The following is a 226865-nucleotide window of genomic DNA, read 5'->3' as shown; positions in this document are numbered from 1 at the left end:
GCCATTGACCAGCACCCTGCCCTGTCCACTGAGCTCGGCCAACGCCGTGTAAGGCTCCCAGGTCGCCCAGGCATCCACCGAGCCATTGGCCAGGGCGATCTTGGCATCCACTGGGCCGAGGAAACGGAACTCTACGTCCTTCTCGTCAAGGCCGGCCTGGGCCAAGGCCTTGAGCGCTAGGTGATGACCAATCGAACCTCGCCCGGTGGCAATCCGCTTGCCCTTGAGGTCTGCTGCACCTTGCAGGGGGGGCATCAGGCCGAACCAACAGCGCAGTACCGTAGGGATCGGACTTGTCTACTGCGATGGCTTTGACAGGTGCTCCCGACGCCAGTACGAACAGCAGCGGCGCATCACCAATGATGCCGGCATCGATTGCCCCGGCATTGAGCGCCTCGGCTAGCGGCGCGGCAGCCGGGAATTCGGCCCAATGGATGTCGTAGGGCAAATCGCGCAAGGCGTCGGCCGCTTCCAGCTGGGCACGCATGTTGCCCTTCTGGTCACCGATGCGCAGGGTCAGGCGCTCCGTGGCGCTGGCCTGGCCCATCAGCAACAAGGCCGCGGCAAGGGTCAAGAGTTTGGTTCGAATGGACATGGCGTTCCTCGATGCCTGGGCGGGCGGCATCATGCCGCCCGGTCTGAGGACTCTAACGAAGACCGCAAGATAAACTAAATTGATTTTAGGAATATGCTAATATGCATTTCAATCAGATAGCGCTTGATGTATGGCATCAACTCCCTATGCGATTATGCTAATGGCTTATTTTTCTCATTCGATCCAGTGAGCGCCGATTATGAAAATCGATGATATGGACGCCTTCGTCGCGGTCATCCGATGCCAGTCGACCAACCTCGCCGCCGAAGCCTTGCAACTGACGCAACCGGCGATCACCCGCCGGGTGCAGAACTTCGAGGAAGACCTGGGCGCCCTACTACTCGACCGCAACACTAAGCCTTTGAAGCCAACGCCTATGGGGCTGCGCGTCTATGAGCAGTGCAAGGCGATTCTGCGTGAGATCGACTCCTTGCGCGAGCTGGTCGCCAACGATGGAGCCCCGTCGGGAACGCTGCGCCTTGGGGTACCCCAGACCTTGGGGGATGTTGTGCTGCTTGACGCCTTGGCGCAGATCCGCGAAGCCTACCCCCAGCTGCGTACCCAGGTCAGCAGCGGATGGGGCAGCAGCTTGATCGCGCGCATGGAGAACGGGGAATTGGACGCTGCTGCCGCCTTGTTCCCCCCTGGCAAAATATTCCCGGAAGGAATCGCAAGCCAGTCGATCACACGTATGCCGCTGAAGGTGGTAGCGGCCAGAGGCACCGCAGCCAAGCGCAGCTATAAGCTCAAGGACTGCTATACCCGTGGATGGGTACTCAATCCTGACGGCTGTGGTTTTCGCGCAGGGCTGCAGCGTGCACTCAGCGAGCAGGGGCTGAGCCTGTCAATCAATCTGGAAACCTTTGGCACCGAGTTGCAACTGGGACTGGTCGCCAACGGGCAGGGCTTGGGGTTGGTCCCTGAACCCCTGCTGCAAGCCAGCCGTCATCGTGATGCGCTGGACGTGCTCAATGTCAGCGATTTCAAGCCGCAGGTGGACCTCTGGTTGTTCCATCCGCGCTACTTAGGCAATTTGCAGGAGCCCGTGGACTTGTTTGGTGAAATCGCTGGCCACAGACTGTTGAGCTGAATCATCAGGCTTGAGGTGGCCCGCAGCACTAAATGCATTTTTTGCATAACCTATCTAAATATAAATTCTCAAAACACATAATTAGCATAGAACTAAAAAGACTTTTACAGCGCTCATCCAGACGAATACGGTCATAAGCAATTCACCGTTATTCAGGGATGAAACCCATGAGTCACCCCACCGACAGTGCTCTTGCTGAGCTCACACGGGCCCTGGCAGCCAATGCCGAGCGCTATGACCGCAGCGCCCAGTTCCCGTGGGACAACTTCGACCTGTTGCAACAGTGCGGCCTGCTCGCCCTTACGGTACCCCGCAGCCTCGGCGGCAGCGGCGCCGACCTGGCCAGCGCTCGCCGAGTGATTGGTGCGGTCGGTAAAGGCGACCCGGCCACGGCTTTGATTCTGGTGATGCATTACCTGCAGCATTACCGCCTGCAGGACGATGCGCGCTGGCCCGAGCACCTGCGCCAACGCGTAGCCCGCGATGCCGTGCAACACGGCGCGCTGATCAATGCATTGCGCGTCGAACCTGAACTAGGCACCCCTGCACGCGGCGGGTTACCCGCCACCATCGCCCGGCGCAGCGCCGAAGGCTGGCGGCTTAGCGGGCGCAAGATCTATTCCACCGGTAGTCACGGCTTGACCTGGTACCTAGTCTGGGGGCGCAGCGACGATGCCGACCCCCTTATCGGTGGCTTTCTGGTGCATCGCGATACGCCCGGAATCACCATCGTCGACGACTGGGACCACCTAGGCATGCGCGCTACCTGCAGCCATGAGGTGCAGTTCGATGACGTGCTGATCCCGCTCGACCACGCCGTCAGTGTCACCCCCGCCAGCGCCGCGAAAGCGGAACTCGATAACCAGGGCCTACTGTGGTTGGCCGTGCTACTGCCTGCGGTGTATGACGGCGTGGCTCGCGCTGCCCGCGACTGGCTGGCAGGCTTCCTGAAGCAACGTACCCCCTCAAACTTGGGCGCTGCGCTGGCCAGCTTGCCGCGTTTCCAGGATTTGCTGGGCCGCATCGACACGCTGTTGTTCGCCAATCAGAGCCTGCTCGATGCCGCGGTCGCCGGGCAAACTGCTGCACAGCATGCTGGACAGCTCAAGCACATGGTTTGCGCCAATGCTATCCAGGCGGTGACGCTTGCCGTCGAGGCTGTCGGCAACCCAGGGCTTTCCAGGCGCAACCCGCTGGAGCGGCACTATCGCGACGTACTCTGCAGCCGCATTCACACTCCGCAGGACGACGTGGTGTTCGGCCAAGCCGGCCGTGCCGCGCTGACGGAGGTTCAGTCATGAGTCACTCGATCATCGCCAGCCAGCTCGACGTCCACGCCAATAATCATTTGCGCGAACAATTGGCCGGTCATCAAGTGATCGATATCGCCCCGGGTGAACTGGTCTTCGGAGCACCTGCCGATGTACTCATACTGCGCCCTCTCAACGTGCGCGGGCAGCGCGTCGACAGCCCACCTGCGGGTTGGCCCTGGGGTCTGAAATGGGTGCAGTTGGTATCTTCGGGCATCGACTTCTACCCCGATTGGGTCTTCAAGGGCGCGCATGTGACCAGCGGCAAAGGCGCCAACGCCGAGCAAGTGGCCGAGTTCGCGCTGGCCTTGATGTTCGCCGCTGCGAAGCAACTGCCAACGCTCTGGGTCAAGGACGCCGAATGGCGCCTGACCCCCCTGGCGCCGCTGCACGGTCGTACCCTAGGTGTGCTTGGCTTCGGCAACATTGGCCAGAGCCTGGCACGCAAGGCAGGGGCACTCGGCATGCGGGTGCTGGCGATGAGCCGCCCTGGCCAGCCAATCGCCGAAGCGCCTGGCGTGGAACGAGCGGCCGACCTGCTTCAACTGTTCGCCGGCAGCGATCACCTAGTGCTGGCCGCTCCGCTAACCCCCGCTACCCGCGGCCTGATCAATCGTCAGGTCCTCAACTATGCCCGGCCGGGCTTGCACCTTATCAATATCGCCCGCGGTGCCCTGCTCGACCAGCAGGCCCTGCTTGAGGCATTGGACAGCGGCTTGATCAGCCGTGCCAGCCTGGATGTCACAGACCCCGAACCGCTGCCGGTCGGCCACCCGCTGTATCAGCACCCACGGGTATTTCTATCGCCACATACATCGGCCATTTCCGAGGAGGGTTATCCCGCCTTTCTCCAAGCGTTCATCGCCAACTTCCACCGCTACCGCGAGCAGGCACCCCTGGCCAACCTGGTCGACGCTGCACGCGGCTACTGACTACCGGAGAGCACCTCATGAGTTCATTGTCTGCCATCACCCAACGTCCCACCAACGTGCGCAACCGTGTCAGCGCCGAAGAGTGGGAGCTCCGGGTCAAGCTGGCCGCGGCCTACCGCCTAGCGGCGCTCCTGCGCTGGACCGACCATATCTACACGCACTTCTCTGCCCGGGTGCCAGGGCCTGACGAGCACTTCCTGATCAACGCCTTCGGCTTGCTGTTCGATGAAATAAGCGCTTCGAACCTGGTCAAGGTGGACGTCGACGGCACGATCATCGACGACCCACTGGGTCTGGGCATAAACCAGGCCGGCTATGTGATTCACAGTGCGATTCATCGCGCCAGGCCCGACCTCAAAGCTGTGCTGCACACCCACACCCGCGACGGTGCGGCGGTGTCGGCCCAACGCGACGGCCTGCTGCCGATTTCCCAGCACGCCCTGGCCTATTACAGCCGAGTGGCCTACCACGATTACGAGGGTGTGGCCCTGGACCTGGATGAGCAGCAGCGTCTGGTGGCCAACCTGGGCGACAGCAACATCCTCATCTTAAGCAACCACGGGTTGCTTACCGGGGGCATTAGCGTGGAACACGCGTTCCGCGAACTGCATGGGCTGGAGCGTGCGTGCAACATCCAGATAGCAGCACAGGCCGGGGGCAATGAACAGCTGTTGCATGCGCCGCAAGCGGCTATAGCCAAAGTACACGAGCAATCCAAACGGTTTTCAGATGGCAAGGGGGAAGGTATTCAGCGGCACTGGGATGCGTTGATCCGGCAGTTGGAACGTGAGGGGCGTGATTACCAGGAGTGACTGGCAGCTGTCGTCTGTACCGGCCTCAGCGTGGGTGGATCTACCAGCCCAAACATCTCCAACCCACAAGCCTTTGCAAGCGGATTTAGCCGCTAAAAGGCCGGTAGAGATAACTCTATCTCATTGAAGGATCACCCCATGCCTGCACTGCACCGTCTGTTCGCCACCGGCTCCCTGGCACTGGCCCTCACCGCCTGCTCGCCCGCCGACAACAGCAGCACCAGCAATAGTCTCAGCGTTGCCTTCTGGGGCGACAACACCACCCTGGTCAGCGTCGATCCCTTTCAGGTCTACTGGCTGGAGCATCGCGTGCTGCTGCGCAACGTCGCTGAATCACTCACAGACCAAGACCCAGACAGCGGGCGCATAATCCCATGGCTGGCTAAAAGCTGGGAAATCAGTGCCGACGCCCTCGACTACACCTTCCACTTGCGCCAGGACGTCACGTTCAGCAATGGCGAGCGCTTCGATGCCCACGCGGTGAAAGCTGCCTTTGACAGCAATAAAGCGTTCGCCACCCAGTTACCCGCGACTTTCGGTGCCACCTACCTCGCCGGCTACGACCACGCTGAGGTCATCGATGACTTCACCATACGGCTGGTGCTGTCACGGCCCAACGCAGGCTTCCTTCAAGCAACTTCCACCACCAATTTGGCGATCCTCGCCCCGGCCTCGTATCAACTGACTGCGCAAGAACGCTCCCTGGGCAAAATCATCGGTACTGGCCCGTTCATCCTCGAGCACTATACCCCCGAGGTAGGCGCTCGTTTGGTCAAACGACCAGACTATGCCTGGCCGTCGGCCAACATGCGCAACCAGGGGCCGGCACACGTGGACGCCGTAGACATTAGTTACATCCCCGAAGAAAGCGTGCGTAATGGCCTGTTCCTCCAGGGCAAGGCCGATATCCTGTGGCCACGTAACCCGTTCTCGGAAATCGACCTGAACCTGTTCAAGTCCAAGGGCGCGACCATCCAGAGCCGCTCGCTGCCGGGGCCGGCGCTGAACCTTTATCCCAACACCCGCAATGACCGCCTGCTGGCCGACCGGCAAGTGCGCCAGGCGCTGCAGAAAGCCATCGACCGCACCAGCTACGCGCACACCGTTTACAACGCCTCCTTCCCGGTGGTGAGCGGGGTCTTTGACCTCACCACGCCGTATTTCAAAGCCCAATCCAGCAAGCTTGCCTACGACCCCGAGGGGGCCGAGCAACTGCTTGACGCTGCCGGTTGGCACAAGGGCGAGGACGGCTACCGGCACAAGAACGGCAACCGCCTGACCCTTCGCTACAACCTCACCCCTGCCGAAAGCGCCGGCGACGTGTTGGTACAGGACCAACTGCGCAAGGTGGGTATAGAGCTCAAACTCAATGTGCTGACCCGCGCCGAATGGGTTGCTGGTAACGCATCAGGCAACTATGACCTGACCTCCACCTATATGACCCGCGCCGACCCAATTATCCTGCAGACGATACTCGACCCCCGCGCGGCCAATAGCGCCACATTGGCCACCAACACCTACGAACCACTCGCGTTGACCATAGCCCAAGGTCTGTTCGATAGCGGAATCACCGCCACCGCCGACGGGCAACGGGCTAAAGCCTACGGCCAACTGCAAGACTTGCTGATCGACGAGGCCTCAGCGTTCCCGCTGTACGAGCGCGTCTGGCAGGCCGCCACTGCAGCGCGAGTCAAGGATTTCCGCTGGACAGCTGAGGGCTTCGCCTTGTTCAGCGACATCCAGGTCGGCCAGCCATGAGGGGCTATCTGACCGGCCGCATCGGCCAGGCGCTGCTGGTGCTTTGGGGCGCCTACACCATCACCTATTTCATTCTTTATCTGCTGCCCGGCGATACCCTAGCGATCATGCTCAGCGCCTCCGGAATGGAAGCAGATGGTCTGTCATCCGAAGACCTGGCCAAGGCCCGCGCCTACTACGGGCTCGACAAAGGGCTTTTCGAGCAGTATCTCCATCTACTGTGGCGCGCGTTGCACGGCGACCTTGGGCAGTCGCTGTCATTGGGTAGGCCAGTGACTTCGCTGCTGGCCGAACGCCTGCCGCAAACACTGGCGCTGGCGGGGTCTGCCATCGTGCTGTCGCTGGTGGCTGGGATTGGTCTGGCCTATCTGACCGCTTATGTGCAATGGCGCCCACTGAAGATGGCCTTGGCCCGCCTGCCCTCCCTGGGCTTTTCGATGCCGGTGTTCTGGATGGGCCTGCTGCTGATCCAGGTGTTCGCTTTTGCCCTGGGCTGGTTTCCGGCTACCGGTAGCCAGGGCCTCGCCAGCCTGGTGTTGCCGGCAATCACCTTGGCGATACCCAGCGCCGCCGTATACGCCCAGGTGTTGCACCGTGGTTTCCAGGGGGTGTGGCAGGAACCCTACATAAGCACAGCCTTCGCAAAAGGCCTGAGCCGAGCCCAAGTACAAGCCCGTCACGCCCTCCGTAACGCGGCCTTGCCGCTGCTGACGCTGGTGGGCTTGCAGGTCGGCAACACGGTGTCTGGCGCCGTGCTGGTGGAGACCATTTTCTCGCGTAACGGTATCGGTCGGCTGGCCCAAGAGGCCGTACTGCGCCAGGACATCCCGGTAGTACTGGCCATCGTCGCGGTATCGGCCACTGCATTCGTGGTGGTCAACCTGCTCGTCGATTTGCTCTATCCCTACCTCGACCCGCGTATCACCCACAATGGCAAGGTGAACTGAGATGACCATGCATATCCCGGTGCCCCGCAACGATACTGCTTCTGCAGGTTTCCCGGCACGACCTGCTGCCGCCTGGAAGCGTCGTAGCCGATTGCAGCGCACTAAGCACACTCTGATCGCGCTGCTGCGCCAACCCGGCTTCAGCCTGGCGCTGCTGATCGTGCTGTTCGCCCTGTTTGCCGCGCTGGCGCCGCAATTGCTGACCAGCTTCGACCCTTATGCCACTTCGCCTGGCGACAAGCTCAGCACACCCGGGCTGGTGCACTGGTTCGGCACTGACGAGTTGGGCCGCGACCTTTACACACGAGTGGTGTACGGCGCACGCCTGTCAGTGCTGGCCGCCCTGCTGGCGGTGGCAATCGCATTGTTCGGTGGCCTTGGTGTTGGTGCGCTGGCCGGTTTTGCCGGGGGGCGCATCGACGCTGCACTGATGCGCTTGATCGACGTGTTGCTGGCGCTGCCCGGCCTCCTCCTGGCGCTGGCCATCGTCACTGCTATCGGCTTCGGCACGGTGCCTGTGGCTGTTGCCGTGGGCGTCGGGATCATCCCAGGCTTCGCCCGCACCACTCGCGCCGAGGTGCTAAGAATCAAGACCTTGCCCTACGTCGAAGCCGCGCGTCTGGGAGGCGCCAGTTGGGCGCGCACGCTGCTGCGCCATGTGCTGCCCAACGCCTGGGGCCCGGTGGCCGTGCTCGCCACACTGGACTTCGGCGCCGCCATTCTGGCCACTGCCGGCCTCAGTTTTCTTGGCTTTGGAGCGGCGCCGCCAGCAGCTGAATGGGGCACGCTGATCGCCAACGGTCGTCACTTTCTCGTCACGGCGCCTTGGGTATCGGTGCTGCCGGGGCTGTTCGTGGTGGCCGTGGTGTTCAGCTTAAACCACCTGGCGCGCAGCGCCGAGGAGCATGCTCGATGAACCCGTCGACCTTGATCGAAGCACGCGACCTGAGTGTCAGTTACTCGTGCGCCGGGCAACGCACCGAGGCGGTGAGCCAGTTGTCGTTCAACCTGAACCTAGGCGAAACCCTAGCCATCGTCGGCGAGTCCGGTTCGGGAAAGTCGACCCTGGCCAACGCCCTGCTGGGCCTATTGCCGGAAAATGCTCGCATCGACCAGGGCCACTTGTGGGTCGAAGGCGTCGATGTGGCCCAAGCCGACGAGCGAAGCAGGCGCCGGTTGCGTGGGCGTATCGTAGGCTTTGTGCCGCAGGACCCGATGGTCAGCCTCAACCCTACCCTGCGCGTTGGCCAGCAGGTCGCCGAGGCCCTGAAGCTGGCCCGTGGCCAACACTACCCCGAGGTAGACAGCGACGTGCTGGCGCTGCTGGCCCAAGTCGGCCTTGACGAGCCGCCGCTGCGGGCGCGGCAGTATCCCCACGAATTATCGGGAGGTATGCGTCAGCGTGTGCTGATCGCCATCGCCTTGGCGGGCGAGCCTCGGCTGATCGTTGCCGACGAGCCCACCAGCGCGCTGGATGCCACGGTACAGCGGCGCATTCTCGATCATCTGCAACAGCTGGTGGCCGAGCGCGGCATCTCGTTAGTGATCATCACCCATGACCTGGGCATGGCATGCGACCGCGCCGACCGGTTGCTAGTGATGAAACAGGGCAAACTCATTGAGCACGCTTCTGCCAGGGAAATACTCTGGAGCGCTAGGCATCCCTATACGCGTAGTCTGCTCAATGCCGCCCCGGCCCTCGTCCCACGACGCCGGCCGCATGCAGTGGCGCGCCAGGCGCCCCTGCTGCGCCTGAGTCACATCGGTAAACACTTTGCTCTGCCAGGCCAGCATACCCACTTCACCGCCCTGGATGATCTGAACCTTGAAGTGCATCCCGGGGAAACGCTAGCCATCGTGGGCGAGTCTGGCTCAGGCAAAAGCACGGCGCTGCGTATTGCCCTGGGGTTGGAGAAACCTAGCCAAGGGCATGTCGAGTTCGCTGGCGCGAATATCAGCGGGCTCAGTTGGCGGCAGTTCCGGCCCCTGCGCCGACGTATTCAGTTGGTGCAGCAGAACCCGTTTGCCGCCCTCGACCCGCGTTTCACCGTGTTCGATAGCATCGTCGAGCCGCTGGTTTCGTTCGGCTTGCTGAGGGGCCATGCACTGGAATGTAAGGCCCGCGAACTGATCACCAGGGTGCACCTGCCGGTGCACTTGCTCGACCGTTTGCCCCGAGAGCTGTCCGGAGGCCAGCGCCAGCGGGTGGCCATCGCCAGAGCCCTGGCCCTGGAGCCCGACGTGCTACTGCTCGACGAGCCGGTCAGCGCACTGGATGTATCGGTACAAGCACAGATCCTCGCCCTGCTGGATGAACTGCAGCGCGAATCGGGCATGGCTTACGTACTGGTTTCCCACGACCTTGCGGTAGTGGCAAGCATGGCCGACCAGGTGCTGGTGCTTCGGCGCGGGCAGGTAGTCGAGCAAGGGCCGGCGGTGCAGGTGTTCGGCCAACCGGCCAGCGTCTACACCCAAGCGCTGATCGACGCAGTACCAGGGCATTCGCGCAGCGTGCTGCCCGTGGCGGTTTGACCGGTGTGCCACGCGGCACAGGCGTGTCGCGCGGATCAGACATTGAGGCCTATCGGCCAGAGGTAATGAGCATGAGTAAACGACAGATCCACCTCGGCGCAATGATTCATGGCGTCGGCCACGGCTGGGGCGAATGGCGTCATCCGCAGGCACTGGCTGACGCCAGTGTCAATTTCGGCTACTACAAGCAACAGGCACAACTGGCGGAGGCTGCGAAGTTCGACTTTGCCTTCATCGCCGACAGCTTGCACATCCACGCCCGCTCCAGCCCCCATTATTTGAATCGCTTCGAGCCGCTAACGATACTTTCAGCGCTGGCAGCTGTCACCTCCCACATCGGCCTGGTGGCCACGGTCACCGTCAGCTACACCGAGCCTTTTCAGGTGGCCCGCCAGTTCGCCTCGCTGGATCTGATCAGCGGCGGCCGCGCCGGCTGGAACGTGGTGACATCGTGGCTGTCGGGTACCGCGGATAACTTCGGCAAGGACCAGCACCCGCCTCATGCCGTGCGCTACCGCATTGCCCGTGAACATGTCCAGGTAGTTCAGGGCCTGTGGGACTCGTGGGAGGACGATGCGTTTACCCGCAACAAAGAGACCGGCGAGTTTTTCGACCCGGCCAAGCTGCACACCCTGGGCCATCAGGGCGAGTTCTTCAAGGTTAAAGGGCCGCTGAACATCCAGCGCTCACCCCAGGGCCAACCGCTGATCTTCCAGGCCGGGGTGTCTGAAGACGGCCGCGATTTCGCAGCGCAGAACGCCGACGCAATCTTCGTCAACCCCGAGTCATACGCTGACGCACGCGCTTACTATCACGACCTGAAACGGCGCGCCGCCGGCCATGGTCGCGAACCCGACCAACTGTTCATTCTGCCGGGTATCCGCCCCATCATCGGCCGCGATGAAGCAGAGGTCGAGCGCCGCTACCAGCAGGCCGTGGAATTGGTGAGCGTCGAAGATGCCCTGGTCGCCCTTGGCCGACCGTTCAACGACTACGATTTCACCCAGCATGACCTGGACGCGCCCTTCCCCGACCTAGGAACACTCGGCGACAACAGCCATAAAGGCACTGCCGACCAGTTGAAACAACTGGCCCGCGAAGAGGGCCTGAGCCTGCGCGAAATTGCCTTGCGCTTCTCGCGCCCGCGGCGGGACTTCACAGGCACCCCCGAACAGGTTGCCGATGCCTTACAGGCTTGGTTCGAGGGCGGCGCCGCCGACGGTTTCATCATCAACTCGTTGCTGCCCGATGGTCTGAAGTACTTCACCGAACTGGTAGTACCCCTTCTCCAGGCCCGCAACCTGGTGCGCAGCGAGTATACAGGCAGCACGTTGCGCGACAGCTTTGGCCTAAGCGTGCCTACCAACCGCTACAGCCGAATCCGCAGCCAGACTGCTTGCGCCTGACCACTGCCCTTGCTAAAGGAGTTCCACCACATGACCCTTGAATTCATTGGCTTCATCAGCGCCCAGGAAAGCAGCGAATCCCAGGCTCCCCGAGGCCCGCTGGTTGACCTGGACTTCATCAAGGCTTTTGCCCAGGCCCAGGAATACGCAGGCTTCGATAAAGCCCTGCTGGCGGTTAACACCAGTGCCCCAGACTCGATGATTCTGGCCAGCTACGTCGCTGCACTGACAGAGCGCATCGGCCTACTTGTGGCGCACCGCCCCGGCTTCCAGGCCCCGACCTTCACCGCTCGACAGTTCGCCACACTCGACCAATTGAGCCGTGGCCGTGCCTCGATCAATGTGATCACCGGCGGCGATAGCGGCGACTTGCAGCGCGACGGCGACTTCCTCAACAAGGATGCGCGGTATGCGCGCACTGACGAATACCTAGAGGTACTGCACAATACCTGGACCCAGACCACTCCATTCGACCATCAAGGGGCGCACTACCGGGTGGAAGACAACCTGACCCTGGTGAAACCCGTGGGCAAGCTGCCAGTCTACTTCTCCGGGGCATCGGACGCGGCAGTGGAAGTCGCCGCGCGACATGCCGACGTATACATGATGTGGGGTGAACCACTGGAGCAAGTGCGCGAGCGCATCGCTCAGGTGCGCAAGGCGGCTGCCCGGTACGGGCGGGAGAATCATATCCGCTTCAGTCTCTCGTTACGCCCCATCCTCGGTGCCACGCAAGAAGAGGCCTGGGCGCGGGCCGAGCGCATCTTAGCCGATGCCCAGCAACGCATCAGCATCCGCCAGGGCAAGCGCCGCGAGAAAAATTTCGGTAAGAGCAACGCCGGCTCCGAACGCCTTGTGCAGTTGGCTGCAGAGCGCAAAGTACATGACACCCGGTTGTGGACCGAGATCGCGGCCTTGGGCGGCGGCGCCGGCAACTCTACCTCGCTGGTCGGCACGCCCGAGCAGGTGGCCGAGGCTGCGCTAGCCTATTACGAACTGGGCGTAAGCACTTTTCTATTTCGCGGGTTCGAGCAGTTACGAGACGCCGTGGAATATGGGCAAGAGCTGATTCCGCGGATTCGTGCGCTGGTTGCGCAGCAGCAAGGCGCTTGCATCACCCGCTCAGCCTAGTAGGTTCCCCCCCTGCTGAAACGCCCTATTGGGCGCATCACCGGCTATCCAGATGCGTAGCCTGCTGGGTTTGCAGGGGGTCAACAACGTCGGGCAGGCGACTTACAAACCTAGCGCATGCCGCGGGACTACTCGCCAGCCCCGCGAACCGACTAACCACCAAAGCGTGGGATGGGCAACCCCAGATTCTCGCGCAAGGTGCTGCCTTCATACGCCGTGCGGTAAACCCCCCGCTCCTGCAACAGCGGCACCACCTCTTCGGTGAAACGGCGGAACTGCCCGGGATGGCCGATGTAGATATTGAAACCGTCCAGCGCCCGGGCCTCGAACCACTCGGCCATCCTTTGCGCCACGGTCTGCGCCGAACCGACGAAGGCTCCCGGACGCAGCTGGCGACCGAACTCGACTGTCTGGCGCAGGCTAAAACCTTTGTCCCGGGCTTGGTCAGCGATACGCTTGGCGTTGGTGAAAAAACTGCTGCGGGCGAACTCGAGGCTGGCCTGGGGAAACGGCGCATCAAGGTCGTACTGGCTGAAATCGTGCCAGCCAAAATTACGCCCAAATTCCTTCAGTGCCAGGTCGAAGCTATGATCGGTCTGATGATAGTGGCGTTCGATCTCGCGACCGTCCTCGTCGCTATCGCCCACGAAGATTTCCGCCCCTGGCATGACCAAAAGCTGCTCCGGGTCACGCCCCCGCCGCGCGGCCCGAGCTTTGATATCGCGGTAGAACGCCTGGCCCTGCTCGACGCTTGCAGCGTGGGTGAACACTACGTCGGCAGTGGCGGCCCCGAGGTCGCGGCCCTGTTCGGAATCGCCGGCCTGGAAGATCACCGGCTGGCCCTGCGGCGAACGTTGTATGTTCAGCGGCCCGACCACCGAAAAGTACTCGCCCCTGTGATTGAGGGCGTGCAACTTGGCCGAGTCTAGGAAGCGGCCACTAGTGCGGTCCCGAGGGAAGGCATCGTCCTCGTACGAATTCCAGAGACCTTGCACCACCTGGACATGTTCCTGGGCCCGGGCATAGCGGGTATCGTAGTCGTAGTGCTCGTCCAACCCATAATTGCCCGCAGTGCCAGCATCGCCGCTGGTGACCACGTTCCAGCCGGCGCGGCCTTTGCTGATCAGGTCAAGCGAGGCCAGCCGGCGAGCAACGTTGAACGGTGCGTTGTAGGAGGTGGTCAGGGTACCGACCAAGCCGAGATGACGAGTGCTGACCGCCAGCGCCGAAAGCAGTGTCAGTGGCTCCAGACGGTTGAGGTAGTGCGAGGGCGAGTTTGCGGTGATGAACTGGCTGTCGACGATGAACATAAGATCGAATAGCGCCGCCTCGGCCTGGCGGGCGATGTCGATGTACCAATCGATATTGATGCTGGCATCGGCCGGCAACTCGGGATCAAGCCACAGGTTGTGCCGACCAGGGCCACCGCAACCCATGGTCAGGGCACCAAGTTTGATCTGGCGTTTGCTCATTGGAGGCTCCTTTCAGTGGTTGCCGGCAACAGGCGTCTGCAAGGCCGTGCCAAAGGAAGTGTCGAATAGGCTCGACGCCGGGTAGGCTTTGATCAGGCCAAGCCCGGCGAAGAAGTCGATGGTCTTCTGTGCATCGACGATTACCTGCGGATTCAGCGGCGCCAGGTCAGTGCGCGCGCGGGCGAACCAGACTCGGGCGATGTCGCGGTCGGCTCGCGTGCGCTGGGCCCATGCGTCGGCGTAGGCATCGGTATTGGCCGTGTCTTTCAAGGTCCATTGGCGGGCTTTCTTCAGGCGCTGCAGGAAATCGGCAATCTGCGCGCGCTTTTGCTCCACGGCCTTGATGTTGGCCACCACGAAGCTTTGCGCGGGGATCACCCCCTCGGCGGTAGCCAGCACACGGGCGCCCTGGCGCTCCTGTTGGGTGACATAGGGCTCCCAGGTGGCTATGACATCTACCGAGCCGCCGTCCAAGGCATGAGAAGCATCAAGGGCGCTGAGGTAGCGCAGTTCAACTGCCTCGCGTGGCACTCCAGCCTTGTCCAGAGCACTCAATAGCAACTGCTGACTCCACGAGCCCTTCCAGATCGCTGCACGTTTGCCGCGTAGGTCCTGCAGGCTTTGGATCGACGAATCTTTGCGCGCAAGAATAGCGACACCTGCAAGGTTCTGGTGGCTGACCGCGATGACCTTGATCGGCGCCCCGAGCGCACCGAGGAACAACGGGGGTGCATCGCCGAGCAGGCCGATGTCGAGGCTGCCGACATTGAGCGCCTCCGCCACCGGCGAGCCGGCGGTAAATTGCTTCCATTCCAGGGTGTAGGGCAGGTCGCTGAGTACGCCGGCCGCTTCCATTACTGCACGGGCGTTGTAGCTTTGGTCACCCACTACCAGCGTCTGGGCGGCGGCAGCACCGCTGAATGTTATGGCCAACAATGTGGCCGCCAAATGTTTGATGTAGCGCACGTTCGTCTCCAATTACCCACCGGGGGAAGATGAGGCGATCCGCGCGTGCGGTCTCGTCAAAAGCCTTATATAACCACAAGGAATTCATAAGGTTATTTTTATAACACTAACCTTGTTAAGCAGTGCCTGCAATGCACATTAGGTTTCAGCTCAGCCCTTGGGCTAATGACATTTCAAAACAGAATGCCAGCGCTGTAAATGCATTTTATGCATATTAGCTTATGATCATTTTGCATTTTGAGAATATATGATTGGTTTGCTAGGGTTAACTCACACCCAGAACCTGAGCATGATCCATGACCCAGACATTGCGCCCGGAGCGCTTGCGACACTTCATCGACCGCCTCGCCGCACTGCTAGACCAGCGCCCTGACGACAGTGACCTGCTTACCCGCGGCCAGCAGTTACTTGCCGAGCTGGTCGCCCACGACGACTGGCTGCCAAACGACCTCGCCCAGCCTGATCCACAGCGCTACCAGCAGTACCTTCTGCATTGCGACTCGCGTCAGCGTTTCTCTGTGGTGAGCTTCGTCTGGGGCCCCGGCCAGCAAACGCCGGTGCATGACCACCGGGTCTGGGGCCTGATTGGGATGCTGCGCGGCGCGGAGCTGGCGCAAGGTTTCGTGCGCGACGGTCGAGGCGCACTCTCACAACAGGGCCCGGCAGTGCGCTTGTTGCCTGGCCAGGTTGAGGCAGTGTTGCCCGGCGTCAGTGACATACATCAGGTCAGCAATGCCTTCGCCGACCAGGTGTCGATCAGCATTCATGTCTACGGCGGCAATATCGGCGCGATCAAGCGCGCTGTTTACGCAGAGGACGGCAGCGAAAAACCGTTCATTTCCGGCTACTCCAATACCCACCTGCCCAACATCTGGGACCTATCCAAAGAGAACCCTATCCGATGAGCACTGTCACCACCCGCCGCTATCGCGACATCCGTCGAGCCCTGCTGGCCCGGGAGGAATTGGCCCTGATCGACGTGCGCGAAGAAGATCCGTTCGCCCAGGGCCACCCGCTCTTCGCCGCCAACATTCCCCTGTCTAAACTGGAACTTGAAGTACTCGCCCGCGTGCCGCGAGCAGCAACCCCCATCACCGTCTACGACAATGGCGAAGGCCTCGCCACGGTGGCCGCACGGCGCCTGTTTGCGCTGGGCTATAGCGACGTGGCCGTGCTCGACGGCGGCCTGGCCGGCTGGCGCGCTGCCGGTGGCGAGCTGTTCCGTGATGTCAACGTGCCAAGCAAGGCTTTTGGCGAACTGGTGGAAAGCGTGCGCCACACGCCGTCTCTGGCTGCCGAGCAGGTCCAGGCGCTGCTGGATGAAAAAGCCGACGTAATAGTGCTGGATGCCCGCCGTTTTGACGAATATCAGACCATGAGTATACCGGGAGGCATCAGCGTGCCAGGCGCCGAACTGGTGCTGCGGGTGGCTGAGTTGGCGCCAGATCCAAACACCCAGGTAGTGGTCAATTGTGCCGGCCGTACTCGCAGCATCATCGGCACTCAGTCACTGGTCAACGCAGGCATACCCAACCCGGTGGCGGCCCTGCGCAATGGGACCATTGGCTGGACACTCGCCGGTCAGCGACTGGCCCACGGCCAGCAGCGGCGCTTCACTGAGGTCGGCGCCGGCACCCGTGCCAATGCTGGGCGCCAGGCCCGTCAAGTGGCCGATCGTGCCGGGGTACTGCGGCTGGACCGTGCCGGACTCGCGCAATGGCAGACCGAAGCCGGCCGCACCACTTACCTGTTCGACGTGCGTACGCCTGAGGAATATAGCGCCGGGCACCTGCCTGGCAGCCGTTCGGTACCGGGTGGTCAATTGGTACAGGAAACCGACCACGTGGCAAGCGTGCGCGGGGCGCGGATCGTGCTGGTGGACGACGACGGTGTCCGCGCCAACATGAGCGCCTCGTGGCTGGCACAAATGGGCTGGCAGGTCGCCGTGCTCGACGGATTGTCGCCGGCTGACTTCGACAACGCGGGTGAATGGCAGCCGCCACTGCCAGACCTGCCCGCAGCCAACGAGATCAGTGTCGAGCAACTGTCCACTTGGCTCAAGCAAGACGGCACGGTGTTGCTGGACTTCACCACCAGTGCAAACTACGTCAAACGCCATATCCCAGGCGCCCACTGGGCAATTCGTGCACAACTGGCCGAGGCCTTGGAACGGCTGCCTCAGGCCAGTCGCTACGTGCTGACCTGCGGCAGCAGCCTGCTGGCGCGCTTCGCCGTTCAAGACCTGCAGGCACTCACACGCACTCCGGTCTACCTGCTTGAGGGCGGCACTGCGCAGTGGATCGCTGCCGGGCTGCCGCTGGAGACTGGCGAATCCCAACTTGCCGTGCGAAGAAGTGATCGCTATCGGCGCCCCTACGAGGGCACAGACAATCCTCGCGAAGCGATGCAGGGTTACCTGGACTGGGAATTCGGCTTGATTGCGCAACTTGAGCGCGATGGCACCCACGGGTTCAAGGTGCTCTGAAGCGGAGCAGGCAAGTGTACGCTGTGGATCGATAGCAGCCTTTCGTACTGTGAGGGGTATTGGGTCAGAGGACGTACCGTTCGCTATCCGCTACGTAGCGTCGCAGGCAAGCGTGTCGAGATCAATCGGGTACTAGTGGTGGGGTCGAGCTATCATCGACCATTCAGATTTGCAGATCCCATCCGACGCCCCGTTGTGTTGTTGCTCAATTGGGGCTTGAGAGCGCAAATGCCTACAGCCACCTGGATGTTTTCAATCCTGCGTGTTTGTTTTCTTTGACCTGGATACCTGATGCTGACTGCCCTGCTGTTCGATCTCGATGGAACCTTGACCGACACCGATACCCTGCATTTGCAGGCATTTCGCCAATTACTCAACGCCTATGACGGCCGCGAACTGACCCAGGAGCAATTTGACGCCCAGGTCAGTGGGCGCGCCAATGGCGCATTGTTCGCTGAATTGTTTCCACTGGCGAGCACAAGCGAGCGCCAGGCGCTTGCCGAGCGTAAGGAGACGCTGTTCCGCGAACTGTCCACTGAACTGCACCCCCTGCCCGGCCTGCTGCGCCTGATGGACCATGCCCGCGCCTGGGACATCGGCATGTGCGTGGTCACCAATGCGCCGCGGCTCAATGCCGAGCACATGCTCAACGCCATGGGGTTGGCAGCTCGTTTCGAGCACGTATTGGTAGCGGAGGAGCTGGCGCGGCCAAAGCCTGATCCGCTGCCGTACTTGACCGGCCTGTTGCGCCTAGAGGCGCTGGCGAGTGAAGCGTTGGCATTCGAGGACTCGTTGCCGGGGGTTGCTGCGGCAAGCGGCGCCGGAATATTCACCGTTGGGGTTGCCACCACGCAGACGCCAGAGCGCCTGCTTGCGGCTGGAGCAAAACTGGTTGTGAAGGATTTCGATGATCCAGCGCTCTGGGCGTTGATCGAAACCCTGCACGGTTGAACCTAGCAATGAGGTCGCCTTGTTTCTTTCATCGAGGCGGCAACCGGGCGCCGCACAGGCGGCGCTCGATCTCACTGGCAGCAGCGTTTTAGCCAAGCCCACCCATTGACCGCTGTTCAGCCTCTGACGCCGAGCATTCCACGCTCGACGATGAAGTCGATCACCGCCTGCAGACCCTCACCTTTCTTCAGGTTGCTGAAGGTCCAGGGCCGCTGGGGCCGCATGCGCTGGGTGTCACGCTCCATCACTTCCAGCGAGGCACCCACATAAGGCGCCAGGTCAGTCTTGTTGATCACCAAAAAATCCGACTTGGTGATGCCGGGGCCGCCTTTACGCGGGATCTTTTCACCCTCGGCCACGTCGATGACGTAGATGGTCAGATCGGCCAGTTCCGGGCTGAAAGTGGCGCTGAGGTTATCGCCGCCACTCTCGACGAAAATCACCTCAAGGTTGCCGAACTTGCGTGCCAGTGCTTCTACCGCCGCAAGGTTCATCGAAGCATCTTCACGGATGGCGGTGTGCGGGCAGCCGCCGGTTTCTACGCCGACAATCCGCTCAGGCTCAAGCGCGCCGGCTTCGGTGAGAATACGCTGGTCTTCCTTGGTGTAGATATCGTTGGTGACAACGGCGATCTGGTAGTGGTCACGCATGGCCTTGCACAGGCATTCGAGCAGTGCGGTCTTGCCAGAGCCGACCGGGCCGCCGACACCGACGCGCAGGGGTTGCTGATAGCTTTGCATGGAGGCAGTCCTCAGGAACGGAATAAACGGGTGTATTGAGTTTCGTGACGTGATGAAGCGATCGCCAACAGCGGCAGACCCCCGCCTAGCTGGTCATCAGCCAGCGTCAGGGCCCGGTCCAGCACGCACGGCAGTTCGGCGCCCAGATCCCGCAGAAGAGTCTGCGCTGCCTGCTGGCCGAACGGCACCAGCTTGACCCCGGCCATCACCGCCCCTTCCAGCCAGGCGAAAGCATGGCCAAGGGCGAGTTGACGAAGGGGTATCTGCCAGTGCGCGGCGAGCCATGCCATGGCGCCGAGCTGGCTGAGTTCCAGGCTGCTGCGCCAGGCAGGCTCCTGACCTAGCTGCCAACCATCGAGCATCCGCGCCAGGGCCGCGCCGCGCTGCTGTTCTTCCAGGCGCAATTCGGCCGTTTCGCGGTTGGCCAGCAAGAATTGGCTCCAGCGAGTGAACGCGTGTGAATCGTCGGCCTCGCAAGCGTGGTACAGGCGCGCCAGCACAGGCCAGTCAAGGCAGGCCAGGGTGTCGTGGATCTGTTCGCGCTGCCAGGCGCAGAAGCTGGCGGTGTCACGCACCCAGCCAGCCTCGACGGCCCACTCCAAGCCCTGTGAGTAGGTGAAACCACCCACCGGCAGGCCCGGGCTGGCCAACTGCAGCAAGCGCAGCAGTGCCAGGTCGCTGTTCATCACCCAGCGAGCACCAGAGCAGCACCGGCCAACATGCCGCCGCCGAAGGCTTTCTGCAGGCCGCTGTGGCGACGCAGCAGGCAACCTACCGCGAAACCGGCCAGCAACAGCAGGCCGCTGACGGTGACGAAGCCTGCGCTGAACATCCAGAATGCGCTCGGGGTAGCTTCAACGCCATGGGCCCAGCCGTGGAACAGGGCGAACACCGGCATGGCCAAGGCCAACACCAATTGGCGGCTTGGCAGCAGGACTGCGGCGGCGGCAACCAGCACCGAGACGGCAATCATGGTTTCCATGCCCAGCACGTCGCCGAACAGGTGGCCGCACACCGCACCGGCGAACATCGACGCCAGGGTGGCCAACGGCAGGGTCAGGTTGCGCCGGGTCAGTGCGGCGAGCACGCCTGTGCCAAGCAGCATCAGCAGGTGGTCGAGCCCGGTCAGCGGGTGCAGCAGACCATCATGCAACGGGTTGCCATCGTGGCCGGGGTGAGCGAAAGCCGGCAACGCGACCATCAACAGTGCAAGGGCGAAAATCTTTTTCATGGTGGACTCCTACGGGGAACGTTTCAGGAATGGGCAGGCAGGCGCACGAAGGGGTGGTCGTTGCCATGGCTGTGGCTGTGGCTGTGGCCGTGCGGCGCACTCTGGTAAGCGCCGGCTTCAGGCTCGAAGGGAGCCTGCTCGGCTTGTACCGTCAGGCCCAGGCCCCGCAGCATGTCGTCGAGCACATGGTCGTGCTGATAACGCAGCAAGCCCGGTTCGATCTGCAGGGGAACATGGCGGTTGCCAAGGTGATAAGCCGCGCGCGCCAGCAGGTGGGGGTCGGCGCAACGCACTGTCGATACCGCTTCTGGTGCCGCCAGCACACGCACCACTTGGCTTGCGGCATCATCGGTGAGCAACTCGCCGCCACGCAGCAGGTGGCCACGTTCGAGCATCAAGCCAGCTTCACGGCCATCGTCGAGGGTTACCCGCAAGCGGCTCTTGATGCGGCTGTCGACATCCAAGGTGACGCTTGCAGTGACATTGTCGGATGCCTCGATTCGGCGGGTCAGAACAATCATCTTCACTCCTTCAGAACAGGAAATAACGCTGGGCCAGCGGCAGTTCGCTGGCCGGCTCGCAGACCAGCAACTGGCCGTCGGCACGAACCTGGTACGTCTGCGAATCGACTTCGATCAGCGGTTGCAGGGTGTTGTGGACCATGTCGGCCTTGCGCACTTGGCGGCAACCGTGCGCTATGCCAATCAGGCTCTGCAGCCCAAGCTCCTGGTGCAAACCACGGTCCATGGCGGCCTGGGGCAGGAAGGTCATGCGCGTGGCATGTCGCGCCGCCCCCATGGCGCCGAACATCGGCCGGTAGTGCACAGGCTGCGGCGTCGGGATCGAGCCGTTGATGTCGCCCATGGGCGCAGTGGCGATCATCCCGCCCTTGATCACCAAGGCAGGCTTGACCGCAAAGAAAGCCGGCGCCCACAGCACCAGGTCGGCCAGCTTGCCGACTTCCACCGAGCCGACTTCATGGGCGATGCCATGGGTCAACGCCGGGTTGATGGTGTACTTAGCGATATAGCGTTTGACCCGGAAGTTATCGCTGTAGGAGGTGTCCGGTGCCAGCGGGCCACGGCGCAGCTTCATCTGATGGGCCACCTGCCAGGTGCGCAGCACCACTTCGCCCACCCGGCCCATTGCCTGGGAGTCGGATGAGGTCATGGCAAAGGCGCCCATGTCGTGGAGGATGTCTTCGGCGGCGATGGTCTCGCGGCGGATGCGCGACTCGGCAAATGCCACGTCCTCGGCAATGCTCGGGTCCAGGTGGTGGCAGACCATCAGCATGTCCAGGTGCTCGTCGACCGTATTGATGGTGTATGGCAGGGTCGGGTTGGTCGAGGACGGCAACACATTGGCCTGCCCCGCCGCGCGAATGATGTCAGGGGCATGTCCGCCACCGGCACCTTCGGTGTGGAAGGTATGGATGGTGCGGTCGCCAATGGCCGCCAAGGTATCCTCGATGCAGCCGGATTCGTTCAGGGTATCGGTATGGATGGCGACCTGGATGTCCATCTCTTCGGCCACCCCCAGGCAGCAATCGATGGCAGCCGGGGTCGAGCCCCAGTCTTCGTGCAGCTTCAGGCCCACCGCACCCGCGGCGATCTGTTCGCGCAGCGCTTCAGGGCGCGACGCATTGCCTTTACCCAGCAGGCCGATATTGATCGGCAGGCAATCGGCGGCTTGGAGCATGCGGGCCAAGTACCAGGGCCCTGGCGTACAGGTGGTGGCATTGGTGCCAGTAGCAGGGCCGGTGCCACCGCCGATGAACGTGGTGATGCCACTGGTCAACGCCTCCTCCACCTGCTGCGGGCAGATGAAATGGATATGCGAATCGATCCCGCCTGCGGTGACGATCTTGCCTTCGGCGGCAATCACTTCGGTACCCGGGCCGACCGGCACGGTCACGCCCGGCTGCACATCCGGGTTGCCGGCCTTGCCTATGGCTGCGATGCGCCCGTGCTTGACGCCAATATCGGCCTTGACGATGCCCCAGTGGTCGATGATCAGGGCATTGGTCAGCACCAGATCCATGGCGTGGGCGGCGAGCATCTGGCCTTGGCCCATACCGTCGCGGATCACCTTGCCACCACCGAACTTGACCTCTTCGCCATAGATGGTGAAGTCCTGCTCGACCTCCACCCACAGCTCGGTGTCGGCCAGGCGTACGCGATCGCCCACGGTGGGGCCGAACATATCGGCATAGGCCCTACGCGAAATACGACTCATGCCTTGCCCTCCAGTGGGCCATTGATTTTGCCCTGAAAGCCATACACCTCACGCTTGCCGGCGTAGGCCACCAGCTGCACGGTGCGCGACTGGCCCGGCTCGAAACGCACCGCGGTGCCTGCCGGGATATCCAGGCGCATGCCACGGCTGGGATCGCGTTCGAACACCAGTGCTTCGTTGACTTCATAGAAGTGGTAGTGGGAACCGACCTGCACCGGCCGGTCGCCATGATTGGCCACACTCACGCGAACGGTTTCACGGCCGACGTTGAGTTCGATGTCGCCATCGGCGACCTGAATTTCACCTGGGATCATGCTGGGCTCCTGCTTCAGGTCAGACGATAGGGTCGTGTACGGTCACAAGCTTGGTGCCGTCGGGGAATGTTGCTTCGACCTGCACGTCGTGCAGCATTTCGGCCACCCCTTGCATGACCTGATCACGGCCGAGCACTTCGCGGCCAAGGCTCATCAGCTCGGCCACCGTGCGGCCATCGCGGGCGCCTTCGAGCACCGCTGCACTGATCAGCGCCACAGCCTCGGGGTAATTGAGCTTGAGGCCACGGGCCAGGCGCCGCTCGGCCAGCAATGCGGCGGTGAACAGCAGCAGTTTGTCTTTCTCTCTCGGGGTCAGCTCCATGGCGCTCTCTCAAGTGGCCCAGATGCGCGGCGGGCACGCGGCCAGGCCCAGTACGGCCGGGCGCAGCACGTACCACAGGCGCTGCAGGGTCTGTTGCAGATGTTGGTTGTCGTGGTCGAGCAGGCGAATCACCAGCAGCGAGCCGAGCAAGGTCGCGCCGGCGGGGATATCGAGTGCGTCCAGTTGCGCGCGCACCTGCTCCAGTACGAGCGGTGTCGCGGGATAGGCGCAAAAGGTAGCGACCAGCGGATGGTCCGCGACTTTGGCCAGTTGCCCGCCTGCGATTCGTAGACGCTCGTGCAGCCCCGGCTCGCCTGGCAGCTCTATGCACAAGCGGCTGTCGATGGCGCCCTGTTCGAAGCGCTCGTTCATCACCGGGCGCCCCAGGCACAAGGTCTCCCATGCCAGCAGTTTGGCACCGGGTTCAAGGGTAAAACGGTTATCCAGGCTGGCGCGGGCGCCGTTGAAAAAGATGCTGTCCTGGGGCAGCCATTCCAGGGTGCTGCCTGCCTGCAGGTGAAAATGCTGAGCCAGGCGCGCGGTGGGGCCGATACTGCGGTAGAACTTGCTGGCACCGGGCATGGTGAGCAGCGCGTGGCTACCCGGTTCGAGGTGAATGTCCAGTTCCAGCCGATCACCTGCGACGATGCCGCCAGGTGGATGCAGCACGTAAACATGACAAGGAGCACCCTCCGGATAGAATGGGCGCTGCACCAAAAGTGGGCCGAAATGCCGACGCGCACCAAGGCGGGTCATGCCCTCACCCTCGACAAAGCGCAAGTGCAGGTACGCGCTCCAGCCGGCGTCTGTTTCCAGTGGTTCGATATGCTCCGCGAGCGACATCCTGCGGCCCCTTGATTTCTGTGGCGTTGCGGCCTTTTTGAGGATCATGCGCCGGCCCTTGGGAGCACGCGGACTGACCACTCGATCAAATTTCGTGGGTGGGATATAGCAGGTTGCGGGCCAACTGCGCAGGTGAACGAAGATGAAAGCTTGCAGGCTATGGCTCTGGCATGGGGCACAGCTGTGATGTGCGCCCATTACCGAGGCGCCTCTTGGCCCTGTTTCAGTGCTGCGCTAGAGTCACGTCACGCCCATCGACCCTGGTACCGCTATGTCCCTATCCCCCGCCATCCCGGTCTTGAGGATTTTTTCTGTCGACAAAGCCAAGGAGTTCTACCTCGACTTCCTGGGCTTTGAGCTCGACTGGGAACACCGCTTCAGCCCAGATTTGCCGCTCTATGCGCAGATTCACCGCGATGGCCTGATCCTTCACTTGAGCGAACACCACGGCGATGCCTGCCCAGGCGCCACCGTGTTTGCCCGTACCCAAGACCTGCGCGCACTGGAGCGCGAGCTGTTGGCCAAACAGTACGGTTACGCCCGCCCTCAGGCCGAACGCGTGGACTGGGGCCTGCAAATACAGGTGCGCGACCCGTTCGGCAACCTGTTGCGCTTTTGCCAGCAAATCGATGAGCAGGCCGCCCAATGAGAGCCCTGAGCAAGCGCGATCTGGCGCGCCTGGAGCGCGAACTGGTCGCCTGTCTGACTGATGCCTGCGAAACGGCCAAGGCCGAGATCGTCGGGTTCAGCTGGCTGACCCATCGGCTCGATCCAAACGATATTCCAGCAAGCCTTCGCGTCACTTGGGTGTTCGAGTACGAGGCCGACAAAGCAGCGGCGCTGGCGGGTGAAGCCAAGGCGCGGATGCTGACGCTGACAGGTCAGGCGCTTCAAGAAGCCGGTGTGCACCTGGACCACTTGGCTTGGCATGTGCGCTTCGACAGTGAGCAGGCCTGCATCGCCAGCCATGCAGGTGACTGGAAACGGCGCCTCCAGCAAGGCTGACGTCTAGTTCAGACTAGGCTGGCCTCCTCGCGGGCGAACCCGCTTGCTCAACGAGAGATTGAGTCTGCTTTTGTTTACTCGGCCCGATCTGGGAGCACGGGCACCTCCGGGCTTAAGCAGTTCGTCCAAGAGCGGCTTTGGCCGGGAAGAGGCCAGCCCAGCCAGTGAGCGCTTGCAGATCAGTGCCAATTCGTGACTGACCGTTCCCGATCCGCGATGGATGTATTATCGTGGCGTGGTGCGCATATAACAGCAGCCCGAGCGATCGGGCACTTGCAAGACAATCGAGGGTGTCATGAGTAACGAAAGCATTAACTGGGACAAGCTGGGTTTCGACTACATCAAGACCGACAAGCGCTTCCTGTCCGTATGGCGCAATGGTGAGTGGGACAAAGGCACCCTGACCGAAGACAACGTGCTGCACATCAGTGAAGGCTCCACCGCCCTGCACTATGGCCAGCAGTGCTTCGAAGGCCTGAAAGCCTATCGTTGCAAAGATGGCTCGATCAACCTGTTCCGCCCAGACCAGAATGCCGCCCGCATGCAGCGCAGCTGTGCGCGCCTGCTGATGCCTCAGGTCCCGACCGATGTGTTCATCGAGGCCTGCAAACAAGTGGTCAAGGCCAACGAGAAGTTTGTCCCTCCCCATGGCAAAGGCGCCCTTTACCTGCGCCCGTTCGTCATTGGCACTGGCGACAACATCGGCGTGCGCACCGCCCCCGAGTTCATCTTCTCGGTGTTCGCCATCCCTGTGGGTTCTTACTTCAAGGGCGGCATGAAGCCACACAACTTCCAGATTTCCAGCTTCGACCGTGCCGCCCCTCAAGGCACGGGCGCAGCCAAGGTCGGCGGCAACTATGCTGCCAGCCTGCAACCGGGCGCTGAAGCCAAGAAAGCCAACTTCGCTGACGCCATCTACCTCGACCCTCTGACCCACACCAAGATCGAAGAAGTCGGTTCGGCCAACTTCTTCGGTATCACGGCCAACAACGAGTTCGTCACGCCTAAGTCGGCCTCGGTGCTGCCGGGTATCACCCGCCTGTCGCTGATGGAACTTGCGCAATCGCGCCTGGGCCTGACCGTGATCGAAGGCGACGTCGAAATCAACAAGCTCGACCGCTTCATCGAAGCCGGCGCTTGCGGCACTGCCGCAGTGATCACCCCCATCGGCGGCATCGAGTACAACGGCAAGCTCCACGTGTTCCACGACCTGGAGAAGGTCGGCCCGGTTACCCAGAAGCTTTACAACGAGCTGACCGGTATCCAGAGCGGCGATGTCGAAGCGCCGGCGGGCTGGATCGTCAAGGTCGCCTGATACGCTGCGCCATGCTGACCGACGGGGCATGCCAGACACTGGCATGCCCCGTTTGGTTTAAGCCGGCGTAGATGAATTTTTCTTAAATCGCCGTTTGGCTATTCTTTGGCACAATCGAGTCTCCAACTAGACGCCCAGGAACGAGCATGCCACGCGTATTGACCATCGAAGACGACGCCGTAACCGGCCAGGAAATCGTCGCCGAACTCTCAAGCCACGGCCTGGAAGTGGATTGGGCCGATAACGGCCGCGAGGGCTTGGCCAAGGCTATCGCCGGCGGTTACGACCTGATCACCGTCGACCGCATGCTGCCCGAGGTTGATGGCCTGACGATCGTCACCACCCTGCGCAACCTGAAGATCGCCACCCCGATTCTGATGATCAGTGCCCTGTCCGACGTCGACGAGCGGGTTCGCGGCCTGCGTGCAGGGGGTGACGACTATCTGACCAAACCATTTGCCTCCGATGAAATGGCGGCGCGGGTCGAGGTACTGCTACGACGCAACAGCGTGCCGATGACCCAGACCCGCCTGCAAGTGGCAGACCTGCAACTGGACCTGATCAGCCACGAGGCGCGCCGTGGCGAGCAAACCCTGAACCTGCTGCCTACCGAATACAAATTGCTGGAATACCTGATGCGCCACAGCGGCCAGGTGATCACCCGAATGATGATTTTCGAGGAGGTCTGGGGCTACCACTTCGACCCAGGTACCAACCTGATCGACGTCCATATCGGCCGTCTTCGCAAGAAGATCGACTCCCCCGGCCAATCGCCGCTGATCCGTACGGTACGGGGCTCGGGTTATGCCATTGCTGAACCCGTCTAAGGGCTGGAGCTCCTCGACGAGCCGCCTGCTGGCGCTGTATAGCTTCCTGTTCGTGGCCTGGAGCTGCATCCTCATGGGGGTGCTGTACTTCGAAGTGTCCAGCTACCTGAACAAACTCACCCGCCATTCCATGCTGCAGCGCCAACACCTGTTCGCGCACATGAGCGGCAAGCAACTGGACGACGCTCTGGTGGCAAGCCAAGCGTTCGAAGAGCGCAGCTTCGATGCCTATGGTTTGTTCGATGCCCAACTCAACCCTGTGGGCGGGCGGATTCGCACCATACCTCCTGAACTTGGGCTGGACGGTAAAGTGCACGAACTCAAGCGCTGCCTCGATGCTGACGACCCCCATGTGCCGCGCGACAGTTGCGATGCCGTGGCGATCAAAGTGCAGGATGGCCGCTGGCTGGTGCTGTTTCGCGACAATGGCTCGTTGTTCGTGGTCACGCGGATCATTCTCGATGCCCTGCTATGGGGTATCTCGCTGACGCTGATTCCAGGCTTTGCCGGCTGGTATCTGCTGCGCCGCCGACCGCTCAAACGTATCCGCGCCATCCAGGCCCAGGCCGAACTGATCGTCGCAGGCGACCTCACCCATCGCTTACCGCTGTCTGCACGCCGCGATGAGCTGGACATGCTCGCCGCCATCGTCAATGCCATGCTCGACCGTATCGAGCGGCTGATGCATGAAGTCAAAGGTGTCTGCGACAATATCGCCCATGATCTGCGCACGCCCCTCACCCGCCTGCGCGCCCAGCTCTATCGCATTCGCCAGCACAGCGAACACGACTCGCCCCAGGCCGAGGCGCTGGACCAGGCGATCGGCGAAACCGACACATTGATGGCGCGGTTCCGTGGATTGCTGCGCATCAGCGAACTGGAAGACCGCCAGCGCCGCGCGGGTTTCGTTCAGCTGGACCCACATGAGCTGCTGGTGGAGCTGCATGATTTCTATCTGCCTTTGGCCGAAGATGGCGCGATCCGCCTGAACCTTGAGCAGCCTGCGCAGTTGCCGGCACTGCATGGCGACCGCGAGCTGTTGTTCGAAGCCCTGGCCAATCTGGTGGGTAACGGCATCAAGTTCACACCTGAAGGCGGTCGGGTTGCCATCACCGCTCACCAGGATGATACAGGCGTGCACATTGCCATCGAAGACAGCGGCCCCGGTATCCCTGAAGAGGAACGGGCTGCGGTACTCAAGCGCTTTTATCGCAGTGAGGAAGGCCACCGCCACGCAGGTTTCGGCCTGGGGCTGTCGATCGTTGCGGCGATCGTCGACTTGCACGGGTTCGGGCTGGAGATTGGCGAGAGTGAGCTGGGCGGGGCAAAGCTGGTATTGCACTGCCCGCTGGCCGGCGCGAGCAAATAAATTCGGGGCCGCTTTGCGGCCCCTTCACATCGGTCAGTCCGCCAGGCGCCAGGTCGTTGCGCCCTTGCTGTCTTCCAGGACCACACCCATGGCGGTGATCTGGTCACGGATCCGGTCGGACTCTGCCCAGTTCTTGTCCGCACGCGCCTGCAGACGCGCCTGGATCAACGCTTCGACCTCAGCTGCATCGACCTTGCCCTCGGCACCGGCACGCAGGAAGTCATCGGCTTCTAGCTGCAGCACACCCAGCACATCACCCAGTTCACGCAGGCGACCGGCCAGCCCCGCTGCGGCATCGACATCGCTGTCACGCAAGCGATTGATCTCGCGCACCAGGTCGAACAGCACAGCGCAAGCTTCAGGGGTACCGAAGTCGTCGTTCATCGCCACGCTGAAGCGCTCGACGAAGGCTTCGCCCCCCTTGGCGGCTACCCGCGGCAGGCCACGCAGGGCGTGGTAGAAACGCTCCAGGGCGCCCTTGGCATCGCGCAGGCTGTCTTCGGAGTAGTTGATCGCGCTGCGGTAGTGGCTGGCCACCAACAGGTAGCGCACCACCTCCGGGTGATACTTGGCGAGCACATCGCGGATGGTGAAGAAGTTGTTCAACGACTTGGACATCTTCTCGCCGTTGATGCGGATCATGCCGCAGTGCATCCAGGCATTGGCGTACTGCTTGCCAGTGGCCGCCTCACTTTGAGCGATCTCGTTCTCATGGTGCGGGAACTCGAGGTCGCTGCCGCCACCGTGGATATCGAAGCTCTCGCCCAGGCAGCAGGTCGACATCACCGAGCATTCGATGTGCCAGCCCGGACGGCCAGGCCCCCACGGCGAGTCCCAGTACGGCTCGCCTGGCTTGACGCCTTTCCAGAGAACGAAGTCCAGTGGGTCCTGCTTGGCCTCATCGACCTCGATGCGAGCGCCAATGCGCAGGTCTTCGACCTTTTTGCGCGACAGCTTGCCGTAACCGACGAACTTGCCGACACGGTAGTAGACGTCGCCATTCCCAGGGGCGTAGGCATAGCCCTTGTCGATCAGGGTCTGGATCATCGCGTGCATGCCGGCGATATGGTCGGTGGCACGTGGCTCCAGGTCCGGCTTGAGGATGTTCAGCCGGCGCTCGTCCTCATGCATCGCGTCGATCATGCGCGCGGTCAAGGCGTCGAACGCCTCGCCGTTTTCATTGGCGCGGTTGATGATCTTGTCATCGATGTCGGTGATGTTACGTACGTAAGTCAGCTCGTAGCCGCTCTTGCGCAACCAGCGGGTGACCAGGTCGAATGCCACCATGCTGCGGCCATGGCCAAGGTGGCAATAGTCGTACACGGTCATGCCGCATACATACATGCGCACCTTGTTGCCGTCGAGCGGCTTGAAGGCTTCCTTGGTCTTGCTCAGGGTGTTGTAGATGGTAAGCACGGCGGTTCCTCAACTCCCCCAGGAGTCACGCAGGGTGACGGTGCGATTGAATACCGGGCGCCCCGGCTGGCTGTCTTTGAGGTCGACGCAGAAGTAGCCTTCGCGCTCGAACTGGAAGCGGTCCTCAGGCTGCGCCTGAGCCAGCGACGGCTCGGCGCGGCAACCGGTGAGCACCTGCAGCGAGTCGGGGTTGATGTTGTCGAGGAAGCTGCCGCCTTCTTCGGTTTTTTCCGGGTTGGCGGAGCGGAACAGGCGGTCGTACAGACGCACTTCGCACTCGATGCTGTCTTGGGCAGGCACCCAGTGAATAACGCCCTTGACCTTGCGGCCTTCAGGGTTTTTGCCCAGGGTGTCGGGGTCGTACGAGCAGTGCAGCTCGACGATGTTGCCTTCGGCATCCTTGATCGCCTCGTCGGCACGGATCACATAGCTGCCGCGAAGGCGTACCTCCCCGCCCGGCTCCAGGCGCTTGTAGCCCTTGGGCGGCTCTTCCATGAAATCGTCGCGGTCGATGTACAACTCACGGGCGAACGGCAACACCCGCACACCCATGTCTTCTTTCGGGTGGCGCGGCAGTTCGAGCTGCTCGACCTGGCCTTGCGGATAGTTGGTGATGACCACTTTCAGCGGGCGCAGCACGCACATGGCACGCGGGGCAGTACGGTCCAGATCGTCCCGGATGCAGAATTCGAGCATCGACATGTCGACCACGCCGTCGGAACGGTTGGTGCCGATCATTTCGCAGAATGCACGGATCGATGCCGGGGTGTAACCCCGACGGCGGAAGCCCGACAGCGTCGACATGCGCGGGTCATCCCAGGCGGTGACGTGCTTTTCGTCGACCAACTGCTTGAGCTTGCGCTTGGAGGTGATGGTGTAGTTCAGGTTCAGGCGGCTGAACTCGTACTGACGCGGGTGCGCCGGTACCGGCAGGTTGTCGAGGAACCAGTCGTACAGCGGGCGGTGACCTTCGAACTCGAGGGTGCAGATCGAGTGGGTGATGCCTTCGATGGCGTCCGACTGCCCGTGGGTGAAGTCGTAGTTGGGGTAGATGCACCACTTGTCACCGGTCTGGTGATGGTGAGCGTGGCGAATGCGATACAGGATCGGGTCGCGCAGGTTCATGTTCGGCGAAGCCATGTCGATCTTGGCACGCAGCACGCGCTCACCGTCCTTGAATTCGCCAGCCTTCATGCGTGCGAAGAGGTCGAGGTTTTCTTCGACGCTGCGCTCGCGGAACGGGCTGTTCTTGCCAGGTTCGGTCAGGCTGCCTCGGTATTGCTTGGCCTGATCAGGGGTCAGGTCGCAGACATAGGCCTTGCCACGCTTGATCAGTTCAACGGCCCAGTCATGCAGCTGGTCGAAGTAGTCGGAGGCAAAGCGCACCTCGCCTGCCCAGTCGAAGCCCAGCCACTTGACGTCGCGCTGGATGGCGTCGATGTATTCCTGGTCTTCCTTGGCCGGGTTGGTATCGTCGAAGCGCAGGTGGCACACGCCGCCAAACTCCTTGGCCAGGCCGAAGTTGACGCAAATCGACTTGGCATGACCAATGTGCAGGTAACCATTGGGCTCCGGCGGGAAACGGGTGACGATGGTGCTGTGCTTGCCCGAGTCCAGGTCGGCCTGAATGATTGGCCGCAGGAAGTTCGCAGGGACAGCGGGGGCGCCTTTGGTAGCGGCGTTGGGCGCGTTGTCGGCAGTGGGCTTGCTCATAGGATCCTTGAATGCACGTGTCCGGCCTGGGTAGGCCGATTGAATCAAAGGGCCTATCATAGCCGAAGCAGTCAAGCTGCTGACAGCCGGGCACCGACAAACTGGCGCGATTTATCGCCAGCCGTGCAAAATGACCGCTGCGGGCCATGCACATGTGTCGCGCTTGGCCGATGCTTCGTCTGGTCACTAACACGCGCCCAGCGCAGCCTATTTTCCTGTATGCCTTCAAAGAGCGAATTCCAGCATGTCCAAAGTCAAACTGACCACCAACCACGGCGACATCGTTCTGCAACTGAACGCCGAAAAAGCGCCGCAGACCACCGCAAACTTCGTTCAGTATGTCAAGGACGGCCACTACAACGGCACCGTTTTCCACCGTGTGATCAAGGGCTTCATGATTCAGGGCGGCGGCTTCGAAGCCAGCATGAAACAGAAGCAAACCCGTCCCAGCATTCAGAACGAAGCTGACAACGGCCTGAAGAACACCAAGTACAGCATTGCCATGGCCCGTACCATGGAGCCGCACTCCGCCTCCGCGCAGTTCTTCATCAATGCCTCCGACAACGACTTCCTCAACCACAGCGGCAAGAATGTGCAAGGCTGGGGTTACGCCGTGTTCGGTGAAGTGACCGAAGGCCGTGAAGTTGTCGATGCCATCGAAAAAGTCGCCACCGGTTCCAAGGCTGGCCACCAGGACGTGCCCAAGGATGACGTGATCATCGAGAAAGCCGAGATCATTGAGTGATCCTGCTGATCTCCGATCTGCACTTGCAAGAAGAACGCCCGGACATTACCCGGGCGTTTCTTGATCTGCTCGACGGGCGCGCCCGTCACGCCAAAGCGTTGTACATCCTCGGCGACTTTTTCGAAGCGTGGATCGGTGACGATGCCATGACCCCGTTCCAGCAGTCGATCTGCCAGGCCCTGCGCCAACTCAGCGACAGCGGCACGGCGATCTACTTGATGCATGGCAACCGCGACTTCCTGATTGGCCAGGCGTTCTGCAGCGCTGCCGGCTGCACACTGCTGGCTGACCCGAGCGTGATCGAGCTGGGCGGTGAGCAGGTATTGCTGATGCATGGCGACACCCTGTGCACGCGGGACGTCGGCTACATGAAGATGCGCCGTTACTTGCGTAACCCGTTAAGCCTTTGGGTTCTGCGGCACCTGCCGCTGGGCACTCGCCAGAAGCTGGCACGCAAACTGCGCAACGAAAGCCGGGCACAGGTGCGCACGAAGTCTACCGACATCGTCGACGTGACGCCGGACGAAGTGCCGAAAGTGATGGCAGCCCACGGGGTGCGCACGCTGGTGCATGGCCACACTCACCGGCCGGCGATTCACAAGTTGTTAGTTGAAGGTGAACCGGCACAGCGCATCGTGTTGGGGGACTGGGATCGCCGGGGCTGGGTTCTGCAGGTCGATGCCCAGGGCTTTGCTCTGGAGCCATTCGAGTTTTCCTGACCTGCCGACACTGCCCCGTCGCCGGTTGACCCGCGACGGGGGCAGTGTCGGCCAGGGCCTCAAGGCTGGCTAGCCACAGCATCCTTGTCCCGCTCGCTGATCGCATACTGACGGTACCCGGGGTCCGCCTTGATCTGCGCCTCGGTGAACGGCAGCGGTGCCAGTTGCTTGGCGGCGAACGCCTTGGTCTGGTCGCTGAAGTGCGCCGAGCCCGCTTCGCTGGACTGCGAAAACGCCAGTAGCCCACGCGCCTGCGGCCCCCGCTCGGTGAAACTCACCAGTTGCAAATAACTGGTGCCGCTGACCACCAGACGTTTGCCTGGCCCATTGGGCACACTGAACATTGCGTTATAGACCCCCAGCTGTTGCGGCCCACCTGGCACCGGCGTGCCATCGGCAGCTTGCTGAATTTGCCCCCAACGCCGCCCCGGCGCCACACCGGCCTTAGCCACCTGCTGCATCGAAGCCAGAGCCGCATCGTGCAACAGCTTGCGCACCGATGCCTGCTCGACCGCCAGGCCACGCGGCGTGTGTTGCGGGTCTGCCGGGTCGAAAGGCACACGCCAGCTTTGCGGATCGCTGGCCAACGCCTCGAACAAGTTCTGGAAGTGCATCAGGCCCACGCCACTGTCCAGGTCCGCCTTGCCATTCCAGTCAGCAAGGCTCGAGCACACGCCCTGCACGTCTTGCCCTTCCCCTTTGCACCACTGCAGCAGGTCGGGCAGGACCAGATCGGCCAGGTACACCTGGTCATCCAGCACCATGCGCTGCAGGTCATCGACACTGAGCTTGGCGTTGCCTTGCAAACGTTGCAGAGCGAAACGCCCGCGCATACCCAGCGGCTGATCGCTACGACTGATCAACGGCGAAAAGCCCATCAGTGGCTGAGCCGGGTTGGTCATCCAGGCCGGGTCATTGGAGTTCTGCACATAATCACTGCGCTCCAGGCTGGGCAGCATAGCGGCCGGAAAGATGCCAGGCTGCGCGGCCTGGGCATCGACCTTCCACCGACAAGCACTGCGAGCGCCATCCAGTACTACCAGCGGCCCTTGCCCTGCCGGATCGCCGCATTCGCTGAGCAGTTGCTGATCGACATAGGGCACCACGGACTGGTTGAGGTAAAGCGCGGTGCCTTGGGCATCGACGGCCAAGGTGTTGACCCATGGAATACCTTGCAACTGTTCGATCGACCCTCTCAGCTCACCCAGGCTGTCGGCGCGGTTGATGCGGTACCACTGCTGCAGCACACGCGTGTTGTCCAGGTTGGCATCGCGCAGGCTGAAGGCCGCTTGAGTATCCCAGTCCAACCGGCCTGGCCATTGCACGATCGGCCCGAAATTCGAGCTGTAGACCTGGCGGTCAACCTGGTGGAGGGTGCCATCGGCGGCTTTGACCGTGACGCTGATGGTTTCCTGCGCCATCGGCACCGATTTGCCGTCCTGCAGGTAGTGAGTCGGGTCTTTGGGGTCCAGTTGCAGGCGGTACAGGGTGAAGTGCTTGGAGGTGTCCACCGTATGGGTCCAAGCCAAGTGACGATTGAAGCCGATGTTGACCACTGGCAGGCCAGGCAGCGCAGCGCCCATCACGTCCAGTTTGCCGGGAATGGTCAGTTGCATCTGGTAGAAACGCATGCCTCCTACCCACGGGAAATGCGGGTTGGCCAATAGCAGGCCTCGGCCGTTGGCTGAGCGCTCAGCGCCCACCGCTACCGCGTTGCTGCCGCGCTCGAAGGCAAAGCGCTGCTGCTGGGCCATTGCCACGTCGAAGCCCTGAGCGGCCTGCTGCGCGGCCTGCTTGGGCGGTTGTGCTCCCGCCAGCGCTTCGGCGAACTGGCCCAGCCCGCCTTCTGCCAGCAGCCGGCGCGTCAGTTTGATCAGGTCTTCACTGCTGATCGGCCGTACCCACTGGCCATCGCCGCATTCCGCTGGCAGGCCTTGGCGACGACGCTCGGCCAGCGCGCGGTTGAACCCGTTGGCGTAGCCCCGGAGCAACTCACGTACTGCGCCAGGCTGAGCCTGCAGAAAGCCATCGACCGCCGCTGGCTTGTTCAGCCAGGTGAAGAACAGGTCGCTGGCAAGGTTTGCGCGTTGTTCAAGCGTGACGCCCTCAGCGCCAAAGTAGCGCGAGCGCTGGCCATTGACCGTGAGCACTTCGTTGGCCAGCAGGCACAGGTTGTCCTCGGCATAGGCATAACCAATGCCATAGCCCAGACCACGCTCGTCCTTGGCGACGATGTGGGGGATGCCAAAACTGGTGCGGCGGATTTGCGCAGCGTCATCGCTGCCCGCCTCCCGCGCCTGTCCTGCGGCACTAAAGGCGACCAGGGCAGCGGCCAGGCTGGCACAGGTCAATGGACGCGATATTGGCAACACAGGCACTCCTCGGATTCAGGGGGTTATCCCTGGTCAGACGAATGGCGCGATGAAAATTTACGCGCTCGGCCTGCGCGAGCCGTCTTCATCAACGCAGGGCAGATTTTTATCAGCCACAGACTGCAGATTTGCCGCGCTCATTCGTCCTATCAGTGAGCCACCGAAATTTCGGGAAAGTCCACGAAAAGGAGCATTCACATGTACAACTCGCGACTCACAGCGCACACCGGGGGTAGTCCAGGCAAGCCGGTAAGTGCAGCGGCGGCCTGCGTGGACGAGCGAACCGGCAACGAGCAGATTCGCGAACTGCTGCGCAGCTACGGCCTGCGTACCAGCCTGATTCGCCTGAAGGTGATCGACGCGCTGTACAGTGCACAGCGCAGTGGGCGAAGTATCGGGGTGCGGGGAGTACACGCGCAATTGGAACAACTGGACATACCACTGTCGTTCCTGAGCGTACGAGAAGTGCTCAAACGGCTCTGCGCCGAAGGCGTGATCAGCCTTGGCAGCGACAAATGCTACAGCCTCGAACCCGAAGCGCGCGCCGTGCTCGAGCAGGCCTTACCGCGCTGATCCTAAGCTGGCGTCAGGGTTTGACCTTGCGCCGCAGAATGCCGTTTACCACCACCACAACCACGGCAATGGCGATGGCCAGCATCTGGAAGGTTTGTTCACTGATCGTGCCTTGCTTCTGCAGGTGCGACAGGCCCAGCATCAGGCCTAGCACCACCAGTATGATCAGAAGCGAGTATTTAAGGCGCTGCACGTGTGTCATCGAAGATTCCTTCAACATCAGGGTAATTGGCTCGCAACGAGCGAGCGCAATGATACAACGGTGATGGCTTGAAGCGGTGTATTTCCTGCTTAGCGCGATCATCGAGCCCTGAAAGCATTGGGTCTCACACCCCATGCTGGAGGGACTATGCGCCATCTACCGCTGTTGATCATGCTACTCACCCCGTCACTTGCCATCCATGCCCTGGAGACGCAACAAGCCCCGCCCGAACAATTGCACAAGCTGGGCAGCCAGTTGGCGGCACAGGCCGGCAATAGCCAATGGCAACAGCTATGGCAACGAACCCGTGCTGCTGGGCACCTGCAGGCCACCTCTGGGCATGCCTACTTCACGGTGCCTCACCCACTGCTGCCAGGCCTGGCTAGGCAGACGCTGGCGCGGGCGGATCAGGTCGAAGGCCTTGGCAATACCCTGGCGCGTTATCGGCGAAGCTTTCCCGGCAGCGTGATCGGCCTGCTCGATGGCCGGCCTTTGAACAGCTTATGCCTGGTCATCGACTGGCGCACATTGCCCCAGAGCAACGCCAGCGAACCCCATGCCTACCTTGGCAGCGCCACCTTGCTAAAGAGCTATCCATGCGATTAAGGGTACGGGCAACCGTCTGCATGCTGGAAACACAACCCACCGTGAAATGGGGGCTTCAGGGCATCGCTAGGGCATCGTCCTACATTGCGCGACACCGTTGCCTGCGAGCCTTACTCACCGAAGCTACAACTGCCAGCCCACATGGCGCCTAGCGACCAACTTCGTCGCTCACCGAGAATTCCCCCATGCCAACGACAGGCATCGCGCCCCATCCACCGCGAGGAAGTCTCTTATGGAACTGCCAGATCTCACATCCATCGACATCGGCCAGTTACCGCATTCGTTGCAGGCCCTGATCGAATGCATCGGCATTGAAAACGCTTACTTGCTGACTTGCGCCTACGGCGGAAGGCCCAAGTACATACCCAAACATCGAGAACGCACCAAGCTTGCCGACGTGCTGCCGGCCGATGCCCTCGACGCCCTGATCAAACGCTTCGCAGGGGTCGCCCTGGAAATCCCCAAGGCTGATCACTTCCTGCGCCAACTGCGCAACCTGCAAATCCAGAAAGAAAGTGCCAACGGTTTGTCCCGCAGCTTGCTGGCCAATAAATACGGCTTGAGCCTTCGCCAGATCGGCAACATCCGTCGCCAGGAGCAGTGTGCCCGCTGACGGCCCGCTCGGCCGCCCACAGCGGTCGTGTCCTCAACCCTAGAAAGAAGAGAGATCAACAATGTCCATCGACAATAGCCTCATCGGCTCGGTCATCAATGCTCTGCCCATGGACCGCATGATCGCTGCACCCCTGCAGGCCATGGTTCAGGCCCAGGTCACCGCCAGTAAATCCTATGCAGACTTCCTCATGCAGGTCTGTGTTCAGGATGGCAAGGCGGTAGCCATTCAGTTCGACTACGACGAAACCATCGTTGACGAACAAGGCGAGTACAAAGGCGTCGTCAGCAAGTCCATGAAGGTGCCGCTGCTGGCAGCCATCACGCACCCGAACATCACCATCGAACAAGGCAACGTCGAGTTCGAATTGACCATCAGCCAGATGGCCGAAGACTTCAGCGAATCGAACAAGTCCGGCGAACTTGCAGCGTCCCTGGGCTGGGGGCCATTCAAGCTGGATGTCAAAGGCAGCATCAGCAGCAAATCCACGCAAACTCGCAAGACCGATACCCGGGCACGCTATGCGTTCAACACCTCGCTGCGCCGCCAGGACCCGCCAGAGGCCATGATGCGAGTGATCGACTTTCTCACCGAAGCCGCTACCAAGCCAACCGTGGTGAAAACCTCGACACTCGAGAGCCAGGACTCGATCTCCCAGGCCGACACGCTCAAAGCGCTGCCTGGTGAGCAACAACCCGCTGGCAATAGCGCCCCCACCCCTTGATTGTCAGCTCGTCGCTTGACCGGTTGCCCCGCTACCGACAGCGGGGCTTCTTGCTGCCTCAGGAGCCCAAACCTTGGACAACTCACCCGCCCCCATGACCGCCATCGACCTGCGAGACATTACCCGTGGTCTGCAGGAAGCCGCTGCGGCTACCAACAGTTTGATCGCCCAGCAGTACATCAATCTGTTCGACCAGTTCTTCGATTGTGATACCCAGGCATTGGGCAGCCCGATGAAGGCCAAGATGGTCGAGGTTGCCATGGACGACCGGCACATCATGCGCGTGCCATTGTTCGCCCTGGTGGCTCCCAAGGGCCTGACGCTCGAGCGCATGCAGGTAGACCTGTCGGTACGGGTCAACGCTACCGAAGAGTTGCGCGCCCTACGCGAAGAATGTGACAAAGCCAGCACGGCCAGCTTCAAGGTGACCATCGGCGCGCAGGGTCGCCAGGGCGAAGCCCGGGACCCTGATGAAGTGCAGATCCGCATGCAGTTTCATGCCAGCGAACCCCCTGAAGCGCTCAACCGCTTGATCGAGGAATACACCAAGCTGATCACGCCGACCCGCAAGCCCGACACGCCTGCCCCCGAGCCAAGCAACGAGTTCGTCGAAGCCGCTACAGTGCGTTGATGCCTCTTAAAAGTCGCGCTTGTAAAAGATATCCAGGGAGCTTGCCAGCCCGCTGGCGGCCTCCAGATACACCTTCTTGCTCAGTTTGTAACGCAACGCAATGGTGTTGGCCGGCTCGAAAACCCCTACGCCATAGCGCAGACTGAGCTTTTCGGTCAGGTTGCCGCTGGCCACCACGCTGGTGCTGTTACCAGAGCCCTCGGTATCCAATTGGAAGTCATCGATCCCCAGGCCAGATGCCAGCTTGCCGGTGATGCCCGCACTACCGGCCAAGCCCAAGCCCAATGCCGCTTCGGCCAACATGTTGTTGTCCTCTCCAGAGTTGCCTAGCGGGCGTCCAAGGACCAGATAAGACAGTGCTTGCTCCTGGCTCATGGCTGGCTCGGAGAACACGGTAGTCGTGGGTTGCTCGGCACTGCCACTGAGGCGAATGCCCGCGATCACATCGTCGACGGTGCGGATCGCCTCGATATCCAGATAAGGCTGATCTATCGGCCCTGCGAACAGCAGCCGGGCGCGGCGTATAGTCAGGCGTTGACCATAGGCGCGGTAGCGGCCGTCGGCCAGGCTCAGTTCACCCCGGGTGTCCATGTTGTCACCGATGTGCACATGGCCCAGCAGGTTGGCAGTCAGGCCAAAGCCGCTGAACGACAGCTTGTCCTGCCCCACCGCCACGTCGATGTCCATTGCCATCGCCATGGGCGGCTTGCCTTCTTCGGTCTGTTGGCCAACGATGACCGTATCATCCGAGACTTTGACGGTCGAAGGTGGCAGCTCGCGAACGGTAATCTTACCTTTGGGCACCAGCACTTTACCGCTCACCGCGAGCTTGTCGTCGATCAGGCGCAGGTTCAGATCTGGGGCGACTTCAAGGGTGGCGTAAGGCTCGACGGTCACGGGCAACTGCTGCCCCTGCAGCCGCAGGTCCATACCCAAAGCCTGCCCCCAGGTCAGTTGGCCGTTGAGCTGGCCGCGCCCGGCATCGCCGCTGCGCCAGTTGCCATTGAGCTGCACCTGCTCGCCGGCAATCAGCGCCCGTAACGACAAGTCATGCAGGCTGACCGGTAACTGTGCACCACTGACCTGGCCGCCACTGAGCTCCAGGTTGCCGTTGACCTGCGGCGCCAGCAAAGTCCCGGTCAAGCGCCCACTGCCATTGAGCTGCCCCGTCAACTGTTCGACCATCGGCACGAACGGCCGGGCGATCGACAGGTCCAGACCCGACAGGCGGAAATCACCCGACAGCGGCTTGTTGGTACCCAGCGGATCGATACGCGTGTTCAGGCTCAACTGGCCCAGGCGTTCACCGCGAAACTCCAAGCGGGTATCGACCCGGCGCGGCGCCAGCGTGCTGTCTACACGCAGGGCCTGGTAGGGGAAGTCGATCCAGCGCCCCTGGTCGCGAACCCGCAGCGTCCCACCACTGGCATCGACGCGAACGCTACCTTTCGGGCCGCCAGCCGGTATATCCAGGTTCACGTCTGCATTGAGCAGGCCTTGCCAGGCAAAGTCTTTGGGTAGCCATTGCGCCAGGCTGTCGAGCGGGAACTGCTTGAGGTGATAACGCAGGCGAGGCTCGGGGGCCAGGCGCTGGTCCTCACCGCACAAGCTCGCCTGGCCAGAGCGCCAGCAATGGGCGCCGAAATCCAGCTGACCATTGGCCAAGCGCTGCAAACGGGCCGGCCCCTGCAGCTGCCAGTCCTGGCCGCCGGCCTGGATCCTGCCTGTGGCCAGCCGTCCGCGCCAGTCACCTTTGTTCAACTGGCCATCGAGCCCCAGGTTCAACTTCAGCTGAGGCCCCTCAAGGGCCAAGGTCAACGCCTGCTGACGAATATCGCCCTTGCCATTGGCTTGCAAGGTACCCAGCACGGTGTCACCCGAGCGGATGCCATCGGCTTTGAGCGCAAGCAGTGCGCGCTGGGCGCTGTCCAACTTCGCCTGCAGATCGAGCCGCTGAATGCGGTTATCTTCTTGCGCCAATTGCTGGCCCTGCAAGGTCAAGTTGCCCTGTGGCGCGTCCAGGGTGCCACTGACGTCCACACGGCCCTTGATCTGGCCTTGCAGCCTGGGCCATAGCTGGCCCAGGCGGGGCAGGTCGAGGTCGATACGACCGGCAAGACGCTGCTGCAAGCTGCCGCTGCCGTTGATGCGGTTATCTCCCAATTGCACTGCCAGGGCGCCAAGGGTCCAGTCCTGGCCGCCACCCTGCGCCTGGACTTTGAGCAGCGCTGGTTGCCCGCGCAGGCGCCCTTTGAGGTCGAGCTGGGCATCCAGGCTCAGGTGCTCACCCTTCATTTCCCCCTTGCTCCGCAAAGGGCCTGCCAGGGTGCCCGGTAACTCAGCGAGCCAGTACGCAGGGTCCAGGGCAGACAACTGCAAGTCGACGTCCCAGGCCAGGGCGTCGGCGAAGCGTAGCGCGACGCTGCCAGCCGCTTTGCCCTGCCCGGCAGTCAGCGCTAGTTGCGGTAGGCGCACTTGGCCCAGGTCACCCTCGAATGGGCTGGCCAGGTTGAACGCACCTGCCGGCCCATCGAGATCACCGTTGAAGTTGCCGTTGTAAGTACCGTCGCGGTAGTGCACCTGAGCGTTCAGCCGCTTGAGAGTCACCTGCGGCGCAGCCTCAAGCGGATAAAGCCGCAGCCATGGAAAGCTCTGCCAGTCGAGTTGCGCGTCAGCCTGCAGACCTTGCTGCCAGTCCGCTTTGGCCTTGAGCTTGACCTGTTGAGTTTCGCTGGCGGTCAGGTCCAGCGCATCGAGCTGAGCGCCTTTGGCATCTACCTTACCCGCCAGAGCCAGTGCAATTGGGCCCTGTTCGGCGGGCAGACTGGCAGTGCCAGACAACCGGTAGCCATCGAGCAAATCGCCTTGGGCGTTCAGTACCAGCTGATCGAGCTGCAAGGTGTCAGGCAGCGAGGCCGCAGGTTTGAAGGCATCTGAACGAATCTGCAAGGTCGCCGGTAAATGTTCGGCCAAGGCCTGGATCGACCCGCTCAGGCGGGCATCGAGATAACCACTGCTGGTGGCATCGAGGCTAAGCGCTTTCTGAAGCTCACCTTTGGCGCTCAGCGCCAGTTGCCAGGCCTTGCCATCAACTGCCGGCAACTGCACCTGCCCTTGCAGTTGCAGCGGCCAATCGCCGTCAGGCTGCACATCACCGTGCAGGTCCACGCGCAAGTCGTCACGCTGCAATTGCAGGCTGTCGATACGCAATCCAGCGCCGGTCCAATGGGCCGCCAGGTGCAGATCGGCCAAAAGGTCGCTGCCATCCAGACGCAGCTGGCCAACCCTGACCTCCCCCACTTCGATCCCCAACGGCAAGCGCAGCGTCGGCAATTGTACGGGGCCGGGCTCGGCTGGCGTGTCGCTGGGAGCAAACGCCATGTCGATTCGCTCTGCACGCAGTTGCTCGATGCACAGCGTGGCACGCAGCAGGCAGGCCGGCGACCAGTTCAGCAGCGGCGCCTGCACCTGAACCAGGCTATCACCCTCGCGCCAGCTCACCTGGCTGGCCTGCCAGGTGCCGGCCAGGCGCCCCTGGAAGTCATCGACCGTGAGCCCAGGCACGCGACTCAGCGCCCAGCGACTACCGCCTTCGGTGCCCAGTAGCAGACCCAAAACCACAGCCACCAGCAGCACAGCCCCCACTACGCCCAGCAAAACCAACTTCAACGCACGCTTCACAGCTCAGGCCCCATGGAGAAGTGCAGGCGTATACCGCCATCGTCATCGAGCGCTTTGGCCAGATCCAGGCGCAACGGCCCTACCGGTGAGACCCAGCGCACCCCGAAACCCACCCCGGTCTTGAGGCTTGGCAGCTCCAAGGTATTGAACGCGTTACCTTGGTCGATGAAGGTTGCCACGCGCCATTTTTCGGTCAGCGAATACTGGTACTCCACACTGCCTGCGACCAGATAACGGCCACCGATACGATCGCCATCGCTGTTCTTGGGCGATAGGGTCTGGTAGTCATAACCGCGCACGCTTTGGTCGCCACCTGCGAAGAAGCGCAGCGAAGGTGGGATGTTGTTCTTGTAGCCGTTGGTGGCGCTGCCCCCGAACTGCACCCGGCCAAGCAAACGATGGTTGTGGCCCAGGGTGGTCAGGCCCTTGAGCAGAACATTGGCATGCAACAGATTGGTATCGGACACCAGACCTTCCTTTGCCACCTGGGTGTCGAACTGCAAGCGATAACCGTTGTGCGGGTCGATGCGGTTGTCACTGCGCAGATAGGAAAAACTCACACCTGGCATCAACAGGTTGCTCAAGCCCGAGTCATCGCCCAGGCGATACTCCTCGCGCTGGTATTTGAGCGAGATGACCCGTTGCCAGCCGCTGGGCAATTTACTGTGCCACTCGGGGCCGACGGTCAGCAGCTTGCTGAGCGTATCGGTGCCAGCGATTTCTTCGTTTTGATAGCCGCCCGCGAAGCGCAGCTTGTCGGTCAAGGGTGGATCAAGCGGCACGTCATACCACAACCCGACGTTTTGCCGCGGCGCCGACAGCTCTGTTTCCCAGCCATAACTGTGCCCCTGGGGGTTGACCCAGTGCCGGGTCCAGTTGGCCTTGCCACGTGGGCCCACGTCGGTGGAAAAGCCCAGCCCCAGGCCTAGGGTACGTGGTTTGCGGGTTTCTAGATGAACATCCACCGGGATGTCTTCGCCCACCGCCGCAGTAGGTGCGGCATCGACCCGCACCCCTTCGAAGTAGCCACTCGATTGCAGGTCGTTGTTCAGGCCGGCGATCAGTTCCGAGTCGTAGGGCGTGCCAGGCTTGAACGAAACCATGCGCTGCAGCAGGTCCTGGTCCAGCGGGGTGTCGCCACTGAATGTCACCGCCCCCAAGCGATAGCGCGGGCCACTCTGGTAAACCAGCTCGATGTCGGCAACCCCGGCCTGTGGGTCAACGGCCAGGCGCTGTTGCGTGAAATGGCCAGCAAAAAAACCATACCGCGAGGCCTGGTTCTGGATAAGCCGCTTGGCATCTTCGTAGAGGCCATGATTGAGCTGCTCGCCCGGCCGCAGGGCCTTGCTGTCAGGTACGCGGAAGGCTTTGAGCTCACTGGCCGGCCCCTCGATGCGTACGGTTACGTTGCGCAAGCGCACCGGCTCACCTGGCTCTATCTTGACGACCAGTTGAGGGGATTGGTCTGCTTGGGCAGGCGGATTGACCTCGGTGTCGATCTGCGCCTGATAATAGCCAAGTGCCTGCGCAGCTTTGCGCGCCTGCTCCTGGGCACCGCGGCTGAAACGCAGCAGCGCTTCTTCGTCGCGGTCCCCCAGGGTACCGATATAGCCTTCGACATTGGCCTTGAGTGCTTTGTTGGCTGGCTTGACCTTCACCAGCAACTCGCTCTGGCCCCATGCGGCAAAACTGGCGGCCCAGAAAACCAGGCCCCAGGTGAATCTTCCTGAATACGTCATGCGGCGCATGCTACCAGAGCCAAGCGCTCAAGGGAGGCACTTGGCAGCCTCCCTCAGGCAATTGATGACAGCGATACCTCAGGATTTGGATGAAAAAACACCCTCTCCCGAACCGGCCCCAGCACCACCTCGCCAATCTCTTCATAGCCCTGACGCGCATAGAACGCCAGGTATTGCTCGTTGCCAGAGTCCAGCACGACCCCTTGGGTATTGGGGTCCTCAGCGCACCAGTCATGAACAGCTTGTAACAATTGTTCAGCGTAATGCCCGCCGCGAAAGTGCGGGTGAACGCCTAACAGCGGCAGCATATGCACCTGATCGGAAGGCACACAGCCAATCACGGCTGCCTGATAGTCCAGGTAGCGCCGGGTACAGCGCTGCCCAGCGCCCAGCAGCATGCGCAAGCGCCAGACCCAACTGTCGGCGACCCCCAGACGCCGCTGCGGCGGCACGATCAGAGCCAGGGCAATCAGGCGGTCATCAAGCAGTAGGCCTATGGCTGGCAATTGCAGGTAAAAGTGCTGCCGCACCCAATGGCGAATCATCACTCGCAGCCTTTGCTCATAGCCTGGACGATGCGCTTCGAAGATATAGGCGAAGGTTGGATCGTGCCGATAGGCGTCGTACAACAATGCGCGGGCCTCACGGCGGTAGCCGTTATCGAGCGTACAGACACGGGCCTGGGCGGCAGTGACATCGGGCATAGCGGGCGGTCCTTCTGAAAAAGGGCAATATCAATGCCTTGGAGGTGCCCGTGCGCACATCGTTCACCTCGGCACACGCACGATGTGGCAGCAGTAGGCTGGCATGCTGGTGATCAACGCCGATGTTCGTTAGCATCGGCGCTTTTACCGGGATTATCTTTCCATGAAGATCGTCTGTTTCAACATCAACGGCCTGCGGGCCCGCCCGCACCAGCTGGCGGCGCTGATCGACAAGCACCAGCCGGACGTGATCGGCCTGCAGGAAACCAAGGTCAGCGACGATCAGTTCCCCTTGGCCGATGTCCAGGCCTTGGGCTATCACGTGCATTACCACGGCCAGAAAGGCCATTACGGCGTAGCCCTGCTTTCGCGCCAAGCCCCGCTGAGCCTGTTCAAAGGGTTCGCCACGGATGAAGAAGATGCCCAGCGCCGCTTCATCTGGGGCACCTTCGCCGATGCCCAGGGCAACCCGATCACGATCATGAACGGCTACTTCCCCCAGGGGGAAAGCCGCGACCACCCCACCAAGTTCCCCGCCAAGCAGCGCTTCTACAGCGACCTGCAAGCGCTGCTTGAGGGGCAGTTCAAGAATGACCAGCCCATACTGGTGATGGGTGACATGAACATTTCCCCCCAGGATTGCGACATCGGCATCGGCGCGGACAATGCCAAGCGCTGGCTGAAAACCGGCAAGTGCAGCTTCCTGCCTGAAGAGCGCGAGTGGATGGAACGCCTCAAGGGCTGGGGCCTGGTGGACAGTTTCCGCCACCTGCACCCGGAAGTGGCCGACCGCTTCAGTTGGTTCGACTATCGCAGCCGTGGCTTCGAGGACGAACCCAAGCGCGGGCTGCGTATCGACCTGATCATGGCGTCCCAGGCGCTGGTGCCGCGGATCAAGGCAGCCGGTGTGGACTACGAGCTGCGCGGCATGGAAAAACCTTCCGACCACGCACCGATCTGGCTGCAGTTGGACTAAAGCACTCTCACCCGCCTACCGGGGGGGCGGCTTGCGTCGTGCCTCCGGTCAGCTGCTCACAACCCCAAGCGCAACGCCTCCCCCACCCTCGCCCCACGCCCATCGCTTGCCGCGCTGACCAGGGCAAAGTTGTAGGCCCCATGCGACCAGTAGCGGGCCTCGAGCTGACCATCCACCCGTTGACCCTGCGGCATGCTTGCATAGCGATCGCCCGGCGAGCGCAAAAACAGGCTGATACGTTGCCCACTGCGGTCCTGGAATACCAGCAACGCCGCCGGGCCCTGCTCGTTACTGAGCAGCCGCGCCCCAACCGGCTCGAAGCCATACCCCGCCAGGTCCGGTAATTGTCCCACGCGGCTGAAATGCCGCCCCAGCCATTGGCGCAACTGCTCAGGGTCACTGGCCTGAATGTCCAGCGCCTGGGTGCCGGCAAACAGCCGATGGGCCTGCACGGCATCGGCCATTGGCAACGTATCGCTGGCCAAGGTGACCTGGCGAGCCTGCCATCCGCCCAGCCCGCCGACGCCCAACGCCAGTAACAGCATCGCCGCCGACGCCACGCGCCGTAGCCTGCGCTGGCGCAGCCGCTGCTGAACCTGGTGCAGGTCGAGCTTCGCCGCGCCCTGGGTCTCCCCCAACCCCGCCAGTGCGGCACGCAGGCGCCTGGCATCGCTGCGCCAGGCCTCCACCCGCGCCGCTTGCTGAGGGTTGGCCGCCAGCCATGCCTGTATTTCAGCACGCCGCGCCGGCTCCAGGCGGTCATCGACATAAGCATGCAGTTCGTCTTCACCAGGGATCAGGCGTTTCATTTGAGTCTCCGCAAGGCTGGCGGCTGGGGGGCGCCCTCGGTCAGTTCACGTAGGGCGGCGCGCGCGCGCGAGAGGCGCGACATGACCGTCCCGATGGGGATGTTCAAGGCCGTGGCTGCCTCCTTGTAGCTGAGCCCTTCGATGCTGATCAGCAACAGCAAGGCGCGCTGTTCCGTAGAAAGCTGGGCGAATGCCTGCAAATCGGCTTGGGCCAGGATGATGTCTTCGGTATTGTCGCCAACCGGTTCATCGGCGGCATCGGCGCGGCTGAACCACGACAACCAGCGCGCGTGCAGGCGCTCCCGGCGCTTGGAGTCGAGAAACAGCCGATACAGGATCGTGAACAGCCAGGCGCGCAAGGCCTCGCCTTCGCGTTGCTGGCTGCGGCGGGTCAAGGCGCGCTCGACCGTGGCCTGGACGAGGTCGTCGGCACTGCCGGGTTCGCGCGTCAGCCAAACGGCGAAGCGCCGCAGGCGCTGCAGCAGCTCACGCCACTGCTGTTCGTCCAAATCGTGCATGGTCAGTTACCGGGCGCTAGGGTTGTCAGTGTATGGGGCAGACGCCTGGCGAGAAAATCTATTCCCTGCCATGGAATAAGTTTTTTCCTGGGACGTCGTACTGGCACCTTCTCACTGAACCGGGTATCTACCATGAACTCACCCTTGCATGGCCCAGCCAAGGCGCTTCGCCTGGCCGGCATAGGCGCCGTGATGCTGGCGCTGGGCGCAGGCTTCGCCTATGCCGCCGGCTGGATCGGCGGGCCGCAACTGACCCCTCAGCGCATCATCGATACCTTCGAGGCCCAGGCCGGCCACTATCCGGGCTACCGCAAGAACCACGCCAAGGGCCTGTGCGTCAGTGGCTACTTCCAGGCCAGCGGCCAGGCTGCAACGTTGTCCACCGCAAGGGCTTTCAGCCAGGAGCGGGTCCCGGTGATCGGCCGCTTTGCAATCGGCGGAGCTAATCCATTCGCCCCGGATACGGCAATACCGGTGCGTAGTATGGCGATCCAGCTGAGCACCGATGATGGCCAGATCTGGCGAACCGGCATGAACAACCCTCCGGTACTGGCAGTGAGCAACCCGCAAGGTTTCTATGACCAGGTGCTGGCCGGCGCGCCAGACCCCGCCACTGGCAAGCCCAACCCTGCCAAGATGCAGGCATTTTTCGCGGCGCACCCGGAAAGCGCGGCGTTTCGTCAGTGGGCCGCAAGCTACAAACCCAGCGACAGCTTCGCCAACACCCAATACCACAGCATCAATGCCTTTGAGCTGATCGATGCCAGCGGTACGGCGCATCCGGTACGGTGGCAGTTGGAACCACAAACAGCGCTCAGCCCCCTTCCCGGCCAGGTCGATGACAAGCTGTTCCTACAGCATGACCTGCAACGGCGCCTGGCCCAAGGGCCGCTGCGCTGGACCCTGCGCCTGGTGCTGGCCAACCCGGATGATGCAGTGGATGACCCGGCTCGACCATGGCCAGCTGACCGGCGCAGCGTTGAAGCCGGCACGCTGGTGATCGAGCAGGTCGACGCCCCCGAACAAGGCGCCTGTCGCGACTTGAACTTCGACCCATTGATCCTGCCTAGCGGCATCAAGCCCACTGCCGATCCGATCCTCGCTGCCCGTTCTGCCGCCTATTCGGAATCTTTCAACCGCCGCAGCCGCGAAGCCCAGGGCGAAGGAGCACAGCAATGAAACCCGACGTCTTTCACCCTCTGGCCCGCCTGATTCACTGGCTGATGGCGGTGCTGATCATCGCCATGCTGTTCATTGGCGTGAGCATGGTCGGCGACCTGTCCCTGCGCCACCCACTGTTGATCGACCTGCACAAAGCCACGGGCCTGGCCTTGCTTGTGCTGGTGATCGTACGCCTGTGCCTGCGCCTGACCTTACCGCACCCGCCCTTGCCGACCGACATGCCAGCCTTGCAACGCATCGCCGCAGGCGCATCCCATTGGCTGCTGTATGGGCTGATGCTGGCCATGCCGCTGCTGGGCTGGGCGATGCTTTCGGCCGGTGGCTACCCACGCCCGCTGCAACTGCCGGCAATCGCCCCGCACGACTTGCAGCTGTACGCGGTGCTTCGCCAGGCCCACGGCTGGGCCGGCTATCTGCTGTTCGCCACCGTACTGGTGCACTTGGGTGCCGCGCTGATGCATGCCCTGGTAAGGCGTGACGGGGTGTTGCGCAGCATGTGGCCAGGCCCTGTGAGACGCGGCGAATAAAAAGCTGCTAAGCCGCATGGCGCTGGCAATTGCCATGCGCCGCGCGCCCGCTGATAAGCACTGCGCGCAACCTTGCAGAGTGTGTTTTAATGCGTCGCTAATTATTTTAAACACCTCTGATTACAAGGCGGCTATGGACACGGGGACGCGACTCAAACTGGTGCGTGAACGCAACAACCTCTCCCAGCGGGAACTGGCCCGCCGCAGCGGGTTGACCAATTCGACGATCTCGCAGATCGAACAGAACCGTGTCAGTCCATCGGTCAGCTCACTGAAAAAACTGCTCGAAGGGATCCCCATGACCCTGGCCGAGTTCTTCAGCTTCGACGAGCCAGTACGCGAGGAGCGTTTCGTGTTCCGCGCCAGCGAGCAACCAGACCTTGGCCGCAATGGCTTACGCATGCTGTTGGTCGGTGCCAGTGTCGAGGCCCGGCAGATGCGCATGTTGCGCGAGCTCTATGCCCCAGGTGCCGATTCAGGCGAGCCGATCGTGCATGCCGAAGGCGAAGAATGTGGCCTGGTGACTCGTGGCACTGTCGAGCTCTGGGTCGACGGCCAGGTGAGCATTCTCAACTCCGGCGACGGGTACTACATTCCCACCACCTTGCCACACAGTTTCAAGAACATCGGCCAGGACGAGGCGGAAATCATCAGCGCCAACACGCCGGCAAACTTCTGACCGAGCTGCGGCCTCGCCTGCGCGAGGCCTTGGTAGCTCATCGTTGCAGCGCTTGTTCGACGAAGTCCAGGCGGTCCTGGCCAAAGAACAACTCACCGGCGACGAACATGCTTGGCGCACCGAATATACCCCGCTCCACCGCCTGCTCAGTGGCGTGCTTGAGTTGCGCCTTGACCTGAACATCCGCCGCCAAGGTTTGAAACCCTACAGGGTCTAAACTCGCTTGGCGCAGTGTCTGTTCTAACACCGCCGCATCGCTCAGGTCGCGCTGGTGCTCCCACAGCCCCTTGAACAATACGCCCAGCAACGTTTCGAAGTGCTCCGGGGCATGCAACTGCGTACCAATGACCCCACGCATCAAGGTCAGCGTGTTCACCGGGAAGCCGGGCGGCAGCCCGAAGGGCACGCCGTAGCGTTTGGCATAACGCCCTAGGTCGTTGAACATGTAACGACCTTTTGCCGGAACCATCGCCGGCGAGGCGTTGCCAGTGGCCTGAAACACCCCGCCCAGCAGCATTGGCCTATAGCTCAGGGTCGCGCCATTGCGGGCACACAGACTAGGCAACTGAGTCCAGGCCAGATAGCTGGCTGGGCTGCCCAGGTCGAAGTAGAACTCTACGGTCTTGCTCATTTAATCCACTCCTTGATTCCCAGGCTTACCAGCGCTCCATCCACGGCCGCAGATCCAGTTCGAAGGTCCAGGCATCACGGGGCTGGGTGTGCAGGAACCAATAGCTGTCGGCGATGTGTACCGGGTCCAGAATGCCGGCCTGATCTTTCAATGCGTAGCGCTCGGGGAAACTGTCGCGGATAAAAGCGGTATCGATGGCTCCATCCACCACCACATGTGCAACATGGATATGACGTGGCCCAAGCTCGCGCGCCATGCTCTGGGCCAGCGCCCGCAGCCCATGCTTGGCGCCGGCGAACGCAGCAAATCCGGCGGCACCCCGGGTACCTGCCGTTGCACCGGTGAACAGAATGGTGCCCCGTTCGCGAGTGACCATCCTACGGGCAACGGCCTGAGCCGTGAGAAAACCTGCAAAACACGCCATTTCCCAGACCTTGAAGTATTTGCGCGGGGTTTCATCAAGAATGCTGCACGGGACATTGGCGCCGACATTGAACACAAACACTTCGATTGGCCCGATATCACGCTCGATGCGTTCGACCAGCTCAGCTACTTCCTGCTCCTTACGAGCGTCAGAGCCGTAGCCATGGGCCTGGCCGCCCTCGCCGCGAATTTCATCGATCAGCGGCTGCAGCTTGTCGGCTTGACGACGCGTTACACATGCCACGTAACCCTCTCGGGCAAACCGCTTGGCGATCGCGCCGCCGGTGGCATCCCCGGCGCCGACGATCAGCGCCACCTTGGGTTGCTCTCCCATGCCTGCCTCCATTAATGAATGATCGTTTAGTAAACGAACGCTATGTTAAGATCAGCGCTTCGTCAAGCAGCGCGCAGAGGCCGCCATGCGCTACTCCTCAGAACACAAACAGCAGACCCGCGACAGGTTGTTGGCAAGCAGCGGCGCGCTGGCCAAGCGCGGTGGCTTTTCTGGCACCGGCGTGGCCGGCCTGATGAAGGCCATCGGCCTGACAGGCGGCGCCTTCTACAATCACTTTCCCTCCAAAGACGCGCTATTTACCGAAGTGGTCCGCCAGGAGCTGTGCAATAGCCCTTTGGCACGACTGGCCGAACAGGGCGCAAGTCGCGAGCGCCTGGCGCGATGCCTTCAGCAGTACCTGAGCCTGGCGCACTTGCACAATGCCGAGGGCGGCTGCCCGCTACCGCCGTTAGGTGTGGAAATCGCCCGTGCCGAACAGCCTGTGCGCGAAGAGGCTGAACACTGGCTGGTGACTTTGCATGGCGCATGGAGCCAGACGCTGGAAGACTCGGACTTGGCTTGGGTACTGATCAGCCAGTGCGTCGGCGCGGTGATGGTCGGGCGCATGCTCGCCAGCGAGCAGGTGCAGCAGCAGTTGCTCGATGCCAGTAAAGGCTTCGTGGTCAGGGCGCTGAGCGAGGGTGATTGACTTGCAACAGCGGCCCATACCGCTTCGCGCCGCACGGGCCAGACTTGATGATCGCCCATGGCGTCACGAATAGGCTATCGGGGCCAACGGGCTGGAAAACCCGCTAATCGATCGTACCCCTCAGGCACGGCCAATTAGCGGGTTTGCCACAGTGATCACGAAGAAGCACTCAACGCCTGACTGGTTTGCTCCCGGGCGGCATAACGCTGCGCCAACACCGCACAAACCATCAACTGGATCTGGTGAAACAGCATCAGCGGCAGAATCATCGCGCCAATACCCGCCCCAACGAATAGCACCTGCGCCATCGGCACGCCGGTGGCGAGGCTTTTCTTGGAGCCGGCGAACAGGATGGTGATGCGGTCTTCCAAATTGAACCCCAGCACCTTGCCAAGCACGCGTGTGCCCAACAGTACCACCGCCAGCAGGATGCCGCAGACCGCGAATAGCCCCGCAAGATGCTGTGGCGACACGGTGTGCCACAGGCCAGTCACCACTGCATCGCTGAACGCGGTGTAGACCACCAGCAGGATCGAGCCCTGGTCGACGATCTTGAGCCAGCGAGCATTCTGCTTGACCCACGCACCTATCCAGCGTCGTGCGATCTGGCCGGCCACGAAAGGCACCAACAGCTGCAGAGTGATCTTCAACACAGCATCCAGACCCGACCCGGTATCGCCATTGGCCCCGAGCAACAACATCACCAGCAGCGGCGTCAGGAAAATACCGATCAGGCTGGACGCGGCAGCACTGCAAATAGCAGCTGGCACGTTGCCGCGGGCTAACGAGGTAAAGGCGATGGCTGACTGCACGGTTGCGGGCAACGCGCACAGATAAAGCACTCCCAGGTACAGCTCATTGCCTACCAGCGGCACGAACAACGGCTTGAACGCCAGCCCCAGCAACGGGAACATGACGAACGTGCAGGAAAATACCAACAAATGCAGGCGCCAGTGACCGGCGCCGGCGATGATCGCCTCGCGGGAAAGCTTGGCACCGTGCAGGAAGAACAACAAACCGATTGCCAGGTTCGTCAGCCAGCCAAAGTACACCGCGCCGTCGCCCGAGCAAGGTAGCACGGAGGCAGTCAGCACCACCGCAAGTAGGCAGAGGGTGAACTTGTCGAACAACATGCGCAAATATTTCATAACAGTTTCCATCTTGTCGTTGTGCAACGATGGACGATAAGGTCTGGCGTTTTTTCCTGCTAACGCCGAAACCCCGGTCGATATCGCTCAACGGACACCTCAACGAAGGATATTGCATGATCATCAAACGTCTCGCCCCACTTAGCCTGATGTTCGCTTTCAGCTCGGTGTACGCTACCGACGCGTTGCAGGCCAGGGTCGACCAGGTCATTGGCCCTTTGATGAAAGAGCAGGACATCGCAGGCATGGCCGTTGCGGTGTATGTCGATGGCCAGCCCCACTACTTCACCTATGGCGTCGCCAGTAAAGCCGATGGCAGGCCAGTGACCGCTGACACACTGTTCGAAATCGGTTCACTGAGCAAAACCTACACCGCTACCCTGGCTGCCCTGGCCAGTGCCGAGGGCAAGCTCGACCTGCAAGCTTCGGCACGCAAGTACCAGCCCGCACTAGCCGGCACGCCCTTGGGCGAGGTCAGCGTCCTTGAACTGGGCGCCTACAGCGCGGATTGCCTGCCTTTGCAGTTCCCTGATGAGGTACAGAGCGCCGAGCAGACCCTGGCATTCTTCCAGCACTGGCAGCCGCGCACTAAGCACGGCACTCAGCGCTGCTATTCCAATCCCAGCCTGGGCTTGTTTGGCGACCTCGCGGCACGTGCGCAACATCGCCCGTTCGCCGAGGTAATGACCGATCATCTGTTGCCGCAATTGGGCCTCCGACATACCTATCTGCAGGTGCCAGACAGCGCCCAGGGCTTGTACGCCCAAGGCTACGACGCGCAGAACCGCCCGGTGCACGTTGGCCCAGGTCCGTACGCTGATCAAGCCTATGGCATCAAAACCAGTGCCAATGACCTGCTGCGCTACCTGCGCCTACAAATGCAACCGGCTGAACTGGCACCCGCCCTGCGTAAAGCCATGGCCGTCACCCAGGCAGGTTACTTCAAGGTAGGTAGCATGACGCAAGGCCTGGGCTGGGAGCGCTACGCGTACCCGGTGCAACTGAACACGTTGATCGAAGGTAACAGCTCTCAACTGATTCTTCAGCCACAGGCTACTCAGCGCCTGACCCCACCACTGCCAGCCCAACCTGCGGCCTGGTACAACAAGACCGGCTCGACCAATGGCTTCGGTGTATACGCCGCTTTCATTCCCTCCGAAGGCAAAGCCATCGCTCTGCTTGCCAACCGCAATTATCCCAACGAAGCCCGCGTGCGGGCCGCCTACAAAATCCTCGAAAAACTCGACCACTAAGTCACGCGAAAAGGATTGTCGGACAAAATGTAGTGGTTGAAAAATTTCACTACAAAACCATTGACGCCCTTCATCGGCCTTGGGCATGATGAAGCTGTCTCCCCGATCGGGAGCGGTGGCAAGGGTGTTCCAGGCGGTCTGCGCGGTAACGCAGGCTGCCCGTGGAGAGGGAATCTGTCCAAAAGGCAGCGTAAGAAAGCCCCTGTTGCGATGCTGCTGTAGCAGCCTTGGTAGCGCGCTACAACCTGTGGCGCCAACTGTGAAAATCAACAACAACTGGGTGATGGGGGCTTTATGATGAACCTGAACAACAATCCGACTATCGATCAACTGGCAGAGCTGTTCGCCGTTCGCAAGGACAGCCTCGACGACCACCTGCTGTGGGTCAGCCAAACCGGCGAGGTGCGTATTGACCGCCTGCCGCCGAACACCGTCGAGGATGAATTCGAAACGCACCTGCCCAGCATGCGTGCTCGTTTCAAGGTCTACCGCCGTGGCCAGGGCTATGTCGGCAAAAAGGCCGCAGCCGACACCGAGTTCGTTGGCCGCGTTCTGCAGACCCTGCAACAAGAATGGCCCGCCGCCCGTGAGCGGCAGGCAGTCAAGGTGATCGAATCGCTCAATTGAGCATCCATCATCATTAATCAAGCCCGGCCTGAATAGGCCGGGCTTTTTTCATGACCGCTACCAATACGCTTGGTCAGGCCTTGAGCCGGTGCGGTTGCCCAGGCATCGGTAAAGCCCCCGTGGCAAGGGCCCGAGCGCGGTCGACACCCCACACCAGCGCGCGAGTCATGGTCTCGCCTGGCCGTGTTGGGTAGTACTCCTCATGCAACGACCTACCATCGCGCGCGTATAACCCAAGAAACAACTGCGTCGCGCCGAGCCGCGACAGGCGCACTTGGATATCCAGCGAAGTGCCATCGCTGAGTACCTCGTCGTGGCTGCGACAATGCAACTGGGCATCGGCCCATTGCCAATACGTCTCGTCCCTGACTCGCATGAAAGCTCAATCCTCTGTGGCCTGAATGCCACCCAAGAAGACCACAAGTGAGCAGCGGCTACGAGCGCAACCGGCTATTACCATGAGCCGGGTCAATCAACACGAACAAAAACCCCGCCGTTGGGCGGGGCACTGTGAGTAGGTTCACATATTGATGGGTTTACTTACGTGCAGGTACCCGGGGCGTGAAACGGCCTTTCTTGCTGCGCTGTACTGATGCGGGCTTGAGCTCCTCTGAATCATCCAGCGTCATGTGTGCAAAGCCAAGGCGGAAAGCTGCCTGGCCGCAACGCACTTGGCTGTTGATCGGAAAAGCATCGTTCATGTCTTCGTAAAAGGAATCGCTCATGCCCTGTCTCCGTTCAGTGGCGACCGCGCCGGCCAGTGCTGGACTGGCCTCAAGAACACGGCCTGTGAAAATGAGACTAGCCGGTCACATGCAGACTGCCTGGACAAAAAACATCGAACCGACAAGTGGCATTTAGCTACCTCAGCCGCACCGCCGTGCCGGTAGCGAATACAACAACCATGCCACCCTGAACCGATGGCATGCTGATCTCAAAGTCCACCCCGACCACGGCATCGGCTTGCAACTGCCGTGCCCGCGCTATCAGCTCTTCTGTTGCCTGCTGGCGCGCCTCACGTAGCGCGCCTTCCAGCGTCTGCGAACGCCCGCCGAACACGTCACGAAACCGGGTGAAGAAATCGCGCACGAAGTTGATGCCTTGCACCGATTCGGAGCTCACCACGCCGAGGTATTCGGCGATCGGGCGACCTTCGAGCTGGCTGGTGGTAGAGATGATCACATTGCGCTCCTTGGCCTGGGTAAAATGCCGAGTCTACCAAAGCCGTGCAGTGCTTCCCTATTGCGCGCTGGCTGCCCGCAGGCGCTGCCCAAGTTTCGCCCCGAACACATTGACCACCAGCCCGAGCATCACCAGCAGCGCGCCCCACCCTTGCACCGCCGTCAGCCGCTCACCCAGCAACCAGGCCGAAGAGCTCAGGCCGATGACGGGCACCAGCAGCGAAAAAGGCGCTACCTTGCCCGCTGGGTGGCGCGACAACAGCTTGCTCCACAGGCTGTAGCCAATCATGGTGGCCACGAATGCCAGGTAAGCCAGTGCCAGCACCGAGCTCCAACCTATGTTTGCCAGAGAATGGCCGATGCGCTCCGGCCCCTCCAGCCACCAGGACAAGGCCAGAAATGGCAGCGGCGGGATCAACCCGCCCCAGATCACCAGTGCCACCAGGTCCACCGAGCCGAAGCGTCTGGTGATGATGTTGCCCATGCCCCACATGGCACCGCCACACAGGGTCAGCAGTAGCGCAATCAGTGGCACATGACCGCTGTCTTCGCTGCCGATCAGCGCAAGGCCACTCGCCGCCACCAGCAAGCCCAGCACACTGGCCAGGCGCAGACGCTCGCCGAGGAACAGCGCAGCGAAGCCAAGCGTGAAGAAGGCCTGCGACTGCAATACCAGCGACGCAAGCCCTGGCGGCATGCCGCTGTACATGGCCTGAAAGAGGAAGGCGAATTGGCCTAGGGAGATGGTCGCGCCGTAGGCGATCAACCAGCGCCATGGCAGCTTGGGTCTCTTGACCAGAAGCACGGCAGGAAACGCCACCAGCAAAAAGCGCAAAGCGCCCAGGAGCATCGGTGGCAAGCCATCCAAGCCGACTTTGATGACCACGAAATTGACTCCCCAGGCGACGATGACCACTAGGGCGATCAGCAGGTCCTTGAGCGGCATTGCAGCTTCCTTCTTTAAGCGTTCTAGACATATTTAGTAACAGCATAAGGGCTTTCTCAAAGGAGCGACCAGCACAGTTGTGGCCAACCCTTACATTACAGATAGTGTTACGTCCGCCGAAGTCCGCTGACCTCTTCTGCATGTTCATCAGTAAATCCACTGTGAATCATCAGCGCTTTCGCCGCTGGCGACTATCTCGGGGTAGATAGGCGATCATAAAAAAGCAGGCGTACTCGTAGTACGTAATACGTACATACCGAAGCCTGCGGCAGCCGCGGGGAATGTCCGAGCATCACTGGACAGCACTAGGAATAGCCAAGAGCTTGCGCCCCACGCATTTGCACCTAGCTGCGAACCCGTGGCATAGATACTGGTCAACGTTCTTATGTGGTCGATTTCGCGCTTTCCGAGGAGAACCTGCATGAGCAAGCCCAGCTACGTCCCGCCCAAGGTCTGGCGCAACGACGCCGCGTCCGGCGGCCAATTCGCCAGCATCAACCGCCCCGTCGCAGGGCCGACCCATGACAAACAACTACCGATCGGCAACCACCCTCTTCAGCTGTACTCACTGGCCACGCCCAATGGGGTTAAAGTCACCATCCTTCTCGAGGAATTGCTTGCCTTGGGCCACAGCGGCGCCGAATACGATGCCTGGCTGATTCGCATCAGCGACGGCGATCAGTTCTCCAGCGGGTTCGTCGAGGTCAACCCCAACTCCAAAATCCCAGCACTGCTCGACCGCAGCGTAGAGCCGCCGGTGCGTGTTTTCGAATCTGGTTCGATCCTGCTGCACTTGGCGGAAAAATTCGGTGCATTGCTGCCCACAGCTCCAGCAGAGCGCACCGAAACGCTGAACTGGCTGTTCTGGCAGATGGGCGCGGCGCCGTATCTTGGCGGTGGGTTCGGCCACTTCTACGTCTACGCGCCGGAAAAAATCGAGTACGCCATCAACCGCTTCACCATGGAAGCCAAGCGCCAACTCGATGTACTGGAGCGCCGTCTGTCGGTCAGCAAGTACCTGGGCGGCGAGCGCTACAGCATCGCCGACATCGCCGTGTGGCCATGGTATGGCCAGCTAGTGCTCGGCAAGCTATATGACGCCGCCGAGTTTCTTGCGGTAGACGAATACCCGAACCTTCAGCGCTGGGCTAAAGCCATCGCCGAACGCCCAGCTGTGCAGCGCGGCACCCGCGTCAACCGCACCTGGGGCGATGAAGCCAGCCGAGTGCCGGAACGTCACTCGGCAGCGGACCTGGACTGATGCAACAGGGGCCGCGCTGCGGCCCCGACAATGCCCCGACGCAACAACCCATTTCTGCAGCGCAAACCTCCCTCTCTCGATCCCTTCTTGTACACTCCTGGCATTAGCCCAACCTGCACAAATTCTGGTGAAAGCATGATCGAGGTAACCGAGGTTTCCATCGCCGAACTGCGCGATGCGCTCGAAACTGGCCGCACGACGTCGGTCGAGTTGGTCAAAGCCTATCTGGCACGAATCGAGGCCTATGACGGTGCCGATACGGCCACTGCACTCAATGCCGTAGTGGTACGCAACCCCGAAGCGCTCAAAGAAGCTGAAGCCTCCGACGCTCGTCGCAGCAAGGGCCAAACGCTGAGCCCGCTGGACGGCATCCCCTACACCGCCAAGGACAGTTATCTGGTCAAGGGTCTGACCGCCGCTTCCGGCAGCCCTGCGTTCAAGGACCTGGTCGCCCAGCGCGACGCCTTCACCATCGAGCGCCTGCGGGCTGCCGGTGCGGTGTGCCTGGGCAAGACCAATATGCCGCCGATGGCCAATGGTGGCATGCAGCGTGGTGTCTATGGGCGCGCCGAAAGCCCATACAACGCCAAGTACCTCACTGCACCGTTCGCCTCGGGCTCATCCAATGGCGCCGGCACTGCGACCGCCGCCAGTTTCAGCGCTTTCGGGCTGGCCGAAGAAACCTGGTCGAGCGGGCGCGGCCCGGCCTCGAACAATGGCCTGTGCGCCTACACCCCCTCGCGCGGGGTGATTTCGGTACGCGGTAACTGGCCGCTGACCCCCACCATGGATGTCGTGGTGCCCTACGCCCGGACCATGGCCGACCTGCTGGAAATCCTCGATGTGGTGGTAGCCGATGACGCCGACCCGCGCGGTGACCTGTGGCGCTTGCAGCCGTGGGTGCCGATCCCCAAGCCGTCCTCTGTACGCCCAGCCTCCTACCCAAGCCTTGCGGCCAGCGCCAGTGTCAAGGGTAAGCGATTTGGCGTACCGCGCATGTACATCAATAAAGATGAAGCGGCCGGCACTTCAGCGAAGCCTGGAATCGGCGGCCCCACCGGGCAACGCATCAACACCCGCGCCAGCGTCATCGACTTGTGGAACCAAGCGCGTCAAGCCCTGGAGGCGGCCGGCGCCGAGGTGGTCGAGGTGGATTTCCCGCTGGTGTCCAACTGCGAAGGCGACCGGCCGGGTGCGCCGACGGTTTACAACCGCGGCATCGTCAGCAGACAATTCCTGCACGACGAACTGTGGGAGCTGTCCGGCTGGGCATTCGATGATTTTCTGCGGGCCAACAATGATCCGAAGCTCAACCGCCTGGCCGATGTCGACGGCCCGCAGATCTTCCCCCACGACCCCGGCACACTGCCCAACCGTGAGGACGACCTGGCCGCCGGCATGGACGAATACGTCAACATGGCCAAGCGTGGCCTGAAGAGCTGGGAGCAGATCGAGACGCTTGAAGACGGCCTGCGCGGGCTGGAAAAAACCCGCAAAATGGACCTTGAAGACTGGATGGACGCTCAGCGCCTGGACGCCGTGCTGTTCCCAACCGTGGCCGATGTTGGGCCGGCCGATGCCGACGTCAACCCAACCTCGGCGGACATTGCCTGGAGCAACGGCATCTGGGTCGCCAATGGCAACCTGGCCATACGTCACCTCGGTGTGCCGACCGTTACCGTGCCCATGGGCGTAATGGCAGACATCGGCATGCCAGTTGGCTTGACCTTCGCCGGCAAGGCTTACAGCGACAATGACCTGCTGAGCTTTGCTGCGGCGTTTGAGGCCACTGGATCGCGGCGGATGATTCCGCCGCGTACGCCAGCTCTGGGTTAACACACCCAGGCTACAGGTGAACCCGCTTGCAGGGCGATTCGGCCAGCATGAGGGGTTCACCTGCACTGACATAGGCCATGAGTCGCTTATTTCAACGAGATGTGTAAAAATCAACACAAAGTTGAAATAGTGGTCCCTCCATGGCACCCATCGAAGAACGAGCACTGACATTCAAAGTGCTCAAGGCCGCTATTCAGGCCTTGGGCAGTGTCGCCCCGCGCAACATGGAAATCCTCCTGCACGACCTGGACCACCCGGAGCATTCCGTGGTGTCTATCGTCAACGGCCATATTTCCGGGCGGGTCATTGGCAGCCCGATCCTCGCCGCCCCAGAGCAGGACCAAGGTTTCAAAGCGCTGATGCACGCAAGCCACGCCCAACGAGGCGCGGACCCCGTGGTATTGCCTGATTACCCCACCTCGGTGAAAGGCCGCACGCTGCGCAGTGCCACGGCGATTCTGCGTGACAGCAGCGGCCACCCCTTCGCTAGCCTGTGCGTCAACACTGACCTGAGCGACCTAAATGCCGCGATGGATTTTCTGCGCCAGCTGCAGCCATTGGGCGCTGAGCCGCCGGAGGCTATCGTTGAGGAGCCTGCCGACATGGCGTTGTTGATGGCAGAAATCATCGAAGACGCGCTACAGCGCACAGGCCATGGCCGAATGAACAAGCAGGCCAAGGTCGAAGCCGTGAGAGTGATGCAGGAGCGCGGACTGTTCATCGTCAAGGGCGGCGTGGAAAAGGCCGCTACTGCCCTCGGCGTCACCCGTTACACCATCTACAACTACCTAGAGCAATTGCGCGGAGCGAACCGATGACCTTGCACATTCACACGCCATTGATCGAATCTCGCCCGCTGTCGCTTGCCGCAGGTGCTACGGTGCGGCTCAAACTTGATGCCCTGCAGCCCTGCGGCTCGTTCAAGCTGCGCGGCGTAGGCCACGCCTGCGAGATACACCACGGGCGGGGTGCGCGGCACTTTGTGTCGTCGTCGGGCGGCAATGCCGGGCTAGCGGTGGCCTATGCCGGGCGCACGCTCGGGGTACCCGTCACTGTGGTGGTGCCTGAGACCACCACCGAGCGCGCCAAGCAGTTGCTGCGCCTTGAGGACGCCAAGGTGGTGGTGCATGGCAGTTCGTGGCAAGAGGCCAACGAACTGGCCTTGACGCTGGTTGGCGCCGAAGATGCATTCATTCACCCGTTCGACGACCCGCTGCTGTGGGCAGGGCATGCCAGCTTGGTAGATGAAGTGGCAGCCGCAGGCTTCAAACCCGATGCAGTGGTGCTGTCGGTTGGCGGCGGCGGGCTGCTCAGCGGTGTGGTCCAGGGCCTGCAGCGCAATGGCTGGGACGACATACCGGTATTGGCAGTGGAAACCCGCGGAGCTGCCTCACTGCATGCGGCCATGCAGGCCGGGCACACGGTGGAACTGCCGGGTATCGCTTCGGTGGCCAGCTCACTGGGTGCCAAACGCGTGGCGGAACAGGCGCTGGCGTGCACCCGAGCACATCCCGTGCACAGCCACGTGGTCAGCGACCGCGCTGCGCTACAGGCTTGCGAGCGCTTTCTACTTGACCATAGGTTGCTGGTCGAACCGGCGTGTGGTGCTGCCCTTGCGCTCGCCTACGATGAGCAGACCCTGGCCAGCTACTCACGTGTGCTGGTAGTGGTTTGCGGCGGCGCCACCGCCACGCTGGAACAGATCCAGGCGTGGCTCAAGCAGGCTCACTGACCCACGATCAAAGAAGGTTGCACCTGTCAGGCTTTTTCTAGGGCATCTTCTTTGTGCATCGCCAAATGCCCGGTCTTGTCGCTTTTTACCTCATATTGCGGCGCGTCTTTGGAGCAGTGGCGCTGTCGCCCGCAGAATTCGACGTCCTGCACATGCACCTTGACTACCTTGCCATGGATGACGCCGGCCTCGGAATTCCACTTCACGTGGTCGCCAGCCTTGTATCGATTGCTCATGATATTCCCCTTGCCGTTGGTCGAACTGTCATCAAGTTGTTCGCATTGCGCTGTACTACTGAACCTTCCTTAGGTTGAACAATTCAATGCTGATCACCGCCGCCTGGACGAAATGCACCCTGCGCCCTTTCGATCTGTGGCAAGTGAAGGCACAATGCGGGTCTTTTTTTTGGCCGGCCTGGCCGGGGGCCTTTAAATGATCAAGACGCCGTACTACCTCATCGACAAAACCAAGCTGCTGAGCAACATGGAGAAGATCGCTTACGTGCGTGAAAACTCCGGGGCCAAGGCGCTGCTCGCCCTCAAGTGCTTCGCCACCTGGTCGGTGTTCGACCTGATGCAGCAGTACATGGACGGCACCACCTCGTCGTCGCTGTTCGAGCTCAAGCTCGGCCGCCAGAAGTTCGCTGGCGAAACCCATGCCTACAGCGTGGCCTGGGCCGATGACGAGATCGAGGAAATGCTCGAGAATTGCGACAAGATCATTTTCAATTCTATCGGGCAGCTACAGCGCTTCGCCGAACAGTCCGAAGGCAAGGTCCGCGGCCTGCGCGTCAACCCCCAGGTGAGTAGCTCCGACTACCTGCTGGCCGACCCAGCCCGCCCGTTCAGCCGCCTCGGGGAATGGGACCCGGAAAAGATCGAGCAAGTGATCGAGCAGATTTCCGGCTTCATGTTCCACAACAACTGCGAAAACGGCGACTTCAGCCTGTTCGACAAAATGCTGTCGCACATCGAAGAGCGTTTCGGTCACCTGCTGCACAAGGTCCAATGGGTCAGCCTGGGTGGCGGTATCCATTTCACCGGCGAAGGGTATGCACTGGACGCCTTCTGTGCGCGCTTGAAGGCCTTCTCGCAGAAATACGGTGTGCAGGTCTACCTGGAACCAGGCGAGGCCGCCATCACCAATAGCGCTTCGCTTGAAGTGACGGTGCTCGACACCCTGTTCAACGGCAAGCACCTGGCCGTGGTGGACAGCTCGATCGAGGCACACCTGCTGGACCTTCTGATCTACCGCCTCAACGCCAAAATGGCCCCCAATGACGGCGAACATACCTACATGGTGTGCGGCAAGTCGTGCCTGGCGGGTGACATCTTCGGCGAATACCAATTCGACCGCCCTCTGGCCATCGGCGACCGCCTGTCGTTCATCGACACTGCCGGTTACACCATGGTCAAGAAAAACTGGTTCAACGGTCTGAAAATGCCATCGATCGTGGTCAAGCAGCTCGACGGCAGCGTTGAGGTGGTCCGCGACTTCGGTTTCGAAGACTACGTTTCCAGCCTGTCTTAAGACTGGCAATCCAAGTAAGGAGCAACAGGTAAATTGAAGAAGAACGTTCTTATCATTGGTGCAGGAGGTGTCGCCAAGGTGGTGGCCCACAAGTGCGCGCAGCATAACGACGAACTGGGTCGTATCGCCATCGCGTCACGGAACATCTCCAAATGCCAGGCCATCATCGACAGCGTCAAGGCCAAGGGTAGCCTGAAGGTACCCGCCGACATCCAGGCCTTTTCGCTCAATGCCCTCGATGTCGAGGCGACCAAGGCACTGATCCGCGAGACCGAGTCGCAGATCGTGATCAACGTAGGTTCCGCCTTCCTCAACATGTCGGTGCTGCGTGCCTGCATCGATACCGGTGTCGCCTATCTGGACACCGCCATCCACGAAGAGCCGGGCAAGATCTGCGAGACCCCGCCGTGGTACGGCAACTACGAGTGGAAACACCTCGAAGAGTGCCAACAAAAGAACATTACCGCCATTCTCGGCGTCGGTTTCGACCCGGGTGTGGTGAACAGCTACGCAAAACTTGCGCAGCAGCAATATTTCGACAGCATTGACTCGATCGACATTCTCGACGTCAACGCAGGCTCCCACGGCAAGTACTTCGCCACCAACTTTGACCCGGAAATCAACTTCCGTGAATTCACCGGGCAAGTCTGGAGCTGGCAGAACAGCCAGTGGACCAGCAACACCATGTTCGAAGTCAAGCGTACCGATGACCTGCCGGTAGTCGGCTCGCAAAACCTGTACCTGACCGGCCACGATGAGGTGCATTCGATCTCGAAGAACCTCAATGTGCCGAATGTGCGGTTTTGGATGAGCTTCGGCGAGCACTACATCAACGTGTTCACCGTGCTGAAAAACCTCGGCCTGCTCTCCGAGCAACCGGTCAAAACCGCCGAAGGCCTGGAAGTGGTACCGCTGAAAGTAGTCAAAGCCGTGCTGCCTGACCCAGCTTCGCTGGCCCCGGGCTACACCGGCAAGACCTGCATCGGTGACCTGGTCAAAGGCACCAAGGACGGTAAGCCACGCGAAGTGTTCATCTACAACGTTGCTGACCACGAAGAGGCCTACGCTGAAACCGACAGCCAGGGTATTTCCTACACTGCCGGTGTACCCCCTGTGGCGGCAGCTCTGCTGGTTGCCCGTGGCCAGTGGGATGCCAAGCGCATGGTCAACGTCGAGGAGCTGCCAGCCGAGCCTTTCCTGAAGGCGCTGGACGTGATGGGCCTGCCGACCCGTGTGAAAGACGAAAATGGCGATCGTCCATGGGACGCTGAAGCCTAAACGGTCAGACACCAGGGGCGCCCACAGGGCGCCCCTTCTCTATTGAGTGTTCGCGCACATACCTTTCGTAGGCTACCCCTTGCAAAAGCCAGGCTCTGCAAATACTGTATGAATATTCAGTATCTCGGGGCACGCCATGCAGCTCATCGCCAAACTCGGTATTCTCGCCGACGCCGCCAAGTATGATGCCTCTTGCGCCAGTAGCGGGGCGCCAAAGCGCAGCTCGCGCGGCAGCAGTGGCCTAGGGGCTACCGATGGCATGGGTATCTGCCACAGCTACACCCCTGATGGTCGCTGTGTTTCGTTACTCAAGGTGCTGCTCACCAACTTCTGCCTGTACGACTGCCAGTACTGCGTCAACCGCCGTTCGAGCAATGTGCCCAGAGCCCGCTTCAGCCCTGAAGAGGTGGTACGCCTGACCCTGGACTTCTACCGGCGCAACTGCATCAGCGGCCTGTTCTTGAGCTCCGGCATCATTCGTTCCGCTGACTACACCATGGAGCAGTTGATCCGCGTGGCGCGCCTGCTGCGTGAGGAGCACAACTTCCGTGGCTACATCCACCTCAAGACCATCCCCGATGCCGACCCTCTGTTGATCGAAGAAGCCGGTCGGTTGGCCGACCGACTCAGCGTCAATATCGAGTTGCCGACCGATGCCAGCCTCAAGCGCCTGGCGCCGGAAAAACAGGCTCACACCATTCGCCAGGCCATGGGTGTGATTCATCAGGGCCAGCAAGCAGTAGCGGGTGAACCGAAGGCCCCACGCTTTACCCCAGCCGGGCAGAGTACTCAGGTGATCGTCGGTGCCGACAGCACCGACGACAGCACGTTGCTGCGCAACGCCGAGTCCCTGTATCAGGGCTTTGGCCTCAAGCGGGTGTATTACTCGGCCTTCAGCCCGATCCCTGACAGCCCTGGCAGTGTTCCCCTGGCCGCACCGCCACTGCTGCGCGAACACCGTTTGTATCAAGCCGATTTCCTGCTGCGCGGTTATGGCTACAAAGCCGGAGAATTGCTCGGCCAGGCCGGCAACCTGGCGCTGGACATCGACCCCAAGTTGGCCTGGGCACTGGCCAATCGGGAGGTGTTTCCGCTGGACGTGAACCGCGCTGAACCAGCGCTGCTGGCACGCATCCCCGGCATAGGCTTGCGCAGCGTACAGCGGCTGGTAGCCCTGCGCCGTGAGCGACGGGTGCGCTACGACGACCTGATTCAATTGCGCTGCGTGCTGGACAAGGCGCGGCCATTCATCGTCACCAGCGACTACCGCCCCGCCGATGGGGAATTGCGCAGCGGCCTGCTTCGGGCGCGTTTGCGCGAACCTCAGGCACCGGTGCAGATGGGGTTGTGGGGGTGATCGCGCTCGATTGCGATGGGCAGTTCGGCATCTGGCGTAACCAGGCCCGTACCCTGCTCGGCCATGGCATCGACCCTGCCAACGTGACCTGGGCCCAAGGCCCAACTCAAGATTTACTGGCCTTACCCATACCACTGCCCGAGGGCCCTGGCCCATTCCGCGCCAAGGTGCCAGCCGCGTTGTTGACGCAATTGGAGCAAGCCTCACGCTACCGCGGCGAGCAACGCTGGAACTTGTTGTACGAAGTGCTTTGGCGCGTCGCCCATGGCGACCGTACCGCAATGCTGGCCGGTGACCGCCTGGGTAGCGAATTGCAGCGGCGGATCAAGCAGGTCAGTAGAGAAGCGCATCACCTGCATGCGTTCGTGCGCTTCGTGCCCTTGCCAGACCCGTTGGCCGAAACCCTGCAATTGGATTTGGTGGCGTATCACGAGCCTGCTCACGACATTCTGGAAAGCGCCAGCGGGCACTTCGCCGACCGCCTGGGCACCCAGCGTTGGTTGATTGCAACGCCTCAGGACGGTATTCGCTTCGATGGTCAGGGCTTCGATTACCGGCGGCGCTGCCCTATCGACTGGCAACAATGGGCGCAACACGCTGAAGACCCAGGTGCGCAGCTTTGGTGTACCTACTATCGGCACACCTTCAACCCGGCCAGGCTCAATCCCGATGCACTGCGTCTGCACATGCCTGGGCGATTCTGGCGGCATTTGCCCGAGGGTATGCTGATTCCTCAGCTAGAGGGCCTGGCGCGGCAAGGCAAGCAGCGTGATGGGCAGGCGCTGGAGGTGGCTAGCCAACAAGGCAAGACGATTAAGCTTTCCAGCGAGTTGTGAAAATTTTGTAATGGATTTGGCATACCACCTTCCCATGTAGCGACACATCCTGAGAGAATTACTGCTAATCATTCTCATGTTTAATTACATTAGCAGTACTCAGGAGCCTATCCACCATGCTGTCGCCCCTCGCGCCCACGCGCCCCCTGCCCGCCCGCAACTTGCTCGCCATGGCCGTGTGCATGGCCATCGCCTCACCGGTGCTGGCCGAAGACGCCCCCGCAACGCTAGAGCTTGGCGCAACAGAAATCAGCTCCGAGACACTGGGCAGCACTACGGAAGGCTCGGGTTCTTACACCACCGGCTCCATGTCCACCGCTACTAAATTACCGCTGAGCATGCGTGAGACACCCCAGGCAGTGACGGTGATCACTCGCCAGCGCATGGATGACCAGGCCATGACCAGTATCAACGACGTGGTCAGAGCGACCCCTGGCCTGTTTCTCGATTACTCCAGCGGCCCTGGCCGACAGACCTACTCGGCGCGTGGCTTCGACATCGACAACCTCATGTACGATGGCATCCCCAGTGGCTATACCGGCTACGTGGTCGGGGTACAACCGAACCTGGCAATGTTCGATCGGGTCGAGGTCGTGCGCGGTGCAACTGGCCTGGTCACTGGTGCCGGTAACCCGTCGGCGGCGATCAACCTGGTACGCAAGCGTCCACTGGCCGAGCAGAAGGTCACCCTCACTGGCGCTGCCGGCAGTTGGGACAACTACCGCGGCGAGCTGGATGCCTCCAGCCCGCTCAACGACAGCGGCACCCTGCGTGGGCGAGTGGTTGCATCCTACCGGGACGCCAACAGCTTCGTTGACGACGTCGAAGAAGACCACGGTCTTTTCTATGCCGTGACCGAGGCGGATCTGTCCGATGACACCAGCCTGCTGCTGGGTTTTTCCCATCAAAAGGACAAGACCAATTACTTCTGGGGCGCAATGCCCACTGCCCTCGATGGCCACCACATGGGCTTCTCGCGCTCCTACAACCCCGGCACCGATTGGGAGAACAAGGACCAGCAGATCGACACCCTGTTCGCCGAATTGCGCCATCGCCTGGCCAATGACTGGACGCTTCAGCTCAACGCCAACTATGCGCAACAGGATGGCACCTTCACAGGTTCCTACCAGTCGCGCTGGGATGGCCTGCAGGCGCCCATCTCGCGCACGGTGTACCAATCCAAGCACCAGGAGAACCAGACGGGCCTGGATGGTTTCCTCAGTGGCCCCTTCGAGCTGCTGGGGCGAACCCACGAACTGGTGGTCGGTGCCAGCAAACGCATCTACGACATGGACACGCGCAACTATGACCCTTACGACCTGAGTTGGCCGCTCAACGGCAGCAAGCCAAACTTCGTACATATCAGCAACCAACGCGAAGTCACCACCCAGGACGGCGTGTACCTGACGACTCGGCTGAATTTGGCCGACCCGCTCAAACTGATTCTTGGCGGCCGCCTGGACTGGTACGACTACGATAATCGCGACGGCGACGGCGACTACAAGGTCACCCGCAACGTCACCAAATACGCTGGCTTGATTTACGACCTCGACGACCATCACTCGGTGTATGTCAGCTACAGCGACATCTTTACCCCGCAGAGCAGCAAGGACACCTCTGGCACACCCGTCAAACCGATCGTGGGCAAGAACTACGAGGTCGGTATCAAGGGCGAATATTTTGGCGGCGCGCTCAATGCCAGTGTTGCCCTGTTCCGCATCGACCAGGAAAACCGTGCCACGCAGATCTTCGTCGCAAATTGCCCGCAAACCACTTGCTACCAAGCTTCCGGCGAGGTCCGCAGCCAGGGTATCGACATGGAACTGCAAGGCGCCCTGACACCGAACTGGCAGATCGCAGGCGGCTACACCTACGCACGCGTGCACACCCTCAAAGACGCCGCCACCCCCGCCAATGTCAATCAGCGGTTTGACACCGACACCCCGGAGCACATGTTCAAGCTGAACACCGTTTACCATTTCCAGGGCCCGCTGGAAAAACTGCGGGTCGGCGGCAACATTTCGTGGCAGAGCCGCATCTATAACGACTTCACCGTAGCCGATGGCAGTCAGTACCGACTGGTTCAGGGTGCTTATGCAGTCACTGACCTGATGGCCGGCTACCGGGTCAACCAGCATCTGGACCTGCAGCTCAATGCCAACAACGTGTTTGATCGCAAGTACTACTCGGCGGTTGCCAGCTCCGTGGACTATGGCGGCGACACATGGGGCGCACCGCGCAATATGATGCTGACGGCCAAGTACAGCTTCTGAGCAAGCGCCTGACGACACCGGCCAGGCCGGTGCTCGCAGGCTGCCTCAAGCCGGAACGTTCAGCCGAACAGCTTGGCCAGGCAACCCAGCTTTTTCTTGTATGAGCGCCTGGCTGCCAGGGCATCCTCCAGGGTCACCGCCAGGAATCGCGCCTGCTGGTTTGGCTGCATCTGCCCAATCAGATCCAGGTCGGCACTGATCACCGTGCCGATCATCGCATAGCCACCGCCGGACACAGCATCGCGGTGCAGGATGATCGGCTCAAGCCCCGCCGGGACCTGAATAGAGCCTATCGGGTAGCAGCTATCGACGATGTTCGAAGGGTCCGAGCCGGCTCCGAAAGGTTGTTCGCGGGCTTGGAAGCTCAGCGCGCCCCCGCCCTTGTAGCGATAGCCTATCCGATCGGCTTCCGAACCCACGGTCCAGGCATCGGTGAAAAAGCGCTTGGCCGCCGCCTCGGTCAGGCGGTGAAAGTACAGCCCCGGCACCACCCGCAACAGCACTTCGCCACCCAATGCCTGGCGCAACGCCATCGGCAGACTGGCCCCGGCACGGCCCCTGCCACTGGGCACACCTACCGGCAGAAGATCGCCCGCCGCCAGCTTGCGCCCGTGAAAGCCACCCAGCCCGCCAAGGGCGTAGGTCGAACGGCTGCCCAGCGCCATCGGCACATCAATGCCCCCGGCCACTGCCAGGTAAGCCCGCGCACCTGCCGCGGGGTAGCTAAAGCGCAGTACCTGCCCGGCACGCACGGCAAAAGCGGTGTCTGGGCGCTGTTCCCGGTCATCGAGTAGCACCGGCATTTGCGCGCCGCAGACCGCGACCAAGGCATCTTGCTGAAATTCCAGCTCCGGCCCCACCAAGGCACACTCCAGGCCCGCCGCGTCTGGCGGGTTGCCGACCAGGTGGTTGGCGGCCTGCAATGCATACTGGTCCAGCGCGCCAGAAGGCGGTATGCCGAGGTGATAGTAACCTTCGCGGCCCAGGTCCTGTACCGAGGTGGCCAACCCGGGTTTGATGACCTTGATCATGCCAACACCTCCTGCAGCGACTTGGGGTAGCCGACAGGGTCGGCAAGAAATGCATCCAGAGAGAACTCCACCGGGCGTATGCGCAAGTCGAAACGACCGTCTTCCACATCCGCCACGGCCTGGTCATAGGCCCGGCGGTCGATAGGCTTGAACTGCACGATATCCCCCGGGCGGAAGAACACCATGTGCTCTTTGAGGTAGGCCAGTGACTGCTGCGGGTCATAGATCGGCGCCGGGGTTACGCCGAACATCTGGTAGCCCCCGGCGCCACGTACCGAATAGATGCAGCCGAAACAGCCGCCATGGCCCAGGGTCAGCTTGGGTGTGTCGGTACGCGGACGCAGGTACTTTGGCACCTGCAACTGCCGCTCACGCTCCACCATCTGGAACATGAACGGCAAGCCGGCAACGAATCCCACCATCGACACGAACCACGGCGCGCCACTGTGCGCAGCGACGAAGGCCTCGACGTTGGCCAGCCCATTGATGCGGGCAGCGTACTCCAGGTCGGTGCTGTCGGGGTCCTGGTGACGATCACGGAAGCGCATCAGCGTCTCGTGGGTCCAAGGGTCGTTGTACAGCACCGGGATCTCGATGATCCGAGTGCTCAGCGAGCGCTCGGTAACAGCTTGGGCCTCTGCGCTTCGAACTGCTTCGAGCAAGGCGTGGGGGGCGATGCGATCGGGGTCGAACCGCACCTGGAACGACGCGTTGGCCAGGCAGATGTCCAGCACGCCTTCCAGTGCCATACGTTCCACTGCACGGGTCACCGCCATACCTTTGAAAAAGGCTTCCAGCGACATGCTGTCGCTGACTTCGGCGAACAGGTGCTCGTCGGCACCGAAGCTGTAGCGGATCGGGGAAGTCGCCATGTCTGCTCCTTGTTGGAATCTTTATCGACGGCAGGCAAAACAATGCGGTGCTGCGGGCCTTGGCGTCTTCGCGCCAGCAGCCAATCAAGCTCGGTGCGGTGCACGCACCTCGATACCTGCAGCGTCCAGCGCAGCGCGAGTGGCTTCGATCAGGTCGAGCGCTCCGGGGGTGTCGCTATGCAGGCAGATCGACTCGAATTCGACGGTCAGATCTTGGCCCTCCACGGTTTGCACACGCCGCTGCTGACATGCCCGCAGCACTCGCTCGGCAACCCTTTGTGGCTGATAGCCGCTTACGTTGCGGGTAAATACGATCGAGCCACTGAGGTCGTATTCGCGGTCTGCGTAGAACTCCCGCACGACCGGTTGGCCGAGCTCTTGGGCGATGCGGCAGATCACCGAGCCTGGCATGCAGTACAGCAACAAGTCAGGCGCCAGCACCTGCAGGTTTTCCACCAGCAGGCGTGCCGCCTCCTCGTCACGGGCCAGATGCATGTACAGCGCGCCATGGGGCTTGATGTGCTGCAGGCGCACGCCCTGTGCCCAGGCGATTTCGCGCAGGGCGCCAAGCTGATAAAGGATATCGTCGACCAGCTCTTGAGCCGGTGCGTTGATATGCCGGCGACCGAAACCCACCAGGTCGCGGAAACCAGGATGCGCGCCCACCCCAACACCCAGCGCCTTGGCCCGCGCAACCGTGCGCCGCATGGTCCCGGGGTCACCGGCATGAAAGCCAGTGGCGATGTTGGCCGAGCTGATGAATCCCATCAGTTCGTTATCGACACCATCGCCGATCGTCCAAGGCCCGAAGCCCTCGCCCATATCAGAATTGAAATCCACTACACGCATCGCGCTACCCCTGGCTTGTGACGGCATGCCAGCCACGTTAGATTCTGCCTGCCCCCTTGGGAAGATCTATAAACAGATGGGGTGTCTTCTGAAAATCAGATACCCAGGAGCCCACCGTGTCTCTCACGCTACGCCAGGTACGTTACTTCGTTGCCACTGCCGAGATTGGCCAGATCTCCCAGGCAGCGATACACCTCAATATCTCCCAGTCGGCGATCACCACTGCGATCAAGGAATTGGAAGCCATGCTGGGTGTGCTGTTATTTCAGCGCTCGGCCCAAGGCATGAGCCTGACCGAGGCCGGCCGGCACTTTCTCAACCGCGCCTACGTGATCCTGCGCAGCGTCGACGATGCCCTGAACAGTCCGCTACCCAACGTGCGCGCCAGTGGCCTTCTGCACCTTGCGGCAAGCTATACGGTCATCGGCTACTTTCTGCCGCACCATTTGCAGCGCCTGGAGCACTGGCACCCGGACGTGGAGCTCAAGGTTCACGAGCAGGAGCGCAGCGCCATCGAGCAAGGGCTGCTGGAGGGACGTTTCGACATGGCAGTGGTGCTCACCGCCAACCTCACCCATCCGGATATCGTCTCCGAGACCCTGTTCAATTCCGAGCGCCGGCTGTGGCTGCCCGGCCATCATCCGCTGTGTGAGCGGTCGGCAGTGAGCTTGGCCGACGTGGCCCAGCAGCCGTTCATTCTGCTCACTGTCGATGAGGCCGAACAAAGCGCCATGCGCTATTGGCAGCAGGCCGGGCAGCGACCGAATGTGCGGGTACGCACAAGCTCGGTGGAAGCGGTACGCAGCATGGTGGCCAATGGCAGCGGCGTGGCGATCCTTTCCGATCTGGTGCACCGCCCCTGGTCGCTGGAAGGCAAGCGGATCGAAACGGTGTCCATCTCCGACCCGGTGACGCCTATGAGTGTGGGCCTTGCCTGGCACCGCGAACGCGCATTCAGCCCGGCGATGCAAGCACTGCGCGATTACTTCCGCGATGCTTTCCTGGCACCGCAGCAACATGCAGCCAGGCGCTGAAACGCCTGACCAACCCACGCAGCCGATGGCCCGGTACAAGTCTCACTCGGCCTTGGTCTGCTCGGCCAGCTTGGCCAGCAGTGCCTTAGCCAGTGCCTTGTCGGAGAAAGGGTTTTGCCCGGTGATCAGTTCTCGATCCACCTGCACGTGCGGCTGCCAGGCCTGGGCGTAGCTCATCGCCCCACCGGCACCGGCCATGGCCGCGGCGGGGTAGAAAAGCAGCTTCTGCGGTTTGAGGGATGCCTCGAACACCTGCTCTTCAGCGTCGGAGAAGATGGTCATGCGGTAGCCTTGATAGGCCCAGTCCTCAGCCACCGGTTGCTCGCCACGCGCCAGGGCGGCCTGATAGCTGGCAGGGTCTCGTTGCGCCGACAACAATGCGATTGGCCCGTGGCAAATGGCAGCCGTGGCTTTTCCGGCCTGGTGGAAGTGGCGCAGTAAAGCCCCGACCTCTGGGTTGTTGGCCAGATCGATCAGCGGCGCGTGGCCGCCGGGAATGAACAAACCGGCGTAGCGGTCGAGGTCGCCAGCCAGCACTTCTTTGAGCGACAGAGTGTCGTCGATGCCCGGCAGCCCCCGCACGAGTTGCTCGATGCGCCGCATTTCTTTGACGTCCCCGGCAAAATACTGCGGATCCACCGAGCGTACGTCCACGCTCGGCGCGTTGCCTTTAGGCGTCACTAGCACCAGCTTATAGCCAGCTTTGAGCAACTGGTCAGCAGGGACGCCAAATTCGTTGAGGTAATAGCCTGTGGGATAGCGCTTGCCACCCTCCAGCATCAACCGGTTTTCACTGGACAGCAGAACCAGCACTTCGCCTTTGGGTGCCGCGTGTGCGCCGCCGGCAAGCACTGCTGCGGTTATTGCCAGGCCCAGGGTGGGGATGCTTTTCATCATGTGCTACCTATTCACTTGGATTCAGTAGGCGCAGTCTAAACAGAGCGCTAAGATTCGATAATTCGAAACCCTTCATCTCTGTAATCCAAATAATGAATATCGCCGGCAAGGATCTGAACCTACTGTATTTGTTCCATGTGCTCTATCAGGAACGCAACGCCACGATGGCTGCAGCCCGCATGGCCTTGAGCCAACCCGCATTGAGCCACAAGCTGAACAAGCTTCGACATCAGTTCGGCGACCCGCTTTTTGTGCGTGCCCCCCGTGGCCTTACCGCCACGCCGCGTGCCCACGAACTTGCTTCCCAGGTGCAGCAGCTGGTCGAGGGGCTGGCCACCTTCTATGAGCAATGCGAGGGCCAGGACTTCTTGGCCCGCCCTGCACGTTTGCACGTCTACAGCACCGACTTCATGGAGCAGACCCTGCTGCCTCGGCTGCTGCCGGTGCTGCGGCAGTCAGCGCCAAACCTGGTGCTGGTGACCCACAATACGGGGGGCCAATTGCCCCGAGAAGCGCTGGAGAAGGGCACCTGCGATGTGGCCATCGCGGGCTTCTACACCGACCTGCCTGACACCTTCCATCAGCAGCGCCTGCTCAGCGAGGACTTCGTGGTGCTGGCATCGCGCAGCAACCCTCACCTTGCCCAAGGCCTGGATCTCAAAGCCTTTCTGGCCTGTGATCATCTACTGACCACGCTCACTGGCGATCTTGATGGCCTGGTGGACCGCGCCTTGCGCGCTGCCGGGCACAGCCGTCGCATAGTGGCCGGGTTGTCGAGCTTCCTCGCACCGACACGGCTGGTGCGCGGTACCGACCTACTGCTCACCTGCCTGCGCTCGGTGGCGCAAGAAGCTGCCGAGCGGGACGATGATGTGTGTATCCACCCGCTGCCTCTGGTGCTGCCCAAGGTCGAGGTGATGCAGATCTGGCATGAGCGCACCCAGGCCGATCCTTTGCGCAAATGGTTTCGCCAACAGCTGTACAGCGCAGCCACGGCTGATGCCAAACCGAACGATACGTTTGAGTTACCGTCATAACTTGGGCCGGTGCCGCCACGCAAAGAGGACGCGAAATGACCCAGCCCGACCCGTCTTACCTCCAATGGCTAGAAGAACGTTCCATGTTGAAAGCCTCGCAGGAACGCGCTCGCCTTTATTCCGGCCAGTCGCGCCTGTGGCAGAACCCTTACGCCGAAGCGCAGCCACGCCGCGCCACTGAGATCGCTTCGGTGTGGCTGACCGTTTACCCCGACGCCATCATCGCGCCAGAGGGCTGCTCGGTATTGGCAGCCCTTGGCCACCCTGCCCTGTGGAAACGCCTTTCAGAGATTGGCGTGCAAGGCATCCACACTGGGCCGATCAAGCAGTCCGGTGGTGTGCAGGGGCATGAGTTCACCCCCAGCATCGACGGCAACTTCGACCGCATCAGCTTTGACATCGACCCGCTTTACGGCAATGAGCAAGAGCTGGTGCAGATGAGCCGCCTGGCGGCGGCGCACAACGCCGTGACCATCGATGACCTGATCCCCTCGCACACCGGCAAGGGTGCCGATTTCCGCCTGGCCGAGCTGGCTTACGGGGCCTATCCAGGCCTCTACCACATGGTCGAGATCAATGAGGAAGACTGGCCGCTGCTGCCTGATGTGCCCCAGGGGCGGGATGCGGTCAACCTGTTACCGGCGCAGTGCGACGAACTGAAGCTGCGCCACTACATCGTCGGCCAGTTGCAACGGGTGATTTTCTTCGAGCCAGGGGTCAAGGAAACCGACTGGAGCGCTACCCCACCGATCACAGGCGTAGACGGCAAGACTCGGCGCTGGGTATACCTGCACTATTTCAAGGAAGGCCAGCCGTCATTGAACTGGCTGGACCCAAGCTTCGCCGCCCAGCAAATGATCATCGGCGATGCCCTGCACGCACTCGACTGCCTGGGCGCCAGAGGCTTGCGCCTGGATGCCAATGGTTTTCTCGGCGTGGAAACCCGAGCTGCCGGCAGCGCTTGGTCCGAAAGCCACCCGCTGTCGATCGTCGGCAACCAGCTCATCGGTGGCATGATCCGCAAGGCAGGTGGCTTCAGCTTCCAGGAGTTGAACCTGACCCTGGACGATATCGCGCAAATGTCCAAAGGCGGCGCCGATCTGTCTTACGACTTCATCACGCGCCCGGCCTATCAGCATGCGCTGCTGACCGGCGATACCGAATTCCTGCGCTTGATGCTCAAGGAAATGCACGCATTCGGTATCGACCCCGCGTCGCTGATCCATGCCCTGCAAAACCATGACGAGTTGACGGTAGAGTTGGTGCACTTCTGGACGCTGCACGCCAACGACATGTACCTGTACAAGGGCCAGACCTTGCCGGGCAGCATACTGCGCGAGCATATCCGCGAGGAAATCTATGAGCGCCTGTCGGGTGAACATGCCCCCTATAACCTGCGCTTTGTCACCAACGGCATTTCCTGCACCACCGCCAGCCTGATCACGGCCGCCTTGGGGCTGCGCGACATCGAGCAACTCAGTGCGCAAGATATCGCCAAGGTGCAGAAAATTCACCTGCTACTGGTGATGTACAACGCCATGCAACCGGGCGTGGTCGCGCTGTCGGGCTGGGACATGGTCGGCGCCTTGCCGCTACCACCGGAGGCGGTCGCCGAGCGAATGGGTGACGGTGACACCCGCTGGATCCACCGCGGCGGCTACGACCTGGCAGGGCTCGACCCTCAGGCCGAACAATCGGTGCGCGGCATGCCGCGTGCCCGCGCCCTGTATGGCAGCCTCGACAGCCAGCTCGAAGACCCAGGCTCGTTCGCCAGCCAGGTGAAGAAAATGCTGGCCGTGCGCCAGGCCTATGGCATCGCCACCAGCCGTCAGGTGTTGGTGCCCGAGGTCAGCAGCCCTGGCCTGCTGGTGATGGTGCACGAACTGCCGTCTGGGCGTGGCATCCAGATCAGCGCCTTGAACTTCGGCCAGGATGTGATCGCCGAGGAGCTTGAGCTGACCGGCTTCACCCCGGGCCCGGTGGTCGACATGATCAACGAGACTGTAGAGGGCGACCTGACCGAAGATGGCCGCTTGATGATCAACCTGGACCCTTATGAAGCACTGTGCCTGAGGATCGTCAACAGCAGCGGCCATGTCTGAACCGTCCTGCGGCCCCTTCGCCGTGCACCCAGGATGGTGCTGCCGGCGAAGGGGGCGGCACGGGTTGCTTGCATTTGCAGCGCCACGGGCATAGTTTCCTGATGCTTTCCCTTCAGAGCCCAGGAGCAACCCATGTACACCGGCATCGTCCAGGCCGTGCGCCCTCTGCTTGATGTGACCTGCTATCCGGGCCACAACCAGTTCACCATCGACCTGCCCCCCGAATTGCTTGATGAACTGAAGATCGGCGCCAGCGTCAGTGTCGAGGGTACCTGCCTGTCGGTGACGGAAATCGACGGCAGCCGGGTCAAGTTCGATGCCATGAACGCGACCCTGGAACGCACCAACCTGGGCTCGCTCAAAGCAGGCCAGGGTGTGAACATCGAACGCTCAGCGAAGATGAACGCCGAAGTCGGCGGCCACCTGATGGCCGGGCACATTGCGACCACGGCACAGATCGTCGAGCTGTCGATCAAGGAGACTGGCGCTTACATCAAGTTCCGCATGCCTGCAGAGTGGGCCAAGTACGTGTTCCCGCGTGGTTTCATCGGGGTCAATGGCTGCAGCCTGACCGTCGCCGACATTGACGATAACGTGGTGACGATCAACCTCATTCCCGAAACCCTGCGCCAGACCACCTTCGCCCGTTACAAGCCCGGCGAGCTGCTGAACATCGAGGTAGACCAGCCGACCATGGTCCTGGTCGATGTGGTGGAGCGCACCCTTCAAGGCACCTTGGCCCGACTAAAACTGCTGCCCTGAGGCCAACCGATGCTGCCCAATGCCCTTCCCGCCCGCACAGCCAGGCACCTTCGCCTGCAGGTGTTGCGCGGTCGCGTTGGCCTTGGCCTGGTGGCCGGGCTGTCGGTACTGGCCGGCATGACCGACGCCATTGGCTTGCTGGCGCTTGGCGACTTCGTGTCGTTCATGAGTGGCAATACCACACGTCTGGCGGTAGCCATCAGCGAGGCGGACCTGGCCCTGGTGTTGCGCCTGAGCGCTGCCGTATTGGGCTTCGTGGCAGGCAACGCACTGGGGGTGCTGCTGGCCAGAGGCTTCGGCCGGCGAGCCTGGCCGGTGCTGGCGATAGTGGCCGGGCTGTTGGCGTGGGCGGCGGTTTGGCCGTTTGCCGCTACCTTCCCAGCGCTGCTGGCGGCTACGTTGGCGATGGGCATGATCAATGCCGTAGTCGAACAGGTCAACGGCCTGCCCATTGGGCTTACTTATGTGACTGGCGCGCTGTCGCGTTTTGGCAGGGGCCTGGGGCGTTGGCTGCTGGGCGAGCGCCGCGATGGCTGGAGGGTTCAATTGGTACCGTGGGCCGGCATGCTGCTGGGCGCAGCCCTAGGGGCCTGGCTGCAACAACGTTTGGGGCTTCAGGCGCTGGCAGGCAGCGCGGCGCTGGCCTGCCTGCTGGCGCTGATATCGCGGTTCATCCCACGTTCGTGGCAGCGCGGTTACATGCCGCGCTGAGCCTCAATCGATGCGCGGATGCTGCTGGACCAGCAGCTTGCGTTTGGCCTCCAGCTCGGCGATCTGGTTGTCGATGTCCTCGATCTTCTGCTCGATATTGTCGTGGTGCTCCTGCAGCAACTCGCGCGCCTCTTCCATATCCGACGCCGCTGGCGCTGCGCCACGCAGTGGCTTATTGGCGGTTTCCTTCATGGTCAGGCCAGTGATCAGGCCGATGGCGGCGATCACCATCAGGTAATAGGCTGGCATGTACAGATTGCCGCTGGTTTCAACCAGCCACGCCGCAAGGGTCGGGGTCAGGCCGGCGATCAGGACCGAGATATTGAACGCACTGGCCAAGGCACTGTAGCGGATGTGGGTGGGAAACATCGCTGGCAAGGTCGAAGCCATCACCCCGATGAAGAAGTTCAGAAGCACTGCGATGATCAGCAAGCCAGAGAAGATCAACCCTAGCGCGCCACTATTGATCAGCATGAAAGCAGGGATGGCCAGCGCGAACAGGCCGATGCTGCCGACCACAATGAAAGGTCGCCGCCCCACTTTGTCGCTGAGCAGGCCGATCAGAGGCTGCACGAACAGCATGCCGACCATGATGGCGATAATGATCAGCACACCATGGTCTTCGCTGTAGTGCAGGTTGTGCGACAGATAACTAGGCATGTAGGTGAGCAGCATGTAGTAGGTGACGTTGGTAGCGATCACCACACCGACGCAGGTAATAAGGCTGCGCCAATGCTTGGTCGCCACCTCCTTGAACGACACCTTAGGCCCTGAGGCCAGACCCTCGCGATCACCCTGCTCAAGCTTGTCCACATGCTGCTGAAATGCCGGGGTTTCCTCGAGCGCATTACGCAGGTAGAGGCCGATGATGCCGAGCGGCAACGCCAGGAAGAACGGCAGGCGCCAGCCCCATTCGAGAAACTTCTCTTCCCCCAGCACGGTGGAAATCAATACCACAACGCCCGCACCCAACACAAAGCCGGCAATCGAGCCGAAATCCAGCCAACTGCCAAGGAACCCACGCTTGCGGTCGGGCGCGTATTCAGCGACGAAGATCGACGCCCCGGTGTATTCACCGCCAACCGAAAAGCCTTGGGCCATCTTAGCCGCCAACAGCAGGATGGGTGCCCATATGCCTATGCTTTCATAGGACGGAATCAAACCGATGGCAAAGGTGCTCAAGGACATGATCACGATAGTGGCGGCCAGAACCTTCTGCCGGCCGAACTTGTCGCCCAGGGCGCCGAAGAACAACCCACCCAGCGGGCGGATCAGGAACGGCACGGAGAAGGTGGCCAGCGCTGCGATCATCTGCACACTGGGGTCGGCGTTGGGGAAAAACACTTTGCCCAAGGCATAGGCGACGAAGCCGTAAACGCCGAAGTCGAACCATTCCATGGCGTTACCCAGCGCAGCTGCGGTAATCGCCTTTCTCATCTTGGCGTCGTCGACGATGGTGATGTCTTTCAAGCCGATGGGCTTTACGCTTTTTTTGCGTGATTTCATGCCTGTGTCCCTGATTACTGAAGGCTCTAAGGCATCAGATACAAAGGGACACTAAATAATTCAGCGCTTAATGGTTTTTTCTGAATCTTCAGATGCGGGCGCCGTTGGCGGCGGCGCCCGTTGCCATCAGATGCCTTGCTGGGCCAGGTCCATGGCGAAGTAAGTCAGAATCAAGTCAGCACCGGCACGCTTGATGGCGCCAATGCTTTCGCGTACCACGCGCCCCTCGTCGATGGCGCCGGCAAGCCCGCCGAACTTGATCATCGCGTATTCGCCGCTTACCTGGTACGCCGCCAGCGGCAGGCGCGATGCGGCGCGGATATCGGCGATCACGTCCAGGTAGGCGCCAGCAGGTTTGACCATCAACACATCGGCCCCTTCCTGCTCGTCCAGCAGCGACTCACGTACCGCTTCGCGGCGGTTCATCGGGTTCATCTGGTAGCTCTTGCGGTCACCCTTGAGCGCCGTGCCCCCGGCTTCGCGGAATGGACCATACAGCGACGAAGCGAATTTGGTGGAGTAAGCCATGATCGCCGTGTCATGGAACCCAGCACCGTCTAGCGCGCTACGAATGGCCTGGACCTGCCCATCCATCGCCGCCGAAGGGGCGATGAAGTCGGCGCCAGCTGCAGCGGCAATCACCGCCTGCTTGCCCAGGTTGACCAAGGTGGCATCGTTGTCCACGCCATGGTCATGCAGCACGCCACAGTGGCCGTGGCTGGTGTATTCGCAGAAGCAGGTGTCGGACATCACCACCATCTCCGGCACGGTGTCCTTGCAGATGCGCGACATGCGCGCGACAAGCCCGTTTTCATTCCAGGTGTCGCTGCCGCTGGCATCGAGGTTGTGCGATACCCCGAACGTCATAACCGACTTGATACCGGCGCGGGCATAGCGCTCGATTTCCTGAGCCAGCAGCTTCTCTGGAATACGGTTGACGCCCGGCATGCTGGTGATCGGCACGAAATCATCGATGCCCTCTTCGACGAAGATCGGCAGGATCAGGTCTTCAAGGCGGAATTCGGTTTCCTGGAAGATCGTGCGCAGGGATTCGTTCTGGCGCAGGCGGCGAGGACGAACGGAAGGGAAACGGTTGGACATGACAGCTCCAGGGCATTTTTAACGGCCTATACCTTATGCCTGTGGCACGCCAGTGAAAAGGCCAGATGACGAGATTATGCGTTGCATCAAAGGTAACGACAGGCGACTTTTTAGTGTTTACGCCTTGGGCGACCTAACGGCGGGTGTCCGCCATTGATCCGCCGGGGGTGAGTCATTGCATCCAAGGCGGTGTCGGCTCTTGAGCCGTGGTCGGCCCATGCTCGTCCTCGGCACGGGCAGCACGGCGGCGCGCTTCGTCGCGCAAAGTGGCATCGATCTCGCGCAGCACCCCGGCCACGTCGGCGGCCTGGTCCTCATCCTCGAACTGCCCAGTGAGCGGGCTGTCGGGACGCAACTCGCCAGCCTCGTACAAGGCCCACATCTCATCGGCGTAACGCGTAGCCTTGAGCTCAGGCGCAAAGCGTCCGAAATAATGCGCCATGTTCGCTACATCGCGCTGCAGCATGCTGAACGCGTGGTTGTTGCCCGCAGCATCCACGGCCTGAGGCAGGTCGATGATCACCGGGCCGTCCGGGCCAAGCAGAACGTTGAACTCGGACAAGTCGCCATGCACCAGGCCGGCGCAGAGCATCAGAACAATCTGGCGGATCACGAAGGCATGGTATTCACGGGCCTGCTCGGCTTCCAGGTGCACATCGTTCAGGCGCGGAGCGGCGTCACCATCGGCGTCGGTCACCAGTTCCATCAGCAGCACGCCGTCTTGAAAGTCGTAGGGTTTGGGCACCCGCACCCCGGCATTGGCCAGGCGGAACAGCGCCGTCACTTCTGCGTTCTGCCACGCGTCCTCAGCCTCTTTACGGCCATATTTGCTGCCCTTGGCCATAGCCCTAGCCTGGCGGCTGTTGCGGACCTTGCGCCCCTCTTGGTATTCGGCGGCCTGGCGGAAGCTGCGTTTGTTGGCCTCCTTGTAGACCTTGGCACAGCGTACCTGGGCCCCGCAGCGCACCACGTAGACGGCCGCTTCCTTGCCGCTCATCAATGGCCGCAGCACTTCGTCGATCAGGCCGTCTTCGATCAGTGGTTCGATTCGTTTTGGAGTCTTCATCAGGCTGCGTTCGGGGTCCTGGCTAAGGTGACTGACATCCTCTCACAGGCTGGGGCGACTTGCTCGTCTGTCTGCACACCGGCCTGCCCACGTCGACGCGCACGGGCAGCCATGGCCTGTGTGCAAACGCTCATAAATCGCACAACGGTTCGGTAATCGCACAAATTCCACTCGGTGCTCTCTACTGTTGCCTTGTCTTGCGGCAGGCTATACGCAAGCCAGCACACAACGCCAAGCGCCCAATGGCCCCGCCGCGTCAGCACGCTGCCAGGTCGACAATCAATACTCCAGGAAGAACCAGGAGCCCGCTTTGATCAATAAAACGTTTGAGTCCATCGCCCAAGCGGTGGAAGGAATCACCGACGGATCGACCATCATGGTCGGTGGCTTCGGTACTGCCGGCATGCCGTCCGAGCTCATCGATGGCTTGATTGCCACCGGTGCCCGCGACCTTACCATCATCAGCAACAATGCCGGCAACGGCGAGATCGGCCTGGCCGCTTTGCTGATGGCGGGCAGTGTACGCAAGGTCATCTGCTCGTTCCCGCGCCAGTCCGACTCTTACGTATTCGATGAGCTGTACCGTGCAGGCAAGATCGAGCTGGAGGTGGTTCCCCAAGGCAACCTGGCTGAGCGCATCCGCGCGGCCGGCTCGGGTATCGGGGCGTTCTTCTCGCCGACCGGCTATGGCACCCTGCTGGCCGAAGGCAAGGAAACCCGTGAAATCGACGGCCGCCAATACGTACTGGAGATGCCGCTGCATGCCGATTTCGCCCTGATCAAGGCGCACAAGGGCGACCGCTGGGGCAACCTGGTCTACCGCAAGGCCGCCCGTAACTTCGGCCCGATCATGGCGATGGCCGCCAAGACTGCCATCGCTCAGGTAGATGAGGTCGTCGAGCTCGGTGAGCTGGACCCGGAGCACATCATCACCCCGGGTATTTTCGTCCAGCGCGTGGTCGCCGTCTCCGGCGCTGCCGCTTCTTCGATCGCCAACGCTGTCTGAGGCCTGCCATGACCATCACCAAAAAGCTTTCCCGCACCGAGATGGCCCAACGCGTGGCCGCAGACATTCAGGAAGGTGCCTATGTCAACCTGGGCATCGGCGCTCCAACGCTTGTGGCCAATTACCTGGGCGACAAGGAAGTGTTCCTGCACAGCGAGAACGGCCTGCTGGGCATGGGCCCGAGCCCAGCCCCTGGCGAGGAAGACGATGACCTGATCAACGCCGGCAAGCAGCACGTCACACTGCTGACCGGTGGCGCCTACTTCCACCATGCCGACTCGTTTTCGATGATGCGTGGCGGGCATCTGGACATCGCCGTACTGGGCGCTTTCCAGGTTTCGGTCAAAGGCGACCTGGCCAACTGGCATACCGGTGCCGAAGGTTCGATCCCCGCTGTAGGCGGCGCAATGGACCTGGCCACGGGAGCGCGGCAGGTGTTCGTGATGATGGACCACCTGACCAAAACCGGCGAAAGCAAGCTTGTGCCCGAATGCACCTACCCGCTCACCGGCATCGGTTGCGTCAGCCGCATCTACACCGACCTAGCCGTACTGCAAGTAACCGCCGAGGGCTTGAAGGTGGTGGAGATCTGCGCGGACATCGACTTCGATGAACTGCAGAAACTCAGCGGTGTACCGCTAATCAAGTGACGCGCTGGCTCTGCGCCCCTGCAGGCGCAGGGGCCAGGCCAATCACCCTGCCAGTCATTTCCCGCAAACGCAGCCACTGACGCAATGCGTTTGAACTTCACGGCTCGGCCAAGGCCTTTCCAAGAAGTCACAGTAAAAAACGGAGATGACATGATGAGCGCAACACTTAACGGCAAGCGCGTGGCCATTCTGGTCACCGATGGTTTCGAGCAAGTGGAGTTGACCGGCCCCCGTGATGCGCTGAAACAGCACGGCGCGGTGGTCGACATTCTCAGCGACAAGCCAGGCACCGTGCGTGGCTGGAACCACGACAAGCCCGCCGATGCATTCGATGTGGATGCCACGTTCGACAGCGCCCAGCCCGATGTCTACGATGCCGTCGTGCTGCCAGGTGGCGTGCAGAACTCTGACACCATCCGCTTGATCCCCGGTGCCCAGAAACTGGTGAAAAGCCTCGATGGGGCAGGCAAGCCCGTGGCTGTGATCTGCCACGGGGGCTGGTTGCTGATTTCGGCAGGCCTTGCCCAGGGTAAACGGATGACCAGTTTCAAGACCTTGCAAGACGACATCCGCAATGCTGGCGGCAACTGGGTCGACGAGCAGGTGGTGGTGGACGGCAATCTGATCAGTAGCCGTCAGCCAGACGATATCCCGGCATTCAACGAGCAACTGATCAAAGCCTTGGCTTGATAGCGGGTCGCCCTCGCACGAAAGTGCGGGGGCTCCGGGGCTTTGGCGATTTTCACAGCAGGTTGCGAGGGCGCCCCACTCATGTCACACCCGTGAAGCCATCAAGGACTTGCCTTACCCGGCGGGCAAGGTCATGTGGCTGGCACGGTTTGGAAATCACCTCGAACTCAGACCCGCCGATATCCGTGCGCTCAATCGAGTTTTCCGCATAGCCGGTGGTCAACAACACCTTCATCTGCGGCTGAAGGCGCCGCACTTCCCGCGCCAGCATCACGCCGTTCATGCCGCCTGGCATGATCAGGTCGGTGAACAGTAAATCGTAATGTTCCCCCGCCTGAATCAGCTTGAGCGCTTCGCGTGCATTGAGCACCATGTCAGCGGCGTAGCCGTAATCCTCCAGTACCATCTTGGCGAGTTCAGCCACATCCGGTCGATCTTCGACGATCAGGATACGCTCGGTGCCCGAGCTGCGGTCCACCTTTTTCACAGGTTGCGTGGGGATGATCTTGCCTTGGTCAACCGGGAAATACAGGCGTAACGTCGTGCCCTCGCCCTCTTCTGTATATATGCGTGCCGCCCCACCGGACTGCTTGGCGAAACCGTACACCATCGACAGCCCTAGGCCAGAGCCTTTGCCCTCCTCCTTGGTGGTGAAGAACGGGTCCATGACTCGATCACGGATGCTGGCCGGCATCCCGACGCCATTGTCGGTGACCGAGAGGCTCACGTAATTTCCCGGCAGCAGCCCATCGAACGAGTGGTTGATATCGGTGACGGAAATATTCCGGGTTTCGATGAACACATGCGGCCGCTGGCGCCCGATAAGCGCATCGCGTGCGTTCATGAAAATGTTGAGCAACGCGACCTCTGCCTGAGTCGGGTCGATACGGCAGTTGTGCAGGTTGGCTTCGAGGTCGAAATCAACAGCCACTTCAGCGTCGAAAGTTCGCTCCATCATGGGGCGTACGTCATCGAGCAGGTGATTGAGGTTGAGCACCCGGCCATGGAGTTTCTGCTTGCGGGCGAAGGCCAGCAGCTGCTTGGTCAGGGTACTGGCACGTTCGACCGCGCTCTGGGCGTGCCCTACACTGCGCCGCACGCGGTTCAGGTCGACCTGGGACTTGTCCGCCTCACTGGCGATCAACCCCAGATAACCGCCCATCACTTGCAAAAGATTGTTGAAATCGTGCGCGATACCGCCAGTCAGTTGCCCAAGCGCTTCCATCTTTTGCGCCTGGTTCAGCGCATCCTCGGCGTCACGCCGCCTGCTCACATCCAGTTGCGATGCAAAGAAGTAAATCAGGTCGCCCCGTTCATTGAAGATCGGTGAGATGAATAGCGCGTTCCAAAAGCTGGAACCATCCTTGCGGTAATTGAGGATCTCGGTAGAGATATCGACCTTCTGGGCGATAGCGTCCCGCACGGCATCCACCACCGCAGCTTCGGTTTCAGGGCCTTGGAGGAACCGGCAATTACGGCCAATGATGTCCGCCAACTCATAGCCGGTCATTTCCAGAAATGCTCGATTGGCGAAAATGATCGGATTATCGTCACGGTTGGGGTCGGTGACGATCATCGGCATCCGCGTGGTTTGCACCGCGGCGAAGAACATGTCGTGTGGCAGCTGCGAAATATCACCCGATGCCTGGTTGCTGACGCGCGCCTTCTTGCTGGTCACGCGGACCTCCTTGCTCATTGCAGTAGGACGTTTATCGATTCAACCATGTCGACTCTCGTTGCCTACGCTTGGTTTCACCGAGTGCAGACTGTCTGACAGCCTGCACGATCGGCCGCCGAGCTTTCTAGCCAAGGTGCAGGCCAGCCGCCTCTACTGACGAGGATTGATAGCGCCTGATGCACATCACAACATACGCTGCACTTGCGCAGGGGTGCGACGCATCAGCACCTTGCCAGCGCGTACCGATACCAGCGCGTGGCCCTGGCTGCGGACCATTTCGTAGTCATCCGGTGCCGACAGTAATAGCAGATTGGCTGGCCGCCCCACCTCGATGCCGTAGCGCTCGCCGAGGTTCAGTGTGCGAGCGCTGTTGTCGGTGATCAGGTCCAGGCTGCGTTGCAGGTCTTCGTAACCGAGCATATGGCAGATATGCAGGCCGGCTTCGAGAATTCGCAAAATGTTGCCGTTACCCAGCGGGTACCAGGGATCGACGATTGAGTCCTGGCCGAAGCACACGTTCATCCCGGCGCGATCGATTTCGGCCACTCGGGTCAGCCCCCGCCGCTTCGGATAGTTGTCGAAGCGCCCTTGCAGGTGAATGCTTTCGGTAGGGCAAGAGACGAAGTTGATGCCCGACATCTTGAGCAGCCGGAACAGCTTGTAGCAGTAAGCGTTGTCGTACGAACCCATGGCCACCGTATGGCTGGCCGTGACACGCGGGCCCATACCGCGCACCCGCGCCTCCTCGGCCAACACTTCCAAAAAGCGCGACTGCGGGTCATCGGTTTCATCGCAATGCACATCCACCAGGCAGCCAGTGCGTTCGGCCAGGTCCATCAGGAACTTGACCGACGCTACCCCCTGATCACGTGTGTTCTCGAAATGTGGGATACCGCCGACCACATCGGCGCCGATCGCCACCGCTTCGGTCATCAGCGCGCGGCCGTTGGCATACGACTCGATGCCTTCCTGTGGGAATGCGACGATCTGCAGGTCGACCAGGTCGCGTACTTCCTCGCGCACCTCGACCATGGCCTTGAGTGCGGTGAGCCTCGGGTCGGTGACATCGACATGGGTGCGCACATGCTGTATGCCATGATCGACGAGCATGCCGATGGTTTTTTTCGCTCGGGTCTTGATGTCGTCGTGGGTGGTGATTTCCTTACGCTCGGCCCAGCGCTCGATGCCTTCGAACAAGGTACCGCTCATGTTCCACTTCGGCTCGCCCGCCGTGAGGGTAGCGTCAAGGTGGATGTGCGGCTCGACGAAAGGCGCCACCACCAGGTTCTGCTGGGCATCCAGGTCATCAGGGCTACTCAGCACAACCTGGGCCTGGGAAGTGATGGCAGCAATGCGCTCGCCATCGAGCTCGATGCGGTACAGCCCAGGCTTGCCACGCAGGCGGGCGTTGATGATGTTCATGGCGTTACTCCTTGACGTGGTCCGTTCATGCGCCATACCAGCATGGCGACAGATGCGTTCATGCGAAACAGTGGGTCGTCCAGCGATTGCCCGCTCAGTTGCTCGATACGTTGAATGCGTTGGTTGATGGTATTGCGGTGCAGGCCCAAGCGCTGAGCGGCCTTGAGGCCGTTGCCGTTTTCCTTGAGCAAGGCGTCGAGGGTATCTACCAGCACGTAAGGCTGCTTGCGCCCAGGGTTGATCAGCCTGCCGAGGGTCTGGGCAACGAAGTCATCGATCAGCGCGCGGTCATTGATGCCCTGGAGCAGGCGCAGTACCCCCAACTCGCTGAAATCGCAGAAACCATCGGCAGGGTGCAAGTGTTGTGCAACGTCCAGAGCCTGACGCGCTTCGCTGAGCGCTTGACGGTAACCTGCGCAGTCGGCGGCCAGCCGCGACAGGCCCATATGCAGCCTGAGTTCCCCGGCCACCATGCACAACTGCCGATGCAGCGCTGCCAGGCTGCTCGGCAGGTCGCCAGCGTCGGCCAGCAACAGCACCTGCAAGTCACCCGGCATTTGCACCAGCACCGCCCCAGGCCGCGCTCGGCACCAAGTCTGAAGGTGATCTTCCAGCGCCTGGCGCACAGCTTGCCAGAGCCGCTCGCCCTCGGCCAGGCCATGACGCTCGAACAACTGCTCAACCTGCACCAAGCGCAGCGCAACCACCCGCCGCGGTTCGTCAAGCATCAACTCCAGGTGCCTGGCACGCTGGCAGGCGATAGCCAGGCTTGGGTAATCACCGCTGAGCAACTGGCCGAGAATATCGTTGCGCGACCGGCGCAACTGGCTCATCTGCACGAGGGCCGTACCGATCAGGTGGGTTACCACTACCATTTTCAAAGCATAGGGCTGTTCGATCAGCGGCAAACCCAGTTGCTCGGCGCGCGCTATCACCGGGGGCGCAATCGTCTGGATGAAACTGCCACCGGTTAGAATCACCAAGCCGGCGATCCCTACCGCTTCGCCATCCTCGATCAGGCTGAGCAGGTTGGCCTGGCCACGCGGGTGGTTGATACCGGTGACGAACACCAACTCACCGCCCATCACCCACTCGGCGATCCCCTCATTTTCCGCCACGTAAGGCCAGCGCACCCGCCGCTGCAGGTTTCGCGCGCCGGCTCGCACGCTCATCGCCTCCAGGCCCGGCAAGTGCAGGATTTCCTCCAGGGTCAGGCTCACGGCTCAACGCTCTGTTGGCCCAGCGCCTTGCGCCGGCCTTGCAGTTCAAGCATTAAGATGTAGCTCAAGGCCGAAGCGCCGATGCCGACCAGTGGCGCGACCCAGGGCGAGGCGTAGGCAAGCACCGCGCCCACGGCATACGCCAGCAGGCCGTTGATGTTGTAGCGGGGCAAGGTTGCCGACGCCAGTGCGGGGTAACTGCCCCGATGGCGGTACCAGAAATCGGCCATGATCACCCCGCCGACCGGGGGAATGATCGAGCCCAACAACACCAGAAACGGAATCAGCATTTCATACATACCACCGATCGCCAGCACCACCCCTACACCTGCCGCAACCAGCGTAGCGGTGCGTCGTCGCTCACTGCGCAGCAAGTGGCAGGCAGCAGCCGAGACGTTGTAGATGGTGGGCCCCTGGATGGTCCAGAGATTCAGGCACAGCATCACTACCGCGGCGAACGACAGCCCTTGAAGGATCATCACCTCGACGATGTCAGCCTGCTGATAGACCATGGCGCACCACGCCCCTGCCACCACCATCAGCCCATTGCCGAGCAGGAAAGCAACCACACTGGCCACCACCGCCACCCGGCCATTGCGCGACAGGCGAGTCCAGTTGGTGGCCTGAGTGGCGCCACTGGCAAAGGTGCCGAACACCATGGTGACCGCCGCCGAGAAGGTCATGCTTTCATGGGGAACCACCGCTGCGAGGCCGGCAAAACCACCCGCATCGGCCGTTGCCAGGTACATCGATATCACTAGCAGAACGAACATCAGTGGCACCGAAACTCGCGACAGCCAGTCAAGCCCCTTGAAACCGATGATTGCAGTGATGCTGAAACCCATGCCAAACAGCACCATCAACGGCACCGCGAAGCCGCCCGCCAGGCCGAGCAGCTTGACCAGTACGATCGCCACCGTCGCAGTCCCCCAGGCGTACCAACCCAGTTCGGCAAAGCCCAGGATGAAGTCGGAAAGCCGGCTGCCCACCTCCCCAAAACAAAAGCGCCCCATCAGCACGGTGTTCAAGCCGCTGCGTGAAGCGATGAAGGCCAGCGCCGCAGCGTACAACGCCAGCAGCGAATTGCCGATGGCTGCGACCCACAGCATGTCGACAAAGCTGAAAGCCATGCCCAGCTTGCCTCCGGCAAACATGGTGCCGGTAAAAAACGTGAAACTGAACAGCACCATTGCGATGGGCAGCAGCCCTTTGCGTGAAGATGCCGGGGCCTCGCAAAGCGGAAATTCGTCAGTTGCGCTCATGCCAAGTTGCTCCAGGTTGTCGTTGCGCCGAGATGGAGCAATAAACGGGCCGCTTCTTCGCTGGGGCAAGTGCAGGAAATCTGCGGTCAACGGGCACAGCATTGGCTGTTCAAACTGCACATTTATAGATCAGTTTCACCGCGCCAACCTGTGATAACCGAACTGTTTGGAGGCGTTCACGCACCAAAGCGGAACAGCTGTGGGTAGCTTTCACCCAACGCTCGCTAAATCGATATGGCCTGCACGTCACTGGCCATCGCAGATGACCCAAGGGGCTTTACTCCTTGGCCAGCAGGCGCCTTGCCGGTAAGATGCCCGTCGGGTGCTAGCTGCAAAGTGCGGTGATGCAGGTTAAAGAACAGTGCAGGTCGGGCCGCCTGCAGGAGTTCTTGCGCCTATGCAAAAAAACCATATGACCCGCGCTCAGCGTCTGGCCAAAACCGCCTTCGCCAACTTCGAGCGGTTCCTGCACATCGAAGCGGTCAGCGGCATTGTCTTGCTGATCGCTGCCGTTGCGGCCCTGATCTGGGCCAACTCCCCGGCTGCCGCCAGCTACGATGCGCTCTGGCACACACCGATCAGCTTCGGCATCGGTTCGCTGAGCTTCTCGCAATCACTGCATTTCTGGATCAACGATGGGTTGATGACCATCTTCTTCCTGGTGGTCGGTATGGAGATCCGTCGGGAAATTCACGAGGGTGCCTTGGCCAGCCTACGCCAGGCGATGTTGCCCATGGCCGCTGCGGTTGGCGGTGTAGCGGTACCGGCCCTGATCTACCTGGCGTTCGGGCATGCACCGGCCGAGCAACAAGGCTGGGCCGTGCCGACCGCCACCGATATTGCCTTTGCCGTTGGCGTGCTTGCCCTGCTCGGCAAGTCGATCCCGTCCAACATCCGCGTGTTCCTGCTGGCCTTAGCGATCATCGATGACATCATCGCCGTGCTGATCATCGCCGTGTTCTACTCGGGCGGTCTGGACTACAGCGGCTTTGGCGTTGCCGCGGTTGGCCTGCTGCTGGTGATCGGCCTGCAGAAGATCGGCGTGGGTTCGGCATGGGCCTATGTAATCCCCGGTGCAATCACCTGGGTTGGCATGCTGATGACCGGTGCGCATCCTACCCTGGCGGGCGTTGTGCTGGGTTTGATGACCCCGGTCGCCGCCATGCCGCTGGGCGAGCGGCCCGTGGATGCAGTCGCGCGCTTCACCAACGACCTGCTCGGCCGCGCCAAGGCACCCGACCAGGACGATGGCGACCTCAGCGCCCCGCTCAAGCAACTGCGCCTGGCCCAACGCGAACTGGTTCCACCGGTAACCCGCGTCGGCGGCGCCCTGCACCCGTGGGTGGCTTACGCGATCATGCCATTGTTCGCCTTGGCCAATGCCGGAGTCGGCCTCTCTGGCATCGACCTTTCCGCCGAGGGGCCGCACTGGGTGATGACCGCCGTAGCCGTAGCCCTGGTAGCTGGCAAACCGTTGGGGATCATCGGCGTCAGTTGGCTGATGGTGCGCCTGGGCTGGTGCAGCCTGCCGGCGCAGGTCACCTGGCGCGGTATCACCCTGATTGGCCTGCTGGCCGGCATCGGCTTCACCATGTCGATCTTCATTGCCAACCTGGCCTACAGTGACCCAGCGTCGCTGGGTGCAGCCAAACTGGGCGTGCTGTCGGGCTCGGTCATCGCTGCTGTGCTAGGCCTGGCCTGGGGCGTGACTGCCATGCGCAGGCACACCGCAAAGGCTCCGCTCAACGCGGGCTGAAGCCGGTCGGGGCCTACGGGCCCCGGCATTTTTCTGTATACAAGAATTTAAAACTTTGCTTACATGGCCACCTGTGCGCCTACGACATCGGCAATCGTCGCTGCGTATTGTGCCAGGCACAAGCCATGCAAGCTCCTTCGCAACATACCCCCAAGACCCTCCTGGTCAAGAACGCTGCACTGTTGGTCACCATGGACGGCGAACGCCGCGAGATCAAAGGCGGCGGCCTGTACATCGAAGACAACCTGATCAAGCAGGTCGGCCCAAGCGATACGCTGCCCCAAGACGCAGATGTGATCCTGGACATGGCCGGCAAGGTGGTCATCCCTGGGCTGGTCAACACCCACCATCATATGTACCAAAGCCTCACCCGCGTGGTACCGGCGGCGCAGGACGGTGAACTGTTCAACTGGCTGACCAACCTGTACCCGATCTGGGCCCGGCTCACGCCGGAGATGATTTCGGTATCGACTCAGACGGCCATGGCCGAACTGATCCTGTCCGGTTGCACCACCTCCAGTGACCACCTGTACATCTACCCCAACGGCTGCAAGCTCGACGACAGCATCCACGCAGCCAGCGAGATCGGCATGCGTTTCCACGCAGCGCGCGGCAGCATGAGCGTTGGTCGTAGCCAAGGCGGCTTGCCACCTGATTCGGTGGTGGAAAAGGAAAGCGACATCCTCAAAGAGTCCCAGCGCCTGATCGAGGATTATCACGATGCCAGCCACGGCTCGATGCTGCGCGTGGTGGTGGCGCCATGCTCGCCGTTCTCTGTCAGCCGCGACCTGATGCGCGAGGCTGCCGTGCTGGCGCGCAATTACGGGGTTTCGTTGCACACCCATTTGGCGGAAAACGTCAACGACATCGCCTACAGCCGTGAAAAGTTCGGCATGACCCCGGCCGAATACGCCGAAGACCTCGGCTGGGTCGGCCATGATGTGTGGCATGCTCACTGCGTGCAGCTCGACCAGCACGGTATCGAATTGTTCGCGCGCACCGGCACCGGTGTTGCCCACTGCCCCTGCTCGAACATGCGCCTGGCCTCGGGCATCGCGCCAATTCGCAAGATGCGTGACCACGGCGTTGCAGTAGGCTTGGGCGTAGACGGCTCAGCCTCCAACGATGGCGCCAGCATGATCGGCGAGGTTCGCCAGGCGTTGCTGCTGCAACGTGTCGGCTTCGGGCCCGACGCGATGACCGCACGCGAGGCCCTGGAGATCGCGACCTTGGGCGGCGCCAAGGTGCTGAACCGTAACGACATAGGTGCATTGGCACCGGGCATGATCGCCGACTTCGTCGCTTTCGACCTGGGCCACGTGGCGTATGCCGGCGCCCTGCACGACCCACTGGCAGCCCTGGTGTTCTGCACCCCGACCCACATCGATACCAGCGTGATCAATGGCCGGGTCGTGGTCCAGGATGGCCGCATCACAACCATCGACTTGCCGCGTGTACTGGACCGGCACAACCAGCTGGCCTACCAGCTCGTCAGCGGTCAATAACCTCAACGGCCCTGATCCTACTGGCCATGGTGACCGGCACGCCGGTGGCCATGGCCTCAGGCAGGGTCGGCTTCTCCCGGCGCTGGCCGGCTCAGCCGTAGCACTGCATGAACAATTCTTCATGCAGGCCCAAACGCCGTGATACTGGGCTTATCGGCAAGGCTTGACTCGCACTCGGGCGCCCTCGCCTTGAGGCCAGGGACGGTGTTGCGTAGCATCGCCGGCCCTTAGGCCGCCTGGCGGCCCATCCGCGACCAAAGAGCCCCCATGCCGCAACCGATTCCGCTCAAGGACCACGAAAAGGAAAAACACCTGGTCAACCGCCGGCTCCTGGCCTGCGCCGCCCTGGTGTTCAGCCTGTGCGCGGTTCTGGTCGGTCGGCTGTATGTGCTGCAGGTGCTGCAGCACGACCAACAGAGCGCGGTCTCGGAAAACAACCGTGTGCACGTGCTGCCCATTGCCCCTGAGCGCGGGCTGATCTACGACCGCAATGGCGTGGTGCTGGCCGACAACAAACCCAGCTTCGATTTGACCATGACGCGCGAGCGCGCCGGCGATTCGGCCAAGGTGCTCGATAGCCTGGTGCAGATCCTTGGCTTGGGTGAAGACGACCGCAAGCAGTTCGACAAAGACCTGCGTCGCGGCCGCAAGCCATTCGAGCCGGTGACCCTGATGGTCGGGCTGACCGAAGAACAGATCGCCCTGATCGCCGTCAACCAGTTCCGCTTGCCTGGGCTGGACGTGGAACCGCAGTTCATCCGTGAATACCCACTGGCCGAACATTTCGCCCATTCGGTCGGCTACGTCGGACGAATCAACGAGAAAGAAGCCAAAACCCTCGACAGCACCGAATACCGGGGTACTCAGTCGATTGGCAAAACCGGCATCGAGCATTTCTACGAAGCCCAGCTGCATGGCCACGTAGGTTATGAAGAAGTGGAAACCAACGCCCAAGGCCGGGTGATGCGGGTGCTCAACCACAAAGACCCAATTCCTGGCAAAGACATCATCCTCAGCCTTGACGCGCACCTGCAGCTAGCCGCCGAAAAGGCCTTGGGCGATCGCCGCGGCGCAGTGGTAGTACTGGACCCGGCCAATGGTGATGTCCTGGCGATGGTGAGCAACCCCAGCTTCGACCCCAACTTGTTCGTCAAGGGCATCAGTTTCAAGCAATATGCCGCGCTGCGCGACTCGATCGATCGGCCGCTGTTCAACCGCGTGCTGCGGGGTTTGTATGCGCCCGGCTCGACGGTCAAACCTGAGGTCGCCATCGCCGGCCTGGACAGCGGTGTCATCACCCCAGGCAGCCGGGTGTTCGACCCTGGATACTACGAGCTGCCCAACTACGACCACAAGTACCGCAACTGGAACCACAGCGGCGATGGCTGGGTAGACATGTACACAGCCATCATGCGCTCCAACGACACCTACTTCTACGACCTGGCACACAAGCTCGGCATCGACCGCCTGCACGACTATATGGCCGAGTTCGGCCTTGGCCAGAAGGTTTCGCTGGACATGTTCGAAGAAGCCCCTGGGCTGATGCCCTCGCAAGCCTGGAAACGCGCCACCCGCCGTCAGGCCTGGTATCCGGGTGAAACGCTGATCCTCGGCATCGGCCAAGGCTACATGCAAGTCACGCCACTACAACTGGCTCAGGCCACCAGCCTGCTGGCCAGCAAAGGCGTGTGGCACCGCCCGCACCTGGCCATGACCGTCGGCGGTCAGACCCCAATCGACCCCAACCCGATGCCCGACATCGTGCTGCACGACAAACATGCCTGGGACCAGGTCAACGTCGGTATGCAGATGGTGATGCACGACCCGCGCGGCATCGCCCGTGCGGCTGCGGCCGGCGCTCAGTACCGGATTGCCGGCAAAAGCGGCACGGCGCAGGTGGTAGCGATCAAGCAGGGTGAGCGCTACAACCGCAACAAGACCCTCGAAAGGCACCGTGACAATGCGCTGTTCGTCGGTTTTGCCCCGGCCGACCATCCCAGCGTAGTGGTCGCGGTGATGATCGAGAACGGCGAGGCTGGCGGCCGTGTGGCAGGGCCGGTGGTGCGCGAAGTCATGGATGCTTACCTGCTCGATGATCAGGGCCACCTCAAACCTCAGTATGCCGGCACCCCTGTGGCCAAGGCCGCGCCTCACGGCTGACGCACCCCGTGGCCTCAGGCCACCTCTTCGTACGGCAACCCCACGTAGTTTTCGGCGATGTTCGCCAACCCCGCCGGCGAGGTCAGGAAGTACTCGCGGTCGGCTTCTTGCATCTTTCGGTCCCACGCATCCTTGTGCTCACCAAAGTCATGCAGCAACTGGGTCATGAACCAACTGAAGCGCTCCCCCTTCCACACCCGCCGCAGAGCAAGCGGCGAATACTGCTCCAGCAGGTCGGTGCGCCCCTCGCGGTAAACCTTGACCAGTATCCGGTACAGATAATTGACATCGGAGGCCGCCAGGTTAAGGCCTTTGGCACCCGTGGGCGGCACGATGTGCGCCGCGTCGCCCACCAGGAACAGATGACCATATTGCATCGGTTCAACCACCAGGCTGCGCAGCGGCGCGATGCTTTTTTCCAGCGCAGGCCCAGTGACCAGCTGCTGCGCCACATCTTCAGGCAGGCGTGCCTTGAGCTCGTCCCAGAACCGCTGATCGGACCAGTCCTCGACCTTTTCATCCAAAGGGACCTGCAGGTAGTAGCGACTGCGGGTCTGCGAACGCTGGCTGCACAGGGAAAAGCCGCGCACGTGATGGGCGTAGATCAGTTCGTGATTGACCGGTGGAGTGTCGGACAACAGGCCCAGCCAGCCGAATGGGTAGACCCGTTCATATTCCTTGAGCACTCCTTCGGGAATGCTCTTGCGTGACACGCCATGAAAACCGTCGCAGCCGGCGATATAGTCACAGTCCAGGCGATAGGCCTGGCCGGCCTTTTCAAACGTGACATAAGGCCGCTCGCCCTTGAGGTCATGGGGCTGCACATTTTCGGCAGCGTAGATGATCGGTGCACCACTGCTTTCACGGGCCTGCATCAGGTCCCGGGTGACTTCGGTCTGGCCGTAGACCATCACCGTCTTGCCACCGGTAAGGCCTTTCAAGTCCAGACGCTGACGCCGGCCAGCGACCAACAACTCGACCCCCTCGTGAACCAGCCCTTCCCGGTCCATCCGTTCGGCCACGCCCGCTTCGCGCAGCAGGTCGACGGTACCCTGCTCGAGCACTCCGGCCCGGATCCGGCCCAGCACATAGTCAGGTGTCTGGCGTTCGAGAATGACCGTGTCGATTCCGGCCTTGTGCAGCAACTGACCCAGCAGCAGGCCAGAAGGGCCCGCGCCTATGATCGCAACTTGAGTGTTCATTGTTCTTATCTCGTTATTAACGGGTAGCCCTTGCATTTTTACTGGCATTAACCGGCAATAAAATGTGAAATCAGATAAGAAAAATGCACTTTTACAAAATCTGTTCGATTAGCGCACAGGCAAATTCTGCGATGAAGTCCTCCCTCCCCGGCGTACCCTTGTTTCAGTTATATGGCGAGAACCACCAATGGCCTGGCACCGACCTGCTGCACTGCGAGCCAATATCGGCACGCAGCAGCCTCCATCATTGGGAGATCAAGCCGCACCAACATGCCGAGCTGTTTCAGCTGCTGTATGTGCAACGCGGCCAGGTGCAGGTGGAGATTGAGGGCATGCGCAGCCGCATCAGCGCGGCGGCAGTCCAGGTGGTGCCGCCATTGACCGTGCACGGTTTTCGCTTCAGTACCGATATCCAGGGCCATGTTTTGACCTTCGGCACTACGCTGGTCGCCGAGCTGGAACAACGCCTGGGGACGCCACTGGGGGTGCTGGCGAAAGCGGCGTGTTACCCGCTGGGTAGAGATCGCGTACTGCTGCGGGGACTGATCGATACCCTGCAGCACGAATACCAAGGCAATGCTTCGTCACGGGCGACCATGCTCCAAGCGCTGGTCACGGCGCTGATGGTATGGATCAGCCGGCGCCCACAGCCTAGCGAGGCTCCACGCAACCGCGACGAGCGTGATCGGCACCTGCTCGGGCAGTACTTACGCCTGGTCGAGGCGCATTATCGCGAACACCTGTCAGTGGAGGCGTTCGCCGCACGCCTGAATATCTCCAGCCTGCAACTGAACCAGCTGTGCCGCAGACTGAGCGGGCAGACGGCGTTACAGGTGATGCACCAGCGCCTGTTGCTGGAGGCGCGGCGCAACCTGATCTATACGCGCATGAGCATCGGGCAGCTGTCGGACAGTTTGGGATTCAGCGACCCCACTTACTTCTCCCGTTTTTTCAAGCGGCTGAGTGGGCAGACGCCTCACGCCTACCGCCGCGCGGGGGACGACCACCGATCTGCTTGACGTATACGTCAACACGCCTTCAGGATACCGCCATACCCTACGCCGAGCCCGAGCATGAGCAGCCAAACCTATAGCATCTCCGACCTTTCCCGTGAGCTGGACATCACCACACGCGCTATCCGCTTCTACGAGGAACAAGGCCTGCTGAGCCCCGAGCGGCGTGGGCTGGAACGCATCTACTCGGCCCGTGACAAGGTCAGCCTCAAGCTTATTCTGCGTGGCAAGCGCATTGGCTTTTCACTGGCCGAATGCCGTGAGCTGATCGAGTTGTACGACCCCAGCAGCGGCAACCTCAAGCAGCTCAACAGCATGCTGGCGAAGATCGCCGAACGTCGCGCCCAGCTTGAACAGCAAATGCTCGACATCCATCAAATGCAGCTGGAACTGGACACCGCACAGGAGCGCTGCGAGCAGGCCCTGGCAGCCACCTTGAACACTCACGCAAAACGCTGACAGGAATATCACCATGGCTATGCCTACAACAGTCCGTCTGGTCGAAGTCGGCCCACGAGACGGTCTGCAGAATGAAGCTCAACCCATCGATGTAGCCGACAAGGTACGGCTGGTCGATGACCTGACAGACGCCGGGGTCAGCTACATCGAAGTCGGCAGTTTCGTCTCGCCCAAATGGGTGCCGCAGATGGCAGGCTCCGCGCAGGTATTTGCCGGCATCCGCCAGCGCCCCGGTGTCACCTATGCCGCACTGGCGCCCAATTTGCGCGGTTTCGAAGACGCGGTGGCGGCTGGGGTGAAGGAAGTGGCAGTGTTCGCAGCAGCTTCCGAAGCGTTCTCCCAACGCAACATCAACTGCTCTATCAGCGATAGCCTGCAACGCTTCGAGCCAATCATGAACGCCGCGCTTGAGCACGGTGTACGGGTGCGCGGGTACGTCTCCTGCGTGCTGGGCTGCCCTTATGAAGGCAAGGTCCGCGCCGAGCAGGTGGCGCCGGTGGCCAAGGCCCTCCATGAGATGGGCTGCTACGAGGTGTCGCTGGGGGACACCATCGGTACTGGGACGGCGGGCGACACGCGGCGGCTGTTCGAGGTGGTTTCGGCAGTGGTGCCTCGCGCGCAATTGGCCGGCCACTTTCACGACACCTATGGCCAAGCGCTGGCCAACGTCTACGCCAGCTTGCTCGAGGGGATCAGTGTCTTCGACAGTTCGGTCGCGGGCTTGGGTGGCTGCCCTTATGCCAAAGGTGCCACGGGCAATATCGCCACCGAGGACGTGCTTTATCTGCTGCAGGGCCTGGGCATCGAAACCGGCATCGATCTCGAACGGTTGATCGCCGCCGGCCAGCGCATCAGTACCGTGCTGGGGCGGGCCAATGGTTCGCGGGTAGCCAGTGCGCGTAGCGCAGGATGAGTTTCATACCAGTGTCACATGAGTGTGGGTGAGTGTTACCTCCCCCACAATTTTCAGCAGAAAATCGGGTAACAGAGAAACAAATCGACAAATACTTGGGCTGTTCGCTTCAGCTGAAAAGTCTTAACACATTGATTTTAAAGTACTTTCAAAAGTTGGCACGGCACCTGCTTTATTACTGGTACAAAAACAAGAAAAACGCGACAACCAATAAAAACAACATGCAACGGCTCTGACATAACAAGAACAACACGGCAGAGGCGCAGCAAGCAGATTTTTTTGGAGTCGACAGGCTTTTCAGGGGGTTACCCCGCGCGCTGGCACACAACAATAAAACTACCTTGAGGTAGCGGCAGCCAGTTTCGGATCCACAGGATGAAAGCAGGTCAGCGCTCAAAAAAATACGTTTGCTCTTGACCCCGGATGGGGGTCGCACGTGACATCAAGGTTGGCCTACAAAAACAACAAAAGGCTGGCCTCAATAATAAAAAAGAGCAGGCAACATTGCTTTGAGGGGAGCTTCGGCTCCCCTCAGTGCTTTCCCCCCCACCTTTCACTGCCCTTCTGCGCCATTTGGCATTCGCGATGCAGCAACCAGCCGGTGCCCGCGGTCAGACCCTGTAACTGCACAGGAGACCCGATCATGCCCATCGAGATTGAAGAGAGTACTCAGCGCTGCACCCTCATTGGCGACAAACTGCGCATCGAAGGCAAAGGCCACGAAATCGAAATCGTCACCGACGCCCAATTGCGCATGTCCGTGGCCGTCCTCGCCGGTGAGCGCTTCCCGATCACCGAACTCGAAGCCGATGCATTGACCGTAGCAGGTGCGGTGGACAACCGCAGGCACCTCAAGGCCAGCACGCCAGGCTCAGTAATCTGAAGCTTTAGCCGTCCAAGGCCGAATTCTGATATGGATTTTGTCGCCCAAGCTGAGTCTGTGCTGGAACCCGTTTGGCAGGCATAGTGTGTTTCTTGCCTCAACCACCTGGCCTGCCGAACACCCATGAAACGTTACGAACGCTTTGCCGAGGACATTGCCGAACTGATCCGCAGCGGTGTACTGGCCCCTGGTCAGCGTGTGCCCTCGGTGCGCTACGCCAGCCAGACCCACGGGGTAAGCCCTTCAACGGTATTTCAGGCCTACTACCTGCTTGAACGACGAGGCCTGATTCGCGCGCGCCCGCGCTCAGGCTATTTCGTCAACGCCCATGCCCCACGACAGTTCCAAGAACCACAGGCACTTGCCCCACTGAGCGAGTCGACCGAAGTGGACGTCAGTGGCCTGGTGTTCTCGATTCTCGACTCGATCAAAGATCCGAGCACCGTACCGTTCGGCTCGGCGTTCCCCAGCCCCCTATTGTTCCCATTGCAGCGTCTGGCACGCTCCCTGGCCAGTGCCAGCCGTGCCATGGACCCGCGCATGGTGGTCACCGACCTGTCACCGGGCAACCCGCAACTGCGTCGACAGATCGCCCTGCGTTACATGGTGGGTGGGTTGATGTTGCCCATCGAAGAGCTTTTGATCACCAATGGCGCGCTGGAAGCGTTGAACCTATGCCTGCAAGCTGTTACAGAGCCCGGCGACCTGGTGGCCATCGAGGCACCGGCCTTCTACGCCTGCCTGCAAATACTGGAACGGCTCAAGCTCAAGGCCGTGGAGATTCCAGTACACCCGCGCGAAGGCATGGACCTCACGGCGCTGGCGCACACCCTGGACAAGCATCCGATCAAGGCGGTGTGGTGCATGACCAACTTCCAAAACCCAGTGGGCGCAAGCATGCCTGAGGCGAAGAAACAGGCCTTGGTCGAACTGCTCAATCGCCATCAGGTACCTCTGATCGAAGACGATGTCTACGCCGAACTGTACTACTCGCAGCAAGCCCCCAAACCTGCCAAGGCATTCGACACCCAAGGCCTGGTCATGCACTGCGGCTCTTTCGCCAAAAGCCTGGCACCCGGTTATCGGATCGGCTGGGTAGCCGCTGGCCGCTTCGCTCAGAAGATCGAGCGGCTGAAGCTGATGACCTCACTCTGCGCCTCGATGCCGGCCCAGGCAGCCATCGCAGACTACCTGCAACACGGAGGCTACGATCGCCACTTGCGCAAATTACGCTACGCCCTGGAGGGCCAGCAGGCCAGCATGCTGGCCGCCATTGTCCGTCACTTTCCGTCGCAGACCCGTGTCAGCCAACCTTGCGGCGGCTACTTCCTGTGGCTGGAGCTGCCTGAACAAATCGATGCCTTGAAGTTATTTCACATGGCTCTGGCTCAAGGTATCAGCATCGCTCCGGGGCCGATCTTTTCGCCGACCCGGCGTTTTGGTAACTGCATAAGGCTGAACTATGGCTCACCGTGGAACGAGGCGGCTGAGAACGCAATGGCCACGCTAGGCCAGATCATTCGTTCGTTTTGAACCTGCATCCAGCTCTGTGTGGCTATAGTTGTTGGACGAACAGCGAGCCAGCACCATGCCATCTGATGATCCGACCTCCTGCACCGCCACACAAGGTGCACGCCAATGCAGCGACTCCTCCCAGGCCACCAGCAAGCTGCTAGCGGAGTTGATCGACCACAGCTTGGCCAATGTATTCGCCTTTGACCGCGAGTTCCGACTGTTGGCAATCAACCGCACAGCCCAGCAAACCTTCCAGCGAGTACGCAGTATGGTGCCGCAGGTCGGGGATAACCTTCTACAGTGGATCACGCGACACCCTGACCTTGCCGCTTTGATGCAGCCCTTCATACCCCGGATGGTGGCTGGTCAGCCGTTTACCGAAAGCATCGCACTCGGCCCTGCCGATGACCTGCGCCACTACCAGATCATCTATAACGCATTGCGTGATCCTGAGCATGGAATGCTGGGAGGGTCGCTGTTTGCCTATGACATCAGTGAGCGCGTTGCCGAGCAGGCGCGTATGCGCAAGATCGAAGAAGCGCTATATCAGTCGCAAAAGATGGAAGCGGTCGGCCAATTGACTGGTGGTATCGCTCACGATTTCAACAATCTGCTTGGCGGGATTCTCGGTGCTCTGGAAATGGCCGAGCAGCACCAAGACGAGCAACGTTACCTGGATACCACCCGGCTGCTGGGCGTGGCCCGGCAGAACGCGCTACGCGCGGCTTCTCTGGTGCAACGCCTGCTGGCATTCTCGCGCCAGCAGACCCTTGCACCTCAGCTGGTGAACGTACATCAACTGGTCGCCGGCATGCATGAGCTGATTGCCAGCTCGCTTGGAACACGCATTACGTTCATCGACCAGACCCAGCAGGAGCATTGGCCGGTCCTGATAGATCCCAATCAACTGGAGAACACGCTGCTCAATCTGTGCATCAATGCTCGCGATGCCATGCCATCTGGCGGCACTGTGCTTCTGGCCAGTGATAACACCTTGCTCGATCAGGCGCAGGCTCAGGCGCTGGAACTGCCAAGCGGCTCGTATCTTCACGTCAGCGTCAGCGACAGTGGTACCGGCATGCCTGCAGAGGTCTTGCAACGAGCATTCGACCCCTTCTTCACCACCAAACCTGCTGGCCAGGGCTCTGGCCTTGGGCTGTCGATCGTCTATGGCTTCGTCCGTCAATCCGGGGGGCAAGTACGTATCACTAGCAACCCCGAGCAAGGCACCTGCGTTCACCTGTACCTACCACGGGCTGCCAGCCAGGCAAGCGCGCACACCGATGGGCAGCCACAAACGGTCATGGTCGTCGAGGGCCAGGCCGTGCAGCGGATGCTGATCTGTGAGGTATTGGAGGAGCAAGGGCATCAGGTGCACAGCTTCAGCGATGGCTATAGCGCACTGGAAGCGCTACGCGGCGGCTTGCGTCCTGACCTGTTGATCACCGACATCAGCCTGCCCGGCGGTATCGATGGTTACCAGGTTGCAGCGGCCTGCCAAAAAAGGCCTGAATGTGTACTGGTGCTGTTCATCACCAGCTCTGCCAGCAGTCGAGTCAATGTACGCCCCGATCCATACTGTGACGTGCTTTATAAACCGTTCGAACTGGCTGCGCTGAGCCAGCACGTTGAAAAGTTGCTAAAAAAACGATACCTGCTCCGGTAGGTTGCTAGGCGGCTGCCCACTAGGCAGGTAAAGTCTACTCACTTTCATCTGTCGGACGTCGACATGCCTCACCGCGACTTGATCGCTCTGCGCCAAGAAATCGAAACCCTGAGCCTGCGTAACCAGCAATTGGAAAGTCAGCTGCGGCAACATCAGGATCACGATCTTGCCATCTATCGGTTTCTGTTCGACACCATGGATGAAGGGTTTTGCATCATCGAGTTCTTCGATGGCCCCCATGGCCCGCTGAGCGATTACGTCCACGTGATGGCAAACGCCGCTTATGCCAAGCATGCCGGCATTCCCAACGTGGTCGGGCAGAAACTGCGCGAGATGGTTCCCGAAGAGGCCGATGACTGGATCGCTCGCTACGGTGCGGTACTGCGCACAGGCCAGCCTTTGCAGTTCGAACAGGAACTGGTGGCCACCGGGCGTGTACTGTCGATCACCACGTTTCGCGTGGAGCCGGCCCAGCGGCGCCAGGTTGCGGTGCTGTTCAAGGACGTGACCGAGCGCCGCAAGGCGGAGCTTGCACTGCGCCAGCTCAACGATGAGCTTGAGCAACGGATCAGCGCAGCACTGGCTGAACGCCGCCTGTTCGCCGAATTGATAGACCACGGCACCATCAATGTCTATGTGATCGATATGCAGATGCGCTGGCTGGCGATCAACCGCCAGGCCCGGCAGGATTTTCAAACGATGTACGGCAGTGTGCCTGAAGTTGGCGATTCGCTGCCGGCTTTCTTGAATGACCACCCGGACGAACGCGACTTGGTGCTGCCGCTATGGCAGAGGGCGTTGGCTGGTGAGCAATTCATCGAAACAGGCACTTTCGCTCAACGCCCCTACGAACTGCATTTCAACGCATTGCGTGACCATGACGGTAACGTGCAGGCCGCCTACCTGTTCGCCTATGACATCACTGAGCGGGTCAAGGAGCAGCAACGCTTGGCTAATGCAGAGCAGGCATTGCGGCAGGCGCAGAAAATGGAAGCCGTAGGCCAGCTCAGCGGCGGCATCGCACATGACTTCAACAACCTGCTTGGCGGCATCATCAACGCCCAGGAGCTGATGCAGCGGCGCCTCGATCAGCAGCGCTACGCAGCCCTAGCGCCCCTGCTGGAACTTTCCTGCCAGTCGGCACAACGTGCGTCTGCGCTGGTGCACCGATTGCTGGCTTTCTCTCGCCAGCAGACCTTGCAACCGCTTGCGACCGACGTTGCCGTTCTGGTCAATAGCATGCAAGCGTTGGTGCGGCCGGTTATCAGCCATGCGATCTCCTTGCGCAGTGAATTCGTCAACGATTTGTGGCCGACCTATATCGACCCCCCGCAACTGGAAAGCGCTTTACTGAACCTTTGCATCAACGCCCGCGACGCCATGCCAGCGGGCGGGACCATCGATATTCGCGGCGATAACATCAGCCTGGACAGCGAGCAGGCTCAACCGCTGGGGATGCCCGCTGGCGATTACGTGCGCCTGAGCGTGACCGACACCGGTCACGGGATGAGCGAAGCGGTAGCAGCGCGTGCAATCGACCCGTTCTTCTCCACCAAACCACCAGGCCGGGGCACCGGCCTTGGGTTGTCGATGACCTATGGGTTCGTGCGTCAATCGGGTGGCCAGTTACGCCTGCTCTCCTCCCCCGGCCAGGGCACGCGTGTCGAGTTGTATCTACCGCGCCACCACGAGCAGCCTGCAGCGCCTATCCGACCGAATCCTGGCAAGACGGCGGCCAACAGCCACCCGAGCGGCCAACGGATCGTGCTGGTAGAGGACCAGGCGGCATTGCGCCTGGTCGTCGGGGAAGCGCTGAAGGAGCTGGGTTATGAGGTCGAAGCCTTCGAAAATGGCGCTGCCGCGCTGGCGCATATGCACAAGTGCGAGCAACCTGACCTGCTGCTTAGCGATATCGGCCTGCCCGAAGGCCTCAATGGCCACCAGGTTGCCGAGCGCTGCCGGCAAATCTTTCCGCAACTCAAGGTGCTTTTCATCACCGGCTACGATGAAAGTGCAGCGCTGGGTGACGGCCAGCTGCTGCCGGGCACCAGCATACTGACCAAGCCTTTCGAGCTTCATGCGCTAGCTGAGCGTGTGGGCCATTTGCTGGAAAACGAAGTGTGCTGACGGTGGCAATCAACGCCCGCCGCCCAGGTCGATAAAACTGCCGGTGGAATAAGAGGCCTTGTCCGAAAGCAACCAGAGGATTGCCTCGGCGACTTCCTCAGCGCGGCCGCCGCGCCCCAGGGGCAGGCTCGCTTCAAGCTTGCTGACGCGCTCAGCATCACCGGACAATGCGTGAAAGCCGGTATGGATATAACCCGGCCGCACGCCATTGACCCGCACGCCCTCGCCCGCTACTTCCTTGGCCAGGCCCAAGGTGAATGTGTCCAGCGCGCCTTTAGAGGCAGCATAATCGACATACTCGTTGGGTGAGCCCAGGCGCGCGGCAACCGACGACACATTGACGATGGCACCGCCGTGCCCGCCGTGGCGCCGGGCCATGCGCAACAAGGCGTGCTTGGCACACAGCATCGGCCCGACGACATTGGTCTTCATCACCTCAAGCAGCCGGAACTCGGACATGCCCTCAAGCCGGCTCTGCTGGCCGATGGTGCCAGCATTGTTGACCAACGCGGTCACAGGCCCCAGTGCTTGGTCGACGCGCTGGAACAGATGCACCACTTCGTCCTCGACGCAGGCGTTGGCGCGCACGGCGATTGCCACGGCCCCCAGTGCGCGCACCTGAGCGAGGGTATGTTCGGCAGCCTTTTCGTCAGCATGGTAGTTGATGCAGACGCGATAGCCCTCGCGGGCGGCCTGCAAGGCAGTGGCGGCGCCGATGCCGCGACTGGCACCGGTGATGACGATGACGTTGTGCATAGTGGTTTGGAGTGGTTCAAGAACGGCGATTCGACAATAGGTCAAAAGCCGCGCCAATGGAATGAGTGATTCGGTTAGACAAACCATTGCGCGCAGTTGTGGGTTTGATTGCGAACAGGTGCCGGGATGCTTTGCGCGAGGTATTCAATTTATGGGCGTAGGCCTGGATTGAATCAACGAACCTCATTGCGCCGAGGACAGCAGGATGATCAGACCCACCAAGCCGCGCTGCCTGACGCTTTGCACCCTGACATTCAGCTCTTGCTCTTGCTTCTAAGCGCGCGATAGCTCAGACAACGCGAAAGGCGACTTCAGGAGGCCGAGCGCAGGCGTCAGCCAAAACCATCGCGCTCTAGCTTTGGGCTTTGGGCTTTGGGCTTTGGGCTTTCAAATCAGGGTTACATTCATTTGCCATGGTGGCGCGGAATACGCTTTTCGCCTTTACGGCGACCTACTTTTTGACTGGGCAAAAAGTAGGCAAAAACCCCCGCTCCCATCATCCGGCCCCTCCGCTTCGCTCCGGGGTCCCCTCACTCCGGCGCCTTCCGGGCCCGCGCGGCCTACGACTTGCTACGCAAGTCTACATCTCGCGCCTTCGGCTACGCCGAAGGGGTGCTACGCACCCTGGCCCTCCAGACGCCTGCGTTCGGCCTCCTGAAGTCGCACTCTGTGTCGCCTGAACTATCGCGCGCTTAGAAGCCAAAGCAACAGCAACAGCAACAGCAACAGCAACAGCAACAGTAAAATCAACAACGAGCGCTAGAGCGAGAGGACAGCTACCTCATCAATGCCCCGCCGAAGCCGGCCCTGCCTTGGCCGTAAACGGCGGCTTGGCCAGCCATACCAGCAAGATCAACCCAGCAAACACCCACGTCATCAAGGTGAAATAATCCACCGTCGACATCATGTATGCCTGGGCATTGACGATCTGCTCAAGCTGCGCGTAGTTCTGCGTGCTGGCCCCGCCCAACTGCTCAAGCGTATGCCTCGTCGCCGGGTCGAACTGGCTGATGTGCTCGCTCAGGTAGGCATGATGCTGATCCGCCCGGCGAATCCAGATCCAAGTCGTCAACGACGCAGCAAAGCTGCCGCCCAACGTACGCAGGAAGGTCGCCAGCCCCGACCCATCGGCAATCTGCTGCGGCGGCAGGTCCGACAGCAGGATGCTCAAGGTCGGCATGAAAAACAGCGCCACACCAATACCCATGAACAACTGCACCAGGGCAATGTGCTGGAAGTCCACCTCGCTGGTGAACCCCGCCCGCATGAAGCAACTGGTGCCAATGGCCAGAAACGCCAGCCCTGCCAGCACCCGCAGGTCGAAGCGGTGCGCATACTTACCTACAAAAGGCGACATGATCACCGGCAGCACACCAATCGGCGCCACCGCCAACCCCGCCCAGGTGGCTGTATAGCCCATCTGTGTCTGCAGCCACTGAGGCAAGATCAGGTTGATACCGAAAAAACCCGCGTAGCCCCCCACCAGTACGATGGTGCCGACCCGAAAGTTGCGGTGCACGAACAGGCGCAGATTGACCACCGGGTGACGGTCGGTGAGCTCCCAAATGACGAAAATCGCCAGAAAGACCACCGAAATCAGGCTGCCAATAATGATGAACGACGACTCGAACCAGTCCAGGTCATTACCCTTGTCCAGCACCACTTGCAGCGCGCCCACACCCACGATCAACGTCAACAGGCCGATGTAGTCCATCGGCTGGCGGCTGGTGACCACTGGCCGGGCGCGCATCTGCTGGCGCACCACGGCAGCTGCGAACAGGCCGATCGGTACGTTGATGAAGAAGATCCACGGCCAGCTGTAACTGTCGGTGATCCAGCCGCCCAATATGGGACCCGCGATCGGCGCCACCACCGTAACCATCGCCAGCAATGCCAAGGCCATACCGCGCTTGGCGGGTGGGTAAACCGCAATCAGCAGAGTCTGGGTCATGGGATACAAGGGCCCTGCCACAACACCTTGCAACACCCGAAAGCCCACCAGCTCCGGCATCGACTGGGCGATGCCGCACAGAAACGAGGCCAGCACGAACAACAACGTCGCCCAGATGAACAGCTTGACCTCGCCAAAGCGCCGACTCAGCCAACCAGTCAGCGGCAAGGCGATGGCATTACTGACTGCAAACGAAGTGATGACCCAGGTGCCCTGCTCGTAGCTCACACCCAAGTTGCCGGAAATGGTCGGCAGCGCCACGTTGGCAATGGTGGTATCGAGCACCTGCATGAAGGTCGCCAGCGACAGGCCAATGGTGGTCAGCAGCAGGCTCGGCGGGGTGAACTGGGCCGGCGCGTCGTTGCTCATCGCTCGACCGTCTTGCCGGCGGCACTGTTCTGGTGAATCAGCCTGGCAATCAGCTGGTCTGCCTCGTCCAACTGGCGGTCGTACACCTGCGTGGTGTAGCTGGCCTGCTGTGGAGGCTGCTGAGCCAGGGTTGGGCCACTCTGATCATGCAGGTCCACGTCGACGACGGTGGACAGGCCAATGCGCAGCGGGTGGTCCTTGAGTTGGTCGGGGCTCAGGTGAATACGTACAGGCACCCGCTGAACGATCTTGATCCAGTTGCCGGTGGCGTTCTGCGCAGGCAGCAGCGCGAAGGCGCTCCCGGTACCGGCGCCGAGGCTGTCGACCGTGCCGCTGTACTTGACCGAGCTGCCGTACAAGTCAGCGCTGACTTCGACCGGCTGACCGATGCGCATGTCGCGCAACTGCGTTTCCTTGAAGTTGGCGTCGATCCACACCTCATCCAGCGGGATCACTGCCATGGTAGCGGTCCCCGGCTGCAGGCGCTGGCCAAGCTGCACGGTACGCTTGGCGACATAGCCGGTTACCGGCGCAACCAAGGTGGTGCGGGCGTGATCGAGGTAGGCCTGGCGCAAATCAGCGGCAGCCGCCATCACTTCAGGGTGCGAGGACACCACGGTGTCGTCGACCAGTGCGCTGCTGGTGTTCAGTTGCTGGCGCGCACTGTTGACTGCGGCCTGGGCGACGGTCAGGTCATCCCGGGCATGGGACAGCTCTTCCGCCGCGATCGCGCCACTGGCGGCCAATACCTTGCGCCGGTTGAAGTCCTGCTGAGCTTTCTGCAACTCGGCCTGGCGCGTTTGCAACTGAGCCTTGAGCGAGTCGACATTGCTGTACAAGCCGCGGACCTGTCGCACTGTCCGCGCGAGCTTGGCCTCGGCAGCCTGCTGCGCCACTTCACTGTCCGAAGGGTCGAACTGCAACAGCACCTGGCCAGCATGCACCAGGTCGCCATCGTCGGCGCCAATGCTGATCACGGTACCGGTCACCAATGGCGTGATCTCCACCACGTTGCCGTTGACGTAGGCGTCGTCGGTGCTCTCATACCAGCGCCCGACCAGGCTGTACCAAGCCCAGGTACCGGCGCCGACCAGCAGCACCAACACCAACAGGCCGAGCAGCCAGGCCTTGCGTTTACCCGGCGCTGGCGCGTCGGTCGGAGGGTTTGCAGTGTCTGCGGAAGTGGCCATGACAGTACCTTGAAATATTCGAAACAGGGATCAACGATCAGGGAAGCGGCGGATCGTCAGAGGGTCGCCGGCACTGAGCAGTATTTTGGCCAACAGGCTTTCCAGAGCCTTGAGCTCGTCTGCTTGCAGCGCGCCGACCAGTTCGTTCATTGCCGCCGCGCCGATCTCTGGCAGGCGGTCGGCCAGGCGTTGCCCCTCGCTGGTCAACGCCAGGCGCACCTGGCGGCGATCATCGGCGCAGCGGTTGCGCATGATCAGGCCCTTGTGCTCAAGGCGGTCGAGCATGCGGGTCATCGAGCCACTGTCCAGCCCGAGGTAACGGCACAGTTCAGCGGGCGTATCCACCTCGTACTGGGTCACGATGATCAACACCTTGAACTGCGCTGCCGTCACACCCTCAGATTCCAGGTGCCAATCGAGAATACGGTCCTTGAGGATCGCTGCGCGGCCCAACAACATGCCGATGGCACAGGTCTGGAAATTTTCCGGCGTGAAATGGGACATGGGTATCGGCTCGAGCATTTGTTTAAAAATATTACTGCCTAGGCAGTAAATGTCAAAGCCTTCGTTAGCTGCCTATGTAAATAGCGACGAAGGGTTCGCCTACAGCGGTTGCCGCGAAGCATTCTCAAACATCGGAAATTCGTCACGAAATCCAGGAAAACCCGCACAACTGATAGTCATTCGCCATTAGCTCGTTTTCGGCCCCCCCTGTGCAGGGTAGAATGGGCAAAACCCGGAGCCCTGATGAACCAAGACCGCCTTAACCCCAGCCCAGACGACGCCATCACCGACGCTGCCGCGCATTGGTGCATGCGCTTGCACGCCGAAGATTGCACAGCGCTCGAACATGAAGCGTTCGCCTGCTGGCTGGCGGCTGACCCGCGGCATGAAGAGGAATACCGGGCGATGCTGGAGATTTGGCAAACTGCCGATCACCTCCCGCGCACAGCCACGGTCATCGACTTCAACCAAACGGTGCAGCAAGCGCCACAGGTACGCAACTGGCGGCCGCTGGCGTCGGCGGCGGCACTGGCCCTGCTGGCCTTGCCGCTGGCAGCATGGCTAGGCTGGACCCAGGGCTGGCTGCCCAATGACTATCAGCACTTTGAAACCGGCGATCAACGGCGCACCGTGCAGTTGAGCGACGGCAGCCAGGTCGAACTCAACCTGCACAGCGAACTGACCTACCTCAACTACAAGGACCAGCGCCAGGTCACGCTTAAACGCGGCGAGGCTTACTTCACGGTGCAGCACGACAGCAAGCACCCCTTCATCGTCCGCGCCGGCAGTGGTCAGGCACGGGTCACCGGTACGCAATTCAATGTTTGGAAGTACCAGGACCAGGTCAAGGTCACCCTGGTGCAGGGGTCGGTGCTGGTCAGCAGCGAGGGCAGCACCGGCGGCTACCGCCTTGGCCCTGGCATGCAGGCCAGCTACCACAGCGGTGACTTCGAGCCACAACTGGCCGAAAGCGACGACTATGACAGCAGCCTGGCCTGGCGCCAGGGCAAACTGGTGCTCGACAACCTGAGCCTTGAGCAGGCGCTGCCAGTGATCAACCGCTACCTCGATGCGCCGCTGCAGTTGGCTGACCCTGCAACCGGGCGCATCCGCATCAGCGGCATCTACAGCACCCGCGAAGTCAGGCGATTGGTCGACAGCCTGCCCAAGGTGCTGCCGATCTACCTGACCCGCAGCAAGGACGGCAGCACCGTCATCAACAGCATCCTGCCGCCGCCGAACAAGGGCTGAGGTTTTACAGCGTCATCGCCGCCAACCAACCGAACGCCAGTAACGGTAGGTTGTAGTGAAGGAAGGTCGGCACAACGGTGTCCCAGATATGATGATGCTGTCCGTCCACGTTCAGGCCTGAAGTCGGCCCGAGGGTCGAGTCCGAGGCCGGCGAGCCGGCGTCACCCAACGCGCCTGCGGTACCGACGATGCACACGGTGGCCAGTGGGTCGAAGCCCAGCTGCATGCACAATGGCACGAAGATCGCTGCCAGGATCGGCACCGTGGAGAACGATGAGCCGATGCCCATGGTCACCAGCAGCCCCACCAGCAGCATCAGCAAGGCGCCGACGCCTTTGCTGTGATCGATCCACTGCGCCGACGCCTCGACCAAGGTTTTGACCTCACCGGTTGCTTTCATCACCTCGGCAAATCCGGAGGCTGCGATCATGATGAAGCCGATCATGGCCATCATCTTCATGCCCTCGGTGAACAGCCCATCGGTTTCCTTCCAGCGAACGATGCCCGACAGCGAGAAGATCAAAAAGCCCACCATGGCGCCGATGATCATCGACTCCAGCCACAATTGCACAATGAACGCCGCAGCGATTGCCAGCGCGGCAACCAGCAAGGTGAGCGGGTTGTACTGCACGCTGACCTGCTCGACCTGCTCGATGCGTGCCAGGTCGTAGTCGCGCTTGTTGCGGTAGCTGACGAACACAGCCAACAAAAGGCCGACGAACATGCCCGCCGCAGGGATAGCCATGGCGTGGGTCACATTGACCCCGCTGACGTCGACCCCTGCCCGCGCGACATTGGCCAGCAGAATCTCGTTCAGAAAGATGTTGCCAAAGCCAATCGGCAAAAACATGTAAGGGGTGATCAGGCCGAAGGTGATCACACAGGCGACCAACCGACGATCGATGCGCAGCCGCGTCAGCACATACAGCAGCGGCGGCACTAGTAGCGGGATGAAGGCGATGTGAATGGGCAGAATATTCTGCGATGACACCGCTACCACCAGCATGAGCCCGATCAGCAGCCATTTAACCTTGCCACCACTGGCGTGGCCCTGGCGGTCGATCATGCTGAGCGCGCGGTCGGCCAGGGCGTGAGCCAGCCCAGACTTGGCAATAGCCACCGCGAACGCCCCGAGCAACGCGTAGGACAGTGCCACCGTGGCGCCGCCTCCCAGGCCACCATTGAAAGCCTTGAGCGTACCCTCGACCCCCAGCCCCCCGATCAAACCACCGGCCAAAGCGCCGATGATCAGGGCGATGACCACGTGCACGCGGGACAGGCTCAATATCAGCATGATGCCCACCGCGGCGATCACTGCATTCATGGTTTGGCTTTCCTCTACCAACAGACAAAAAGCGCGCACTCTGAAGCAGTGCAAGGCAGATGTCAAAAGCGCCATGACAGGACGTAATCGTCCAGCACTTTAAATTGAATGTTTGAATAAAGAAAAAACCCAGCGGGTCGATAAAGCGGGAGGCTGGAGGGCGAATTGCGCCTACCGACACTTGCGAAGCCGAGCGGTGGCGCCCTTCGAGGCAACTTCCTCCTGCCCTACTACCAAAACCCTTACTGCTAAAAAGGGATTGCACCCCATGCCTTTGCGACAACTTTCCATCCAGTGGAAAATCACCCTGCTCGCCGGCCTGTGCCTTGCCAGCATCGTCACCCTGCTCGTCGGCCTATCGCTGTACCGCATGGACCACAGCTCGGACCTGGTCAAGGCCAGCAGCATGCAGATGCTTACCGAGGCTGCCCAGGCGCGTATCGAGTCGCAAGGCGAAGTTCAGGCGCTGAACATTCGCCGCCAGTTCATGGACGCCTATCAGTACGGCGCAGGCTTCTCGCGCCAGGTGCTGTTCCTGCGTGAGCAGGCGGAAAAACGTTTTCTGGACGCTTTCGACCTGCGCGAAGACATGACCCGCCAGGTGCATGCCGCACTGCAGGCCAACCCTGACCTGCTCGGCCTCTCGCTGGTGTTCGAGCCCAATGCGCTGGACAACAAGGACAGCCTGTTCGCCGGAAAAGCCGAGCTGGGCAGCAACGAGACCGGGCGCTTCGCCTTGTACTGGTCGCAGCCCCGGGCCGGTCAGCTGACCGCAATGGCTTTGCCCGAACATGATATGACCAACACCGAGATAGGCCCCAGCGGACAGCCAGCCAATACGTGGTGGACCTGCCCGCGCAGCACCGGCAAGGTCTGCGTGGTGGAACCCTACTTCTATGATATCGATGGTCAGCGCGTGTTGATGACCAGCATCGTCTTCCCGCTGACGGTCAACGGTAAGATCATTGCTACGCTCTCGATCGACATCAACCTCAATAGCTTGCAGGCCCTGAGCCAGGACGCCAGCCGCAACCTGTACGAAGGCCGCGCCACGGTTGGCATCCTCAGCCCGGTCGGCCTGCTGGCCGGCTATAGCGCTGATGCCAGCAAGCTGGCTCAGCGCTTCGACCAGGTCGACCCTCGCCAAGGCGCGGAGCTGGTACGCAAGATGGCCAGCGGCAAACTCAGCATCCTCCACGACCAGGCGCGCCTGAAAGTGCTCGCGGCGTTCGAGCCAATCCCAGGTGCCAAACCCTGGGGGGTGATGCTGGATGTCCCGGAAAATGCCCTGACCGGCCCTGCCGAAGCCCTCAAGCAAGAGCTCGACACCCTCAACACCAGCGGTACGCTGTTGGAGCTGGGCCTGGGCTTTGGCGCCGCCATCGCCGGCTTGCTGCTGGTGTGGCTGATGGCCCGAGGTGTGACCAAGCCGATCCTTGGCGTGGCGGCGATGCTTGAGGACATCGCCAGCGGTGAAGGCGACTTGACCCGCCGTCTGACCTACGACAAGCGTGACGAACTCGGCGAGCTGGCAGGCTGGTTCAACCGCTTCCTGGACAAGCTGCAACCGACCATCGCCGAGGTCAAGCGCTCGGTGCAGGCTGCCCGTGGCACCGCGGACCAATCCTCATCCATCGCGACCCAAACCAGCGCTGGCATGGAGCAGCAGTACCGCCAGGTGGACCAAGTGGCCACCGCCTCCCATGAAATGAGTGCCACCGCCCAGGACGTCGCCCGCAGCGCCGCCCAGGCCGCGCAGGCTGCCCGTGACGCAGACCAAGCCACCCGCGAAGGCCTGGCAGTGATCGACCGCACCACCAGCAGCATCGACGCCTTGGCAGACAACATGAGCCAGGCCATGGCCGAAGTCCAAGGGCTGGCCCAGAACAGCGAGAAAATCGGCTCGGTACTGGAGGTGATCCGCTCGATCGCCGAACAGACCAACCTGCTCGCGCTCAATGCTGCCATCGAGGCGGCCCGTGCCGGTGAAGCCGGCCGCGGATTTGCCGTGGTCGCCGACGAAGTGCGCAACCTGGCGCAGCGTACTCAGCAGTCGGTAGAAGAGACCCGCCAGGTTATCGAAAACCTGCAAACCGGCACGCGCGATGTGGTCGGCAGTATGGACCACAGCCATCGCCAGGCCCAGGGCGGCGTCGAGCAGGTGAGCCAGGCGGTGACTGCGTTGCAGCGCATCGGCCAGGCGGTGAGCGTGATCACTGACATGAACCTGCAAATCGCTTCGGCCGCCGAAGAGCAAAGTGCGGTGGCCGAGGAGATCAATAGCAACGTTGCGACCATCCGCGATGTGACCGAATCGCTCTCGGGCCAGGCCAATGAATCGGCGCGGGTCAGCCAGTCGCTGAACAGCCTGGCCAACCAGCAACAGGCGCTGATGGATCAGTTCCGCGTCTAGCCCTGGGCCGTGCAGTCATCGGTGCTGCAGTAGCCCTCGTCTGGCAGGTAGAAGCGCCCTGCCTGGACGATGCGATCGAGCAACGCCATGGCGCCCAGCACATTCGGGCGGGCGCCCATTGGCAGCGTATCGGTCAGAGGCAGCGTGGCATCCTTGTACCCCGACTCCATGACCAGCAGATGCATCTGGTCGGCATTGAGGTAGAGGTGATGCTCTTCGATGGCGTAGGCCTGGATAAGGGCCAAGGCCCCGGTTACCAGGGGTGTGGCACTGGAGGTGCCGCTGTAGCTGTCGGTGTAATCCCGGTCGTGCTCATTCCTATCCTGCAGATCGCCGTAGCCCGTGGTGGCTACGCTGTCGCCCCAGGCATTGAGCATGCGGTAGCGATAGTTGTAGTTGGAATACTGATGCGGCTTGCCATCCCATGAATGGCTGGCGCCTACCAGAATCGCATCAGCATCGCCAAAATCCTCGAAATAGCTGAACCGTGCCAGGTCAACACCATAACCTTTAGTGGTAGCTATCCTGGGGTCACCCTGCCAAGTGCCATTGCACGCCGCATTCAGTACCACCGCACCTCGGGCTGTCAGCGCGCGGGTGACGTCCCACCAAGCCTGATCATGCAGCGACGGCAGGAACGTACCCAGCGCATTGATATTGGCTGTCTGCCGATTGACCGCAACGATGTCTCCCGGATTCACATAGGCCAGCATTTTTTTCAGGGTCTGGGAAAGACCCTCGGCGTCCTTGGCTCGGTTGTCGTAAACGAACAGCTCTGCGCCGTGGCAGATGCCTGTCATGCCAAAGCCGTTGTCGCGGGCAACCAGGATGCCCACCGAAGCGGTGCCGTGCTTCTGATCGCTGTTATCGGCCGGCGGTATCAGTTTGAGTTTGGGGTTGGCGCGCAGGTCCTCATGGTTGAAATACAGGCCTGCGTCCGAGAAATGCACGCGCGCGCCCCTGCCATTGACACCCGCCTCCCAGGCTTTACGAATGTTCAGCCCCTTCTGCTGGGCGTCCGGTGCGTTCAGGTAGCGTTGCAGTGCGGTGAAGTCCGGAGTCGGCTGCGCCTCGCTGTGCGCCCTGTTGCCGGCGACGAAGGCGGCGCCCGTCAGTAAGGTGGCGAACACCGCCGAAGCCCCCAGAGCAAACAAATTACCAGGCACTACCTGCGGTGGCACAAAGGCTGTCTGCTCCACGTAATCCAATGCCTCCAGGCTCTGGATCAGTGCGACGAAGGTAGCGTTGGACATGCTCGCAGGCTGTTCCAGCCAATAATGGTTGGCCAGCACCGCAAAGCGCTCATCGTTGCGCTCTTGTGCGTTCAAGAAGGGTTGTACATCGATCATCCGGGCAAGCCCCGGCCAGTGGCGTTGCAGAAGCGACGCCGAGTCAGGCTGCAGGTCGGCCATCAAACGGGCGAAACCTCCCTGCTGAAAAACCAGGATCAACGGCGGGTAGCGCTGGCCCTCTGGCTGGTAAGGGAACCTGACCGGCATAGGGTCAGACACTTGGCGCTTGCGACGCTCTGCCTGAGCAGGCAATGGCACGCGATCAAGGATGCGCCGGGTCAACTCACTCTCGGCAACCTGCACGACGAACGACGCCAGGCGCAAGATACCGTTGTCCAGCAGTGCAGGCTCCAGTTGCAGCGCCGCGCTATCGACCAAACGCACTTTGGGGGTTATCAGGTAGTGGCCGGCACGCACATCGCAGCTCAGAGTCGCAGGGCAGCCATAGTTGGCGACCTTGGCGCTAGTGGTTTGGGAAGGCACTGTAACGCCGTCCAGGTGAACGATGTCGCCGTCAGGGGTTTTGCGCTCCAGCAGATAGTGGATGGACTTGACCTTGGGCAAGTCGTCACCGATGCAGCGCATGTGAAACTTCCCATCGAAGGTGAAATTACGGTAGTACACGAAATCCAGCTCAAGGCTCATGAGTAGCTCCTGTAGACCACGGCCCGGTTGGGCGCGGCTTGCCAGTCTCATGAATCTGCAGCCGAGCACGCAGGCTGAAGTCGTTCCAGCGCTTGGCCTGGGCAACACGAGGGCGTTGGCTACACTTGCCCGATCCGCACGGCAATACTTGAGAGGTTCGAATGAGGAAGTTTCCAGCGTTGCTGGCCAGCCTGATGCTTGCCATGGGCCTGGCCAGCACGGGCAGCGCCGCTTCGGCAGAGCCAGTAAAACCTATCCACTTTGGCGCCATCGGCTGGGAAAGCGGCGCTTTGACCACGGAAATACTGCGCCATATCGTCGAGCACGGTTTCGGCTACCCCACCGACACCCTGCCCGGCAGCACCGTGAGTATGGAAGTGGCCCTGGCGCGCAACGACCTGCAAGTGATCGCCGAAGAGTGGGCCGGGCGCAGCCCTGCTTGGGTCAAAGCCGAACAGGCCGGGCAGGTCTTTGCCTTGGGCGACACAGTGAAAAACGCCGAAGAAGGCTGGTGGGTACCGGCCTATGTGATCAAGGGCGACCCGGCCCGTGGTTTGAAGCCACTGGCACCGACTTTGCGCAGCGTCGAAGACCTCAAAGACTACCCGCAAGTGTTCCGCGACCCTGAAATGCCAGACAAAGGCCGCTTTCTCAACAGCCCAAGCGGCTGGACCTCGGAAACGGTCAACTCGCAGAAGCTCAAGGCCTATGGTCTGGATGGGCTGTATAACAATTTCCGCAGCGGCTCGGGCGCAGCGCTGGACGCGGAAATCAATTCGGCCATCCGCCGCGGGCAACCGGTGTTGTTCTATTACTGGAGCCCGACGCCGTTGATTGGCCGCTACGACCTGGTGCGCCTGCAGGAGCCGGCTTTCAATGCGGCGGCATGGGCGACCCTGACAGACGCCAAGAACCCTGATCCCAAAGGCAGCCAGTCATTGCCGGCCAAGTTGTCGATCGGTGTTTCCAAGGCATTTCGCGACAGCTACCCAGATTTGGTAGCGGTTTTCGAGAAAGTCGACCTGCCGATCGACCGGCTGAACAAGGCACTGGCCGAAATGAGCGACAAACGCCAGAAGCCCACCGATGCTGCGATCGCTTTCCTGCGCGCCAACCCTGATGTATGGAAGCCCTGGCTGCCCGCCGATGCCGCCAGCAAGGTCGAGGCCAGCCTATGAGCGCAGGCTTCCCCGAAGCCCTTCAGGTGTCGTTCGCCGACGCAATCAATCGCCTGGTCGACTGGCTCGTGGTGCACTATGGCGACCAGTTACGCAGCATTTCAGATCAGTTGCTGCAGCTTTTGGTGGGGCTTGAGAACCTGCTGCGCCTGATTCCCTGGTGGCTGCTGCTGGTATTGGTCGGCCTTATGGCCTGGCATGCCAGCCGCAGCTTGCTGCGCAGCGTAGTGATGGTCGGGTTACTCGCGTTCATCGGCATGCTCGGGTTGTGGGACAAGCTGCTGCAGACCCTGGCCTTGGTGCTGGTCAGTACCGGCCTGTGCGTGCTGGTTGGTGTGCCGCTGGGCATCTTGCTGGCCACCCGCCCGCTGGCCAGGCGGGTGTTGATGCCTGTACTGGACGTGATGCAAACGCTACCAGCATTCGTCTACCTGATCCCGGTCCTGATGTTGTTCGGCCTAGGCAAAGTGCCAGCGATATTCGCCACGCTCGTCTATGCCCTGCCGCCGCTGGTACGCCTGACGGAACTGGGTTTGAGCCAAATCGACCCGTCGTTGCTGCAGGCCGCGCATGGTTTGGGGGCTAGCCGCTGGCAGCGCTTGCGACGGATTGCCCTGCCACTGGCCTTGCCCAGCATCATGGCCGGCCTCAATCAATCAGTGATGATGGCGTTGTCGATGGTGGTGGTGGCGTCGATGATCGGCGCCCGGGGGCTGGGTGAAGACGTGCTGGCGGGCATTCAAACGCTCAATGTCGGCCAGGGCGTCGAAGCCGGGTTGGCCATTGTTGCGCTGGCGATGGTCATCGACCGAATCAGCCAGGCGTATGGTCGCAAAGCTCGATAACGTTGGTGATTGGCGCGCAGTGATCACGCAGACGAGACGAAAAAACAGGAAGGAATAAGAATATGAATTCTTATTTCTTCTTAACGCTGCCTAGCCGCGTTATAACGTCGACCAACTGCGCAGCTGCCTCATGGGCCAACTGCCCGCAGCGCAATACCTCATCAACCGTGATCACGCACACATAACACCCAGTCCCGGCTACTGAAGGCCAAGCGGTTGATCCTCATAGTTTTATACCCCGGTACGACGATTGCTCGAGCAAAGTCCCCCACACTCTAACCGAACTGGAGACATGCCGATGAGCACCCCACTGAACGTCGTCGCCCTTTCCGGCGGCACCAGCCGCCCTTCACGCACGCTGGCCCTCACGGAGGCCATCCTCGAGGAGTTGGGCCAGCATTTGCACATCAAGCCCCATCTCATCGAGCTAGGCGACATCGCTCGACCGCTGGGTGCCGCATTATGGCGTAGTGAACTGCCGGATACTGTCGAGCAACAGTTGCGCCAGGTGGAAAGGGCCGATTTGCTGGTAGTTGCCACACCGGTCTACCGTGGGAGCTTCCCAGGCCATTTCAAGCATTTGTTCGACCTGATCGGCCAAGACGCTCTGATCGACACCCCAGTGCTGCTCGCCGCGACTGGCGGCAGCGAACGTCACGCACTGGTGCTCGACCACCAACTACGCCCGCTGTTCAGCTTCCTTCAGGCCTTGACCCTGCCGATTGGCGTCTACGCAAGCCAAGCTGAGCTTGCCGAATACAAGGTGGCCAGCGACGCACTTGGGGCACGTATCCGGTTGGCTGCCGAACGCGCAGTACCGCTATTCGCGAGTCACCACGCACTGCGTCGCAGCGCCTGAGAAGCCGCCTTGCAGGCACCTTGAACGGACTTGGCAGGCACTGTCAGTGGACCTTGCCGCACAGCCAGCTCAGTGCAGTGGACCGTGACCGATACGGCGCTAGGCCCGATACCGAACGCGGCGCGCTGCGCAGCAGCGGCTTGATATAGCTGCTGACTCTATGGGCACTTGGCGCCAAGCGCCCTGCCCCGTCGTGATCCCCTCAAAAAGCAGATGGGGCGCAAGCGCCCCACTGGTGTTTACTTCAGGTCGAATCGATCGAGCTCCATCACCTTCACCCAGGCCGCAACGAAGTCGCTGACGAACTTGTCATTCCCGTCGCTACTGCCATACACCTCACTCAAAGCCCGCAACTGCGCATGGGACCCGAATACCAGGTCAACGCGGCTAGCGGTCCATTTCACTTGCCCGCTCTTGCGGTCACGGCCCTCGAAGCTTTCGTTGTCCGCCGAAGTTGGCTTCCACTCCACGCCCATATCCAGCAGGTTGCGGAAAAAGTCGTTACTCAAAGTGCCAGGCTTGTCAGTGAATACCCCTTGCTTGTTATCGCCATGGTTGGCACCGAGCACCCGAAGGCCACCGATCAAGACCGTCAGCTCAGGGGCCGTGAGCGTCAGTAGCTGGGCTTTATCCAGCAGCAGCTTTTCGGCCTTGACGCTATAACGGGCCTTGGTGAAGTTACGCAAACCATCGGCCAAAGGCTCCAGCACAGCGAACGACTCGACATCGGTCTGCGCCTGGGAGGCATCGACCCTGCCTGGGCGAAATGCCACAGTGCCGCTGAACCCAGCATCCTTGGCTGCCTTCTCGACCGCCGCAGTGCCCGCCAGCACGATCAGGTCGGCCAAGGACACCTTCTTGCCGCCGCTGTTGAACGCGCTCTGGATTTGCTCCAGCACCCCCAGCACCTTCGCCGTACCCGCATTCGCCGCCCAGTCTTTTTGCGGCGCAAGGCGCAGGCGCCCGCCGTTTGCACCACCGCGCTTGTCCGAACCGCGGAATGTCGAGGCTGCTGCCCAGGCGGTGGAAACCAGCTCGCCAACGCTCAGGCCCGAAGCCAGTATCTTGGCCTTGAGGCCGGCGACATCCTGCTCGTCCACCAGAGGGTGGTCGACTTTTGGCAGCGGGTCTTGCCAGAGCAGTTCCTCGTTGGGCATTTCAGGGCCCAAGTAACGTGACAACGGGCCCATGTCACGGTGAATCAGCTTGTACCAGGCGCGGGCGAAGGCATCGGCTAGCTGGTCCGGGTTATCTTTGAAACGCCGGGCGATCGGCTCGTAGATCGGGTCAAAGCGCAGGGCCAGGTCGGAGGTGAGCATGGACGGGGCGTGTTTCTTGGCCGGGTCATGGGCATCCGGCACGGTCCCTGCCCCCCCTCCGTCTTTGGGCCGCCATTGATGGGCACCGGCCGGACTTTTGGTCAGTTCCCACTCGTAGTTGAACAGGTTGTTGAGGTATTCATTGCTCCACTTGGTGGGCGTGGAGGTCCAGGTTACTTCCAGGCCGCTGGTGATGGTATCTGCGCCTTTGCCACTGCCGAACTTGTTGGCCCAGCCTAGCCCCTGAAGCTCCAGAGCTGCTGCTTCCGGCTCGGGGCCGACGTTATCGGCCGGGCCTGCACCGTGCGTCTTACCGAACGCATGGCCGCCTGCGATCAGCGCCACCGTTTCTTCATCGTTCATGGCCATGCGGCCAAATGTCTCGCGGATATCCTTGCCGGACTTGACCGGGTCAGGCTCGCCTTCCGGGCCTTCCGGATTGACATAGATCAGGCCCATCTGCACAGCGGCCAAGGGGTTTTCAAGGTTGCGCTCTGCCGACAGATCACGGCTTTGTTCTTCAGCATGTTTGGCAGGTTCGGCCACCAGGTCACCTTGGCCGGGTGGCTGCGCCTTGACCTGCTCTTTGCCATAGCGCGTATCACCGCCCAGCCAGACTTTTTCCGACCCCCAATACACGTCTTCGTCCGGCTCCCATACATCGGCGCGCCCGCCGGAAAAACCGAAGGTCTTAAAGCCCATGGACTCCAGGGCGACGTTACCGGTAAGAACAATCAGGTCAGCCCAGGAGATCTTGTTGCCATATTTCTGCTTGATTGGCCACAACAGGCGCCGAGCCTTGTCGAGGCTAACGTTGTCCGGCCAGCTGTTGAGCGGGGCGAAGCGCTGTTGGCCAGACCCGGCACCGCCACGGCCATCACCGATGCGATAGGTACCGGCGCTGTGCCAGGCCATGCGCACGAACAGCGGGCCATAGTGGCCGAAGTCGGCTGGCCACCAGTCCTGGGAGTCGGTCATCAAAGCCCTGAGGTCGGCTTTGAGGGCTTGGAAATCAAGGCTCTTGAAAGCCTTGGCATAGTCGAAGTCCGGGTCAGGGCTGGACTTGGACGAGTGCTGATGAAGAATCCTGAGGTTGAGCTGGTCAGGCCACCAGTCACGGTTGGTGGTGCCGCCACCTGCGGTTTGATGGAACGGGCATTTCGATTCGTTCGACATCTGCTGTTACCTTTGGGTCGGTTATCCAGATTTACCGGTGTAGGCGAGGTAGTGTTGGAGTCCTGCTCAAGGCTTTTTGCCTACCCCCTCATCAGGTCAGGTCGGCCACGCGCCGAGACGGCTTGCGAAGTGCTCAATCGGTGATTTCGCAGGGCCAGAACAAAGACTAGCCGAGCTTGGGCAGAGGTCTAATAGAGTGGCTCTAGCAGGCTGATAGCCGCGACGCATTCATCTTCTGCACAACGGCCGCCGACGTGCTTCAATACACAGCCAACCCCTCTGCCCCGGTGAGCCAAGCCCCATGAACCGCAACGACCTGCGCCGTGTCGACATGAACCTGCTGGTGCTGTTCGAAGCCTTGATGATCGAGCGCAACCTGACCCGCGTCGGCGAAAAGCTGTTCATTACGCAATCCACCGTCAGCGCTGCGCTGGCCCGGCTGCGCGAACTGTTCGACGACCCGCTATTGATCCGCAGCGGCCGCGCCATGGAGCCGACGCCGCGGGCCCTGCAAATTTTCGCTGAATTGGGGCCAGCGATGGATGTGATTTCTTCTGCCATCAGCCGCGCCCGCGACTTCGACCCGGCCAGCAGCTGCAATCAGTTCCGTCTGGGCCTGTCGGATGACGCCGAGTTCGGCCTGTTCCCCGCCCTGCTGCAAGCCTTGCGCGAAGAGGCGCCGGACATCAGTGTGGTAGTGCGCCGCGCCAACTTTCTGTTGATGCCAGGCCTGTTGGCCAGCGGCGAGATTTCGGTGGGCATCAGCTACACCACCGATCTGCCGGCCACTGCCAAACGGCGCAAATTGCGCGATATCGGCGTGAGAGTACTGCGTGCTGACGACCGCCCCGGCCCATTGACGCTCGACGAGTACTGCGCCCGCCCCCATGTGATGGTGTCGTTCTCCGGTGACATGAGTGGCAACATCGACCTGGATTTGGCGCGGATAGGCCGCTGCCGCAAGGTAGTGCTGGCTGTGCCGCAGTTCGGCAGCCTGCGCGCCCTGCTGCGCAATACCGAAATGATCGCCACCGTGCCCGACTACGCCGCCTGCGCACTGGCCGACGATGGCAATCTGCGAGCCGACCCCGCCCCGTTCGAGATCTCCGAAGCCGAGTTGTCGATGGTGTGGAGTGGTGCCCAAGACAACGACCCTGCCGAGCGCTGGCTGCGCGAGCGCATCCTGCAATATATGGCCAGCCCAAGCTGATCCATCGACCTTGTCGATAGCCACCATGAATGCCATCGAGTTCCGCTGCTGGGACGACCGGCGCAAGATGGCGGCATCCACGGATCGATGAGACGCTACCCATGAAAACCGGCATGCTCGCTGCCTTGCTCGCTTTGTTCGCTGCCCTGGCGGGGTGCACCACCTCGGCCAGCCTTCGGGCGCCGAGCCTGAAGGGCATTTCTATTCAGCCACCGCCCTTTCCAGCCTCGCCCTGGCGCCGGGGCAACATGTGGCCGTGCTGTTGGGGCGCGACACGCAAACTACCCTTGGCTATCTGCAACAGCACCGAGGGCAGGCGCAGACTGCAGCGCCGCCGCGCAGTATTGCAGTGGCCACCCTGCGCGGGGGTAGCCAAGCCTACGACTGGCTAGCGCATTCGCTGGCGCAACAGTTCGCCGAGGTTAGGTTCTATGAAGACCTCGACAGCCTGCTGGCCGACCAGCCGGATGTGATCGTGCTGCTGGACAGCGAAAGCCGCCTGGCCACAGCCGACGTCGAGAGCCGTGTGGTGGCGCGCTTTTTCGACAGCCAACTCAGCTACATCGGCCGCGCCGAAGGGCGAGCACGCAAAAATGTCGACAGCACGGCACGGCTACTGGAAAACGAAGCAGCGGCAAAAGCCGACGCCCTGCGCGATTTCGATCAGTCCCTGCAACGTTTGCTGAGCGGCAAGGTGTAACGACAACCGGGGTCCGGCATAGGGAACTCCCGCCAGTGCGGCGCTATCCTATGGAAGAGTGGTTTCTTCCCTAATGCTTGCTGCTACTGGAGAACTCGACATGCGCCACCTACTCATTGCCCCTGCGCTGCTGCTTCTGTTGCCTGCCGGTGCTGCCCTGGCCCGCGTTGATGCGGGCGACGTGGCAACTTCGGCAGGTGTTTCCGCATCGCTGTATTCCACCTTCAAAGACGATAAACGCATCATCCCTGCACGCGACGAGCTTTCTGCGTTCGTGGCCAGCGGTGGTAGCATCCGTGGCGCCTATGTCGAGTCCGCGCTGGAGCAGGTGCGTAAGGACAACCCTGGCTTGCAAGCCAGTGATGAAGAGTTGGCCAAAGCCATTCTTTCCCAGGATGACCCCCTGGCCCATCATTGATATTCATCCCAACCCCTGACCCTCGACATCTTGGTTGCCAAACGATAGGCACCCAAGGTGTCGAGCCTTCCCTGCAGCGCCTGCGCTAATTCAAACCGGTCTTCTATACTCAGTCGTTCGCCCCGCTCTGCCCTGCAGCGCGCAACCTTGGCAGGGACTGGTCGGCTTGCCAATAAAAACAAAAGCCATCGAGTGCAGCCCATGAACATCCTCTACGACCCGCGTGTCGATGGAGCGTTGCCCAACGTTGATCAGCACGCGTTGCTGCAAGCTTTGCGTGATGCCTTGCCCGACCTGCACATCCTGCACCGCACTGAAGACCTCAAACCCTACGAATGTGATGGCCTTTCGGCTTACCGAACCGTGCCGCTTCTGGTGGTGCTGCCCGAGCGGTTCGAACAGGTGCAGGTCTTGCTCAAGCTTTGTCATCAGCGTGGCGTGCCGGTGGTGGCACGCGGCGCCGGCACCGGTCTATCAGGCGGTGCACTGCCGCTGGCTCAAGGGATTCTGCTGGTGATGGCACGGTTGAACCGCATCCTTGAAGTCAACCCAGAAGGCCGCTTCGCCCGTGTGCAGCCCGGGATACGCAACCTCGCCATCTCGCAAGCCGCTGCGCCCCATGGCCTGTACTACGCACCCGATCCGTCGTCGCAGATCGCTTGCTCGATCGGCGGTAACGTCGCGGAGAATGCAGGCGGTGTGCACTGCTTGAAATACGGCTTGACCGTGCACAATCTGCTCAAGGTCGAGGTGCTCACCATCGAAGGCGAACGCCTGACGCTAGGCAGTGACGCCCTGGACAGCCCGGGTTTCGATTTACTGGCACTGTTCACCGGCTCCGAGGGCATGCTCGGCATCGTCACCGAAGTCACCGTCAAGCTACTGCCCAGGCCTCAGATGGCTCGGGTGCTGCTTGCCAGCTTCGACTGCGTCGAGGATGCGGGCCGCGCGGTGGCTCAAATCATTGCTGCCGGCATCATCCCCGGGGGCCTGGAGATGATGGACAACCTGGCGATCCGCGCGGCCGAAGCATTCATCCATGCCGGTTACCCCGTGGAGGCAGCCGCCATTCTGTTGTGCGAACTCGACGGCGTGGAAGCCGACGTGCAGGAGGACTGCGAGCGCGTGGGCGAGGTACTCAAGCAAGCCGGCGCCCGGGATGTACGCCTGGCCTGCGACGAAGCGGAACGTGTGCGCTTCTGGGCCGGTCGCAAGAATGCTTTCCCAGCGGTGGGACGGCTTGCGCCGGATTACTACTGCATGGACGGCACCATCCCGCGCCGGGAACTGCCGCGAGTACTCAAAGGCATCAGTGAACTTAGCGAAACCTACGGCTTGCGTGTGGCCAACGTGTTCCATGCCGGCGACGGCAACATGCATCCGTTGATCCTGTTCGATGCCAATCAGCCGGGGGAACTGGAGCGCGCCGAGGCAATCGGCGGGCGCATCCTGGAGCTGTGCGTGGCAGTAGGCGGCAGCATCACCGGTGAGCATGGGGTCGGTCGCGAGAAGATCAACCAGATGTGCGCGCAGTTCAACAGCGACGAGATCACCCTGTTTCACGCCGTGAAGGCGGCTTTCGACCCACAAGGGCTGCTCAATCCAGGCAAAAACATCCCCACGTTGCAGCGCTGCGCTGAATTCGGCGCTTTGCATGTGCACCACGGGCAATTGCCCTTCCCCGATCTGGAGCGTTTCTGATGAGCATGGACTGCGATGTCAGCCAGGACTGGCTGGATCAGGTCAATCAGGCCCTCAAGCACGGCACGGCGCTGCGCATCCAGGGAGGCAACAGTAAAGCCATGCTTGGCCGTAGGGTGGAGGGCGAGGTGCTCGATACTCGCTGCCACCGCGGCCTGGTCAGTTACGACCCGACCGAATTGGTGCTCACCGCCCGAGCCGGCACCCCGCTGGTGGAAATCGAAGCAGCGCTGCACGAGGCTGGGCAGATGCTGCCGTGCGAGCCACCCCACCTGAGCGATGAGGCGACCCTTGGCGGCATGGTCGCGGCCGGGTTGTCCGGCCCGCGCCGCCCTTGGGCAGGAGCGGTAAGAGACTACGTACTTGGGACACGGGTGATCACCGGCCACGGCAAACTCCTGCGCTTTGGCGGCGAGGTGATGAAAAACGTAGCAGGCTATGACGTGTCACGCTTGCTGGCTGGCAGCTTCGGCTGCTTGGGGCTGGTCACGGAGGTATCGTTGAAAGTGCTGCCGCGCCCGCGCCAATGCTTGAGCCTGCGCATGCCGATGAGTCGCCATCAGGCGCTGGCCGAGCTGGCCAAGTGGGGCCAGCAACCATTGCCGATCAGCGCCGCCTGCCATGAAGGCGAAACCTTGTACCTACGCCTGGAGGGTGGTGAAGGTTCAGTGCAGTCGGCCTATCGGCGCCTGGGTGGCGAGCTGCTCGATAGCCTGTTCTGGAGCGATCTGCGGGAGCAGCGCCTGGCATTCTTTGATGACCCCGCCCCCCTATGGCGGCTGTCGCTGCCGAGCGCCACCGCAGAAGTCGACCTGCCAGGGCCGCAACTGATCGACTGGGGCGGCGCACAACGCTGGCTCAAGTCTAGCGCGCCGGCCGAGCTGATTCGTAAGCAGCTCGCCACGGTCGGTGGTCACGCCACCGGCTATTTCCCAGGTGATGACAGCACGGCACCGCTGCCCGCAGCACTGATGCGCTACCACCGCGCCCTCAAGCAGCAACTCGACCCCCAGGGTGTATTCAACCCTGGCCGTTTGTACCCCGATTTGTGAGCACCCACCCATGCAAACCCACCTGAGCGATAGCGCCAAGCAGCTGGCCCGTGGCGACGAGGCCGAAAGCATTCTGCGCTCGTGCGTACACTGCGGCTTCTGCACGGCCACCTGCCCGACCTATCAACTGCTCGGCGACGAGCTCGATGGCCCGCGGGGGCGTATCTATCTGATCAAACAAGTACTGGAGGGTGAACCAGCCACCGCCAGTACCCAACTGCATCTGGACCGCTGCCTGAGCTGTCGCAGCTGTGAAACCACCTGCCCATCAGGGGTGCAGTATCACCACTTGCTGGATATCGGCCGCGCCGTGCTGACGCAAAAAGTGCCGCGCACGCTCGGTCAGCGCCTGCTGCGCTTGGGCCTGCGCGCAGTCGTGCCGCATCCTGCGCTGTTCAAAACGCTGACCCGCACTGGCCAAGCCTTGCGGCCGCTGCTGCCGGCCAGCCTCAGGTGCAAGCTGCCAGCTCGGGTAGCACCTGCCGGCAAACGGCCAGCGCCCCGTCACGCCCGGCGAGTGCTGTTGCTCGAAGGCTGCGTACAGGCGGCCTTCTCACCCAACACCAATGCCGCCACCGCGCGGCTGCTGGATCGCTTGGGCATCAGCGTGGAGCCAGCCTACCAAGCCGGTTGCTGCGGCGCCGTGGACTACCACCTTGATGCCCACCAACAAGGCCTGCAACGCGCTCGGCGCAACATCGATGCGTGGTGGCCGGCAGTCGAGGCCGGGGCTGAGGCCATCGTGCAAACTGCCAGCGGCTGCGGTGCGTTCGTGCGCGATTATGGCCACCTGCTCAAACAAGACCCGCACTACGCGGCCAAGGCTGCACGGGTCAGCGCACTGTCCCGGGACCTGGTCGAAGTGCTTGGCAACGAGCCGCTCGAAAGGCTCGGCCTGTGCCCCGAGCAGCGCGTGGCCTTTCACTGCCCATGCACCCTGCAGCATGCCCTCAAGCTTGGCGGCCAAGTAGAAAGCCTGCTGTCACGCTTGGGCTTCACGCTCACTCCCGTAGCCGATGGGCACTTGTGCTGTGGCTCGGCCGGTACCTACTCGCTGACCCAGCCTGAGCTGTCGCGACAACTTCGCGACAACCGGCTCAATGCGTTGGAAAGCGGCAGACCCCAGGTCATCGTCACCGCCAACATCGGTTGCCAGACCCACCTGGACGCGGCCGCGCGCACGCCGGTCCAGCACTGGATAGAAGTCGTCGAGGCTGCCCTGCAACCGGACATCGATCCCGCTTAGCCAGGCGGTGATCGTCCGCAGGCACCGCGCAGGCTGGATCGCTCGGTCCTCCTCCAACGCCCATCGCCCTCAGAACTTTCCTACAGAAGATGCGGATGTGCCTTACTTGCGGCTGTGAGCCAGCAAAAACATGCTTCAGCCATCGAACCCGAGGAGGCTGCGCATGCACCCAGACACCCGCACCACCGCCGAACTGCGCAGTGCCCTGCGCGAATTGCTGGCTCACGACATCAGCAACCCCGACGAAGACCCTCACCTCTCAGGCGTGCTGTTTTTCTGCGCCACCGACGAGCGCACTCGGCAATTGGTCGAACGCATCGAACTACTGGCCAGCGAGATCTTCTTCGACCCCTGCGGGCGGGCCGTCAGCTTCCAGATGCGCGCTGTTGGGGTCAAAGGAGTGTGCATCAAGCAAAAACGCAAGGCCCTGGCAGATGAGACGGTGATACGCATCGCGCTGGGCGCCAAAGGGTACATCACGGTAAGCACCACACGCTTGTGATCCGCTATTCTGAGCGCTCTTGCGCTTGGAAACCGATCATGGAATTGCATATCCGCCTGGACGGCCGCAAAGGCCTGGCCGACCAGCTCTACCAACAGCTACGCGCCGGCATCGATAGCGGCCATCTGGCCGCAGGCACACAACTGCCGCCGACCCGGCTGCTGGCAGCGCAACTGGGGGTGTCGCGCAAAACCGTGGCTGAAGCCTATTCCAGGCTGACCTACGAAAACCTGCTCAGCGGTGTGGTCGGCCGCGGCACGTTCATCACGCCTCGCGTACCGCTGCCAAGCGGCGAAGTACGCACGGTGCCACTTGCGGCGGCGGCGACGCTGCAACGCTGGCAGCAACGGGCCACGGTGCTCGCCGGGCGTGGGCAGGAGGCGCCGTCGCGCTACGACTTCGTCGGTGGCGCTTCAAGCAAAGCGCAGTTTCCCTTCGACCAGTGGCGTAGCTGCCTGAATTACGCCCTGCGCCGCAGCCAGCGCCATCCTGAGCGGCAGTTCGCTGCCCAGGGTTTGCCCGAACTGCGTGAGGCCATCGCCCACCATATCGCCTATGCGCGCGGAGTACATTGCAGTGCGGCAGACATCTTGGTCAGCAATGGCGCACAGCAGGCCCTGGACCTGATTGCCCGGGTGCTGGTCGAGCCAGGTTACCAAGTGGCCATGGAAGACCCTGGCTACCCACCGGCGCGGCAACTGTTCCTGGCGCAGGGCGCGAAGGTGCAATCGGTACCCGTGGACGATCAGGGCATGTGCGTTTCGCACATTGCCGATGGCACCCGCTTGATCTACGTGACACCCTCGCACCAGTTTCCGCTCGGCATGCCGATGAGCGAGCCTCGCCGCCAGGCCCTGTTGACGCGGGCCGCAGAACTCGGCGCGGTGATCATCGAGGATGATTACGACTGCGAGTTTCGCTACCAGGGCCCGCCAGCCGATGCCCTGCAGCGGCTGGACCGGCACGGGCTGGTGGCCTATGTCGGGACCTTTTCCAAGACCTTGCTGCCAGAACTGCGCCTGGGTTACGCGGTGCTCCCCCCGGCGGTGCTCGGCGCCGCCAGCGTGGCCAAACACCTGAGTGACTGGCATAGCCCGACATTGTTGCAGTGGGCGCTGGCGCGCTTCATAGCCGAAGGCCACCTGAACAAACACATTCGCCGCTGCCACGATATCTACAGCGCCCGCCGGGCACGAATCCTGGCGCGGCTGGACGACGACTTGTCGCCTTGGTTGAGCGCGGTGCCGGCCAGTGCCGGCTTCCACCTGAGCGCCCTTGCCCAGCCAGGTGTAGATATCGGGTTGCTGACCAAACTGGCCCGCAATGTACAGGTTGGCCTGTATTCTCTAGCACCTTTCTTCAGCCAAGCACCGGTACGCCCAGGGCTGCTGATGGGGTTTGGCGCCATCGAATTGCTGGACATCGACCCGGCGTTGGATCGGGTCCGCGACACCCTGCAGATGCTCAGTTGATCTGGGCCACTCGGTCATCCGGCGCAGGTCGCGCCAGCGCCGCTGCGTAGCCACGCGGGGTGAAACGCGCGGTCACCAGCAACATCGCCAGCACCGTGACGGTCAACAGCGTCCAGGATGCCTGGAAGTCGCCGCTCATATCGCGTAACCAACCGGCAATATAGGGCACGATCCCAGTGATGATGAACCCGATGCCCTGCACGAACGCCGCGAGGCTACCGGCCTCGGCGGGTGCCTTGAGGTGCTCCAGAGTCAAGGTCAAGCTGAGGCTGAAACAGGCACCCAAGCCGAAACCAATCATCGCCACCCATAGCCCCGTGGCCATGGTCGGCGCCAGCAGTAGCCCAACAAAACCTGCAAGCTGTACTCCCAGAGCCAGCCACAGACCTGGGCGGCGGTCGGTGACGCCGCGCAGCAACAAGGGTAAGCCCAAGGCACCGCAAACCTGGAACAGGGTCATCAGCCCGACCAGGTCGCCGCCACCTTGCGCCGTACCGCCGTGTTCCAGATGAAAAGCTGGCAGCCAGGCGACCATGCTGGTGTAGCCGCCGTTGATCAGGCCGAAATACAGCGCCAGCAACCAGGCCCTGGGAGAGCTGAACCAATGCCCGCTGCGGGCACTGCTGAGCATCGGCACGGGTGACCGAGGGCGCAGCACGGCCCAGGCGAGTATCGCCAGCACCGCTGGAATCACCCACAGACCAAGCCCGGCCTGCCAATGGCCGAAGTGCTCGCTAACCCGCGGCCCCAGCATCGCTGCCAGACCTCCGCCACTCATCAGCGCCGCCGAGTACAGGCCCATGCACCCAGCCAAACGGGTGGGGAACCAGCGATTGACCAGCCCGGGCATCATGCCCTGTACCACCGCCACGCCGATTCCCGCCAGTACCGCGCTGGCAACCAGTGCCCAGGCACTGTCCAACTGCAGCCGCCACAGGCAAGCCAGGGCAATGGCGCTGAGGCCGGCCAGCATTCCGCCATGTTCGCTGACCCAGCGTCTTAGCCAAGGCTGCAGTAACGGCACCAGGCCCATGCACAGCACTGGCAGCGCAGTAAGCAGCGCCGCTTGCTGGTAGCCCAAGCCGGTACTGGCACGCATCGGCCCAAGCAACGGCCCGATACTGGTGAGGATCGGCCTCAGGTTCACTGCCAGCACGATCATCAGCAACAGGTTCAACGCCACTCTCATCACACATCCACTCCGAACAAGACCGCCTGATTATCCTGTCTGGGAGGTCAGGGTAGAAATGAAGAGATTGGATGCAGGTCAGTGGCCACCTGAATAACCCGATTGGCCTCCCGGCAAACCGCGCGATTGGCTATGGGGCATGCAGGCGACGGCGGCTAATGTAGGGCCAAGTCCACAACAGACCCCTGGAGCACTTATGAACGACCGTATCGAATGGGCCAAACACTCGCCGCAAGCCTACAAAGCCATGGTCGGGCTCGAGCAGGCTTTGGCCCAGAGCGGGCTGGAAAACTCCCTACTGGAACTGGTGCGCCTGCGTGCCTCGCAAATCAATGGCTGCGCCTACTGTGTGAACGTGCATGCCAATGATGCGCGCAAGGCCGGTGAAACCGAGGCGCGCTTGCAAACATTGTGCGTCTGGCAGGAAACCCCTTACTTCAGCGCCCGTGAACGTGCCGCATTGGCATGGCTGGAATGCCTGACCCGGCTGCCCGAGCGCGGTGCGCCACAAGCCGAATATCAGGCATTGCACGCTCACTTCGAACCCGCTGAAGTGGTCAACCTGACCTTTGCCATTGCCACTATCAATGCCTGGAACCGCTTCGGCGTAGGGTTCGCGATGGCCCCGGCCTGAGCCGAACCTGAAATCGGCCGTGGGATCGAGGCGCTGCCTTGCAGCGTTCGGCCCCACGACCGCTCAGGCAAGGGTGCGTCGGCGGCTCAGGCAGACGTAACCCATCATCAGCACACACAGCAAGGTGACCGCCAACAACCCCACCAGCTCCCGACTGTAGCGCGCAACCAGCGCAGGGAAACCGGTGAACTCCCGATAGACTCGGATGTCCGCTTCGCCCCCGGCGAAGCTCACGCCTATGCCACCTTGACGGATCTGCGAGTAGTCGGCGTCGAAGTACACCCAGACCTTGCACGCCCCGCCCTTTTCGATCAGAGGTATCAGCACCTGGGCTGTGGCCGCTTCGTACAACGTGTCGTTGCCAGCTGCATCACGCACCTGCACCAGGCCTTTGGCTGGTAGACGTACTTTTACCTCACGCACATCGCTGTCACCCAGGTTCTGCAGGTCGATGAGCAACCCGGTGCGATGATCGACCAGCCCGGCTTCGAAGGGCTTGGCAAACAGTTGCGCATAAGGGGCCTGGGCCATTTCGATCAACTTGTCGATCTGGTATTGATTCAACGCGCCGCCACTGATGCTATTGACCCGTGGCTGCAACTGCTCGTACTTGAGCTGGTCATTGGCCTTGCTGATGCGCTCGCTGAACTGGCTGGGATAGGTCAGGTAGGCGTAGGTCAGCGTCGCCTCGAGCCTTGGCTGGTTTGTGACCAGCACATAGGCCACCAGCAAGACCATCAGGCCAAGCAACATGGCAACCAGGGTTTTGCCGATTTTTTCCCAGCTCAAGAGCGTGCTTCCTTCTGTCACGGCATGAACAATCGATCCGGCGCAAAGGGTGACAAGTTCAACGCCGCCAGGCAAGCCCTCGAAGCCACGCTGCCTGCCGACGTGAAACCGCAAATGTGACTGACCTGCCCCAAGCGCCGCCGTAGCCGACGGTTGCCGCGCGCTGCCCGGTGTCTGCTGGCGAATCAGAAGCCGAGTGTTGCCGATAGCAGGTAAGTACGCGGGGTGGCCAGGGTCAAGCCAGGCTCGCTATCGTCCGGCGCGCCCGCCGATGCCCAGTAACGTTTGTCCATCAGATTCTCGACATTGGCGCGCAGGGTGACCTCAGTGCTGTCGAGCTTCAACGCATAGCGCGCGCCCACGTCGAATCGTTCCCAGCCGTCGATCCGCTTGCTATTGGCCTGGTCCAGGTACTGGGAGCTGGAATGAATGCCCCGCCCTGTCAGGGTCAAACCGTTGACCCCAGGCACATCCCATTCCACGCCCAGGTTAATGTTGTATCGCGGAGTTGCCGGGGCGCGGTTGCCGTCGAAAGCGCCGTTGACCGTACCGGTCAGCTCGCTGTCGATGAACATCACGCCCCCGAGCACACGGATACCGTCAAGCGGCTCGCCGAATACACTCAGTTCCACTCCACGATTTTCACGTTTACCGTTGGGGCCGAATACCCGAGACGTGGCATTGGTTTCGTACGCTGGCTGGCGTATGCGGAAGGCACTGGCAGTGAAAGCCACGCGGCCCAGATCATATTTGGCGCCGACTTCGATCTGACGGCTGATGAACGGTGGGAAGATCTGGTCCTCGTTGATCGAAGTCGACGGCGCAATCTTGCCTTGGCTCAAGCCCTCCATATAGTTGGCATAGAGCGAAAGCTGGTCGGTGACCTTGAGCAGCAGGCCAGCGGAAGGCGAAACCTTCTCTTCGTCATACGCTGTATCGCCCTTGACCCCATCGCTCCAGTCGTCCACCTGCACCCGTTGCCAGCGAGCGCCCAGGGTCAGCAGCAGTCGATCGTCGACAAAGCCAAGTGTGTCGGCCAGCGCAATCCCGGAGAACCGATTTTCGGTGTAAGCCTGACCATCGCTGCGGGTTGGGGTGACCGGTGTTGGGGTAGCGACGGGGTTATACAGGTTGCTCAGGGCCGTGGCATAGCGTGCGCCGCCGTTGGTGAAGTCCATGTAGAAGTAGCTGGCGGCCAGATTGACTTCATGGCTGACGGGGCCTGTATGAAACCAGTTGCGCACCCCGGCCATGGCGGTGCGCACCGACTCGTCACGGGTGAAGTCGCGGGGCTGCACGCTGAAGTCACCGGCGTCGTTGATGATCGACACATTATGGCGCAGGAAATCGTGGTGGCTCTCGCGAGCGCCGAATGCGCCGTAGGCCATCAGCGAGTCGCTGATATCGTACTCGGCATTGAATGTGCCGAAGGTGTCGTTGGTGTGCGCCTGGCTCCAGCGCTGCGCATAGTTGTGGCGTACATCGCTGGCACTGGGCACCCTGGCATTGGCCCCGACCAAAACACGCTCCTGGGGGGCGTCGGTGTCACGCTCAGTGTGGCCCAGGTCTGCCGACAGCCGCAGGCGCTCGCCCCTGAAGTCCAGTCCAAGCACGGCCATTTCGCGGTCCACGCGCTGCTGGCCCCACTCGGTATCGCCGCCCTGCTTCACCCCATTGAAGCGCAGGCCGAACTGCTCACCCTCACCGAATCGGCGGCCAACATCCACTGCACCGCCAACTTGGCTATTGGAAGCGTAGTTACCGGTGAACTCGGTGATCGGCTTGTCGCCAGCGCGCTTGGGGACCACGTTAATGGCGCCACCCACGCTGCCCCGCGGCGAAATGCCATTGATCAGCTGGCTTGGGCCTTTGAGAATGTCGACGCGGTCGGCCATCTCCATGTCGATCGAATAGGTCGGCAGGATGCCGTAGAGGCCATTGTAGGACACATCGCTATTGAACAGGCTCAAGCCACGGATGGTGAACTGCTCGAAGCGCCCGCCTGCCGGGTTGGTCGCACGCACCGAGGGGTCGCTGGCCACTACATCGCTCAAGGTGCGAGCCTGTTGGTTCTTCACCAACTCATGGGTGTAGGTGGTCATACTGAAGGGTGTGTCCATGAAGTCGCGCGCACCGAGCAGGCCCTGCGAGCCCTTGCGCGCCACTTGCCCGCCCGCATAAGGCTGGCCGTCGTTGAACTGGAGCTGGCCGCCGCTGATGTTGGTTGGTGCAATCTCCACCACACCCGCGTCCTGGGGGGCCGGCACCAGGGTGAACGCCCCCTCGCCTACCGGCTGCAACAGCAGGCCCGTGCCGCGCAGCAATTGCAGGAAGCCTTCGTCCAGGGTGTAACGGCCAGACAAACCTAGGCTTTGCTGGCCACTGACCAAAGCCGGGTCAAGCGACAGGCTCACCCCAGCCTGGTCGGCGAAGCGTGTAAGCGCAGTGCCCAGGCTGCCAGCAGGTACTTCGTAGGTGCGCAGCGCTCGGTCTGCGGCCCATAGTGGTGTGCTGAACAACAGGCTCATGGCGAACCCGGCACGCAGCAAGTGGCGCGTGGAAAGTGGCATTACAGCAGGCATCGAGAAGGCTCCCTAGTGTTCTTCTACCGGTAATGACCGGTGAGAAGAATAAAGGGGACAGCCTTAGCCACGAATTTCTGGCGCCGTCAGGCTTACCCAGTAACGGGTGTGGGTCTGCACATGCAGTGGAAGGCTTGCGGCCAACAGGGCCAACACCCGGTCGGTATCATCCAGGCGGAAAGTGCCTGTTACCCGCAACCGTTCCAACTCAGGATCCCAACGCAGCACACCGGGGCGATACCGGCGCAGCTCGTTGAGCAGGTCGCCCAATGGCCGATCGTTCAAGCGCAGCACGCCCTCGCGCCAGCCCAGCAGCAAATCGTCTAGGGCCGCAACACGGCCAGGGCCGTCGGCCCGCACATCGGTTTGCTGGCCCGCTTGCAGCACCACGGCACCGCCACTTAACGGGTACACCGTGGCCTGGCCTTTGACTACCGAGACTCGGCATGCCTGTTCGAACAGGTGCAGGCAAACATCAGCGCCACTGATAACTACTTGCCCATAAGGCTGCTGCAGTACTTGGTTGCGCCCCTGGGGCACTGCCAAAGCTACCTCGCCACGCAGCAGTTTCACGCTCGCACCTTCAAGGTTCAGATCGACCGCACTATCGGTGTTCAGTTGCAACACCGTACCGTCACTTAGAACCAGCCGTCTGCGCTCGCCGACCGCCGTGTGCACATCGGCGGTCCATGCCTCTAACGGCAATTGCCGGCTCAGCAACCAGGCCGCGGGCGCCAGGGCGGCTAGGCCCAATGCCTGCTTGAGCAAGGCGCGGCGACTGGCCTGGGGGCGGTCTAGGGTAGCCATGGCCAACTCGGGGGGCAATTGCGAAAAGCGCTGGCGCAACTGCTGCGCTTTTTGCCAGGCCTGTTCATGTTCGCTGTTGCTGCCTCGCCATTGCGCCAGGCGCTCGAGGTCGCTCGGGCTAGCCCGACCGGATTCGAGCAATGCCAGCCAGCAGGCAGCTGCGCGTAGGGCCTCGCGCGTCTGCTTCGAATGCGTGTGCATCACAGCTGAGCCAATAGGCAGTGCTCGTAGGCCTGCGCCATGTAACGTTTGACCGTGCGCTCAGAAACACCCAGACGCTCGGCAATTTCGCAGTAGCCCAGGCCTTCGAGCTGACTCCAGAGAAAAGCCCTGCGCACTGCTGGTTTGAGGCCATCGAGCAGTTCATCCAACGCTTGCAGGGTTTCGAGCAGTATCCAGCGCTGCTCGGGCGACGGCAGACTCTGCTCCGGCAAATGTGCCAGTGCCTCGAGGTAGGCCTTCTCGAGGTTGCGCCTTGTGTGAAAGTTGCTGAGCAGCCGTTTGCCTACGGTAAGAAGATAGGCACGGGGTTCGCGAAGCTCGGCCAGGGGCTGAGCGCTAGCGAGCAAGCGCAGGAAGGTGTCCTGGCTGAGGTCTGCGGCATCCCAGGCGTTGCCCATACGCCGGCGCAGCCAGGCCTCCAGCCAACTGCGATGTTCACGGTAAAGATCAGGCAGGCTGTGCTGGGAAGGCGGCGCGGCGTCGACCATGATGAAGCTCGGCAAGTGAAGTAAATGGTAGTGATTCTAATTTACTTTAATCGCTGAGCCAATACTGAGCGCAGGTGGGGTATACCGACCTTATCGGGTCGCCACGACGAATAAGCGTGGGAATGGGAGCAATACCTTGCCGTCGGTCGATGGCGGATAGTCACGCTGCATGGCCTGCAGGTACATCTGCAGAAAATCCACCTGCTCGTCAGCCTCGAGTTTGCTCAAGTACGGCCGCAACGCCGAGCCCTTGAACCACTCCACCACTGCCTCGGCGCCACCCTGCAGCGGATGATGATAGGTGGTGCGCCACACGTCGACCCGTGTGCACAGTGGGCTGAGCAGGTCGTAGTAAAAAGCAGCATTGTGCCGCGGTGGAAGGCTGAAATCGCTGAACTTGCCCGCCCAGGGGCCACGCCCGGCGATCTCGCGCAGCTGCCGATGTGCCGGTTCATCAAGGTTGTCCGGGGTTTGCACGGCCAGGCTGCCGCCTTCGTTCAGCTGGCGCACCAGGTGCGGGTACAGCGAGCCGTGGTCGGGCACCCATTGCAGCGAGGCATTGGCCAGAATGAGGTCCTGAGGCTCTGGGGCGGCCCAGCCAGCGGTGTCGGCGATCTCGCAGCGCACCCGCGGAATCAGCAAGCGCTTGCGCTGGCGTGCCTTCTCGATCATGTCGGGGTCGCTGTCCAGCGCGACCACCAGCGCATCTGGACAATGCTGCAACAGCACTTCGGTGGAATTGCCCGGCCCGCAGCCCAGATCGGTGGCATGGCGCACCGGCCTTGGCGGCACGGCGGCCAGCAGGTCGCGCACAGCGCGCGTACGTTCATCTTCGAACAGCGAGTACTGGGTGGCGGACCAGGCCATGGGCGGCTCCTTCTAAGGGCGATGCTGTGAGCATACGCCATGTAGCCAAGCCAATGGGCCTGAACTGTGCGCCTATGCTTGTAGTCATTCCCTGTATGCGCATGCCGATGAAAATCTTTCTGGCTCTGGCCATCGTGGCATTGATTGCCGCCGCCGCACTGCTCGGCTCACCCTGGATGAACCAGCGCTTTCACATGCCGGCAGAAAAACACCAGGCCCAGCAACGCGAAACGGCCGGGTCCACGAGGGAGCCGGCCGCTTCCGACAGCGAGTAAGGCTTAGTGCTGCTGCTTGCCAGAGCGGATCTGGTGGACCACGCCCATGGCTACCACCAGGGCAGCGGCGATGCCGGTAGAGATCACCAGAATCTGGTAGTCAGGCATGAACGCCATGGTCACCAGGGCAGCGATGATGAAAGCGATCACCAGGTAAGTCAGCCATGGGAACAGCCACATTTTAAGGCGCACTTCCTTGCCCTCGGCGATCAGCTTGCGGCGCATGCGCAGTTGCGAGAAGGCGATGACCAGGTACACCAACAGGGCAATCATACCGGTGGTGTTCATCAGGGTTTCCAGCACGTCTTTGGGGCGCAGGGTCTCACTGAAGTTGATCAGCGCGCAGACCACCGCCACCATGCAGGAGCCGATGATGGCGTATACCGGCACACCGGTACCGGCGCGGGTGATCTTGAAGAACGATGGCGCATCACCGCGCTGGGCCAGGGAGAACAGCATGCGCGAAGCAGTGTAATGGCCCGAGATAAGGCAACTGCTCACCGACGTCAGCACCACGAAATTCATCAGCAGTTCAGCGTGCGGTACACCCAACAGCTCCAGGGTGCGGCGGTACGCGCCGTAGCCGGAAACGCCCAGTTGCGGGTCGTTCCATGGCACCAGGCAGACGATCAGGAAGATCGAGCCCACGTAGAACAGGCACACTCGCCATACCACCGAGTTGGTGGCTTTGACGATCTGGGTAGCAGGGTCCTTGGCTTCGGATGCGGCGATGGTGACGATCTCGGCACCCAGGAAGGCGAACATCACCCCAAGCAACGCACCGATCACGGTGGTGATGCCATTGGGCATGAAACCCTCGGCGGTCAGGTGGGTGATGCCCCGCACCTCACCGAACTGCCAGATGTTCATCACTGCGGCGGTACAAACCACCAGGAAGCAGACGATCGCCACGACCTTGATCAGCGCGAACCAGAATTCGAACTCACCGTAGTGCTTGACGTTGAAGAAGTTGACAGTGATCAGCAGCAGCGTGGTGGCCAGCACGAACACGTTGACGCTGACGTCGGGGAAGAAGCCATGGAGGATCTTGCCCGCCACGTACGCTTCCCAGGCCATCAGGATGACCCAGTACCACCAGTACAGCCAGCCGATGGTGAAGCCAGCCCAACGGCCGATGGCACGGTCAGCATAGGTCGAGAACGAGCCGGTGTCGGGCGAGGATGTCGCCATTTCGCCGAGCATGCGCATGATCAGCACCACCAGGATGCCCCCGGCCAGGTAGGCCAGTACGGCCGCTGGGCCGGCGCTGTGGATCACGCTGCCGGAGCCGACGAACAAGGCGCCGCCGATCACCCCAGCGATCGACATCATCGTCAGGTGGCGCGACTTAAGCGAGGCACTGAGCTTGCTCTCGTGCTCGCCTTTGGCGGAGGTGGTTGTGGATGTTGCGTCCATCAGTTGTGTACCCCGTGCTTCTTTTTATCCAAGGAAAACTGTGAAACCCCGATGGCTCTCGGTTTCACCTGTACATCAGTGCTAATGCGGGCAGGATGGTGTGCATAGACACACGCAGGCCTTCCGTGGCGGCCTGCTGACGCGCCCCAGGTGACACCTGAGGCGAACTGAACATGCTTTGTGTGGCGCTATCTGCAACCTAATGTAAAAATGTCCGGCGTAGAGAGCCATGCACAGTGGCATGAATCTCGCACTGCACTGTACAGGCCGCCAATGCAATACACCCCATTGGCGCCTGGCGTTCCGCACCCTGAAGGCCCCTAATGTTCGAACTACATCCAGACGCTTCCACGCCGTTGGTCAATCAGATCATCGACGGCCTGCGCGAGCTGATCGATAACCAGACCCTCAAGCCCGGCGCCAAGGTGCCATCTATCCGGGCGTTCGCTGCGAGCTACTCGGTGAGTACCTTTACCGTGGTAGAGGCGTACGACCGGCTGGTGGCTCAAGGTCTGCTGGTGAGCAAGGGCAATGCCGGGTTCTTTGTCAATCGGGCCGCAGCGGAACTGCTGGACACTCACAGCGCTGAGGCCGACGCCACTCGACCATCGTTCAACTCCGAATGGTACCTGCAGCAGATCTTCGAAACCCGCCAGCTGCCATTCAAACCTGGTTGTGGATGGCTGCCCAATGAATGGATGTACGAGGAAGGTTTGCGCCGCGGCCTGCGTCAGGTGGCCGGCAGCCCGCTGGAACTTTCAGGCTACGGCGACCCGATGGGCCTTCCAGAGCTACGGGCGCTGACGGCGCAGAACCTGCAGCAGGAGCTGTCGATCGTCTGCAACCCGGCGCAGCTGATGTTGACCCACGGTGCCAGCCAGGCACTGGACCTGGCCGTGCGCACCTTGGTAAGGCCGGGTGACGTGGTGCTGGTGGACGACCCAGGCTACCCCAATCTGATGAGCATCTTGCGTACCCAAGGGGCAACCCTGGTCGGCGTGCCACGCACCCCGAACGGCTATGACCTCAATCAGCTGGAACAGCTGCTGACCCACCACCGCCCTACCGCGTTCTTCACTCAGCCGCACCTGCATAGCCCGACCTGCTCACGCACCCCGCTGCCACAGCTGCACCGCTTGCTGCAGTTGGCCAGCCAACACGGCTTCCGCCTGGTGGAAAACAACCTGTATGCCGACATGGTCGCCGAGCCGCAACCCTGCCTGGCCAGCCTCGACCATCTGCAGCAGGTGGTGTACGTGGGCAGCTACTCAAAGAGTATTTCGCCCAATGTCCGGGTCGGCTATTTGCTGGCCAACCCGCAGTTGTCACAAAACTTGCTGCACCTGAAGATGCGCTCGGGGCTGACCACGTCGCAGGTGATGGAGCGCGTGGTGTATGCCGCGATCATCGACGGGCGTTGGCGCAAGCACCTCAAGCGTCTGCGCCAGCGGCTGGCCGACGCGCATCAGGCCGTTGGCCGGCATTTACATCGGTTGGGCTTCGAGCTGTTCACCGAATCGGATGAAGGCATGTACATCTGGACCCGGCACCCGGCCATTTTGGACAGTGCTGCTTTGCTGGACGATGCCTTGGAGAAAGGCATCATGCTCGGGCCCGGGCAGTTGTTCATGGTCGATGCCCAGGCCACCGGGTGGATGCGGTTCAATGTTGCATTCAGTACGGATCCGGCGATGTGGGAGCTTTTGGAGAAAGTGCTGGTCAAGCATGTGAGGCGCGGTGGGGCAAGGTAGCAGCCTTTGCCAAATGGTGCCCACAGCCAGTTGAGCTGTTCAGCCGAAACCAGCAAAAAGGGCGGCACTGCCGCCCAGTAATCAGCAAATGTTTCAGAGCTGTTAGGTTGCCGATTATCGCCAGTCAGCCTTTTGCGCAAAGAACGCCCGCGCATTCGCCTCCAAACTCTCCAGGTGATACCCCCCCTCCTGCACAATCACACATGGCAAACCCAACGCCCGAATCCGCTCACCCAACGCCGCAAACCCCTGCGTCGTCACCGCCACCTTGCTCTGCGGATCCAGCTCATAGATATCGAACCCAAGTGACAACACCAGCACCTGGGCGCCAAAATCCTTCACCGCATCCAGCGCAATCTGCAACTGCCCCATGAAGTCTGCCTCGCTAGCCCCGTGCGCCATCGGCAGGTTGAGGTTGTATCCCGTCCCCGCCCCCCTGCCGCGCTCGCCCTCGAACCCGGCAACTGCAGGGTAGAAGTTGGTCGGGTCACCATGGGTCGACACGTACAGCACATCGTCGCGTTCGTAGAAGATCTCTTGAATCCCCTGCCCGTGGTGCATGTCGGTATCGAGTATCGCTACACGGCTGTAGCGGCTGCGCAGGGCCTGGGCCGCCACGGCAGCATTGTTGATGTAGCAGAATCCACCCGCCGCATCGAACCGCGCATGGTGCCCTGGTGGCCGGCACAAAGCATAGGCCGCCGGCTCACCATCGAGAATGGCCTTGGCGGCAGCCACTGCGCTCTGCGCTGACCAGTAGGCCGAACGCCAGGTATTTTCCCCTATCGGGCAGCTGCCATCAGCCAGATAGCGCCCAGCCTGGGCGAGGATGCCGCGCAGGGCGTTGGGCTCGCGCACGAAGATGTTCGACATCACCTCTTCGCCCCAGTCCTCGGGCACTTCCTTCCAGCGCGCATGGGCCTGTTCGAGAAACGCCAGGTAGGCCTGACCATGCACTGCCTTCAGCGGCTTTAGGCCTGCGTCTTCGGGCTGGCGGATGTCAAAATCCAGGTCCTTGACGGCGTGGAGCAGATGCCGGGCACGGTCGGGGACTTCCTGTGGGGTACGCATGGCGCCGCGCGAGTAGTAGCTGCGCGGATGGTGCAACAGCTGTTCGGGGTGAAAGTAGCAACGCATCAGGCTTCTCCTTGTGCGACCTGGCCGGCGCGCGCCAGCACGGCATTGAGCAGCACGTCGACACCCTGGCGGGCATGCTCGGGCAAGACGTCTTCGGCTTCGTTGTGGCTCAAGCCGCCGACGCAGGGGATGAACGCCATCGCCGTCGGGCAATAGCGGGCCAGCAGGATGGCGTCGTGGCCCGCACCGCTGACGATGGACTGTTGCGCGTAGCCCAGGCCGTCCACCGCCTGCTGCACGGCGGCCACGCAGTCAGGGTCGAACGGGGTGGCCGGGCTGGCCCAGTGGCGCTCGATACGAACCTGCAAGCCGCGCTGGCTGGCGATGGCCTGTAGCTTCAAGGCCAGGTCGCGCTCCATGGCCTCGAGGGTGTCGTCGCGGTGATGGCGCAGGTCGACGGTAAAGCGCAGCACACCGGGGATGGTATTGCGCGAGGACTTGGCGATCGTCAGTTCACCCACGGTGGTCAGGCCGTGCGGCGCATGATCAGCCGCCAACCGCTCGACCAATTGGATCATCTGCGCAGCACCGTAGAGAGCGTCCTTTCGCAGCGGCATCGGTGTGGTACCGGCGTGAGCGGCCATGCCTTGGACTGTGACGTCCAGCCAGCGGATGGCCTGCCCACCGCTGACCACACCGATGGCCTTGGCATTGTCTTCAAGGATCGGGCCTTGTTCGATATGTGCCTCGAAGTAGGCATCGACCTGGCCGCCCAGCGGGCGCTGACCGGCATAGCCGGTGCGCTGCAACTCGTCGGCGACGCTGATACCATCGGCATCACGTATGGCCAGCGCCTGCTCCAGGGCCAGGGTGCCGGTGAACACCGCCGAGCCGAACATGGCCGGGGTGAAGCGGGCGCCCTCTTCGTTGGTCCACACTGCGATTTCCAGCGGCTTGCGGGTGTGGATGTTTAGGTCGTTGAGGCGGCGCACCACCTCAAGGCCAGCCAGCACCCCATAGACACCATCGAAACGGCCGCCTTCGGGTTGGGTGTCGAGGTGGCTGCCCATCATCACCGGCGCGGCGCCCGGGTCGCTACCGGCGCGGCGCGCGAACAGGTTGCCGATGGCATCCACCGACAGCGTCAGGCCCGCCTCGCGGCACCAGTGGCTGAACAGTTCGCGACCGGCTTTGTCTTCGTCGCTCAGGGCCAGGCGGCAGCTGCCGCCACGGGCCGTGGCGCCGATTTCGGCCATGGCCATCAGGCTAGCCCACAGGCGTTCGCCATTGCTTTTCAACATGTGCGGGTACTCCAGAATCAGGTGGATCGATCAGACCAGCCCCAGGCGCTGGCTACGGGCGTACTGACGCGCCAGGGCGAGCACGCAGACCAGCGAAAGGGTGGCGATCAGCGTGTAGAACACGGCCATCGGCCACCATTGGCCAGTGAAACTGTGGGCCAGCCAGGTACCGATCAGCGGGGTCAGGCCACCGGCAAGGGCACCGCACACCTGGTAGGCCAGTGAAATCGCGGTATAGCGCACCCGGGTTTCGAACATGCCGCTGACATAGCCGGCGATCACCGCGTAGAACGACGCCATGCACGCTGCAGCCAAGGCGATGCCGAGCACGATCAGCGGGCCTTGGCCGGTGCTGACCAGCACGAACATCGGGTACGGCGAGGCCATTGCCAATCCTGCGACCAAGGCCAGGAAGCGGGTGGCACCAAGCTTTTCCGACAGCCAGGCGGCCAGCGGCTGCACGCAGAACTGGATGACGGCCACGAAGAACAGGCATTCGAGGATCAGCGAGCGCTCAAGGTGCAGTTGCTGGGTGGTGTAGCTGATCATGAAGGTGTTGGTGAAATAGACCCCAGCGATACCCAAGGTATTGGCACCTATGCAAAGCAGCAGTGGGCGCCAGGCGGTGCGCAGCACCTCCAGTACTGGCGCCTGCTCGGCGAGTTTGGCTCGGGCCGCCTGCTCGCGGCTGGCGATGAATTCTGGCGACTCGTTGACCCCTAGGCGAATCGCCAGGCCCACCAGCAGCAACAGAGCGCTGGCCAGAAACGGCACACGCCAGCCCCAACTCATCAATTCTGCTTCTGGCAGGCGAGTCACCGCGCCAAATGCCAGCAGCGACAAGATCAGGCCTGCCGGGCTGCCCAGCTGGGCGAACGAGGCGAAGAAATTACGCCGGCCCGTGGGCGCATGTTCGCCAGCCATCAACACCGCCCCGCCCCACTCGCCGCCCACGGCGATCCCTTGGACCACGCGCAGGATGATCAGCAGCACCGGAGCGGCAGCGCCGATCTGCGCATAGGTCGGCAACAGGCCGATGCACACGGTGACGATGCCCATCATCAACAGGGTGATGACCAGCGACTTCTTGCGGCCAATGCGGTCGCCCATGTGGCCGAACACGATGCCGCCCAGTGGCCGGGCAAAGAAGCCCACGGCGAAGGTGCCGAACGCGGCCATGGTGCTGAACAGGCTGTTATCGGAGGGGAAAAACAAGTCCCCGAATACCAGGGCGGCAGCGGTGGCGTAAATGTAAAAGTCGTACCACTCGATCATGGTACCGATGAATGCGGCGGCGGCAGCGCGGCGCGGCTGGGGCGAAGCGGCGGGCTTCATGGGGGGCTCCTTTGCTTGTTTTTTTGGCAGGAGTTGACGGGGTCACGGTGACGCTCTGGCGGCGCTTGGGCTTGCGGCCGGTGTTGCATGCTTTCGGGGTGAGCTCGCTTGCGCTACAGCGGGCTTGGGGCTTACTCGCGAAGCATCCAACACCAAGGCCACAGGCCTGAATGACGATGATTTATCGTCCTGAGGCTATGATTAGTCAATTTTCTATTTATTATTCGCATTATTAGCCCTGCTTATCATCGAGTGTGCCATGCCCGACCGTCTACTCAACGACCGCCTCGATTGGAACCTGCTGCGCACCTTTCGCGTCATCGGCCAAGAGCTGTCCATCAGCCGCGCCGCCGCGCGCCTGCACCTGACTCAACCTGCCGTCAGCCAGGCGCTCAAACGCCTTGAAGAGCAGCTTGGGCGCCAGCTTATCGCTCGCCGAGGCCCACGCTTTGTATTGACCGAAGTGGGCGAGCAGCTTTTTCAACTGGCCGGCGAGGTCTACGGCCAGATGTCACAAATCGGCGGCCTGCTGGAGCAGCCGGCCGATGAACTGGTGGGCAGGGTGCGCTTGCTGATGATCAGCCGCATCGTCAGCGCGCGCTTCGATGACATGCTTGCGGATTTCCACCGCCAGCACCCCAGGGTCGATCTGGAAATCGATGTGATGCGCAGCTCCGACATCGTCGCTGCCCTACAGGAGAAGACCGCCACCGCCGGGCTGAGCCTCTATCGCCGACCGCAGCCACGGCTGGAGCAGCGGCTATTCCTGCGCCAGCGTTATGCGTTTTTCTGCGGCAAGCATCATGCGTTGTTCGGCCAGCCTGAGGGCAACCTGCAGCGGGAGAATTTCGTTAGTTTCACCAGCGACCAGATCGGCGGGATGCTGTCGCCGCTCGCCATCTTCCGCGATCAGCAGGGCTTTTCCGGGCGGATCGTGGCGTCTTCGCCAAGCCTTGAAGAAGTGCGGCGGCTGGTGATTGCCGGGTTCGGCATTGGTTGCCTGCCCGAGCATGTGGTGGCAGCGGATGTAGCGGCTGGTTTGCTGTGGAAACTACCACCGGTGGAGGGCATCGCCGATGTCGATATCCACTTGTTGTGGAACAAAGACCAAAGGTTAAGCCGCGCCGAAGTGCTGTTCATCGAGGCGCTGCAGCACAGCCTGATAGAAACGAATCCTTGAGCCATCCGCAACACTGCACACCGCCAATCCGGCTGAACTTGGATCCACTTGGTCAAAAGAGTATGCTGGCGAAGTAGCCAATTGCCATCATCCAGTTACCCGTCGTAGCTGGCGTTCAAGGACGAAGCTCTGTGCCCAGCCATCCAACCCGCCACACCATCGCCAGACAATGGCAGCTGCTCAAACTGCTCCCCGACCGCCATCCCGGAATGAGCTCCACGCAGTTGCAGGCCGCGCTGGCACGGGCTGGGCACAAGACCAGCAAGCGCACCGTGGAGCGCGACCTCAACGAGCTGGCAATGCTGTTCCCGCTGCACTGCAATAGCAAAGGCATGCCTTACGGCTGGTATTGGCAGCCCGGCCTTAGCTTGAACGGCGCAGAGCAGCTACAGCCGGACGCGCTTTGCCCATCCCAGCAGATCGAGCTGCATGCCTGGGTCGATGATGGCTTGGCCCGTCGCCTGGAAGGCCAGCCGCTGTCCGCTGACATGCATCTTGCCCACCAAGATGATGGCGGAGCAATGCTCGCGGCCACGGTCCAAGACAGCCGAGCGCTGATGGGCTGGCTGCTCTCCCAGGCCAGCTCGATCAAGGTAAAGGCGCCAGAAACGCTGCGCCTGTCATTGATCGCACAGCTTCGCCAGAGCCTGGCCTTGAACGACGAAGGGTATTGACCGATTAGGGTTGCCCCAGGTGCTGCCGCTCGGCCAGCGCAGTGAAATATCATACAGCACGAACCGTACACCCTTACGGTGAGGGGCTAGTGGCATCACTAGCATTGGCACTCCTTCGATCAAGCGAGTGCCATTTCCATGTTCATGAACCCCTCCCGCTACCCTGCGCTGACGCTGCTGTGCGCCAGTGTGCTTGCAAGCCCAGCACTGCTGGCCATGCCCTTGACCCGCGATAATGGCGCGGTAGTGGGTGAGAATCAGCATTCCCTGACCGCAGGTGCCGCTGGCCCAACCTTGCTGCAGGATGTGCAACTTATCCAGAAGCTTCAACGATTCGACCGCGAACGGATACCCGAGCGTGTGGTGCATGCGCGTGGCACGGGGGCCCATGGCGAGTTCACCGCCACCGAAGACCTGTCTGCACTGACCACAGCGCCGTTATTTACCCCAGGTGAAAAAACGCCAGTGTTCGTGCGCTTTTCGTCGGTAGTACATGGCCTGCACTCGCCGGAAACCCTGCGCGACCCGCGCGGTTTTGCCACCCGCTTCTACACTTCGGCGGGCAACTGGGACCTGGTTGGCAACAACTTTCCAACGTTCTTTATCCGCGACGCCATCAAATTCCCGGACATGGTCCATGCCTTCAAGCCAGACCCGCGCAACAACCTGGGCAACGATGCCCGGCGCTTCGACCTGTTCTCGCACATGCCAGAGGCCACTCGCACCCTGACTTTGCTGTACTCCAACGAAGGCACACCGAAAAGCTACCGGTACATGGATGGCAACAGCGTCCATGCCTACAAGTTCGTCAACGCCCAGGGCGAGCCCACCTACGTGAAGTTTCGCTGGAAGAGCCTGCAAGGCCGGGAAAACCTCGACCCCAAGGCTGTTGAACAGATCCAAGGCAAGAACTTCAGTCACATGACCGAAGACTTGGTGGGCGCCATTGCCACTGGCGACTACCCCAAGTGGGACTTGTACATCCAGACACTGCGCCCCGAGCAGCTGGCCGATTTCGATTTCGACCCGCTGGATGCCACCAAAATCTGGCCTGACGTGCCCGAGCGTCGGGTTGGGCAGATGGTGCTCAACCGTAATGTCGGCAACTTTTTCCAGGAAACCGAGCAGGTCGCACTGGCACCTTCGAACCTGATCAAGGGCATCGAGCCCTCCGAAGACCGGTTGTTGCAGGGCCGGCTTTTCGCCTATGCCGACACCCAGATGTACCGTGTAGGTGCCAACGCCGGTAGCCTGCCGATCAACCAGCCACGGGTGCGGGTCAACAATGGCAATCAGGACGGTGCGCTGAACCCCAATCGGACCCGCGACATGGTCAACTACCAGCCCAGCCGCCTACAGCCGCGCAGCACAAGCGACTCGGCGCGCCACAGCCAACTGGCCTTGAGCGGCAGCACTCAGCAACAGGGGATCAGCCGCGAGCAGAACTTCAAGCAGGCCGGTGAGCTTTACCGCGCCTATTCGAAAAGCGAGCAACGCGACCTGGTCAACAGCTTTGGCCAATCGCTGATGGCTGCCGATGACCAGAGCAAGCACATCATCCTGTCATTCCTGTACAAAGCCGATGCCGACTATGGTACTCGGGTAGCGAAGGTAGCTGGCGGCGACCTGAAGCGGGTCAAGATGTTGGCAGCAGACCTGCAGGACTGAGCTCAGCAGCCCCTGCCAAACGGGTCCGGTAACTGCCGGGACTGTACCCGGTCCACTTCTTGAACGCTCGGTGGAACGCGCTGGGCTCCTGAAAACCTGCCTGCTCGGCAATTTCAGCGATGCTCAGCGTACCGTCGCGCAGGCGCTCGAAAGCCATTGCGCGGCGCACTTCATCCTTGATCTGCTGATAGGAGCGCCCTTCTCGCTCGAGCTGGCGGCGAAAGGTGCTGGCACTGACCCCTTGCTGCTCGGCCATGACTGCCAATGTCGGCCATTGCCCGTAGTGCCGGGCGCGCAAGTGCCGGTAGACCTTGGCTACCAGGCCACTGTTATTGCGAAAACGAATGACCAGGCCTTGTGGCGCACTGCGCAAGAAGGTCTTCAATGCTGGCAGGTCTTGTATCACGGGTAAGCGCAGCCATGCACTGTCGAACTCGACCTCGGTGCGCCCACTGCCCAGGCGAAGGTCCGGCCCCCACAGCAGCGCGTCATCGTCCTGGGGCGGGCGCGCCACTGCCAGCTCGGTGCGGTCGATGCTGATGCGCCGCCCGGCCAGCCAGCACAACAGCCCGATCACCAGCACCAGATAGGTTTCCTCGGCGTACACCCGGGTCAGCGGGTCGGTGATCTGCGACTGCACGCTGATCACCGCGCGCCCTGCGCGCAGCGTCAGGCTGCCACGCAGGTCGCGAAGGAACAGGGCAAAGCCGCTTATGCACTGGCGCAAGGCCTTTTCCAGGTTCGGCTCATGAATTAAACCACGGCAGATCAGGGCAAAGCTGCCCAGCGGCATGCCGTGGCTATCTAAGCGAAAGAACTCGTCGCCCAGCAGCTCGATCATTTCCAACCACAGGCGAGCGAAAGCCTTGGCCGGCACCCGCCCTTGTGGCTGGCCAAGCACGGCAGGGTCGATGCCCACATCCCGCAGGCGGGCCTGGAGCAGTTCAGGTTGGTCGCGCAAGGCGTGCAGCATGGCATTGAGAAAATACACCGCGACCGTATCGCTATCGCGCATCGCGCAATTCCCTGTCTATGCTGAGTGGCAAAAAATGCCAGGTTGACTGAACAGATCCGGCATAGGCCGCGACGCAGCCTTTGCCTAGACTCGGACCCACCTCGGGGGCCGCCGGCCATTCTCGCAGAGCCTGGCCCACCCCCGCCATGCCTTCGCAATCGGAGCTTCTATGAGTAGCGCAGAAATCTACGTCGTCAGTGCCGTGCGAACCGCCATCGGCGGTTTCGGTGGTAGCCTCAAGGACCTGCCGTTGGCCGAGCTGGCCACCGCCGTAACCCGCGCCGCCATTGAGCGTTCGGGCGTGGCCGCCGAGCAGATCGGCCATGTGGTAATGGCCAATGTCATTCCCACGGAACCTCGCGACGCCTATCTGTCGCGGGTGGCAGCGATGAACGCCGGTATACCCAAGGAAACGCCGGCATTCAATGTCAACCGCCTCTGTGGTTCCGGGTTGCAAGCCATCGTTTCGGCGGCGCAGTGCCTGCTGCTTGGGGATGCCGACGTAGCGCTGGCCGCCGGTGCCGAATCCATGAGCCGTGGCCCATATATGCTGCCGCAAGCGCGCTGGGGGGCACGCATGGGCGACCTGCAAGGCATCGACTACACCGTTGGCGTGCTGCAGGATCCGTTCGAGCATTTCCACATGGGCATCACCGCAGAAAACGTCGCAGCCCAGCAAGGCATCACTCGCCAGATGCAGGACGAGCTGGCCTTGACCAGCCAGCGCCGCGCCGCCCGCGCCCAGGCAGAAGGCCGCTTCGACAGCCAGATCGTGCCGCTGGAGCTGAAAACCCGTAAAGGCACTGTACAATTCGCTGTCGATGAGCACGTACGAGCCGAGGTCACCGCTGAGCAGTTGGCCGGTATGAAGACCGTGTTCAAGAAAGACGGCACTGTCACCGCCGGCAACGCCAGCGGCATCAACGATGGCGCCGCTGGCCTGGTGCTTGCCACTGGCGACGCCGTGCGCCGCCTGGGCCTTAAACCCCTGGCGCGGTTGGTGGCCTATGCCCACGCCGGCGTCGAGCCAGAGCTGATGGGCCTGGGCCCGATCCCAGCGACGCGCAAGGTGCTGGAGAAAGCCGGTTTGAGCGTCGGTGACCTGGACGTTATCGAGTCCAACGAAGCGTTCGCCGCCCAAGCCTGCGCCGTCGCCCGCGAGCTTGGCTTCGATCCGGACAAGGTCAACCCCAACGGCTCAGGTATTTCCCTTGGCCACCCAGTCGGTGCCACTGGCGCGATCATCGCGACCAAGGCCATCCACGAGCTACAACGCATTCAAGGTCGCTATGCACTGGCCACCATGTGCATCGGCGGTGGCCAAGGCATCGCCGTGGTCTTCGAGCGCGTCTGAGGGGGTGAGCATGACGATTGAACACATTGCCGTCATCGGCGCCGGCACCATGGGCAACGGTATTGCACAAGTGTGTGCGGTAGCTGGCTACGAAGTGCTGCTGGTGGATGTTTCCGACGCCGCGCTGGAGCGCGGCATGAGTACCTTGAGCAAAAACCTGGGGCGTCAGGTGAGCAAGGCCACCCTCAGCGCCGAGCACGCCGAGGCGGCAAAGGCGCGCATCCGCACCAGCACCGACTACTCACAACTGGGTGCCGCGCAACTGGTGATCGAGGCTGCGACCGAAAACCTTCAGCTCAAGCAGCGCATCCTTCAGCAGGTGGCCGCCAATGTGGCGTCCGACTGCCTGATCGCCACCAACACCTCGTCGCTGTCGGTCACCCAGTTGGCCGCCAGCATCGAACACCCCCAACGCTTCATTGGCGTGCACTTTTTCAACCCGGTGCCGATGATGGCCCTGGTCGAGATCATTCGAGGTCTGCAGACCACAGACAGCACCTACGCCCAAGCCCTGTTGGTTACCGAGAAGCTCGGCAAGACCCCGATAACCGCTGGCAACCGCCCAGGTTTTGTAGTCAACCGCATTCTGGTGCCAATGATCAACGAAGCGATCTTCGTCCGACAGGAAGGCCTGGCCAGCGCCGAGGACATCGACACCGGCATGCGCCTGGGCTGCAATCAGCCGATCGGGCCACTGGCCCTGGCCGACCTGATCGGCCTGGATACGCTGCTGGCGATCATGGAGGCTTTTCACGAAGGCTTCAACGACAGCAAATATCGCCCCGCTCCACTGCTCAAGGAAATGGTCGCGGCCGGATGGCTGGGGCGCAAGAGCGGCCGTGGTTTCTTCACTTACTGAGGAGCACGCACCATGCCCCCGGTCACTGCCACGCGCTGTGTCGATTTCGAAGAACGTCGCGACCGGGCCATGGCGCTGTTCGCTGAAAAAGGCTTTGGCCAGGTCAGCATGCGCGAGCTGGCAGCGCATATCGGCCTGACCGCAGGCTCGCTGTATCACCACTTCCCCAGCAAGCAGGACCTGCTGTACGACCTGATCGAGGAACTGTACGAAGAACTGCAGGCGACCCTGGAGCAAGGTCGAAGGGCCATGGCCCGTGGTGAGTCTGCATTGAGTTGCCTGATCGCCGCTCATTGGCAGTTGCACGCAGAACGGCCATTGCAGTTTCGCCTGGCCGAGCGCGACATATGCTGCTTGAGCGAGCAGCAGCAGATGCAGCTGGCTTTATTGCGCGAGCGCTACGAGGCAAGGTTGCTGAGCATGATCGCGCCCCAGGCCAGCCTGCAGGGCGACGCGCGCATGGCAGCGGCGCATGTCGTTGCAAACCTGCTCAACCAGTTGCCTGCAATGCTCAAAAGACTGCCGGAACAACAGGGCCTCGGGTTGATGGAAAGCCTGTTGCTGGGCGGCATCGAAAGGACCCTGCGCTAAGCTGTTCAGGCGTTATCGCAGTTGCCCTCGTGAGCCGGCCAGGCGCTTAACGCAACTCGGCCTGGATCTGGGCTCGCAGAGTATCGAGGTTGAACGGCTTGGCCAGAATTGGCGCCTTGCGCGCGATAGGGCTGCCGGACTCCAGGATTTCGGCCGGGTAGCCACTGATGAATATCACCTTGAGGTCCGGGCGCAGCTTCAACGCCGGCTCGGCAATCTCAACCCCGGAGATCCCCCCTGGCAAGCGGAAGTCGGTCACCATCAAATCAAGGTGCGGTTTGCTCGCCAGGATGGCGAACGCCTGTTCACCATCTTCGGCCTCCAGCACGTGATACCCCTCACCTGCCAAGTAATCGCTCAGCATCATGCGGATCGCCGGTTCGTCCTCGACTATCAGGACTACATCTTGTGCATCTTCACTCATGGTAACGCCTTCGAATTCATACAGTTGGCCATCAGACCCCAAGCTCACGCAGAGGTTGCCCGCAGCTGGTCGTTTTGCTCTATTTCACCTGCCAGGGGTAGTTGCAGAGTGAAGGTGGCACCTTTGCCCTCCTCACTTTGCACCTGAATGCGCCCCCCATGGGCATGGACGATTTGTTCGGAAATGTACAACCCCAGCCCCAGCCCAGCGCTGGACTGTTGACTGGCCACACGCTCGAACTGCTGGAAGATCCGCTGCTGGTTCACCGCGCTGATGCCGATGCCTTGGTCCTGGACCTGCACCCAAGCTAGACCCGCTTGCTCGAACACCCTCACCCGCACTGGCTTACGGTTGCCATAACGCAGCGCGTTGGACAACAGATTGGCCAGCACTTGCTCAATGCGAAACTCATCCCACTCACCCTGCAGGGCCTCACAGGCCTGCAATTCGATGTGCGTACCCAGCGCCGTCGCCTGCGCCTCGAAGTTTTCCACCAGGGCGCGTACCAATTGACCGAGATCGAACGCCTTGGGGCGCAGCGACAGCTTGCCGGTGCGAATTCGCGAAACGTCGAGCATGTCCTCGATCAGGCGAATCAGGCTGTTGATCTGGCGCTCGTCACGCTCGACCATGGCCTTCAGTTTCTCGGGGCTGAAGGCGGCGTGATTGCCACGCGCCAGGTGCATCTTGCGCAGCTGGGTTTCCAGTATCAGGCCGTTGAGCGGGGTACGCACTTCATGGGCGACGATGGACATGAAGTCGTCACGCATGCGCACTGCATGCTCAAGCTCGCCCCGCGCCACTTGCAACTGGTCCAGCAGCAGTGCCTGCTCCTGGCGGCTGCGCTCGATCGCCTGCAACTGACGATCGAGAACCTTGCGCTGGCGATACAAATCGACGAACACCGACACCTTGCTTTTAACTGCCTGGGTGTCCAGGGGCTTGTGCAGGAAGTCCACGGCGCCGCTTTCGTAACCTTTGAAGGCGTAGTTCATTTCACGCCCCGCCGCAGAAACGAACACGATAGGGATGTTGCGGGTCTTTTCCGTGCCGCGCATCAGTTCGGCCAGTTCGAAGCCGTTCATGCCAGGCATCTGCACATCGAGAATGGCCAGGGCGAATTCGTGCTCGAGCAACAGCGTCAACGCTGCGTCCGCCGATTGCGCCTCATGCACTTCGCGGTCATCGCCATGGATGAGGGCGGCGAGTGCCAGCAGATTCTCCGGCAGGTCGTCGACGATCAGCAGTTTGGCAGTGGTGTGGCTTAGCATGCGCTGGTTTCCAGGGTAGCGAGCAACTGTGCGATACCGCTCAGAGAAAGAATGAGGTCGGGCGTATGCAGGGCCAATGCGGCCTCCGGCATCAACGCAACCTGTGCGTCACGAGGGTCCTGGACAATGGTCCGGCCGCCGCTGTTCTTGATGTACGCGAGCCCTTGAGCGCCGTCCTGGTTTGCCCCGGTCAGCAACACACCGAGCAAGCCACGGCCAAACACGTCAGCGGCCGAGGTGAAAAGGAAGTCGATCGCCGGACGGGAAAAATGCACTGGATCTTCCTGGCTCAGCGACAGGGTAAGGTCGGCTTCCACCGACAAATGATAGCCCGGCCCGGCCACATAGATCAGCCCCGGAGCAATTGCTTGCTTGTCGCACGCCTGGAGCACCGGCCGCAGCAAGCGCCGCTGCAGCACCTCGGCCAGCTGGCTGTGACGGTCGTCTGGCAGGTGCAGCACGCACAACACCGGTATGTCGAAATCGGCGGGCAAGCCACCGAGCACCGTAAACAGGGCAGCAACGCCACCTGCCGAGGCACCGATCACCACCGCTTCTACGCCCTTCATGATTTGCGGTAGATCCGTTCTGGCTTGACCAACGGCTCGAAACACTCGCTATAAGCCGAAAAGTCTACCGACTCCTTGCTTCCCAATACCAAAAAACCGCGGTGGCACAAGGATTCGTGAAACAGCCCGAAGGCGCGGTCCTGCAAAGTCTTGTTGAAGTAGATCAGCACGTTGCGACACGACACCAACTGGGTTTCGGAAAACACACTGTCGGTGGCCAGGCTATGGTCCGCGAAGGTCACATTCTCGCGCAGGCTGCCGTCCATGATGGCGTTGCCGTAAGCGGCCGTGTAGTACTCGGCAAAATCACGGCGCCCTCCCGCCAGGCGGTAGTTTTCTTCGTACTCGCGCATGCTCTGCATCGAGTAGATGCCTTGCTTGGCGCGGTCCAAAGAATGCGGGTTGATGTCGGTTGCGTAAATGATGGTGCGCTCCAGCAGGCCCTCTTCGCGCAGCAGGATGGCCATCGAATAGACCTCTTCGCCTGTACTGCAGCCGGCGATCCACACTTTGATCGACGGCCAGGTGCGCAGCAGCGGTACTACTTCCTGGCGCAGTGCCAGGAAGTGGCTCGGGTCGCGGAACATTTCGCTGACCGGGATGGTGAGATATTGCAGCAACTGCATGAAAACACCGGAGTCGTGCAGTACCCGCTCCTGCAGCGCCGATACCGTGAGGCAGTCGAACTGGCGCAATGCATGAAGAATCCGACGCTTGATGGAGGCGCCAGAGTAGTTGCGAAAATCGTAGCTGTACTTGAGGTAGATCGCCTCGATCAGCAGCCTGATCTCGATGTCGGTGTTGCGTTCGCTAGTCAAATTCGCTCCAGTTGCGGCAACCATACGCGGATCAACGAGAACAGGCGGTCCAGGTCAATCGGTTTGGCCAAATAATCGTTGGCACCGGCCTGCAGGCAACGATGCTGGTCGTCTTTCATCGCCTTGGCCGTGACCGCGATGATCGGCAGTTTGCGCCAGCGCGCTTGCTGGCGGATCAGCCGGGTGGCCTCAAAGCCGTCCATCTCCGGCATCATCACGTCCATCAGCACCAGGTCGATGTCCTCGTGCTGCTCCAGACGCTCGATGGCCTCACGCCCGTTGCGTCCGATTTCGACGATAGCGCCCTTGTGCTCCAAAGCGCTGGTGAGGGCGAAGATGTTGCGCACATCGTCGTCCACCAGCAACACCTTGCGGCCTTCGAACACCTTGTCACGGCTGCGCGCGGTCTTGAGCATGCGCTGACGTTCATGGGACAGCTGCGACTCGACTTTGTGCAGGAACAGGGTCACTTCATCGAGCAGGCGCTCCGGCGAACGCGCGCCTTTGATGATGATCGAGCGCGAGTACTTGAGTAGGTCGGCCTCTTCTTCGCGGGTGAGATTACGCCCGGTGTAGACGATCACTGGCGGGAACGAACGGATGTCCTCGGCCGTCATGCGCTTGAGCAACTCATTGCCAAGCATGTCGGGCAGCTTGAGGTCGATGATCATGCAGTCGTAGATGTTCTCGCGCAGCAGTGCCAGCGCCTCCTGGGCCATGCCCACGGCGGTGATTTCGACGTCGTCGTCACCGATCAGACGAGCAATGCTTTCGCGCTGCAGGTCGTCGTCTTCGACCAGCAGAATGTGCTTGAGCTTCTGGGTCAGTTTGGCCTCCAGGCGGGCGAAGACCTCCTTGAGCTCCTCGCGGCTGGTTGGCTTGACCGCGTAACCCACTGCCCCCATGTGCATGGCGGCTTCGACACGGTCTTCTACCGAAATGATATGAACCGGAATGTGCCGCGTGCTGGGCTGCTCCTTGAGGCGCTGCAGCACAGTCAGCCCGGAGTGGTCCGGCAGGCGCATGTCCAGCAGAACCGCATCGGGGACGAACTGTGCGGCCAATTCGAAGCCTTCGTCAGCGGCCTGCGCTACCAGGCAGCTGTAACCCAGCTCGTGGGCCAGGTCGAAGAGGATGCGCGCAAAATTCGGCTCATCCTCGATAACCAAGATGCAACGGTTGCTGAAAGGCGCTCGGTCGCGGTCGTCGGTAAAATCGACCAACGGGCGGTGAATCAACGCTGGCGCGCCCACTTTCGGCGCAGGCGGTAGGCAATCGACGGCAGGGCGCAAGCTCAGAGCTTCGACCTCCTCGTCCTGTGCCTCATAGCGCGCCGGCAGCGTCAGGCTGAACACGCTGCCTTGGCCTGGACTGCTCTGGACGCTGATCGTCCCACCCAGCAAGTGCGCCAGGTCTCGCGAGATCGAAAGGCCCAAACCAGTGCCGCCATAACGTCTGTTGCTGGTGCCGTCGACCTGGTGAAACGCACCGAAGATCGCTTCCTGCTGGTCGACGGCGATGCCAATGCCCGAGTCGCGCACCGCAAATATGATGCCGGCGTCGGCCTGATAGGTGATGCCGAGGCTAACCTGGCCCTGCTCGGTGAACTTGAGGGCGTTGGACAGCAGGTTCTTGAGGATCTGCTCCACGCGCTGGCGGTCGGTGAACAGCGTGGCAGGCACCTGCGGCCCGACCGTTATCTCAAAGCTCAGGCCCTTCTGCTCGGCCACCGGCAGGAACATGCCGCGCAACCCTTCGACCAAGCGTTCGAGCTGGGTGGTTTCCGGGCGAACTTCCAGCTTGCCGGCCTCGACCTTGGCGATATCGAGGATGTCATTGATCAGGTTCAGCAGGTCGTTGCCGGCCGAATAGATGGAGTCGGCAAACTTGACCTGTTCAGCGCTGAGGTTGCCCTCACCGTTCTCGGCCAGCAGCTTGGCCAGAATCAGCGAGCTGTTGAGCGGCGTGCGCAACTCATGAGACATGTTGGCGAGGAATTCGGACTTGTACCTGCTCGAGCGCTGCAGGTCGTCGGCACGGGCCTGCAGCTCGTCCTGAGCCTGACGCAGTTCATCGTTCTTGCGGTCCAGAGCCTCGGTGCGTTCGGACAACTGCTCGTTGGTCTGCTCAAGCTCGGCCTGCTGAGTTTCCAGGTGGGCCTGCGACTCCTTGAGTACCCGCGACTGCTCTTCGAGCTCCTCGTTGGCGGTCTTGAGTTCTTCCTGCTGCACCTGCAGCTCCTCGTTGAGCTGCTGGGTCTCGGCAAGCACTTCCTGCAGGCGCTGGCGATAGCGAGCGCTTTCGATCGAGATCCCGAGGTTCTCAGTGACGCGCTCCATGAACTCGTCGTCACGCGCTTGCAGCGGGCGCAGGAAACCAAGCTCGACTACACCGTTGATCTGCCCATCATGACGGGCCGGCATCAGCAGGGCGCCACGCGGCAACCCATCGCCTAAGCCCGTGCTGAGCCGATAGTAATCCTGCGGCAAGTCGTCCAGGCGCAGCAGGCGCGCCTCGCGCACAGCCTGTGCCAATAAGCCGTCATGGTCTCCGAGGACCTGCTGGCGGGCCTGCTCCTCGGCCGCCAAACCATAGCTGGCTACGCGGACCAGTCGGCCGTGTTCATCGCGCACGTATACCGCACCGACCACACTGCCGAGGTAGGTCGCGAAGAATCGCAGGATATTCTCACCCAGCATCGGTAGCGTCAGTTGGCCTAGTACCTGCTCAGCCAGTTGCGTCTGGCCATTGCGTAGCCAGGCCTGGTGTTCCAGACGTTCGGCCGAACGCTGCTGCGCCTGCAGGTTCTTGGTGTAGCTGTCCGACAGGGCGAGCAGATCGCGACGGCCCAGGTATGCGAGCAAGGCGCTCAGCCCGACAATCAGCAGCACGAAGATGGAGATAGCCGTGACAGTGACAGTGCCAACTTTCTCGGTGCGGGTCATACGCAGCTGTTGCTCGGTACCGATCAGGTCGTCGAACTGCTTGCGGATTTCATCCGTGATGCGCTTGCCGCGGCCGTTGCCTACCGATGCGCGGTAGTCACCGCCATTGCGACGCTGGCTGATCATTTCGCCACCGAAAGCGTTCCAGGCATCTTGCAATGCGATCAACCGGTCGATCCGGTCAACCTGCTGAGGGTTGTCCTTTACCATGTCCCGCAGGCTGCGCAGGCTGCCGAGAATGCGCGGCTTGGCAACCTCGTAAGGGTCCAGGAAACGCTCATCGCCAGTGATCAGAAAACCGCGCATGCCGGTTTCCATGTCGATCGAGAGCTTGACCGTTTCGTTGGCATTGCCGATCACTCGATCGGTGTGCTCGACCCATTGCATGGCCGACAGTAGGTAGCTGATCACCGCGACGAAGGCCACGGCGCCCAGCAGGCCGACCCCAAGCGGAAGACCAACATTACGGCTCAGCAGCTTGCGAAAGCTTTGCTGGTCCATCGAGGCTGCTTGAATCATCTGAAAACGCCCGCGCGAAAAAAAGTCCATGGATAGATTGTGGCGGCTACTGCCGGTGCTCGCCTACCGTAGCGCTCACCACGTAGCCGGCGAGTTTAACGCGCACAAGCGCCGCCGGCAGGGCATTTAGCCAGTATTTGAAGGCGACGTGTTCGAATCGTTCCATCTAAATGTCACAATCGCTATTCTCGGGAACTTCTGTGGCTGCCTGGCGCACAGAGTAGAGACATGCCTTTCATTATAGGAATCCCCCCATGCACCTTCTGGTAGTCGAAGACGACGACATCGTACGTATGCTGATGGTCGAAGTGCTCGACGATTTGGGCTACAGCACCCTTGAAGCCGATAATGCCACGGCGGCGCTGAAAATCATCGCCGATGCCAACCAGCCTTTGGCTCTGCTGGTGACCGATGTCGGCTTGCCGGACATGAGCGGTGAAGTACTAGCGGGCGAGGCACGCAAGTTGCGTCCACTACTGCCGGTGCTGTTCGCCAGCGGATATGCCGAGAGCTTCGATATTCCCGAAGGCATGCATATGATCGGCAAGCCGTTCAGCATCGATCTGCTGCGTGACAAGGTGGTGAGCATCTTGGGGCCACGCTGAACGCCCCAGTAAGCGCCAGTGCCGGTGAACAGCGCTAGAGTTCCCGGCGCAATAGATAGGTATCCATGATCCAGCCTTTGCGCAACCGCTCCCGTTCGCGCACTTCAAGTATCTGCGACTTCACCACGTGCAGGGGCCCGGCAATCATCACTTCGTCTTCAGTGCCAAGGTACGCGCCCCAGTAGATCATCAGCGCTGGATCCTCAATATTTGCGAACTCGCACTGCCCATCGAGCATAACAACCACGTTGTCCACCCGCGTCAGTTCGGCGAGCCGGCGCCCTGGCAGAATCATCAGCGGTTCGCCGACACGGTTGAGTGAAACTTGATGCTTGGCGGCCAGCGCTTGGACACTACTGATGCCAGGGATCACCTGTAAGCGCAACGCCACGCCGCATTCGCGAACCAAGTTCAGAATGCGCAGAGTGCTGTCATAAAGGCTGGGCTCACCCCACAGCAAAAAGGCGCCGATATCCTCTTCACCCATTTCTTGGTTGATCAGCCGTGCGTACAGTGCGGCACGCTGGCGGTGCCAATCGTGCACTGCGCGCTGGTAATCCACAGCTTGCCCATCACGTGATGGGTCAGCAAGTTGCATCAGACGATAGCCACCCTTGGGCCGATAGCGATCGAGCAATGCCTTGCGAAGGGTAACCAGCGCTTGTTTGGCAGGCCCCTTGTCGTGAACGAAGAACACCGTTGCCCTGCCCAGAGCCTCGACAGCTTCCAGGGTGACCTGCCGAGGATCGCCCGGACCAATACCGATAAGCAGCAATTCTTTCATGGCACCGTGCGGCCCTTGAATAACTATAGGGAGATTTATAGCCGACTACGACCTTGACGCCTATCTGTTGACGAATAGCGGCAGCGTTGACATGGCTACCGGCACACAACCGCTAAAGGCGGCGCAGGCCATGGATATCCGAAACTGCAGTCAAGACAAGATTCACAAGTACGCTGCAAAATGGCCACTCACGCACGAACGTTGCGCCTGCGCATAGAAAACCAACATTGATCGACCTTTGTCTGAAAGAACCCTCGAATACCCGAGATCACGCCTTTGCACCCAGGGCCAGCGCGCGAGGAATCGTCATCTTGTTAAGACTCGGTCACCGCGTGCAAAACATAGAAAGTTCCAAGTTACTTATGAAAAGTTTGAGGTTTACCAAAGTCGCGCCGCTGTCTACACTCGGTATCAGCGAACAGTTCTACCCACCTGCATGGCCGCCGTTCAGTGTTTCTAATGTTCGTCACGCCGCGCCATGAAAGACGTACAGGAGTGATTACAGTGTCCAGACTTGCAGAGTTTCGTGCTGCCGAAAAAGCGCTCCAGGAACAGATGGCGCAACTGGAGGTGCTGAAAAAGGATGCCGGCTTAAAACGCGAAATCGAATTTGAACAGAAACTAGTCGGCTTGATGAAAAGCTATGACAAAAGTTTGCGCGATATAATCGCCATTCTCGATCCCAAAGCGGACAGCCGCAGTACCGCCCCGGCCGCCAAGCAACAGCGGCGCCCGCGCGCGGTAAAAGTCTATGCAAACCCACACAGTGGCGAGCTGATCGAAACCAAAGGCGGCAACCACCGCGGGCTCAAGGCCTGGAAGGAGCAATATGGGGCCGATACTGTGGAAAGCTGGGTGCGCTGATGAAACATCAACGCCAACTTCACACTTTTTTCACAAGGCCTGAAGCAGTATCGAGACAGCTAACGGACTAGCGACCCCATCACGCGCCCGCACATGCGGGCCTCTAATTCTGGCGCCCTGCTCTTACGAGCAGGGCGCTTTCATTTGCGCAGATGCTCCACTGCCGTATCATGGTTCACCTGTCTGTTTTGCTGGCACCTGCGTGTCAGCCACGATTCTGGAGTACTCATGAGCCTGCACGACCTGAACACCCTGCCTGGCGTTACCGCACAGCCCGATGCTGCGACCGCCCAGTTCGTTTTCAACCACACCATGCTGCGGGTCAAGAACATCGAGCGCTCGCTGGATTTCTACACTCGAGTGCTGGGCTTTTCCCTCGTCGACAAGCGCGACTTCCCCGAAGCTGCTTTCAGCTTGTATTTCCTGGCCCTGGTAGACCCTGCGCAGATCCCTGCCGACGATGCCGCACGCCACCAATGGATGAAGTCGATCCCCGGGGTATTGGAACTGACCCATAACCACGGCACCGAAACCGACCCGGACTTCGCCTACCATGACGGCAATACCGACCCGCGCGGCTTTGGCCACATCTGCGTATCGGTGCCGGACGTGCGTGAAGCCTGCGCCCGCTTCGAAGCCCTTGGCGTACCGTTCCAGAAACGCCTGCAGGACGGCCGCATGAACCACCTGGCATTCATCAAGGACCCGGACGGTTACTGGGTGGAAGTGATTCAGCCAACCGAGCTCAAAGGCTGACAGCAGCGATTCGCATTCGTCGGGCTAGCAACTGGTGGCCGCTCGCTGTGGTATATGAAGGTATAGCTTCACATGCCACAGCGAGGTAAAGGACGATGCAATCTCTTCACTGTGAATACCGCAACCACACCATCACTGCCAGCGTGATGCCGCACCCGGACTCTCCCCTGCCCTATGCTGCAGGCTGCCTGATCACCGATCCACAGGGGCATACCAGCAGGCGGATGTCCATGCCAATGAAATTCTTCTCTGACCTTGAGCATGCACAGCATGTCTCCTTGGCCCATGGCCGGGCCTTGGTCGATGAGCAGTTGGACAAGGGTCACAAAGCATTCTGATCCCTCTGTTCAGCCTTGTCAGGGAGCGGAGCGCGCATAGGCCACCGCCGCTTCCACCTGCTCCGGGCTTGGCCGAACGCCGGTGTAAAGCACAAACTGCTCCAGGGCCTGCAGCGCGATGACTTCCAATCCGGTAATGACGGGTTTACCTAAAGCTTCGGCCCGCTGAATCAATGGCGTACGCGCAGGCATCGCCACTACATCGAATACGCGCTCAGCCGCCGCGATGGCCTGTTCGCTGAAGGCCAGATCATTGGCCTCAGGGCCGCCCGCCATGCCGATCGGGGTGACGTTCACCAGCATCGGTGGGCATCGGTCACCGAGGTCTGGCACCCAGCGGTAGCCACAAGCATCGGCCAACTGCCGACCGGCTTGCTCGTTGCGCGCGACGATGATCCCTTCCGCAAACCCCGCATCGCGCAGGGCACTGGCGACAGCCTTGGCCATCCCCCCACTGCCACGCAGGGCGAACGCAGTGCAGGGGTCTACCTCGTGCGCCTCAAGCAGTTGTCGCACGGCGAGGTAGTCGGTGTTGTAGGCTTTCAGATGGCCTGCGTGATTGACCAGGGTATTGACAGACTCGATTGCCGCAGCCGATGGATCGACTTCATCGACCAGCGCCAGGCACGCCTCTTTGTACGGCATCGACACACCACAACCACGAATGCCCAGCGCGCGGATGCCGGCAACGGCTGCAGGCAGGTCATCGGTGGTCATGGCCTTGTAGTAGTAGTCAAGGCCTAGTTGTTGGTAGAGGTGGTTATGAAAACGCACCCCAAATGTGCCTGGGCGCCCGGCCAGGGAAATGCAAAGCACCGTGTCTCTACTGGGCGTTGTCGCCATTGCCTGCTCCACTTTGAATACGCAATCGTTTTGCCAGCGTATCAGAGACCGCCATTGGTCGTCCCTTACACAACATTTACCGTTTCCCTGTGCTCGGTTTACCCAGACAGCAGTCATAGTAATAAGGCCCCAAGCGCGGGGTAACCTTGCGAGGAAGTCTCATGAAGCGTCATCTCCCCGGAATCGTCCTGCTGGTCGGTGCCCTGGCGATCAGCGGGCAAGCCTCTGCCCACGGTGGCGGCGGCCACGGCTGGTACGGCCCAGGCCCACTGCTCGGCGCGGCGGTCGTTGGGGCCGTGGTCGGGGCGACCGTGTCTGGCGGCCACGACCGTACAGTCTATGTAGAGCGTCAGCCAGCCTACTATGGGCCGCCGCCGGTCTATGTACAGGCGCCGCCCCAGCCGGTTTATTACGAACCGTACTACGTGCCGGCACCGCCACCCCCAGCTTACCGCCCCTACTACGGCCCGCCACCTGTGTATTACGGCCCGCCGCGCTGGTAAGCGTTGATAAAACTGATGAGTACTATTGAGCGCGTTGATTTCCAGGCAAGCCGGCTGCTGCGTAAGGTAGTGCCATGTTTCACAGGAGGTCCGTATGGCCACTATCCAGATCATGTCCGTTGTCGGCACCGCAGTGCCGCCCGTGTTGCGCGAGCAAGGCCTGCTGGCTTGCTGGTACCTGGTCAGCAATGGCGAAGCCGTCAGCGGGCCACTGGCCTCCCGGGCCTCGGCCCAGGCCCTGGCTGAGCAGATAAAGGCCACTTGCCTGATCGCTTGACCCATTGTGTTGTGCGTTGCTCCCTACGCAACTTGTGACCCGCCGCATGGCGGGTCTTTTTTTGCCCGTTGACCCGACCAGTGGAGGTTGGACAACCGATACAGCATGAAGCTTTTTTCATTTCTGTCAGGGGGCTCAACGAGCAATCGACAGCCGTTGAGCCATACTCCAGAATGCACCGGTTTCGGGGGAAAACCCTTGCACAGCCAACGACATACCAACTATTAGTGAGCCTCAACGTGAAAACATCCCTGTCTATCCTCAGCCTGCTGCTGTTGCTCACAGGTACTGCGACCTTTGCGTCGACCGCTGCTGCACAACCCCCGGCCCAGGTTCAGCGTGATCCCGCCAAGCTGCATCTGGCCTCTGGCAGCGCCCTGCTCATCGATCTCAACACCAATCAGGAGCTGTATTCGAGCCGCGCTGACCGCGTAGTGCCTATCGCGTCGGTCACCAAACTGATGACGGCGATGGTGGTGCTCGACGCCAAGTTGCCCATGGATGAGATGCTCACCATGACCATTGCCAACAACCCGGACATGAAAGGCGTGTATTCGCGCGTGCGCCTGGGCAGTGAACTGAACCGTCGCGAAACCCTGCTGATCACCTTGATGTCCTCGGAAAACCGAGCGGCGACGACCCTGGCCAACCATTATCCAGGCGGCTACCCAGCCTTCATCAAGGCGATGAACGCCAAAGCGCGCAGCCTGGGGATGGCGCACACCCGCTACATCGAGCCAACCGGCCTTTCAACCCAGAACGTCTCCACAGCGCGTGATCTGGCCAAGCTGCTGATGGCGGCGCGCAAGTACCCGATGCTCAGCGAGCTGTCGACCACGCGTGAAAAGACCGTAGCCTTCCGCAAGCCGAATTACACCTTAGGCTTTCGTAACACCGATCACCTGGTCAACAAAAGCAACTGGGACATCAAGCTGACCAAGACGGGTTTCACCAACGAGGCCGGCCATTGCCTGGTATTGCTGACCAAAATGGACAACCGCCCAGTGGCCATGGTGATCCTCGATGCCTTTGGCAAATACACGCACTTCGCTGACGCCTCGCGGATGCGCCAGTGGCTGGAAACCGGCGCCACCAAGCCAGCCCCGGCAGTGGCCATGCAATACAAGGCAGAAAAACACGGCAAAGGGCGCTTGGCGTCGGACTGAATGCCACCCGCTGGCCTCAACGCTGCATCAGCAGCGGTGAGGCCAGCCCAATCACCTTCAGGCTTGCGTGTCGACTACGCTGCCAGCGCTGCTGCCACCGGTTTTTTCCAAGGCTTCGAGCAATTGTGCGGTGGCCGCCATGATTTCCCCGCTGAGGGTGGCGATGCTGGCCTGCTTGGCCGTGATGAGCGCCAACTTGGCGGGATCTTCGCTGTTCTGCGCCATCAAGCTGGCCAACTGCTTCTGTTCTTCGGCCATCTGCTTCTGAAGATTCTTGATCATTTCGCGCAGTTGCTTGATATGTGCAGGCTCAGCGCTTTCGCTGCTGCCCTGAGCGCCGCCTGCGGCCTGGGCCTGCCCGTTGTTGCGAAGCTTCGAGGCGTCGACTTGCAGGGTCGAGCCGCTGGCCTGGGTGGTTGCGCTTTCGTTGGCCGGTGTTGTGCTAGTGGCCTGGGACGAAGCGTTGCTGATACTGACTGCTGGGATACCTACCATGTCTTGCTCCCTGTGTAGCCATGGATTCTTGAGCTGACCGGCTTATCGGCAGGCATCGCCAGAGCTTGAGACGCTACCGGCCACAGGCAGGCGCCTTGGCAGTAAATTCCCCTTTCGCTGGCTCGTTCCACCCAATGTACCAGCGCAGGCGCCGTAGCCCGGCATGCGCCCACATTCGACCCATATGGAATCGCAGCCATGAGCCAGCCTGCACACCCGGAAACTATCAAGGACCTGATCGGCGTGGGCTTCGGCCCGTCCAACCTGGCCTTGGCCATCGCCCTGGAAGAACTCGCCCAGAGCCAGGGCCATGCCCTGGATGCACTGTTCATCGACAAGCAGAAGGATTACCGCTGGCACGGCGAAACCCTGGCGACCCAGAGTGAATTGCAGATCTCGTTCCTCAAGGACCTGGTTTCGCTGCGCAACCCCACCAGCCCTTACAGCTTCGTCAACTACCTGCACCACAAGCAACGCCTTGCCGATTTCATCAACCTCGGCACCTTCTACCCCTGCCGCCTGGAGTACAACGACTACCTGCGCTGGGCGGCCGAACAATTTGCTGATCAGGCCGTGTATGGCGAGCAGGTGCTGCGTATCGAGCCTGAGCTCAACGCGGGGCGTGTGGAGCACTTGCGCCTGATTTCACGCGACGCCCAGGGCCGCGAGATGAGCCGGCGGACCCGCGCCGTAGTGGTAGGGAGCGGCGGCACGCCGAAGATTCCCGAGAAATTCGGTGCATTCAAAGACGACCCAAGGGTTTTCCATCACTCTCAATACCTGAGCAGCCTCGACAAATTGCCGTGCTCGGCAGGCCAACCCATGCGCATCGCCGTGATCGGCTCGGGTCAGAGCGCTGCTGAAGCCTTCATCGACCTGAACGACAGCTACCCATCAGTCAAAGTCGACATGGTGCTGCGCGGTTCTGCCCTCAAGCCGGCCGACGACAGTCCATTCGTCAACGAAATCTTCTCACCCGATTACACCGACCTGGTCTTCAATGAACCTGCCGACCAGCGCGCCAAGCTGCTTGGCGAATACCACAACACCAATTACTCGGTGGTCGATCTCAACCTGATCGAGCGGATCTACGGCATTCTCTACCGCCAGAAAGTCGCCCACCAATTCCGCCACAATGTCTTGTGTCGGCGCCAGGTGGAAGCGGTGGTGGCCACGCGCGACGGTATCGAGCTTACCCTGCGTGACTTGGCTACCGGCCAGCACCAGACCCACCGCTACGATGCGGTGATACTCGCCACAGGCTACGAGCGCCGCTCGCACCGCGAACTCTTGGCCCCGCTGGCAGACTACGTGCAAGACTTTGCCGTCGACCGTCACTACCGAGTGCTAAGCAGCCCCGACATGCAGGCTTGCGTCTATCTGCAAGGGTTCTGTGAGAGCAGCCATGGCTTGAGCGACACCCTGCTGTCGGTACTGCCCTCTCGTGCCGCTGAGATCGGCCAAGCGCTCTACCGCGATTTGGCACATCAGCGGGGCACCCCCCAGCCCGCCGTCGCCCTCACCAGCGCCTGATCGCCCCATCCAACCTCGACGGGGCCTACAGCAGCCCCGTCGAGCTGTGCCGCTCCTGAAACATTTACTTGCACTTAATGCTTCAGGATTTTCATTCTCATTCGTCTTTTGAAGAGCAGCCCTTTTTGGTTGGGCCTGAGTTCGCCCCCTATTTCAGAAGACTGACCGATGGCAAAATCACCGAAAAAATCCAAGTCTAAGTTGTGGTTCCTGGTCCACAGCTGGCTCGCCCTGCCGATCTGGTTCTTCGTGCTGATCGTCTGCTTCACCGGCATGCTGGCCGTGGTCAGCCAAGAACTCGTCTGGCTGGCAAACCCAGACGTGCGTGCCAGCAAACCTGACGACAACGCCGAACGTCTGACTTTTCAGCAGGTGCTCGACGCCTTGCACCAGGCAGAACCTGACATGGCAGTGAACACCCTCAGCCAACCCGACGGTTCACACTTCGCCCTCACGGCGCGGGTCACCTACCCCGATGGCTCGAGCCCCATGCTGTACGTCAACCCTTACACCGGCGCCATCCAGGGCAAGATGCCGGACTTCAACTTCGAAGCTTTCACCCGCGCCCTGCATGGCTGGTGGCTGGTGCCTTTCACCAACGGCTTCAGCTGGGGTTGGTACATGGTTTCGCTGTTGGGGCTACCGATGCTGGCGTCGCTGATCACGGGCCTTGTGGTGTACAAGAAGTTCTGGAAAGGCTTCTTCAAACCGCTGCGCACTGGCCACGGCCCGCGGATTTTCTGGGGCGACCTGCACCGCTTGGCCGGCGTGTGGTCGATCTGGTTCATCGCCGTCATCTCCATCACCAGCATCTGGTTCCTCATCCGGGCCATTCTCTTCGACAACCAGATCACCATCTCAAGCGAGCCGATCGTGCCAGTGATCGCCCGTGAGCAGGTGCCGCAGACTCTCGACGGCAGCCCGGCGCCACGCATCGATCTGGACGAAGCCGCGCGCATTGCCGGCCTGGCCATTCCCAGCCTGGATATCACCTCCGTCTCACTACCAGCCACTGCCTACAGCCACATCGAAATGGGCGGGCGCGGCTGGTACCCGTTGATGTTCCAAAGCGCCTCGGTCAACCCCTATACCCGCCAGGTCGACAGTCAGTTCCTGCTCAGCGACCGCTCGGCGTTGGAGTTCGTCACCGAATCCATGCGGCCTTTGCACACCGGAGATTTTGGTGGGCTGCCGATCAAGCTGATCTGGTTCTTCTTCGGCCTGGTGCTGACCCTGATGGTCTTCAGCGGCCTGCTGATCTGGACCAAGCGCACCGCCCAAGCCACCGCAGCCACACTCAAGCGCAGTGAGCGCGCCACGGGCGGCGCGCACCGTGAAACCGCCCTGGAGGCGCGCCCATGAACCCGGCCAACGCACTGCCCATCCACCCAGTCAAGCAGTGGTGGCACAAGTGGCGCTTCCACCTGAACATTCTGCTCATTCTCATTCCGCTGGGCTTCATGCCCAAATACTTCGCTGACGCGAAGCTGCTGCGCGGCGACGCAGGTCTGGGTGCCAACCCCGTCTCAGGTATCCAGGTCGGCCCCTACAGCCTTGACCTGGCCGAGCTACGCGACGAAGCACCCCGCGCAGACGGCCCCGCAGGGCATTTCAAGCTATTCAACGCGGCGCTGTGCAAGGCATGTGTCAATGAGGTCAAGGCGGTTTACCTGCGCATCGGCAAGCCACGCAGCCTGCGAACCGCCGGCACGATTTTCTTCGGAGCACCGTACAGGATGATCACCAACCTCCCCATCCCACCGCGCACCCGCACCGATGCGCAAATCTGGATCACCCTCGAAGGCTGGGACGGCAGCCTGCACCAGGCATCCGTCCCGTTGGCACAGGCTTCGCCGGCCACTGTGGCCTGGCTCGAAAAACAAGGAGGCACCCCATGAACACCTTGATGCGCAGGCTCGCCCTGCCTCTACTGGCCATCGCAGCAGGCCCCGCCCTGGCCCACAACCCGATGTGCGAATGCGAGGAAGTTGCCGGCGGCCAGGTCAAATGCACGGGCGGATTTTCCGATGGCAGTGGTGCGCCGGGGGTAACCCTCGATGTGATCGGCTATGACGAGCAGGTACTGGTCGGCGGCAAACTCGGTGACGACTCCAGCCTCACCTTCAAACGCCCGGACGGCGAGTTCTACGTGCTGTTCGACGCAGGCCCCGGCCATGTCGTGGAAGTCGACCACGCCGATATCACGCCGCCATGAGCCGCCCTGCCATGCGCCATACCCAGGTGGTACGCCCGGCAGGTGCCGGGCATGAAACCCTCTATGTACTGCTGGTCAGCCTGCTGATCGTCGCCCTTGCCGCCAGTGTGGTGGCACTGCGTGGCGAGCGGATAGACGAACAGACCATCGCCAGCCATCAGATCGATGCACGCCGCGACCTGACGGCTGCCGAACAAGGGATCTACACCGACTTGCGGGTGGCCTTCGACGAAATCCAGCTGATGCGCGAAGAAAGCGGCGCCATTCCCAGCGTCGCCGCATTGGCTGAAGAAGGCCTGCCGCCGTTCGTGGTCGATGTCGGCAGCCAGAGCCGCGGCGAACATCGCTGGCAGTTGTTGCCGAACGCTACCTACCTTGGCCTGAGCCAGAGGCCGCAGGTGGCCGGCAGCTTCCTGCTGATCCTGCCCGAGGCCAACGCTGCCGAGGCTGACGTCTGGCTGCGCCGCGACAGCGCCACCACGCTTCCCGATGACCTCGGCCAAGCAGCACTGATCGCCGCCGGCTGGCAGCAAGTGGTCAGCCATTACGACGCCGGGGTCACCCGCGAACACCGTCACTGAATCCAAGGACTGCCCATGCTTCGTAAAACCTTCGCCCTGCTCTTGGCCTTGGCCCTGCCAGCGATGGCCCTGGCCGCTCCCGGCCAGCCGCTGCATATCGGTATAACCCTGCACCCGTACTACAGCTATGTCAGCAATATCGTAGGTGACAAAGCCGAAGTGGTGCCGCTGATCCCCGCAGGTTTCAACCCCCATGCCTACGAGCCGCGCGCCGAGGACATCAAGCGCATCGGCACTCTGGATGTGGTGGTTCTCAATGGCGTGGGTCATGACGACTTCGCCGACCGAATGATCGCGGCCAGCGAAAAACCCGATGTCACGACCATAGAGGCCAACCGCAACGTACCTCTGCTGGCGGCCACGGGCATTGCCGCGCGTGGCGCCGGCAAGGTGGTCAACCCGCATACCTTCCTGTCGATCAGCACCACCATTGCTCAGGTCAACAACATCGCTCGCGAGCTGGGCAAGCTCGACCCCGACAACGCCAAGTTCTACACGCAGAACGCCCGCGCCTATGCCAAGCGCCTGCGCGCTTTGCGCGCAGAAGCACTGGCCAAGGTCAGCCAAGCGCCTTCTGCGACATTGCGCGTGGCCACCATCCACGCCGCCTACGACTACCTGGTACGCGACTTCGGCCTGGAGGTCACGGCCGTAGTAGAACCCGCCCACGGTATCGAACCCAGCCCTGCGCAACTGAAGAAAACCATCGATCAGCTCAAGGCCCTGGACGTAAAAGTGATCTTCTCGGAAATGGACTTCCCCTCGGCTTATGTTGCAACCATTCAACGGGAGGCCGGCGTACGCCTTTATCCACTCACTCACATTTCCTACGGTGAATATACCCAGGATAAGTATGAAATAGAGATGAAGCGCAACCTCGACACCGTGGTCCGGGCCATCGAGGAGAACCGCACATGACCGCCGCGGCCAACCTGACGACACCTACAGGGCCGGGCATCGAATTCGCCTGCATCGACCTCACCTTGGGCCGCACCCGCATTCTTCAGCAGGTGCAGTTCAACGTTGCCCCTGGCAGCGTGCACGCCATCGTCGGCCCCAATGGCGGCGGCAAGAGCTCGTTGATCAAGACGCTGCTCGGGCAGATGCCCCATCAAGGCCAACTGGCGCTGCATTGGCCAGGTGCTCACCAGGTGATCGGCTACGTGCCGCAGGCACTGGAGTTCGACCGCGGGCTACCGATGACCGTGGATGATTTCATGGCAGCCATGTGCCAGCGGCGGCCGGCCTTCCTTGGCCTGTCGCGCAGGGCAAAACCGGCGATCGATGCGGCGCTGGAGCGTGTTGGTATGCTCGACAAGCGCAAGCGACGCATGGGCGCTTTGTCTGGCGGTGAGCGCCAACGCGTGCTCTTGGCCCAAGGCCTGATTCCCGAGCCGCAGCTGCTGGTACTCGACGAGCCGATGTCGGCGCTCGACGAGGCAGGCATTCAGGTGTTCGAAAAACTGCTGCATGGCTGGCGCCAGGCCGGCACCACGGTGCTGTGGATCGAACATGACCTGCAAGCTGTGCTGCGCCTGGCCGACCGAGTCACCGGGCTGAACCGCCAGGTGCTGTTCGATGCCCCGCCGGCCCAGGCGCTGACCCCGGAGCGCCTGCTTGGCCTGTTCTCTGTTCACCCTCGCAGCGAGCGCCCTGTATGATGAGCTTCGAAGCATTGCGCCAACTGATTCAGGCCTGGGCCGAAGCCGGTTACCTGCCCCAGGCCTTGGCTTATGGTTTCGTGATCAATGCCTTGCTGGCTGGCTTGATGATCGGCCCGGTGCTCGGAGGCCTGGGTACCCTGGTGGTGGTCAAGCGCTTCGCGTTCTTTTCCGAAGCAGTCGGCCACGCCGCACTCACCGGGGTCGCTATCGGCATCCTGCTCGGCGAACCCTACACCGGCCCATATGGCAGCCTGTTCGGCTACTGTCTGCTGTTCGGCATTTTGCTCAACTTCCTGCGCAACCGCACGGGGCTGTCACCAGACACGCTGATCGGCGTCTTTCTATCGGTGTCGCTGGCCCTTGGCGCCAGCCTGTTGCTGATGCTGGCTGGCAAAATCAACGTGCATATTCTCGAGAACGTGTTGTTCGGGTCGGTGCTGACCGTCAGCGCTCAAGACCTGATGGTGCTGGGCATCGTCGCGGTGCTGGTGGTGGCACTGGCGGTGCCGCTTTACAACCGCATCATGCTGGCCAGTTTCAACCCGCAGTTGGCAGCAGTGCGTGGGGTGGCGGTGAAGACCCTGGATTATCTGTTCGTCGTGCTGGTCACCCTGGTCACCGTGGCTTCGGTCAAGGTGATCGGCGCCATTCTGGTCGGTGCGCTGTTGGTCATACCGGCGGCGGCGGCACGGTTGGTCAGCCAGTCACTGAAGGGCTTTTTCTTCATATCGATGCTGATTGCCACCCTGAGCACCCTGCTTGGCATTCTGCTGCCGATCATGCTCGACCTGCCGGTGCCCTCGGGCGCGGCGATCATTCTGGTCGCAGGCATGTGCTTCGCCCTAGCCGCACTGGCTCGCGCCCTCGTTCCACGCCTGCAAGGAAACCCGGCATGAACTTCAAACACCTGACCCTGGCCGTCGTCCTGGCCGGCCTGCCTGTCTACGCTACGGCCACTGAGGTGCTGACCACCCTGCCGGTGACCCACAGTTTGGCCAGCGCCCTGCTCGAGGGCACAGAAGTACAGCTCAAGCGGGCCGCCCCGGCCAACCTGCCGGCCAGCCGTCAACCTGCGTATTTCAGCAGCCGAGGTGCTGCTGCTTTGGCCAGAGCCGCGCAGCATGCAGACGCGGTCATCGGCGTGCGCTCTATCTGGCGGGACGACCCGCTGTATCCCATGGCCCGGCGCAGCAACATTCGCATCGTCGAGATCGATGCGGCGCGGCCGGTCGATGGTGCGCTACCGGGTATCGCCGTAAGCGGCGATGACGCCTATGCGAGCTACCCCTGGCTGAACCCGACCAACCTTGGGCGTATGGCCGATGTGCTGGCCAATGACCTGGAGCGCCTGGCACCCGCCGACAAAAACAGGATCCAAAGCAACCTGGCCGGGCTCAAGCGACAACTACTGGAGATGACTGCCAGCAGCCAGACGCGACTGGCCCAGGCCGACAACCTGAGTGTGGTCAACTTGTCCGAGCGCCTGGGGTATCTGGCCAGTGGCTTGAACCTGGATGTGGTGGAGCAACCGTTGCCGGCCGACGGCAAGTGGGACGCAAAGGCGCTTGAGGCCCTGAGCGAGAACCTTCAAGGGCAGGATGTGGTATTGGTGCTGGATCATCGCCAGCCAGAGGCGGCGCTTATGCAGGTGATCGAGGCGGCCGGGGCGAAACTGCTGGTGGTCGAGAGTGACCCGCAAGACGCTGTGGCTGGGCTTAAGGCCAGCGTCGAACAGGTCGTCACTGCGCTGGACGCAGGATGACGCACTGGCCTGCTCGCAGGGATTGACCCTTGAGCAGGCCAGTTCACTCTAGCGCTTCATGCAGCGCTGATAGCGTTCATCCACGCGCCCGGCAAACCAGGCGGTGGTCAGCTTGCGGGTGATCTTGGGGCTTTTGAGTTCGATCCCAGGGAGAATGGCCCGCGCTGATGGCTTACCTGCGGCCGCATCGGCCATGGCAAAGACCCCGCTGTACAGCTGGCTGTCCTCGAACGCCAGGCTGTCACCGAGCTCCAGCTGGCTGCGGATCTGAGGATGACGCAACCCAAGCTTGCGCCCCAGTTTGCGTGCCGCCTGCTCGGTACTGCCCGGCATGATCGAGCCTGGGGCGATCAAGTCACCGTCCAGCGCCAACGTGATCCCCGTGACCTTGCTCAAGGCTGCCTGGAACGCGGCATTGCGGCTTGCATACCACCCTGCGTTGAAATCAGCGAAGCGGTACAACTGCCGCTCGTAATGCGCCGGGTAGCCCAGCAAGTGAGCAATGCCGAAATACATGCCACCTCGGCGGGTGAACACTTCCTGACGAATCGTCCCGCTGTAGGTATAAGGATAATCTTGGGTGTGTTTCTGAGCGAAATCGATGCTGACCTGCATGGGCCCGCCGGTGTGCACCGGGTTCAAGCCGCCGAGCAAGGTTTTGCCCAATGGCAGGCGGGCGATGAACTCGTCGTAAAGTGCGCTCAGTTGCTTCTCGCTACGGACGGCCAACAGCCGCTGTTGATAGCTTTGGCCATTGCCCGAAGACGTGTTCAACGCAGCGTCCACCAGCATGCCTGGGATATGCAGGCGCGCAGCGCGGCGGTCGATTTCGCCGCGGGCGATGCGCCCCAGGTTAGGCACCTGCGGGTCTGCGTTGAAGGTCGACTCCTGCTCGGTCACCGCCAGCACCGCACACAGGTTGCTCTTGCTGGGCGAAATGCGCTGGGCCTGGAAAGCGGTCTGGATATCTTTCGCCCAGCCCTCTCGGTCTTTGGCCTGTGCCGGCAACAGGCGCATCAGTTGAGCGCGCACCTCGGCTGGATCGGCTTCGGGCGCTTGCTCACGGCGCCCGGCGCAGCCCTGCAGCAGCGCCAAAGCCATCAGCCCGGCCGCCCATAGCCGCCGGTTCAGGGCTGTTCTCCGACCATATAGGTCTTGCTGATGTGGCGGAACTGCGGATGGCTGGCACTGCCCATGAGCTCGAACAGCACCATTTCTCGGGTCACCAGCTGTGCGCCGGCCTGACGCATGCGCGCAAGGCCGGCCGCCTTGTTGGCTGGCGTACGGCTGTCGCAGGCATCCTCGACCACGAATACCTGCTTACCGCAGCCCAGCAGGCCAAGCACGGTCTGAAGCACGCAGACATGGGCTTCCATGCCACAGACGATCACTTGCTCCCGGGCCATCAGGCTGGCCGGCAGGCAACCGGCGGCCACGCAGGAGAAATGGCTTTTTTCCACCACCTCTGCGGCCGGGGCCGCAGCCAGAAGTGCTGGCAAGGTCGGGCCCAAACCTTTGGGGTATTGCTCGGAAATCACCACGGGCAATGCCAGGTCGGCGCAGGCAGCCAGCAACCAATGAGCGCGATCACGCATGCCCTGCGGGTCACTCATGGCGCCAATGAGCCGCTCTTGGATGTCGACGACCAGCAATGTGGCCCGGTGATGTTCGATCAGCATTATCTGCCCCTTACCTGGGAAAAGGCCTAGCCTCCCCCAGGCAAACGGCGCCGTCAATCAGGCAGACAGCCTCTGCCCTTCAAGGGCCTGGGTAATGGCCCCGAGCACCTGATCCTCGTGTTCGTGGATGAAGAAATGGCCTCCCGGGAACATCTGCAACGAAAACGCTGCACAGGTTTCCTGCCGCCAGGCCTGCAGCTGCGCCTCGCTGGCCCGATCTGCCTCGCCCCCGAGCACATGCAATGGGCATTGCAGGGCTGGCCGGTGACGATACCGGTAGCGGCCACAGAGCAGGAAGTCGGCGCGCAGGACGGGCAAGGTCAGGCTCATCAGTTCGGCGTTTTCCAGCACCTGCGGCGGGGTGCCGTTGAGTTCGCGCAGGTCCTGCTTGAGCTCATCGTCGCTCTTGGGCGCACGCCAGTTGTTGCCATCGTAATCCTCGCGCCGTGTAGGCGCTGCGGTGCCACAGGCAAACAACGCCAAGGGTAGCGGGCTGCCCAGCGCCTGAAGTTCGTGAGCCAGTTCAAATGCCAGCAGCGCGCCCATGCTGTGGCCGAGCAGCGCATAAGGGGCATGGGCGAGCATGCGCTGTTCATTGGCCAACTGCCGGGCCAACCCTTGCATGTCAGTCTGCAGCGGCTCACCGATGCGCGTGCCACGGCCTGGCAGTTCCACAGGACGCACTTGCAGCCAAGCCGGCAGCTTGCGCCGCCAGCGGCTGTAGACCATGGCGCTTGCGCCCGAATAAGGCAGGCAAAGCAGATTGATGGCGGTCACTGGGCGGCGGCTTCGGCCATCTGCTTGCGCAGGCTCAATGGGCGCATGTCGGTCCATACTTCGTCGATATACGCCAGACATTCCTGCTTCAGGCCGCGCTTGCCCACTGCACGCCAGCCTTCAGGGATAGCCTTGTAGTCTGGCCAGATGGAATATTGCTCTTCGTGGTTGACCACTACCTGGAACTGGATATCGTCGCGGTCGAATACGGAAGTCATTGCCTGTCTCCTTGAGTGAGGGTGCCGCTGCGCGCCTGGCGCAGGCAGGTTCTCAGGTAGACGTAGCGCGCTGCGGAAAAATTAGCTTCATGCGTCCCTGAGCAAGTCATGGGCATCGAGCAAGCGGAACGCCACTTCTGGATTGCGCTCCAGGCCACGGCGAATCGCAGCCGGTATCGACTGCCGGGTCTTGCGGCAAAGGCCAGGCTGCTCGTCCAGCTCTATGGCGATGCCACGCATGGTGCGCACCTCGTTCAGGCCAGGGCTGATGCGCACTCGGATACCCAGGTTTTGGTACATCTTCGATTGCAGGTGGTGCAGGTCAGCGAGGTCTTTGAGCTGCTCGAGGCGCTCGATCAGACGCTTTTCCTCCTGCCGGGTCAGCAGCAGGATGCGCTGGGCCGCTGCTGGCTGCTCGACCAGCTGTTCACGGCCGCAGTCACAGACGCCAGGCGGGCACGGTTGGCGAAGTGGGATGGACATAGTCATGGTTCAAGCATAGCCGGTTGATACCACCGCGTCGGCGCAAAAAAAATTCCTCCCAGGATAAAAAATTTCACAAAACACTGGACCTGGCGCCCGCGCTTCGCCTATAAATCGCCCAAGGGAAACTTATATTCCCATCAAGAAACATGATCGCCAGCTGCACCCTCTTTTGTGCTCTTGTGCCCCGACCTGCCCCAATTCATCACGAGGCCTACCCCACATGCACCCCGCTCCTGATCATTTCATCCTGCGCGTCAGTTGCCCGGCCGTGTCCGGAATCGTCGCCGCGGTAACCACTTACCTGGCCGAGCACGGTTGCTACATCAGCGAGATGGCGCAGTTCGACGACGAGGACAATGGGCGTTTCTTCATGCGCGCGGTGTTCCGCTACAACACCAACGTCCAGGGGGATACGCCGCAACTGGAAGCAGGGTTTGCCGATGTGGCGCAACGTTTCGCCATGGACTGGAGCCTGCACAGCAGCGCCCGGCCGTTGCGGGTACTGTTGATGGTCAGCAAGTTCGACCACTGCCTGGCAGACCTGCTCTACCGGCACGCCAAGGGCGAGCTGGACATGCAGATTACCGCCGTGGTGTCCAACCACCTGGACCTGCGTCCGATGGCCGAGCGTCAGGGTATTCGCTTCGTCTACCTGCCCGTAAGCAAAGAGACCAAGGCCGAGCAGGAAGCGGCACTGATGCGCATTGTCGAGGACACAGGTACAGAACTGGTGGTGCTGGCGCGCTACATGCAAATCCTCTCCGATGACTTGTGCCGGCAGCTGTCGGGCCGCGCGATCAATATCCACCACTCGTTCCTGCCAGGTTTCAAAGGTGCCAAGCCTTATCACCAAGCCTATCAGCGCGGGGTCAAGCTGATTGGCGCCACTGCCCACTACGTCACCAGCGACTTGGACGAGGGCCCGATCATCGAGCAAGAAGTGCAACGCGTAGACCACGCCTACGCTCCCGACGACCTTGTGGCCATCGGCCGCGACACCGAGACCATCGCTTTGTCACGAGCGGTCAAGTACCACCTTGAGCATCGGGTGTTCCTGAACCACGACCGCACGGTGATCTTCAAATGAACGCCATCCCCAGCATCAAGCTGATAGACGGCAAGGCGACTGCAAAACGGGTGCTGGCCGAGGTCGGCGAGCAGGTGCAGGCGTTGCGTCAAGCAGGCGTACAGCCGGCCCTTGCGGTGGTATTGGTCGGCTGCGACGCAGCCAGCCAGGTCTATGTTCGCAACAAGGTGCTACGGGCCGAGGAAGTCGGCATTCGCTCCCTGGAACACCGCCTGCCCGGCGATACCTCCCAGGCCCATTTGCTGGCCCTGATCGAGCGCCTCAACCGGGACAGGGAAATCAACGGCATTCTCGTGCAGTTGCCATTACCTGGGCATATTGACGAACACCGCGTCCTCCAGGCCATCGACCCTTTGAAGGACGTGGACGGCTTTCACAGCGCCAATGTAGGGGGCCTGGCCCAGGGCCGCGATGTGCTGACGCCCTGTACGCCCAGTGGCTGCATGCGCTTGCTGCGCGATGCCTGTGGCGAGCTGCGCGGCAAGCATGCGGTGGTGGTCGGCCGCTCGAACATCGTCGGCAAACCCATGGCTGCGCTGCTGCTTCAGGCCGACTGTACGGTGACCATGGTGCACTCACGCAGCCACGATCTGCCGGCGTTGTGCCGCCAGGCCGACATCGTCGTCGCCGCAGTGGGCAAGCCACGCTTGATCGGTGCCGATTGGCTCAAGCCAGGGGCGGTAGTCATTGATGTCGGCATCAACCGCATTGAAGAAGCCGGCCAAAGTCGTCTGGTCGGTGACGTCGACCTTGCCGCCGCGCTGACGCAAGTGGCCGCCATCACCCCAGTACCCGGCGGGGTCGGCCCAATGACCATCGCCTACCTGATGAAAAACACACTGCTTGCCCTCGACCTGCAACAACAGGCCGCCCACCAGGAGCGCACCTCATGCCTTTCGCCCTGCTGAAGTACGGCCTGAGCGCCGACTACCCGGTGGAGGTCGACCTGCCGCCACCGTGCGATCTCAAGCCGCGCTATGACGTGGTGATCATCGGTGGCGGCGGCCATGGCCTGGCCATCGCCTACTACCTGGCCAAATACCACGGCGTGACCAACATCGCCGTGTTGGAAAAAGCCTACTTGGGCGGCGGCAACACCGCGCGCAATACCGCGGTGATCCGCTCGAACTACCTGACATCCGAAGGGGTGCGGTTCTACGCAGAATCGGTGCGGATGTTCCAGGACCTGTCCAACGAGTTCGATTTCAACATCATGTACTCCGAGCGTGGGCAGCTGACCCTGGCGCACACCGACGCCACGGTGCGCGCGTTCCGCCAGCGCGCCGAGGTCAACAAGCACTTCGGCGGGCGCAGCGAAATGATCGATCGCCAGCAGATCCGCGAGCTGGTACCGAGCCTGAACCTGGACCCTGGGCACCTACCGGTGCTCGCAGGGCTTTGGCATATGGACGGCGCCACTGCTCGGCACGATGCGGTGGCGTGGGGCTATGCCAAGCAAGCGGCCAAGCGCGGGGTGCAGATTCATCAGCTCACCGAAGTCCAGGACTTGGTCATCCGCCATGGCCGGATCGAAGCGCTGAAGACCAACCGCGGTACCGTGCAGTGCGGCTGTGTGGTGCAGGCCGTGGCCGGTGCCAGTTCGCTATTGATGGCCAAGGCCGGCATCCGTGCGCCGATCCATACCTACCCACTGCAGGCCATGGTCACTCAACCGTTCAAGCCATTCCTTGACCCATTGGTGAGCTCATCGGCGCTGCACTGCTACGTGCAACAGACCAGCCGGGGCGAAATCGTTTTCGGCGGCGGCTCCGACCCCTACCCGCTGTACAACACCCGCTCGACCCTCGACCTCAAGGAAAGCCTGCTGGCCCACGCCATCGAAATGTTCCCGTTCATGGCCAACGCCAAGCTGATGCGCCAGTGGGCCGGGATGACCGACATGACTCCCGATTACAGCCCGATCATGGGCTTGTCACCGGTAGACAACTACTACCTGGACGCCGGTTGGGGTACCTGGGGGTTCAAGGCCACGCCCATCTGCGGCAAGACGATGGCCGAGCTGGTGGCCAGTGGCGGTAAGGTGCCGGAGATGATCGCGCCGTTTGCCCTGGAACGCTTCAGCCGCTTCCAACAAGTCAACGAAATGGGCGCCACTGCGGCCAGCCACTAGGAGCACCCGACGATGAAGATCCTGACCTGCCCCTTGAACGGCCCGCGCAACATCAGCGAGTTCACCTATGGCGGCGAGTACAAGGCGATGCCTGACCCTGCAAGCTGCACCGATGGGCAATGGGCCGACTACGTATTCAACAGCGACAACCTGGCCGGCGTGGTCGTGGAATGGTGGCTGCACAATGCCTCCAGCTACTGGTTCCTGGCCGAACGCCACACCGTCACCGACCAGGTGCTGCGCACCTTCGATCCGCAAACGCTGTTCGACCGCCGCGTCGACTTCGCCCCTGTCGTTACCCCGGAGATCACCGGATGAACAACCACACTCGCCTCCCCGCGCCCATGGGCCTGTTGATCGACCGCAACTTGCCCCTGCGTTTTGAATTCGACGGCCAGCCATATCAAGGGTTTGCCGGTGACACCATTGCCAGCGCGCTGTTGGGCAACGGCCGCTGGCTACTGTCACGTTCGTTCAAATATCACCGCCCCCGCGGTCCACTGAGCATGGCCGGCCAAGATGCCAACACCCTCGTGCAGCTCCCCGATGAGCCTAATGTGCTGGCCGACATGCAGGCCGCCGAAGACGGCCTGGTGGTTGCCGGGCAGAACTTCAACGCAAGCCTGGAGCACGATCGCGACGCTTACCTGGGCAAGTTTTCGCGCTTCATGCCGGTGGGCTTCTACTACCGCTCGTTCTACAAGCCCAAAGGGATGTGGAAGGTCTGGGAGCCTTTGATTCGCAAGAAAGCTGGGCTGGGCGTGCTGAATCTGGGGTTCAAGCCGCAGTACTACGACAAGGCCTATCTATTCGTCGATGTCGCCGTCATCGGGGCCGGCCCGGCCGGCCTGCGCGCGGCCCTGGATGCCGCCAATGGCGGGGCCAAGGTGTTGCTGATCGAGCAACAGCCGGTGCTAGGGGGCTCGCTGACCTACGCCCGCTTCGACATCGCCGGCACCCGCGCCGCCACCGTGCGCCATGAACTGCTGGCCGCCGTGCAGGGGCACTCGAATATTGAAGTGCTGTGCGAGGCCACCTGCAATGGCTGGTTTACCGACCACTACTTGCCGGTCATCCGCCACAAGCGCCTGTACAAAGTACGGGCCAAGCGTTGCGTCGTGGCAGCCGGGTCCTTCGACCAGCCCGTGGTGTTTCGCAACAACGACCTGCCTGGGGTGATGCTGACCAGTGCCGCACAACGGCTGATGAAGCTCTATGCCGTCAAGCCCGGGCAGCGTGCAGTGGTCCTCACCGGTCACGATGACGGCTACCTGGCTGCACTCGATTTGCAGGAACAAGGGGTGGCCGTCGCCGCCGTGGTCGACATGCGCGCCGCACCCGCGGACCCAGCGCTGGGCAGCGAGCTCAAACGCCGGGACATTCCCTTGCACCTGGGCAGCACCGTCTATGAGGCGCTGCACGCATCAGGCATGCGCCACGTCACCGGCGTAGACATTCGCCCGATCACAGGCCAAGGCAAGGTGGGCGAGCACGGCTTGCGCGTGGCCTGCGACCTGCTGTGCATGTCCGCCGGCTACATGCCGGTGTATCAGCTGCTGTGCCAGGCCGGCGGCAAGCTGGCCTACGACGTGGAGCGTGACGAGTTCACCATCAGCCAGCTGCCCGAAGGTTTGGATATCGCTGGATCGGTGAACGGCCACCACCACCTGGCCAATGTGCTCACCGACGCCGCGCGCAGCGCCGGGCAGGCGCTTGCGGCACTGGGGCTGCAAACTGCGACACAGCCGGCCTATGTGGCCGAAGCCAAAGTCAATTTCCCCTGGCCTATTTTCCCGCACCCCAAGGGCAAGGACTTCGTCGATTTCGACGAAGACCTGCAGGTGCGCGATATCGTCAATGCAAACCGCAGCGGCTACCGCGACGTGCAGTTGGTCAAGCGCTTCTCCACCGTTGGCATGGGCCCGTCCCAGGGCCGTCACTCGGCACTGCCCACCGCACGCCTGGTGGCACAGGCCACTGGCCGAAGCATCAGTGAAACCGGGGTGACCACCGCCAGGCCGCCGTTCCAGGCAGAGAAGCTGGCACACGTGGCTGGCCGCGCGTTCGACCCGTACCGGCAGACACCGATGCACCGTCGGCATCTGCAGGCGGGCGCGAACATGATGCCCGCCGGCATCTGGCAGCGCCCGGCCTACTACGGCAAGGCACAAGACCGCGAACGCTGCATGCAGGAAGAGGCCCGCCATGTGCGCGAAAAGGTCGGCCTGATCGATGTGTCGACCCTCGGCGGTCTAGACGTGCGCGGCCCGGATGCCGCCGAGTTGCTAGAGCGCCTGTACACCTTCGGTTTCGCCAAGCTGGCGATCGGTCGCACCCGTTATGCACTGATGACCAATGAGCAGGGCGTGGTGATCGATGATGGGGTCTGTGCGCGCCTGGCCGAGCAGCACTTCTATGTCACGGCCACCACCAGTGGCGTCGACCGTATCTACCAGCAGATGCTCAAATGGAACGCGCAGTGGCGCCTTGATGTGGATATCACCAACGTCACTGCCGCACTGGCTGCTGTGAACCTGGCTGGGCCGCTGTCGCGCCAGGTGCTGGCAAAAGTGTGCACTGATGTCGACCTGTCGGCCCAAGCATTCCCGTACCTGGGCGTGCGAACTGGCACAGTGGCGGGCATCACTGCGCGCATTCTGCGGGTCGGCTTCGTAGGTGAATTGGGTTATGAGTTACACGTGCCGGCACGCCACGCCGAGCGCCTTTGGGACGCCCTGATGCTAGCAGGCAGTGAGCTGGGCATCCGCCCCTTCGGCGTCGAAACCCAGCGCCTGTTGCGCCTTGAAAAAGGCCACGTAATCATCGGCCAGGATACCGACGGCATGACCCACCCGGCGGAAATCGACATGCAGTGGGCCATCGGGCGCAAGAAGCCCTTCTTCGTCGGCAAGCGCTCGATCCAGATCCTTGAAGCGCAGCCACTCAAGCGTAAGCTGGTCGGCTTCACCTTGCCCAAGGGTAGCCCGCAGCCCTTGGAAGGCCACCTGGTACTGGACGGCCCCGACATCAGCGGCAACGTCACCTCCTGCGAGTATTCCCAGACCCTTGGGCAGATTATCGGCCTGGCCTACGCCGGAGCCCATCAGGCGACGCCGGGCATGCGCATCCCGATCCGCGTGGAAGGCGCACTGATGGTCAATGCCACAGTGGTGCAACTGCCCTTCCACGATCCCGACAACCTGCGCCAGGAACTCTGACCCATGACCAGCTTGAACACTGAAGCTTTGAAGGTGCCCAGCCGCTCTGCCGAGCTGTTGAACACCTGTGCCCTGGCCGACCTGACCGAGCTGGCGCGCGTTGGGTTGCGCGGCGCGGACAGCGCGGCATACCTGCAAGCCCATGGCTACGACTTGCCTGCGCGGCCCAACCTGGCACTGCGCCAGGGCGATGGCAGTTGGGTAGCGCGCCTGTCTGCCAGCGAGTACCTGTTGCTGGGCAGCATGGCCGACCAGGGCGCGCGCGTCGCTGCCCTTGAGCAGGCCTGGCAGCAGGATGCCAGGCGCGACTACCTGCTGCCACGCCAAGACAGCCATGCCTGGCTGCAGCTGACGGGGGTACACTGCAGCGCCGTGATGGCCAAGTTGTGCGGGGTCGACCTGCGTTTGCAGGCATTTGCGTTCGGTGCCGTGGCGCAGACTTCGGCGGCGCGAATCAATGTGATCGTGGTGAATGTCGGCAGTGCTGAACGGCAAGCAATCCAATTGCTGTTCGACCGGCCGTCACTGGCGTATTTCCAGGAGGCGATACTCGATGCCATGGGTGAGTTCGATGGCGGGTGGGTCGGTTTGGATGAACTGATGCTTTAGCCTGCGCTGTCCGCTCCGCGGTATCACAGGTGTGTCAGCCGCTCGCGCAAAAAGCGCACAAACCCCTGCACCGGCCGCGCCACCTGCCGGTGCTGTGGATACACCGCCGACAGCTGTAATGCCGGCGGTACCCACTCATCCAGCACGGTCACCAAGCGCCCGTCCGCCAGCGCCTGCCCGACGATGAAGGTCGGCAAATAGGTGACCCCCATCCCGGCAATTGCCGCATCCCTGAGCAATTCGCCGTTATTTGCTCGCATCCGGCCGGTCACCTGCAGCGTTAGCGCTTTGCCGGCGTTGCAGAACTGCCACTGCACCTGCCGCGAGTGCCCATAGGGCAGACAATCATGTTCGGCAAGCGCCTGCGGCTTGGTCGGCACACCACGTACTTCAAGGTACGCCGGGCTGGCACAGTACACCCGCTGCACCGCGGCAATGCGCTGGGCGATCAGGCTGGAGTCCTCCAGCGCGCCAATGCGCAGCGCCAAGTCATAGCCCTCGCCAATCAGATCCACCGGGCGATCGCTTAGGTCCACCTCGACATCCACCTGCCCATGCACCTGCAGAAACTCGGTCAGCACGCAGCCCAGATGCGCCATGGCGAACGACAGTGGCGCACTCAGGCGCAAGGTGCCGCGCAAGGCCTGGGCCTGGCCGCTGATGTCGTGCTCCACCTGCTGCACCTCCCCCAGCAGGCGCAGCGCCGACTGGTAGTAGTGCTGGCCCAGGGGCGTGGCGTCCAGGCGTCGGGTCGAGCGGTTGAGCAGGCGCACGCCAAGGCGCTCTTCGAGCTGCATCAAACGGCGGCTGACCGATTGCTTGGACATGCCCAGGCGCTCGGCGGCGGCGGTGAAACTGCCGGCTTCCATGATTTGGGCAAAAATGCGCATGTCTTCGTAGGGGTTCATTGTCTCGCTCTAGGTGACAGTCAAACGCTTTATAGCGGCTTTTTCCTACAGGCGCATCTCCTTAATCTACGTGCAGGCCGCGGCGATCGACATCCGAGGCCAGGCAGACGTCCATTACCAACACATGCACGAAAAGGATTCGCTGATGAACATTGTCCATAAGACCCTTACCGCTTCACTCCTCGCCCTGTCCGTGTCCAGCGCATTCGCTGCCGGCAGCCCCGGTGTCGAGCAGCACACCCAGGCCTTCCTCGAAGCTCTGGAGCGAGGTGGCGGCAAGCCGCTGGAACAGCTCAGCCCCAAAGACGCCCGCGCCGTGCTAACAAGTGCCCAGGCATCGGTGAAGGTCGATCTGTCCGGCATCGAGGTCAAGGAACACGTCATCCAGGCCAGCGGCCAGTCGATCACGCTGCAGGTGGTACGCCCGGCCAACGTCAAGGGTGAACTGCCGGTGTTCATGTTCTTCCACGGCGGCGGCTGGGTGCTGGGCGACTTCCCGACCCACCAGCGGCTGATCCGCGACCTGGTGGTCGGCTCTGGCGCGGTGGCGGTCTATGTGGACTACACCCCATCACCTGAGGCGCATTACCCCACGGCGATCAACCAAGCCTATGCCGCGACCCAGTGGGTGGCCGAGCACGGCAACGAAATCGGCGTCGACGGCAAGCGCTTGGCCGTGGCCGGCAACAGCGTCGGCGGCAACATGGCGGCAGTGGTAGCGCTCAAAGCCAAAGAAGCCGGCACACCGGCACTGCGCTTCCAACTGCTGCTGTGGCCAGTTACCGATGCCAGCTTCGAGACTGCTTCATACAAGCAGTTCGCCGAGGGGCACTTCCTGACCACCGGGATGATGAAGTGGTTCTGGGACAACTACACCACCGACCCTAAGGCCCGGGAGCAGATCTACGCTTCGCCGCTTCGTGCCAGTAGCGAGCAGCTCAAAGGCCTACCACCGGCCCTGGTACAAACCGCCGAGTTCGACGTATTGCGTGATGAGGGTGAAGCTTATGCTCGCAAACTGGATGCGGCCGGTGTGACGGTAACGTCGGTGCGCTACAACGGAATGATCCATGACTACGGCCTGCTGAACCCGCTGAGCCAGGTACCAGCGGTCAAAACGGCCATGCGCCAGGCTGCCAACGAGCTGAAGGTGCATTTGCAATAACCTCAGCGAATGTCCGCCCAAGCATTGCGTAGACAACAGCGGCCTTAGGCCGGGCCTCATTGTCCGGTTCAAGGCCAAGCTGGCATTACCTCAAGGCTCGAAACCCTCGACGATGATCACCTCAGCCTTCGCCACCCCCTGCCGATGGCTGCACGCCTCCTGGTACAGCGCAGACCGGTAGCACGCCACCGCCTGCTCATACGAATCGAACTCGATCACCACGCTACGCTGTGGAGTGGGCCGCCCCTCCATCGCCTCGCTGCGCCCGCCGCGAGCCAGGAAGCGGCCGCCGTAGGCCTTGAAGGCAGCGGGAGCGCGCTGGGTGTACTGCTGGTATTGCTCGGGGTCGGTGACGTCGACGTGGGCGATCCAATAAGCCTTCATCCGCTACTCTCCAGTTCCAAAGATATCTGTGTATGATGGTATACCATAATAATCACTCCGCCACAGTGAGCGTGCAACATGGCATTCAACACCATTGAAGAACTTCTAGAAGACTACCGGCAAGGCAAGATGGTCCTACTGGTGGACGACGAGGATCGAGAAAACGAAGGCGACCTGCTGATCGCCGCCGAGCGCTGTGACGCCCAGGCAATCAATTTCATGGCCCGCCAGGCGCGCGGGCTGATTTGCCTGACACTGACCGACGAACACTGTCAACGCCTTGGGCTGGAGCAAATGGTACCGGCCAACGGTAGCGTATTCAGCACTGCTTTCACCGTGTCCATTGAGGCCGCCACCGGCGTCACCACAGGCATATCCGCCGCAGACCGGGCGCGCACCGTGGCTGCCGCCATGGCATCCAACGCGCGCCCAGAAGACCTGGTACAGCCTGGTCACATCTTCCCCCTGCGCGCCCGAGAAGGTGGCGTGCTGACCCGGGCCGGGCACACCGAAGCCGGTTGCGACCTGGCGCGCCTGGCCGGTTTCGCCCCGGCGTCGGTGATTGTCGAGGTGCTGAACGATGACGGGACCATGGCCCGGCGCCCGGACCTGGAAGTGTTCGCGGCGCAACACGGCATCAAGATCGGCACCATCGCCGACCTGATCCACTACCGCCTGAGCACCGAGCAGACCATCAAGCGTATCGGTGAGCGTGAACTGCCGACCGTCCACGGTACGTTCCGCCTGGTGACCTACGAGGACCGTATCGAGGGTGGCGTGCACATGGCCATGGTGATGGGCGACATCCGCCGCGAACAGCCAACCCTGGTGCGTGTACATGTGATTGACCCGCTGCGTGACCTGGTCGGCGCCGAATATGCCGGCCCTGCTAACTGGACGTTGTGGGCAGCGCTGCAGAAGGTGGCCGAAGAAGGCGCTGGCGTTGTGGTGATCCTGGCCAATCATGAGTCTTCCCAGGCCCTGCTCGAACGTGTCCCCCAGCTGACCCAACCGGTGCGGCCTTATCAGCGGGGGCAGACCAAGGTTTATTCGGAGGTCGGTACCGGCGCGCAGATTCTTCAGGACCTGGGCGTAGGCAAGCTGCGCCATCTTGGCCCGCCACTGAAATACGCGGGGCTTGCCGGTTACGAGTTGGAGGTGGTGCAGAGCATTCCCTTCGAGCCAGGGCTGGTGGGCTGACAACGTCAGGGCAAGTGAGGTGCCCAGGGCTAGTGGAAGCGGGTTCAACCGCGAATGCGAGGCTGTAACGACCGACGCTTTCGCGGGTGAACCCGATCACATTCGGATCACCCTGGCCATGAAAACCGCGCCAGCCCGTCGGACCAGCTTTGTCCGGGACAACTGGGCTCAGGCCGTTAAGGCCCGTTTTCTCAACGGGTCATCGGCATCTACCATAGCGCGCAGTGATGGCCGGTCGCCTCATACCTCTTGCCAAAAGTTTGGAATACCATAATATGATATCCCGTAGACCTTGAATCTGCAGGCCGGCACCTACAATCACAATCGGCCCTAAGACACTTTGTAATAGCTGCTCCCCGAACACTGTTGGCGGGCGCACCAAAAGCCCCGCCTCGAATAACAAAAGCAACGAGGGCGTAACCATGCTGTTGAGCAAACGTGTAACCGCAGTGCTGTCCGCCAGCCTGCTGACCCTGGCATGTCAGGCCACCCAGGCCGCTGACAGCCTTAATTTCGTCAGCTGGGGCGGTACCACCCAGGACGCCCAGAAAGAAGCATGGGCTGTGCCTTTCAGCAAAAGCACCAACATCAAGGTGGTGCAGGACGGCCCTACCGACTACGGCAAGCTCAAAGCCATGGTCGAAAGCGGCAACGTGCAATGGGACGTCGTCGATGTGGAAGCCGACTTCGCCCTGCGTGCCGCCAGCGAAGGCTTGCTCGAACCTCTGGACTTCACCCAAATCAAACGCGACAGAATCGACCCTCGGTTCGTTTCCGACCATGGCGTGGGCTCGTTCTTCTTCTCTTTCGTGCTCGGCTACAACGAGGGCAAGCTGGGCGCCAACAAGCCGGTCGACTGGACCGCGCTGTTCGACACCAAGACCTACCCTGGCAAACGCGCCCTGTACAAATGGCCAAGCCCTGGCGTGCTGGAACTGGCACTGCTGGCCGACGGCGTAGCTGCCAAAGACCTTTACCCACTGGACCTGGACCGCGCGTTCAAGAAACTCGACACCATCAAGAAAGACATCGTCTGGTGGGGCGGTGGTGCTCAATCCCAGCAACTGCTGGCCTCCGGTGAAGCGTCCCTCGGCCAGTTCTGGAACGGCCGCGTCTATGCCTTGCAGCAGGACGGGGCGCCAGTGGGCGTAAGCTGGAAGCAGAACCTGGTCATGGCCGACTTCCTGGTCGTACCCAAAGGCGCGAAGAACAAAGATGCGGCCATGAAGTTCCTGGCCAACGCCAGCAGCGCCGAGGGCCAAGCCGCCTTCGCCAACAAGACCGCCTATGCGCCGGTGAACCTTGACAGCGTGGCCAAGCTGGACAAAGACCTCGCTGCGAACCTGCCGACCGCCTATGCACAGGATCAAGTCACCCTGGACTTTGCTTACTGGGCGAAGAATGGCCAGGCCATTGCAGCCCGTTGGAATGAGTGGCTGGTCAAATGAAAGTCGCCATCAACGCCCTGCACAACGCGCAAGGTGCCCCAACGGGCACCGGCGCCCCGGGAACGGCCCCGCGCCGCGCCAGCCTGAGCCAGCGCTGGAAAGGCAGCCGCAACCTGCTGCCGGCCCTGCTGTTCCTGGGCCTGTTCTTCTTCGCGCCGCTGGTCGGCCTGTTGCTGCGCGGGGTGCTGGAGCCCACGCCAGGGCTGGGTAATTACGAGCAGTTGTTCGCCAACTCGGCCTATGCAAGGGTGCTGTTCAACACTTTTTCGGTCGCCGGTGTGGTTACGCTGATCAGCGTGCTGCTGGGCTTCCCGCTGGCCTGGGCAATCACCCTGGTGCCCAAGGGCTGGGGCCGTTGGCTGTTGAACATCGTGCTGCTGTCGATGTGGACCAGCTTGCTGGCACGCACATACTCGTGGCTGGTGTTGCTGCAAAGCTCGGGCGTGATCAACAAGGCGTTGATGGCAATGGGCATCATCGATACCCCGCTGGAAATGGTGCACAACCTGACCGGTGTGGTGATCGGCATGAGCTACATCATGATTCCATTCATCGTGCTACCGCTGCAGGCGACCATGCACGCCATCGATCCGATGGTACTGCAAGCCGGCTCGATCTGCGGGGCAAGCCCATGGACCAATTTCTGGAAGGTGTTCCTGCCATTGTGCCGCTCGGGTTTGTTCTCCGGCGCACTCATGGTGTTCGTGATGTCGCTTGGTTACTACGTTACCCCTGCACTGCTTGGGGGAGCGCAGAACATGATGTTGCCTGAATTTATCATTCAGCAGGTGCAGTCATTCCTCAACTGGGGCCTGGCCAGCGCCGCCGCGGCACTGCTGGTGGTCATCACCTTGGTGCTCTTCTACCTGTACCTGAAGCTGCAGCCGGAATCCCCGGTTGGCAACGCGAGGTAAACCGCCATGCTTCTGTCTCCCAATGCCATGGGCCGCCCACTGCGCACGGGCCTGTACCTGACCACCGGGGTCATCGCGGCGTTTCTGCTGCTGCCGGTGGTGTTCATCGTGCTGCTGTCGTTCGGTTCTTCCCAATGGCTGGTGTTCCCGCCGCCGGGCTGGACGTTCAAATGGTATGGCCAGTTCTTCTCCAACCCGGAGTGGATGGACGCCGCCCTGGCCAGCTTCAAGGTTGCCGTACTGACCACTGTCGCCGCCGTTCTGCTCGGTCTGCCCACCGCCTTCGCCCTGGTGCGTGGGCGCTTCCCTGGCCGCGAGATGCTCTACGGTCTGTTCACCATGCCGATGATCGTGCCGCTGGTGATCATCGCGGTGGCGGTCTACGCATTGTTCCTGAAACTGGGCTACACCGGGACGCTGTTCGCCTTCGTGGTCAGCCATGTGATCGTTGCCTTGCCCTTCACCATCATTTCGATCATCAACTCGCTGAAGCTGTTCGACCAGTCCATCGAAGATGCGGCGGTGATCTGCGGTGCCTCGCGCCTGCAGGCTATCTCCAAGGTCACCTTCCCGGCGATTCGCCCCGGCATGATTGCTGGCGGGCTGTTCGCCTTCCTGGTGTCGTGGGATGAAGTGGTGCTGAGCGTGATGATGGCCAGCCCCGACCTGCAGACCTTGCCGGTAAAAATGTGGACCACCCTGCGCCAGGACCTGAGCCCGGTGATCGCCGTGGCCTCCACGCTGTTGATCGGCCTGTCGCTGCTGGTCATGTTCATTGCCGCCGCGTTGCGCCGGCGCACCGAAGCCAACGCCTGAGTGCGGAGACAACAACAATGAGTGCAGTCATTCAAGACAAGGCCCAAAGCAAGACCCTGGTCAGCCTGCGCGGCCTGAACAAGCACTACGGCGACTTCACCGCCGTGGACAACCTCGACCTGGAGATCCAGGACGGCGAATTCCTGACCTTCCTCGGCTCCAGTGGCTCTGGCAAATCGACCACGCTGTCGATGCTGGCTGGCTTCGAAACGCCGAGCAGCGGCGAGATCCTGGTCGATGGCCAGTCGCTGGTGAACGTGCCGCCGCACAAGCGCGACATTGGCATGGTGTTTCAGCGTTACTCGCTGTTTCCACACTTGAACGTGCGTGACAACATCGGTTTCCCATTGGCGATCCGCAAGCTAAGCGCCACAGAAACCACCAAGCGCGTCGATGCCATGCTCAAGTTGGTGCAACTGGAGCCATTCGCCCACCGCAAGCCATCGCAGATGTCCGGTGGCCAGCAGCAACGTGTGGCCATTGCTCGGGCGCTGGTCTACGAGCCGCGTATTCTGCTGATGGACGAGCCGCTCGGCGCGCTGGACAAAAAACTGCGCGAAGACTTGCAGGACGAACTGCGCCAGTTGCACCGCAGGCTGGGTATCACCATCGTCTACGTGACCCACGACCAGGAAGAAGCCATGCGCCTGTCCCAGCGCATCGCCATTTTCAGCCATGGCAAGATCGTGGGCCTGGGCACGGGTTATGACCTTTATCAGAACCCTCCAAATGCCTTCGTTGCATCGTTCCTGGGTAACTCGAACTTCCTGCGGATCAAGGCCAGCGCAAATGGTGCCGGCACTTTCGAAGGCCAGCCCGTGGCGATTCGCCTGACCCCAGGCCTGGCCGCTGGGCAGGAAGCGTTGATCATGGTACGCCCGGAAAAGGCCCTGGCCCTGACCGCCGAACAGGCCGCCCGCGAACCATTGCCAGCGGGGTGGAACGAGGTAAGTGCCAAGGTCGGTGAAGTGCTGTTTCTGGGCGAAAGCCAAACCTGTCATGTATCGACCACAGGTGGCACGGAGCTTACGGTCAAGGCCCTGTCGGCTGCAGGAATGCCCATGCAACCGGGTGATACGGTAAAAGTCCGCTGGGCAGTGGCCGATGCTTGCATCTACACCGACTGGGCCGAAAGTGACCTGAGCAAATCGGCCGGCGCGCACTGAACGGGGTGAGTGCCAACCGGGCCATCAGCGATGGCCAACGGGGCTGATTGGCTGTCACTTATCGGTCACGCCGCTGTCGTAATCTGCCGGGCAACCCGATGCCATAAGGTCGCCCGGCATGTTTCGCCCGTTTCTCCTGCTACTTGCCCTACTGCCGCTGCCAGCTTTGGCTGAAACGGCGTACCTGCGCGTGCAAGGCTCCAACACCATTGGCGCGGCGTTGTTGCCGGCCCTGGTACAGGGCCAGTTGCGCGCGCAACAGGCAACAGCCATTGAGCAGTCTCCCGGTGGTGCGGCGAACGAGACCATGATTACTGCGCGCGATGCCCATGGCCAGGCCCTGCGCATCGATATTGCCGCGCACGGCACCGCTACAGGCTTTGCCGCGCTTGCCCAAGGGGACGCCGACCTGGCAGCGGCCTCTCGCCCCATCAGCAATGCCGAGGTGCGCCAGCTCAAGGCTTTGGGTGACCTGCGCTCGGCCAGTGCCGAACAAATCATCGGTCTGGACGGCGTGGCAGTGATCGTTCACCCCGACAACCCGTTGCCGCAGCTGAGCACCGATCAACTCGCACAGATCTTTTCCGGGCAGATCCAGCGCTGGGAACAACTGGGTGTGGCCGGTGGCGGCATCCACCTCTATGCGCGGGATGACCGCTCGGGCACCTATGAAACCTTCAAGGCGCTGGTACTGGAGCCCGCGCATGTCGAGCTGGCCAGCCAGGCGCAACGTTTCGAGGCCAGCGATGAACTGACCGCGCGGGTCAGCGCCGACCGCCAGGCCATCGGGTTCAGCAGCCTGGCAGCTGTGCATAGGGCCAAGGTGCTGGCAGTTGCCGAGAGCAACGCTCCCGCTGTATTGCCTGATCGCCAGCAGGTGGCGAGTGAGGACTACCCGCTGACGCGGCGCCTGTATTTCTACCTGCCGGCCAATGCCAAGCCTCAGGCCCGGGCACTGGCTGACTTCGCCCAGAGCCCGGCCGGTCAGGCCATCGTCGCCGCCCAGGGCTTCGTTTCGCAGCAAGTGGTTGCGCAACCGGTGCCGGCGCAGGTCGGTATGCCGCCGCGCTATCGCACCCTCTCTAAGCAAGCGCAACGGCTGAGCGTGAATTTCCGCTTCCAGGAGGGCAGCGCCAGCCTCGACAACAAAGCGCTACGTGATGTCATGCGGGTCACCGAGTATTTGCGTCAGGCGGGCAAACTGCAAAACAAGGCTGTGTTGGTCGGCTTTGGCGACCCTAAGGACACCCCAGGCCGTGCAGCGCTACTGTCGCGCCTGCGCGCCCAGGCCGTACGCCGGGAATTGGCGCGCGAAGGCGTAGAAGTGCTGGAGGTGACCGGTATGGGCGATGAATTGCCGGTTGCCGACAACCGCAGAGCACAAGGCCGATTGCGCAACCGTCGAGTCGAAGTCTGGGTCTACTGACAGGCAAAGAAATGTAACAGCAAAACCTTCGGCACCACTGGCAAATGGGTTTAGGCTCAAGCTCATGTGATACCGGGCCCCTCTGACGGCTGCCAAGCCGTGATGTCGGATCACTGTTGCGCACTGCAAACGGCAACGACGACTAGCCAGGAGGGGCTCATGACAGCTCTGCAAACGTTCCTCACTACACCCTTTCTAGGCACCAGCACCTGGTTGTGGCTGGTATTCATGGCCATCGTGATTGGTTTGCTGGTGCTCGACCTTGGTGTGTTGCATCGCCAGGAGCGCGAAATCGAAATGCGCGAAAGCCTGTTGCTTTACTCAGGCTATTTCAGTGTGGGCGTATTGTTCGGCCTGTGGGTCTGGCATCAACTGGGCGCACAGTCGGCGCTGGAGTTTTATACCGGCTTCCTGGTGGAGCAATCGCTGTCGATGGACAACGTGTTCGTCATGGCCATGATTTTTGGTTTCTTCGCCATCCCCCGCCGCTACCAGCACCGGGTACTGTTCTGGGGCATTCTCGGGGTGGTGATCCTGCGTGCGATCATGATCGGGGTGGGTGCGGCACTGGTGCAGAATTTTGCCTGGGTGCTCTACATTTTTGGCGCCTTCTTGCTGTTCACCGGGGTGAAGATGGCGTTTTCCAAAGAGGACAGCCACCCGGACCTTGCCAATAACCCGGTCTTGAAGTTCGTCCGCCGGCACATGCGGGTAACGGATCAACTCCACGGCTCGCACTTCTTCGTGCGCCTGACCCCGCCTGGGGAGAACAAGGCCCTGCGTTACGCAACACCGTTGTTTCTGGCCCTGGTCCTGATCGAATTGGCCGACCTGGTGTTCGCGGTGGACAGCGTGCCAGCGATATTTGCAATCACCCAAGATCCCTTCATCGTCTACACCTCGAACATCTTCGCCATCCTCGGTTTGCGGTCGCTGTACTTCGCGCTGTCGGCGTTGATGCACCGGTTCGTCTATCTCAAATATGCACTGGCGTTGGTTCTGATCTTCATAGGCTGCAAGATTTTCTACCATGGGCTGGTCGGCAAGGTGCCTGCGCTGCTGTCGTTGGGGGTCACGTTCGCGCTGTTGCTGGGCGGGGTGGTGGTTTCGCTGATTAAAACGCGAGGGGAAAAGTCGGTGTCGAGCGAGAGCGCAGCAGAGCCGCCGCAGATTGAGGCGCAGAACTCGCAGAAGTAAAGATAGGGCCCGCTGTTGCGGGCCTGAAGCCGTAGCTACAGAGCTCTCCTACAGCATGAGGTGAATGTCCTGGCTTTATAGCCTAGTCGGGCTTGACCAGCATAGTTACTCCCAATGAAGGAGTACTCCATGCAGCAGCTTCCTGAAAATCGCCCAGGATAGATGGTCGACTTCAAAACCCAGTGACCTAAACGTCCAACGTTCGAATCGAGCTCTGACTAGTCTGCGCTTCGCAACATGTGTGCGGGCACGTACTTGCCGATTTCGTACTTGCCGATCGCAGCACGGTGCACCTCATCCGGGCCATCTGCCAGGCGCAGGGTACGTTGCATGGCATACATGTAGGCCAGCGGGAAATCGCCGCTCACACCAGCCCCACCGTGCATCTGGATCGCCCGGTCGATAACCTTCAACGCAACATTCGGCGCCACCACCTTGATCTGGGCGATTTCGCTGCGTGCCACCTTGTTACCGACGGTGTCCATCATGTAGGCCGCCTTCAGGGTCAGCAGCCGGGCCATGTCGATTTCCATGCGCGAGTCGGCGATCTTGTCGATGTTGCCACCCAGGCGCGCCAGGGGCCGGCCAAATGCGGTGCGCTGCACTGAACGCTTGCACATCAGCTCCAAAGCCCGCTCGGCCATGCCGATCGAACGCATGCAATGGTGAATACGGCCGGGGCCAAGGCGGCCTTGGGCGATCTCGAAGCCCCGGCCCTCGCCAAGTAGTACGTTTTCATAAGGTACGCGCACGTTCTCGAAAAGCACTTCGGCATGGCCATGCGGCGCGTCGTCGTAGCCGAATACTGGCAAGGGGCGAATGATCTTCACGCCAGGCGCGTCGGTGGGCACCAATACCATCGAGTGCTGCTGATGGCGTGGCCCATCAGGGTTCGAAAGGCCCATGAAAATCATGACCTTGCAGCGCGGGTCGCAGGCGCCGGAGGTCCACCATTTGCGACCATTGATGACCCACTCATCGCCGTCGCGCACCGCCGTCGCCGCCATATTGGTCGCGTCCGAGGAGGCCACGTCCGGTTCGGTCATGGCAAATGCCGAACGGATTTCCCCTTGCAGCAGAGGCTCCAGCCACTGACGCTTCTGTGCTTCGCTGCCATAGCGCACCAACACCTCCATGTTGCCGGTATCAGGCGCCGAGCAGTTGAATGGCTCCGGCCCCAAAAGCGAGCGGCCCATGATTTCGGCCAACGGGGCATACTCCAGATTGCTCAGGCCAGCGCCATACTCCGACTCTGGCAAGAACAGGTTCCATAAGCCCTCGGCTCGGGCCTTGACCTTGAGCTGCTCCATGATCGCGGTGGGTTGCCAGCGGTCGCCCTCGGCAACCTGACGCTCGAACACCGCTTCTGCGGGGTAGACATGGGCCTCCATGAAGGCGCTGACGCGCTCTCGCAGTGCCTGGACCTTGGGCGAATAGGCGAAATCCATCAGGGGGATACCTTCACGGTTCGAAAGACATGGGCACAGCCTAGAGCAGCGGGGTTCGATTTACCTAGTCTATTTTCAGCGTGTATAAACATTCATAACCGATATATGATCGGCCGATAATTCCAACAAAGAGCGGCGCCATGAACCTCAGCAAGGTCGACCTCAACCTGTTCATCGTCTTCGACGCGATCTACACCGAAGCCAACCTCACCCGTGCCGGCCAGATCGTTGGCATCACCCAGCCGGCGGTGTCCAACGCCCTGTCGCGGCTGCGCGAAACCTTCAACGACCCGCTGTTCGTGCGTACCGCACAAGGCATGGTGCCTACGCCCATGGCCCAGAACATCATTGGCCCAGTGCGCAATGCCCTGGCACTGTTGCGCACGTCGGTTCAGGAAAGCCGCACCTTCAATCCGCAACAAGCGAGCAAGACCTTCCGCATCAGCATGACCGACCTCACCGAAGCAGTGATTTTGCCGCCGCTGTTCCAGCGCTTGCGCCGCCTGGCGCCAGCGGTGCTGATCGAAAGCTTTCTGTGCAAGCGTCGCGAAACCACCAAAGAATTGGCCGCCGGGCGGCTGGATTTCGCCATCGATGCACCGCTGAACACCGATCCTCAGGTGCGCCACGTCAAGCTGATGCAGGACCGCTATGTCTGTGCCCTGCGTCAAGGCCACCCATTGGCCGACGCCAAACTCACACTCGACAACTACTTGAGCATGACCCATATCCATATCTCCAGCCGCCGCAATGGCCTGGGTTACGTCGACCTGGCACTGGGCAAAATGGGTGTGCAACGCAAAGTGGCACTGCGCTCTCAGCACTATCTGATGGCGTCGCAGGTGTTGCAGCAGACCGATATGGCAATGACCGTTCCGGAACGCTTCGCGCGCCGGCATCAGTTGCGTTTCCAGCCACTGCCGGTTGACGTGCCCGCTCTTGAAACTCACCTGTACTGGCACGAAAGCACCGATCAGGACCCGGCCAATCGCTGGATGCGCGAGCAAATCATCGAACTCTGCGAGCGCGTTGTGGCCGAGGAAGAGCGTGCAGTGGAGCCCGTATGAAACAGCTGGGCGTTGCTCAAGCAATGGCCAGGCCTCGGGAATTTTAATTCCACAAAGTTGTAACTATAGAGGAAAATATTCTCCAAAAATGCGGGCAATGCAGCACTAAAAGCAAATTTATTCCGCCCTTGCGCGGTAGGCTTGATGCATCGATAGCCGCTCTCAAGCCAACCCTGCACGGACCCGCCCTATGCCCAATGCCCCTCTATATTTCGACTACGCCGCCACCACCCCGGTCGATGACCGGGTCATCGAGACCATGCTCACATGCCTGGGCCGCCAGGTTAACTTCGGTAACCCTGCATCCAGTGGCCATGCCTACGGCCACGCGGCGCGGGAGGTGGTCGAGCAGGCTCGCAGGCAAGTGGCCGACCGGGTCGGCGCATTGGCCGACGACATCGTCTGGACATCAGGTGCCACCGAGTCCAACAACCTGGCACTCAAAGGCATCGCCCAGGGTATGACTGAGCCTGGGCACCTGGTCACCAGCCTGATGGAACACAAGGCCGTGCTCGATACAGTCAATGAACTTGAGCGTCAGGGCTGGGCCGTCACGCGACTGGCCCCGGACGCCGACGGTTTGATTCAGCCGTACGCCGTCCAGGCGGCCATGCGCGCCGATACGCGTCTGGTATCACTGATGGCGGTGAACAATGAACTGGGTACCGTCACCGATTTCGCCGCCATTGGCGAGCGAGTGCGCGCCGGTGGCGCTCTGCTGCATGTGGATGCGGCTCAGGCCGTGGGCAAATTGGCTATCGACCTGCAGGCCATGGCGGTGGACCTGATGTCTTTTTCGGCGCACAAAGTCTATGGCCCCAAAGGTATTGGCGCGCTCTATGTTGGCCCCCGCGCCCGCTCTCAGATGCGTGCGCAGATCCACGGCGGTGGGCATGAACAAGGTCTCAGGTCCGGCACCCTGCCAACTCATCAAATCGTTGGCATGGGCAGCGCCTTCGCCCTGGCCGGTGAGCCGGGTGACAATGAGCATCGGCGTATCGAGCAGTTGGCCAGCCGCCTGCGTAGCGGGTTGCTAGCTGTGCCGGGTATCAGCCTCAACGGCTGCGCTGCGCAACGTGTCCCGCACACCTTGAATGTCTGCATCCAAGTCAATGGCTTCAACACCATGGCTTTGGCCAATGAACTGGCGTTGTCGACCACCTCGGCCTGCAACTCGGCCAGCAACGCCGCCTCCCATGTGCTGTTGGCACTGGGGTTGGACGAAGCCCAAGCGCGCAAGAGCGTGCGTCTGAGTATTGGGCGTTTTACCACCGAGCCCGAGGTGGACGCAGCTATCGCGGTGTTCAGGCGAGCGGCGACGGCAGCGACCGCCGCGTTGTGGTAGCAGGCCCTGAGCACGCAGAGTGAGCGCCGCACGCGCGGCGCTCGATTGCATAGCTGTGCAAGACGGGCGAAGAGCGTACAGGCTTACAGGAAGGTAAAGACAGTCGATGCCGGCAACCGCGACTTACCGAGGCCCGCATTGAAATCCGCTTCGCTACGGTACCCCAGGCTCAGGAGCACGACACTGGTAAAACCGCGCTCACGCAGGCCAAGCTCTGCATCCAGCGCCTTGCTGTCGAACCCTTCGATCGGCGTTGCGTCCAGGCCATGGGCGGCAGCGCCGAGCAACGCGGTACCGAGCGCAAGGTAGGTTTGTTTCTCCATCCAGTGCTGCAAGTCTTTCTGGTCGAAACGGTGCAGGTCCACATAGCCACGACGGCTCTGGTTCTGCCCTGCCCGCGCCTGCTCATCGCGGAAACGACCATCGGTCTGTTCCTGGTCGAGCACTTGGTTCAAGTGCGCCTCGGTCATGTCGGTACGGGTGCAGAAGACGATCACGTGGGAGGCATCACGGATTTTCGGCGAGTTATAGGCAAACCGCGCATCGGTGGCCTTGGCCAGACGGTCTTTACCTTCAGTGCTGTCTGCAACGATGAAATGCCATGGCTGCGAATTGACCGAGGATGGGCTGTGACGCAGTTGCTCAAGCAAGGCGTCGACCGTGGCTTGAGGGATCCTGCGGGCGGCATCGTACGCTTTGGTTGTATAGCGGCGCTTGGCCAGAGAGACGGTATCCATGGTGCAACTCCAGTGTAGGAAACGGGATATGCAGCGCATCTTATCTTTCCTGCGCATAATGAAAACCGGCAAAATGCAGCAACACTTTCACATAGGCAGTGAAAATGCTCCGCCTCTACGACCTCGAACTGTTCGTGCGCAGCAGTGCGCTGGGCAGTTTCACCGCTGCGGCCCATGAAGCCGACCTGCTTCCGGGCCAAGTGGCAGCTGCGATCAAGCGCCTGGAGCGCGACCTGGATGTACGCCTGTTCGCCCGCACTACCCGTAGCCTGCGCCTGACCGCCGAGGGCGAGTTGTACCTACCCACTGCCCAGCGGGTGCTGGATACATTGCGCCAGGGCCATGAGCAGCTCCATGGCAGCCACAGCACCTTGCGCGGAGTTTTGCAGGTCTCGGCGCCCTCGGACATCGGGCGCAATCTTTTGCTGCCTTGGCTCAGTGCGTTTCGCCGCCAACACCCGGCTTTGAATTTACGCTTCTTCCTGTCCGATCAGATGGCCGACTTCAGCCGCGACCCGGTAGACATCGCGATTCGCTACGGCCTCAACCAAGACGCCAACTACATCGCCCTGCCACTGGCGCCCTGGAACCGCCGAGTGCTCGTGGCAGCACCCGCCTACCTGGCCCGCCACGGTCGCCCCCGCACGCCGGACGAATTGCTCCAACACGACTGCCTGCTGTACTTGCAACACAACCGCGTGTTCGACAAGTGGCAACTGGGCAATCGCACCATACAGGTACGCGGGCCGCTGGTCAGCGACGACGCCGACGTGGTCAGGCGTTGGGCGTTGGAAGGCGAAGGTATCGTCTACAAATCCTGGCTGGACGTCAGCGCCAATATCGCCGCCGGCGAGCTGGAAGTTCTGCTGCCAGACCATCAGGGCGAAGCCACGCCGGTCACGCTGGTTTGCCCGCACCGCAAGCAGCTGTCCCCTGCAGTGACGCAATTGCACGGTTGGTTGCAAGAGCGCTTTGCGGCGCTCAAGCCTGCTGAGCAGGCTGAATGACCTAATTATTAGTCATCGATAGCCAACTGATTTTTGATTTTGAAACTAATATTATTTCCTTGAATCTGTGTTGATTAGAGATTCAATCAGCAACCCTACGCTCGCAAAACGCCTGAGCAGCCTTCCTAGGCCGGGCATGGCCTTGCACGCAGAGACTGCCAACCCTCTACTGCTGACACGAGTGCGCATCCCTGGTAGCGAGTTGAGCTTTCTCTCTACCTTCACGACCTTCGGCCTCCCCCTGGACATCACGGTAGAGTCACTGCGAGTCGAGCATTTGATACCTGCGGATCTATCGACCAGACAAACAATGATGCAAGCTTTCGATGCTTGGAATGCGCAATACGGCGAATAGCCGATAGCAGACAAAGGGCGATTCTGTCCCGGTCAGACAGGCCACCTGCCTGCCCCGACGAGCAACGGGAGCCCTTGAAGGGTCGAGCTTCCAGCGTCAAATCTTCTGTCGCCAATACCAAGCGCTCACCTCGCGTTTCCTTCCCCGCTGATCACATTTGTTCTAAACGCCGATGCCCGACTGCGGTAAGGTGAAGCGCCCTACCCATCAGCAGCGTAGTGCCATGAGCAACTGGATCGACCTCAAGCAACACGCCGATACTGGCATCGAGTCGGTTCGCGCGCATTTCGTCGGACATGCCTATGATCCGCACTGGCACGACAGCTTCCTGGTCGGTGTCACTGAGCAGGGTGTACAACAATTCAACTGCCGCCGAGTGCGCCACCAGAGTACCGCGGGCCAAGTCTTCCTACTCGAGCCCGGCGACCTGCACGACGGCCACGCGCCAACCGCTGAAGGCTTCACTTATTCAACCCTTTACCTTGAGCCAACCTGGCTCGAGGCCGAAATGCGGGCACTGTTCGAACAGGCTCCCACCGATAGCCTGCCAAGCTTCGCCGACACCTTATGCCAGGACCAACGCCTGGCCTGCGCCACCGCAATGGCGTTTCAGGCGGTACATGGCCTGGAGCTGCGCATTGTGCGCCAGACGGCGATGGATACCCTGCTGGCCACACTCACCGGCCACCTGCACTGGCGCAAGCGCTTGAACCCCGACCCGCGGCTGCCGATCATCGCGCAGCGGGCACGGGATTTTTTGCACGCCTATTTCGACCAGGACATTGCGCTTGAGCAGGTGGCCCAAGCCTGCGGTGTCGACCGCTTTCGCCTGACTCGGGCGTTCAAGGCCGCCTACGGTTTGGCGCCGCATGCCTATCTGATTCAGCTGCGGCTCTCCAAAGCTCGGCGTTTGCTTGCAACGGGCAAGCTTCCGGCCGACGTGGCAATGGCGCTTGGCTTTGCTGACCAAAGCCACCTGGGGCGCTGGTTCCGCCGTGCCTACCGGTTGACGCCAGCCGATTACCGACGGCGCTGCTCAAACCTTCCAGACTGACGCCAGGGGGGCTGCGAGGATGGGATGCCGAACAATTGGAGCCCTCCGCCATGTCGCAATCCTTGTTAGCGTTCATTCTCTTCGCCCTGGCTTCGAGCATCAGCCCAGGGCCGACCAACCTGCTGATTCTGGCCCATGGCGCCCGTCAGGGCCTGCGCGCGAGCCTGGCGCCGCTGCTGGCGGCATGCGCTGCGGCCGCCTCAATCGTATGGCTGGTGGGCCTTGGGCTAGGTGAAGTGCTCATGCGCCATCCCTTGGCACAGCAGGCAATGAGCTGGGCTGGCGTGTTGTGGTTGAGTTGGCTGGCCTGGCGCATGTTGCGCAGTGCCGGGCAACCGCTGCAGCGCATCGATAGCAAGCCTTTGGGCGCCATCAGCGCGGCATCGTTACAGGTGGTAAACCCCAAGGTCTGGATGATGGCAATTGCAGTGATTGGCGTGTTTGCGGCGCCTTCGCTGCCGGTGTGGCAGCTGGCCCTGATGTTCTTGCTGATTGCCATACCGTGCATGGCGGTGTGGGCGCTGCTGGGTGTAGGTAGCACGCGCTGGTTGCAGACGCCCGGGCGGTTGTTGTGGTTCAACCGCAGCTTGGCCGCACTGCTGCTGATTTCGGCCTGGGCGGCGGTATTGAGCTAGCGAGTTGCTGCTAGGTATCTACCCTTCGCGCCCCTCAGCTGGCGTGCTTGCGCAAAGCCCAGCGCAGGCAGTCAGTGGCTGAGCGCTTCGCGCAAGCGCTGGGTGCTGGCCACAGCCAGTAACAGTGCAATCACCGCCACACTCCCGCCAACCAGGCCAATATTGGCTACGCCCATCTGGCTACTGACGATGCTCCCCAGCAATGCGCCGCCACCAATGCCGATGTTGTAGATGCCGGAAAACAGCGCCATCGCCACATCGGTGGCATCGCTGGCAAGCTTCAGCGTCTTGGACTGCAACGACAGGCTGAAACTCAGGATCGCCACGCCCCAGAACATGCTCAGCGCCGCGAACACGTAGAAGTTGCCAGACAGGGGTAACAGCAACAGCAAGCAAGCGGCCAGCACGCCGATCGAACTCAACAGAAAACCCTGGGGGAAGCGATCGCTGTAACGGCTGAACAGCACCGAGCCGCACACGCCAGCGCCACCGAACAACAGCAACAGCAGCGTGGTGCGCTCGCCACCGATTTGCGCCACGTGCAGGGCAAATGGCTCGATGTAGCTATAAGCGGTGAATTGCGCGGTGATCACCAAGGTCACCAGCACATAGGTGATGACCAGTGCCGGGCGCTTGAACAAAATAGGAAGGCTGCGCAGCGAACCTGAGTTCTGGCTGGGCAGCAATGGCAGCGACTTCATCAGGCACAGCATGGTCGCCAGCGCCACGCCGGCAATGCTCAGGAAGCTGATGCGCCAGCCCAGCGCTTCGCCCACTACCCGCCCCAGCGGGATGCCCAGCACCATCGCCAATGTGGTCCCGGTGGCCAGCAACCCCAAGGCTTTGGCCTGCTGGCCCGGTGGAGCCACACGAACGGCCAGCGACGCGGTGATGGACCAGAACACGGCATGGGCCAAGGCGATGCCAACGCGGCTGACCAGCAGCATGACGAAGCTCTGCGACAACCACGACAGCAGATGGCTGACGATGAACACCAGGAACACGAACAGCAGCAACCGCCGACGCTCGATGTTACGGGTCAGCAGCATCATCGGCAGCGAAGCCAAAGCCACCACCCAAGCGTAGATAGTCAGCATCAGGCCGACCTGCGCGGTGCTCATCTGGAAGCTGCTGCCGATGTCACTTAGCAGCGCCACCGGGACGAACTCGGTGGTGTTGAAGATGAAAGCCGCCAGGGCCAGGGCGATCACACTCAGCCAGCTACCTTTGCTGGTGGTGGGCGGCATGTGGGTGGCAATGGATCCGTTCATGGGTAGGTATCTGATCTGTGCAGGCAAAGCGAAAAAACGCGCGTCAGGGGCCAAGTATCGGCCGCGCTGAGGCACGGGTTTGTTATTGGAGGGATTGCCCGCATGGTACGCGTCATACCGGGGTCTCACAACCACGGCATGCAGGTGCCCGTACCGGCGCCAGGGCCGGTACGGGCATGGCTCAGCCTTGCAGGGTCGCCATGTCGATCACGAAGCGGTACTTCACGTCACCGGCGATCATGCGCTCGTAGGCCTGGTTGATATTGCGAATGTCGAGCATTTCGATATCGCAGCGAATGTCGTGGGCAGCACAGAAGTCCAGCACCTCCTGGGTTTCGGCGATACCACCGATCAACGAACCGGCCAACACCCGACGCTTCAGTACCAGGTTGGCCGCGTGCACGGCCGGGTCGATCGGTTCGATCAGGCCCACGAGGATGTGTACGCCGTCGAATTTCAGGGTTTCCAGGTACGGATTGAGATCGTGCTGCACCGGAATGGTGTCGAGCAGGAAGTCGAAACGACCCGCGGCGGCGCGCATCTGCTCGGCATCGGTCGACACGATCACATGGTCGGCACCCTGGCGACGTGCTTCCTCGGCTTTGGCCGCAGAGCGCGTGAACAGAGTGACTTCGGCGCCCAGTGCCTTGGCCAGTTTGATACCCATGTGCCCCAGGCCACCCATGCCGAGAATGCCGATCTTGTGGCCGGGGCCTACGCCATGATGCTTGAGCGGAGAATAGGTGGTGATACCGGCGCAGAGGATCGGCGCCGCGCTGGGCAGGTCCATGCCGGCCGGGATGCGTACCACGAAGTGTTCGCTGACCACGATGCTGCTGGAATACCCGCCCATGGTGTTGCTGCCATCGACCCGATCCGGGGTGGCGTAGGTCATGGTCGGGCCTTCCAGGCAGTATTGCTCCAGGTCCTTGGCGCAGGCTTCGCAGTGGCGGCAAGAGTCAACCATGCACCCTACCCCAACCAGATCGCCAACCTTATGGGAAGTGACCTTGTCGCCCACAGCCGTGACTCGGCCGATGATTTCGTGGCCTGGCATCAGCGGATAAACGGCGATGCCCCATTCGTTGCGCGCCTGGTGAATGTCGGAATGGCAGACACCGCAATAGAGGATGTCGATGGCGACGTCGTCCGGGCGCGGCGCTCGGCGCTCGAAGCGCATGGGGGCCAAGGGGCTGGTCGGGGTCTGGGCGGCGTAACCAATGGCGTTATACATGCGGAACCTCACAAGTAATGAAACGATTCAGGCCACCTATTTTGCTGCCGCTGGTTTTTTTCGCCCACCGCTGATTCTCCGGCATCCATGCCTGATTCTCCGAAGCTTGAACGCAGCATCTACCGCTGGCTCGCCAATCTGCGATGATGCAACTGTCTGATTCTCTGCCCAGGTTTCGTATGCAACTGACCCGTCACGTTGACGCCAATGCCCCCCTATGTTCACTGATACGCAGCCTGGCAACCCGCCCGGGCTTCGTACCCACCCACCTGCCCCAGGTGCAGGTATTGAGCTGGGACCATTATGTCGCCAGCAGCCCGCAGATCTACGAACCGAGCCTGATGATCCTGGCCCAGGGCAGCAAGCTGGCGCGTCTGGGCCCGCGCACTCTGGAATACGGCGCCGGGCATTACCTGGTGCAAGCGCTGTCGGTACCGTTCATGTGCGAGACCTTCGCCACCCCCGAGGAACCGCTGCTGGGCGTGGCGGTGGACATCGACCGCGGCGTGCTGGGCGAGCTGGTGCAGAGCATGGGCCTGACACCTGACCCTGGGGTGCAGGCCCAGACGCCACAGTCGATGACTTCGGCGGCGCTCGATGCTTCGATGCGTGATTCGGTAGAGCGACTGCTGCTTTGCCTGCAGAACCCGGTCGACGCCAAAGTCCTGGGCCTGGCGCGCATTCGCGAGGTGCTGTATACCGCATTGCGCGGCCCCCAGGCGGGAGTGTTGCGGGCGCTGGTCGAGCAACAAGGGCACTTCGCCCGCATCGGGGCGGCGCTCACACACTTGCGCGCGCATTACGCGCAGCCGCTGAGCGTCGAGGTGTTGGCCGCCTGCGCCAACATGAGTGTCTCGACCTTTCATGAGCACTTCAAACGCTGCACCGATATGGCGCCGATGCAGTACCTCAAGCGCTTGCGCCTGCTCAAGGCGCAACAGATGTTGATTGGCGAGGGGCTGGGGGTGGCGCAGGCGGCGCACCGGGTGGGGTACCAGAGCACCTCCCAGTTCAGCCGTGAATACAAGCGCCTGTTTGCCCGCAGCCCTGGCGATGAATTGCCCTATCAAAGCCTCCCGGTCTGACGGGGGGTTAGTCCCCCAACGGCCACTGCGCCAGCGGCCAATACCGCCCCTTGCGCGACTCGAACAGCGTGAAGTGCCTGGCAATGAGGTGGAACTCGGGAGCTTGAGCGGCCTCTGGCACCTGCCCACGATACTCCCGAGCCAAGGTCAGATGCGGACGGTAATCACGTGTCTGGGCAGCGAACCCCAGCGGTAGTAACGCCTGCTGCAAACCATAGACCAGCTTGCGTAAAGCCGCAGGCGCCTGCTCAGGCTCGAGCACCAGCAGATTGGCGCGCTGCCAGGTATTCAATGCATTGAGCAACAGGCGCACAGGTGCATCCGGCCGCACCAGGTTATCTACCGCCGCGCACACGGCTGGCACCTGTGCTGCAGCCACGTCCCCCAGAAACAGCAAGGTCAGGTGGAAGTTTTCGCTGGGCACCGGCTTGCCGCCGCGCAGGCCCAACTCGCGCCGCCATTGGCTGAGTGCGCGGCGTTGGGCATCACTGACAGGCAAAGCGAAGAACAGCCTTTTGAAGGGGGTGCCGCTGGGGCGAATATCCTGTTCCATGGGAACTCCATCACGTGAAACGTTTGCGCGCAACAGGCCGCCTTACACCAATGTCCACCTCTGCGAAGGTAACAATATGTACAAACTACCCCGCTGATTGTTTATGCTGGCGAGCTTATGCCATGGCGCATGGCCATTTTTCGACAAGTAACCGTCCATGAAAATTGCACTTGTATTGATCTTCGTTCTCTCGATCGCCTATGTTCACCTGCGCGGTCGAGTACGCCACAAACTGACTCGCCAATTGGGTGACCACTCAAGCTTCCTGGCGCCGGTCAACACCTTCCTGTACCTGTTCTCCAAGCACCCGGCCAAGCCCTACCTGCCGGTCGAAGCCTTCCCCGAGCTGCAGCCGCTCAAGGACCACTGGCAGGAGATTCGTAGCGAAGCTCAGCAACTGCTGCACGTGGGCGAGATCAAGAAGTCCGACAATTACGACGATGTCGGTTTCAACTCTTTCTTCAAGACCGGCTGGAAACGTTTCTACCTCAAGTGGTACGGCGAAAGCCACCCATCGGCCATGACCCTGTGCCCGCGCACCACCGAGCTGCTGCAGGGCATCGGTACGGTCAAGGCAGCGATGTTCGCCACCCTGCCCCCTGGTGCCAAGCTTGTGCGCCACCGCGACCCTTATGCCGGCTCGTACCGCTTTCACCTGGGCCTGGACACGCCCAACGACGACGGCTGCTACATCGACGTGGATGGCGAGAAGTATTCCTGGCGCGATGGCGAGGGCGTGGTTTTCGATGAAACCTATATCCACTACGCCGCCAACACCACCGAGCATAATCGCATCATCTTGTTCTGCGACATCGAACGCCCGTTGAAGTACCGCTGGGCAACGGCGTTCAACCGCTGGTTCAGCCGCAACGTCATGGCGGGGGCAGCGGCACCTAACGACGCGGGCGACAAAACCGGCGCCATCAACCGCTTGTTCAGGCGCATCTACAAGATCCGCGAGCGTGGCAAAGCCCTGAAAAAGCGTAACCGCACACGCTATTACCTGGAAAAGTGGCTGGTGGTCGCGGCCGTCGTGCTGGTGTTCATCTACATCTGATGCCCTTGCTGCACCCTATCGCCGGCAAGCGGCGATAGGCGCGAATTCGGCTAGCCTGAAAGCTCCCCCTGCAACCTTACCAAGGTGAAGACGATGAGCATGATGGACTGGGACGCCTACCGTAAGCAGCTGATGGCCGGCATCGGCGACCTCAAGCAACTGTCCCCCGACACTGTCGCCGGCTACATGACTGCCAGTGGCGCCGGCGCCAAGACCAACCACCTGGACGCCAAGACCCGCGAACTGATTTCACTGGCCGTGGCCGTTACCACCCGCTGCGACGGCTGCATCGCGGTGCATTCCCAACAGGCTGTCAAGCACGGTGCTACCCGCGAGGAAATCGCCGAGGCCCTCGGTGTGGCTGTAGCCATGAATGCCGGCGCCGCCCTGGTTTACTCGGCTCGGGCCCTGGATGCGGTGGGCAAGGCCGACGGCTGATGCCTTACGGCGTCGGTGCCCTTGCGCGTCGGCGCCGCGCCAACCAGACTTGGCGGCCTAGCCACTGCAGGAACCGCCATGATCCATATCCGCCCCATGACGCCGGAAGACTTCGAGCGTTTCTGGCCAACTTTCCAGGCCATCGCCCAGGCCCGTGAAACCTATGCCTACGACCCTGACCTGACATTCGAGCAGGCACGCCAGCTATGGCTGCACCTGCCCCTGCACACGCTGCTGGCTGAAGAAGACGGTGAACTGCTTGGATCCTACTACCTCAAGGCCAATGCTGCCGGCCCAGGCGCCCATGTGGGCAACTGCGGTTACATGGTCTGCGAGGCTGCCCGCGGGCGGGGCGTAGCAAGGCTGATGTGCGAACATTCCCAGAAACTGGCGCGACAGGAAGGGTTTTTGGCGCTGCAGTTCAATTCGGTCGTCGCGAGCAACGAAGTGGCTGTGGCGCTGTGGACGCAGCTAGGCTTCGAAACCGTTGGCCGCCTGCCCAAAGCCTACCGCCACGCCCGCCTTGGCCTGGTCGATTGCCTGGTGATGTACAAATGGCTGGCCGATGAACCGGTGGTAGAGAAACCAGCCCTGTTGATCGGACGCAAAAATATTGAGGCGCGCGTATCGCGCCGTCGCGGGCGCTGATTCACGGATTTGACGCGCCGGCCATTCGATGGTCAGATGCGCGCCAGTTTCAGGTGCCCTGCGCCGCCGTGCGCAGGGTGAAACGGGAAGCCGGTGCGTCGTGGTTCACGACAAGTCCGGCGCTGCCCCCGCAACGGTAAGCGAGCGATGCCTTCGATACACCACTGTGCGCCTGCATGGGAAGGTGAAGGTATCACGCCCCTCGCAAGCCCGGAGACCGGCCTGAAGCTTCACTTGGCAACCCGCGGTGGGCGGGCGCAGGCCGGTATCCGCGTGTGCGCCAGCGTGCGCGGTGCGCCTTTGCGTGTTTTCCACCGGGATCCATTCATTCCTGCTGCAGTGGAACGACATGTCCCGACTCATCAAGCTTCATCCCCTGGCGGCCTGTTTGGCCGTGACCTTGCCAGTACTGGCCGACGAACCTGTGCTGAACCTCCCCTCCACAGCTGTCACCGATAGCCGTGACCCACAACGCGTCGACCTGGCCACCCCCACTGACGCCGGCTCGCGGCTGAACCTCAGCGCCCTGGATACACCTGCCAGTACCAGCAGCATCACGGCCAGCCAGATCGAGCAGCGCAATAACCTCACCGTTCAGGACGCAGTGACCCGATCGCCCGGCATCACCTTCATCGGCAACCCCGGCGACGGCGGCACTGGCCTGTCAGCACGCGGCTTCACAGGCCATGGATCTGTGATGACCCTGTTCGACGGCGCGCGCCTGTACACCGGGGCCGGCACTCAGACGTTTCCGGTCGACCCGTGGATGGTCGAGCAGATCGATGTGATTCGCGGCCCGGCCTCGGTACTGTATGGTGAGGGCGCCACCGGGGCAGTGATCAACGTAATCCCGAAAAAACCATGGGTTGGCGAGGTTCGCAACCACCTGCGCCTGGGCTATGGCTCCTGGGATCGCCAGCAGTTGGGCCTGGACAGCGGCGGCAGCCTCAGTGAGCGCTTGAGCTACCGCCTGACACTCAACCAGCAAGCGGGCAATGGCTGGGTCGACCGCACAGATTCCCGTAGCCTGGCGCTCAGTGCCGCAGCGCGCTTTGACGCCAGCGAGGACCTCAGCTTCACCCTCGCCCACGAACGGGGCGACGCCCAGCCGGCCAATTACTACGGCACGCCGTTGATCGATGGCCACTACCGCAACAGCCTGCGCAAGAAGAACTACAACATTCGCAACGATGTGCAGCGCTACCACGACGAGTGGACGCGTTTGACTACCGACTGGACGCTGACCGATCACGTCAGCGCCAGCAACCAGCTGTATTACATCAAGAGCCGCCGTCACTGGCGCAATGCCGAGAACTACAGCTGGGACGCAGCGCGAGAGCAACTGGAGCGCCAGAGCTACCTGCAAATCAGGCACAACCAGGAGCAGATTGGCGATCGCCAGACCTTCAGCTTCGATCATCAGCTGTTCGGGCTGCCAAGCAGGACGCTGATTGGCGCCGAGTACAACAAGGTGCGCTTCAACGTCGACAGCAACCGGCCTTATAACGACGTGGGTGCAGACTACATCGACCCATGGCAGCCAGCCGCTGGCTGGTTCCATAGCGATTCGCCAACCCGTGCGCAGACGCTGTCCACTACCCACACTTTCGCCCTGTTCGCCGAGAACCGCTTGCAGCTGAGCGAGCGCTTGTCGCTGGTGACGGGCGTGCGTCGCGACCAGAATCACATCGAGCGCGACAACCTTGTCGATGCCAGCCGCAGTGACCGCAGCCTGCAGGGTGGCAACTGGCGCGCTGGGCTGGTGTTCGCAGTCACTGATGATCTGTCGCTGTATGGCCAGTACAGCACCAGTGAAGACGGCGTGGACAACCTGATCAGCCTGGCCCCGTCCCAGATGCACTATCACCTGACCGAGGCCAGACAGACTGAGTTGGGCCTCAAGCAGCGCTTCTGGGACAGTCGGGGCGAATGGACCCTGGCAGCCTTCCATATCGTCAAGAACAAGCTGCTGGTGGCTGACCCGATCAGCCACGAGGCCCAGCAAGCCGGGCAGCAGACGTCCGATGGCCTGGAAGCTTCTGTGGAATTGGCCCTGGGGCAGCGCTGGCAGCTATCGGCGAATGCAGCGCTGGTACGTGCCAAGTTCGATGATTTTGACGAGCTGGTCGATGGCGTGCCCCAAAGCCGTGCGGGTAACCGGCCTGCCAATGTGCCGCGGCGCACGGCCAACCTGTGGCTGAGTAAAAGCTTTGGCCAGCATGTGGAAGCTGGCATCGGTGCGCGCTATGTGGACGAACGCTATGCCGACACGGCCAATAGCCAAAGTGCACCGGGTTACACCGTGGTGGATGCCAACATCGGCTGGCAACTACTACCAGCCGTGCGTCTTAGGTTGCAGATCAACAACCTGTTCGACCGGGCATATGTGGCCTCGGTATTCAGTGGCGAGCAATGGGTAATGGGCACGCCGCGGTCGTATTTCGCTACGGTAGATTACACGTTCTGATTCGCCGCGATCGATGGCGCGGGCTAGGCCCGTTCGTGGCTGAACGCCGCTCTTAGAGGTTCATGCCAATCGCCAAGCCTGTGCTGCGGGTTTACCCGCGAGCACGGGCGAAGCCCGTGCCAGGCACGCCCGCTGTAACAGTTAATCAATAGCCACTGCGCAAAAAAACAAGCCAGTGCGCATGATTAGTTATAAGATAACGTTTCCTTTGATACCGATTCTTGCTTGCGAATTTTCCATGATCAGCCCTTCAGTCAAAACCACCTTAACGACCCAGCGCCTGCAAAGCATCGACGCTCTGCGCGGCCTGGTGATTCTGTTCATGCTGCTGGACCACGTTCGCGAGACCTTTTTCCTACACCGCCAGGTCAGCGACCCGATGACCATCGAAACCACCGAACCCTGGTTGTTCGCCAGCCGCACCCTGGCCCACCTGTGCGCGCCGGTATTCGTTCTGCTCACGGGGCTGTCGGCGTGGTTGTATGGTGAGAAGTATCAGGGCCGTGGCGAGGTGTCAGGGTTTTTGTTCAAGCGCGGACTGTTCCTGGTGGTGTTGGAGTTCACCTTGGTCAACTTTGCCTGGACCTTCGAACTGCCACCGGGCGTGATTTACCTGCAGGTCATCTGGGCCATAGGGATAAGCATGATCGCCCTGTCGCTGTTGGTCTGGCTGCCGCGCCCTGCCCTGTTGGGCTTGGCAGCACTGATCATTGCTGGCCACAACCTGCTCGACAACCTGCACTTCGGTGTGGAGTCGGCCTTGCATGTGCCCTGGGCGATGCTGCACGACCGAAGCTGGCTAGACGTGACCGACGGCCTGCGCTTGCGCACGTCCTATCCGGTATTGCCATGGATAGGAGTGATCGCTTTGGGGTATGCCCTCGGCCCGTGGTTCGCCCAAGGCAGCGATGCCGGCCAGCGTCAGCACCGGCTGTTGGTGGCCGGCGCCGTCGCCCTGCTCGGGTTCATGGTATTGCGCCTGTATAACGGCTACGGTGATGCGCCGTGGGCCGGCTACCCGACCATTACGCAGACGCTGATGAGCTTTTTCAACATCACCAAATACCCACCCTCGCTGCTGTTTCTGGCGCTGACCCTGGGCTGCGGCATGCTGTTGCTCCGCGCCTTCGAACGCGCAGGGCATGCCCGCTGGATCAGTGCTTTGGCAGTGCTAGGTGCAGCGCCGATGTTCTTCTATCTGCTGCACCTGTACGTGCTCAAACTGCTGTACCTGGCCGGTACGGCGCTGTGGGGCCATAACCACGGTGAGCACTTTGGCTTTGACAGCATCGGCGCGGTGTGGCTGATGTCGCTGCTGCTGGCTGGGGCGCTGTACGTGCCGGTGCGTGGGTTCGCCCGGCTCAAGGCACGCCGGCGCGATATCGCTTGGCTGAAGTACTTCTGATTTGACCTTTTGCCCGGCGGCTTGATGGTCTACCATGCCGCCCGCCGGTTTCCATCACGGAATCAATAGGGAATCCCGGGCTCGCCCATGGCGTGCCAATCGGAACTGCCCCCGCAACTGTAGGTGCCGAGCCTGCTCCATCGATGCCACTGGGTGATTCGATCCGGGAAGGCTGGAGCCGGGCGAGGACGCACCAGTCAGGAGACCTGCCGGCGCATATCACCAACCGGCGGGGTGTCCGGGATGGCTATCCGGGTTGCCTCTGCGCCAGCAGGGGGCCGGCGATGCCTGTCCGTGCGTTCCTCACCAGAACTGTCCGTCAGGAGATCGCCCCGCATGCTGCCCCGTCTTATAGCCTGGCTTGCAAGCCTGAGCTTCACCGGCCTGGCCCAGGCCGGTACCACTCACTATCCGCTGACCCTTGAGAACTGCGGTATGCCGCAGACGTTCGCCCAAGCCCCGGAGCGTGCGGTCACCATCGGCCAGGCAGGCAGCGAAATGCTCTATGCGCTGGGCCTTGGCGACAAGCTGGCCGGTACCTCACTGTGGTTCAACAACGTGCTGCCCGAATACCAGGCAGTCAATGCCAGGGTACCGCGCCTGGCCGACAACGAGCCGAGTTTCGAGGCAGTCGTGGCCAAGCGTCCTCAATTGGTGGCCGTGCAATTCGAGTGGATGGTGGGCGCTCAGGGGGCGGTGGCTACCCGCGAGCAGTTCGCTGAGTTGGGCATTGCAACCTACCTGCTGCCTTCGGACTGCGAGGGCAAGGACAACCTGGTGGGTGCCGACGGCACTCGTCTGCAGGCGTTTCAGGTCGACAGCATCTACAAAAGTGTCAGCCAGCTGGCCGAGATCTTCGACGTGCAGGAGCGCGGCGCAGCCCTCAATGCCGACCTCAAAGCACGCCTGGCCAGCGCCAGGCTGCAACTGCGCGACAAAGACCTGAGCAAAACTTCGGCACTGTTCTGGTTCTCCAGCAGCGAACTCGCCGCCGCCCCATATGTGGCCGGCCGCCAGGGCGTAGCTGACTTCATGCTGCGCACGCTGGGGGTGCGCAACGTAGTCGATTCGACCGAAGAGTGGCCGACCGTAGGCTGGGAAACCTTGGCCAAGGCCAACCCTACCTGGCTGATCATCGCGCGCATGGACCGCCGTCGCTACCCTGCCGATGACTATAAGAAAAAGCTCGAATTCCTTCGCAAGGACCCGGTGACAAAGCACATGGATGCGGTGAAGCATAACCGTATCATCCTGCTCGACGCCGAAGCGATGCAGGCCGGAATCCGCCTGTTCCGTGGGCTGCAAACGTTATCTGCAGCCTTCGCCAGTGGTCACGCGGCGCAATGATCAAAGCACTGCTCTACAGCACGCTGGCCCTGCTGGCCTTGCTCGCTGCCGTGCTGGCCGGCACGGTCATCGGTGAGACCCACTTGCAGCCAAGCGTCGTCGGCCAGGTGCTGGCCAATCACCTGTGGCAAGCCGGCTATCCGGTCGATCCGATCGATGCCGGTATCGTCTGGAACTACCGCCTGACCCGCTCGCTGGTCGCCGCAGCCTGCGGTGCAGGCCTGGCCACTTGCGGGGTCATTCTCCAGGCACTACTGCGCAACCCGCTAGCCGAACCTTACCTGCTGGGCCTTTCGGCCGGAGCCTCCACCGGCGCAGTGCTGGTGGGGCTGCTGGGGCTTGGCAGTGCGGCCCTGAGTATGTCTGGCGGTGCCTTCCTTGGGGCCCTTGCCGCGTTCACCCTGGTACTGGTGCTGGCCCGCGCCGCTGGGCCCGACAGCAACAACGCACAGGTAATTCTCGCCGGCATCGCTGGCTCACAGTTGTTCAATGCCCTCACCGCCTTGCTCATCACCCAATCAGCCACCGCCGAGCAAGCCCGAGGCATTCTGTTCTGGCTGCTGGGCAACCTCAGCGGCGTACGCTGGCCCTCGGTATGGCTGGCCTTCCCTGCAGCCCTGTTCGGCTTGGTGGTGTGCCTGTGGCACCGCCGCGCGCTGGACGCTTTTACGTTCGGCTCTGACTCGGCGGCGTCTCTGGGCATCGCGGTGCGCCGCAGCCAGTTGCTACTGATCAGCTGCGCGGCGCTGGTGACGGCGGTGATGGTCTCGATCGTCGGCGCCATCGGCTTCGTTGGCCTGGTGATACCCCACGCCTTGCGCCTGCTGCTAGGCCCAGGCCACGGCCGATTGCTACCTGCCAGCGCCCTGGGTGGGGCATTGTTCCTGATTGCCGCCGATATCCTGTCGCGCACCCTGATCGCCGGCCAGGTCATTCCGGTAGGCGTGGTCACTGCCTTGCTGGGTGCACCGGTTTTTGCCCTGATCCTGATCAGTCGCCGGGGGCGCCCATGACGGTCATGCACAGCGTACAACCAGCACCCATGGCATGCAGCGGCCTGGGCCTGAAATTGGCAGGCCACGCCGTGTTGTGCGACATCACGCTCAGCGTGATACCCGGTGAAACCTTGGCCGTCGTCGGCCCTAACGGCTCGGGCAAATCGTCACTGCTCAAACTGTTAGCAGGCCTGCGCACACCCAGTTCAGGTAGTGTTGAATTGCTGGGCGAGCCGCTGGCAGGCCTGCCACGTCGGCGCGTCGCACAAGCCTTGGCGCTGGTCGAGCAACAAGCCGACACCCTCGACGCGATCAGCGTGTTCGATGCCGTTGCCCTGGGCCGTACACCGTGGCTGTCAGCGCTGACGCCGTTTTCCAGCGCAGACCGCGCAATCGTCGAGCAAGCCCTGGCCGATCTGGATGCTGCGCACCTAACCACTCGCGTATGGCGGTCATTGTCCGGCGGCGAGCGCCAGCGCGTGCACATCGCCCGCGCCTTGGCTCAGCGGCCTCAGGTGCTGTTGCTCGACGAGCCGACCAACCACCTCGACATCCAGCACCAGCTCAGCTTGCTGCAGCAGGTGCAGGGGTTACCGGTGACCACATTGGTTGCCTTGCACGATCTTAACCAGGCCCTGACCTGCGACCGGGTCGCTGTGCTTGACCAGGGACGCCTGGTCGCCCTCGGCAAACCGCTGGAGGTGCTCACCCCTGAGCGGCTGCTGAGCACCTTCAGGGTGCATGCCCATTACCTGACCGACCCCTACGATGGTACGCCTGTCCTGCGCTTTCGGGTGCCGTGAGACCCGTGCCTGGCCGCATTCACACCCCCCAGTTTTGCCGCTCCTGCTCAGTCAAGGTCGCCACCACGGCGGTAAATACCTCGTCGAGCTCACAAGCGATGTGTTGATGCACCAGGTAGTGCGTCAGCAAGTAGCGCTTCACGGTCCTGGGCCAGCTTCCCTCCTTGTGCGCCGCGATGATCAGCCCTTTGCCGTCCTCCAAACAGGAAGACGGCCTGAATTTGGTCAGCAGTTTGTCCAGGTCGGCATAGGTCCAGTCGGCCTTGCGAGCCTCAAAGGCGTCGAGCAGGTCGAGTTTGTACAACGCAAGATGTGCCATGAGCGTCCTTCCTCAGTCATCGCCGATGACAATGACGGTAAACAACATGCTCGGCGATGAAAATGAACGAGAGGTTCCACTTCTAGGCCTATGACGTAGGAAGCGTCCTACACTGCGAGCTCGCGTTTTTTTACTCCGGCGCACTGCTGGCCAAGCACCGTAGCCCGCTATAATCCACCCCTGCAAAACGCGCCCAAGGCCACCCCCATGCCCCGCATACAGACGTTGCTGTTCCCCCTGCTGTTGATTTGCGCCGTTGCCGCCTGCGATCAGAAGCCTTCGCGCGAGGAGCAGATTCTGGCCAACCTGCCGCTGCAGGAGGCCTACGACCACAACATCGAACGCATGGCGGCATTGCTCACCCGCACCCACCCGCATTTGAATGCCGCCACAATCAGCAGCGTCCTGCGCCAATACCTCACGGTCGAGGATCAACGCCAGGACCTGTTCAAGCTCTACAGCAAGAAGAACTTCACCGATGCCGAGTTCGCCACCATCGTTGCCGCCACCCACGACCCGGCGAAGGCCAAGGCCCTTGAAGACACCGAAGAAGGCCAGCGGCTGAGCGACAAGCTCACCGGGCTGATGCGCGAAACGGCACAGGACAAAAACGCCCAGGCGCTGGCCGAGCAGCGCATGCAACAGATCGAGCAGGCGTTGCAGGCGCTGGAGGAACAGGCGCGCAAGTGAGTGGTGGCGCTAATGCCGACGCGCACGAGAAGATGTTTCCCACACAATCAGCAGTCACTTCTGCGCGTGCGGTCAGGGAGAATATGCACGCCATCCACCCCGGGGCCGAAGTTCCGGCTCAAGCACACGCAAGGACGTTCCTGTGTCAAAAACCTTGGTGACCATCTTATTCGCCCTCACTTTGGCCGGTTGCAAGGCTCGCGCTGTACCAGACGCGCAGCCCCCTGCAACGGGCATCTTCGCCAAGCACATGCAGCAAGCGCTCATCCAGACAATCGCCACCACCTATAGCGGTCGGCATGTCGGTGTAGTGAGGTTGCGCATCACCTTGGACGCAAATTCCGCACCCATCGCTTGCAAGGCCCAGCCTTCACCGGGCCAGGAAAAGCTGCTGCCGGCTGGCGTACCTCTGAGCAACTTCAAGGCGCTGGCAAGGCTGGTCGAAGCGCAGTGCTGGAAGACCATCTACCCCCGCGTACCTGCAGCGTTGTATGAGGCCAAGGATACAGTCGACGTCATCGCCCCGCTGGTCGTGATGCTGCCTGCAGCAGACCCTGCATCACTGCGGGGTCAGGCAAACGCGCAGCGAGCATTTTTCTGGCAGCACCTACTGCGCGATCAACCGGTAACCAGCGTTGGCAGCGTGTCGGTGTATTACCAGGGCAATGCACAAGGCAAAGTCGAGCAGTGCCTGGTGCAGATTCACCCGCACCCTTTGCGGCCAGCCGACTTTCGGCTGGACAGCGAGCTCCAGGCCCGTCTCAATGCCCGCTGCCTGGCCACGAACCTGAGCCTGCTGCCGGGCTATTCAGCGAATGCCAACGGCGTGGCTGAGGGCTACAGCGAGCTTGAGTACGCACCGTGGCGTGTCGGCCGTCCTTAGGCCGACGCCACTGCTCCAATAAAATTGGCCAACTCCGCCGTCTGCGGCGCGGCGAACACCTCACGCGGGTGGCCCACTTCATGCACTTTGCCTTGGTGCATGAACACCAGCTTGTCTCCAACTTCACGGGCGAAGCGCATTTCGTGAGTGACCATGATCAGGGTCATGCCCTCGCTGGCCAGTTGGCGAACCACCCCGAGCACCTCATTGACCAATTCCGGGTCCAGGGCCGAGGTGATCTCGTCGCACAGCAACACCTTCGGCGACATCGCCAAGGCGCGGGCAATCGCGACTCGCTGCTGCTGGCCACCGGAGAGGCGATCAGGATAGGCATCGAATTTTTCGGCAAGGCCAACCCGCGCCAGCATCTGTTCGGCCAACTGGCGCGCTTCGGTGCGGCTGGCCTTCTTCACCACCTGCGGGGCGAGCATCACATTCTCGCCCACGCTCAGGTGGGGAAACAGGTTGAACTGCTGGAACACCATACCGACCTTTTGCCGCAGGGAACGCAAGTCGGCTCGGGCAGCGTCGAGGTATTCGCCGTCCACTTCGATAACACCGTCGCTGATCGATTCCAGGCCGTTGAGGGTACGCAGCAAGGTGCTCTTGCCTGAGCCACTGCGGCCGATGATGGCTACTACCTCGCCTTCCTCGATGGCAAGGTCGACCCCCTTCAGCACGTGGTTGTCGCCATAGTATTTGTGCAGCGCGGACACTCTAAGCAGGGGCATGCAGCCTCCTTTCCAAATAACGGGCGCTCAACGAGAGCGGGTAGCAGAGTACGAAATAGCCCAGCGCGACCAGGCCGTAGACCATGAACGGCTCGAACGTGGCGTTTGCCAGCATGCCGCCGGTCTTGGTCAGTTCGGTGAAACCAATGATCGAGGTCACCGCCGTGCCCTTGACCACCTGCACGGAAAAGCCAACCGTCGGTGCCACGGCGATGCGCATGGCCTGAGGCAGGATCACATGGCGCAACTGCTCCATCCGGCTAAGCGCCAGGCTGCCGGAGGCCTCCCACTGGCCGCGCGGTATCGCTTCGACGCAACCGCGCCAGATTTCAGCGAGAAAGGCGCTGGTGAACAGGGTCAGGGCAATCGCGGCGGCCATCCAGGCAGACACGTCCAGGCCAAACAAGGCAATGCCGAAGAACACCATGAACAGTTGCATCAGCAGCGGCGTACCTTGGAACAGCTCGATGTAGCCCCTGGCCAGGCTGCGCACCATCAGGTGCTGGGACAACCGCGCAACCAGCACCAGCAGGCCCGCTAAACCGCCACACACAAACGCTACCAGCGACAACAGCAGGGTCCATTGCAGGCCGATCAGCAGATTGCGCAAGATGTCCCAGAAGGTGAAGTCCATCAGCGTTTCCCCATCAGCAGGCGCTGCCCCGCCCAGGCCAGCAGCTGACGCAGCACGATGGCCATGAACAGATACAGCAAGGTGGTCAGCAGGTAAGTTTCAAAGGCGCGAAAATTACGCGACTGGATGAAGTTGGCGGCGAACGACAGCTCCTCGGTGGCAATCTGCGAACACACCGCCGACCCCAGCATGACGATCACGATCTGGCTGGTCAGCGCCGACCAGACTTTCGCCAGCGCAGGCTGCAACACCACATGGCGGAACGCCTCGAAGCGGCTCATGGCCAAGGCTGCGGCTGCCTCCAACTGCCCCTTGGGGATGGCCTGGATACCGGCACGAATGATCTCGGTGGAATAGGCTCCGAGGTTGATCACCATGGCCAGCACGGCGGCTTGCCACTCGGTAAGGCGCACACCCAGCGCCGGCAGGCCGAAGAAAATGAAGAACAGCTGAACGATGAAAGGTGTGTTGCGGATCAACTCGACGTACACACCGAACAGCAGGTCGAAAGGCCGTACTCGCCAGGCACGCACACCAGCGCCAAGTACACCGATGGCCACACCCAGCAGCGTGCCGACGGCGGTGAGCTGCAAGGTGAACCAAGCGCCTTTGAGCAGCAGGTCGCTCTGGGCCAATACAGGGGCAAAATCAAACGCATACGCCATGGTTACAAGCTCCGGATGCAACTCACAGGTCGGCCGGCAGCGGCTGTTTCAACCATTTCTCGGCGTTGCGGTTCAGGCTGCCGTCGACCTTGGCGGCTTCCAGCGTGGCATTGACCTTGTCCAGCAACGCCGGCTCGTTCTTGGCCAGCCCCACGTAAACAGGCGAGTCCTTGAGCTTGACCTTCATCACCGGCACCTTGGCCGGGTTTTTCTCAGCGATGGCCGCCATTACCACACTGCCGCTGGCGATCAGTTCGACCTGCCCGGAAAGGTAGGCGGCGATGGTCGAGTTGTTGTCTTCGAAGCGCTTGATGACTGCGCCTTTGGGCGCCACGGCGCTCAGTTCCATGTCCTCGATCGAGCCGCGGGTGACGCTGATGGTTTTGCCTGCTACGGCATCGATGTTGGCGATGTCCGCCTCGGCCGGGCCAAATACGGCCAGGTAGAACGGTGCGTAGGGCCTGGAGAAGTCGATCACGGCTGCACGCTCAGGATTTTTGCCCAGGCTGGAGATCACCAGGTCGACCTTGCCAGTGGTGAGAAACGGTATCCGGTTGGTGCTGTTAACCGGCGTCAGGGCAAGTTTTACACCCAATTTGTCGGCCAGCAGCTGCGCCGTATCGATGTCCAGGCCACGGGGCTTGAAGTCAGGCCCGACCGAACCGAACGGGGGGAAGTCCTGTGGCACTGCCACCTTGAGCACACCACGTGCGCTGATGTCAGCCAGTGCATCGGCCTTGGCGGTGGGCAATACCAGGGCGCCGCCACACATCAGGCTGGCCAGTAACAGGGTACGGAAAGTCTTCATCGAATGGCCTCGCAGAGGTTCAAGGTAAGGGGCGATCGGAGCAGTGCATGGGCCATGCCAAAACCGGCTGAAACGCCGCAAACACTGCTCCACACGGTCTTACTGGTCTGAACAGTTGCCCGCCTGCCATTCAATCTCCAGCGTTCACGCCCTGCTTTCGTGCAGGGCGATGCTGGGCTGCGCCAGGGCGGAGCAACGCTTGCCAGCGCCCGTCAATGGCCGTAAAAAGCCAAGGTCATCGCCCTCCGACCGGTCTGAACAGCATGCACGACACCCTGCCCCGCGCCGTCCCCGAACAAGCCCTGCAAGGCATCCGCAAATTGATCGACGATGGCGAATATCGGCCTGGTGACGCATTGCCGTCACAGCGCGATCTGTCCGAGCAGCTGGGCGTGAGCCGGGCCTCGCTTCGTGAGGCACTGTCGTCGCTCAGCGCGTTGGGCCTGGTCAGTGTCCAGCCAGGCAAAGGCGTGTTCGTACAAGCCTCGGCGCCTGCGTCGTCGAGCTTTGCCTGGCCCTACGCCGAGCAGGTGTCGGCCAGCGATACCTTCCAACTGCGCTACGCGCTGGAAGGTTTCGCCGCCGGCCAGGCGGCCCTCGCGATGACTGCGCACGACATCGACCGCTTGCAAGCGAACGTCGAAGCCATGCGTGTGGAGCTCAAAGCCGGGCGCTTCGAAGCCGCAGCGCAGTTGGATTTCGCTTTCCACCAACACTTACTGCAGGCGTGCGGCAACCAGGCCATGCTGCAAGTGATCACCGCCAGCCAGGACATCTTCCTGGAAAGCCAAAAACTGCCCTTCATCCGCCCGGAACGGGCGATGGAAACCTGGGAGGAACACCGCAAGATCCTCCGCGCCCTTGCCCGTCGCTCCCAAGCGGGGGCGCAGAAGGCCATGCAGGAACACATCCGTAATGCCGCCTCACGCACCGGCGTGGTATTCACGGTGTAACGCCCACAGGCATCCGGATGTCGCCCTCGACGATGCGCACGCCCACAAGCACCGGTCTACTGGCCCTGATAATACCGATGGCGCACCCTGAGCGCGCCACACTCATCAAGGCTGCCTTTGCAAACCGGAGAGCTTGCGTATGTCCATATCGCATGAGGTACCCCCCGCCACCCTGCGCAGGGTCATCGCCGCTTCGGCCATCGGCAACTTCGTCGAATGGTTCGACTTCGCGGTGTATGGCTTTCTCGCCACATTGATCGCCAGCCAGTTCTTCGCCAGTGAAGACGCCAGCGTCGCCCTGCTCAAGACCTTCGCGGTGTTCGCCGTGGCCTTCGCTTTACGCCCGCTCGGCGGCATCGTGTTCGGCGCCCTTGGCGACCGTTTCGGGCGCAAGCGTATCCTGTCGCTGACCATCCTGCTGATGGCTGGCTCCACCACCTTGATCGGCCTGCTGCCGACCTATGCCAGCATTGGCCTCGCCGCACCTGCTCTATTGACCCTGGCGCGATGCCTGCAGGGGTTTTCTGCCGGCGGCGAATACGCAGGCGCCTGCGCCTACCTGATGGAGCACGCACCCGAGAACCAACGCGCGTTCTACGGCAGCTTCGTGCCGGTATCGACGTTCTCGGCCTTCGCCTGCGCGGCGGTGATCGCCTATGGCCTGGAAGCTACACTCTCCACCGAAGCGATGACCGCCTGGGGGTGGCGCATCCCATTCCTGGTGGCCGCACCGCTGGGGTTGGTGGGTTTGTACCTACGCTGGCGCATGGAGGAAACCCCGGCATTTCGCGAAGCCATCGCACAGGGCAAGGTCCACGAACATTCGCCGCTCAAGGACACCCTGCGCAACCACGGGCGGGCGATACGTAACCTGGGTATGTTCATCTCGCTGACGGCCTTGTCGTTCTACATGTTCACCACCTACTTCGCCACCTACCTGCAACTGGTGGGTAACCTGACCCGCGCGCAGTCGTTGCTGGTAACCACCGTGGCGTTGCTGTTCGCAGCGGTGGGCTGCCCGCTGGCCGGGGCATTCTCCGACCGCGTCGGGCGACGCAAGACCATCGGGTTCACCTGCCTGTGGGTGATGGTCTGTGTATTCCCCGCTTACTGGCTAGCCAGTTCCGGCTCGATGCCGGCAGCACTGCTGGGGGTGATCCTGTTGGCGGTGGGCGCCTTGTGCAGTGGTGTGGTGACCGCGGCTCTGCTGTCGGAAAGCTTCCCCACCCGCACCCGCTACACCGCCTCGGCAATCACCTATAACGTGGCTTACACGCTGTTTGGCGGCACTGCACCCCTGGTAGCCACCTGGTTGATCGGACAGACCGGTAGCAGCCTGGCGCCGGCGTTCTACTTGGTAGCCATCGCCCTGGTGGCCTTGGTAGGTGGCTTGGCTTTGCCGGAAACCTCGCGCATTTCGCTGCACGAGGAAGCCGACAGCGCCGTAGCGCCACAGGTCCCAATATCCAGCTGATAGCGGGCGGCGGCCAGTCAAGGAGAGTGAGCGGCGATGGGATGCAAAAAAGTCCGATAATCGCCCACTTTCCCCTGGCCGATAGCCGATCCAATTGACGGAATTAACCACCCGGTACAAACATAGGGGTATTCAACAACAACAAAGCGATACCCGTCATGACACCCCTCATTCTCGTGCTCAACGGCCCTAATCTGAACATGCTGGGGACCCGCGAGCCCGCCCAGTATGGCCATGAAACCCTTGCCGACCTTGCCCAGGGTTGCGCCGAAACCGCTCAAACCCATGGCCTGGAAATCGAGTTCCGCCAGACCAACCATGAAGGCGAACTGATCGACTGGATTCACGCCGCTCGGGGCCGTTGCGCCGGCATCGTGATCAACCCCGGCGCCTGGACCCACACCTCGGTGGCGATTCGCGATGCACTGGTGGCCAGCGAGCTGCCGGTGATCGAAGTGCACTTGTCTAACGTGCACAAGCGCGAGCCGTTCCGCCATTTGTCTTTCGTTTCATCGATTGCAGTCGGGGTCATCTGCGGCCTTGGCAGCCATGGCTATCGCATGGCCCTGAGCCACTTTGCCGAACTGTTGCGGGAGCCACGCCCATGAGCCAACCTGCCATCCTCGCCGGCCTGATTGGCCGCGGTATCCAGCTATCGCGCACCCCTGCTCTGCATGAGCACGAAGGCGACGCCCAGCACCTGCGCTACCTCTACCGTTTGATCGACGCTGATCAGCTTCAGCTTGCAGACAGCGCATTGCCGCAACTGCTGGATGCCGCACAACATACCGGCTTCACAGGGCTGAACATCACCTACCCATTCAAGCAAGCGATCCTGCCGCTGCTCGATGAGCTGTCCGACGAGGCGCGGGGTATCGGCGCAGTGAATACTGTCGTGTTCCAGAACGGCAGGCGGATCGGCCACAATACCGATTGCCTGGGCTTCGCCGAAGGCCTGCGGCGCGGCCTGCCGGACGTTTCGCGCAAGCGCGTGGTGCAGATGGGCGCGGGCGGGGCAGGCTCTGCCGTGGCTCATGCACTGTTGAGCGAAGGCGTCGAGCAACTGGTGCTGTTCGAAGTGGACGCCGCACGTGCGCAAGCGCTGGTCGACAATCTCAATGGCCATTTCGGTGAAGGCCGGGCGGTGCTGGGCGAGAACCTCGCGGCTCAGGTCGCCGATGCAGATGGGCTGGTCAACACCACGCCGGTCGGAATGGCGAAATTGCCAGGCACACCCTTGCCGGTCGAACTCTTGCACCCGCGCCTGTGGGTGGCTGAAATCATCTACTTCCCGCTTGAAACCGAACTGCTCAAAGCAGCCCGCGCCCTCGGTTGCCGAACCCTGGACGGCAGCAACATGGCCGTATTCCAAGCCGTCAAAGCGTTCGAACTGTTCAGCGGCAAACAGGCGAATGCCCAGCGGATGCAAACGCATTTCGCCAGCTTCACCTGACCTAACTTACCCTTCACGAGAAATAAGCCTGCTTGCGCGTCACACCGGGTGCGCAAGCAGGTTCAGCGAGAAACAACCAGCCAGTGCCTTCAGCACGGCTGGGCTCAGTCCTCCAGGGGTTTGGGAGGCGCTGCCGGTTTGGCGGGCTTGGCGCTCTTGCCATCCTTACCCTTGGGCTCGGGCGCAGCCGCGGCCGCAGGCTCTGGAGCGACCGCCGCCTTCTCGCTGGCCGGCAGCTCATCAACTGCCTTGAAGATCGCCTGGGCGTCGAGCTTGTCCCCCGACTCGTCATCCTTGAGCACATGACGTTCACCGTCCAGGCCCACCAGAATCACCTTGGTACCCTTGCTGGCACCTAGCTTGAGCTCGCGAATCAGGGCCATGGTGGTCTGCTGTTCGAGGTTCTTGTCATCGCGCTTACCCATCATTTGAGCAACGCTGAACAGCACCAGCTTGCGCTCCTTAAAGCCGGCCTCGGTTGCTGGATCCTTGAGCGCGTCGTTCAGCCCTCGCAGGGTGGGGTCGGCACTGCTAGGCGCGATAACGACCAATGGCCTGGCCTTGCCCAGTTCCTTGGCCAGTGGCGCGTCACTGTCGGCTGCTAACAACGTGCCGCTGACAGCGAGCAAAGTGGCGAGGGTCAATGACCGGACGAGCATGCACATCTCCTTATTTTCTCGATAAAACAATGACTACAGAGCATGGAGAAAGATCCGACTCGGGAGACTAAACCAACTCACAAGCCATAGCGCTCACGCAAAAGTAACTTCGCGTGTCTTCCAGGATTTCGGGCATCCGAGAAAGTCACCATACCTGAACCTGAGCATAGCCCATCGACAGATCGCATGATCGACGGGCGGCTCAAAACAGCAGCAGTTGGCGATCGGTCAACGCAGCGAAGTCATCGCCCACAAACGGCAATATAGCGTCGGCCACCGGCTGCAACTGGCGGCTCAGATAGTGCTCGTAATCGATGGGCGATTGCAGGTTTTCCAGGGGCTCCGGGCCCGCTGTGGTGATCAGGTAACTGATCCAGCCGCCACGCTGGTACTGCTTGGGGCGGCCCACTGCACTGTTGTAGTCGTCCGCCAGCCGGGCAGCGCGCACATGCGGCGGCACATTGCGCTGGTAATCGGCCAAAGGCCTGCGCAGCCGCTTGCGGTAAACCAGCAACTCATCCAGCTCCCCAGCCAAGGTTCGGCTTACGTAGTCGCGCAGGTAATCGCGATAAGGCTGGCCGCGGAAGATCCGCCCGTACAGTTCCTGCTGAAAGCGTTGGGCCAAAGGCGACCAATCGGTGCGCACCGACTCCAGGCCCTTGTACACGACGTCCTCGCTGCCATCGGCACGTTGCACCAAGCCGGCGTAACGCTTCTTGCTGCCCTCATCGGTACCACGGATGGTGGGCATCAGGAAGCGCCGGTAATGCACCTCGAACTGTAGCTCCAATGCGCTTTGCAGCTTCAGGGTTTCCTGCAAATGCTCGCGCCACCACTGGTTGACCTGTGCCACCAGGTCACGACCAATACGCGCTGCGGCTTCTTCACCATGGGCGCCCTTGAGCCACACGAAGGTCGAATCGGTGTCGCCATAGATCACCTGGTAGCCCTGAGCCTCGATCAATGCGCGGGTCTGATGCATGATCTGGTGCCCACGCATGGTGATCGACGATGCCAGGCGCGGGTCGAAAAAGCGGCAGCCACTTGAGCCAAGCACGCCGTAAAACGCATTCATGATGATTTTCAACGCTTGGGACAGCGGAGCGTTGCCGTCACGCTTGGCCGCTTCGCGCCCCTGCCAAACACGTTCGACGATTGCCGGCAGGCAATGTGCGCTGCGCGAGAAGCGCCCGCCTCTGAAACCTTCAACCGAGTGCGCGTCATCAGGCAGGCGCAAACCCTCGACCAGTCCAACCGGGTCGATCAGAAAGGTGCGGATAATCGAGGGGTAAAGGCTCTTGAAGTCCAGGACCAGCACCGAATCATAGAGCCCTGGGCGCGAGTCCATGACAAAACCACCGGGGCTGGCTTCTTCGGGGCGGCTGCCTAGATTGGGGGCGACAAAGCCCAAGCGGTGCATGTGCGGAATGTACAAGTGGCAGAACGCGGCCACAGAGCCTGCGCTGCGGTCTGCAGACAAGCCAGTCACCGAAGACCGCTCCAGTAGAAACTCCAGCAGCCGGGTATGGGCAAAGATCCGCGTCACCAACTCGCAGTCTTTGAGGTTGTAGTGCGCCAAGGCCGGCTTGTCTTCGGCAAAGCGGCGATTGATTTCGTCCATTCGCTGGTACGGGGTATCGATGGCCTTGCCCTCGCCAAGCAACGTCTGCGCGACATTTTCCAGGCTGAACGAGGGGAAGCTCCAGGTCGCTGAACGCAGCGCCTCGATACCGTCTATCAGCAGCCGCCCGGGGGCATCGACGAATACGTGGCCACCACCGGCATGGCTGCGCAAGGTCATCGGCGCCCCGTTGCGCCCCAACGCCAAAGGAATTTGCAGCAGCTTGGCGTGCTCGTGTAGCACACGCAGGTCGAACTGGATCAGGTTCCAGCCGATGATCGCGTCAGGGTCGTGCTCGGCCAGCCACTGGTTGAGGCATGCCAGCAGCTCGCCGCGGTCGGCGCAGTAGTGCAGATCGAAGTCCAAGCCTGCGGCGTCGCCATTGGCCGGCCCAAGCATGTACACCTGGCGCTGGCCACACCCCTCCAGAGCGATACTGTAAAGCTCGCCTCGCTCACTGGTTTCGATGTCCAGCGAAACCAGGCGCAACGCCGGGCGGTAGTGCGAGCAGGGCTTGAGCTGTGCATCGCACAGCACTCCGTGCTCATCCAGCGTGCCGGTGAATTGCACCGGGGCAGTGATGAAGCGCTCCATTAGGTAACGCTCAGGCGGGCGGATATCGGCTTCGAACACGTCGATGCCAGCGCTGCGCAGGCGTTGCTCGAGTTGCAGCAGTTGGCGATAGTGGCGGGCGTACAGGCCAAGCATC

At 61.6% G+C, this 226865-nt stretch carries 215 protein-coding genes, 2 pseudogenes and 2 riboswitches (2 of these 219 cut by a window edge); of the genes and pseudogenes, 132 read left to right on the top strand and 85 right to left on the bottom strand.

The genetic code is table 11. The features are described from left to right. A pseudogene (locus tag HU725_RS10205) lies at positions 1-595 on the bottom strand (ABC transporter substrate-binding protein) (it extends 372 nt beyond the left edge of the window). A 199-nt stretch (positions 596-794) separates the two neighbouring features. Here HU725_RS10205 and HU725_RS10200 point away from each other — a divergent pair. From HU725_RS10200 to HU725_RS10155, 10 genes are all read left to right on the top strand, one after another. Then, complete coding sequence (locus HU725_RS10200) at positions 795-1685, top strand: LysR family transcriptional regulator (RefSeq protein WP_186477112.1); 891 nt, start codon at positions 795-797, stop codon at positions 1683-1685. Positions 1686-1852: 167 nt separating this feature from the next. Continuing rightward, complete coding sequence (locus HU725_RS10195; RefSeq protein ID WP_186477111.1) at positions 1853-2986, top strand: acyl-CoA dehydrogenase family protein; 1134 nt, start codon at positions 1853-1855, stop codon at positions 2984-2986. Then, complete coding sequence (locus HU725_RS10190) at positions 2983-3927, top strand: D-isomer specific 2-hydroxyacid dehydrogenase family protein (RefSeq protein WP_186477110.1); 945 nt, start codon at positions 2983-2985, stop codon at positions 3925-3927. The genes HU725_RS10195 and HU725_RS10190 overlap by 4 nt, the downstream gene beginning before the upstream one ends. A gap of 17 nt (positions 3928-3944) precedes the next feature. Then, positions 3945-4739: a class II aldolase/adducin family protein gene (locus HU725_RS10185; protein WP_186477109.1), complete on the top strand. Its 795-nt coding sequence runs from the start codon at positions 3945-3947 to the stop codon at positions 4737-4739. A gap of 138 nt (positions 4740-4877) precedes the next feature. Next, on the top strand, positions 4878-6497 hold the full coding sequence (locus HU725_RS10180; protein WP_186477108.1) for an ABC transporter substrate-binding protein: 1620 nt from the start codon (positions 4878-4880) through the stop codon (positions 6495-6497). Beyond that, on the top strand, positions 6494-7444 hold the full coding sequence (locus HU725_RS10175) for an ABC transporter permease (protein WP_186477107.1): 951 nt from the start codon (positions 6494-6496) through the stop codon (positions 7442-7444). The genes HU725_RS10180 and HU725_RS10175 overlap by 4 nt, the downstream gene beginning before the upstream one ends. A gap of 7 nt (positions 7445-7451) precedes the next feature. Then, complete coding sequence (locus tag HU725_RS10170; RefSeq protein WP_437180332.1) at positions 7452-8360, top strand: ABC transporter permease; 909 nt, start codon at positions 7452-7454, stop codon at positions 8358-8360. Continuing rightward, positions 8357-9976: a dipeptide ABC transporter ATP-binding protein gene (locus HU725_RS10165; RefSeq protein WP_186477105.1), complete on the top strand. Its 1620-nt coding sequence runs from the start codon at positions 8357-8359 to the stop codon at positions 9974-9976. Before HU725_RS10170 ends, HU725_RS10165 begins: the two co-directional genes overlap by 4 nt. A 71-nt stretch (positions 9977-10047) precedes the next feature. After that, on the top strand, positions 10048-11382 hold the full coding sequence (locus tag HU725_RS10160) for an LLM class flavin-dependent oxidoreductase (RefSeq protein WP_186477104.1): 1335 nt from the start codon (positions 10048-10050) through the stop codon (positions 11380-11382). Between the two features lie 30 nt (positions 11383-11412). After that, positions 11413-12513 carry an LLM class flavin-dependent oxidoreductase gene (locus tag HU725_RS10155; protein WP_186477103.1) on the top strand — a complete coding sequence of 367 codons (1101 nt, stop codon included), beginning with the start codon at positions 11413-11415 and terminating at the stop codon, positions 12511-12513. Positions 12514-12665: 152 nt separating this feature from the next. Here the strand turns inward: HU725_RS10155 and HU725_RS10150 are convergent, their stop codons facing one another. Further along, the gene (locus tag HU725_RS10150) at positions 12666-13985 is read right to left on the bottom strand and encodes an LLM class flavin-dependent oxidoreductase (protein ID WP_186477102.1); all 1320 of its coding nucleotides are present in this window, start codon (positions 13983-13985) and stop codon (positions 12666-12668) included. 12 nt (positions 13986-13997) lie between these two features. Further along, the gene (locus HU725_RS10145) at positions 13998-14951 is read right to left on the bottom strand and encodes an ABC transporter substrate-binding protein (RefSeq protein WP_186477101.1); all 954 of its coding nucleotides are present in this window, start codon (positions 14949-14951) and stop codon (positions 13998-14000) included. A 296-nt stretch (positions 14952-15247) separates the two neighbouring features. Here HU725_RS10145 and HU725_RS10140 point away from each other — a divergent pair, with 296 nt between their 5' ends. From HU725_RS10140 to HU725_RS10130, 3 genes are all read left to right on the top strand, one after another. Next, positions 15248-15856: a cysteine dioxygenase family protein gene (locus HU725_RS10140; protein WP_186477100.1), complete on the top strand. Its 609-nt coding sequence runs from the start codon at positions 15248-15250 to the stop codon at positions 15854-15856. Then, complete coding sequence (locus tag HU725_RS10135) at positions 15853-17436, top strand: rhodanese-related sulfurtransferase (protein ID WP_186477099.1); 1584 nt, start codon at positions 15853-15855, stop codon at positions 17434-17436. Before HU725_RS10140 ends, HU725_RS10135 begins: the two co-directional genes overlap by 4 nt. A gap of 291 nt (positions 17437-17727) precedes the next feature. After that, positions 17728-18387, top strand: a complete 660-nt coding sequence (locus HU725_RS10130) for an HAD family hydrolase (RefSeq protein WP_186477098.1) — start codon at positions 17728-17730, stop codon at positions 18385-18387. A 116-nt stretch (positions 18388-18503) separates the two neighbouring features. On the opposite strand, the gene ureG is transcribed toward HU725_RS10130, so the two are convergent. The 8 genes from ureG to HU725_RS10090 are packed head-to-tail and all read right to left on the bottom strand — an operon-like array spanning position 18504 to position 24072. After that, the gene (ureG, locus tag HU725_RS10125; RefSeq protein WP_027916761.1) at positions 18504-19127 is read right to left on the bottom strand and encodes an urease accessory protein UreG; all 624 of its coding nucleotides are present in this window, start codon (positions 19125-19127) and stop codon (positions 18504-18506) included. Positions 19128-19138: 11 nt separating this feature from the next. Then, positions 19139-19813 (bottom strand): urease accessory protein UreF, encoded by a 675-nt coding sequence (locus HU725_RS10120; RefSeq protein WP_186477097.1) that lies wholly within the window; start codon positions 19811-19813, stop codon positions 19139-19141. After that, positions 19813-20358, bottom strand: coding sequence for a HupE/UreJ family protein (locus HU725_RS10115; protein ID WP_186477096.1), 546 nt, complete (start codon positions 20356-20358; stop codon positions 19813-19815). The genes HU725_RS10120 and HU725_RS10115 overlap by 1 nt, the downstream gene beginning before the upstream one ends. 23 nt (positions 20359-20381) lie before the next feature. Further along, positions 20382-20879: an urease accessory protein UreE gene (gene ureE, locus HU725_RS10110; protein ID WP_186477095.1), complete on the bottom strand. Its 498-nt coding sequence runs from the start codon at positions 20877-20879 to the stop codon at positions 20382-20384. 10 nt (positions 20880-20889) lie between these two features. Further along, positions 20890-22593 carry an urease subunit alpha gene (ureC, locus tag HU725_RS10105; RefSeq protein WP_186477094.1) on the bottom strand — a complete coding sequence of 568 codons (1704 nt, stop codon included), beginning with the start codon at positions 22591-22593 and terminating at the stop codon, positions 20890-20892. Continuing rightward, positions 22590-22907: an urease subunit beta gene (locus HU725_RS10100; protein ID WP_060476547.1), complete on the bottom strand. Its 318-nt coding sequence runs from the start codon at positions 22905-22907 to the stop codon at positions 22590-22592. The genes ureC and HU725_RS10100 overlap by 4 nt, the downstream gene beginning before the upstream one ends. A gap of 19 nt (positions 22908-22926) precedes the next feature. After that, entirely contained in the window at positions 22927-23229 is a 303-nt protein-coding gene (locus HU725_RS10095) for an urease subunit gamma (protein ID WP_060476548.1), read from the bottom strand. A 9-nt stretch (positions 23230-23238) separates the two neighbouring features. Then, positions 23239-24072: an urease accessory protein UreD gene (locus HU725_RS10090; protein WP_186477093.1), complete on the bottom strand. Its 834-nt coding sequence runs from the start codon at positions 24070-24072 to the stop codon at positions 23239-23241. A 271-nt stretch (positions 24073-24343) separates the two neighbouring features. Here HU725_RS10090 and HU725_RS10085 point away from each other — a divergent pair, with 271 nt between their 5' ends. The 5 genes from HU725_RS10085 (at position 24344) to HU725_RS10065 (ending at position 28588) form a co-directional block, all read left to right on the top strand. After that, entirely contained in the window at positions 24344-24721 is a 378-nt protein-coding gene (locus HU725_RS10085) for a glyoxalase superfamily protein (protein WP_186477092.1), read from the top strand. Continuing rightward, complete coding sequence (locus HU725_RS10080; protein WP_186477091.1) at positions 24718-25077, top strand: hypothetical protein; 360 nt, start codon at positions 24718-24720, stop codon at positions 25075-25077. The genes HU725_RS10085 and HU725_RS10080 overlap by 4 nt, the downstream gene beginning before the upstream one ends. Before the next feature lie 295 nt (positions 25078-25372). Further along, positions 25373-26392 carry a branched-chain amino acid aminotransferase gene (locus tag HU725_RS10075; protein WP_060476552.1) on the top strand — a complete coding sequence of 340 codons (1020 nt, stop codon included), beginning with the start codon at positions 25373-25375 and terminating at the stop codon, positions 26390-26392. A 146-nt stretch (positions 26393-26538) separates the two neighbouring features. Continuing rightward, positions 26539-27219: a response regulator transcription factor gene (locus HU725_RS10070; RefSeq protein ID WP_060476553.1), complete on the top strand. Its 681-nt coding sequence runs from the start codon at positions 26539-26541 to the stop codon at positions 27217-27219. Next, the gene (locus HU725_RS10065) at positions 27197-28588 is read left to right on the top strand and encodes a sensor histidine kinase (protein WP_060476554.1); all 1392 of its coding nucleotides are present in this window, start codon (positions 27197-27199) and stop codon (positions 28586-28588) included. Before HU725_RS10070 ends, HU725_RS10065 begins: the two co-directional genes overlap by 23 nt. A gap of 33 nt (positions 28589-28621) precedes the next feature. On the opposite strand, the gene cysS is transcribed toward HU725_RS10065, so the two are convergent. Continuing rightward, on the bottom strand, positions 28622-30004 hold the full coding sequence (gene cysS / locus HU725_RS10060) for a cysteine--tRNA ligase (protein WP_060476555.1): 1383 nt from the start codon (positions 30002-30004) through the stop codon (positions 28622-28624). Positions 30005-30013: 9 nt separating this feature from the next. Then, positions 30014-31717, bottom strand: coding sequence for a glutamine--tRNA ligase/YqeY domain fusion protein (locus tag HU725_RS10055; protein WP_186477090.1), 1704 nt, complete (start codon positions 31715-31717; stop codon positions 30014-30016). Between the two features lie 244 nt (positions 31718-31961). On the opposite strand from HU725_RS10055, the gene HU725_RS10050 reads away from it, so the two are divergent. Continuing rightward, positions 31962-32462 (top strand): peptidylprolyl isomerase, encoded by a 501-nt coding sequence (locus tag HU725_RS10050; RefSeq protein WP_060476557.1) that lies wholly within the window; start codon positions 31962-31964, stop codon positions 32460-32462. After that, positions 32459-33181 (top strand): UDP-2,3-diacylglucosamine diphosphatase, encoded by a 723-nt coding sequence (locus tag HU725_RS10045; RefSeq protein ID WP_186477089.1) that lies wholly within the window; start codon positions 32459-32461, stop codon positions 33179-33181. Before HU725_RS10050 ends, HU725_RS10045 begins: the two co-directional genes overlap by 4 nt. 59 nt (positions 33182-33240) lie before the next feature. On the opposite strand, the gene pvdQ is transcribed toward HU725_RS10045, so the two are convergent. Then, a complete protein-coding gene (gene pvdQ, locus HU725_RS10040; protein WP_186477088.1) occupies positions 33241-35553 on the bottom strand; it encodes a bifunctional acylase PvdQ in 2313 nt (770 codons plus the stop codon). A 198-nt stretch (positions 35554-35751) separates the two neighbouring features. Here pvdQ and HU725_RS10035 point away from each other — a divergent pair, with 198 nt between their 5' ends. Further along, the gene (locus HU725_RS10035) at positions 35752-36126 is read left to right on the top strand and encodes a fe2+ zn2+ uptake regulation protein (protein ID WP_186477087.1); all 375 of its coding nucleotides are present in this window, start codon (positions 35752-35754) and stop codon (positions 36124-36126) included. A gap of 13 nt (positions 36127-36139) precedes the next feature. Here the strand turns inward: HU725_RS10035 and HU725_RS10030 are convergent, their stop codons facing one another. Beyond that, entirely contained in the window at positions 36140-36328 is a 189-nt protein-coding gene (locus HU725_RS10030) for a hypothetical protein (RefSeq protein ID WP_060476561.1), read from the bottom strand. Between the two features lie 147 nt (positions 36329-36475). Between HU725_RS10030 and HU725_RS10025 the strand changes: the two genes are divergently transcribed. The 4 genes from HU725_RS10025 to HU725_RS10010 all read left to right on the top strand — a co-directional run bounded on the left by HU725_RS10025 (position 36476) and on the right by HU725_RS10010 (position 38902). Next, positions 36476-36934, top strand: a complete 459-nt coding sequence (locus HU725_RS10025) for a hypothetical protein (protein WP_186477086.1) — start codon at positions 36476-36478, stop codon at positions 36932-36934. A 232-nt stretch (positions 36935-37166) separates the two neighbouring features. Then, on the top strand, positions 37167-37547 hold the full coding sequence (locus HU725_RS10020; protein WP_186477085.1) for a Mor transcription activator family protein: 381 nt from the start codon (positions 37167-37169) through the stop codon (positions 37545-37547). A 61-nt stretch (positions 37548-37608) separates the two neighbouring features. Then, positions 37609-38271: a DUF2589 domain-containing protein gene (locus HU725_RS10015; protein ID WP_060476564.1), complete on the top strand. Its 663-nt coding sequence runs from the start codon at positions 37609-37611 to the stop codon at positions 38269-38271. 94 nt (positions 38272-38365) lie between these two features. After that, on the top strand, positions 38366-38902 hold the full coding sequence (locus tag HU725_RS10010) for a DUF2589 domain-containing protein (protein ID WP_186477374.1): 537 nt from the start codon (positions 38366-38368) through the stop codon (positions 38900-38902). Between the two features lie 6 nt (positions 38903-38908). On the opposite strand, the gene HU725_RS10005 is transcribed toward HU725_RS10010, so the two are convergent. Genes HU725_RS10005 through HU725_RS09995 form a run of 3 tightly spaced genes read right to left on the bottom strand, consistent with a single transcriptional unit; the run spans position 38909 to position 45026 of the window. Then, a complete protein-coding gene (locus HU725_RS10005) occupies positions 38909-42583 on the bottom strand; it encodes a translocation/assembly module TamB domain-containing protein (protein ID WP_186477084.1) in 3675 nt (1224 codons plus the stop codon). Continuing rightward, a complete protein-coding gene (locus tag HU725_RS10000; RefSeq protein ID WP_060476627.1) occupies positions 42580-44322 on the bottom strand; it encodes an autotransporter assembly complex protein TamA in 1743 nt (580 codons plus the stop codon). Before HU725_RS10000 ends, HU725_RS10005 begins: the two co-directional genes overlap by 4 nt. 53 nt (positions 44323-44375) lie before the next feature. Continuing rightward, the gene (locus HU725_RS09995) at positions 44376-45026 is read right to left on the bottom strand and encodes a GNAT family N-acetyltransferase (RefSeq protein ID WP_186477083.1); all 651 of its coding nucleotides are present in this window, start codon (positions 45024-45026) and stop codon (positions 44376-44378) included. Between the two features lie 163 nt (positions 45027-45189). On the opposite strand from HU725_RS09995, the gene xthA reads away from it, so the two are divergent. Then, positions 45190-46002: an exodeoxyribonuclease III gene (gene xthA / locus HU725_RS09990; protein ID WP_186477082.1), complete on the top strand. Its 813-nt coding sequence runs from the start codon at positions 45190-45192 to the stop codon at positions 46000-46002. A 56-nt stretch (positions 46003-46058) separates the two neighbouring features. Here the strand turns inward: xthA and HU725_RS09985 are convergent, their stop codons facing one another. Beyond that, a complete protein-coding gene (locus tag HU725_RS09985; protein ID WP_186477081.1) occupies positions 46059-46811 on the bottom strand; it encodes an anti-sigma factor family protein in 753 nt (250 codons plus the stop codon). Next, positions 46808-47329: a sigma-70 family RNA polymerase sigma factor gene (locus HU725_RS09980; RefSeq protein WP_186477080.1), complete on the bottom strand. Its 522-nt coding sequence runs from the start codon at positions 47327-47329 to the stop codon at positions 46808-46810. The genes HU725_RS09985 and HU725_RS09980 overlap by 4 nt, the downstream gene beginning before the upstream one ends. A 132-nt stretch (positions 47330-47461) precedes the next feature. Between HU725_RS09980 and HU725_RS09975 the strand changes: the two genes are divergently transcribed. The 3 genes from HU725_RS09975 to HU725_RS09965 all read left to right on the top strand — a co-directional run bounded on the left by HU725_RS09975 (position 47462) and on the right by HU725_RS09965 (position 49717). Further along, positions 47462-48508 (top strand): catalase family peroxidase, encoded by a 1047-nt coding sequence (locus tag HU725_RS09975; RefSeq protein WP_186477079.1) that lies wholly within the window; start codon positions 47462-47464, stop codon positions 48506-48508. Then, positions 48505-49038, top strand: coding sequence for a cytochrome b (locus HU725_RS09970; RefSeq protein ID WP_186477078.1), 534 nt, complete (start codon positions 48505-48507; stop codon positions 49036-49038). The genes HU725_RS09975 and HU725_RS09970 overlap by 4 nt, the downstream gene beginning before the upstream one ends. Before the next feature lie 133 nt (positions 49039-49171). After that, complete coding sequence (locus HU725_RS09965; RefSeq protein ID WP_027916793.1) at positions 49172-49717, top strand: cupin domain-containing protein; 546 nt, start codon at positions 49172-49174, stop codon at positions 49715-49717. 37 nt (positions 49718-49754) lie between these two features. On the opposite strand, the gene HU725_RS09960 is transcribed toward HU725_RS09965, so the two are convergent. Both HU725_RS09960 and HU725_RS09955 read right to left on the bottom strand, forming a co-directional pair. Beyond that, positions 49755-50348, bottom strand: a complete 594-nt coding sequence (locus tag HU725_RS09960; protein ID WP_186477077.1) for a 2-hydroxychromene-2-carboxylate isomerase — start codon at positions 50346-50348, stop codon at positions 49755-49757. Between the two features lie 25 nt (positions 50349-50373). Then, a complete protein-coding gene (locus HU725_RS09955; RefSeq protein ID WP_060476572.1) occupies positions 50374-51105 on the bottom strand; it encodes an SDR family oxidoreductase in 732 nt (243 codons plus the stop codon). Between the two features lie 85 nt (positions 51106-51190). On the opposite strand from HU725_RS09955, the gene HU725_RS09950 reads away from it, so the two are divergent. Further along, positions 51191-51754 (top strand): TetR/AcrR family transcriptional regulator, encoded by a 564-nt coding sequence (locus tag HU725_RS09950; protein WP_186477076.1) that lies wholly within the window; start codon positions 51191-51193, stop codon positions 51752-51754. A gap of 155 nt (positions 51755-51909) precedes the next feature. Here the strand turns inward: HU725_RS09950 and HU725_RS09945 are convergent, their stop codons facing one another. Then, a complete protein-coding gene (locus tag HU725_RS09945; protein WP_409488066.1) occupies positions 51910-52902 on the bottom strand; it encodes a bile acid:sodium symporter family protein in 993 nt (330 codons plus the stop codon). Between the two features lie 116 nt (positions 52903-53018). On the opposite strand from HU725_RS09945, the gene ampC reads away from it, so the two are divergent. Both ampC and HU725_RS09935 read left to right on the top strand, forming a co-directional pair. After that, the gene (gene ampC, locus HU725_RS09940; RefSeq protein ID WP_186477074.1) at positions 53019-54155 is read left to right on the top strand and encodes a class C beta-lactamase; all 1137 of its coding nucleotides are present in this window, start codon (positions 53019-53021) and stop codon (positions 54153-54155) included. 294 nt (positions 54156-54449) lie between these two features. After that, the gene (locus tag HU725_RS09935; protein WP_060476575.1) at positions 54450-54782 is read left to right on the top strand and encodes a hypothetical protein; all 333 of its coding nucleotides are present in this window, start codon (positions 54450-54452) and stop codon (positions 54780-54782) included. A gap of 73 nt (positions 54783-54855) precedes the next feature. On the opposite strand, the gene HU725_RS09930 is transcribed toward HU725_RS09935, so the two are convergent. The 4 genes from HU725_RS09930 to HU725_RS09915 all read right to left on the bottom strand — a co-directional run bounded on the left by HU725_RS09930 (position 54856) and on the right by HU725_RS09915 (position 56909). Next, the gene (locus tag HU725_RS09930; RefSeq protein ID WP_060476576.1) at positions 54856-55158 is read right to left on the bottom strand and encodes a hypothetical protein; all 303 of its coding nucleotides are present in this window, start codon (positions 55156-55158) and stop codon (positions 54856-54858) included. 160 nt (positions 55159-55318) lie between these two features. After that, positions 55319-55507: a hypothetical protein gene (locus HU725_RS09925; protein WP_060476577.1), complete on the bottom strand. Its 189-nt coding sequence runs from the start codon at positions 55505-55507 to the stop codon at positions 55319-55321. Positions 55508-55643: 136 nt separating this feature from the next. Beyond that, entirely contained in the window at positions 55644-55964 is a 321-nt protein-coding gene (locus tag HU725_RS09920) for a YbjQ family protein (RefSeq protein ID WP_060476578.1), read from the bottom strand. Positions 55965-56021: 57 nt separating this feature from the next. Further along, positions 56022-56909, bottom strand: coding sequence for an EamA family transporter (locus HU725_RS09915; protein WP_186477073.1), 888 nt, complete (start codon positions 56907-56909; stop codon positions 56022-56024). A gap of 421 nt (positions 56910-57330) precedes the next feature. Here HU725_RS09915 and yghU point away from each other — a divergent pair, with 421 nt between their 5' ends. The 4 genes from yghU (at position 57331) to HU725_RS09895 (ending at position 61738) form a co-directional block, all read left to right on the top strand. After that, positions 57331-58170 (top strand): glutathione-dependent disulfide-bond oxidoreductase, encoded by an 840-nt coding sequence (yghU, locus tag HU725_RS09910; RefSeq protein ID WP_186477072.1) that lies wholly within the window; start codon positions 57331-57333, stop codon positions 58168-58170. Positions 58171-58305: 135 nt separating this feature from the next. Beyond that, positions 58306-60006: an amidase gene (locus tag HU725_RS09905; RefSeq protein ID WP_186477071.1), complete on the top strand. Its 1701-nt coding sequence runs from the start codon at positions 58306-58308 to the stop codon at positions 60004-60006. Between the two features lie 140 nt (positions 60007-60146). Next, the gene (locus HU725_RS09900; RefSeq protein ID WP_186477070.1) at positions 60147-60824 is read left to right on the top strand and encodes a helix-turn-helix transcriptional regulator; all 678 of its coding nucleotides are present in this window, start codon (positions 60147-60149) and stop codon (positions 60822-60824) included. Then, positions 60821-61738 carry a pyridoxal-phosphate dependent enzyme gene (locus HU725_RS09895; RefSeq protein WP_186477069.1) on the top strand — a complete coding sequence of 306 codons (918 nt, stop codon included), beginning with the start codon at positions 60821-60823 and terminating at the stop codon, positions 61736-61738. Before HU725_RS09900 ends, HU725_RS09895 begins: the two co-directional genes overlap by 4 nt. A 26-nt stretch (positions 61739-61764) precedes the next feature. On the opposite strand, the gene HU725_RS09890 is transcribed toward HU725_RS09895, so the two are convergent. Next, positions 61765-61974, bottom strand: a complete 210-nt coding sequence (locus HU725_RS09890) for a hypervirulence associated TUDOR domain-containing protein (protein WP_186477068.1) — start codon at positions 61972-61974, stop codon at positions 61765-61767. Positions 61975-62170: 196 nt separating this feature from the next. On the opposite strand from HU725_RS09890, the gene HU725_RS09885 reads away from it, so the two are divergent. The 5 genes from HU725_RS09885 to HU725_RS09865 all read left to right on the top strand — a co-directional run bounded on the left by HU725_RS09885 (position 62171) and on the right by HU725_RS09865 (position 69012). Next, the gene (locus HU725_RS09885; protein WP_186477067.1) at positions 62171-63268 is read left to right on the top strand and encodes a carboxynorspermidine decarboxylase; all 1098 of its coding nucleotides are present in this window, start codon (positions 62171-62173) and stop codon (positions 63266-63268) included. A 33-nt stretch (positions 63269-63301) separates the two neighbouring features. Beyond that, positions 63302-64546, top strand: coding sequence for a saccharopine dehydrogenase family protein (locus tag HU725_RS09880; protein ID WP_060476586.1), 1245 nt, complete (start codon positions 63302-63304; stop codon positions 64544-64546). A gap of 136 nt (positions 64547-64682) precedes the next feature. Next, on the top strand, positions 64683-65903 hold the full coding sequence (locus tag HU725_RS09875) for a putative DNA modification/repair radical SAM protein (RefSeq protein ID WP_186477066.1): 1221 nt from the start codon (positions 64683-64685) through the stop codon (positions 65901-65903). Beyond that, entirely contained in the window at positions 65894-66739 is an 846-nt protein-coding gene (locus HU725_RS09870) for a TIGR03915 family putative DNA repair protein (RefSeq protein WP_186477065.1), read from the top strand. The genes HU725_RS09875 and HU725_RS09870 overlap by 10 nt, the downstream gene beginning before the upstream one ends. Positions 66740-66855: 116 nt before the next feature. Further along, positions 66856-69012 carry a TonB-dependent siderophore receptor gene (locus tag HU725_RS09865; RefSeq protein WP_186477064.1) on the top strand — a complete coding sequence of 719 codons (2157 nt, stop codon included), beginning with the start codon at positions 66856-66858 and terminating at the stop codon, positions 69010-69012. A 59-nt stretch (positions 69013-69071) separates the two neighbouring features. Here the strand turns inward: HU725_RS09865 and HU725_RS09860 are convergent, their stop codons facing one another. From HU725_RS09860 to HU725_RS09850, 3 genes are all read right to left on the bottom strand, one after another. Then, positions 69072-70043: a 5-oxoprolinase subunit C family protein gene (locus HU725_RS09860; protein WP_186477063.1), complete on the bottom strand. Its 972-nt coding sequence runs from the start codon at positions 70041-70043 to the stop codon at positions 69072-69074. After that, positions 70040-70915, bottom strand: a complete 876-nt coding sequence (locus tag HU725_RS09855; protein WP_186477062.1) for a 5-oxoprolinase subunit B family protein — start codon at positions 70913-70915, stop codon at positions 70040-70042. The genes HU725_RS09860 and HU725_RS09855 overlap by 4 nt, the downstream gene beginning before the upstream one ends. An 84-nt stretch (positions 70916-70999) precedes the next feature. After that, positions 71000-71764 (bottom strand): 5-oxoprolinase subunit PxpA, encoded by a 765-nt coding sequence (locus tag HU725_RS09850; RefSeq protein ID WP_186477061.1) that lies wholly within the window; start codon positions 71762-71764, stop codon positions 71000-71002. 116 nt (positions 71765-71880) lie between these two features. Between HU725_RS09850 and HU725_RS09845 the strand changes: the two genes are divergently transcribed. Then, the gene (locus HU725_RS09845) at positions 71881-72798 is read left to right on the top strand and encodes a LysR family transcriptional regulator (protein WP_060476593.1); all 918 of its coding nucleotides are present in this window, start codon (positions 71881-71883) and stop codon (positions 72796-72798) included. Between the two features lie 42 nt (positions 72799-72840). Here the strand turns inward: HU725_RS09845 and HU725_RS09840 are convergent, their stop codons facing one another. Then, positions 72841-73692 (bottom strand): type 1 glutamine amidotransferase domain-containing protein, encoded by an 852-nt coding sequence (locus tag HU725_RS09840; RefSeq protein ID WP_186477060.1) that lies wholly within the window; start codon positions 73690-73692, stop codon positions 72841-72843. Between the two features lie 95 nt (positions 73693-73787). On the opposite strand from HU725_RS09840, the gene HU725_RS09835 reads away from it, so the two are divergent. The 4 genes from HU725_RS09835 to HU725_RS09820 all read left to right on the top strand — a co-directional run bounded on the left by HU725_RS09835 (position 73788) and on the right by HU725_RS09820 (position 78307). After that, positions 73788-74732: a LysR family transcriptional regulator gene (locus HU725_RS09835; protein WP_186477059.1), complete on the top strand. Its 945-nt coding sequence runs from the start codon at positions 73788-73790 to the stop codon at positions 74730-74732. A 35-nt stretch (positions 74733-74767) separates the two neighbouring features. Beyond that, positions 74768-76834 carry a maltose alpha-D-glucosyltransferase gene (treS, locus tag HU725_RS09830; protein ID WP_186477058.1) on the top strand — a complete coding sequence of 689 codons (2067 nt, stop codon included), beginning with the start codon at positions 74768-74770 and terminating at the stop codon, positions 76832-76834. 132 nt (positions 76835-76966) lie between these two features. Beyond that, positions 76967-77596: a riboflavin synthase subunit alpha gene (locus tag HU725_RS09825; RefSeq protein ID WP_186477057.1), complete on the top strand. Its 630-nt coding sequence runs from the start codon at positions 76967-76969 to the stop codon at positions 77594-77596. 9 nt (positions 77597-77605) lie between these two features. Then, positions 77606-78307 (top strand): YoaK family protein, encoded by a 702-nt coding sequence (locus tag HU725_RS09820; protein WP_186477056.1) that lies wholly within the window; start codon positions 77606-77608, stop codon positions 78305-78307. A gap of 3 nt (positions 78308-78310) precedes the next feature. Here HU725_RS09820 and proP read toward each other — a convergent pair whose 3' ends face one another. The 3 genes from proP to HU725_RS09805 all read right to left on the bottom strand — a co-directional run bounded on the left by proP (position 78311) and on the right by HU725_RS09805 (position 81980). Next, entirely contained in the window at positions 78311-79813 is a 1503-nt protein-coding gene (gene proP, locus HU725_RS09815; protein ID WP_186477055.1) for a glycine betaine/L-proline transporter ProP, read from the bottom strand. 126 nt (positions 79814-79939) lie between these two features. After that, positions 79940-80914 (bottom strand): porphobilinogen synthase, encoded by a 975-nt coding sequence (gene hemB, locus HU725_RS09810; protein WP_060476600.1) that lies wholly within the window; start codon positions 80912-80914, stop codon positions 79940-79942. Positions 80915-81086: 172 nt separating this feature from the next. Continuing rightward, positions 81087-81980 carry a PA4780 family RIO1-like protein kinase gene (locus tag HU725_RS09805; protein WP_186477054.1) on the bottom strand — a complete coding sequence of 298 codons (894 nt, stop codon included), beginning with the start codon at positions 81978-81980 and terminating at the stop codon, positions 81087-81089. Positions 81981-82290: 310 nt separating this feature from the next. On the opposite strand from HU725_RS09805, the gene HU725_RS09800 reads away from it, so the two are divergent. The 3 genes from HU725_RS09800 (at position 82291) to HU725_RS09790 (ending at position 84326) form a co-directional block, all read left to right on the top strand. After that, complete coding sequence (locus HU725_RS09800; RefSeq protein WP_186477053.1) at positions 82291-82986, top strand: 3-oxoacid CoA-transferase subunit A; 696 nt, start codon at positions 82291-82293, stop codon at positions 82984-82986. 8 nt (positions 82987-82994) lie between these two features. After that, positions 82995-83636: a 3-oxoacid CoA-transferase subunit B gene (locus tag HU725_RS09795; RefSeq protein WP_060476603.1), complete on the top strand. Its 642-nt coding sequence runs from the start codon at positions 82995-82997 to the stop codon at positions 83634-83636. A gap of 153 nt (positions 83637-83789) precedes the next feature. Further along, entirely contained in the window at positions 83790-84326 is a 537-nt protein-coding gene (locus tag HU725_RS09790; RefSeq protein ID WP_186477373.1) for a type 1 glutamine amidotransferase domain-containing protein, read from the top strand. A gap of 79 nt (positions 84327-84405) precedes the next feature. Here the strand turns inward: HU725_RS09790 and HU725_RS09785 are convergent, their stop codons facing one another. The 4 genes from HU725_RS09785 to codB all read right to left on the bottom strand — a co-directional run bounded on the left by HU725_RS09785 (position 84406) and on the right by codB (position 89908). Then, complete coding sequence (locus HU725_RS09785) at positions 84406-86022, bottom strand: histidine kinase famiy protein (RefSeq protein ID WP_186477052.1); 1617 nt, start codon at positions 86020-86022, stop codon at positions 84406-84408. A gap of 165 nt (positions 86023-86187) precedes the next feature. After that, on the bottom strand, positions 86188-87426 hold the full coding sequence (gene codA / locus HU725_RS09780; protein ID WP_186477051.1) for a cytosine deaminase: 1239 nt from the start codon (positions 87424-87426) through the stop codon (positions 86188-86190). Further along, positions 87423-88646 (bottom strand): PucR family transcriptional regulator, encoded by a 1224-nt coding sequence (locus tag HU725_RS09775; protein WP_186477050.1) that lies wholly within the window; start codon positions 88644-88646, stop codon positions 87423-87425. The genes codA and HU725_RS09775 overlap by 4 nt, the downstream gene beginning before the upstream one ends. Further along, positions 88643-89908 carry a cytosine permease gene (gene codB, locus HU725_RS09770; protein WP_186477049.1) on the bottom strand — a complete coding sequence of 422 codons (1266 nt, stop codon included), beginning with the start codon at positions 89906-89908 and terminating at the stop codon, positions 88643-88645. The genes HU725_RS09775 and codB overlap by 4 nt, the downstream gene beginning before the upstream one ends. Positions 89909-90305: 397 nt before the next feature. Between codB and nhaA the strand changes: the two genes are divergently transcribed. The 3 genes from nhaA (at position 90306) to mrdA (ending at position 95329) form a co-directional block, all read left to right on the top strand. Further along, on the top strand, positions 90306-91664 hold the full coding sequence (nhaA, locus tag HU725_RS09765; RefSeq protein ID WP_186477048.1) for a Na+/H+ antiporter NhaA: 1359 nt from the start codon (positions 90306-90308) through the stop codon (positions 91662-91664). Positions 91665-91789: 125 nt separating this feature from the next. Continuing rightward, positions 91790-93169 (top strand): 8-oxoguanine deaminase, encoded by a 1380-nt coding sequence (locus HU725_RS09760; RefSeq protein WP_186477047.1) that lies wholly within the window; start codon positions 91790-91792, stop codon positions 93167-93169. 267 nt (positions 93170-93436) lie between these two features. Further along, positions 93437-95329, top strand: a complete 1893-nt coding sequence (gene mrdA, locus HU725_RS09755; RefSeq protein ID WP_186477046.1) for a penicillin-binding protein 2 — start codon at positions 93437-93439, stop codon at positions 95327-95329. A 14-nt stretch (positions 95330-95343) separates the two neighbouring features. On the opposite strand, the gene pobA is transcribed toward mrdA, so the two are convergent. Then, complete coding sequence (pobA, locus tag HU725_RS09750) at positions 95344-96531, bottom strand: 4-hydroxybenzoate 3-monooxygenase (protein ID WP_186477045.1); 1188 nt, start codon at positions 96529-96531, stop codon at positions 95344-95346. A gap of 131 nt (positions 96532-96662) precedes the next feature. On the opposite strand from pobA, the gene HU725_RS09745 reads away from it, so the two are divergent. The 7 genes from HU725_RS09745 to HU725_RS09715 all read left to right on the top strand — a co-directional run bounded on the left by HU725_RS09745 (position 96663) and on the right by HU725_RS09715 (position 105107). Continuing rightward, a complete protein-coding gene (locus HU725_RS09745; protein WP_186477044.1) occupies positions 96663-97550 on the top strand; it encodes a helix-turn-helix domain-containing protein in 888 nt (295 codons plus the stop codon). 54 nt (positions 97551-97604) lie between these two features. After that, a complete protein-coding gene (locus tag HU725_RS09740) occupies positions 97605-98003 on the top strand; it encodes a MerR family transcriptional regulator (protein ID WP_060476613.1) in 399 nt (132 codons plus the stop codon). Positions 98004-98016: 13 nt separating this feature from the next. Then, positions 98017-98916, top strand: coding sequence for a hydroxymethylglutaryl-CoA lyase (locus HU725_RS09735; protein WP_186477043.1), 900 nt, complete (start codon positions 98017-98019; stop codon positions 98914-98916). Between the two features lie 643 nt (positions 98917-99559). Continuing rightward, complete coding sequence (locus HU725_RS09730) at positions 99560-99799, top strand: DUF3203 family protein (RefSeq protein ID WP_060476615.1); 240 nt, start codon at positions 99560-99562, stop codon at positions 99797-99799. Positions 99800-99922: 123 nt separating this feature from the next. Then, a complete protein-coding gene (gene mapR, locus HU725_RS09725; protein ID WP_186477042.1) occupies positions 99923-101332 on the top strand; it encodes a GntR family transcriptional regulator MpaR in 1410 nt (469 codons plus the stop codon). 55 nt (positions 101333-101387) lie between these two features. Beyond that, positions 101388-102980 carry an ATP-binding protein gene (locus tag HU725_RS09720; protein WP_186477041.1) on the top strand — a complete coding sequence of 531 codons (1593 nt, stop codon included), beginning with the start codon at positions 101388-101390 and terminating at the stop codon, positions 102978-102980. Positions 102981-103043: 63 nt separating this feature from the next. Next, on the top strand, positions 103044-105107 hold the full coding sequence (locus tag HU725_RS09715; protein WP_186477040.1) for a hybrid sensor histidine kinase/response regulator: 2064 nt from the start codon (positions 103044-103046) through the stop codon (positions 105105-105107). A 9-nt stretch (positions 105108-105116) separates the two neighbouring features. On the opposite strand, the gene HU725_RS09710 is transcribed toward HU725_RS09715, so the two are convergent. The 4 genes from HU725_RS09710 to HU725_RS09695 form a co-directional block, all read right to left on the bottom strand. Beyond that, the gene (locus HU725_RS09710) at positions 105117-105863 is read right to left on the bottom strand and encodes an SDR family oxidoreductase (protein WP_186477039.1); all 747 of its coding nucleotides are present in this window, start codon (positions 105861-105863) and stop codon (positions 105117-105119) included. A 784-nt stretch (positions 105864-106647) separates the two neighbouring features. Then, positions 106648-108183: a DHA2 family efflux MFS transporter permease subunit gene (locus tag HU725_RS09705; protein ID WP_060479099.1), complete on the bottom strand. Its 1536-nt coding sequence runs from the start codon at positions 108181-108183 to the stop codon at positions 106648-106650. Beyond that, positions 108180-109373, bottom strand: coding sequence for an HlyD family secretion protein (locus HU725_RS09700; protein ID WP_060479100.1), 1194 nt, complete (start codon positions 109371-109373; stop codon positions 108180-108182). Before HU725_RS09700 ends, HU725_RS09705 begins: the two co-directional genes overlap by 4 nt. Before the next feature lie 30 nt (positions 109374-109403). After that, the gene (locus HU725_RS09695; RefSeq protein WP_186477038.1) at positions 109404-109877 is read right to left on the bottom strand and encodes a MarR family winged helix-turn-helix transcriptional regulator; all 474 of its coding nucleotides are present in this window, start codon (positions 109875-109877) and stop codon (positions 109404-109406) included. A 243-nt stretch (positions 109878-110120) separates the two neighbouring features. Here HU725_RS09695 and HU725_RS09690 point away from each other — a divergent pair, with 243 nt between their 5' ends. Further along, positions 110121-111128, top strand: coding sequence for a FecR family protein (locus HU725_RS09690; RefSeq protein ID WP_186477037.1), 1008 nt, complete (start codon positions 110121-110123; stop codon positions 111126-111128). A 4-nt stretch (positions 111129-111132) separates the two neighbouring features. Here the strand turns inward: HU725_RS09690 and HU725_RS09685 are convergent, their stop codons facing one another. Then, on the bottom strand, positions 111133-112452 hold the full coding sequence (locus HU725_RS09685) for a Na+/H+ antiporter family protein (protein ID WP_186477036.1): 1320 nt from the start codon (positions 112450-112452) through the stop codon (positions 111133-111135). Positions 112453-112720: 268 nt separating this feature from the next. Between HU725_RS09685 and HU725_RS23130 the strand changes: the two are divergent. Next, positions 112721-114007, top strand: a pseudogene (locus tag HU725_RS23130) (methyl-accepting chemotaxis protein); the annotation flags it as partial. 102 nt (positions 114008-114109) lie between these two features. Then, positions 114110-114865, top strand: coding sequence for a methyl-accepting chemotaxis protein (locus HU725_RS23125; protein WP_437180329.1), 756 nt, complete (start codon positions 114110-114112; stop codon positions 114863-114865). On the opposite strand, the gene HU725_RS09675 is transcribed toward HU725_RS23125, so the two are convergent. Further along, positions 114862-116802, bottom strand: coding sequence for a S8 family serine peptidase (locus HU725_RS09675; protein WP_186477034.1), 1941 nt, complete (start codon positions 116800-116802; stop codon positions 114862-114864). The two genes, HU725_RS23125 and HU725_RS09675, sit on opposite strands and share 4 nt — an antisense overlap. 161 nt (positions 116803-116963) lie before the next feature. Here HU725_RS09675 and HU725_RS09670 point away from each other — a divergent pair, with 161 nt between their 5' ends. The 3 genes from HU725_RS09670 to msuE all read left to right on the top strand — a co-directional run bounded on the left by HU725_RS09670 (position 116964) and on the right by msuE (position 119684). Next, positions 116964-117980 (top strand): ABC transporter substrate-binding protein, encoded by a 1017-nt coding sequence (locus HU725_RS09670; protein WP_186477033.1) that lies wholly within the window; start codon positions 116964-116966, stop codon positions 117978-117980. After that, a complete protein-coding gene (locus HU725_RS09665) occupies positions 117977-118825 on the top strand; it encodes an ABC transporter permease (RefSeq protein ID WP_186477032.1) in 849 nt (282 codons plus the stop codon). Before HU725_RS09670 ends, HU725_RS09665 begins: the two co-directional genes overlap by 4 nt. A gap of 298 nt (positions 118826-119123) precedes the next feature. Next, positions 119124-119684, top strand: coding sequence for an FMN reductase (gene msuE, locus HU725_RS09660; RefSeq protein ID WP_060479108.1), 561 nt, complete (start codon positions 119124-119126; stop codon positions 119682-119684). A gap of 239 nt (positions 119685-119923) precedes the next feature. On the opposite strand, the gene katG is transcribed toward msuE, so the two are convergent. Further along, positions 119924-122179 carry a catalase/peroxidase HPI gene (gene katG / locus HU725_RS09655; RefSeq protein WP_186477031.1) on the bottom strand — a complete coding sequence of 752 codons (2256 nt, stop codon included), beginning with the start codon at positions 122177-122179 and terminating at the stop codon, positions 119924-119926. 301 nt (positions 122180-122480) lie between these two features. Between katG and HU725_RS09650 the strand changes: the two genes are divergently transcribed. The 8 genes from HU725_RS09650 (at position 122481) to pdxR (ending at position 130480) form a co-directional block, all read left to right on the top strand. Continuing rightward, positions 122481-123389, top strand: coding sequence for a LysR family transcriptional regulator (locus tag HU725_RS09650; protein ID WP_186477030.1), 909 nt, complete (start codon positions 122481-122483; stop codon positions 123387-123389). Between the two features lie 154 nt (positions 123390-123543). After that, positions 123544-124089 (top strand): hypothetical protein, encoded by a 546-nt coding sequence (locus HU725_RS09645; protein WP_186477029.1) that lies wholly within the window; start codon positions 123544-123546, stop codon positions 124087-124089. Positions 124090-124189: 100 nt separating this feature from the next. Then, positions 124190-124507, top strand: coding sequence for a DUF2388 domain-containing protein (locus HU725_RS09640; protein WP_060479112.1), 318 nt, complete (start codon positions 124190-124192; stop codon positions 124505-124507). 201 nt (positions 124508-124708) lie between these two features. After that, positions 124709-126208 carry a glycolate oxidase subunit GlcD gene (gene glcD / locus HU725_RS09635; RefSeq protein ID WP_186477028.1) on the top strand — a complete coding sequence of 500 codons (1500 nt, stop codon included), beginning with the start codon at positions 124709-124711 and terminating at the stop codon, positions 126206-126208. Next, the gene (glcE, locus tag HU725_RS09630; protein ID WP_186477027.1) at positions 126208-127260 is read left to right on the top strand and encodes a glycolate oxidase subunit GlcE; all 1053 of its coding nucleotides are present in this window, start codon (positions 126208-126210) and stop codon (positions 127258-127260) included. The genes glcD and glcE overlap by 1 nt, the downstream gene beginning before the upstream one ends. Before the next feature lie 10 nt (positions 127261-127270). Further along, complete coding sequence (glcF, locus tag HU725_RS09625; protein WP_186477026.1) at positions 127271-128506, top strand: glycolate oxidase subunit GlcF; 1236 nt, start codon at positions 127271-127273, stop codon at positions 128504-128506. 163 nt (positions 128507-128669) lie between these two features. Continuing rightward, complete coding sequence (locus HU725_RS09620) at positions 128670-129008, top strand: hypothetical protein (protein WP_186477025.1); 339 nt, start codon at positions 128670-128672, stop codon at positions 129006-129008. A gap of 38 nt (positions 129009-129046) precedes the next feature. Further along, a complete protein-coding gene (pdxR, locus tag HU725_RS09615; protein WP_186477024.1) occupies positions 129047-130480 on the top strand; it encodes a MocR-like pyridoxine biosynthesis transcription factor PdxR in 1434 nt (477 codons plus the stop codon). On the opposite strand, the gene HU725_RS09610 is transcribed toward pdxR, so the two are convergent. Next, a complete protein-coding gene (locus HU725_RS09610; RefSeq protein WP_186477023.1) occupies positions 130473-131669 on the bottom strand; it encodes a CynX/NimT family MFS transporter in 1197 nt (398 codons plus the stop codon). The two genes, pdxR and HU725_RS09610, sit on opposite strands and share 8 nt — an antisense overlap. A 196-nt stretch (positions 131670-131865) precedes the next feature. Between HU725_RS09610 and HU725_RS09605 the strand changes: the two genes are divergently transcribed. After that, positions 131866-132303, top strand: a complete 438-nt coding sequence (locus HU725_RS09605) for a carboxymuconolactone decarboxylase family protein (RefSeq protein ID WP_186477022.1) — start codon at positions 131866-131868, stop codon at positions 132301-132303. Between the two features lie 63 nt (positions 132304-132366). Here the strand turns inward: HU725_RS09605 and HU725_RS09600 are convergent, their stop codons facing one another. From HU725_RS09600 to tam, 5 genes are all read right to left on the bottom strand, one after another. Further along, positions 132367-133092 (bottom strand): hypothetical protein, encoded by a 726-nt coding sequence (locus HU725_RS09600; RefSeq protein WP_186477021.1) that lies wholly within the window; start codon positions 133090-133092, stop codon positions 132367-132369. Positions 133093-133277: 185 nt separating this feature from the next. After that, positions 133278-135674 carry a TonB-dependent receptor gene (locus HU725_RS09595; protein ID WP_186477020.1) on the bottom strand — a complete coding sequence of 799 codons (2397 nt, stop codon included), beginning with the start codon at positions 135672-135674 and terminating at the stop codon, positions 133278-133280. 63 nt (positions 135675-135737) lie between these two features. Beyond that, the gene (locus HU725_RS09590) at positions 135738-136682 is read right to left on the bottom strand and encodes a FecR domain-containing protein (RefSeq protein WP_186477019.1); all 945 of its coding nucleotides are present in this window, start codon (positions 136680-136682) and stop codon (positions 135738-135740) included. Next, entirely contained in the window at positions 136682-137191 is a 510-nt protein-coding gene (locus HU725_RS09585) for a sigma-70 family RNA polymerase sigma factor (RefSeq protein ID WP_060479122.1), read from the bottom strand. The genes HU725_RS09590 and HU725_RS09585 overlap by 1 nt, the downstream gene beginning before the upstream one ends. Positions 137192-137281: 90 nt before the next feature. Continuing rightward, complete coding sequence (gene tam, locus HU725_RS09580; RefSeq protein WP_186477018.1) at positions 137282-138058, bottom strand: trans-aconitate 2-methyltransferase; 777 nt, start codon at positions 138056-138058, stop codon at positions 137282-137284. A 95-nt stretch (positions 138059-138153) separates the two neighbouring features. On the opposite strand from tam, the gene HU725_RS09575 reads away from it, so the two are divergent. Continuing rightward, on the top strand, positions 138154-138333 hold the full coding sequence (locus HU725_RS09575; protein WP_186477372.1) for a hypothetical protein: 180 nt from the start codon (positions 138154-138156) through the stop codon (positions 138331-138333). 3 nt (positions 138334-138336) lie between these two features. On the opposite strand, the gene HU725_RS09570 is transcribed toward HU725_RS09575, so the two are convergent. Further along, positions 138337-139749, bottom strand: a complete 1413-nt coding sequence (locus HU725_RS09570; protein WP_060479125.1) for an amino acid permease — start codon at positions 139747-139749, stop codon at positions 138337-138339. Between the two features lie 323 nt (positions 139750-140072). Between HU725_RS09570 and HU725_RS09565 the strand changes: the two genes are divergently transcribed. Next, a complete protein-coding gene (locus tag HU725_RS09565) occupies positions 140073-141500 on the top strand; it encodes an aminotransferase-like domain-containing protein (protein ID WP_060479126.1) in 1428 nt (475 codons plus the stop codon). Positions 141501-141614: 114 nt separating this feature from the next. On the opposite strand, the gene HU725_RS09560 is transcribed toward HU725_RS09565, so the two are convergent. From HU725_RS09560 to HU725_RS09550, 3 genes are read right to left on the bottom strand one after another with little or no spacing between them, the layout of a single operon-like run. Further along, positions 141615-142637: a histone deacetylase family protein gene (locus HU725_RS09560; RefSeq protein WP_186477017.1), complete on the bottom strand. Its 1023-nt coding sequence runs from the start codon at positions 142635-142637 to the stop codon at positions 141615-141617. Beyond that, on the bottom strand, positions 142637-143878 hold the full coding sequence (locus HU725_RS09555; RefSeq protein ID WP_186477016.1) for a Zn-dependent hydrolase: 1242 nt from the start codon (positions 143876-143878) through the stop codon (positions 142637-142639). The genes HU725_RS09560 and HU725_RS09555 overlap by 1 nt, the downstream gene beginning before the upstream one ends. 30 nt (positions 143879-143908) lie before the next feature. Continuing rightward, entirely contained in the window at positions 143909-145213 is a 1305-nt protein-coding gene (locus HU725_RS09550) for an MFS transporter (RefSeq protein WP_186477015.1), read from the bottom strand. A gap of 259 nt (positions 145214-145472) precedes the next feature. Between HU725_RS09550 and HU725_RS09545 the strand changes: the two genes are divergently transcribed. From HU725_RS09545 to HU725_RS09535, 3 genes are all read left to right on the top strand, one after another. Beyond that, positions 145473-146393, top strand: coding sequence for a LysR family transcriptional regulator (locus HU725_RS09545; protein WP_186477014.1), 921 nt, complete (start codon positions 145473-145475; stop codon positions 146391-146393). A 131-nt stretch (positions 146394-146524) separates the two neighbouring features. Continuing rightward, on the top strand, positions 146525-147067 hold the full coding sequence (locus HU725_RS09540; protein WP_186477013.1) for a WCX domain-containing protein: 543 nt from the start codon (positions 146525-146527) through the stop codon (positions 147065-147067). Positions 147068-147211: 144 nt separating this feature from the next. After that, the gene (locus tag HU725_RS09535) at positions 147212-148735 is read left to right on the top strand and encodes a catalase (protein ID WP_186477371.1); all 1524 of its coding nucleotides are present in this window, start codon (positions 147212-147214) and stop codon (positions 148733-148735) included. Here the strand turns inward: HU725_RS09535 and HU725_RS09530 are convergent. Then, positions 148704-149750 carry an AraC family transcriptional regulator gene (locus tag HU725_RS09530; protein ID WP_186477012.1) on the bottom strand — a complete coding sequence of 349 codons (1047 nt, stop codon included), beginning with the start codon at positions 149748-149750 and terminating at the stop codon, positions 148704-148706. The two genes, HU725_RS09535 and HU725_RS09530, sit on opposite strands and share 32 nt — an antisense overlap. A 169-nt stretch (positions 149751-149919) precedes the next feature. Here HU725_RS09530 and HU725_RS09525 point away from each other — a divergent pair, with 169 nt between their 5' ends. The 3 genes from HU725_RS09525 to HU725_RS09515 are packed head-to-tail and all read left to right on the top strand — an operon-like array spanning position 149920 to position 152554. Continuing rightward, positions 149920-151104 (top strand): acetyl-CoA C-acyltransferase family protein, encoded by a 1185-nt coding sequence (locus HU725_RS09525; protein WP_186477011.1) that lies wholly within the window; start codon positions 149920-149922, stop codon positions 151102-151104. Positions 151105-151114: 10 nt separating this feature from the next. Continuing rightward, a complete protein-coding gene (locus tag HU725_RS09520) occupies positions 151115-151963 on the top strand; it encodes a 3-hydroxybutyryl-CoA dehydrogenase (protein ID WP_186477010.1) in 849 nt (282 codons plus the stop codon). Positions 151964-151975: 12 nt separating this feature from the next. Then, positions 151976-152554: a TetR/AcrR family transcriptional regulator gene (locus tag HU725_RS09515; protein WP_186477009.1), complete on the top strand. Its 579-nt coding sequence runs from the start codon at positions 151976-151978 to the stop codon at positions 152552-152554. Between the two features lie 46 nt (positions 152555-152600). Here HU725_RS09515 and HU725_RS09510 read toward each other — a convergent pair whose 3' ends face one another. From HU725_RS09510 to HU725_RS09490, 5 genes are read right to left on the bottom strand one after another with little or no spacing between them, the layout of a single operon-like run. Continuing rightward, positions 152601-152978: a response regulator gene (locus HU725_RS09510; protein ID WP_060479143.1), complete on the bottom strand. Its 378-nt coding sequence runs from the start codon at positions 152976-152978 to the stop codon at positions 152601-152603. Between the two features lie 44 nt (positions 152979-153022). Next, positions 153023-154249 (bottom strand): hybrid sensor histidine kinase/response regulator, encoded by a 1227-nt coding sequence (locus HU725_RS09505; RefSeq protein ID WP_186477008.1) that lies wholly within the window; start codon positions 154247-154249, stop codon positions 153023-153025. After that, positions 154243-154818, bottom strand: a complete 576-nt coding sequence (locus HU725_RS09500) for a chemotaxis protein CheB (RefSeq protein ID WP_186477007.1) — start codon at positions 154816-154818, stop codon at positions 154243-154245. The genes HU725_RS09505 and HU725_RS09500 overlap by 7 nt, the downstream gene beginning before the upstream one ends. Beyond that, entirely contained in the window at positions 154815-155636 is an 822-nt protein-coding gene (locus HU725_RS09495) for a CheR family methyltransferase (RefSeq protein ID WP_060479138.1), read from the bottom strand. The genes HU725_RS09500 and HU725_RS09495 overlap by 4 nt, the downstream gene beginning before the upstream one ends. Further along, positions 155633-159100: a response regulator gene (locus HU725_RS09490; RefSeq protein WP_186477006.1), complete on the bottom strand. Its 3468-nt coding sequence runs from the start codon at positions 159098-159100 to the stop codon at positions 155633-155635. Before HU725_RS09490 ends, HU725_RS09495 begins: the two co-directional genes overlap by 4 nt. A gap of 254 nt (positions 159101-159354) precedes the next feature. Here HU725_RS09490 and HU725_RS09485 point away from each other — a divergent pair, with 254 nt between their 5' ends. Continuing rightward, positions 159355-159705 carry a response regulator gene (locus HU725_RS09485; protein ID WP_060479140.1) on the top strand — a complete coding sequence of 117 codons (351 nt, stop codon included), beginning with the start codon at positions 159355-159357 and terminating at the stop codon, positions 159703-159705. Between the two features lie 34 nt (positions 159706-159739). On the opposite strand, the gene cobF is transcribed toward HU725_RS09485, so the two are convergent. Beyond that, positions 159740-160489, bottom strand: coding sequence for a precorrin-6A synthase (deacetylating) (cobF, locus tag HU725_RS09480; protein ID WP_186477005.1), 750 nt, complete (start codon positions 160487-160489; stop codon positions 159740-159742). 504 nt (positions 160490-160993) lie between these two features. On the opposite strand from cobF, the gene HU725_RS09475 reads away from it, so the two are divergent. The 3 genes from HU725_RS09475 to HU725_RS09465 all read left to right on the top strand — a co-directional run bounded on the left by HU725_RS09475 (position 160994) and on the right by HU725_RS09465 (position 162447). Then, positions 160994-161353 carry a histone-like nucleoid-structuring protein, MvaT/MvaU family gene (locus tag HU725_RS09475; RefSeq protein WP_186477370.1) on the top strand — a complete coding sequence of 120 codons (360 nt, stop codon included), beginning with the start codon at positions 160994-160996 and terminating at the stop codon, positions 161351-161353. Between the two features lie 228 nt (positions 161354-161581). After that, positions 161582-162109, top strand: a complete 528-nt coding sequence (gene gloA / locus HU725_RS09470) for a lactoylglutathione lyase (RefSeq protein ID WP_060480031.1) — start codon at positions 161582-161584, stop codon at positions 162107-162109. A 95-nt stretch (positions 162110-162204) separates the two neighbouring features. After that, entirely contained in the window at positions 162205-162447 is a 243-nt protein-coding gene (locus tag HU725_RS09465) for a hypothetical protein (RefSeq protein WP_060480032.1), read from the top strand. A gap of 18 nt (positions 162448-162465) precedes the next feature. Here HU725_RS09465 and HU725_RS09460 read toward each other — a convergent pair whose 3' ends face one another. Then, positions 162466-163290, bottom strand: coding sequence for a shikimate 5-dehydrogenase (locus HU725_RS09460; RefSeq protein WP_186477004.1), 825 nt, complete (start codon positions 163288-163290; stop codon positions 162466-162468). A gap of 161 nt (positions 163291-163451) precedes the next feature. Here HU725_RS09460 and HU725_RS09455 point away from each other — a divergent pair, with 161 nt between their 5' ends. The 3 genes from HU725_RS09455 to pbpG all read left to right on the top strand — a co-directional run bounded on the left by HU725_RS09455 (position 163452) and on the right by pbpG (position 165236). Next, a complete protein-coding gene (locus HU725_RS09455; protein WP_186477003.1) occupies positions 163452-163793 on the top strand; it encodes a hypothetical protein in 342 nt (113 codons plus the stop codon). 94 nt (positions 163794-163887) lie between these two features. Then, positions 163888-164070: a hypothetical protein gene (locus HU725_RS09450; protein WP_186477002.1), complete on the top strand. Its 183-nt coding sequence runs from the start codon at positions 163888-163890 to the stop codon at positions 164068-164070. Between the two features lie 239 nt (positions 164071-164309). Beyond that, on the top strand, positions 164310-165236 hold the full coding sequence (gene pbpG / locus HU725_RS09445) for a D-alanyl-D-alanine endopeptidase (RefSeq protein WP_225915525.1): 927 nt from the start codon (positions 164310-164312) through the stop codon (positions 165234-165236). Positions 165237-165293: 57 nt separating this feature from the next. On the opposite strand, the gene HU725_RS09440 is transcribed toward pbpG, so the two are convergent. After that, positions 165294-165731 (bottom strand): hypothetical protein, encoded by a 438-nt coding sequence (locus HU725_RS09440; protein ID WP_186477000.1) that lies wholly within the window; start codon positions 165729-165731, stop codon positions 165294-165296. Positions 165732-165929: 198 nt separating this feature from the next. Between HU725_RS09440 and HU725_RS09435 the strand changes: the two genes are divergently transcribed. From HU725_RS09435 to HU725_RS09395, 9 genes are all read left to right on the top strand, one after another. Next, a complete protein-coding gene (locus tag HU725_RS09435; protein WP_186476999.1) occupies positions 165930-167264 on the top strand; it encodes a lysine N(6)-hydroxylase/L-ornithine N(5)-oxygenase family protein in 1335 nt (444 codons plus the stop codon). A 168-nt stretch (positions 167265-167432) separates the two neighbouring features. After that, on the top strand, positions 167433-168626 hold the full coding sequence (locus HU725_RS09430) for a PepSY-associated TM helix domain-containing protein (protein ID WP_186476998.1): 1194 nt from the start codon (positions 167433-167435) through the stop codon (positions 168624-168626). Beyond that, on the top strand, positions 168623-169162 hold the full coding sequence (locus HU725_RS09425; protein WP_186476997.1) for a PA2404 family protein: 540 nt from the start codon (positions 168623-168625) through the stop codon (positions 169160-169162). Before HU725_RS09430 ends, HU725_RS09425 begins: the two co-directional genes overlap by 4 nt. Then, complete coding sequence (locus HU725_RS09420; protein WP_060480041.1) at positions 169159-169479, top strand: hypothetical protein; 321 nt, start codon at positions 169159-169161, stop codon at positions 169477-169479. The genes HU725_RS09425 and HU725_RS09420 overlap by 4 nt, the downstream gene beginning before the upstream one ends. Before the next feature lie 11 nt (positions 169480-169490). Next, a complete protein-coding gene (locus tag HU725_RS09415) occupies positions 169491-170060 on the top strand; it encodes a DUF6162 family protein (RefSeq protein WP_186476996.1) in 570 nt (189 codons plus the stop codon). Positions 170061-170075: 15 nt separating this feature from the next. Then, the gene (locus HU725_RS09410; RefSeq protein WP_186476995.1) at positions 170076-170978 is read left to right on the top strand and encodes a metal ABC transporter substrate-binding protein; all 903 of its coding nucleotides are present in this window, start codon (positions 170076-170078) and stop codon (positions 170976-170978) included. Further along, the gene (locus HU725_RS09405; RefSeq protein ID WP_186476994.1) at positions 170975-171721 is read left to right on the top strand and encodes a metal ABC transporter ATP-binding protein; all 747 of its coding nucleotides are present in this window, start codon (positions 170975-170977) and stop codon (positions 171719-171721) included. Before HU725_RS09410 ends, HU725_RS09405 begins: the two co-directional genes overlap by 4 nt. Further along, on the top strand, positions 171721-172620 hold the full coding sequence (locus HU725_RS09400; protein ID WP_060480062.1) for a metal ABC transporter permease: 900 nt from the start codon (positions 171721-171723) through the stop codon (positions 172618-172620). Before HU725_RS09405 ends, HU725_RS09400 begins: the two co-directional genes overlap by 1 nt. Next, the gene (locus HU725_RS09395; RefSeq protein WP_186476993.1) at positions 172617-173486 is read left to right on the top strand and encodes a metal ABC transporter solute-binding protein, Zn/Mn family; all 870 of its coding nucleotides are present in this window, start codon (positions 172617-172619) and stop codon (positions 173484-173486) included. Before HU725_RS09400 ends, HU725_RS09395 begins: the two co-directional genes overlap by 4 nt. A 48-nt stretch (positions 173487-173534) precedes the next feature. Here the strand turns inward: HU725_RS09395 and HU725_RS09390 are convergent, their stop codons facing one another. The 5 genes from HU725_RS09390 to HU725_RS09370 all read right to left on the bottom strand — a co-directional run bounded on the left by HU725_RS09390 (position 173535) and on the right by HU725_RS09370 (position 176649). After that, positions 173535-174587, bottom strand: coding sequence for a DUF1615 domain-containing protein (locus HU725_RS09390; RefSeq protein ID WP_186476992.1), 1053 nt, complete (start codon positions 174585-174587; stop codon positions 173535-173537). A gap of 26 nt (positions 174588-174613) precedes the next feature. Next, positions 174614-175165, bottom strand: a complete 552-nt coding sequence (locus HU725_RS09385) for a hydrolase (RefSeq protein WP_186476991.1) — start codon at positions 175163-175165, stop codon at positions 174614-174616. 57 nt (positions 175166-175222) lie between these two features. Beyond that, positions 175223-175942, bottom strand: coding sequence for a thioesterase II family protein (locus HU725_RS09380; protein ID WP_186476990.1), 720 nt, complete (start codon positions 175940-175942; stop codon positions 175223-175225). Further along, on the bottom strand, positions 175939-176160 hold the full coding sequence (locus tag HU725_RS09375) for an MbtH family protein (RefSeq protein WP_060480048.1): 222 nt from the start codon (positions 176158-176160) through the stop codon (positions 175939-175941). Before HU725_RS09375 ends, HU725_RS09380 begins: the two co-directional genes overlap by 4 nt. Positions 176161-176247: 87 nt before the next feature. Then, positions 176248-176649, bottom strand: a complete 402-nt coding sequence (locus tag HU725_RS09370) for a hypothetical protein (protein WP_060480049.1) — start codon at positions 176647-176649, stop codon at positions 176248-176250. A 217-nt stretch (positions 176650-176866) separates the two neighbouring features. Here HU725_RS09370 and purU point away from each other — a divergent pair, with 217 nt between their 5' ends. Genes purU through HU725_RS09340 form a run of 6 tightly spaced genes read left to right on the top strand, consistent with a single transcriptional unit; the run spans position 176867 to position 183691 of the window. Further along, positions 176867-177733 (top strand): formyltetrahydrofolate deformylase, encoded by an 867-nt coding sequence (purU, locus tag HU725_RS09365; RefSeq protein ID WP_060480050.1) that lies wholly within the window; start codon positions 176867-176869, stop codon positions 177731-177733. Then, positions 177730-178641: a bifunctional methylenetetrahydrofolate dehydrogenase/methenyltetrahydrofolate cyclohydrolase FolD gene (folD, locus tag HU725_RS09360; protein WP_186476989.1), complete on the top strand. Its 912-nt coding sequence runs from the start codon at positions 177730-177732 to the stop codon at positions 178639-178641. Before purU ends, folD begins: the two co-directional genes overlap by 4 nt. Next, positions 178623-179864, top strand: a complete 1242-nt coding sequence (locus tag HU725_RS09355) for an FAD-dependent oxidoreductase (protein ID WP_060480052.1) — start codon at positions 178623-178625, stop codon at positions 179862-179864. Before folD ends, HU725_RS09355 begins: the two co-directional genes overlap by 19 nt. A 12-nt stretch (positions 179865-179876) precedes the next feature. Then, positions 179877-180182: a sarcosine oxidase subunit delta gene (locus HU725_RS09350; protein ID WP_186476988.1), complete on the top strand. Its 306-nt coding sequence runs from the start codon at positions 179877-179879 to the stop codon at positions 180180-180182. After that, on the top strand, positions 180179-183082 hold the full coding sequence (locus HU725_RS09345) for a 2Fe-2S iron-sulfur cluster-binding protein (protein ID WP_186476987.1): 2904 nt from the start codon (positions 180179-180181) through the stop codon (positions 183080-183082). Before HU725_RS09350 ends, HU725_RS09345 begins: the two co-directional genes overlap by 4 nt. A gap of 3 nt (positions 183083-183085) precedes the next feature. Then, the gene (locus HU725_RS09340; protein ID WP_186476986.1) at positions 183086-183691 is read left to right on the top strand and encodes an aminomethyltransferase family protein; all 606 of its coding nucleotides are present in this window, start codon (positions 183086-183088) and stop codon (positions 183689-183691) included. Positions 183692-183714: 23 nt separating this feature from the next. Here HU725_RS09340 and HU725_RS09335 read toward each other — a convergent pair whose 3' ends face one another. After that, positions 183715-184599 (bottom strand): LysR family transcriptional regulator, encoded by an 885-nt coding sequence (locus HU725_RS09335; protein ID WP_186476985.1) that lies wholly within the window; start codon positions 184597-184599, stop codon positions 183715-183717. Positions 184600-184744: 145 nt separating this feature from the next. On the opposite strand from HU725_RS09335, the gene HU725_RS09330 reads away from it, so the two are divergent. Then, positions 184745-185764, top strand: coding sequence for an alpha/beta hydrolase (locus HU725_RS09330; protein WP_186476984.1), 1020 nt, complete (start codon positions 184745-184747; stop codon positions 185762-185764). A 90-nt stretch (positions 185765-185854) separates the two neighbouring features. On the opposite strand, the gene HU725_RS09325 is transcribed toward HU725_RS09330, so the two are convergent. Beyond that, a complete protein-coding gene (locus tag HU725_RS09325) occupies positions 185855-186148 on the bottom strand; it encodes a DUF1330 domain-containing protein (RefSeq protein WP_060479148.1) in 294 nt (97 codons plus the stop codon). A gap of 78 nt (positions 186149-186226) precedes the next feature. Here HU725_RS09325 and ribBA point away from each other — a divergent pair, with 78 nt between their 5' ends. The 7 genes from ribBA (at position 186227) to HU725_RS09290 (ending at position 194315) form a co-directional block, all read left to right on the top strand. Then, entirely contained in the window at positions 186227-187348 is a 1122-nt protein-coding gene (gene ribBA / locus HU725_RS09320) for a bifunctional 3,4-dihydroxy-2-butanone-4-phosphate synthase/GTP cyclohydrolase II (RefSeq protein ID WP_060479149.1), read from the top strand. A 422-nt stretch (positions 187349-187770) separates the two neighbouring features. Next, a complete protein-coding gene (locus tag HU725_RS09315; RefSeq protein ID WP_186476983.1) occupies positions 187771-188796 on the top strand; it encodes a polyamine ABC transporter substrate-binding protein in 1026 nt (341 codons plus the stop codon). Then, entirely contained in the window at positions 188793-189710 is a 918-nt protein-coding gene (locus HU725_RS09310) for an ABC transporter permease (RefSeq protein ID WP_060479151.1), read from the top strand. Before HU725_RS09315 ends, HU725_RS09310 begins: the two co-directional genes overlap by 4 nt. A 6-nt stretch (positions 189711-189716) precedes the next feature. Then, positions 189717-190526, top strand: coding sequence for an ABC transporter permease (locus tag HU725_RS09305; RefSeq protein WP_186476982.1), 810 nt, complete (start codon positions 189717-189719; stop codon positions 190524-190526). A gap of 17 nt (positions 190527-190543) precedes the next feature. Continuing rightward, positions 190544-191692: an ABC transporter ATP-binding protein gene (locus tag HU725_RS09300; RefSeq protein ID WP_060479153.1), complete on the top strand. Its 1149-nt coding sequence runs from the start codon at positions 190544-190546 to the stop codon at positions 191690-191692. A 118-nt stretch (positions 191693-191810) separates the two neighbouring features. Then, positions 191811-193118: a substrate-binding domain-containing protein gene (locus HU725_RS09295; protein WP_186476981.1), complete on the top strand. Its 1308-nt coding sequence runs from the start codon at positions 191811-191813 to the stop codon at positions 193116-193118. A 159-nt stretch (positions 193119-193277) separates the two neighbouring features. Next, positions 193278-194315, top strand: a complete 1038-nt coding sequence (locus HU725_RS09290; RefSeq protein ID WP_060479155.1) for a TerC family protein — start codon at positions 193278-193280, stop codon at positions 194313-194315. Positions 194316-194533: 218 nt separating this feature from the next. Here HU725_RS09290 and HU725_RS09285 read toward each other — a convergent pair whose 3' ends face one another. After that, positions 194534-195763, bottom strand: coding sequence for an acyl-CoA dehydrogenase (locus tag HU725_RS09285; protein WP_186476980.1), 1230 nt, complete (start codon positions 195761-195763; stop codon positions 194534-194536). A gap of 140 nt (positions 195764-195903) precedes the next feature. Between HU725_RS09285 and HU725_RS09280 the strand changes: the two genes are divergently transcribed. Further along, a complete protein-coding gene (locus tag HU725_RS09280) occupies positions 195904-196830 on the top strand; it encodes a LysR family transcriptional regulator (RefSeq protein ID WP_186476979.1) in 927 nt (308 codons plus the stop codon). Between the two features lie 190 nt (positions 196831-197020). Then, on the top strand, positions 197021-198175 hold the full coding sequence (locus HU725_RS09275; protein WP_186476978.1) for a cysteine desulfurase family protein: 1155 nt from the start codon (positions 197021-197023) through the stop codon (positions 198173-198175). 83 nt (positions 198176-198258) lie between these two features. Here HU725_RS09275 and nfsB read toward each other — a convergent pair whose 3' ends face one another. Beyond that, on the bottom strand, positions 198259-198912 hold the full coding sequence (gene nfsB / locus HU725_RS09270) for an oxygen-insensitive NAD(P)H nitroreductase (protein ID WP_186476977.1): 654 nt from the start codon (positions 198910-198912) through the stop codon (positions 198259-198261). A 104-nt stretch (positions 198913-199016) separates the two neighbouring features. On the opposite strand from nfsB, the gene HU725_RS09265 reads away from it, so the two are divergent. The 3 genes from HU725_RS09265 to HU725_RS09255 all read left to right on the top strand — a co-directional run bounded on the left by HU725_RS09265 (position 199017) and on the right by HU725_RS09255 (position 201963). Further along, positions 199017-199919: a LysR family transcriptional regulator gene (locus HU725_RS09265; RefSeq protein WP_186476976.1), complete on the top strand. Its 903-nt coding sequence runs from the start codon at positions 199017-199019 to the stop codon at positions 199917-199919. 578 nt (positions 199920-200497) lie between these two features. Then, complete coding sequence (locus HU725_RS09260) at positions 200498-201328, top strand: AraC family transcriptional regulator (protein WP_186476975.1); 831 nt, start codon at positions 200498-200500, stop codon at positions 201326-201328. Between the two features lie 50 nt (positions 201329-201378). Next, positions 201379-201963 carry a LysE family translocator gene (locus tag HU725_RS09255; protein WP_186476974.1) on the top strand — a complete coding sequence of 195 codons (585 nt, stop codon included), beginning with the start codon at positions 201379-201381 and terminating at the stop codon, positions 201961-201963. Positions 201964-202034: 71 nt separating this feature from the next. On the opposite strand, the gene HU725_RS09250 is transcribed toward HU725_RS09255, so the two are convergent. Continuing rightward, positions 202035-203234, bottom strand: coding sequence for a sugar transporter (locus tag HU725_RS09250; RefSeq protein WP_186476973.1), 1200 nt, complete (start codon positions 203232-203234; stop codon positions 202035-202037). A gap of 181 nt (positions 203235-203415) precedes the next feature. Continuing rightward, entirely contained in the window at positions 203416-204468 is a 1053-nt protein-coding gene (calA, locus tag HU725_RS09245) for a vanillin reductase (RefSeq protein WP_060479163.1), read from the bottom strand. Positions 204469-204647: 179 nt separating this feature from the next. Between calA and HU725_RS09240 the strand changes: the two genes are divergently transcribed. Continuing rightward, entirely contained in the window at positions 204648-205553 is a 906-nt protein-coding gene (locus HU725_RS09240; protein WP_186476972.1) for an AraC family transcriptional regulator, read from the top strand. A 7-nt stretch (positions 205554-205560) separates the two neighbouring features. Here HU725_RS09240 and thpR read toward each other — a convergent pair whose 3' ends face one another. Beyond that, positions 205561-206106 carry an RNA 2',3'-cyclic phosphodiesterase gene (gene thpR, locus HU725_RS09235; protein WP_186476971.1) on the bottom strand — a complete coding sequence of 182 codons (546 nt, stop codon included), beginning with the start codon at positions 206104-206106 and terminating at the stop codon, positions 205561-205563. A gap of 157 nt (positions 206107-206263) precedes the next feature. On the opposite strand from thpR, the gene lpxO reads away from it, so the two are divergent. The 8 genes from lpxO to HU725_RS09195 all read left to right on the top strand — a co-directional run bounded on the left by lpxO (position 206264) and on the right by HU725_RS09195 (position 215266). Further along, positions 206264-207163 (top strand): lipid A hydroxylase LpxO, encoded by a 900-nt coding sequence (gene lpxO, locus HU725_RS09230; RefSeq protein WP_060479166.1) that lies wholly within the window; start codon positions 206264-206266, stop codon positions 207161-207163. A 93-nt stretch (positions 207164-207256) separates the two neighbouring features. After that, a complete protein-coding gene (locus HU725_RS09225) occupies positions 207257-207601 on the top strand; it encodes a carboxymuconolactone decarboxylase family protein (protein ID WP_060479167.1) in 345 nt (114 codons plus the stop codon). A 78-nt stretch (positions 207602-207679) separates the two neighbouring features. Beyond that, on the top strand, positions 207680-208249 hold the full coding sequence (locus HU725_RS09220; RefSeq protein ID WP_060479168.1) for a GNAT family N-acetyltransferase: 570 nt from the start codon (positions 207680-207682) through the stop codon (positions 208247-208249). Positions 208250-208283: 34 nt separating this feature from the next. Next, positions 208284-208489, top strand: a riboswitch (cobalamin riboswitch). Between the two features lie 109 nt (positions 208490-208598). Further along, positions 208599-210716 (top strand): TonB-dependent receptor, encoded by a 2118-nt coding sequence (locus tag HU725_RS09215; protein WP_186476970.1) that lies wholly within the window; start codon positions 208599-208601, stop codon positions 210714-210716. Positions 210717-210954: 238 nt separating this feature from the next. Continuing rightward, on the top strand, positions 210955-212121 hold the full coding sequence (locus tag HU725_RS09210) for an acetyltransferase domain-containing protein (RefSeq protein ID WP_186476969.1): 1167 nt from the start codon (positions 210955-210957) through the stop codon (positions 212119-212121). Between the two features lie 28 nt (positions 212122-212149). Next, a riboswitch (cobalamin riboswitch) is annotated at positions 212150-212349 on the top strand. 108 nt (positions 212350-212457) lie between these two features. Continuing rightward, positions 212458-213468, top strand: a complete 1011-nt coding sequence (locus tag HU725_RS09205; protein ID WP_186476968.1) for an ABC transporter substrate-binding protein — start codon at positions 212458-212460, stop codon at positions 213466-213468. Further along, positions 213465-214481: a FecCD family ABC transporter permease gene (locus HU725_RS09200; protein ID WP_186476967.1), complete on the top strand. Its 1017-nt coding sequence runs from the start codon at positions 213465-213467 to the stop codon at positions 214479-214481. The genes HU725_RS09205 and HU725_RS09200 overlap by 4 nt, the downstream gene beginning before the upstream one ends. Further along, positions 214478-215266: an ABC transporter ATP-binding protein gene (locus tag HU725_RS09195; RefSeq protein WP_186476966.1), complete on the top strand. Its 789-nt coding sequence runs from the start codon at positions 214478-214480 to the stop codon at positions 215264-215266. The genes HU725_RS09200 and HU725_RS09195 overlap by 4 nt, the downstream gene beginning before the upstream one ends. 19 nt (positions 215267-215285) lie before the next feature. Here HU725_RS09195 and HU725_RS09190 read toward each other — a convergent pair whose 3' ends face one another. Next, complete coding sequence (locus HU725_RS09190) at positions 215286-215585, bottom strand: hypothetical protein (RefSeq protein WP_186476965.1); 300 nt, start codon at positions 215583-215585, stop codon at positions 215286-215288. 207 nt (positions 215586-215792) lie between these two features. On the opposite strand from HU725_RS09190, the gene HU725_RS09185 reads away from it, so the two are divergent. Together HU725_RS09185 and HU725_RS09180 are read left to right on the top strand one after the other, a co-directional pair. Then, the gene (locus HU725_RS09185; protein WP_186476964.1) at positions 215793-216275 is read left to right on the top strand and encodes a DUF2059 domain-containing protein; all 483 of its coding nucleotides are present in this window, start codon (positions 215793-215795) and stop codon (positions 216273-216275) included. Between the two features lie 142 nt (positions 216276-216417). After that, positions 216418-217158, top strand: a complete 741-nt coding sequence (locus HU725_RS09180) for a hypothetical protein (protein WP_186476963.1) — start codon at positions 216418-216420, stop codon at positions 217156-217158. Here the strand turns inward: HU725_RS09180 and HU725_RS09175 are convergent. The 4 genes from HU725_RS09175 to HU725_RS09160 are packed head-to-tail and all read right to left on the bottom strand — an operon-like array spanning position 217155 to position 219996. Then, positions 217155-217889, bottom strand: coding sequence for an amino acid ABC transporter ATP-binding protein (locus HU725_RS09175; protein ID WP_060479177.1), 735 nt, complete (start codon positions 217887-217889; stop codon positions 217155-217157). The genes HU725_RS09180 and HU725_RS09175 overlap by 4 nt on opposite strands. Then, positions 217876-218526: an amino acid ABC transporter permease gene (locus tag HU725_RS09170; RefSeq protein ID WP_081016673.1), complete on the bottom strand. Its 651-nt coding sequence runs from the start codon at positions 218524-218526 to the stop codon at positions 217876-217878. The genes HU725_RS09175 and HU725_RS09170 overlap by 14 nt, the downstream gene beginning before the upstream one ends. Then, on the bottom strand, positions 218523-219188 hold the full coding sequence (locus HU725_RS09165; protein ID WP_186476962.1) for an amino acid ABC transporter permease: 666 nt from the start codon (positions 219186-219188) through the stop codon (positions 218523-218525). The genes HU725_RS09170 and HU725_RS09165 overlap by 4 nt, the downstream gene beginning before the upstream one ends. Positions 219189-219210: 22 nt before the next feature. After that, positions 219211-219996: a transporter substrate-binding domain-containing protein gene (locus HU725_RS09160; RefSeq protein WP_186476961.1), complete on the bottom strand. Its 786-nt coding sequence runs from the start codon at positions 219994-219996 to the stop codon at positions 219211-219213. Between the two features lie 263 nt (positions 219997-220259). On the opposite strand from HU725_RS09160, the gene HU725_RS09155 reads away from it, so the two are divergent. The 4 genes from HU725_RS09155 to HU725_RS09140 all read left to right on the top strand — a co-directional run bounded on the left by HU725_RS09155 (position 220260) and on the right by HU725_RS09140 (position 223876). Further along, positions 220260-220949, top strand: a complete 690-nt coding sequence (locus HU725_RS09155; RefSeq protein WP_186476960.1) for a FadR/GntR family transcriptional regulator — start codon at positions 220260-220262, stop codon at positions 220947-220949. A 139-nt stretch (positions 220950-221088) separates the two neighbouring features. Continuing rightward, complete coding sequence (locus HU725_RS09150) at positions 221089-222423, top strand: MFS transporter (RefSeq protein ID WP_186476959.1); 1335 nt, start codon at positions 221089-221091, stop codon at positions 222421-222423. Positions 222424-222581: 158 nt separating this feature from the next. Then, positions 222582-223031, top strand: coding sequence for a type II 3-dehydroquinate dehydratase (gene aroQ, locus HU725_RS09145; protein WP_060479182.1), 450 nt, complete (start codon positions 222582-222584; stop codon positions 223029-223031). Then, a complete protein-coding gene (locus HU725_RS09140; RefSeq protein WP_186476958.1) occupies positions 223028-223876 on the top strand; it encodes a shikimate dehydrogenase in 849 nt (282 codons plus the stop codon). Before aroQ ends, HU725_RS09140 begins: the two co-directional genes overlap by 4 nt. A 104-nt stretch (positions 223877-223980) precedes the next feature. On the opposite strand, the gene HU725_RS09135 is transcribed toward HU725_RS09140, so the two are convergent. After that, positions 223981-224535, bottom strand: coding sequence for a DUF4174 domain-containing protein (locus HU725_RS09135; protein ID WP_186476957.1), 555 nt, complete (start codon positions 224533-224535; stop codon positions 223981-223983). Positions 224536-224737: 202 nt separating this feature from the next. Continuing rightward, on the bottom strand, positions 224738-226865 hold the 3' portion of the coding sequence (locus tag HU725_RS09130) for a DNA polymerase II (RefSeq protein ID WP_186476956.1). The gene runs 233 nt beyond the window's last position; 2128 of the gene's 2361 nt are visible here — the last part of the coding sequence; its start codon lies beyond the right edge, outside the window — the gene reads right to left on this strand; it ends in the stop codon at positions 224738-224740.

It is taken from the genome of Pseudomonas promysalinigenes (assembly GCF_014269025.2).
GTDB classification, from domain to species: Bacteria; Pseudomonadota; Gammaproteobacteria; order Pseudomonadales; family Pseudomonadaceae; genus Aquipseudomonas; species Aquipseudomonas promysalinigenes.
Note: the sequence above shows the minus strand (reverse complement) of the source record. Positions and strands in the feature narration are given on the sequence as shown.

What these genes read in the sequence shown, in the direction of transcription:
- HU725_RS10195 (WP_186477111.1), top strand. Translation starts at nt 1,853, where the DNA reads ATGAGTCACCCCACCGACAGTGCTCTTGCTGAGCTCACACGGGCCCTG.
- HU725_RS09205 (WP_186476968.1), top strand. Translation starts at nt 212,458, where the DNA reads ATGCTGCCCCGTCTTATAGCCTGGCTTGCAAGCCTGAGCTTCACCGGC.
- HU725_RS09400 (WP_060480062.1), top strand. Translation starts at nt 171,721, where the DNA reads ATGAGCTTCGAAGCATTGCGCCAACTGATTCAGGCCTGGGCCGAAGCC.
- HU725_RS09590 (WP_186477019.1), bottom strand. Translation starts at nt 136,682, where the DNA reads ATGCACACGCATTCGAAGCAGACGCGCGAGGCCCTACGCGCAGCTGCC.
- codB (WP_186477049.1), bottom strand. Translation starts at nt 89,908, where the DNA reads ATGAGCGCAACTGACGAATTTCCGCTTTGCGAGGCCCCGGCATCTTCA.
- HU725_RS10185 (WP_186477109.1), top strand. Translation starts at nt 3,945, where the DNA reads ATGAGTTCATTGTCTGCCATCACCCAACGTCCCACCAACGTGCGCAAC.
- HU725_RS09390 (WP_186476992.1), bottom strand. Translation starts at nt 174,587, where the DNA reads ATGGCTTTGGCGCTGCTGCAGGGCTGCGCCGGGCGCCGTGAGCAAGCG.
- HU725_RS09675 (WP_186477034.1), bottom strand. Translation starts at nt 116,802, where the DNA reads ATGAGCCTTGAGCTGGATTTCGTGTACTACCGTAATTTCACCTTCGAT.
- proP (WP_186477055.1), bottom strand. Translation starts at nt 79,813, where the DNA reads ATGAAATCACGCAAAAAAAGCGTAAAGCCCATCGGCTTGAAAGACATC.
- HU725_RS09155 (WP_186476960.1), top strand. Translation starts at nt 220,260, where the DNA reads ATGCACGACACCCTGCCCCGCGCCGTCCCCGAACAAGCCCTGCAAGGC.
- HU725_RS10030 (WP_060476561.1), bottom strand. Translation starts at nt 36,328, where the DNA reads ATGACACACGTGCAGCGCCTTAAATACTCGCTTCTGATCATACTGGTG.
- HU725_RS10115 (WP_186477096.1), bottom strand. Translation starts at nt 20,358, where the DNA reads ATGAAAAAGATTTTCGCCCTTGCACTGTTGATGGTCGCGTTGCCGGCT.
- gloA (WP_060480031.1), top strand. Translation starts at nt 161,582, where the DNA reads ATGAGCCTGCACGACCTGAACACCCTGCCTGGCGTTACCGCACAGCCC.
- HU725_RS09865 (WP_186477064.1), top strand. Translation starts at nt 66,856, where the DNA reads ATGCTGTCGCCCCTCGCGCCCACGCGCCCCCTGCCCGCCCGCAACTTG.
- HU725_RS09500 (WP_186477007.1), bottom strand. Translation starts at nt 154,818, where the DNA reads ATGAAGGGCGTAGAAGCGGTGGTGATCGGTGCCTCGGCAGGTGGCGTT.
- HU725_RS09650 (WP_186477030.1), top strand. Translation starts at nt 122,481, where the DNA reads ATGAACCGCAACGACCTGCGCCGTGTCGACATGAACCTGCTGGTGCTG.
- HU725_RS09595 (WP_186477020.1), bottom strand. Translation starts at nt 135,674, where the DNA reads ATGCCTGCTGTAATGCCACTTTCCACGCGCCACTTGCTGCGTGCCGGG.
- HU725_RS09410 (WP_186476995.1), top strand. Translation starts at nt 170,076, where the DNA reads ATGCTTCGTAAAACCTTCGCCCTGCTCTTGGCCTTGGCCCTGCCAGCG.
- HU725_RS09785 (WP_186477052.1), bottom strand. Translation starts at nt 86,022, where the DNA reads ATGAGCAAGGAGGTCCGCGTGACCAGCAAGAAGGCGCGCGTCAGCAAC.
- HU725_RS09225 (WP_060479167.1), top strand. Translation starts at nt 207,257, where the DNA reads ATGAGCATGATGGACTGGGACGCCTACCGTAAGCAGCTGATGGCCGGC.
- HU725_RS09215 (WP_186476970.1), top strand. Translation starts at nt 208,599, where the DNA reads ATGTCCCGACTCATCAAGCTTCATCCCCTGGCGGCCTGTTTGGCCGTG.
- mapR (WP_186477042.1), top strand. Translation starts at nt 99,923, where the DNA reads ATGAAACGTTACGAACGCTTTGCCGAGGACATTGCCGAACTGATCCGC.
- HU725_RS09970 (WP_186477078.1), top strand. Translation starts at nt 48,505, where the DNA reads ATGAAACCCGACGTCTTTCACCCTCTGGCCCGCCTGATTCACTGGCTG.
- HU725_RS09760 (WP_186477047.1), top strand. Translation starts at nt 91,790, where the DNA reads ATGCAAGCTCCTTCGCAACATACCCCCAAGACCCTCCTGGTCAAGAAC.
- HU725_RS09745 (WP_186477044.1), top strand. Translation starts at nt 96,663, where the DNA reads ATGAAGTCCTCCCTCCCCGGCGTACCCTTGTTTCAGTTATATGGCGAG.
- HU725_RS09425 (WP_186476997.1), top strand. Translation starts at nt 168,623, where the DNA reads ATGAACCCGGCCAACGCACTGCCCATCCACCCAGTCAAGCAGTGGTGG.
- HU725_RS09525 (WP_186477011.1), top strand. Translation starts at nt 149,920, where the DNA reads ATGAGTAGCGCAGAAATCTACGTCGTCAGTGCCGTGCGAACCGCCATC.
- HU725_RS10015 (WP_060476564.1), top strand. Translation starts at nt 37,609, where the DNA reads ATGTCCATCGACAATAGCCTCATCGGCTCGGTCATCAATGCTCTGCCC.
- HU725_RS09305 (WP_186476982.1), top strand. Translation starts at nt 189,717, where the DNA reads ATGCTTCTGTCTCCCAATGCCATGGGCCGCCCACTGCGCACGGGCCTG.
- HU725_RS09515 (WP_186477009.1), top strand. Translation starts at nt 151,976, where the DNA reads ATGCCCCCGGTCACTGCCACGCGCTGTGTCGATTTCGAAGAACGTCGC.
- HU725_RS10165 (WP_186477105.1), top strand. Translation starts at nt 8,357, where the DNA reads ATGAACCCGTCGACCTTGATCGAAGCACGCGACCTGAGTGTCAGTTAC.
- ribBA (WP_060479149.1), top strand. Translation starts at nt 186,227, where the DNA reads ATGGCATTCAACACCATTGAAGAACTTCTAGAAGACTACCGGCAAGGC.
- HU725_RS09325 (WP_060479148.1), bottom strand. Translation starts at nt 186,148, where the DNA reads ATGAAGGCTTATTGGATCGCCCACGTCGACGTCACCGACCCCGAGCAA.
- katG (WP_186477031.1), bottom strand. Translation starts at nt 122,179, where the DNA reads ATGTCGAACGAATCGAAATGCCCGTTCCATCAAACCGCAGGTGGCGGC.
- nfsB (WP_186476977.1), bottom strand. Translation starts at nt 198,912, where the DNA reads ATGGATACCGTCTCTCTGGCCAAGCGCCGCTATACAACCAAAGCGTAC.
- glcE (WP_186477027.1), top strand. Translation starts at nt 126,208, where the DNA reads ATGAGCATGGACTGCGATGTCAGCCAGGACTGGCTGGATCAGGTCAAT.
- HU725_RS10070 (WP_060476553.1), top strand. Translation starts at nt 26,539, where the DNA reads ATGCCACGCGTATTGACCATCGAAGACGACGCCGTAACCGGCCAGGAA.
- HU725_RS09535 (WP_186477371.1), top strand. Translation starts at nt 147,212, where the DNA reads ATGAACCCCTCCCGCTACCCTGCGCTGACGCTGCTGTGCGCCAGTGTG.
- ampC (WP_186477074.1), top strand. Translation starts at nt 53,019, where the DNA reads ATGATCATCAAACGTCTCGCCCCACTTAGCCTGATGTTCGCTTTCAGC.
- HU725_RS10130 (WP_186477098.1), top strand. Translation starts at nt 17,728, where the DNA reads ATGCTGACTGCCCTGCTGTTCGATCTCGATGGAACCTTGACCGACACC.
- HU725_RS23125 (WP_437180329.1), top strand. Translation starts at nt 114,110, where the DNA reads ATGGAGCAGCAGTACCGCCAGGTGGACCAAGTGGCCACCGCCTCCCAT.
- HU725_RS09695 (WP_186477038.1), bottom strand. Translation starts at nt 109,877, where the DNA reads ATGTCCCATTTCACGCCGGAAAATTTCCAGACCTGTGCCATCGGCATG.
- HU725_RS09995 (WP_186477083.1), bottom strand. Translation starts at nt 45,026, where the DNA reads ATGCCCGATGTCACTGCCGCCCAGGCCCGTGTCTGTACGCTCGATAAC.
- HU725_RS09565 (WP_060479126.1), top strand. Translation starts at nt 140,073, where the DNA reads ATGTTCGAACTACATCCAGACGCTTCCACGCCGTTGGTCAATCAGATC.
- HU725_RS09290 (WP_060479155.1), top strand. Translation starts at nt 193,278, where the DNA reads ATGACAGCTCTGCAAACGTTCCTCACTACACCCTTTCTAGGCACCAGC.
- HU725_RS09385 (WP_186476991.1), bottom strand. Translation starts at nt 175,165, where the DNA reads ATGCTGATCGAACATCACCGGGCCACATTGCTGGTCGTCGACATCCAA.
- HU725_RS09550 (WP_186477015.1), bottom strand. Translation starts at nt 145,213, where the DNA reads ATGAAGCCCGCCGCTTCGCCCCAGCCGCGCCGCGCTGCCGCCGCCGCA.
- HU725_RS10035 (WP_186477087.1), top strand. Translation starts at nt 35,752, where the DNA reads ATGTACAACTCGCGACTCACAGCGCACACCGGGGGTAGTCCAGGCAAG.
- ureC (WP_186477094.1), bottom strand. Translation starts at nt 22,593, where the DNA reads ATGAGTCGTATTTCGCGTAGGGCCTATGCCGATATGTTCGGCCCCACC.
- HU725_RS10080 (WP_186477091.1), top strand. Translation starts at nt 24,718, where the DNA reads ATGAGAGCCCTGAGCAAGCGCGATCTGGCGCGCCTGGAGCGCGAACTG.
- HU725_RS09450 (WP_186477002.1), top strand. Translation starts at nt 163,888, where the DNA reads ATGGCCACTATCCAGATCATGTCCGTTGTCGGCACCGCAGTGCCGCCC.
- HU725_RS09835 (WP_186477059.1), top strand. Translation starts at nt 73,788, where the DNA reads ATGAATATCGCCGGCAAGGATCTGAACCTACTGTATTTGTTCCATGTG.
- tam (WP_186477018.1), bottom strand. Translation starts at nt 138,058, where the DNA reads ATGGCCTGGTCCGCCACCCAGTACTCGCTGTTCGAAGATGAACGTACG.
- calA (WP_060479163.1), bottom strand. Translation starts at nt 204,468, where the DNA reads ATGTATAACGCCATTGGTTACGCCGCCCAGACCCCGACCAGCCCCTTG.
- HU725_RS09610 (WP_186477023.1), bottom strand. Translation starts at nt 131,669, where the DNA reads ATGAGAGTGGCGTTGAACCTGTTGCTGATGATCGTGCTGGCAGTGAAC.
- HU725_RS09570 (WP_060479125.1), bottom strand. Translation starts at nt 139,749, where the DNA reads ATGGACGCAACATCCACAACCACCTCCGCCAAAGGCGAGCACGAGAGC.
- pobA (WP_186477045.1), bottom strand. Translation starts at nt 96,531, where the DNA reads ATGAACACTCAAGTTGCGATCATAGGCGCGGGCCCTTCTGGCCTGCTG.
- HU725_RS09510 (WP_060479143.1), bottom strand. Translation starts at nt 152,978, where the DNA reads ATGAGTGAAGATGCACAAGATGTAGTCCTGATAGTCGAGGACGAACCG.
- HU725_RS09605 (WP_186477022.1), top strand. Translation starts at nt 131,866, where the DNA reads ATGAACGACCGTATCGAATGGGCCAAACACTCGCCGCAAGCCTACAAA.
- HU725_RS09285 (WP_186476980.1), bottom strand. Translation starts at nt 195,763, where the DNA reads ATGGATTTCGCCTATTCGCCCAAGGTCCAGGCACTGCGAGAGCGCGTC.
- HU725_RS09710 (WP_186477039.1), bottom strand. Translation starts at nt 105,863, where the DNA reads ATGCACAACGTCATCGTCATCACCGGTGCCAGTCGCGGCATCGGCGCC.
- treS (WP_186477058.1), top strand. Translation starts at nt 74,768, where the DNA reads ATGACCCAGCCCGACCCGTCTTACCTCCAATGGCTAGAAGAACGTTCC.
- HU725_RS10175 (WP_186477107.1), top strand. Translation starts at nt 6,494, where the DNA reads ATGAGGGGCTATCTGACCGGCCGCATCGGCCAGGCGCTGCTGGTGCTT.
- HU725_RS10095 (WP_060476548.1), bottom strand. Translation starts at nt 23,229, where the DNA reads ATGGAGCTGACCCCGAGAGAGAAAGACAAACTGCTGCTGTTCACCGCC.
- mrdA (WP_186477046.1), top strand. Translation starts at nt 93,437, where the DNA reads ATGCCGCAACCGATTCCGCTCAAGGACCACGAAAAGGAAAAACACCTG.
- nhaA (WP_186477048.1), top strand. Translation starts at nt 90,306, where the DNA reads ATGCAAAAAAACCATATGACCCGCGCTCAGCGTCTGGCCAAAACCGCC.
- HU725_RS09460 (WP_186477004.1), bottom strand. Translation starts at nt 163,290, where the DNA reads ATGGCGACAACGCCCAGTAGAGACACGGTGCTTTGCATTTCCCTGGCC.
- HU725_RS09915 (WP_186477073.1), bottom strand. Translation starts at nt 56,909, where the DNA reads ATGCCGCTCAAGGACCTGCTGATCGCCCTAGTGGTCATCGTCGCCTGG.
- HU725_RS09905 (WP_186477071.1), top strand. Translation starts at nt 58,306, where the DNA reads ATGATCGAGGTAACCGAGGTTTCCATCGCCGAACTGCGCGATGCGCTC.
- HU725_RS09435 (WP_186476999.1), top strand. Translation starts at nt 165,930, where the DNA reads ATGAGCCAGCCTGCACACCCGGAAACTATCAAGGACCTGATCGGCGTG.
- HU725_RS10055 (WP_186477090.1), bottom strand. Translation starts at nt 31,717, where the DNA reads ATGAGCAAGCCCACTGCCGACAACGCGCCCAACGCCGCTACCAAAGGC.
- HU725_RS09640 (WP_060479112.1), top strand. Translation starts at nt 124,190, where the DNA reads ATGCGCCACCTACTCATTGCCCCTGCGCTGCTGCTTCTGTTGCCTGCC.
- HU725_RS09665 (WP_186477032.1), top strand. Translation starts at nt 117,977, where the DNA reads ATGAGCGCAGGCTTCCCCGAAGCCCTTCAGGTGTCGTTCGCCGACGCA.
- HU725_RS09150 (WP_186476959.1), top strand. Translation starts at nt 221,089, where the DNA reads ATGTCCATATCGCATGAGGTACCCCCCGCCACCCTGCGCAGGGTCATC.
- HU725_RS10170 (WP_437180332.1), top strand. Translation starts at nt 7,452, where the DNA reads ATGCATATCCCGGTGCCCCGCAACGATACTGCTTCTGCAGGTTTCCCG.
- HU725_RS09895 (WP_186477069.1), top strand. Translation starts at nt 60,821, where the DNA reads ATGACCTTGCACATTCACACGCCATTGATCGAATCTCGCCCGCTGTCG.
- HU725_RS10100 (WP_060476547.1), bottom strand. Translation starts at nt 22,907, where the DNA reads ATGATCCCAGGTGAAATTCAGGTCGCCGATGGCGACATCGAACTCAAC.
- HU725_RS10010 (WP_186477374.1), top strand. Translation starts at nt 38,366, where the DNA reads ATGACCGCCATCGACCTGCGAGACATTACCCGTGGTCTGCAGGAAGCC.
- HU725_RS10140 (WP_186477100.1), top strand. Translation starts at nt 15,248, where the DNA reads ATGACCCAGACATTGCGCCCGGAGCGCTTGCGACACTTCATCGACCGC.
- HU725_RS09355 (WP_060480052.1), top strand. Translation starts at nt 178,623, where the DNA reads ATGCCTTTCGCCCTGCTGAAGTACGGCCTGAGCGCCGACTACCCGGTG.
- HU725_RS09575 (WP_186477372.1), top strand. Translation starts at nt 138,154, where the DNA reads ATGCGCATGCCGATGAAAATCTTTCTGGCTCTGGCCATCGTGGCATTG.
- HU725_RS09980 (WP_186477080.1), bottom strand. Translation starts at nt 47,329, where the DNA reads ATGCACGATTTGGACGAACAGCAGTGGCGTGAGCTGCTGCAGCGCCTG.
- HU725_RS09190 (WP_186476965.1), bottom strand. Translation starts at nt 215,585, where the DNA reads ATGGCACATCTTGCGTTGTACAAACTCGACCTGCTCGACGCCTTTGAG.
- HU725_RS09805 (WP_186477054.1), bottom strand. Translation starts at nt 81,980, where the DNA reads ATGAAGACTCCAAAACGAATCGAACCACTGATCGAAGACGGCCTGATC.
- HU725_RS09700 (WP_060479100.1), bottom strand. Translation starts at nt 109,373, where the DNA reads ATGGCCACTTCCGCAGACACTGCAAACCCTCCGACCGACGCGCCAGCG.
- HU725_RS09900 (WP_186477070.1), top strand. Translation starts at nt 60,147, where the DNA reads ATGGCACCCATCGAAGAACGAGCACTGACATTCAAAGTGCTCAAGGCC.
- HU725_RS09330 (WP_186476984.1), top strand. Translation starts at nt 184,745, where the DNA reads ATGAACATTGTCCATAAGACCCTTACCGCTTCACTCCTCGCCCTGTCC.
- HU725_RS09715 (WP_186477040.1), top strand. Translation starts at nt 103,044, where the DNA reads ATGCCTCACCGCGACTTGATCGCTCTGCGCCAAGAAATCGAAACCCTG.
- HU725_RS09310 (WP_060479151.1), top strand. Translation starts at nt 188,793, where the DNA reads ATGAAAGTCGCCATCAACGCCCTGCACAACGCGCAAGGTGCCCCAACG.
- HU725_RS09420 (WP_060480041.1), top strand. Translation starts at nt 169,159, where the DNA reads ATGAACACCTTGATGCGCAGGCTCGCCCTGCCTCTACTGGCCATCGCA.
- HU725_RS10000 (WP_060476627.1), bottom strand. Translation starts at nt 44,322, where the DNA reads ATGACGTATTCAGGAAGATTCACCTGGGGCCTGGTTTTCTGGGCCGCC.
- HU725_RS09735 (WP_186477043.1), top strand. Translation starts at nt 98,017, where the DNA reads ATGGCTATGCCTACAACAGTCCGTCTGGTCGAAGTCGGCCCACGAGAC.
- HU725_RS09885 (WP_186477067.1), top strand. Translation starts at nt 62,171, where the DNA reads ATGATCAAGACGCCGTACTACCTCATCGACAAAACCAAGCTGCTGAGC.
- HU725_RS09160 (WP_186476961.1), bottom strand. Translation starts at nt 219,996, where the DNA reads ATGAAGACTTTCCGTACCCTGTTACTGGCCAGCCTGATGTGTGGCGGC.
- codA (WP_186477051.1), bottom strand. Translation starts at nt 87,426, where the DNA reads ATGAACATCATCAACGCCCGCCTGCGTGGCAAGCCTGGGCTGTACCGC.
- HU725_RS09705 (WP_060479099.1), bottom strand. Translation starts at nt 108,183, where the DNA reads ATGAGCAACGACGCGCCGGCCCAGTTCACCCCGCCGAGCCTGCTGCTG.
- HU725_RS09175 (WP_060479177.1), bottom strand. Translation starts at nt 217,889, where the DNA reads ATGCCCCTGCTTAGAGTGTCCGCGCTGCACAAATACTATGGCGACAAC.
- HU725_RS10155 (WP_186477103.1), top strand. Translation starts at nt 11,413, where the DNA reads ATGACCCTTGAATTCATTGGCTTCATCAGCGCCCAGGAAAGCAGCGAA.
- HU725_RS09840 (WP_186477060.1), bottom strand. Translation starts at nt 73,692, where the DNA reads ATGAAAAGCATCCCCACCCTGGGCCTGGCAATAACCGCAGCAGTGCTT.
- HU725_RS09875 (WP_186477066.1), top strand. Translation starts at nt 64,683, where the DNA reads ATGCAGCTCATCGCCAAACTCGGTATTCTCGCCGACGCCGCCAAGTAT.
- HU725_RS09455 (WP_186477003.1), top strand. Translation starts at nt 163,452, where the DNA reads ATGAAGCGTCATCTCCCCGGAATCGTCCTGCTGGTCGGTGCCCTGGCG.
- HU725_RS09345 (WP_186476987.1), top strand. Translation starts at nt 180,179, where the DNA reads ATGAACAACCACACTCGCCTCCCCGCGCCCATGGGCCTGTTGATCGAC.
- HU725_RS09825 (WP_186477057.1), top strand. Translation starts at nt 76,967, where the DNA reads ATGTACACCGGCATCGTCCAGGCCGTGCGCCCTCTGCTTGATGTGACC.
- HU725_RS10120 (WP_186477097.1), bottom strand. Translation starts at nt 19,813, where the DNA reads ATGAACAGCGACCTGGCACTGCTGCGCTTGCTGCAGTTGGCCAGCCCG.
- HU725_RS09945 (WP_409488066.1), bottom strand. Translation starts at nt 52,902, where the DNA reads ATGAAATATTTGCGCATGTTGTTCGACAAGTTCACCCTCTGCCTACTT.
- HU725_RS09375 (WP_060480048.1), bottom strand. Translation starts at nt 176,160, where the DNA reads ATGACTTCCGTATTCGACCGCGACGATATCCAGTTCCAGGTAGTGGTC.
- ureG (WP_027916761.1), bottom strand. Translation starts at nt 19,127, where the DNA reads ATGCAAAGCTATCAGCAACCCCTGCGCGTCGGTGTCGGCGGCCCGGTC.
- HU725_RS09560 (WP_186477017.1), bottom strand. Translation starts at nt 142,637, where the DNA reads ATGCGTTGCTACTTTCACCCCGAACAGCTGTTGCACCATCCGCGCAGC.
- HU725_RS10150 (WP_186477102.1), bottom strand. Translation starts at nt 13,985, where the DNA reads ATGAGCAAACGCCAGATCAAACTTGGTGCCCTGACCATGGGTTGCGGT.
- HU725_RS09585 (WP_060479122.1), bottom strand. Translation starts at nt 137,191, where the DNA reads ATGGTCGACGCCGCGCCGCCTTCCCAGCACAGCCTGCCTGATCTTTAC.
- HU725_RS10075 (WP_060476552.1), top strand. Translation starts at nt 25,373, where the DNA reads ATGAGTAACGAAAGCATTAACTGGGACAAGCTGGGTTTCGACTACATC.
- HU725_RS09925 (WP_060476577.1), bottom strand. Translation starts at nt 55,507, where the DNA reads ATGAGCGATTCCTTTTACGAAGACATGAACGATGCTTTTCCGATCAAC.
- HU725_RS09295 (WP_186476981.1), top strand. Translation starts at nt 191,811, where the DNA reads ATGTTTCGCCCGTTTCTCCTGCTACTTGCCCTACTGCCGCTGCCAGCT.
- HU725_RS10085 (WP_186477092.1), top strand. Translation starts at nt 24,344, where the DNA reads ATGTCCCTATCCCCCGCCATCCCGGTCTTGAGGATTTTTTCTGTCGAC.
- HU725_RS09935 (WP_060476575.1), top strand. Translation starts at nt 54,450, where the DNA reads ATGATGAACCTGAACAACAATCCGACTATCGATCAACTGGCAGAGCTG.
- HU725_RS09795 (WP_060476603.1), top strand. Translation starts at nt 82,995, where the DNA reads ATGACCATCACCAAAAAGCTTTCCCGCACCGAGATGGCCCAACGCGTG.
- HU725_RS09430 (WP_186476998.1), top strand. Translation starts at nt 167,433, where the DNA reads ATGGCAAAATCACCGAAAAAATCCAAGTCTAAGTTGTGGTTCCTGGTC.
- HU725_RS09975 (WP_186477079.1), top strand. Translation starts at nt 47,462, where the DNA reads ATGAACTCACCCTTGCATGGCCCAGCCAAGGCGCTTCGCCTGGCCGGC.
- thpR (WP_186476971.1), bottom strand. Translation starts at nt 206,106, where the DNA reads ATGGAACAGGATATTCGCCCCAGCGGCACCCCCTTCAAAAGGCTGTTC.
- xthA (WP_186477082.1), top strand. Translation starts at nt 45,190, where the DNA reads ATGAAGATCGTCTGTTTCAACATCAACGGCCTGCGGGCCCGCCCGCAC.
- HU725_RS09955 (WP_060476572.1), bottom strand. Translation starts at nt 51,105, where the DNA reads ATGGGAGAGCAACCCAAGGTGGCGCTGATCGTCGGCGCCGGGGATGCC.
- HU725_RS09985 (WP_186477081.1), bottom strand. Translation starts at nt 46,811, where the DNA reads ATGAAACGCCTGATCCCTGGTGAAGACGAACTGCATGCTTATGTCGAT.
- HU725_RS09185 (WP_186476964.1), top strand. Translation starts at nt 215,793, where the DNA reads ATGCCCCGCATACAGACGTTGCTGTTCCCCCTGCTGTTGATTTGCGCC.
- HU725_RS09965 (WP_027916793.1), top strand. Translation starts at nt 49,172, where the DNA reads ATGGACACGGGGACGCGACTCAAACTGGTGCGTGAACGCAACAACCTC.
- HU725_RS09165 (WP_186476962.1), bottom strand. Translation starts at nt 219,188, where the DNA reads ATGGCGTATGCGTTTGATTTTGCCCCTGTATTGGCCCAGAGCGACCTG.
- hemB (WP_060476600.1), bottom strand. Translation starts at nt 80,914, where the DNA reads ATGTCCAACCGTTTCCCTTCCGTTCGTCCTCGCCGCCTGCGCCAGAAC.
- HU725_RS09960 (WP_186477077.1), bottom strand. Translation starts at nt 50,348, where the DNA reads ATGAGCAAGACCGTAGAGTTCTACTTCGACCTGGGCAGCCCAGCCAGC.
- HU725_RS09465 (WP_060480032.1), top strand. Translation starts at nt 162,205, where the DNA reads ATGCAATCTCTTCACTGTGAATACCGCAACCACACCATCACTGCCAGC.
- HU725_RS09350 (WP_186476988.1), top strand. Translation starts at nt 179,877, where the DNA reads ATGAAGATCCTGACCTGCCCCTTGAACGGCCCGCGCAACATCAGCGAG.
- aroQ (WP_060479182.1), top strand. Translation starts at nt 222,582, where the DNA reads ATGACACCCCTCATTCTCGTGCTCAACGGCCCTAATCTGAACATGCTG.
- HU725_RS09260 (WP_186476975.1), top strand. Translation starts at nt 200,498, where the DNA reads ATGAGCAACTGGATCGACCTCAAGCAACACGCCGATACTGGCATCGAG.
- HU725_RS09335 (WP_186476985.1), bottom strand. Translation starts at nt 184,599, where the DNA reads ATGAACCCCTACGAAGACATGCGCATTTTTGCCCAAATCATGGAAGCC.
- glcD (WP_186477028.1), top strand. Translation starts at nt 124,709, where the DNA reads ATGAACATCCTCTACGACCCGCGTGTCGATGGAGCGTTGCCCAACGTT.
- HU725_RS10135 (WP_186477099.1), top strand. Translation starts at nt 15,853, where the DNA reads ATGAGCACTGTCACCACCCGCCGCTATCGCGACATCCGTCGAGCCCTG.
- folD (WP_186476989.1), top strand. Translation starts at nt 177,730, where the DNA reads ATGAACGCCATCCCCAGCATCAAGCTGATAGACGGCAAGGCGACTGCA.
- HU725_RS10180 (WP_186477108.1), top strand. Translation starts at nt 4,878, where the DNA reads ATGCCTGCACTGCACCGTCTGTTCGCCACCGGCTCCCTGGCACTGGCC.
- HU725_RS09315 (WP_186476983.1), top strand. Translation starts at nt 187,771, where the DNA reads ATGCTGTTGAGCAAACGTGTAACCGCAGTGCTGTCCGCCAGCCTGCTG.
- HU725_RS09690 (WP_186477037.1), top strand. Translation starts at nt 110,121, where the DNA reads ATGAACCAAGACCGCCTTAACCCCAGCCCAGACGACGCCATCACCGAC.
- lpxO (WP_060479166.1), top strand. Translation starts at nt 206,264, where the DNA reads ATGAAAATTGCACTTGTATTGATCTTCGTTCTCTCGATCGCCTATGTT.
- HU725_RS09275 (WP_186476978.1), top strand. Translation starts at nt 197,021, where the DNA reads ATGCCCAATGCCCCTCTATATTTCGACTACGCCGCCACCACCCCGGTC.
- HU725_RS09620 (WP_186477025.1), top strand. Translation starts at nt 128,670, where the DNA reads ATGCACCCAGACACCCGCACCACCGCCGAACTGCGCAGTGCCCTGCGC.
- HU725_RS09340 (WP_186476986.1), top strand. Translation starts at nt 183,086, where the DNA reads ATGACCAGCTTGAACACTGAAGCTTTGAAGGTGCCCAGCCGCTCTGCC.
- HU725_RS10020 (WP_186477085.1), top strand. Translation starts at nt 37,167, where the DNA reads ATGGAACTGCCAGATCTCACATCCATCGACATCGGCCAGTTACCGCAT.
- HU725_RS09685 (WP_186477036.1), bottom strand. Translation starts at nt 112,452, where the DNA reads ATGAATGCAGTGATCGCCGCGGTGGGCATCATGCTGATATTGAGCCTG.
- HU725_RS10160 (WP_186477104.1), top strand. Translation starts at nt 10,048, where the DNA reads ATGAGTAAACGACAGATCCACCTCGGCGCAATGATTCATGGCGTCGGC.
- HU725_RS09265 (WP_186476976.1), top strand. Translation starts at nt 199,017, where the DNA reads ATGCTCCGCCTCTACGACCTCGAACTGTTCGTGCGCAGCAGTGCGCTG.
- HU725_RS09300 (WP_060479153.1), top strand. Translation starts at nt 190,544, where the DNA reads ATGAGTGCAGTCATTCAAGACAAGGCCCAAAGCAAGACCCTGGTCAGC.
- HU725_RS09280 (WP_186476979.1), top strand. Translation starts at nt 195,904, where the DNA reads ATGAACCTCAGCAAGGTCGACCTCAACCTGTTCATCGTCTTCGACGCG.
- purU (WP_060480050.1), top strand. Translation starts at nt 176,867, where the DNA reads ATGCACCCCGCTCCTGATCATTTCATCCTGCGCGTCAGTTGCCCGGCC.
- glcF (WP_186477026.1), top strand. Translation starts at nt 127,271, where the DNA reads ATGCAAACCCACCTGAGCGATAGCGCCAAGCAGCTGGCCCGTGGCGAC.
- pdxR (WP_186477024.1), top strand. Translation starts at nt 129,047, where the DNA reads ATGGAATTGCATATCCGCCTGGACGGCCGCAAAGGCCTGGCCGACCAG.
- HU725_RS09255 (WP_186476974.1), top strand. Translation starts at nt 201,379, where the DNA reads ATGTCGCAATCCTTGTTAGCGTTCATTCTCTTCGCCCTGGCTTCGAGC.
- HU725_RS09395 (WP_186476993.1), top strand. Translation starts at nt 172,617, where the DNA reads ATGAACTTCAAACACCTGACCCTGGCCGTCGTCCTGGCCGGCCTGCCT.
- HU725_RS09670 (WP_186477033.1), top strand. Translation starts at nt 116,964, where the DNA reads ATGAGGAAGTTTCCAGCGTTGCTGGCCAGCCTGATGCTTGCCATGGGC.
- HU725_RS09135 (WP_186476957.1), bottom strand. Translation starts at nt 224,535, where the DNA reads ATGCTCGTCCGGTCATTGACCCTCGCCACTTTGCTCGCTGTCAGCGGC.
- yghU (WP_186477072.1), top strand. Translation starts at nt 57,331, where the DNA reads ATGAGCAAGCCCAGCTACGTCCCGCCCAAGGTCTGGCGCAACGACGCC.
- HU725_RS09545 (WP_186477014.1), top strand. Translation starts at nt 145,473, where the DNA reads ATGCCCGACCGTCTACTCAACGACCGCCTCGATTGGAACCTGCTGCGC.
- HU725_RS10190 (WP_186477110.1), top strand. Translation starts at nt 2,983, where the DNA reads ATGAGTCACTCGATCATCGCCAGCCAGCTCGACGTCCACGCCAATAAT.
- HU725_RS09855 (WP_186477062.1), bottom strand. Translation starts at nt 70,915, where the DNA reads ATGGCGACTTCCCCGATCCGCTACAGCTTCGGTGCCGACGAGCACCTG.
- HU725_RS09520 (WP_186477010.1), top strand. Translation starts at nt 151,115, where the DNA reads ATGACGATTGAACACATTGCCGTCATCGGCGCCGGCACCATGGGCAAC.
- HU725_RS09505 (WP_186477008.1), bottom strand. Translation starts at nt 154,249, where the DNA reads ATGCTAAGCCACACCACTGCCAAACTGCTGATCGTCGACGACCTGCCG.
- HU725_RS10200 (WP_186477112.1), top strand. Translation starts at nt 795, where the DNA reads ATGAAAATCGATGATATGGACGCCTTCGTCGCGGTCATCCGATGCCAG.
- HU725_RS09250 (WP_186476973.1), bottom strand. Translation starts at nt 203,234, where the DNA reads ATGAACGGATCCATTGCCACCCACATGCCGCCCACCACCAGCAAAGGT.
- HU725_RS09490 (WP_186477006.1), bottom strand. Translation starts at nt 159,100, where the DNA reads ATGATTCAAGCAGCCTCGATGGACCAGCAAAGCTTTCGCAAGCTGCTG.
- HU725_RS10090 (WP_186477093.1), bottom strand. Translation starts at nt 24,072, where the DNA reads ATGTCGCTCGCGGAGCATATCGAACCACTGGAAACAGACGCCGGCTGG.
- HU725_RS09405 (WP_186476994.1), top strand. Translation starts at nt 170,975, where the DNA reads ATGACCGCCGCGGCCAACCTGACGACACCTACAGGGCCGGGCATCGAA.
- ureE (WP_186477095.1), bottom strand. Translation starts at nt 20,879, where the DNA reads ATGATTGTTCTGACCCGCCGAATCGAGGCATCCGACAATGTCACTGCA.
- HU725_RS09860 (WP_186477063.1), bottom strand. Translation starts at nt 70,043, where the DNA reads ATGATCAAGGTCATCAAACCCGGGTTGGCCACCTCGGTACAGGACCTG.
- HU725_RS09530 (WP_186477012.1), bottom strand. Translation starts at nt 149,750, where the DNA reads ATGCGCGATAGCGATACGGTCGCGGTGTATTTTCTCAATGCCATGCTG.
- HU725_RS09730 (WP_060476615.1), top strand. Translation starts at nt 99,560, where the DNA reads ATGCCCATCGAGATTGAAGAGAGTACTCAGCGCTGCACCCTCATTGGC.
- HU725_RS09210 (WP_186476969.1), top strand. Translation starts at nt 210,955, where the DNA reads ATGATCAGCCCTTCAGTCAAAACCACCTTAACGACCCAGCGCCTGCAA.
- HU725_RS09930 (WP_060476576.1), bottom strand. Translation starts at nt 55,158, where the DNA reads ATGCGAGTCAGGGACGAGACGTATTGGCAATGGGCCGATGCCCAGTTG.
- HU725_RS09140 (WP_186476958.1), top strand. Translation starts at nt 223,028, where the DNA reads ATGAGCCAACCTGCCATCCTCGCCGGCCTGATTGGCCGCGGTATCCAG.
- HU725_RS10065 (WP_060476554.1), top strand. Translation starts at nt 27,197, where the DNA reads ATGCCATTGCTGAACCCGTCTAAGGGCTGGAGCTCCTCGACGAGCCGC.
- HU725_RS10050 (WP_060476557.1), top strand. Translation starts at nt 31,962, where the DNA reads ATGTCCAAAGTCAAACTGACCACCAACCACGGCGACATCGTTCTGCAA.
- HU725_RS09440 (WP_186477000.1), bottom strand. Translation starts at nt 165,731, where the DNA reads ATGGTAGGTATCCCAGCAGTCAGTATCAGCAACGCTTCGTCCCAGGCC.
- msuE (WP_060479108.1), top strand. Translation starts at nt 119,124, where the DNA reads ATGAGCACCCCACTGAACGTCGTCGCCCTTTCCGGCGGCACCAGCCGC.
- HU725_RS09415 (WP_186476996.1), top strand. Translation starts at nt 169,491, where the DNA reads ATGCGCCATACCCAGGTGGTACGCCCGGCAGGTGCCGGGCATGAAACC.
- HU725_RS09740 (WP_060476613.1), top strand. Translation starts at nt 97,605, where the DNA reads ATGAGCAGCCAAACCTATAGCATCTCCGACCTTTCCCGTGAGCTGGAC.
- HU725_RS10025 (WP_186477086.1), top strand. Translation starts at nt 36,476, where the DNA reads ATGCGCCATCTACCGCTGTTGATCATGCTACTCACCCCGTCACTTGCC.
- HU725_RS09200 (WP_186476967.1), top strand. Translation starts at nt 213,465, where the DNA reads ATGATCAAAGCACTGCTCTACAGCACGCTGGCCCTGCTGGCCTTGCTC.
- HU725_RS09195 (WP_186476966.1), top strand. Translation starts at nt 214,478, where the DNA reads ATGACGGTCATGCACAGCGTACAACCAGCACCCATGGCATGCAGCGGC.
- HU725_RS09820 (WP_186477056.1), top strand. Translation starts at nt 77,606, where the DNA reads ATGCTGCCCAATGCCCTTCCCGCCCGCACAGCCAGGCACCTTCGCCTG.
- HU725_RS09720 (WP_186477041.1), top strand. Translation starts at nt 101,388, where the DNA reads ATGCCATCTGATGATCCGACCTCCTGCACCGCCACACAAGGTGCACGC.
- HU725_RS09485 (WP_060479140.1), top strand. Translation starts at nt 159,355, where the DNA reads ATGCACCTTCTGGTAGTCGAAGACGACGACATCGTACGTATGCTGATG.
- HU725_RS09220 (WP_060479168.1), top strand. Translation starts at nt 207,680, where the DNA reads ATGATCCATATCCGCCCCATGACGCCGGAAGACTTCGAGCGTTTCTGG.
- cobF (WP_186477005.1), bottom strand. Translation starts at nt 160,489, where the DNA reads ATGAAAGAATTGCTGCTTATCGGTATTGGTCCGGGCGATCCTCGGCAG.
- HU725_RS09950 (WP_186477076.1), top strand. Translation starts at nt 51,191, where the DNA reads ATGCGCTACTCCTCAGAACACAAACAGCAGACCCGCGACAGGTTGTTG.
- HU725_RS09890 (WP_186477068.1), bottom strand. Translation starts at nt 61,974, where the DNA reads ATGAGCAATCGATACAAGGCTGGCGACCACGTGAAGTGGAATTCCGAG.
- HU725_RS09790 (WP_186477373.1), top strand. Translation starts at nt 83,790, where the DNA reads ATGAGCGCAACACTTAACGGCAAGCGCGTGGCCATTCTGGTCACCGAT.
- HU725_RS09850 (WP_186477061.1), bottom strand. Translation starts at nt 71,764, where the DNA reads ATGCGTGTAGTGGATTTCAATTCTGATATGGGCGAGGGCTTCGGGCCT.
- HU725_RS09555 (WP_186477016.1), bottom strand. Translation starts at nt 143,878, where the DNA reads ATGTTGAAAAGCAATGGCGAACGCCTGTGGGCTAGCCTGATGGCCATG.
- HU725_RS09240 (WP_186476972.1), top strand. Translation starts at nt 204,648, where the DNA reads ATGCAACTGACCCGTCACGTTGACGCCAATGCCCCCCTATGTTCACTG.
- HU725_RS09370 (WP_060480049.1), bottom strand. Translation starts at nt 176,649, where the DNA reads ATGACTATGTCCATCCCACTTCGCCAACCGTGCCCGCCTGGCGTCTGT.